Source organism: Armatimonas rosea, assembly GCF_014202505.1.
Taxonomy (GTDB): Bacteria; Armatimonadota; Armatimonadia; order Armatimonadales; family Armatimonadaceae; genus Armatimonas; species Armatimonas rosea.
In genome coordinates this window covers 56,384-287,069 of record NZ_JACHGW010000001.1, presented here as the reverse complement: position 1 = coordinate 287,069, position 230,686 = coordinate 56,384, and the positions used below count along the sequence as shown (strand labels likewise).

At 62.3% G+C, this 230,686-nt stretch carries 198 protein-coding genes and 1 riboswitch (2 of these 199 cut by a window edge); of the genes, 106 read left to right on the top strand and 92 right to left on the bottom strand.

Translation table 11 applies throughout. The annotated features are described in order from the left end of the window. The 6 genes from HNQ39_RS01240 to dapB all read right to left on the bottom strand — a co-directional run. Positions 1 to 28, bottom strand: partial view of an NAD(P)/FAD-dependent oxidoreductase gene (locus HNQ39_RS01240; protein ID WP_184192116.1) — the start only. 1,256 nt of this gene lie to the left of the window's left edge; 28 of the gene's 1,284 nt are visible here — the first part of the coding sequence; the start codon lies at positions 26 to 28; the stop codon falls past the left edge of the window. Between the two features lie 87 nt (positions 29 to 115). Next, complete coding sequence (locus HNQ39_RS01235) at positions 116 to 1,378, bottom strand: M20/M25/M40 family metallo-hydrolase (RefSeq protein WP_184192115.1); 1,263 nt, start codon at positions 1,376 to 1,378, stop codon at positions 116 to 118. A gap of 1 nt (position 1,379) precedes the next feature. Then, entirely contained in the window at positions 1,380 to 2,861 is a 1,482-nt protein-coding gene (locus HNQ39_RS01230; RefSeq protein WP_184192113.1) for a DUF1501 domain-containing protein, read from the bottom strand. Positions 2,862 to 2,866: 5 nt separating this feature from the next. Continuing rightward, positions 2,867 to 5,677, bottom strand: a complete 2,811-nt coding sequence (locus HNQ39_RS01225) for a DUF1553 domain-containing protein (RefSeq protein WP_184192112.1) — start codon at positions 5,675 to 5,677, stop codon at positions 2,867 to 2,869. A gap of 69 nt (positions 5,678 to 5,746) precedes the next feature. After that, positions 5,747 to 8,329 carry an ATP-binding protein gene (locus HNQ39_RS01220; RefSeq protein WP_184192111.1) on the bottom strand — a complete coding sequence of 861 codons (2,583 nt, stop codon included), beginning with the start codon at positions 8,327 to 8,329 and terminating at the stop codon, positions 5,747 to 5,749. A 2-nt stretch (positions 8,330 to 8,331) separates the two neighbouring features. After that, entirely contained in the window at positions 8,332 to 9,066 is a 735-nt protein-coding gene (dapB, locus tag HNQ39_RS01215) for a 4-hydroxy-tetrahydrodipicolinate reductase (protein WP_184192110.1), read from the bottom strand. 58 nt (positions 9,067 to 9,124) lie between these two features. On the opposite strand from dapB, the gene HNQ39_RS01210 reads away from it, so the two are divergent. Continuing rightward, positions 9,125 to 10,066, top strand: coding sequence for an HNH endonuclease (locus HNQ39_RS01210; RefSeq protein WP_184192109.1), 942 nt, complete (start codon positions 9,125 to 9,127; stop codon positions 10,064 to 10,066). An 88-nt stretch (positions 10,067 to 10,154) separates the two neighbouring features. Here HNQ39_RS01210 and HNQ39_RS01205 read toward each other — a convergent pair whose 3' ends face one another. After that, entirely contained in the window at positions 10,155 to 11,429 is a 1,275-nt protein-coding gene (locus HNQ39_RS01205) for a M16 family metallopeptidase (protein ID WP_184192108.1), read from the bottom strand. Positions 11,430 to 11,528: 99 nt separating this feature from the next. Here HNQ39_RS01205 and HNQ39_RS01200 point away from each other — a divergent pair, with 99 nt between their 5' ends. From HNQ39_RS01200 to HNQ39_RS01170, 7 genes are all read left to right on the top strand, one after another. Beyond that, positions 11,529 to 12,749: an OmpA family protein gene (locus HNQ39_RS01200; RefSeq protein WP_184192107.1), complete on the top strand. Its 1,221-nt coding sequence runs from the start codon at positions 11,529 to 11,531 to the stop codon at positions 12,747 to 12,749. 11 nt (positions 12,750 to 12,760) lie between these two features. After that, positions 12,761 to 13,537, top strand: a complete 777-nt coding sequence (locus HNQ39_RS01195; RefSeq protein WP_184192106.1) for a hypothetical protein — start codon at positions 12,761 to 12,763, stop codon at positions 13,535 to 13,537. A gap of 199 nt (positions 13,538 to 13,736) precedes the next feature. Beyond that, a complete protein-coding gene (locus HNQ39_RS01190) occupies positions 13,737 to 14,090 on the top strand; it encodes a nuclear transport factor 2 family protein (RefSeq protein WP_184192105.1) in 354 nt (117 codons plus the stop codon). Positions 14,091 to 14,142: 52 nt separating this feature from the next. Further along, positions 14,143 to 15,030: a GyrI-like domain-containing protein gene (locus HNQ39_RS30470; RefSeq protein WP_184192103.1), complete on the top strand. Its 888-nt coding sequence runs from the start codon at positions 14,143 to 14,145 to the stop codon at positions 15,028 to 15,030. A gap of 196 nt (positions 15,031 to 15,226) precedes the next feature. Beyond that, the gene (locus HNQ39_RS01180) at positions 15,227 to 15,793 is read left to right on the top strand and encodes an RNA polymerase sigma factor (RefSeq protein ID WP_184192101.1); all 567 of its coding nucleotides are present in this window, start codon (positions 15,227 to 15,229) and stop codon (positions 15,791 to 15,793) included. Next, positions 15,790 to 16,050, top strand: coding sequence for a hypothetical protein (locus HNQ39_RS01175; RefSeq protein ID WP_184192099.1), 261 nt, complete (start codon positions 15,790 to 15,792; stop codon positions 16,048 to 16,050). Before HNQ39_RS01180 ends, HNQ39_RS01175 begins: the two co-directional genes overlap by 4 nt. Beyond that, positions 16,047 to 16,622 (top strand): DUF998 domain-containing protein, encoded by a 576-nt coding sequence (locus tag HNQ39_RS01170; protein ID WP_184192097.1) that lies wholly within the window; start codon positions 16,047 to 16,049, stop codon positions 16,620 to 16,622. The genes HNQ39_RS01175 and HNQ39_RS01170 overlap by 4 nt, the downstream gene beginning before the upstream one ends. Here the strand turns inward: HNQ39_RS01170 and HNQ39_RS01165 are convergent. Beyond that, positions 16,619 to 17,434, bottom strand: a complete 816-nt coding sequence (locus tag HNQ39_RS01165) for a MerR family transcriptional regulator (protein ID WP_184192095.1) — start codon at positions 17,432 to 17,434, stop codon at positions 16,619 to 16,621. The genes HNQ39_RS01170 and HNQ39_RS01165 overlap by 4 nt on opposite strands. Positions 17,435 to 17,656: 222 nt before the next feature. Further along, positions 17,657 to 19,096, bottom strand: coding sequence for a DUF1501 domain-containing protein (locus HNQ39_RS01160; RefSeq protein WP_184192093.1), 1,440 nt, complete (start codon positions 19,094 to 19,096; stop codon positions 17,657 to 17,659). A gap of 37 nt (positions 19,097 to 19,133) precedes the next feature. On the opposite strand from HNQ39_RS01160, the gene HNQ39_RS01155 reads away from it, so the two are divergent. The 3 genes from HNQ39_RS01155 to HNQ39_RS01145 all read left to right on the top strand — a co-directional run bounded on the left by HNQ39_RS01155 (position 19,134) and on the right by HNQ39_RS01145 (position 23,298). Beyond that, positions 19,134 to 21,782, top strand: a complete 2,649-nt coding sequence (locus HNQ39_RS01155; protein ID WP_184192091.1) for an AfsR/SARP family transcriptional regulator — start codon at positions 19,134 to 19,136, stop codon at positions 21,780 to 21,782. Positions 21,783 to 21,890: 108 nt separating this feature from the next. Next, on the top strand, positions 21,891 to 22,229 hold the full coding sequence (locus HNQ39_RS01150) for a hypothetical protein (protein ID WP_184192088.1): 339 nt from the start codon (positions 21,891 to 21,893) through the stop codon (positions 22,227 to 22,229). Positions 22,230 to 22,248: 19 nt separating this feature from the next. Beyond that, positions 22,249 to 23,298, top strand: a complete 1,050-nt coding sequence (locus HNQ39_RS01145; protein ID WP_184192086.1) for a hypothetical protein — start codon at positions 22,249 to 22,251, stop codon at positions 23,296 to 23,298. Positions 23,299 to 23,301: 3 nt separating this feature from the next. Here the strand turns inward: HNQ39_RS01145 and HNQ39_RS01140 are convergent, their stop codons facing one another. Beyond that, positions 23,302 to 24,012: a hypothetical protein gene (locus HNQ39_RS01140; RefSeq protein WP_184192084.1), complete on the bottom strand. Its 711-nt coding sequence runs from the start codon at positions 24,010 to 24,012 to the stop codon at positions 23,302 to 23,304. Between the two features lie 85 nt (positions 24,013 to 24,097). Here HNQ39_RS01140 and HNQ39_RS01135 point away from each other — a divergent pair, with 85 nt between their 5' ends. The 12 genes from HNQ39_RS01135 to HNQ39_RS01080 all read left to right on the top strand — a co-directional run bounded on the left by HNQ39_RS01135 (position 24,098) and on the right by HNQ39_RS01080 (position 36,352). Continuing rightward, on the top strand, positions 24,098 to 25,438 hold the full coding sequence (locus HNQ39_RS01135) for a hypothetical protein (protein ID WP_184192082.1): 1,341 nt from the start codon (positions 24,098 to 24,100) through the stop codon (positions 25,436 to 25,438). Continuing rightward, on the top strand, positions 25,426 to 26,550 hold the full coding sequence (locus tag HNQ39_RS01130; protein WP_184192080.1) for an alpha/beta hydrolase family protein: 1,125 nt from the start codon (positions 25,426 to 25,428) through the stop codon (positions 26,548 to 26,550). The genes HNQ39_RS01135 and HNQ39_RS01130 overlap by 13 nt, the downstream gene beginning before the upstream one ends. A 4-nt stretch (positions 26,551 to 26,554) precedes the next feature. Then, entirely contained in the window at positions 26,555 to 29,209 is a 2,655-nt protein-coding gene (locus HNQ39_RS01125; protein WP_184192078.1) for a M14 family metallopeptidase, read from the top strand. Beyond that, positions 29,206 to 29,601, top strand: coding sequence for a nuclear transport factor 2 family protein (locus tag HNQ39_RS01120; protein WP_184192077.1), 396 nt, complete (start codon positions 29,206 to 29,208; stop codon positions 29,599 to 29,601). The genes HNQ39_RS01125 and HNQ39_RS01120 overlap by 4 nt, the downstream gene beginning before the upstream one ends. A 9-nt stretch (positions 29,602 to 29,610) precedes the next feature. Beyond that, complete coding sequence (locus tag HNQ39_RS01115; RefSeq protein WP_184192075.1) at positions 29,611 to 30,240, top strand: Uma2 family endonuclease; 630 nt, start codon at positions 29,611 to 29,613, stop codon at positions 30,238 to 30,240. Between the two features lie 27 nt (positions 30,241 to 30,267). Then, on the top strand, positions 30,268 to 31,011 hold the full coding sequence (locus HNQ39_RS01110) for a phytanoyl-CoA dioxygenase family protein (protein WP_184192073.1): 744 nt from the start codon (positions 30,268 to 30,270) through the stop codon (positions 31,009 to 31,011). Then, on the top strand, positions 31,001 to 31,786 hold the full coding sequence (locus tag HNQ39_RS01105; protein ID WP_184192071.1) for a phytanoyl-CoA dioxygenase family protein: 786 nt from the start codon (positions 31,001 to 31,003) through the stop codon (positions 31,784 to 31,786). Before HNQ39_RS01110 ends, HNQ39_RS01105 begins: the two co-directional genes overlap by 11 nt. Positions 31,787 to 31,820: 34 nt before the next feature. Continuing rightward, positions 31,821 to 32,810 carry a sugar ABC transporter substrate-binding protein gene (locus tag HNQ39_RS01100; protein ID WP_184192069.1) on the top strand — a complete coding sequence of 330 codons (990 nt, stop codon included), beginning with the start codon at positions 31,821 to 31,823 and terminating at the stop codon, positions 32,808 to 32,810. Continuing rightward, complete coding sequence (locus tag HNQ39_RS01095; RefSeq protein ID WP_184192067.1) at positions 32,807 to 33,745, top strand: ABC transporter permease; 939 nt, start codon at positions 32,807 to 32,809, stop codon at positions 33,743 to 33,745. Before HNQ39_RS01100 ends, HNQ39_RS01095 begins: the two co-directional genes overlap by 4 nt. A gap of 6 nt (positions 33,746 to 33,751) precedes the next feature. After that, complete coding sequence (locus HNQ39_RS01090) at positions 33,752 to 34,027, top strand: hypothetical protein (protein ID WP_184192065.1); 276 nt, start codon at positions 33,752 to 33,754, stop codon at positions 34,025 to 34,027. Positions 34,028 to 34,400: 373 nt separating this feature from the next. Further along, entirely contained in the window at positions 34,401 to 35,222 is an 822-nt protein-coding gene (locus tag HNQ39_RS01085) for a hypothetical protein (RefSeq protein ID WP_184192063.1), read from the top strand. Beyond that, the gene (locus HNQ39_RS01080; RefSeq protein WP_184192061.1) at positions 35,219 to 36,352 is read left to right on the top strand and encodes a glycosyltransferase family 4 protein; all 1,134 of its coding nucleotides are present in this window, start codon (positions 35,219 to 35,221) and stop codon (positions 36,350 to 36,352) included. Before HNQ39_RS01085 ends, HNQ39_RS01080 begins: the two co-directional genes overlap by 4 nt. Here the strand turns inward: HNQ39_RS01080 and HNQ39_RS01075 are convergent. The 3 genes from HNQ39_RS01075 to HNQ39_RS01065 form a co-directional block, all read right to left on the bottom strand. Further along, entirely contained in the window at positions 36,326 to 37,654 is a 1,329-nt protein-coding gene (locus tag HNQ39_RS01075) for a c-type cytochrome domain-containing protein (protein ID WP_184192059.1), read from the bottom strand. The two genes, HNQ39_RS01080 and HNQ39_RS01075, sit on opposite strands and share 27 nt — an antisense overlap. Before the next feature lie 134 nt (positions 37,655 to 37,788). After that, positions 37,789 to 40,614, bottom strand: coding sequence for a DUF1553 domain-containing protein (locus HNQ39_RS01070; RefSeq protein ID WP_184192057.1), 2,826 nt, complete (start codon positions 40,612 to 40,614; stop codon positions 37,789 to 37,791). Between the two features lie 213 nt (positions 40,615 to 40,827). Next, complete coding sequence (locus HNQ39_RS01065) at positions 40,828 to 42,195, bottom strand: DUF1501 domain-containing protein (protein ID WP_221289736.1); 1,368 nt, start codon at positions 42,193 to 42,195, stop codon at positions 40,828 to 40,830. A gap of 156 nt (positions 42,196 to 42,351) precedes the next feature. On the opposite strand from HNQ39_RS01065, the gene HNQ39_RS01060 reads away from it, so the two are divergent. Next, entirely contained in the window at positions 42,352 to 43,254 is a 903-nt protein-coding gene (locus HNQ39_RS01060; RefSeq protein WP_221289734.1) for an SPFH domain-containing protein, read from the top strand. Positions 43,255 to 43,275: 21 nt separating this feature from the next. Here the strand turns inward: HNQ39_RS01060 and HNQ39_RS01055 are convergent, their stop codons facing one another. After that, a complete protein-coding gene (locus tag HNQ39_RS01055) occupies positions 43,276 to 45,306 on the bottom strand; it encodes a carbohydrate binding family 9 domain-containing protein (protein WP_184192055.1) in 2,031 nt (676 codons plus the stop codon). Between the two features lie 97 nt (positions 45,307 to 45,403). On the opposite strand from HNQ39_RS01055, the gene HNQ39_RS01050 reads away from it, so the two are divergent. The 7 genes from HNQ39_RS01050 to HNQ39_RS30175 all read left to right on the top strand — a co-directional run bounded on the left by HNQ39_RS01050 (position 45,404) and on the right by HNQ39_RS30175 (position 51,792). Continuing rightward, complete coding sequence (locus HNQ39_RS01050; RefSeq protein WP_184192053.1) at positions 45,404 to 47,188, top strand: CHASE2 domain-containing protein; 1,785 nt, start codon at positions 45,404 to 45,406, stop codon at positions 47,186 to 47,188. A 5-nt stretch (positions 47,189 to 47,193) separates the two neighbouring features. Further along, complete coding sequence (locus tag HNQ39_RS01045; protein ID WP_184192051.1) at positions 47,194 to 47,940, top strand: FecR family protein; 747 nt, start codon at positions 47,194 to 47,196, stop codon at positions 47,938 to 47,940. A gap of 108 nt (positions 47,941 to 48,048) precedes the next feature. Next, entirely contained in the window at positions 48,049 to 48,414 is a 366-nt protein-coding gene (locus HNQ39_RS30180) for a competence type IV pilus major pilin ComGC (protein WP_184192049.1), read from the top strand. Between the two features lie 81 nt (positions 48,415 to 48,495). Beyond that, on the top strand, positions 48,496 to 48,861 hold the full coding sequence (locus HNQ39_RS01035) for a competence type IV pilus major pilin ComGC (RefSeq protein ID WP_184192047.1): 366 nt from the start codon (positions 48,496 to 48,498) through the stop codon (positions 48,859 to 48,861). Positions 48,862 to 48,957: 96 nt separating this feature from the next. Further along, on the top strand, positions 48,958 to 50,622 hold the full coding sequence (locus HNQ39_RS01030; RefSeq protein WP_184192045.1) for a sensor histidine kinase: 1,665 nt from the start codon (positions 48,958 to 48,960) through the stop codon (positions 50,620 to 50,622). Further along, positions 50,619 to 51,320: a response regulator transcription factor gene (locus HNQ39_RS01025; RefSeq protein ID WP_184192044.1), complete on the top strand. Its 702-nt coding sequence runs from the start codon at positions 50,619 to 50,621 to the stop codon at positions 51,318 to 51,320. The genes HNQ39_RS01030 and HNQ39_RS01025 overlap by 4 nt, the downstream gene beginning before the upstream one ends. A 106-nt stretch (positions 51,321 to 51,426) precedes the next feature. Further along, positions 51,427 to 51,792, top strand: coding sequence for a competence type IV pilus major pilin ComGC (locus HNQ39_RS30175; RefSeq protein ID WP_184192042.1), 366 nt, complete (start codon positions 51,427 to 51,429; stop codon positions 51,790 to 51,792). A 65-nt stretch (positions 51,793 to 51,857) separates the two neighbouring features. Here the strand turns inward: HNQ39_RS30175 and infB are convergent, their stop codons facing one another. The 4 genes from infB to HNQ39_RS29580 all read right to left on the bottom strand — a co-directional run bounded on the left by infB (position 51,858) and on the right by HNQ39_RS29580 (position 57,065). Then, the gene (gene infB / locus HNQ39_RS01015) at positions 51,858 to 53,894 is read right to left on the bottom strand and encodes a translation initiation factor IF-2 (protein WP_221289732.1); all 2,037 of its coding nucleotides are present in this window, start codon (positions 53,892 to 53,894) and stop codon (positions 51,858 to 51,860) included. A 153-nt stretch (positions 53,895 to 54,047) separates the two neighbouring features. Continuing rightward, positions 54,048 to 54,332, bottom strand: a complete 285-nt coding sequence (rnpM, locus tag HNQ39_RS01010; RefSeq protein WP_184192038.1) for an RNase P modulator RnpM — start codon at positions 54,330 to 54,332, stop codon at positions 54,048 to 54,050. A gap of 9 nt (positions 54,333 to 54,341) precedes the next feature. Continuing rightward, positions 54,342 to 55,520, bottom strand: a complete 1,179-nt coding sequence (gene nusA / locus HNQ39_RS01005; protein WP_184192036.1) for a transcription termination factor NusA — start codon at positions 55,518 to 55,520, stop codon at positions 54,342 to 54,344. Between the two features lie 390 nt (positions 55,521 to 55,910). Beyond that, entirely contained in the window at positions 55,911 to 57,065 is a 1,155-nt protein-coding gene (locus HNQ39_RS29580) for an alpha/beta hydrolase (RefSeq protein ID WP_221289730.1), read from the bottom strand. 310 nt (positions 57,066 to 57,375) lie between these two features. On the opposite strand from HNQ39_RS29580, the gene HNQ39_RS00995 reads away from it, so the two are divergent. From HNQ39_RS00995 to HNQ39_RS29575, 3 genes are all read left to right on the top strand, one after another. Next, positions 57,376 to 57,669 carry a hypothetical protein gene (locus HNQ39_RS00995; RefSeq protein ID WP_184192034.1) on the top strand — a complete coding sequence of 98 codons (294 nt, stop codon included), beginning with the start codon at positions 57,376 to 57,378 and terminating at the stop codon, positions 57,667 to 57,669. Between the two features lie 57 nt (positions 57,670 to 57,726). After that, the gene (locus HNQ39_RS00990) at positions 57,727 to 59,304 is read left to right on the top strand and encodes a gamma-glutamyltransferase family protein (protein WP_184192032.1); all 1,578 of its coding nucleotides are present in this window, start codon (positions 57,727 to 57,729) and stop codon (positions 59,302 to 59,304) included. A gap of 105 nt (positions 59,305 to 59,409) precedes the next feature. Beyond that, positions 59,410 to 60,093: a prepilin-type N-terminal cleavage/methylation domain-containing protein gene (locus tag HNQ39_RS29575; RefSeq protein WP_221289895.1), complete on the top strand. Its 684-nt coding sequence runs from the start codon at positions 59,410 to 59,412 to the stop codon at positions 60,091 to 60,093. A gap of 2 nt (positions 60,094 to 60,095) precedes the next feature. Here HNQ39_RS29575 and HNQ39_RS00980 read toward each other — a convergent pair whose 3' ends face one another. From HNQ39_RS00980 to HNQ39_RS00940, 8 genes are all read right to left on the bottom strand, one after another. Next, positions 60,096 to 62,303: a glycosyl hydrolase family 95 catalytic domain-containing protein gene (locus HNQ39_RS00980; protein ID WP_184192030.1), complete on the bottom strand. Its 2,208-nt coding sequence runs from the start codon at positions 62,301 to 62,303 to the stop codon at positions 60,096 to 60,098. Continuing rightward, complete coding sequence (locus HNQ39_RS00975) at positions 62,300 to 63,289, bottom strand: NAD(P)-dependent oxidoreductase (protein ID WP_184192028.1); 990 nt, start codon at positions 63,287 to 63,289, stop codon at positions 62,300 to 62,302. Before HNQ39_RS00975 ends, HNQ39_RS00980 begins: the two co-directional genes overlap by 4 nt. Beyond that, positions 63,286 to 64,431, bottom strand: a complete 1,146-nt coding sequence (locus HNQ39_RS00970) for a Gfo/Idh/MocA family protein (protein ID WP_184192026.1) — start codon at positions 64,429 to 64,431, stop codon at positions 63,286 to 63,288. The genes HNQ39_RS00975 and HNQ39_RS00970 overlap by 4 nt, the downstream gene beginning before the upstream one ends. A gap of 1,271 nt (positions 64,432 to 65,702) precedes the next feature. Beyond that, complete coding sequence (locus tag HNQ39_RS00960; RefSeq protein ID WP_184192022.1) at positions 65,703 to 66,686, bottom strand: PD40 domain-containing protein; 984 nt, start codon at positions 66,684 to 66,686, stop codon at positions 65,703 to 65,705. Positions 66,687 to 66,711: 25 nt separating this feature from the next. Next, positions 66,712 to 68,007, bottom strand: a complete 1,296-nt coding sequence (locus HNQ39_RS00955; RefSeq protein WP_184192020.1) for a TolB family protein — start codon at positions 68,005 to 68,007, stop codon at positions 66,712 to 66,714. A gap of 72 nt (positions 68,008 to 68,079) precedes the next feature. Further along, a complete protein-coding gene (locus tag HNQ39_RS00950; protein ID WP_184192018.1) occupies positions 68,080 to 68,607 on the bottom strand; it encodes a hypothetical protein in 528 nt (175 codons plus the stop codon). A 55-nt stretch (positions 68,608 to 68,662) separates the two neighbouring features. Beyond that, on the bottom strand, positions 68,663 to 69,655 hold the full coding sequence (locus HNQ39_RS00945; protein ID WP_184192016.1) for a glycosyltransferase: 993 nt from the start codon (positions 69,653 to 69,655) through the stop codon (positions 68,663 to 68,665). A gap of 112 nt (positions 69,656 to 69,767) precedes the next feature. Next, on the bottom strand, positions 69,768 to 70,901 hold the full coding sequence (locus HNQ39_RS00940) for an alpha-amylase family protein (RefSeq protein WP_184192014.1): 1,134 nt from the start codon (positions 70,899 to 70,901) through the stop codon (positions 69,768 to 69,770). A 65-nt stretch (positions 70,902 to 70,966) separates the two neighbouring features. Between HNQ39_RS00940 and HNQ39_RS30465 the strand changes: the two genes are divergently transcribed. The 7 genes from HNQ39_RS30465 (at position 70,967) to HNQ39_RS00905 (ending at position 78,638) form a co-directional block, all read left to right on the top strand. After that, positions 70,967 to 72,610 (top strand): diguanylate cyclase, encoded by a 1,644-nt coding sequence (locus HNQ39_RS30465; protein ID WP_184192012.1) that lies wholly within the window; start codon positions 70,967 to 70,969, stop codon positions 72,608 to 72,610. Between the two features lie 99 nt (positions 72,611 to 72,709). After that, positions 72,710 to 73,978: an RNA polymerase sigma factor gene (locus HNQ39_RS00930; protein ID WP_184192010.1), complete on the top strand. Its 1,269-nt coding sequence runs from the start codon at positions 72,710 to 72,712 to the stop codon at positions 73,976 to 73,978. 42 nt (positions 73,979 to 74,020) lie between these two features. Further along, the gene (locus HNQ39_RS00925) at positions 74,021 to 74,782 is read left to right on the top strand and encodes a DUF1559 family PulG-like putative transporter (RefSeq protein ID WP_184192008.1); all 762 of its coding nucleotides are present in this window, start codon (positions 74,021 to 74,023) and stop codon (positions 74,780 to 74,782) included. Next, positions 74,745 to 75,662 carry an FAD-binding domain-containing protein gene (locus HNQ39_RS29750; protein WP_221289728.1) on the top strand — a complete coding sequence of 306 codons (918 nt, stop codon included), beginning with the start codon at positions 74,745 to 74,747 and terminating at the stop codon, positions 75,660 to 75,662. The genes HNQ39_RS00925 and HNQ39_RS29750 overlap by 38 nt, the downstream gene beginning before the upstream one ends. Further along, on the top strand, positions 75,659 to 76,096 hold the full coding sequence (locus tag HNQ39_RS00915; RefSeq protein WP_184192006.1) for a hypothetical protein: 438 nt from the start codon (positions 75,659 to 75,661) through the stop codon (positions 76,094 to 76,096). The genes HNQ39_RS29750 and HNQ39_RS00915 overlap by 4 nt, the downstream gene beginning before the upstream one ends. Then, positions 76,093 to 77,553 (top strand): cryptochrome/photolyase family protein, encoded by a 1,461-nt coding sequence (locus HNQ39_RS00910; protein ID WP_184192004.1) that lies wholly within the window; start codon positions 76,093 to 76,095, stop codon positions 77,551 to 77,553. The genes HNQ39_RS00915 and HNQ39_RS00910 overlap by 4 nt, the downstream gene beginning before the upstream one ends. Then, the gene (locus tag HNQ39_RS00905) at positions 77,550 to 78,638 is read left to right on the top strand and encodes a hypothetical protein (protein ID WP_184192002.1); all 1,089 of its coding nucleotides are present in this window, start codon (positions 77,550 to 77,552) and stop codon (positions 78,636 to 78,638) included. The genes HNQ39_RS00910 and HNQ39_RS00905 overlap by 4 nt, the downstream gene beginning before the upstream one ends. Positions 78,639 to 78,641: 3 nt before the next feature. Here HNQ39_RS00905 and HNQ39_RS00900 read toward each other — a convergent pair whose 3' ends face one another. Together HNQ39_RS00900 and HNQ39_RS00895 are read right to left on the bottom strand one after the other, a co-directional pair. After that, positions 78,642 to 80,264, bottom strand: coding sequence for a PPC domain-containing protein (locus HNQ39_RS00900; RefSeq protein ID WP_184192000.1), 1,623 nt, complete (start codon positions 80,262 to 80,264; stop codon positions 78,642 to 78,644). A gap of 34 nt (positions 80,265 to 80,298) precedes the next feature. Then, positions 80,299 to 81,186 carry a glycoside hydrolase family 43 protein gene (locus HNQ39_RS00895; RefSeq protein ID WP_184191998.1) on the bottom strand — a complete coding sequence of 296 codons (888 nt, stop codon included), beginning with the start codon at positions 81,184 to 81,186 and terminating at the stop codon, positions 80,299 to 80,301. 125 nt (positions 81,187 to 81,311) lie between these two features. On the opposite strand from HNQ39_RS00895, the gene HNQ39_RS00890 reads away from it, so the two are divergent. The 6 genes from HNQ39_RS00890 to HNQ39_RS00865 all read left to right on the top strand — a co-directional run bounded on the left by HNQ39_RS00890 (position 81,312) and on the right by HNQ39_RS00865 (position 86,723). Next, entirely contained in the window at positions 81,312 to 81,794 is a 483-nt protein-coding gene (locus HNQ39_RS00890; protein WP_184191996.1) for a hypothetical protein, read from the top strand. A 105-nt stretch (positions 81,795 to 81,899) separates the two neighbouring features. Next, entirely contained in the window at positions 81,900 to 82,157 is a 258-nt protein-coding gene (locus HNQ39_RS00885) for a helix-turn-helix domain-containing protein (protein ID WP_184191994.1), read from the top strand. Between the two features lie 326 nt (positions 82,158 to 82,483). Next, the gene (locus HNQ39_RS00880; protein WP_184191992.1) at positions 82,484 to 82,930 is read left to right on the top strand and encodes a hypothetical protein; all 447 of its coding nucleotides are present in this window, start codon (positions 82,484 to 82,486) and stop codon (positions 82,928 to 82,930) included. Positions 82,931 to 83,016: 86 nt separating this feature from the next. Then, positions 83,017 to 85,131 (top strand): TonB-dependent receptor, encoded by a 2,115-nt coding sequence (locus HNQ39_RS30460; RefSeq protein WP_184191990.1) that lies wholly within the window; start codon positions 83,017 to 83,019, stop codon positions 85,129 to 85,131. Positions 85,132 to 85,140: 9 nt separating this feature from the next. Next, positions 85,141 to 86,211, top strand: coding sequence for a CsgG/HfaB family protein (locus HNQ39_RS00870; RefSeq protein ID WP_184191988.1), 1,071 nt, complete (start codon positions 85,141 to 85,143; stop codon positions 86,209 to 86,211). Next, positions 86,208 to 86,723, top strand: coding sequence for a hypothetical protein (locus HNQ39_RS00865; protein WP_184191986.1), 516 nt, complete (start codon positions 86,208 to 86,210; stop codon positions 86,721 to 86,723). Before HNQ39_RS00870 ends, HNQ39_RS00865 begins: the two co-directional genes overlap by 4 nt. 9 nt (positions 86,724 to 86,732) lie before the next feature. Here the strand turns inward: HNQ39_RS00865 and HNQ39_RS00860 are convergent, their stop codons facing one another. Then, positions 86,733 to 87,755: a sialidase family protein gene (locus HNQ39_RS00860; protein WP_184191984.1), complete on the bottom strand. Its 1,023-nt coding sequence runs from the start codon at positions 87,753 to 87,755 to the stop codon at positions 86,733 to 86,735. Positions 87,756 to 87,758: 3 nt separating this feature from the next. Further along, positions 87,759 to 88,631, bottom strand: coding sequence for a pirin family protein (locus HNQ39_RS00855; protein ID WP_184191982.1), 873 nt, complete (start codon positions 88,629 to 88,631; stop codon positions 87,759 to 87,761). A gap of 61 nt (positions 88,632 to 88,692) precedes the next feature. On the opposite strand from HNQ39_RS00855, the gene HNQ39_RS00850 reads away from it, so the two are divergent. Beyond that, complete coding sequence (locus HNQ39_RS00850; protein ID WP_184191980.1) at positions 88,693 to 89,355, top strand: hypothetical protein; 663 nt, start codon at positions 88,693 to 88,695, stop codon at positions 89,353 to 89,355. Positions 89,356 to 89,373: 18 nt separating this feature from the next. Here HNQ39_RS00850 and HNQ39_RS00845 read toward each other — a convergent pair whose 3' ends face one another. The 9 genes from HNQ39_RS00845 to HNQ39_RS00805 form a co-directional block, all read right to left on the bottom strand. Further along, positions 89,374 to 90,516: an arabinan endo-1,5-alpha-L-arabinosidase gene (locus HNQ39_RS00845; protein ID WP_184191977.1), complete on the bottom strand. Its 1,143-nt coding sequence runs from the start codon at positions 90,514 to 90,516 to the stop codon at positions 89,374 to 89,376. A 10-nt stretch (positions 90,517 to 90,526) separates the two neighbouring features. After that, entirely contained in the window at positions 90,527 to 91,351 is an 825-nt protein-coding gene (locus HNQ39_RS00840; RefSeq protein WP_184191976.1) for a carbohydrate ABC transporter permease, read from the bottom strand. Continuing rightward, entirely contained in the window at positions 91,348 to 91,887 is a 540-nt protein-coding gene (locus HNQ39_RS00835; RefSeq protein WP_184191974.1) for a GNAT family N-acetyltransferase, read from the bottom strand. The genes HNQ39_RS00840 and HNQ39_RS00835 overlap by 4 nt, the downstream gene beginning before the upstream one ends. Further along, on the bottom strand, positions 91,888 to 92,781 hold the full coding sequence (locus HNQ39_RS00830; protein WP_184191972.1) for a carbohydrate ABC transporter permease: 894 nt from the start codon (positions 92,779 to 92,781) through the stop codon (positions 91,888 to 91,890). Beyond that, complete coding sequence (locus HNQ39_RS00825) at positions 92,778 to 94,016, bottom strand: ABC transporter substrate-binding protein (RefSeq protein WP_184191970.1); 1,239 nt, start codon at positions 94,014 to 94,016, stop codon at positions 92,778 to 92,780. The genes HNQ39_RS00830 and HNQ39_RS00825 overlap by 4 nt, the downstream gene beginning before the upstream one ends. Before the next feature lie 9 nt (positions 94,017 to 94,025). Continuing rightward, positions 94,026 to 94,331 (bottom strand): hypothetical protein, encoded by a 306-nt coding sequence (locus HNQ39_RS00820; RefSeq protein ID WP_184191968.1) that lies wholly within the window; start codon positions 94,329 to 94,331, stop codon positions 94,026 to 94,028. 3 nt (positions 94,332 to 94,334) lie between these two features. Then, complete coding sequence (locus tag HNQ39_RS00815; protein ID WP_184191966.1) at positions 94,335 to 96,044, bottom strand: CRTAC1 family protein; 1,710 nt, start codon at positions 96,042 to 96,044, stop codon at positions 94,335 to 94,337. After that, on the bottom strand, positions 96,041 to 97,909 hold the full coding sequence (locus HNQ39_RS00810) for a tetratricopeptide repeat protein (protein WP_184191964.1): 1,869 nt from the start codon (positions 97,907 to 97,909) through the stop codon (positions 96,041 to 96,043). The genes HNQ39_RS00815 and HNQ39_RS00810 overlap by 4 nt, the downstream gene beginning before the upstream one ends. A gap of 142 nt (positions 97,910 to 98,051) precedes the next feature. Further along, positions 98,052 to 98,993 carry a DUF1559 family PulG-like putative transporter gene (locus HNQ39_RS00805; protein ID WP_184191962.1) on the bottom strand — a complete coding sequence of 314 codons (942 nt, stop codon included), beginning with the start codon at positions 98,991 to 98,993 and terminating at the stop codon, positions 98,052 to 98,054. 119 nt (positions 98,994 to 99,112) lie between these two features. Between HNQ39_RS00805 and HNQ39_RS00800 the strand changes: the two genes are divergently transcribed. Beyond that, complete coding sequence (locus HNQ39_RS00800) at positions 99,113 to 99,985, top strand: helix-turn-helix transcriptional regulator (protein WP_343075952.1); 873 nt, start codon at positions 99,113 to 99,115, stop codon at positions 99,983 to 99,985. Positions 99,986 to 100,007: 22 nt separating this feature from the next. Here HNQ39_RS00800 and HNQ39_RS00795 read toward each other — a convergent pair whose 3' ends face one another. The 8 genes from HNQ39_RS00795 to hisF form a co-directional block, all read right to left on the bottom strand. Beyond that, on the bottom strand, positions 100,008 to 101,471 hold the full coding sequence (locus HNQ39_RS00795; protein WP_184191958.1) for a hypothetical protein: 1,464 nt from the start codon (positions 101,469 to 101,471) through the stop codon (positions 100,008 to 100,010). Between the two features lie 40 nt (positions 101,472 to 101,511). Next, positions 101,512 to 102,234, bottom strand: a complete 723-nt coding sequence (locus HNQ39_RS00790; protein WP_184191956.1) for a hypothetical protein — start codon at positions 102,232 to 102,234, stop codon at positions 101,512 to 101,514. Positions 102,235 to 102,371: 137 nt separating this feature from the next. Beyond that, positions 102,372 to 102,764: a phosphoribosyl-AMP cyclohydrolase gene (hisI, locus tag HNQ39_RS00785; protein ID WP_184191954.1), complete on the bottom strand. Its 393-nt coding sequence runs from the start codon at positions 102,762 to 102,764 to the stop codon at positions 102,372 to 102,374. A gap of 165 nt (positions 102,765 to 102,929) precedes the next feature. After that, positions 102,930 to 103,490 carry a hypothetical protein gene (locus HNQ39_RS00780; protein ID WP_184191952.1) on the bottom strand — a complete coding sequence of 187 codons (561 nt, stop codon included), beginning with the start codon at positions 103,488 to 103,490 and terminating at the stop codon, positions 102,930 to 102,932. 32 nt (positions 103,491 to 103,522) lie between these two features. Then, positions 103,523 to 104,734 carry an amidohydrolase family protein gene (locus HNQ39_RS00775; protein WP_184191950.1) on the bottom strand — a complete coding sequence of 404 codons (1,212 nt, stop codon included), beginning with the start codon at positions 104,732 to 104,734 and terminating at the stop codon, positions 103,523 to 103,525. Continuing rightward, the gene (locus HNQ39_RS30780; protein WP_184193438.1) at positions 104,731 to 105,123 is read right to left on the bottom strand and encodes an HNH endonuclease; all 393 of its coding nucleotides are present in this window, start codon (positions 105,121 to 105,123) and stop codon (positions 104,731 to 104,733) included. Before HNQ39_RS30780 ends, HNQ39_RS00775 begins: the two co-directional genes overlap by 4 nt. 35 nt (positions 105,124 to 105,158) lie before the next feature. After that, positions 105,159 to 105,428, bottom strand: a complete 270-nt coding sequence (locus HNQ39_RS00765) for a hypothetical protein (RefSeq protein WP_184191948.1) — start codon at positions 105,426 to 105,428, stop codon at positions 105,159 to 105,161. 9 nt (positions 105,429 to 105,437) lie between these two features. Next, positions 105,438 to 106,205 carry an imidazole glycerol phosphate synthase subunit HisF gene (hisF, locus tag HNQ39_RS00760; RefSeq protein WP_184193436.1) on the bottom strand — a complete coding sequence of 256 codons (768 nt, stop codon included), beginning with the start codon at positions 106,203 to 106,205 and terminating at the stop codon, positions 105,438 to 105,440. A 36-nt stretch (positions 106,206 to 106,241) separates the two neighbouring features. Here hisF and HNQ39_RS00755 point away from each other — a divergent pair, with 36 nt between their 5' ends. Then, positions 106,242 to 107,348: a DUF3472 domain-containing protein gene (locus HNQ39_RS00755; protein WP_184191946.1), complete on the top strand. Its 1,107-nt coding sequence runs from the start codon at positions 106,242 to 106,244 to the stop codon at positions 107,346 to 107,348. Here HNQ39_RS00755 and HNQ39_RS00750 read toward each other — a convergent pair. Both HNQ39_RS00750 and HNQ39_RS00745 read right to left on the bottom strand, forming a co-directional pair. Continuing rightward, positions 107,337 to 107,573 (bottom strand): hypothetical protein, encoded by a 237-nt coding sequence (locus tag HNQ39_RS00750; protein ID WP_184191944.1) that lies wholly within the window; start codon positions 107,571 to 107,573, stop codon positions 107,337 to 107,339. The genes HNQ39_RS00755 and HNQ39_RS00750 overlap by 12 nt on opposite strands. Before the next feature lie 229 nt (positions 107,574 to 107,802). Beyond that, entirely contained in the window at positions 107,803 to 109,041 is a 1,239-nt protein-coding gene (locus tag HNQ39_RS00745) for a PhoPQ-activated protein PqaA family protein (protein WP_184191942.1), read from the bottom strand. A gap of 27 nt (positions 109,042 to 109,068) precedes the next feature. Here HNQ39_RS00745 and zwf point away from each other — a divergent pair, with 27 nt between their 5' ends. Both zwf and plsY read left to right on the top strand, forming a co-directional pair. Continuing rightward, positions 109,069 to 110,529, top strand: a complete 1,461-nt coding sequence (gene zwf / locus HNQ39_RS00740) for a glucose-6-phosphate dehydrogenase (RefSeq protein ID WP_184191933.1) — start codon at positions 109,069 to 109,071, stop codon at positions 110,527 to 110,529. 377 nt (positions 110,530 to 110,906) lie between these two features. Next, complete coding sequence (gene plsY / locus HNQ39_RS00735; protein ID WP_184191931.1) at positions 110,907 to 111,503, top strand: glycerol-3-phosphate 1-O-acyltransferase PlsY; 597 nt, start codon at positions 110,907 to 110,909, stop codon at positions 111,501 to 111,503. A gap of 24 nt (positions 111,504 to 111,527) precedes the next feature. On the opposite strand, the gene HNQ39_RS00730 is transcribed toward plsY, so the two are convergent. The 4 genes from HNQ39_RS00730 to dnaA all read right to left on the bottom strand — a co-directional run bounded on the left by HNQ39_RS00730 (position 111,528) and on the right by dnaA (position 115,561). Beyond that, positions 111,528 to 112,208, bottom strand: a complete 681-nt coding sequence (locus HNQ39_RS00730) for a Crp/Fnr family transcriptional regulator (protein WP_184191929.1) — start codon at positions 112,206 to 112,208, stop codon at positions 111,528 to 111,530. Positions 112,209 to 112,215: 7 nt separating this feature from the next. Next, positions 112,216 to 112,905 carry a phosphoribosylformylglycinamidine synthase subunit PurQ gene (purQ, locus tag HNQ39_RS00725; protein WP_184191927.1) on the bottom strand — a complete coding sequence of 230 codons (690 nt, stop codon included), beginning with the start codon at positions 112,903 to 112,905 and terminating at the stop codon, positions 112,216 to 112,218. Next, on the bottom strand, positions 112,902 to 113,129 hold the full coding sequence (gene purS / locus HNQ39_RS00720; RefSeq protein WP_184191925.1) for a phosphoribosylformylglycinamidine synthase subunit PurS: 228 nt from the start codon (positions 113,127 to 113,129) through the stop codon (positions 112,902 to 112,904). Before purS ends, purQ begins: the two co-directional genes overlap by 4 nt. Positions 113,130 to 113,833: 704 nt before the next feature. Next, positions 113,834 to 115,561: a chromosomal replication initiator protein DnaA gene (gene dnaA / locus HNQ39_RS00715; RefSeq protein ID WP_184191923.1), complete on the bottom strand. Its 1,728-nt coding sequence runs from the start codon at positions 115,559 to 115,561 to the stop codon at positions 113,834 to 113,836. 406 nt (positions 115,562 to 115,967) lie between these two features. Here dnaA and HNQ39_RS00710 point away from each other — a divergent pair, with 406 nt between their 5' ends. After that, positions 115,968 to 116,540, top strand: coding sequence for a DUF6989 domain-containing protein (locus HNQ39_RS00710; protein WP_184191921.1), 573 nt, complete (start codon positions 115,968 to 115,970; stop codon positions 116,538 to 116,540). A gap of 61 nt (positions 116,541 to 116,601) precedes the next feature. Here HNQ39_RS00710 and HNQ39_RS00705 read toward each other — a convergent pair whose 3' ends face one another. Then, complete coding sequence (locus HNQ39_RS00705; RefSeq protein WP_184191919.1) at positions 116,602 to 117,420, bottom strand: DUF6807 family protein; 819 nt, start codon at positions 117,418 to 117,420, stop codon at positions 116,602 to 116,604. After that, positions 117,417 to 118,733, bottom strand: a complete 1,317-nt coding sequence (locus HNQ39_RS00700) for an enolase C-terminal domain-like protein (RefSeq protein ID WP_184191917.1) — start codon at positions 118,731 to 118,733, stop codon at positions 117,417 to 117,419. The genes HNQ39_RS00705 and HNQ39_RS00700 overlap by 4 nt, the downstream gene beginning before the upstream one ends. Before the next feature lie 187 nt (positions 118,734 to 118,920). On the opposite strand from HNQ39_RS00700, the gene HNQ39_RS00695 reads away from it, so the two are divergent. The 11 genes from HNQ39_RS00695 (at position 118,921) to HNQ39_RS00645 (ending at position 127,578) form a co-directional block, all read left to right on the top strand. Then, positions 118,921 to 119,586: a radical SAM protein gene (locus tag HNQ39_RS00695; protein WP_184191915.1), complete on the top strand. Its 666-nt coding sequence runs from the start codon at positions 118,921 to 118,923 to the stop codon at positions 119,584 to 119,586. A gap of 6 nt (positions 119,587 to 119,592) precedes the next feature. Then, entirely contained in the window at positions 119,593 to 120,390 is a 798-nt protein-coding gene (locus HNQ39_RS00690) for a RecB family exonuclease (protein WP_184191912.1), read from the top strand. Continuing rightward, a complete protein-coding gene (locus HNQ39_RS00685) occupies positions 120,380 to 120,682 on the top strand; it encodes a hypothetical protein (protein WP_184191910.1) in 303 nt (100 codons plus the stop codon). Before HNQ39_RS00690 ends, HNQ39_RS00685 begins: the two co-directional genes overlap by 11 nt. Positions 120,683 to 120,725: 43 nt before the next feature. Then, positions 120,726 to 121,019, top strand: coding sequence for a DUF3144 domain-containing protein (locus HNQ39_RS00680; RefSeq protein WP_184191908.1), 294 nt, complete (start codon positions 120,726 to 120,728; stop codon positions 121,017 to 121,019). A 49-nt stretch (positions 121,020 to 121,068) separates the two neighbouring features. Next, positions 121,069 to 122,310, top strand: a complete 1,242-nt coding sequence (locus HNQ39_RS00675) for an RNA polymerase sigma factor (protein WP_184191907.1) — start codon at positions 121,069 to 121,071, stop codon at positions 122,308 to 122,310. 230 nt (positions 122,311 to 122,540) lie between these two features. Then, positions 122,541 to 122,897, top strand: a complete 357-nt coding sequence (locus tag HNQ39_RS00670; protein ID WP_184191905.1) for a YciI family protein — start codon at positions 122,541 to 122,543, stop codon at positions 122,895 to 122,897. A gap of 27 nt (positions 122,898 to 122,924) precedes the next feature. Beyond that, complete coding sequence (locus HNQ39_RS00665; RefSeq protein WP_184191903.1) at positions 122,925 to 123,476, top strand: HEAT repeat domain-containing protein; 552 nt, start codon at positions 122,925 to 122,927, stop codon at positions 123,474 to 123,476. Positions 123,477 to 123,766: 290 nt separating this feature from the next. Continuing rightward, positions 123,767 to 124,093 (top strand): DUF6980 family protein, encoded by a 327-nt coding sequence (locus HNQ39_RS00660; RefSeq protein ID WP_221289726.1) that lies wholly within the window; start codon positions 123,767 to 123,769, stop codon positions 124,091 to 124,093. Positions 124,094 to 124,355: 262 nt separating this feature from the next. Then, a complete protein-coding gene (locus HNQ39_RS00655) occupies positions 124,356 to 125,168 on the top strand; it encodes a DUF4058 family protein (RefSeq protein WP_184191901.1) in 813 nt (270 codons plus the stop codon). Then, complete coding sequence (locus HNQ39_RS00650; protein ID WP_184191899.1) at positions 125,152 to 125,628, top strand: hypothetical protein; 477 nt, start codon at positions 125,152 to 125,154, stop codon at positions 125,626 to 125,628. Before HNQ39_RS00655 ends, HNQ39_RS00650 begins: the two co-directional genes overlap by 17 nt. 150 nt (positions 125,629 to 125,778) lie before the next feature. Beyond that, the gene (locus tag HNQ39_RS00645) at positions 125,779 to 127,578 is read left to right on the top strand and encodes a glycoside hydrolase family 2 protein (protein ID WP_184191897.1); all 1,800 of its coding nucleotides are present in this window, start codon (positions 125,779 to 125,781) and stop codon (positions 127,576 to 127,578) included. Between the two features lie 136 nt (positions 127,579 to 127,714). Here HNQ39_RS00645 and HNQ39_RS00640 read toward each other — a convergent pair whose 3' ends face one another. The 4 genes from HNQ39_RS00640 to HNQ39_RS00625 all read right to left on the bottom strand — a co-directional run bounded on the left by HNQ39_RS00640 (position 127,715) and on the right by HNQ39_RS00625 (position 131,439). Then, positions 127,715 to 128,539: a phytanoyl-CoA dioxygenase family protein gene (locus HNQ39_RS00640; protein ID WP_184191895.1), complete on the bottom strand. Its 825-nt coding sequence runs from the start codon at positions 128,537 to 128,539 to the stop codon at positions 127,715 to 127,717. 53 nt (positions 128,540 to 128,592) lie between these two features. Beyond that, positions 128,593 to 129,396 (bottom strand): C1 family peptidase, encoded by an 804-nt coding sequence (locus tag HNQ39_RS00635; RefSeq protein ID WP_184191893.1) that lies wholly within the window; start codon positions 129,394 to 129,396, stop codon positions 128,593 to 128,595. 167 nt (positions 129,397 to 129,563) lie between these two features. Continuing rightward, a complete protein-coding gene (locus HNQ39_RS00630; RefSeq protein ID WP_184191891.1) occupies positions 129,564 to 130,274 on the bottom strand; it encodes a hypothetical protein in 711 nt (236 codons plus the stop codon). A 19-nt stretch (positions 130,275 to 130,293) separates the two neighbouring features. Continuing rightward, complete coding sequence (locus tag HNQ39_RS00625; protein ID WP_184191889.1) at positions 130,294 to 131,439, bottom strand: hypothetical protein; 1,146 nt, start codon at positions 131,437 to 131,439, stop codon at positions 130,294 to 130,296. Between the two features lie 79 nt (positions 131,440 to 131,518). Between HNQ39_RS00625 and HNQ39_RS00620 the strand changes: the two genes are divergently transcribed. From HNQ39_RS00620 to HNQ39_RS00575, 10 genes are all read left to right on the top strand, one after another. Continuing rightward, positions 131,519 to 134,368: an ATP-binding protein gene (locus HNQ39_RS00620; RefSeq protein ID WP_184191887.1), complete on the top strand. Its 2,850-nt coding sequence runs from the start codon at positions 131,519 to 131,521 to the stop codon at positions 134,366 to 134,368. Further along, the gene (locus HNQ39_RS00615) at positions 134,365 to 135,420 is read left to right on the top strand and encodes a M28 family peptidase (protein ID WP_184191885.1); all 1,056 of its coding nucleotides are present in this window, start codon (positions 134,365 to 134,367) and stop codon (positions 135,418 to 135,420) included. The genes HNQ39_RS00620 and HNQ39_RS00615 overlap by 4 nt, the downstream gene beginning before the upstream one ends. Beyond that, positions 135,417 to 136,082 carry a DUF4272 domain-containing protein gene (locus tag HNQ39_RS00610; protein ID WP_184191884.1) on the top strand — a complete coding sequence of 222 codons (666 nt, stop codon included), beginning with the start codon at positions 135,417 to 135,419 and terminating at the stop codon, positions 136,080 to 136,082. The genes HNQ39_RS00615 and HNQ39_RS00610 overlap by 4 nt, the downstream gene beginning before the upstream one ends. Before the next feature lie 24 nt (positions 136,083 to 136,106). Beyond that, positions 136,107 to 137,252 carry a glycoside hydrolase family 172 protein gene (locus HNQ39_RS00605; protein WP_184191882.1) on the top strand — a complete coding sequence of 382 codons (1,146 nt, stop codon included), beginning with the start codon at positions 136,107 to 136,109 and terminating at the stop codon, positions 137,250 to 137,252. A 17-nt stretch (positions 137,253 to 137,269) separates the two neighbouring features. Beyond that, a complete protein-coding gene (locus tag HNQ39_RS00600) occupies positions 137,270 to 138,106 on the top strand; it encodes a vWA domain-containing protein (protein WP_184191880.1) in 837 nt (278 codons plus the stop codon). Further along, positions 138,106 to 138,816 carry a hypothetical protein gene (locus tag HNQ39_RS00595; RefSeq protein ID WP_184191878.1) on the top strand — a complete coding sequence of 237 codons (711 nt, stop codon included), beginning with the start codon at positions 138,106 to 138,108 and terminating at the stop codon, positions 138,814 to 138,816. Before HNQ39_RS00600 ends, HNQ39_RS00595 begins: the two co-directional genes overlap by 1 nt. A gap of 231 nt (positions 138,817 to 139,047) precedes the next feature. Next, entirely contained in the window at positions 139,048 to 140,406 is a 1,359-nt protein-coding gene (locus tag HNQ39_RS00590) for an AAA family ATPase (RefSeq protein ID WP_184191876.1), read from the top strand. Between the two features lie 38 nt (positions 140,407 to 140,444). Continuing rightward, complete coding sequence (locus HNQ39_RS00585) at positions 140,445 to 141,155, top strand: HNH endonuclease family protein (RefSeq protein WP_184191870.1); 711 nt, start codon at positions 140,445 to 140,447, stop codon at positions 141,153 to 141,155. Between the two features lie 31 nt (positions 141,156 to 141,186). Next, positions 141,187 to 141,576 carry a BlaI/MecI/CopY family transcriptional regulator gene (locus tag HNQ39_RS00580; RefSeq protein ID WP_184191868.1) on the top strand — a complete coding sequence of 130 codons (390 nt, stop codon included), beginning with the start codon at positions 141,187 to 141,189 and terminating at the stop codon, positions 141,574 to 141,576. 2 nt (positions 141,577 to 141,578) lie between these two features. Next, positions 141,579 to 143,438, top strand: coding sequence for a M56 family metallopeptidase (locus HNQ39_RS00575; RefSeq protein WP_184191866.1), 1,860 nt, complete (start codon positions 141,579 to 141,581; stop codon positions 143,436 to 143,438). Here HNQ39_RS00575 and HNQ39_RS00570 read toward each other — a convergent pair. Both HNQ39_RS00570 and HNQ39_RS00565 read right to left on the bottom strand, forming a co-directional pair. Next, on the bottom strand, positions 143,435 to 144,697 hold the full coding sequence (locus HNQ39_RS00570; RefSeq protein ID WP_221289724.1) for an FAD-dependent oxidoreductase: 1,263 nt from the start codon (positions 144,695 to 144,697) through the stop codon (positions 143,435 to 143,437). The two genes, HNQ39_RS00575 and HNQ39_RS00570, sit on opposite strands and share 4 nt — an antisense overlap. 13 nt (positions 144,698 to 144,710) lie before the next feature. Next, positions 144,711 to 145,046, bottom strand: coding sequence for a hypothetical protein (locus HNQ39_RS00565; RefSeq protein ID WP_184191862.1), 336 nt, complete (start codon positions 145,044 to 145,046; stop codon positions 144,711 to 144,713). A 70-nt stretch (positions 145,047 to 145,116) separates the two neighbouring features. Here HNQ39_RS00565 and HNQ39_RS00560 point away from each other — a divergent pair, with 70 nt between their 5' ends. Beyond that, entirely contained in the window at positions 145,117 to 146,190 is a 1,074-nt protein-coding gene (locus tag HNQ39_RS00560) for a lactate/malate family dehydrogenase (RefSeq protein WP_184191860.1), read from the top strand. Between the two features lie 8 nt (positions 146,191 to 146,198). Next, on the top strand, positions 146,199 to 146,663 hold the full coding sequence (locus tag HNQ39_RS00555; protein ID WP_184191859.1) for an ACT domain-containing protein: 465 nt from the start codon (positions 146,199 to 146,201) through the stop codon (positions 146,661 to 146,663). Between the two features lie 68 nt (positions 146,664 to 146,731). Here the strand turns inward: HNQ39_RS00555 and HNQ39_RS00550 are convergent, their stop codons facing one another. Next, the gene (locus HNQ39_RS00550; protein ID WP_221289893.1) at positions 146,732 to 147,709 is read right to left on the bottom strand and encodes a proline racemase family protein; all 978 of its coding nucleotides are present in this window, start codon (positions 147,707 to 147,709) and stop codon (positions 146,732 to 146,734) included. Between the two features lie 102 nt (positions 147,710 to 147,811). Between HNQ39_RS00550 and HNQ39_RS00545 the strand changes: the two genes are divergently transcribed. Beyond that, positions 147,812 to 148,129 carry a hypothetical protein gene (locus HNQ39_RS00545; protein ID WP_184191857.1) on the top strand — a complete coding sequence of 106 codons (318 nt, stop codon included), beginning with the start codon at positions 147,812 to 147,814 and terminating at the stop codon, positions 148,127 to 148,129. A 179-nt stretch (positions 148,130 to 148,308) separates the two neighbouring features. On the opposite strand, the gene HNQ39_RS00540 is transcribed toward HNQ39_RS00545, so the two are convergent. Both HNQ39_RS00540 and HNQ39_RS00535 read right to left on the bottom strand, forming a co-directional pair. Continuing rightward, positions 148,309 to 149,367, bottom strand: coding sequence for an aldo/keto reductase (locus HNQ39_RS00540; protein WP_184191855.1), 1,059 nt, complete (start codon positions 149,365 to 149,367; stop codon positions 148,309 to 148,311). Positions 149,368 to 149,414: 47 nt separating this feature from the next. After that, positions 149,415 to 155,087 carry an amino acid adenylation domain-containing protein gene (locus HNQ39_RS00535; protein WP_184191853.1) on the bottom strand — a complete coding sequence of 1,891 codons (5,673 nt, stop codon included), beginning with the start codon at positions 155,085 to 155,087 and terminating at the stop codon, positions 149,415 to 149,417. Between the two features lie 122 nt (positions 155,088 to 155,209). Here HNQ39_RS00535 and HNQ39_RS00530 point away from each other — a divergent pair, with 122 nt between their 5' ends. Beyond that, entirely contained in the window at positions 155,210 to 155,956 is a 747-nt protein-coding gene (locus HNQ39_RS00530; protein ID WP_184191851.1) for an aldo-keto reductase family protein, read from the top strand. A 135-nt stretch (positions 155,957 to 156,091) separates the two neighbouring features. Here the strand turns inward: HNQ39_RS00530 and HNQ39_RS30455 are convergent, their stop codons facing one another. The 5 genes from HNQ39_RS30455 to HNQ39_RS00505 are packed head-to-tail and all read right to left on the bottom strand — an operon-like array spanning position 156,092 to position 162,909. Next, positions 156,092 to 156,859, bottom strand: a complete 768-nt coding sequence (locus HNQ39_RS30455; protein ID WP_184191849.1) for a YcxB family protein — start codon at positions 156,857 to 156,859, stop codon at positions 156,092 to 156,094. Between the two features lie 27 nt (positions 156,860 to 156,886). Beyond that, positions 156,887 to 159,268 carry a prolyl oligopeptidase family serine peptidase gene (locus HNQ39_RS00520; protein ID WP_221289722.1) on the bottom strand — a complete coding sequence of 794 codons (2,382 nt, stop codon included), beginning with the start codon at positions 159,266 to 159,268 and terminating at the stop codon, positions 156,887 to 156,889. A gap of 20 nt (positions 159,269 to 159,288) precedes the next feature. Next, positions 159,289 to 160,665, bottom strand: coding sequence for a nitrogen regulation protein NR(II) (locus HNQ39_RS00515; protein ID WP_184191847.1), 1,377 nt, complete (start codon positions 160,663 to 160,665; stop codon positions 159,289 to 159,291). A gap of 4 nt (positions 160,666 to 160,669) precedes the next feature. Beyond that, a complete protein-coding gene (locus HNQ39_RS00510; RefSeq protein ID WP_184191845.1) occupies positions 160,670 to 161,584 on the bottom strand; it encodes a dihydrodipicolinate synthase family protein in 915 nt (304 codons plus the stop codon). Positions 161,585 to 161,634: 50 nt separating this feature from the next. Beyond that, positions 161,635 to 162,909 carry an MFS transporter gene (locus HNQ39_RS00505; protein ID WP_184191843.1) on the bottom strand — a complete coding sequence of 425 codons (1,275 nt, stop codon included), beginning with the start codon at positions 162,907 to 162,909 and terminating at the stop codon, positions 161,635 to 161,637. 42 nt (positions 162,910 to 162,951) lie between these two features. Here HNQ39_RS00505 and HNQ39_RS00500 point away from each other — a divergent pair, with 42 nt between their 5' ends. Continuing rightward, on the top strand, positions 162,952 to 163,785 hold the full coding sequence (locus HNQ39_RS00500; RefSeq protein ID WP_184191841.1) for a GntR family transcriptional regulator: 834 nt from the start codon (positions 162,952 to 162,954) through the stop codon (positions 163,783 to 163,785). Between the two features lie 49 nt (positions 163,786 to 163,834). Here HNQ39_RS00500 and HNQ39_RS00495 read toward each other — a convergent pair whose 3' ends face one another. Next, the gene (locus tag HNQ39_RS00495) at positions 163,835 to 164,926 is read right to left on the bottom strand and encodes a C1 family peptidase (RefSeq protein WP_184191839.1); all 1,092 of its coding nucleotides are present in this window, start codon (positions 164,924 to 164,926) and stop codon (positions 163,835 to 163,837) included. Positions 164,927 to 165,022: 96 nt separating this feature from the next. On the opposite strand from HNQ39_RS00495, the gene HNQ39_RS00490 reads away from it, so the two are divergent. Together HNQ39_RS00490 and HNQ39_RS00485 are read left to right on the top strand one after the other, a co-directional pair. Next, positions 165,023 to 165,859 (top strand): SDR family NAD(P)-dependent oxidoreductase, encoded by an 837-nt coding sequence (locus HNQ39_RS00490; protein ID WP_184191837.1) that lies wholly within the window; start codon positions 165,023 to 165,025, stop codon positions 165,857 to 165,859. Further along, positions 165,856 to 167,304 carry an AMP-binding protein gene (locus HNQ39_RS00485; RefSeq protein WP_184191835.1) on the top strand — a complete coding sequence of 483 codons (1,449 nt, stop codon included), beginning with the start codon at positions 165,856 to 165,858 and terminating at the stop codon, positions 167,302 to 167,304. Before HNQ39_RS00490 ends, HNQ39_RS00485 begins: the two co-directional genes overlap by 4 nt. Here the strand turns inward: HNQ39_RS00485 and rnd are convergent. Beyond that, positions 167,296 to 168,474 carry a ribonuclease D gene (rnd, locus tag HNQ39_RS00480; protein WP_184191833.1) on the bottom strand — a complete coding sequence of 393 codons (1,179 nt, stop codon included), beginning with the start codon at positions 168,472 to 168,474 and terminating at the stop codon, positions 167,296 to 167,298. The genes HNQ39_RS00485 and rnd overlap by 9 nt on opposite strands. Before the next feature lie 105 nt (positions 168,475 to 168,579). Here rnd and HNQ39_RS00475 point away from each other — a divergent pair, with 105 nt between their 5' ends. Next, positions 168,580 to 169,392 carry a TIGR00282 family metallophosphoesterase gene (locus tag HNQ39_RS00475; RefSeq protein WP_184191831.1) on the top strand — a complete coding sequence of 271 codons (813 nt, stop codon included), beginning with the start codon at positions 168,580 to 168,582 and terminating at the stop codon, positions 169,390 to 169,392. Here HNQ39_RS00475 and HNQ39_RS00470 read toward each other — a convergent pair. From HNQ39_RS00470 to HNQ39_RS00455, 4 genes are read right to left on the bottom strand one after another with little or no spacing between them, the layout of a single operon-like run. Next, a complete protein-coding gene (locus HNQ39_RS00470; RefSeq protein WP_184191829.1) occupies positions 169,389 to 170,408 on the bottom strand; it encodes a serine hydrolase domain-containing protein in 1,020 nt (339 codons plus the stop codon). The genes HNQ39_RS00475 and HNQ39_RS00470 overlap by 4 nt on opposite strands. 10 nt (positions 170,409 to 170,418) lie before the next feature. Next, positions 170,419 to 171,540, bottom strand: a complete 1,122-nt coding sequence (locus HNQ39_RS00465; protein ID WP_184191828.1) for a hypothetical protein — start codon at positions 171,538 to 171,540, stop codon at positions 170,419 to 170,421. 10 nt (positions 171,541 to 171,550) lie between these two features. After that, positions 171,551 to 172,483 (bottom strand): FecR family protein, encoded by a 933-nt coding sequence (locus tag HNQ39_RS00460; protein WP_184191826.1) that lies wholly within the window; start codon positions 172,481 to 172,483, stop codon positions 171,551 to 171,553. Next, on the bottom strand, positions 172,480 to 172,986 hold the full coding sequence (locus tag HNQ39_RS00455; RefSeq protein ID WP_184191824.1) for an RNA polymerase sigma factor: 507 nt from the start codon (positions 172,984 to 172,986) through the stop codon (positions 172,480 to 172,482). The genes HNQ39_RS00460 and HNQ39_RS00455 overlap by 4 nt, the downstream gene beginning before the upstream one ends. Before the next feature lie 100 nt (positions 172,987 to 173,086). Between HNQ39_RS00455 and HNQ39_RS00450 the strand changes: the two genes are divergently transcribed. Continuing rightward, positions 173,087 to 174,214 carry a S1C family serine protease gene (locus HNQ39_RS00450; RefSeq protein ID WP_184191822.1) on the top strand — a complete coding sequence of 376 codons (1,128 nt, stop codon included), beginning with the start codon at positions 173,087 to 173,089 and terminating at the stop codon, positions 174,212 to 174,214. Between the two features lie 7 nt (positions 174,215 to 174,221). On the opposite strand, the gene HNQ39_RS00445 is transcribed toward HNQ39_RS00450, so the two are convergent. The 8 genes from HNQ39_RS00445 to HNQ39_RS00410 form a co-directional block, all read right to left on the bottom strand. Beyond that, positions 174,222 to 174,791, bottom strand: coding sequence for a hypothetical protein (locus HNQ39_RS00445; RefSeq protein WP_184191820.1), 570 nt, complete (start codon positions 174,789 to 174,791; stop codon positions 174,222 to 174,224). 12 nt (positions 174,792 to 174,803) lie between these two features. Beyond that, on the bottom strand, positions 174,804 to 175,568 hold the full coding sequence (locus HNQ39_RS00440) for an HAD family hydrolase (protein ID WP_184191818.1): 765 nt from the start codon (positions 175,566 to 175,568) through the stop codon (positions 174,804 to 174,806). 28 nt (positions 175,569 to 175,596) lie between these two features. Continuing rightward, the gene (locus HNQ39_RS00435) at positions 175,597 to 175,860 is read right to left on the bottom strand and encodes a hypothetical protein (protein ID WP_184191817.1); all 264 of its coding nucleotides are present in this window, start codon (positions 175,858 to 175,860) and stop codon (positions 175,597 to 175,599) included. Further along, positions 175,854 to 176,489, bottom strand: coding sequence for a phosphate signaling complex protein PhoU (phoU, locus tag HNQ39_RS00430; RefSeq protein WP_184191815.1), 636 nt, complete (start codon positions 176,487 to 176,489; stop codon positions 175,854 to 175,856). The genes HNQ39_RS00435 and phoU overlap by 7 nt, the downstream gene beginning before the upstream one ends. A gap of 47 nt (positions 176,490 to 176,536) precedes the next feature. Further along, entirely contained in the window at positions 176,537 to 177,220 is a 684-nt protein-coding gene (locus tag HNQ39_RS00425) for an ABC transporter ATP-binding protein (RefSeq protein ID WP_184191814.1), read from the bottom strand. Positions 177,221 to 177,244: 24 nt separating this feature from the next. Continuing rightward, the gene (locus HNQ39_RS00420) at positions 177,245 to 178,246 is read right to left on the bottom strand and encodes a ParB/RepB/Spo0J family partition protein (protein WP_184191812.1); all 1,002 of its coding nucleotides are present in this window, start codon (positions 178,244 to 178,246) and stop codon (positions 177,245 to 177,247) included. Continuing rightward, positions 178,176 to 178,997: an AAA family ATPase gene (locus HNQ39_RS00415; protein WP_184191810.1), complete on the bottom strand. Its 822-nt coding sequence runs from the start codon at positions 178,995 to 178,997 to the stop codon at positions 178,176 to 178,178. Before HNQ39_RS00415 ends, HNQ39_RS00420 begins: the two co-directional genes overlap by 71 nt. Positions 178,998 to 179,144: 147 nt before the next feature. Then, positions 179,145 to 179,303, bottom strand: a complete 159-nt coding sequence (locus HNQ39_RS00410) for a flagellar biosynthesis anti-sigma factor FlgM (RefSeq protein WP_184191808.1) — start codon at positions 179,301 to 179,303, stop codon at positions 179,145 to 179,147. A 172-nt stretch (positions 179,304 to 179,475) separates the two neighbouring features. After that, a riboswitch (cyclic di-GMP riboswitch) is annotated at positions 179,476 to 179,570 on the bottom strand. A gap of 203 nt (positions 179,571 to 179,773) precedes the next feature. Between HNQ39_RS00410 and HNQ39_RS00405 the strand changes: the two genes are divergently transcribed. The 9 genes from HNQ39_RS00405 to atpA all read left to right on the top strand — a co-directional run bounded on the left by HNQ39_RS00405 (position 179,774) and on the right by atpA (position 186,383). Beyond that, entirely contained in the window at positions 179,774 to 180,301 is a 528-nt protein-coding gene (locus tag HNQ39_RS00405) for an ACT domain-containing protein (protein ID WP_184191806.1), read from the top strand. Continuing rightward, positions 180,298 to 181,677 carry an aspartate kinase gene (locus HNQ39_RS00400; RefSeq protein WP_184191804.1) on the top strand — a complete coding sequence of 460 codons (1,380 nt, stop codon included), beginning with the start codon at positions 180,298 to 180,300 and terminating at the stop codon, positions 181,675 to 181,677. Before HNQ39_RS00405 ends, HNQ39_RS00400 begins: the two co-directional genes overlap by 4 nt. Continuing rightward, positions 181,674 to 182,030 (top strand): AtpZ/AtpI family protein, encoded by a 357-nt coding sequence (locus tag HNQ39_RS29570; protein ID WP_221289720.1) that lies wholly within the window; start codon positions 181,674 to 181,676, stop codon positions 182,028 to 182,030. The genes HNQ39_RS00400 and HNQ39_RS29570 overlap by 4 nt, the downstream gene beginning before the upstream one ends. Before the next feature lie 18 nt (positions 182,031 to 182,048). Continuing rightward, positions 182,049 to 182,483, top strand: a complete 435-nt coding sequence (locus tag HNQ39_RS00390; protein WP_184191802.1) for a hypothetical protein — start codon at positions 182,049 to 182,051, stop codon at positions 182,481 to 182,483. A 2-nt stretch (positions 182,484 to 182,485) separates the two neighbouring features. After that, entirely contained in the window at positions 182,486 to 183,403 is a 918-nt protein-coding gene (atpB, locus tag HNQ39_RS00385; RefSeq protein ID WP_184191800.1) for a F0F1 ATP synthase subunit A, read from the top strand. Between the two features lie 38 nt (positions 183,404 to 183,441). Next, a complete protein-coding gene (atpE, locus tag HNQ39_RS00380) occupies positions 183,442 to 183,708 on the top strand; it encodes an ATP synthase F0 subunit C (RefSeq protein WP_184191798.1) in 267 nt (88 codons plus the stop codon). Between the two features lie 99 nt (positions 183,709 to 183,807). Then, positions 183,808 to 184,314, top strand: coding sequence for a F0F1 ATP synthase subunit B (gene atpF / locus HNQ39_RS00375; protein ID WP_184191796.1), 507 nt, complete (start codon positions 183,808 to 183,810; stop codon positions 184,312 to 184,314). Further along, complete coding sequence (locus HNQ39_RS00370) at positions 184,314 to 184,856, top strand: F0F1 ATP synthase subunit delta (RefSeq protein WP_184191794.1); 543 nt, start codon at positions 184,314 to 184,316, stop codon at positions 184,854 to 184,856. Before atpF ends, HNQ39_RS00370 begins: the two co-directional genes overlap by 1 nt. A gap of 12 nt (positions 184,857 to 184,868) precedes the next feature. Next, positions 184,869 to 186,383 (top strand): F0F1 ATP synthase subunit alpha, encoded by a 1,515-nt coding sequence (gene atpA, locus HNQ39_RS00365; protein ID WP_184191792.1) that lies wholly within the window; start codon positions 184,869 to 184,871, stop codon positions 186,381 to 186,383. A gap of 52 nt (positions 186,384 to 186,435) precedes the next feature. Here atpA and HNQ39_RS00360 read toward each other — a convergent pair whose 3' ends face one another. Next, a complete protein-coding gene (locus HNQ39_RS00360) occupies positions 186,436 to 187,461 on the bottom strand; it encodes a substrate-binding domain-containing protein (RefSeq protein ID WP_184191790.1) in 1,026 nt (341 codons plus the stop codon). 209 nt (positions 187,462 to 187,670) lie between these two features. Here HNQ39_RS00360 and HNQ39_RS00355 point away from each other — a divergent pair, with 209 nt between their 5' ends. Genes HNQ39_RS00355 through HNQ39_RS00345 form a run of 3 tightly spaced genes read left to right on the top strand, consistent with a single transcriptional unit; the run spans position 187,671 to position 191,156 of the window. Next, positions 187,671 to 188,801, top strand: coding sequence for a peptidylprolyl isomerase (locus tag HNQ39_RS00355; protein ID WP_184191788.1), 1,131 nt, complete (start codon positions 187,671 to 187,673; stop codon positions 188,799 to 188,801). 5 nt (positions 188,802 to 188,806) lie between these two features. Continuing rightward, a complete protein-coding gene (gene mazG / locus HNQ39_RS00350) occupies positions 188,807 to 190,327 on the top strand; it encodes a nucleoside triphosphate pyrophosphohydrolase (protein WP_184191786.1) in 1,521 nt (506 codons plus the stop codon). Positions 190,328 to 190,331: 4 nt separating this feature from the next. Next, positions 190,332 to 191,156 (top strand): BsuPI-related putative proteinase inhibitor, encoded by an 825-nt coding sequence (locus HNQ39_RS00345; RefSeq protein ID WP_184191784.1) that lies wholly within the window; start codon positions 190,332 to 190,334, stop codon positions 191,154 to 191,156. 60 nt (positions 191,157 to 191,216) lie between these two features. Here HNQ39_RS00345 and aroQ read toward each other — a convergent pair whose 3' ends face one another. Both aroQ and HNQ39_RS00335 read right to left on the bottom strand, forming a co-directional pair. Then, a complete protein-coding gene (gene aroQ / locus HNQ39_RS00340) occupies positions 191,217 to 191,684 on the bottom strand; it encodes a type II 3-dehydroquinate dehydratase (RefSeq protein WP_184191782.1) in 468 nt (155 codons plus the stop codon). Positions 191,685 to 191,702: 18 nt separating this feature from the next. Beyond that, a complete protein-coding gene (locus HNQ39_RS00335) occupies positions 191,703 to 191,894 on the bottom strand; it encodes a Trm112 family protein (protein WP_184191781.1) in 192 nt (63 codons plus the stop codon). A gap of 118 nt (positions 191,895 to 192,012) precedes the next feature. On the opposite strand from HNQ39_RS00335, the gene HNQ39_RS00330 reads away from it, so the two are divergent. The 7 genes from HNQ39_RS00330 (at position 192,013) to HNQ39_RS30450 (ending at position 216,388) form a co-directional block, all read left to right on the top strand. Further along, positions 192,013 to 192,924, top strand: a complete 912-nt coding sequence (locus tag HNQ39_RS00330) for a type II secretion system protein (RefSeq protein WP_184191779.1) — start codon at positions 192,013 to 192,015, stop codon at positions 192,922 to 192,924. Positions 192,925 to 193,057: 133 nt separating this feature from the next. Further along, positions 193,058 to 195,091 carry a hypothetical protein gene (locus HNQ39_RS00325; RefSeq protein ID WP_184191777.1) on the top strand — a complete coding sequence of 678 codons (2,034 nt, stop codon included), beginning with the start codon at positions 193,058 to 193,060 and terminating at the stop codon, positions 195,089 to 195,091. A 22-nt stretch (positions 195,092 to 195,113) separates the two neighbouring features. Further along, positions 195,114 to 197,288 (top strand): PulJ/GspJ family protein, encoded by a 2,175-nt coding sequence (locus HNQ39_RS00320; RefSeq protein ID WP_184191775.1) that lies wholly within the window; start codon positions 195,114 to 195,116, stop codon positions 197,286 to 197,288. 5 nt (positions 197,289 to 197,293) lie between these two features. Beyond that, positions 197,294 to 200,350, top strand: a complete 3,057-nt coding sequence (locus HNQ39_RS00315) for a hypothetical protein (RefSeq protein ID WP_184191773.1) — start codon at positions 197,294 to 197,296, stop codon at positions 200,348 to 200,350. Between the two features lie 16 nt (positions 200,351 to 200,366). Next, a complete protein-coding gene (locus tag HNQ39_RS00310; protein ID WP_184191771.1) occupies positions 200,367 to 205,277 on the top strand; it encodes an NHL repeat-containing protein in 4,911 nt (1,636 codons plus the stop codon). Positions 205,278 to 205,350: 73 nt separating this feature from the next. Continuing rightward, entirely contained in the window at positions 205,351 to 215,769 is a 10,419-nt protein-coding gene (locus HNQ39_RS00305) for a hypothetical protein (protein ID WP_184191770.1), read from the top strand. A gap of 292 nt (positions 215,770 to 216,061) precedes the next feature. After that, positions 216,062 to 216,388, top strand: a complete 327-nt coding sequence (locus tag HNQ39_RS30450; RefSeq protein WP_343075958.1) for a TM2 domain-containing protein — start codon at positions 216,062 to 216,064, stop codon at positions 216,386 to 216,388. Here HNQ39_RS30450 and HNQ39_RS00295 read toward each other — a convergent pair. Together HNQ39_RS00295 and HNQ39_RS00290 are read right to left on the bottom strand one after the other, a co-directional pair. After that, a complete protein-coding gene (locus HNQ39_RS00295) occupies positions 216,385 to 218,940 on the bottom strand; it encodes an AAA family ATPase (protein ID WP_184191766.1) in 2,556 nt (851 codons plus the stop codon). The two genes, HNQ39_RS30450 and HNQ39_RS00295, sit on opposite strands and share 4 nt — an antisense overlap. Before the next feature lie 106 nt (positions 218,941 to 219,046). Beyond that, positions 219,047 to 220,306 carry an exonuclease subunit SbcD gene (locus HNQ39_RS00290; protein WP_184191764.1) on the bottom strand — a complete coding sequence of 420 codons (1,260 nt, stop codon included), beginning with the start codon at positions 220,304 to 220,306 and terminating at the stop codon, positions 219,047 to 219,049. Between the two features lie 34 nt (positions 220,307 to 220,340). On the opposite strand from HNQ39_RS00290, the gene HNQ39_RS00285 reads away from it, so the two are divergent. Then, a complete protein-coding gene (locus HNQ39_RS00285) occupies positions 220,341 to 221,201 on the top strand; it encodes a sugar phosphate isomerase/epimerase family protein (protein ID WP_184191762.1) in 861 nt (286 codons plus the stop codon). Here the strand turns inward: HNQ39_RS00285 and HNQ39_RS00280 are convergent. Next, positions 221,152 to 221,511, bottom strand: coding sequence for a hypothetical protein (locus HNQ39_RS00280; protein ID WP_184191760.1), 360 nt, complete (start codon positions 221,509 to 221,511; stop codon positions 221,152 to 221,154). The genes HNQ39_RS00285 and HNQ39_RS00280 overlap by 50 nt on opposite strands. Before the next feature lie 83 nt (positions 221,512 to 221,594). Beyond that, positions 221,595 to 222,518: an L-threonylcarbamoyladenylate synthase gene (locus tag HNQ39_RS00275; RefSeq protein WP_184191758.1), complete on the bottom strand. Its 924-nt coding sequence runs from the start codon at positions 222,516 to 222,518 to the stop codon at positions 221,595 to 221,597. Positions 222,519 to 222,701: 183 nt separating this feature from the next. On the opposite strand from HNQ39_RS00275, the gene acs reads away from it, so the two are divergent. Then, complete coding sequence (gene acs / locus HNQ39_RS00270) at positions 222,702 to 224,669, top strand: acetate--CoA ligase (protein WP_184191756.1); 1,968 nt, start codon at positions 222,702 to 222,704, stop codon at positions 224,667 to 224,669. A 347-nt stretch (positions 224,670 to 225,016) separates the two neighbouring features. On the opposite strand, the gene HNQ39_RS00265 is transcribed toward acs, so the two are convergent. After that, a complete protein-coding gene (locus HNQ39_RS00265; protein WP_184191754.1) occupies positions 225,017 to 228,280 on the bottom strand; it encodes a S41 family peptidase in 3,264 nt (1,087 codons plus the stop codon). A gap of 66 nt (positions 228,281 to 228,346) precedes the next feature. Here HNQ39_RS00265 and HNQ39_RS00260 point away from each other — a divergent pair, with 66 nt between their 5' ends. Further along, positions 228,347 to 228,958, top strand: coding sequence for a hypothetical protein (locus tag HNQ39_RS00260; protein WP_184191753.1), 612 nt, complete (start codon positions 228,347 to 228,349; stop codon positions 228,956 to 228,958). On the opposite strand, the gene HNQ39_RS00255 is transcribed toward HNQ39_RS00260, so the two are convergent. After that, positions 228,955 to 229,872, bottom strand: a complete 918-nt coding sequence (locus HNQ39_RS00255; RefSeq protein WP_184191751.1) for an amino acid--[acyl-carrier-protein] ligase — start codon at positions 229,870 to 229,872, stop codon at positions 228,955 to 228,957. The two genes, HNQ39_RS00260 and HNQ39_RS00255, sit on opposite strands and share 4 nt — an antisense overlap. A gap of 101 nt (positions 229,873 to 229,973) precedes the next feature. Between HNQ39_RS00255 and HNQ39_RS00250 the strand changes: the two genes are divergently transcribed. Continuing rightward, positions 229,974 to 230,686, top strand: the 5' portion of a protein-coding gene (locus tag HNQ39_RS00250; RefSeq protein WP_184191749.1) for a phytanoyl-CoA dioxygenase family protein. 91 nt of this gene lie beyond the right edge of the window; only the first 713 of its 804 coding nucleotides appear in the window; the start codon lies at positions 229,974 to 229,976; its stop codon lies off the right edge, out of view.

The window sequence follows — 230,686 nt, the reverse complement described above, 5'->3', positions numbered from 1 at the left end:
CTTTGGGTCGTGTACTCGCTTCGCTCATGGTCGTTAGTTTACCTGTTTTACTTTGTACTTTTTTTCACAAATCAGACGCACAAGCGGGCCGCAAGGTTGCATGAGATTTTCGAGCCTAGAGTGTGCCGTCGAGCTCCGCCGCGGAGTAGGCCATCACGGCCACGGCGGCGATGCACTTCTGGAGCGCCTTGGGGTTGATCTTATCGAAGGTATCGGCAGGCGTGTGGTGGATATTCCAGTAGACACTCATGTCGTTGAGGAGCCCCATGGTCGGGCAGCCGGTGGCGGTGCCAATCGGGCCGATATCCGCGCCCCCGCCGCCCTCTTTGAGCTCCAGCCCGAGGAGCTTCGTCACCTCCCGCGCCCGCTCCAACCCGCCGGGGGTCTTTGTCGTGAGGCCAAAGCCCGTGGGAGTGTCCACGCCGCCATCGGTCTCGATCGCCAGGACATGCCTCTCGGACTTGTGCGCCTCGGCGTAGGCCTTGCCGCCCTGCGAGCCGTTCTCCTCATTGGTAAACAGACAGACTCTCACCGTCCGCCGGGGCCGAATGTTGAGCGCCTTGAGTAGCCGCACCGCCTCCCAGCTCACAATGCACCCCCCGCCATCGTCGTGGGCACCTTGTCCCACGTCCCAGCTATCCAGGTGCCCGCCCACCAGCACGATCTCCTCGGGCCTCTCGCGCCCCCGCCACTCCCCGAGCACGTTGGCCGAGCGGGCGTCTTTCTCGAAGTGTGCCTGCATAGAGAGCTCCACCACCGGCTTCTCTCCCCGCGCCTGCATCCGCGCGAGCTGGGTGGCATCCTCGATCGTGATCGCCGCCGCAGGAATCTTAGCGATACCGTCGGTGTAGCTCATCACCCCCGTGTGGGGCGTTCGCAGGCTGGTCGGCCCGACAGAGCGCACCAGGACGCCTACCGCCCCGAGCTTTGCCGCCTCGCTTGCGCCCGAGGTCCGGTAGCGCACGGTCGCGCCGTAGCTGGTAAAGGGCACGTTGAAGCAGACAATCTTCCCGCGCACCTCGCCCGCCCGCGCCATGAGCCCATCGAAGCTCTCGACCACCAGCACGGGCGCTTTTACCCGCCCCCCGACACTGCCGCCCAGCCCCAGCATCACCAGCGGGCGCTTCTCCGGCGAGACCAAGACCGCGCTCTCCTTGTCCCGCACCCACTTGGGCACGAGCACCGGCTCGGCACGCACGCCCTCCAGCCCATCGCGGCGCAGCTCGCTCTCCGCCCAGCTCACCGCGCGCTCCAGCCCCTTCGAGCCCGACAAACGATTGCCGATCCGATCGCAGAGATAGCCCAGGCGCTGGTAGCCAAAGTCCGAGGAGAGCGCCGCAGCAAGGAGCCGCTGCGTATTGTCTTGTCGAGAGTGCATGTTATTTTTTCAGTGCCGCAATCACGCGGCCTTCGTCGGTGGGGCCGATCAGGCGGTTTCCGAGGCCCTGATAATCGTAGTGGAGCTTGTAGGGATCGAGGCCGACACGGTCTAGGATCGTGGCTTGAAGGTCGCGGATGGTCATTTTATTCTCCACCACCTTGTAGCCCAGCTCATCGGTCTGGCCGTAGATACCGGGCTTGGTGCCGCCACCCGCCATCCAGATCGTAAAGGAATTGGGGTTGTGGTCGCGGCCGAGGAACTTGCTCCCGCCGCGCGCCTCGTTCATGGGGGTGCGGCCAAACTCCCCGCCCCAGACCACCAAGACATCGTCGAGCATCCCGCGCTGCTTGAGGTCCTTGATCAGCGCGGCACACGCCTTGTCCGTGTCACGGCACTTGCCCGGAAGCGCGGTCATGAGGTCATCGCCCGGCCCCGTGCCATGGATGTCCCAGCCCCAGTCGTAGAGCTGGACATAGCGGACGCCTTTCTCCACAAGCCTTCGTGCTAAAAGACAGTTATTCGCAAAACTTGACTCGCCTGGCTTCGCGCCGTACATCTCGAGGGTTGCCTGGGACTCTTTCTTGATATCCATCAGCTCCGGTACGGAGAGCTGCATGCGGTAGGCCAGCTCGTACTGCGAGATGCGCGTGACGGTCTCCGGGTCACCGAGCGCCGCCGCCTCTTGCCGGTTGAGTTTTTCGAGGGCATCCAGGCTGCGCCGCCGTGTCTGCCGATCCATTCCCGGCGGGTCGGAGAGGTAGAGGATCGGGTCGCCTGCGGAGCGGCACTGGACCCCCTGGTGAATGCTGGGCAGAAACCCACTGGACCAGAGGCTCTTGCCCCCTGTGGGGTCGGTGCCACCCGAGAGCAGCACGACAAAACCGGGCAGGTCCTTGTTGGCCGAGCCGATCCCGTAGGTCATCCACGAGCCCATCGCCGCGCCACCGGGAAAGGCGTTGCCGGTGTACAAAAAGAGCTCGGCGGGCGCATGGTTGAACTGCTCGGTGCACATCGAGTGAATGACTGCCAGCTCATCGGCGATGCTGGCCGTGTGCGGCAAGACATCCGAGACCCAGGCCCCGGTCTGGCCGTACTGCTTGAACTTGTGTGGCGAGCCGAGGAGCTTGGGCTTGCCCTTGATAAAAGCGAGCCGCTCTCCTTTGAGATACGAGTCCGGGCAGTCTTGCATGTGGAGCTCGGTTAGCTTGGGCTTGTAGTCAAAGAGGTCCAGCGATGGTGGAGCGCCGGACATGTGCAGGTAGATCACGGCCTTGGCTCTCGCCCCAGGCACTCCCCCCGCTCGTTCCTCGCGACCCCCTCTCGCCGGGTACCCTCTGGGTGTTCCTGCTTCGCAGGGACGAGAGGGGGTGGCTTGGGCTTCTATACCGGCGAGCGCCAGTGCGCCCAGCCCGAGGCCTGTCTTGCCAAAAAACGTCCGCCGCGACATCGCGCGGGCTTGTAGTAGTTCTAGTTCGGTCATGACAATTATCCCTTCGTGAGCACGCCGTCTAGGTTGAGCAGGACATTGGCGACCACGGTCCACGCAGCCAGCTCGGGGTCTTCTTTCTCGGTGCCGGTGAGCTTCTTGGCCTCCATCGGATGGGCCACGTAGTGGGCCTTCTCGCTCTCAAAGAGTGCGACCAGCGGGGCGACTTGCGCCTCGTTTGCTGGGCGGCAGAGAGCGAGGCGCAGGCCTTGGCGGGCGCGCTCCGCGGGAGTCGTGCCGCCTTCGGTCTGCAGGCGCTTGGCGAGGCCGACCGCCATCTCCAAATAAGCCGGGTCGTTGAGCGTGACGAGTGCTTGGAGCGGGGTGTTGGTCGGAAGGCGGCGCACGGTGCAGAACTCGCGGCTAGGGGCATCGAAGGTCTGCATGCTGGGATACGGGACCGTGCGTCGCCAGAAGGTGTAGAGGCCGCGTCGGTAGCGATCTTCTCCCGTGCTGGTGGGGTAGCTCCGCTCGCCGTTAAACGCGGCTTTCCAGAGGCCATCGGGCTGGGGCGGGTAGACACTGGGGCCCCCGAGCTTGTGGGAGAGCAGGCCACTGACCAGAAGCGCCTGGTCACGGATTCCCTCGGCGTCTAAGCGGCGGCGCGGGTAGCGCGAGAGCAGGCGGGCCTTGGGGTCGCGGGCGAGCCGCTCCGGGGTGAGCTTGCTGCTCTGGCGGTAGGTGCGGCTCATCACGATGGTCTTGAGCAGGCGCTTGACATTCCAGTCGCGCTGGAAGTCGAGGGCGAGCGAGTCGAGGAGCTCGGGGTGGGTGGGGAGAGCACCCTGGGTCCCGAAGTCCTCCTCCGTCTCCACCAAGCCGACCCCAAAGAGCTGCGCCCAGAAGCGGTTCACTTGAACACGCGCCGTGAGCGGGTTCTCGCGGCTGACCAGCCACTTGGCCAAGCTCAAGCGATTCCAGGCTCCCCCCTCCTTGGGGGCGGGGGGGGCAAAGCGTGCCGGACCCGCGGGAGTCACCACCTCCTCGGGCTGGAGGAAGTTGGCCAGGGTTAGGGCGTGGGTGACCCGGCGCTTGGCCTCGGGGAGCTCGCGCAGCACGGGCAGGGCAATCGGCTTGAGCGCGGCTAGCTCGGCCTGTTTCTGCGCGAGCTTCTGGGCCGTGGGCGAGTCGGTGAGGAGCGCGGTCTTGGCGGTCAGGATCGCACCGGGAATCCCCTGCTCCCCGACCACCTTGCGATTCTCATCGTAGAGCGTGACACGCAGATTGGCGAGCATGCCAGGGTGGGCATCGGTGCGCGGCCAGACCACAACACTCTGGAGCGGGTAGGTTGCGCCCAGATCGACCTCCCACCAGGGGTCTTTTTCCTGCTTGGTGTGGGTGACCGTGTTGTCGGGGAACTTGCCGCTGGTGTTGCCATCGAGGGCGCGCGCCGCCTCGCCGCCGAAGTCCGTGCTGGACTGGCTCGCCTTACCCTTGCGCGCGACATTCTCACTCCCGCTGAGCGCCTGCACCTCCGCGAGCATCAGAAACGCGGTGCCAGGCAGCGTGACTCTTACAAAGCGTGCGCTCGGGGCCTTCCCCACAGGCTCGGCGGCGCGCTGCCTCTCCAGCTCCGCAAGCTCTTTTTCCAGGGCTTGTTTTTTCTCGCGCTGCGCCGCAGTGAGCACGGGCAGGGTCGGAAACTCATCGCCGCGATCATTGTCCTCGGTCTGGTTGAAGATCGCCATGGTCCGGTAGAAATCGGTCTTAGAGATCGGGTCGAACTTATGGGTGTGGCACTGGGCGCACTGAAAGGTCAGCCCCATCCACGCCTGCATCGTCACGATCGTCCGGTCCTTCACCGCCGCCATCCGAAACTCTTCGTCGTCGGTCCCGCCCTCCGTGTTGGTCATGGTATTGCGATGAAACGCCGTCGCGATCTTTTGATCGTCGGTGGCCCCCGGCAGCAAGTCCCCCGCGAGCATTTCGAGGGTGAACTGATCGAAGGGCTTGTTGTTGTTGAACGCCGCGATCAGCCAGTCCCGCCAGGGCCAGAGATTCGGGCGGAGCGGGTCGGAGCCGTAGCCCGCCGAGTCGGCGTAGCGGCCCAGATCGAGCCAGACCCGCGCCCACTTTTCGCCAAAGTGCGGGCTTGCCAGCTGGGAGTCCACGAACTTTTCATAGGCATTGGGCGCCTTGTCGTTCACAAACGCCTCGGCATCTTTGGGGCTTGGGGGCAGGCCCGTTAGGTCCAGCGCCACGCGCCGCGCCAGGGTCCAGCGGTCGGCCTCCGGCGAGAGCGTCAGCTTCTCCTTGGCGAGCCGCGCGGCAATCCATGAGTCTATATTGGCATCCCTGCCGGCATTCCTCCCCCCGGCCCCCTCCCTTCGCTTGAAACCCTCGTTCCGAGGGACGAAGAGAGGGGGAGTCAGAGGGGTGGGTTCCCCCCCTCCCTTCCCCCCAACGAAGTTGGGTCTCAGGGGAAGGGAGGGGGCCGGGGGGAGGGATGCCGGTGCGACAAACGCCCAGTGGCCTTCGTACTTGGCGCCCTGCCCGATCCAGCGCATCAGGAGCTGTTTCTGTGCCGGGGTGAGCGTGTGCCCGCTCTCCTTGGGCGGCATCGTCCCGCTCTGCACCCGCTGGACCAGTTTGCTCGCCAGGATATCGCCCGGCACGACCGCCGCATTGGGCTCGTCCAGGCGCAGGTTGGCCGAGCGCTTGTGCTCGTCGGCGCCGTGGCAGCCCAGGCAGTTGGCTGCCAGGATCGGGCGGATCTCACGGCGGTAGTCCACGGGCGCGGGAGCGGCGAAGGCGGCGGCAAGCAGCCCCAGGGTCGCAAGCAGGGAGAGCAAAAGCAAACAGCGCTTCATACTTCGGATTCTACGCAATTTTGCGCCCAAGTTCCACCACGGGGTGCCTGAAAAACTTAAAGAATCCTGCTAGAGCGCCGCCCCAATCGCCTCGTGGAGATGCTGGGTGAGCTGCTCCAGCGGCACCGAGCCCACTCCCTGCGGGATGAGCAGGCGTGTTCGGGTCCCAAAGTCGCCTAAAAAGAGCCAGGTCACGCGGAGCCCGGCGTGGCGCTCGAGGTTGGCACGGGCAAAGCTCCCGACCGCACGGCAGTCCTGGGTGAGGGTATCGCAGATCACCAGGAGGGGGCAGAGCGGCCCGACACGCCCCACGAGCTCCTCACTCGTGCGGCACCAGAGCACAGGAGAGAGGTCCTGCCGATCCCACAGCGCCCGTACACTCTGCAGCAGGCTCTCGTCCCCGATCACCACGACCGGGCGATTGCGTGCGCTCTCTTCGAGCCGGAGCTGGGCCAGGGCGCTGGCAAGGCGCTCCGGGGCGGCCAGCGCCAGCGAGTCGCGGAGCTCGTAGGTGCTGCCGACACTCCGCAGTGCCAGTAGCAGGACAATCGTGCGCTCGGTCGCCGGGTCGCTGCGCAGGTTGCGGATGAGCTGGAAGGCATCAAACGACGCCGTAAACGGGGGAATGAGAAGCGCATCGGGGTGGAGATCACGGGCACGGCGGAGCGCCTCGCTGGGCACGGCGGCGGCGCTCACAATCATCCCCTGCTGGCTGAGCGTGTGGTTCATCCGGTGCAGAATCGTGGTCTGATCGTGTACGAGGAGGAGCAGGCGGCGCGGCCCGTGGGGATGCGGCGCGATCCGTGCCTCGTCGGGCGCGGCCAGCGACTCCAGCGGGAGGGTAAAGGAGAACGTGCTCCCAATCCCCGGCGTGCTCTCCACCCAGATCGTCCCCCCCAGCCCCTCCACAATCGCCTTGGAGATCGCCAGTCCCAGCCCCGTTCCGCCCACGCTACGGGTCGTGGAGTTGTCCGCGCGAAAGAACTTGGCAAAGAGCCGCCCCCGGTCCTCGGGCGCGATCCCAATGCCGGTATCGGCCACCCGGACCGTGAGCTGAGACTCGCTGGCGCTCAGCCGGACGATCACTTTTCCCCCTGTGTGGGTGTACTTGAGCGCATTGGAGACAAGGTTCATCAGCACCTGCGAGATCCGCGCCGCGTCCCCTAGGACCGTCGGGAGCTTCTCCGGGAGACTGAGCGAGAGCTCGATTCCCCGCGTGCGTGCTTGCTCCTCCATGGTCTTTACCACGAGCTGTGCCAGCGGGCCACAGTCCACCGAGGTGCGCTCCAGGTGCAGCCCGCTCGACTCCAGCTTGGAGAGATCAAGGATCTCGGTGATCAGCTCGGTGAGGCGCTGGACACTGCCCTGGGTGAGGGTTAGAAACTCCCGCTGGTCGTCGGTGAGCTTCCCGGGGCGCTCCGAGAGAAGAAGGGCGACATTGCCATGGATCGCGGTCAAGGGAGTGCGCAGCTCGTGGGAGACCGTCGAGGCGAACTCGCTCTTGAGGCGATCGGCCTCGGTCTCGGCGGTCACATCGCGCAGCACGACGATCCGGCCGATCAGGGTTCCCTCGGTGCGCACGGGTGCGGAGAAGAGGCGCAAGATACGGGGATAGGGCCGGGCGAGGGTGAAGGTCTCGGTGGCGACCCGCTCGGTGTCGCGCAGGACCTCGCGCAGGCGCAGGCGGGCGGTCTCTTGCTCGCTCCCCTTGATCAGCGAGAGCAGGCGCGGCCCGATCCGTGCGAAGCGCTGGCCCTCGATTGCCTCCTGGTCATGGCCAAAGAGCTCGGCGAAGCGGGGGTTCACCAGCAAGAAGCGCCCCTCCCGACTTAAAAGCGCGATCCCATCGTTGGTGGCATTGAGAACCGACTCCAGGCGGCGGCCCGTGGTCGCAAGCGCCTCGCTCCGTGCCTCCAGTGCCCGCTCGCGCTCTTGAACCGCGGTCGCCATGCGGTAGAGTGCCTGCCACAGCTCCCCCAGCTCATCGTCGCGCTTCCCCGCCTCGGGGAGCTCCCCCGCGACCCGGTCCCCCCGCTCCAGCTCCTCCACCGCCGTGACCAGCGCCTCCAGCGGCTCGGTGATGGTCCGGGCGATCGAGCGCCCGATAAACAGCGCACTGACCAGCGCCCCCAGCGGAAAGATCACCAGCGCCACATTGCGCAGGGTGTCAGCGATTAAGTAGAGCGGCTCGTAGCGATCTCGCTCCCGCACCACCCGGTCGTTGAGGCGTCCCAGGGTCGTGTCGATTGGCGAAAAGGTCCGCTCCAGCCGAAACCCCTTGCGGTCCCAGGTCTCAAAGTCCGTATTGACCCTCTCAAACTCTTGGCGGAGGGCCGGGTTGGGGTGGTCATCGAACCAGGTCATGATCTCCTGGTAGCGATCCTGGTAGATACGGCGTGCCTGGCTCTGGGTCTGGCGGAACTCAGGGGCTCCGAAGCGCTGGAAGCTGCGCTCGGCCTCGGCGACATCCTGGGCGGCGTGCATCAGCACATCCACCCGGCTCGCCAGCTCTTTTTGCGCCGCAAACTCCCCCCGGTAGCGCCCCGCAAACCCCCACAAAAAGACGGGAATGAGGAGCCCCGCAACCAGGAGGACAATCAGCGGAAGGACATAGCCCAGGACAATCTGCCGGGCGATTCCCCGGGGGAACATCGCTAGAGCAAGTTTTCTAGGCCGTAGGTCAGGCCCTTCAGGCTCGCGGATTTTTGAATCGCCAGCACGACTCCGGGCATAAAACTCGTGCGGTCCAGCGAGTCGTGGCGGAGCGAGAGGCGCTGGCCCTGTGCCCCAAAGATAATCTCCTGGCTGGCCACAAACCCCGGCAGGCGCACCGAGTGGACCGGCACCCCATCGACCTCCGCGCCCGTGGCCCCGGCGTGGCTCTCAAAGGCGGTCTCGGGCCGGGGAATCGGGGTGCCGGTGCGAGCCGCCGCGATCATCTGCGCGGTCTTGACCGCTGTCCCGGAGGGCGCATCGACCTTCTTCTCGTGGTGCAGCTCGATAATCTCGACATCGGGCAGGTACTTGGCGGCCTGCGCGGCAAACTGCATCATCAGGAGCGCCCCGATAGCAAAGTTGGGCGCGATCAAGCACGCGGTCTGGTGGGTCTCACAGAGCCCCCGGATCTCGTCGAGGTCCGCCGGAGAGAGCCCGGAGGTCCCCACGATCGGGATGACCTTGCTCGCCAGTGCCGTGCGGATATTGGCCAGCGCCGACGCGGGAATGGTGAAGTCCACCATGACCTGTGCATCGGAGTACTTCAGCTCATCCGCAAGGTTATCGCCCAGTTCGATCTGTGCGACAATCTCCATCCCCTCAGCGGCCTGGACCGCCCGAACCACTTCACTTCCCATCCGGCCCAGTGCGCCGGTAACAGCAACTTTGATCATAAATGTAGTGTATCAGAACCTACCCTTTTCCCAAGGAGTGTTGGTACACTTGAGCTCCATGCACGAGGCACTGGCAACCTATGTCGAGCTGTTTAGTCGGCTCCACCGCAATAGCAACAAGGCTAAGGGTGCCGCGCCGCACAAGCCGGTTCTCTTGCTGGCGATCCTGCACGAGCTGGACTCAGGACGCATTCGGTCGAACTTGGTCGCGCTTACCCCGGAGCTGGTGGCGGCGTTCCAGACCCACTGGCAGGCGCTGGTCCCCCCCGACTCCGGCTGGCAGCCCAAGCTCACCTACCCGTTTCGCTACCTTCAGCGCGACGGTTTCTGGACCCTGGTGAAGAACGGCCAGCCCGCGATAGTTGCGACTCGCTACGAGCCGACACTCAGCCAGCTCGCGGCCCTCTGCGATGGCGGGCGCTTTGCCGAGGAGCTCTGGGCACTCCTCCAAGATGCCCCGACACGGGAGATCCTGCGCCAGCAGCTGTTGGGCACGTACTTTGCCGGGACACTTCCCACGGTCTCGGAAGAGGCGAACGTAAGCTATCTCACGGCGCAGGCGGAGGCGCTCAAGCAGCAAGCGACAGCCCGGTTCAAGCTCCACCCGACTGTCCGGGAGCAGGCCAGCGATGGGTACTTCGTGCGCAGTCGGCTCTTTCCCAAAGTGGTGAAGGAGCTCTATGGCTTTTCTTGCTGTGTCTGCCAGGCAGCGGCGCGGCTGGGGAGTAGCAGCCTGATTGACGGTGCCCATATCCTGCCTTTTGCGGAGTTCCACAACGACGATCCCCGCAATGGGCTGGCGCTCTGTAAGAACCACCACTGGGGCTTTGACACGGGGGCGTGGAGCCTGACCGACAGCTACGAGATTCTCACCTCGCCGCGGCTGCTCAACGACCTGGTCTATATCGAGCCCGGCAAGCCCATCGCACTCCCCAAAGACCCCACCTGCCTCCCCGACCCCAAGGCCCTCGCCTGGCACCGAGAAAACATCCTAAGATAATCTCCCCTCCCTTCGTCCCACGGAACGTGGGTTTCAAGCGAAGGGAGGGGCCGGGGGAGGGATGTCGGAGGAATGCCGGAGGGATGCCTTACTCCGCCTCGGCCAGCGCTTCTTTGTCGGCCTCTTCAAACGGCCCGACCGCGGCGATCGTGAGCTTGCTGGCATCGGCGGGGAGGATGGCCTCCGCGATCGCATGGACATCGGCGACCGTGACTGCATCGATCTTGGCGAGCGCCTCGGCGAGCGGGGGAACCTTGTCGAAGTAGAGCTCCGCCTTGCCCAGGCGGGTCATGCGGCTGCTCATCGACTCCTGCGCCATGATCAGTGCGCCTCTAAACTGGTTCTTCGAGCGCTGGAGCTCCGCCTCGCTCACGCCGTCTTTGCGGACTTTCTCAAACTCAATGCGGATCAGGTCCAGGCACTCCTCGAAGTTCTCCGGCGACGTGCCCCCGTAGCCGGCGAAGTAGCCGCCCTCCCGGTGGTTCATGCAGTACGAGCCCACCGAGTAGGCCAGCCCACGCTTCTCCCGAATCTCCTGAAAGAGCCGCGCGCCCATCGAGCCGCCCAGGATGCTATCCAGGATCGCGAGCGGGTATTTTTCATCGTCGTGCTGGCCGTAGCCCCCCACCCCGACACAGAAGTTCACCTGCTCGGTCGGGCGGCTGTAGAGCAGGTGTCCGGGCGTGGCGACCGGGCGCGTGAGCGGCGCGTTGGGCTCGCCGGCGGGCAGGCTTCCCAGCATCTGCTCCGCTAAGGCGACCACGGCCTCGTGCTCCAGGTTCCCCGCGGCCGCGACCACCAAGCTCTTGGGGCCGTAGCGCCGCGCGACATAGCCGCGCAGGTCCTCCGGGGTGAAGGCGGAGACCGTCTCGACACTCCCAATCACAGGCAGCCCCAGCGCATGGTCCGGGTAGATCGTCTCCGCAAAGAGATCGTGCACCATGTCCTCCGGGTCGTCGTCGCGCCGCTTGATCTCCTCCAGCACCACTTTCCGCTCCTTGGCGGTCTCCTCGGGGTCGAAGAGCGAGCCGGTGAGCATGTCGGTGAGGATATCCAGCCCGACCGGGAGGTGCTCGGAGAGGACACGGGCGTAGTAGCAGGTGAACTCTTTGTCGGTGAAGGCATTGAGGTAGCCCCCCAGCGCATCCATCTCGTCGGCGATCTGCTTGGCGGTGGGGCGGCGCTCGGTGCCCTTGAAGAACATGTGCTCGAGAAAGTGGGAGATTCCCCGCAGGCGCGGCTCCTCATCGCGCGAGCCCGCACTGGCCCAGAGCCCCACCGCAACCGACTGGACCGTGGGAATACTCTCCGTCACCACCCGCACACCGTTGGACAGAACTGTCCGAGAGACATTTTCAACCATGGCGCTTAGTGTACCGTTTTTTTTCACTGTCAAGCTTGCCGGTTTATCGCCCCTAGCGTTGCTAGTTTCCCGGATGAAAGGTACAAGTTTACAACAACCATGAACAAAACGACCGGAAAATGGCTGAGCGGACTGGGGCTTGTCGCACTCCTGATCTCTTGCCCCGTCTGCCATCGCGGGCCGATTGAGCAGCACCTAACAGCGCAGTCGCGGACCGCGCTCACCAAGGCGGGCTTACCGGAGTGGGCGAGGAATGTCAGCTACAGCGGCTTCGATGCGACACTCTTTGGCCCAAGTGCAGAGGCAACCCGCGCCGGCAGTGTCGTGCGCCAGGTTCTCACGACAGAGGTCCCGTGGCTGGCAGACATCAAGATTTTAGGCAAGAAGTCAGGCTCGTCTACGCCCGCGACACCCGAGGCGCCCACAGCAACCGCAGAGCCCTCGGCGGCACCCAGCGAGAGCCCCACTGCGGCACCGACACCGAGTCCCGCTCCGGCGGCAAGCCCCACCCCCCAAGCGAGCCCCTTGGCTCTCGCTGCAGGCGAGGCGACCGGGCTGGTGCAGATTCTCTCCTACGAGGGGACGGTCTATGTCCGGGGGGTCTACCCCGACGATGCCAGCCGTCAGAGTGCGCTGCAGGCGGCGCGCGCGGCCTTTGGGAGCCGGGTGAAAGACGAGACGACGCTCAGCGGGAAGGGCGGCAGCCTAGGCTGGCCCGAGCAGGCCCTCAAGAGCCTCAGCGCCCTCAAGCCCGTGCGTGGCCTCGAGCTCTCCGCCGGGGGCGATCTGGTCACCTTAACCGGTCAAGTGGGCTCCGACGAGGAGAAGACAAAGCTGGGGGGGCTGGTCAAGGCCAGCCTTCCCGCCACGGTGACCGTGGAGAACCGCCTTACCCTGGCGGGAGAGTGTGTCTCTGTGCCGACCCCCGCCCCCACAGCGGCCCTGCCCGAGACCGAGCGCAAGAGCGCCCAGGAGAAGCTCAACACCGTGGTCGGTGGGGGTGAGGTGCTCTTTGCCACAGCCAGCTCCCGCCTCCGCGCCGAGGCCTATCCCTACCTCGATAGGATCGCGGAGGCGCTCAAGAGCCAGACCAGCGCGACTGTCGTGGTAGGGGGGCACACCGACAACCAGGGCGACGAGGGCAGCAACCGCCAGCTCAGCCAGAAGCGCGCCGACTCCGTACGCTCGTATCTGATCGCCCGCGGGGTTCCCACCCGTCATCTCTTTGCTCAGGGCTTTGGCTCCTCCCAGCCCATCGCCTCCAACGCCGCCGAAGAGGGTCGCCGCCGCAACCGCCGGATCGGCTTTGTGGTGCGCTAAAGGAATCACTTATGCTGAATCTTCTTACCTTTATCTGGTTCTGTTTGCTGATCGCGTTTCTGCTGGGTCTGCTACTGGGCTACGCCCTCTGGCACAACCACCAAAAAACGGCGCAAGCAAACGAGGCCGAGGACACGGATCACGATAAGCAGCTCACGGTGCTGCAAGCCGAGCGTGACAAGCTCCAGGAAGAGCGCGACAAGGCACGGGAGGAGACTCTCTCCCTCAACGCCCGTATCGATGAGCTCACGCGCAGTGTCGAGGACATCACCCGGCAGAAAGCGCTCCTGGAGACCGGCCCCCGCACCCTGGGCGACCTTGCGGGGATAACCGCGGAGCGCGACCAGCTCCGCGCCGCCCTCAACCAGGCCAATGCCAATATCCAGACCGCCAACGCCAAGCTCCAGGAGCAGAGCGAGCGGCTTCTGCTCCAGAGTGCCGAGCTGGAGCGCCTCCACACCGCGCTCCCGAGCCCCCCCACGCCTCCCACCCCACCTGCTGTCCCGGAGGTCGTCGCGGCGGCGCTGGCCGCTACCGGGCTGGTGATCCCTCCGGTCGAGCAGGGCCGTGTCGATGACCTAAAAGAGATCATTGGGGTCGGGCCCTTTATCGAGTCCAAGCTCCGTGGGCTCGGGCTGCAGACCTTCAAGCAGATCGCCCTCTTGACACCGGCCATGCTGGAGAAAGTCGCGGAGAATATCGAGTACTTCCAGGGACGCATTGGCCGTGAGAACTGGATCGAGCAGTGCAAGGCGCTCCACTTCGACAAGTACGGCGAGAGGCTCTAGATCGCCCCGGTTAGATCGCCCCCATGGACGGGGCGTCTTGCTGTCGTCGCAGGCTCCGACACAAAGGCCTCCGGCCATTACCGAATAAACGCGGGATGGGCGGGGGCCTTTGTGTTGGGAAGGGGCGATTTAAAAATTTAACAAACAGTTGTTTGATTATTCTAGAGAATGCCGCTATACTCTTGCCTGGAGGTTTGCTATGGAAACAGCAGAGATTGCAAATGGGCTCGTTGCCCTGTGCCGCGAAGGCAAGTTCGGTGAGGCGATGAAGGCGTACTACGCCGAGGGAATTGTCAGTGTGGAGGCCAATGAGTTCACGGTCACGGGCCTGGAGGCCTGCGAGGCCAAGGGAGTCGAGTGGCAGTCCGAGCACGAGGTGCATGGAATCGAGGTCGAGGGGCCGTTTGTGGGCACTGGGATGTTCGTCGTGCGCTTCAAGCTCGATGTGACCGTCAAGGCCAGCGGCAAGCGGCTGATCGCCGATGAGGTCGGAATCTACACCGTCGAAGCGGGTAAGATCGTCCGCGAGGTCTTTCTCTTTGCCGGGATGTAAAGTGCGCAAGAACGATCAGGCAAACACTTGGGGCAAACGGTAGAGTGTCTTTGTGAGGACAGCTACCGAGCACTTCTACCGAGAAGCGATCCAGCGGGCGATCAACGCGGCTTTTCAAGCCCCGAACACATCGCCCGCTACCCTCGCCGAGGCCGCGGGGTTCTCGGCGTTTCACTTTAGTCGGATGTTTGCCGGAATGGTGGGCGAGAGCCCCGGGGAGTTCCTGCGCCGCCTGCGCCTAGAGCGGGCCGCGCAGGCGCTCCAGACAGGGCAGCGGGTGACAGAGACAGCCTTTGAGGCCGGCTACGAGAGCCTAGAGGCCTTTAGCCGTGCCTTTCGCGCCGCCTTTGGCTGTGCACCGTCGGAGTTTACGGCCTCGTGCCTTGGCACGTGCCTCCCGACACCCACGAGCCTGCACTGGAGCGCTCCGGGAGTCGTGCCGGTGTTTGTCCCTCGCACGAAAGGAACTTTCATGGACGTTACGATTCAAGAGACTGCCCCCGCCTGGCGCGTGGTGGCGCTCCGCCATACCGGCCCCTACAACCAGATCGGCCCTGTCTTTGGCCAGCTCATGGGCTGGATGCAGGCCCACGGAGTCACCCCCGCCGGTCCGGCGCTGGCGATCTCCCACGACGACCCCGAGACCACGCCCGCCGCCGAGCTGCGCTCCGATGCCTGCGTGATTGTGGCCGATGACTTCACCACCGATGATCCCACGGTCCAGGTGCTCGATCTACCCGGGGGGCGCTACGCGGTCACGACACACCTTGGGGCCTACTCCGGGCTGGGCGCGACCTGGAGCCAGCTCATGGGCGAGTGGTTCCCCACCAGCGGCCACACGATCGCGTTCACCCGGCCCTGTTTTGAGCTCTACGTCAACGACTGCAACACCGTCCCGGTCGAAGAGGTCCGCACCGAGCTCTACGTCCCCATTCTCTAGCGCACCGCCCACTGAAAGTAGGCGTCTGGAGGCACTTCGTGCCAAGAAGTCGCCTCCGCGACTACCGAGTCTGAACTTAGTTCGGCTTCTGAGTCGCGGAGCGACATTGTGGCCGGAGGCCTCTTGACGCCTCGTTCACGGGGCGGAAAACTCCCGATTGAACGGTTCTCGCACTTTCCGGGTTTATTAGGGTGAGATGCGACGACCAACCGGGGACGATGACAGCCTGCTCCAGCGAGCGGTGCGCGGCGAGACAGCTTGTTTTACCGAGCTGATGCGCCGCCACCGCCCCTGGGTCTACCGGCTCCTCACCGCCCTGACCGCGGACCCCGACGCCGCCGAGGACCTGGCGCAGGAGGTCTTCACCCGCCTCCACCGCCATGCCCACCGCTACAGAGGCCGTGGGCAGTTTGTGGCCTACCTCAAGCAGCTCGCCCTGAATGTCGGACGGAGCTACCTGCGCCGGATTCCTGGTGTCACGCTCGTGGCCTGGGACGAGCAGACCGCGCCTCTTGAGGGCGATCTCCTCGATGCCATCCTGACCCAACAGGTCCAGGCAGAGGTGCGCGCCAGTGTCGAGGCCCTTCCCCCCGACCAGCGCGAGGCCATGCTCCTGCACTACTTCGCCGGCTGGACCATCCCCGAGATCGCCGCACGGGCTCAGTGCCCCGAGGGGACCGTCAAGTCCCGCCTCTTCCACGCCGTCCGCAAGATTCGTGCGGCACTCACTCCAACAACTCTGAAAGAAGAACAAGAACAATGAACGACGCCACGATTATCCGCATGGCCACAGAGACCATTCAGCACCTGCGCCACGCAATCCCCGTCAGCTCCTGCCCCTACATGGTGCCCTCCTACAACGCTCTCGTGAGCGCCGCCCAGGCAAACCACCCCGACGACACCTTCCTCAAGGTTCTCACTCCCCTCCCTACCACCGGCGACGACCGCGACTGTATCTCCATCGCCGAGATCACGGCCCTCTTCGCCCAGCTTTCTGTCGCGCTAGAGTCCCTTGCGTGAGCCCACGTCTCCTCCTCAGGGCAGGCGGGGTTCCCCTGCCCTGGTTTCTGGGCTGGACAACCCTCGCCGGAGCACTCGCACCGGGCTATAGTCCGCTGGCGCAGCATGCCAGCGAGCTCACCCAGAAGCCGGGCATACCTCACATGCTCGTCAATCTCGCCGCGCTGGGCACAGGGCTAGGGTTCTGTCTCTTTGCTGTCGGACTGTGGCGGGCGACAGGGCGACGTGTCTCCGTGGGAGCACTGAGCTGGTTTCTCTTCGGGATCGCCATGGCCTCCAACGGCATCTGGCCGATGGGAAGCCCGCTTCATGGGCTCTATGCCCTGGGGATCATCAATCTCATTGCTCCTGCCCTCGCCCTCATCGAGACCCCTACACTCCATGATAACCCACGCGCCTACGCCCTCACGGTCTTTGTCAGTCTCGCAGGGATTCTCTACCTCTGGCTCAATATCACCGGCAACGACCCCGACGGCTACCGTGGCTTGACGCAAAGAGTTTTCTCGTCGATCAACGCGCTCTGGCCTGCGGTGGTTGCCTACACGCTCGTTGGGGGCAAAGCTCGTGCTTAGCTCTTAGAGCTCACGGGGTACTGCACCTCTAGCACGGGGGTCTCGGCATCGGGGGGGCTGTGGTAGAGCTCGCGGTAGGAGCCCGCTGCCTCGTAGCCATTGGCCTCCATCCACTGGAGAAGCGCCTTATGCATCAGGGACAGGTTCTCGTAGCCGCCCTGGTGCACCACCGCAGCCACTTGGAGCGCGGGCACCTCGTAGACCTGCACACTCTCGGTCGCTTGGAAAGCACGATCAATCGGGACAATCACCTCCGCGACCTCGTTCTCCAGAACCTCCGCGCTCTGGTGCCAGATCGCACCGCACGGACCGACCGGTTTTACGCCGTGGGCATGGAGCTGACCAAAAACATCGCCAAAGGCGCGGTCTAGAAACGCCGACGCTTGGTCATTGGTGGGGATGGTCACGCGGCACGCCGCCACGAGCATGGGGGGAAGTGCCTTGATAGCAACATCAAACTCAGACATTCGACTCTCCTGTTCAATCTGATGGAGCCGAGCCTCGATTCGGCACAAGCGCGCCTGCTCAGCTGCCACGAGCTGTTCGGTCTCCGCCTGCTTGAGAGAGAGCATGCCCCGGAGCGCGTCCAGTGTCGGGTCGGTGTTCAGGACATGCTCGATCTGCGGAAGGGTAAAGCCCAGGTCTTTGAGGGCCATGATGCGATTGAGCCGTGGAAGCTGGGAGAGCGCGTAGTAGCGGTACCCCGACACGCTATCCACCGAGACAGGCTTCAGGAGCCCCACCTCCGCATAGAACCGCAGGGTGGGAACCGTCACCTGTCCCAGCCGCGCAAAGTCCCCAATCTTGATCATCGTGCCTCACCTCTCGTACCGAACAGGCTCAGAATACAGCCTCAAGTACAGGTGAGAGTCAAGGGGATTGGTAAACTTTTTTTCGCGTGGACGGTAAACGTCCCGCTATGGGGCGCTTCGCGCCGCCTCGCTTCGCTCGGAACAAACTTGTACCGACGAGGCACGAGGAGGCGGCCGAAGGCCCCAAAGCCCGACGATCTCCGTCGAGGCTAGCCACACGCTTTACACCAGCTTGAGCGAGCTAGGGTCTTTGAGGACCTTTGCTGCCACAACTCCCTCTACATCGGTGAGGCGATAGTCGCGGCCGGCGTAGCGGTAGGTGAGCTTGGTGTGGTCGATGCCAAGGAGATGGAGCATGGTGGCGTGGAGGTCGTGGATGTGGCACTTGTCGCCCTCCGCGAACCAGCCGTAGTCGTCGGTGGAGCCGTAGGTCGTGCCGGGGTTGACCCCGCCGCCCGCCATCCACATCGTGAAGCCGTGCGGGTTGTGGTCGCGCCCATCGCCGCCTTGGGCTGTGGGCGTGCGGCCAAACTCCCCACCCCAGAGCACGAGCGTGTCTTCCAAGAGCCCGCGCTGCTTGAGGTCCTTGAGGAGCCCCGCAATCGGCTTGTCTACTTCCGCGGCGTTCCTGGTGTGGCCGTTCTTGAGATCGCCGTGCTGGTCCCACTTGTAGGAGTGGGTCACTTGCACAAAGCGCACCCCGGCCTCGCAGAAGCGCCGCGCCAAGAGGCACTGCCGCCCGAAGTTGTCGGTGGGGTCCTTGTCGATACCGTACATGTCCAGGGTCGCCTGGGTCTCGCCGGAGATATCCATGAGCTTGGGGGCCTCGACCTGCATGCGGAAGGCGAGCTCGAAGCTCTGGATACGGCCCTCCAAGACCGGGTCCACGCCCCAGTGGCTGAGCTGCTCGGAGTCTAGAGCGTGGAGATTATCGAGCTGGAGGCGCTGGAGCGCCGCCGACGCATCGGCGTTGCCTAGGTGCGCGAGCTTGGCCTCTTTGGCCTTCACCGACGCATTGCCGATCGGGGTGCCCTGGGTCCAGGCGGGCAGGAACGCGGAGCTCCAGTTCTGGACACCGCCATGGCCCAGCGTGGGGCAGATGGTCACGTAGCCCGGCAGGTTCTGGTTCTCTGTCCCAAGACCATAGACCGCCCAGCTCCCCATCGACGGTCGAATCCCGACATCGGTGCCGGTGTGGACCTTGAGCAGCGCGCCGCCATGGGCCGGGTTGCTACCGTGGAGCGAGCGGATGACGCACATCTCATCGACACACTGGGCGACATTGGGGAAGAGATCGCTGACCTCGGTGCCGCACTTGCCGTAGTGGTTGAACTTCCACGGAGAGCCGAGCAGGTTGCCGGTCTGGGCAAAGACCACGCGCGGGCGCTGGCCGCTGTAGGGCTTGCCACTGTCGCGCGTGAGGAGCGGCTTGGGGTCGAAGGTGTCCACCTGCGACGGTCCCCCGTGCATGAACAGAAAGATCACGCGCTTGGCTTTTGCGGGAAAGTGCGGCTTCTTGGGCGCAAGCGGGTTCTCCGCCGCTTTGGCTTCGTCGGCGAGGAGCCCAGCAAGGGCGAGCATCCCAAAGCCCGACGCGCTGGTCTGGAGGAGCTCACGGCGCGAGAGGGCGCGCTGAAACCGATGGCAAGCGTGGTTCTTCATGACATCATTTTATCAGTTCTTCAGTTAAAATAACCCCGTGGAGAACTGGCATTTCGAGCTTTTTGGGGGAGTTCGTGCCCGGCGAGGGAGCCTGGTTCTAGACGAGCTCGCGGGCCGGAAGACAGGGGCACTGCTAGCACTGCTCGCCCTTGCACCAGGTCGCCTGCGCCCCCGCGAGGAAGTGATCGACCTCATCTGGCCCGAGATTGACTTCGACGATGCGCGTAACCGTTTTAAGCAGACCCTCGCCGTTCTTCGAAAACAGCTCGAACCCGCGGGCACCGCTCCGGGGAGTGTCCTGATCGCGGACCGCCTCCAGGTAGGGCTCGCAAGCTCCGTCCAGGTCGATGTGGTCGCGTTTCAGGAGGCGCTCCGGCGCGCCGCGAGTGCCAAGGACAGCCTCGCTCAGGCAGGGCATCTGGATAGCGCACTGGCGCTCTACCAGGGAGAGCTCGCCCCCGGCTTCTACCTGGATGCGCTGCTCAGTGAGCGAGAGCGGCTCGCCGCACTGGCAGAGAGCGCCCGTGAGCGACGACAAGCGCTTGAGCCTGCTCTGCTCCTGTCAGTCTTTACGGAGAGTAGGAAAGAGGAGGGGCAGGCACAGACGGAGTGGGCTCCGGTTCTCCAACGTCCTCTCAATGCCTTCTTTGGCCGCCAATGGGAAAAAGATGAGATTGTTCGTCTCTTACGCGAGCACCGGCTGGTTACCATACTGGGACCGGGTGGCACGGGCAAGACGCGGCTGGTGCAGGAGCTAGAGGGCATTCGCTTCCTCTCCCTGAGCTCCCTTCGCGAGGGCTCGCGGCTCCACGAAGCGCTGGTCGCTGCTCTAGAGCTACCGCCCTCCGATGAGGCCACACTCGTCCGTCTCCGGGCGGCCTTGGAGGGCCAGACACTGGCACTGGACAACTTCGAGCAGCTCGTGGCCACTGGCGGCCCCGAGGCAGTCGATGCGCTTCAGCGAGCGATCCCGACCCTGCGGCTGATTGTCACCTCCCGCATCAAGCTCAACCTCGCGGCGGAGCAGGTCTTCCCGCTCTCCCCTCTGGTCGCCGAAGACGCTGTCGCGCTCTTCTGTGACCGGGCACAGCGGGCTCGCCCGGACTTCACCCTCACCGATAAAAATAAAAGTATCGTCACCGACCTCTGTCGTCGCCTAGATGGCCTGCCCCTCGCTCTGGAGCTGGCGGCGGCGCGCATGGCTATTCTCACCCCCGCACAGATTCTGGAGCGCCTCTCCCGCCGCTTTGACCTGCTGGCGGACAAGCGAAGGGATCGAGAGGCACGCCACACCAGCCTCCGTGCCGCCCTCGACTGGGGCTGGAGCCTCCTGGCTCCCGATGTCCAGTACTTCTTCACGCAGCTGTGCATCTTCCGAGGCAGCTTTTCCGTCGAGGCCGCTGAGACGATCACCGGGGAGCTGCTTGCCATTGACTATCTCCAGGCCCTGGTAGATAGCTCGTTTTTAAGAGCTGACGGGGAGCGCTTTAGGCTCCTGGAGACCCTGCGCGAGTACGGCCTAGAGAGGCTCTCCCCCCTCGAGTCCGCGCGACTCACTCAGGCCCACGCCGAGTTTTTTCTGGCCTGCTTGAAAGACTGGCAGCCCCTCCTCACTGGTGGCCAGATCACTCAGGGCATCCAGTCTTTCAAGCAGGCCCAGGATAATGTCAGCGCCGCCCTTGAGCGAACTCTCTCCCTATCGCCTGCCCTAGCAACCGCCCTGTGCCTGGCGGCCAACCCCTTCTGGAAGGTCACCTACTCACGACAGCTTGCCTTGGCCTACCTCACCCAGACGCTTGCTCAGGCCACTGCCGCCGGTGTCGCTGAAGGGGAGCTAGCAGCCTTGCATGGGTGTCTGGGACCAGCCTACCTAGACCTAGGCGACTATAGCACCGCACGCTTTCACCAGCAGCAGTCCTACGAGTACAACCGGCGCTTGCTGGAGGAGCGCACGACAGCAGGCGCGAGTGAGGCTGCGCTTCTTCCCCTCCGAGAGACCATCGCCGAGGAGCTCAATAACCTAGGCAACCTACTCTACTTCGAGACGCGCTTCGACGAGGCTGTTGCCCACTACGAAGAGGCACGACTCTGCAACCAAGCCCTCGGCAACGATGTGCGGCTGGCGCGCAACTACAGCGGCCTCTTTTGTGTCTTCGCCTCCCGTGGCCACCTCACCACCAACGCGCAGGAGCGGCGCACTTACTTTGAACAAGCCCAGCACTTCGCAGAGGAGGGGACTGCCGTGTGCCGTCGTGCCCAGCAGGACTTTACCTTGTGCTTTATGCTACGCGGCCAGGCGTTTCTCTTGCCTCTCTTGGGCGAGCCCGAACGAGCCCTCCCCCTGCTTCACGAGGGATTTGCGCTCTCATGCGCCCTCGAAAACTGGCCTATTGTCGCCGACTGCCTGACATGCTACTGCCACCAGGCCATCCGTGGGGAGCACTGGGAGGAGGCTGCTCAGCTTCAAGGCGCGGAGACGGCGCTTCGTGAGCAGTGGAACACCCACGCAGGCTGGGAGGCTCCTCCCGACGACGAAGGGGTCCACACACGCCCCTTCGCCAACCTCCCGGAGCGCCTGGGCCAGGAGCGCTACGAGGCGCTCTATCAGGCAGGCTTCCATGCCTCGCTAGACTCCCTGAAGGCTTTAGTAGCCACCCTTCCCCACGCGAGCCCCTTCGAAAAATAGCTGCCTGCTTTTTTGATCGCCCCGCAAAAATTACGGAGACCTTACGATGGCCTCGTATTCTAGCGTCATACCGAGCACCCCACGGGGTGCCATTAAGGAATGGACGCGATGAACACTCTGACACAAACAACCACGGCCGACACCCCACTCTTCCTCAACTGCCTCTCGCGGCGAGAGCGCCTGCTCTGGCTACGGGAGCTGGATGCGGCGACCCCCTGCGGCTCCCTGCTCGTGCTGAGCATTGTCGAGCTGAACCAGCCCGCAGCGGGGCTCTACTCGCTCACTCCCTCCGAGCTGGAGGCCTACTTCGCCAGTGGCTACGAGATTCTCCCGCTCTCCCAGACCCCCTGCCACGAGGGAGTGGAGTACCGATTTCTCCTCAAGAAGCACAACTCCCTAGACCCAAGCCTGGTCGCTCAGGCGCTCTCGCAGCTCCGAGCCCACTAGACGAAAGAAGAAAATCACCATGCTCTTACCCCTGTCTTTGCCCCTGCCCGCGCTTGTCGCGCCTGCGCCACACCACACGCGCGCGGAGCCCACTCTTGTCCTGCCCAGCCTGCAGCTCACCACCCGGCGCTTCACGGGAGCCCGCGCCTGGTCTTGGGTCCCGCGCGCCGCCTTTGTTATCGCCGGCCCGTTGGAGGGCGGGAGCCAGCTCGTGATGAACGTGAGCAAGCCCGACGGCACCGCGTGGTTCTCCTCCCCGATGGAGACTCCCGAGCTGGCCGCAGGAGCCTGGGGAACGGTCACCCTCCCGGAGCTTGGCGAGGACAAAGCGATCTCGCAAAGCGGTACCTGTCGCTTTCAGATCGTCCTCAAGAACGCCCTCACCGGCACGAAGAAGACACTCTTCTCCGGTACGTTTTTAGTCAAGACTATCAAGGACCGCTTCGACAAGTCCCCTGGTGCGCTAGAGTTCTATGTGGATCAGGACTGGAACCTGCCGCTGGGCTACCTGGGGATGAACCTCCAGATCGACGAGGAAGCGCCGGTTCTGGAGATTCGGCTCTGGCTACGGGGGACGCCCGAGAGCCTGGAGGGACTGGGCGCCTATCTCTTCTACAAAGGCCAGCAGCTTGCCAGTAGCAAGCATCTGGGTGCGGGAGGAAGCCCCGACGAGATCTACCTAACCCATGACGAGCGCCTTACCACACCCGGACAGAACACGGGCGACCCCAGTTGGGTACGGCTCAAGCTGACCTGCGTGAAGGTTCGTCTGTACCGCGATCAGAGTAAGCTCTCCGCCAATAACTATAGCTCGCGGCACTTCCTGGCAACCAACCCGGGAAGCTACGAGCTCAAGCTCCTCCGTGACGGCAAGCCGATCCGCTCCGCGACCTTTACGGTAGATGAGAAAGGGCTGGTGGTCAACGACGGGATCGGGGCAAGGCTGGGGACGCTCTGGTACTTCCTGCCCATCAAGATCGAGCCCGGTGCGGAGCCCGCGACCAGCCTCGCGGCCTACAAGACCGGAGCGTTCTACGGCAACCCCATCCCCGGCTTTATCGCCCCCTAGCGGCTACTTCTCGACGCGGCGCCAGGTGCCGTCCCAGTCGCGCAATTCACAGGGGCGGAACTGGAGCTTATAGCCCATGGTCGGGCTGTTCTCCACATAGTAGCCCAGATAGACCCACTGCTTGCCCAGCTCGCGGGCGAGCAGGAAGGTCTGGAGCATGGCAAAGAGCCCGATCGAGCGCTCGCGCCAGTCCGGGTCGTAGTAGTGGGTGACTCCCGCGACGGCATTGGGCTCGACATCGGTCAGCACGATCGCCCGGAGCCGGCTGCCGTCCCAGACACTGATCTCGGTCATGTCGGTGGGGCCGACCAGAAACTCCCGGTGGTAGGCGGCCGCGTCCATGAGAGTGGGAGTCCAGCCCTTCTCCTGGGTCTGAGCGATCCGGTAGCGGTTGTAGAGCAGCAGGCGCTCCGGGTCGCACTGGGGCGGCGTGCCCACCTCGATCCGCAGCTCCGCGTTCTTGGCCAAGGTCCGCCGCTGAATCCGGTTGGGCTCCCACTCATCCATGGGCACCCGCATCGAGAGGCACTCCTGGCAGGTCGCGCAGACCGGGCGCTGGAGAAACGCCCCAAACTTAAACCAGCCCAGACGCAAGCGCCGCTCGTACTCGCCCGGTGCCATCTCGCCGATGTGCTGGTACTTCATGGTCCAGCTCTGATCGGCAAGGTAGGGACAGGGCTCAGGGCCGTTTACAATAGTCTGCAAGATTCGCACGGGGAGACACTATTGTACCCCACTCCCCGCAACTCCTCCCAACCGCAGGATTTCCCCGGCTCCGTGCCGAACGGTAACCCCGCTCATGACCTTACCCGACCGCATCGCAGCACTGCTTACCGCCGTAGAGAACCCGGCGACGCCTCCCTTGTCCCCCGAGGAGATCACCGCGTTGCTTGAAGAGCTGGTCGAGCAGGCACACTGGCTCGCCCGCCGCCCGATGGACTGGTTCGATGAGTCTGGCCCTTATGATGAGGAAGAAAGGGAATCCTATTTTGCCACAGACCAGCTTCACCAAACGAAACTCCTGGCACACCTCATCCTCCTGAAGCAGCGCCACGCTGCGACATTTTCCCCACCCGACCAAGCACGCCTCGAAACGACTGCTCAGTCCCTCTGTGTACGGGCTCGGTTTGTCTGTGATGCCCACCAGTTCTACGATCCTGAACCCTACCTCCAGGCTCTCGCTGTCCTGCGCTTTTTAGGAAACCACGATATTCAGCAAGATTTTGAAGATGCCGCCCATGAGTGGATTTTCCATGAGTGGGGCTGTGGAGCTCATCTCAGCCATCGTGATGAGCTCCTGACTCTTCTCTCTCTATTTCTCACCCTGGATACAAATCCCCCACGGCTGGCAAGCGCACTCTTCCAGCGCCTCATCCGCCTTGAGGAAAATATCGCCTGCATCTATGGGTATATCGACGAGGAAGACGCTACTTTCCGAAAAGAACTCCACACCGCAGAGGACACTCTCTTCGCGATCTTTGCACGGCTTGGTCTAGCAGAGCACCTCCCGCCTTTTGTCGCCTACACACAAGACGAGCTACTCATTCCCTGCTTTGACGGCGCGGTTGCCCGAATGTACCGAACTCCCAAGGGTGTGCTGAAAACGTACTCACACCATCCTCTGATCCCAAAGAAGGCAGTCGGCCTTCCTCCCTACATGGCCGTGTCGTGTTATTCCGAAAATGTACGGGAAGGCTTTAGTCGGTGGACACCCGGGTTAGCAGGAATGTGGGAGACTTGGACTCTTCAACGAGGCGGTGTGGCTCTGGCGCTCCGATCAGGAATGGATCGTAGTTTTGATTACTGGCATCGACCTGATTATCGCCATCCCATTGTCCACTGCCATGTACTCTGTCTCTCACATCCTGACAAAGCTAGCTGTGATCCGAAAGGTCCTACAATTCAGATTCGGACACCACAACTAGTCCTGCCAGGGTCTTCTAGCCTTCGGGTTCTTCTCTGGGCGATTTCCATGGAAGGGCCGATTGAGAACGAGCCGACTGTCGCGCCTGCGCGGGTGATTCCGTCGGTGCCGAGGCGCAGGGGCGAGGAGGCGTGGGATATCGACTGGGTGCTGCCGGGCGGGCTCTGGAAGGTGCGCGTGGACCCGCTGGCGAAAGAGCCACTATGTGGAAGATAGACAACACGCCGCCTCAGACCTACGACGCGCCGGGCTTTAGCGAGCCGGGCGTGACCGGGCTTTTCTACGACGGCCCAAGCTGGCAGGGGAAGCCCACACGGGTCTTTGCTTGGCTGGGAATGCCCGCGCCGGGTGCGGTAGCAGACGGCCAGAGAGTGCCGGGGATTGTTCTCGTGCACGGCGGCGGCGGCTCGGCGTTCTCCCGCTGGGTGCGGCTCTGGAACGAGCGGGGGTTTGCCGCGCTGGCGATGGACACCTGCGGCCACACGCCCGACTCGGGGAGCCTGCGCCGGGACCACCACGCCCTCGGGGGGCCGCCCGGCTGGGGCGCGTACGACAAGGCGCTGGAGCCGCCCACCGAGCAGTGGGGCTACCACGCGGTCGAGGCGATCCTGCGCGGCCACTCGCTGCTACGCGCGCAACCGGGCGTGGACCCACAGCGCATCGGGCTGACCGGAATCTCCTGGGGCGGGGTCTTAACCGCCATCGCGGCGGGGCACGACCCGCGCTTTGCCTTCGCCATGTCGGTCTACGGCTGCGGGTTTCTGGATCGCTCCCCCGGCCTCGGGCTGGACAAGACCGACAAGCCCCACGCCGAGCGCTGGATGCAGCTCTGGGACCCGTCGCGGCACCTCAAAGACGCCAAGATGCCGTTTTTCTGGATCAATGGCACCAATGACTTCGCCTTCACCCCACCCCTCTGGCAGGAGTCGCACCGGCTTCCCCGGGGAAAGAAGACCCTCTCCTTCAAGCTCCGCATGCCCCACGGCCACGGCGCGGCAGGCGAGAACCCCGAGGAGCTACGGGTCTTTGCCGCCGCGCAGTGTGGCCTCGGGGAGCCGCCGCTGGCCCGCCTCAAGAAGCAAGAGCGCAAGAGCGGCTGGCTCCGCGCCGAGTTTGAGGCAAAGGTCCCCCTCAAAGCCGCCGAGCTTCTCTTCACCAAGGACGCAGGCATGCCCTGGCCTGAGCGGCACTGGCAGGCACAGCCCGCGCTTCTCAGCGGCAACCTGGCATCGTCGGCGATCCCGCTGGAGACCACCGCCTGCTACCTCAACGTGATCGACTCCCGTGGGTGCACCAACAGCTCGGAGGTGGAGTTTCTAGTACAATAGCGCTATGTACCTCCCCCTCGTCACGACAATCCCCCTCGCGCTGAGCGCGCCCGCGCCCCTCTACGCCGTGCAAGAGCGTGTCACTGCGCCCAAGGCGTTCTTTGGGTTTGAGATCGGAGCCGACTACAGGCTGGCAAACTACACCCAGTTCACGGCTTACTGGAAGCTACTCGACAAAGAGTCCGACCGCGTCAAGGTCGAGGAGATCGGCAAGACCGCCGAGGGGCGGCCTCAGCTCATGGCGATTGTGACATCGCCCGCCAACCACAAGAAGCTCAAGACCTACCAAGAGATCGCCCAGCGCCTGGCGCGCGCGGAGGGCCTCACCGACACCGAGGCCAAGAAGCTCGCCGCGCTCGGGAAGGCGATTGTGTGGATCGACGGTGGCCTGCACGCCAATGAAGTGTTGGGAGCGCACCAGCTGATCGAGACCAGCTACCAGCTCGCGTCGTCTAACGATCCCGAGATCAAGCGCTTCCTCGACGACTGCATCATTCTCTTGGTACACGCCAACCCCGATGGCATGGAGCTGATCTCCGACTGGTACATGCGCGAGGCCGATGAGAAAAAGCGGGGCTTTAATATCCCGCGCCTCTACCAGAAGTACATCGGCCACGACAACAACCGCGATTTCTACATGGGCACCCAGGCCGAGACCAAGAACATGCTCGCCGTGCAGTACGAGCAGTGGTTCCCCCAGATTGTCTACAACCACCACCAGACCGGCCCCGCGGGCACCGTGCTCTTTGCCCCTCCGTTTCGTGCGCCCCACAACCACAATGTCGATCCGCTGGTCGTCACCGGGATCGACCTGGTCGGAACCTCGATGCACAACCGCTTTGTGCTGGAGAACAAGCCCGGAGCCGTGCGCCGCTCGCAGGCCAGCTACCAGACCTGGTGGAACGGGGGCCTACGCACGACCACCTACTTCCACAACATGATCGGCCTGCTCACCGAGGCGATCGGCAACCCGACACCAGTCGAGATCGCCTTCACCCCGGACAAGCTCATCCCCCAAGAGGACTATGTCTTTCCCATCACCCCCCAGACCTGGCACTTTAAGCAGTCCATCGACTACTCCCTCACCGCCAACTGGGCCGTGCTGGATATCGCGTCGCGCCACCGCGAGCAGTTTCTCTACAATATCTACAAGATGGGCCGCAACGCGATCGACAAGGGCAGCCGCGATACCTGGACCGACTACCCGCGCCGGATCGCTGAGGTCAAGAAGAGCGCCTCCCCGAGCTTTGCCGCCCTCCGCCTCCCCGAGCTGCGGGACCCGCGCGCCTACATCCTCCCCGCCGACCAGCCCGACTTCCCGACGGTCGTCAAGTTTGTCAACACGCTCCGCCAGAACGGGATCACGATCCACCAAGCACAAAAAGAGTTCACGGTCGGGGGCAAGACCTACCCGGCGCACTCGTTTGTGGTCAAGACCGCCCAGGCGTTTCGCGCCCATGTGCTGGACATGTTCGAGCCGCAGGACTACCCCAACGACTTCCCCTACCCCGGCGGCCCGCCCAAGGCCCCCTACGACAACGCCGGCTACACGCTGGCCTACCAGATGGGAGTGCGCTTCGACCGTATTCTGGAGGATGTCACCGCGCCGCTGAGCGTGGTCGACGGCCGGGCCAAGCCGCTGGCGGGCAAGCTGACACCAGGAAAGGCGGGCTGGCTCCTGGACCACACCTACAACGATGCCTTTGTGGTGATCAACCGCATCCTCAAGGCGGGCGGCGAGGTGCGCTGGACCAAGGAAAACGGCGCGTGGTTTATCGCCAGCACCGAGACCAGCAAGGCAATCGTGGAGAAAGCCGCCCCCGAGCTCGGGCTGGAGTTTGTGGGGGTGGACACCGCGCCCGCTGCCCCCGCGCTGCCTAAGCGCCCCCTGCGGATCGGGCTCTGGGATCGCTACGGCGGCTCGATGCCCTCCGGCTGGACACGCTGGCTCCTGGAGCAGTTTGAGTTTCCGTTCCAGGTGGTCTACCCCAAGGAGCTGGACGCCGGCAACCTCGCGGAGAAGTTCGATGTGCTGGTCTTTGTGGACGGTGCCATCCCCGCCCGCGAGACCACGCGCGCCGCCGCCACGCCGCGCACCGACACTATCCCCGCTGAGTTCCAGCTCTGGCTCGGCGCGGTGAGTGTGAGCAAGACCGTGCCGCAGCTCAAGGCGTTTCTGGAGGTGGGCGGGACGGTCGTCACCATCGGGAGCTCGACCAGCCTGGCGCAGCACCTGAACCTGCCGCTCCAGAACCACCTGGTCGAGCGCCTCCCCGATGGCAAGGTCAAGCCGCTGGAGGAGGCAAAGTTCTACGCCCCCGGCTCGATCTTGCAAGTTACTGCCAATACTACCCACCCACTGGCACAGGGAATCTCCCCAAAAGTCGATGTCGCGTTTGACAACTCGCCGGTCTTTCAGCTGGTTCCCGGAGCAGGCGCAGGGACCATCACGCCGGTCGCCTGGTTCGACTCCGCCACCCCGCTGCGCTCCGGCTGGGCCTGGGGACAGGGCTACCTCAAAGACGGTATCGCCATCGCGGAGGCACAAGTCGGCGCGGGCAAGCTCGTCCTGCTCGGCCCTGAGGTGGTCAACCGCGCCCAGCCCCACGGAACCTTTAAGTTCCTCTTCAATGCCCTCTACTACGGTGTCGCAAAATGACCGAACAAGAACTTTTAGAACAGCATCTCGCAAATATCGGTAAGCCGGTCGAGGCACAGAACCTGGCGATCTACGCCGAGACGCTGCGGGTGGAGTTTCCCTTCGCCCCCGACGGCCACACGCAGTCTCTCGACGGCCCCGAGGCCCTAGGCAAGTTCCTCGCCGCCATCGCCACCTTCACGACAGGACACCAGATCAACGACCTAGAGACGGCGATCTTCGAGGGCGGCTTCGTGATCGAGTACGAGGAATCGTCGACCTTTCGGAGCACCGGCCGCGCCTACGCCTCGCGGATTGTCTGGACCGCACAGACCGCAAGCGGCAAGATCACCCGCCTGCGCGAGCACTACAACCCGATTCGGGTCCTAGAAGCCCTCGGGGAGCTGGGATAAAATAGGCACATGGCAACTACCACCGCGTCGGAGACCTTGCCCGAGAGTGTCTGGCCGCTGATCCTGCGGATGCGCCCGGGCCTGCGTCTGACCGACCCAGAGGAGTTCTATGACTTTTGTCAGGCAAATGCTCCCTGGCAGTTCGAGCGCACCGCAAAAGGAGAACTGATCGTCACGATGCCAACAGGCGGCGAATCGGGCAAGCGCAATGCCCTCCTGAACTACCAGCTCGTGGGCTGGGCACTCCGCGACGGCTCGGGGAGCTACTTCGACTCCAACACGGGTTTCGAGCTTCCCGGTGGGGCAATGCGTGCCCCCGATGCCGCTTGGGTAACGAATGCCCGTCTTGCGGCTCTCTCTCCGGAGCAAAAAGAGAAGTTTCTTCCCCTCCTTCCAGATTTCGTTATCGAGCTCCGCTCCAAGACAGACCGCTTGGCCCCCCTCCAAGAAAAAATGGAAGAGTGGCGCGACACGGGCGTCCGTCTCAGCCTCTTACTTGACCCCACCACCCGCCGTGTCCATGTCTACCGACCCGGCACCGAGCCGCAGATTCTTGAAGACCCCGCCACGGTCGATTGCTCCCCCGAGCTTCCCGGCTTTCTGCTGGATACCAAAGCTATCTTCGACGTGACGTTGTAGCGCGAGATTTTCTGCTAGAATCTCCCTATGAACGATCCGATCTCGGCGCGTGCCCTCACGGCAGAGGAGCGCGACTCTTACAAGACCTACGGCTATGTGCTCCTCAAGGGCCTGCTCTCGCCGGAGGCCACGAAGGCCACCTACGATGATGTGATGTCCATCATGGATGCGATTGGGCTGGGGATGACGGCGCTGAAGCAGACCAGCGAGTACCTGGCGGGCTCGCCGCTGGATGCGCTGGTCAATAGCCCCAACCTGTGCGCGATCGCATCGGAGCTAATGGAGGGCGAGGCGCGGCTCTACCTGCCCTTTAGCGCGGTAAAGTCGCCCGGCGGCGGCGGGGCGTTTCACTTCCACCAGGACAACCAGTACACCAAGTTCGATGGCCCCGGCATCAACCTCTGGGTCGCGCTGGTGCCCATGACCGAGGAGAACGGCTGCCTCTCGATGGTGCCCTACTCACACTACTTGGGGACGCTACATCCCGTGGCGGGGACCAACCACAACAGCGGGCTAGAGCCCAAAGTCACCATCCCCGTGCCGATGGAGCCCGGCGATGTGGTCGCCTTCTCGCGCCTGACGGTCCATGGCTCCGGGAAAAACCTCACCGATGCTCCCCGGGTCGCCTACGCGATACAGTACGCCCGCCACGATGTGCGCTACACCCGCGACCTGGGCCAGACCTGGAAGACTATCGCCGACGACGGCCCCGGCTGGCGAACCGGCCCCGTGGACGCGATCACGATCCCCGAGAAGCGCGATGGGCACTGAGTTTCTCTACACTGACCGGCACCGCGAGGAGTACTACAGCGCGGGGCTGACGGTCCTGCGCGGGGTGATTCCGGTGTCGCTGCTGACAGACCTGCGGCGCGAGGCGGAGAGGGCGCGGGAGCTGGCGCGGACACTCCAAGGGCCGCAGACCCAGCGGCTCCAGCCGGTCTACAAGTACCCCGAGCTCAACCACCAGCCGTTTCATGACTTTCATGCGCTCCCCGGTATGCGGGCCGCGGTGGAGAATATTCTGGGACCGGAGCACGCGTCTAGCCAGATCATGGGGATCCTCTTCGAGCCGCAAAACGACGCCTGGTGCACGCACTGGCACCGCGACTGGGGCTACAATGTCCCCGGCCTCGACCTGCCCGCCTTCTTCCGGGCGATCCGCGACCTGCGGCTCTTTAACCAGCTCAATGGGGCGCTCTACGACGACCACTGCCTCTGGGTGGTGCCGGGGAGCCACCACCGCGACGATCTCCCCGAGGAGACCGCACACTTCCCCCGCATCCCACCCCCCGGCCCCGAGCTCACGGATGCCGCCATCCCCGAGGAGCGCGAGCGGCGCTGCCTGGACTACACCCGCGCCATGCCCGGCGCGACCCTGGTCCCCCTCTTTGCCGGCGATGTGGCGTTCTACCGCGCCTGCGGCTGGCACACCGGCAACTATGTCCCCTACACCCGCCGCGCCACGCTCCACGATGGCTACTACTGCCCCGAGGACCTGCGCTGGCAAGCCGCGGTCAAGGACAAGACAGTGGGAGAAGCGTTTTGAAGGGAACGACGTGCTCGGCGGAGAACCTGTGCCCATGAAACGATCCACTTTTGTCGCCGCCGCACTGCTGCTGGCCGCGGGCTGCAACCAGCCCCCTCAACCCACCACCTCACCCACCACCGGAACACTCAGCGATGCCGCGGTCGCCAAAGCGGGTGCAAACCGTCCCCAGATCGCGCTGGTGATGAAGTCGCTCGCCAATGAGTTCTTCAAGACCATGGAGGAGGGGGCGAAAAAGCACGAGCAAGTCAATGAAGATAAGTACAAACTAATCTCAAATGGCATCAAAGACGAGCAAGATATCGCCAAGCAACAGCAGCTTATCGAGCAGATGATCGGCCAGAAAGTCGCCGCGATTGTGGTGGCTCCTGCCGACTCCAAGGCGCTTGTCCCGGTCTGTCAGAAGGCCGCGGCGGCGGGGATCGTGGTGGTCAATATCGACAACCGCTTCGACGCCGACGTCATGAAAGAGAAGCAGCTCACCGCGCCGTTTGTCGGGCCGGACAACCGCAAGGGCGCAAAGCTGGCGGGGGATTTTCTCGCCACCAAGCTCAAGCCTGGAGATAAAGTCGCGATTATCGAGGGTGCGCCCACCGCGTTTAATGCCCAGCAGCGCAAGGCGGGCTTTGAGGACGCGATGAAGCAGGCAGGGCTGGTAGTCGCCGATAGCCAGTCCGCCAACTGGGAGACCGACCAGGCCAATAAGATCGCAGCCGCCATGCTCACCGCCCACCCCGACATAAAAGCCCTGCTCTGTGCCAACGACTCCATGGCGCTGGGAGCCGTAGCGGCGGTGAAGGCCGCGGGCAAGACCGGGCAGGTGCTAGTGGTCGGCTTTGACAATATCGGCGCGGTCCAGGAGCTCATCAAGTCCGGCGCGGTTCTCTGCACCGTGGACCAGCACGGCGACCAGCTCGCGGCCTTTGGGATCGACTACGCGCTGGAGATGCTCCAAAAGAAAGCCACCCCCACCGACAAAGAGACCCCAGTCGATCTGATCACCGCCGAAACGCTTAAAAAATGAAGCGCTCGCTGGTCGAGCTCGGGGGGCTGGTGGCGGCGATGGCACTGCTGATCGCGGTCTTCGCCTGGCGCTCCCCGACCTTTCTCACCCCGACAACCTTCCTGACGATCGCCAACCAGCTCCCTGAGGCGCTGCTTGTCGCGGTGGGGATGACCTTTGTGGTGCTGATCGGCGGGATCGACCTCTCGGTGGGCAGCGTCCTCGGGCTTGCTAGCGCCGTCTTGGGAGTGGCGCTCCTGCGTGGACATCTCCCTCTCCCGCTCGCCGCGCTCCTTGGCGCTTCCACAGGGCTCCTGGTCGGGCTGCTCACGGGCCTTGTCACAGTTCGGCTGAAGCTACCGTCGTTTATCGTGACCCTGGGCATGCTGGAGGCGGCGCGCGGCGCGACCTACCTGCTCACGGAGTCCCGCACACAGTACCTGGGTGGCCCCGTGGAAAAGCTCGCGGAGGGAGGGCTGGGTGGGTTGACTCCCCCTTTCTGGTGGGTGCTTTCCGCAGTGATTCTCGCGCAGGGAGTGCTGTCGCGGACGGTCTTTGGGCGCAACCTCTACGCCATCGGCGGGAGCGAGCAGACCGCGTTTCTCTCGGGAGTTCCTGTCGCGCGGCTGAAGATCACGGTCTTTGCGATTGCAGGGGCACTGGCAGGGCTAGGGGGCCTCTTCAACGCCGCGCGGCTCTCCAGCGCGGACCCCAACGCCGGAGTCGGGATGGAACTTTCCGCCATAGCGGCCGTCGTTATTGGAGGGACCAGCCTCACCGGCGGGCGGGGCTCGGTGCTCGGAACCGCACTCGGAGTGCTCGTGCTCGCGATCCTGGGCAACGGCCTCGCACAGCTCGGCGTCCAAGAGCCCCTCAAGCGCCTGCTCACGGGGGGAGTCATTGTTTTAGCAGTCGTGTTAGATCGGTTGCGGTATAGTGGAAGAATTGAGGAGTAGCAAAAAATGACCTTGAAGCTAGAAGTCTCAGAACGAACCCTGGCAGCCATTCAGGCAACTCCCGAAGGGATGAAGCGCGCACAAGCCTTGCTAGAAGCCGCTTTTGCCGAGGAGCTTCAGGCTCTCGCTTGTGAGGGGGAGGAGCTGGACGAGCTGAAAACGGCTCTTGCGGAGTCTGATGCAGATATCCGTTTCGGGCGTGTCATGAGCTGCGACGAACAAGATGCACACTTCGCGACTAAGTTTCCCTGGCTCAAACAAACACCCGAGAGAGCAACGTGAAACAGTTCCTCATTCGTCCTACCGAACGGATGACACGCGATGTGGAAGCAGAGCTCGTACGAATCTCCCAATGGAATGGAACAGAAGAAGACCCTACCCCTGCGGAGTCGATCCGGCTCGCTCAAGAGTGGCTGGCAGCGTATCAGAAGGCACGTGCTTCCCTTGCAATTTTTCCAGAGCGTTGCGCCCTAATCCCAGAACAACAGCACTTTAAAACCCAGACTCGCCAGCTTCTCTTTCAGCGTACAGCAGGAGCTCCTACCTACAGGATTCTCTTTTCGGTTGAAGAGGGCGATGATGGCCCAATAGTTTATCTACGACACCTACGTCACGGCGCAAGAAAGCCCATTACGAAAAAAGAGGCACACGAACTATGAGTCAAGAAGCAGTCTCCCGGCGTGGGCTCTTGGGCACCTCTATCAAATCCGCAGCGGAGCTGGTAGGGCCGAACCTGCCCTTGCTCAAGCAGCTCTCCGGCAAGCGGCTCCCTGTGGTGTACTGCACCGACGGTACCGATGAGCTCGCCGATGCGCTGGAGCTTGCCTGCCTCTACGCCCAGCCGGATATCGAGCTGCGGGGCGTGATCCTCGACACGGCGGTCGGCTCGGCGGGCTTCCGTACCGTACACCAGCTCAACTACCTCACGGGGCGCTCCGTCCTCGCTCTGGGCGGGCTCCAGACCAAGCTGCGCAACGAGACCGACCGCGCCCTCGACCAGCCCGCCGAGACCCAGCAGGGGGTGAGCTTTCTTCTCTCGGAGCTGGAGAGCAATAAAGAGAAGGTGGCCGTGGTGGTCGCCGGGGCGGGACGCGATCTTGCCGTGGCGCAGCTCCGCAACCCGCGCCTGCTCCAGACCCGCTGCCGCGCGGTCTACGCGCACCTCAGCGAGGCGAGCGATCCGCACGCCCACACCAGCCTGCTCCGCGCCGGCCTCCCACTCTACCGCCTCGCGGAGGCACGCCTGCGCTTGGGCGAGGTGCTCGGTGGCGCATCGGAGCCGCTGGTCAAGCTCTGCCACGGGCTCTGGCGCAAAGAGACCGGCGACCCCCTTGCCTACCTACAAACGCCCCTCGCACCCGACGAGAAAGCAGCTCTGCTGCACACCGAGCGCTCCCTCCGTGGCGGGGGGCTACTCCCGCACGGCCCCGCGGCCGCGGAGCTCCTCGCCCGCCTGCCGCTCCTTAGAACCGCATGACGATCGACATTATCAACACGGCCCTCCCTCCCAAGTTCGATGCCATTGGGCACTACACGGCCCTCTTCAGCGAGGAGCTAGCCCACTTCGCGGAGGTCCGCCTCCTTGCCCCCACCGGCCTCGACTACGACGAAGTGGTGGGAGTGCCCGTGCTTCCCTGCTTCTCGGTGGAGACCAAAGACGGCATCCGCGGCGTGATCGAGCCGATTGTTGCACGCCAGCCGGACTGGGTGCTGCTCCAGTACAACCCCTTTCTCTACGGCCACCGCGGCTACGCACCTCAGCTTGTCCCCACCCTGCGCGAGCTCAAGCGCCGCTGCCCCAAGACCAAGCTGGCCGTGATGGTGCACGAGAACTTTGTGCCCTGCTGGGAGAGCGTGAAGTTCACGGTCATGGCGTCGTGGCAGGTGCCGCAGTACTGGCAGCTCGGGCAGACCGCCGATATGTTTTTCACGTCGGCGGAGGCCTGGGCCAAGCACGCCCGCGGCTGGTTCAAGAAGATTCCCGTCCACCACCTGCCGGTCGGCTCGACCATGCCCCATGTCCCCCTCACGCGCAGCGAGGCACGCCAGCGCCTGGGAATCCCGGATAACGTCGTGGCGGTGGGGGTCTTTGGGACGGCGCATGTCTCGCGGCTCTTGCCCCTGGTGGCGAGCACGCTCAAGGATGCGCGGCAGAACAATGTCGATGCCCGCCTGCTCTATATCGGCCCGGATGGCGCTGCCGTGCGCGAGGTCCTGGGCGAGCTGGAGCCGCTCTGCGCCGATGGGCCCCTCCCCGCCGACGAAGTCTCGCGCCGGTTCTCGGCGATGGACCTCTATCTGGCGCCCTTTATCGACGGTGTCTCGACCCGGCGAACCTCGCTGATGACCAGCTTCCAGCACGGGATCGCGGCCGTGGGCACCGATGGCCACCACACCGACACGGTCTTTCGTGAGGCGGCGGAGAAGGCGATCCTGCTCGCGCCGGTCGGGGACGATGCCGCGTTCGCGCGCCAGACCCTCCGGCTCATCCAAGATGCCTCTCTGCGCGAGAGAATCGCGGCGGAGGGCAAGGCGCTCTACGAAGCGCAGTTTGACTGGAAGCCCGTGGTGCAGAGCTTCCTAGCGGGGCTGCGCGGCAAAGGCTAGGGTCTGCTGCCCGGTTGCCAGGTCGTAGACCCGCACTTTCCCCTCGAAGCTCCCCACCACAAGCCGCTGCGCCGCCACGTCGGCATCGAGAGAGAAGGCAAAGTCGCCGCTCTGCCCGAAGCTACGGATCTCTTTTTGACTCGTCAGCTCCAGCTGCTTGATAATTCCATCACTGGCGAGCGTGAAGACCTGGCCGTCCTTGAGGCAGAGCTGGTAGATCTCTTTTTCGCAGCCGTGGGCGAGGAAGCGTGCGTGCCCCTGCTTGAAGAAGCGGTCCTCCATATCGCCCGCATCGCCGGACTCGGCCTTGGCCTTCTCGGGCTCCCACTCCTGCACCCACTTGCCGCCGCCCACCGAGAGCGCCGTGCCACCGGAGAAACAGACCCCGTAGACCGGCGCCTGGCCCTTGTACTGCCCGTACTGCCGGTTGTGGCCGCCGTAGGTCGTGTAGAGGGTTCCATCGGCCTCGTAGACCTTGACCGTGTGGTCGCGGCTCGCCGACGCGACATACTTGCCATCGCCGCTAAACGCCACCGAGGTCACCCAGTCCGCATGAACGCTCATGCTCCAGAGCCGCTCACCGTTCTTGAGGTCGTAGCAGCGCACGCTCGCCTCCGCGCCGCCCGCCGCGATCTTGGTCTCATCGGTATTGAAGCGTGCGGTGAGCACCAGATCGCCAAAGGTATCCAGCACGCGCCGCTTGCCGGTTGCTAGCTCCACCAGCGCGACCTCACCGTACTCGCCCGGAATCCCGCCCCCCACGAGGAGTGTCTTGCCGTCCTTGCTCACCTGGAGGCTCTGGATGCGCTGTGGCAGCCCCCCGAGACGCCGCACCAGCTTGCCGGTCTGCGTGTCCCAGAGCGTCACCTCGTTGTAGCCCCCGACCGCGACCTGCTTCGCCCCCGGCACAAAGGCCAGCGCCAGCACCGGGACCGTCGCGCGGTAGCTCGCCGGTGCCGCAGGATGCACGCGTGGCCCTAGGAGTGTCTTCAGTAGCGCCGTCTTGCTTGAGCCGTCGAACTTCGCGCCCTCCGCAATCCAGCGCTTTACCAGCGTGAGCTGCCGCGCATCCAGGGCATCGTCGGACTTGGGCATCCGTAGCTCGGGGTCTTTGTGGGTGATGCGCTTGTAGAGCTCGGACGCCTCGGGCTTGCCAGGGACCACCATCGCCGCCCCCGATGCGCCAGGCTTCATGAGGGCCGCAAAGGTATGCGCCCGCCAGTCTCCCAGGTTGGTGCGCTCGCCATGACAGCCCGCACAGCGCCGCTGGATGATCGGGGCGATCTCTTTCGAGAAGCTCACCGACTGGGCGTGGGCTGGGAGGGCAGGTAATGTGAGGAGCAGAATCCACCCCCCTAACCCCCGCCGGGCGGGGGGAATATAAGGAATTTCGAGTTTGTCCCCCCGCGGAGCGGGGGTTAGGGGGCCAGTCTTTTTCATTTTTGGAAGAGAAACTCCTGGGTATTGACCACGGTCCAGAGCAGGTCGGTGACAGCGGCGGTGCGCTCGGGGGCGTTTTTCAGAAATGCGGTCGCGACCGTGCGCTCTTTCACCGTGGGGAGACGGCTTAGGGCCGTGAGGTAGAGCTCGTCGAGGAGCTGCGTGTCCGGCAGGGCGGCATAGCGTGCGGCCCCGGCAGCGACCGTCTCGTACGAGGTCCGTCCGTTGAGCAGCTCCAGCGCCTGCAAGAGTGTCGGGGTCTGGCGGCGCTCGCAGGTACAGGCGGTCTCCCGTGCGGGCTGGCCAAAGGTCTTGGTGAAGGCGGTCTGCTCCGGCCACGGGCGCTGGGTCGCGTAGGCCACCCGGTCTTCCAAAGTCGCTTTTTGGCGCAGGAGCTCGGTGCGCTCGGGATCGTTGGCGAGATAGAAATCATGAGCGGGCGCGGTTTTCTCGGCACGCAGCGCCTCGATCAGCGGGCTGGAGAGGCCGCTGGTATCGTCCTCCAGCGTCCACGTAAAGGTGAGGTTGTCGCCGGTCATGCGCAGCTCGATCGTGTTCTCACCCGGCTTGAGGGCAAGAGAAAGGGGGCGCCTGAGGTTGCCCATAACTGCCACACCATTGAGCTTGAGGGTCGCTTGATCGCTGAACCGTAGCATGACAGTCACGGTGCGCTCGCTATGGGAGTGAATCGTCCGCGTGAGTGTCCGTGTCTGACGCTCGGTCTCCTCAAAGCGGAACTCCTTCCCCTCCTGAATCTGTGTGAGAGGCGTGCCCGAGTCGCTCCAGGTACTCTGCCAGAGAGAGAGCCCTTTAGCCAGGCGAGTCTGCGCGGTGAACCAGCGGGTGAACTCCGCCTCCAGCGCACTGTCGCGCTGCTGGAGCTTGCTCTCCAGCGCGGCGAGCTGCGTAGGAAGAGTAGCGGTGGGGACGAGCGTGCCGGCTGTGACTCCAATCGCATCTTGGAGCTGCTCAGCGGTCAAGAGCCGCACTTTGGCGTGGGAGAAGAGGGCCTCATCGGCGGCGCTCGGGGCCACGGAGACACGCTGGTAGGTCTGGCTCTGGCAGATGAGCTTGATGAGCTTCTTGCGGTCGAAGCCGGACTTGACAAACTCCTGGGTCAGCCAGTCCAGCAGCGCGGGGTTGCTAGGCGGGTTGGAGGCGCGGAAGTCATCGACCGGCTCGACAATCCCGCGCCCGGTCAGCTCGGCCCAGATGCGGTTGGCCTCCACGCGGGCAAAGAACGGGTTCTGCGGCGTGGTCAGCCAGCGGGCAAAGGCGGTGCGTCGGTCTTCGGTGGGGGAGCCCGGCTTGGACCAGGGCTCCATGCTCTCGCCCGTGGTCGGGTGCTGCACCTCACCGGTCGCCGCCAGTGTCACTTTTCCTTTCTTTGCCTCCGTGCGGGCAAAGACCGCGGCGATCTTGTAGTAGTCTCGCATGGTCCAGTTCTCAAACGGGTGGTTGTGGCACTTGGCGCACTCGATCCGTGAGCCCAAAAAGACCTGCGCCGTTAGCTCCGTGCGCTCCTCGGGGGTCTTGATCGCTAAAAAATAACTGGCCGCAGGGGACTGCTCGGTGCCTCCCGTCGCGGTCAAGATCGCATCGGCGAGCTTGTCGTAGGGCATGTTTTGACGGGTCGCCTCGACCAGCCAGCGCGAGAAGCGCCCCGCCTGCTCGGGGGTGAGATGGCGCGGCGAGACACGCATCAGGTCGGCTTTTTTCAGCGCCCAGAAGCGCGCAAACTCCTCGGAGGTCAGCAGGCTGTCGATCAGCCTCTCACGCTTGTCGGGCGACTTATCGGCGAGAAACGCCTTGCTGGCCGCCGCACCGGGGAGCATTCCGGTCAGGTCCAGGGAGACCCGGCGCAGGAACTCACTGTCCGAGCAGGTCGGGGCGGGGAGGCACTGGAGCTGCTTGAGGCGCGCATTGACCAGCCCGTCAATGGCGTTTTTCTCCGGCTGCGGCTTCCAGACAAAGCCCGGTCGCGGCTCGACCACCGTGAGATCCAGCGCCTGGACTTTGTCCAAGTAGCGCACCGAGACCGCGGCAAAGCCCCGGCTCTTGCCCGTGATCTTGCCATCGGGATCGACACTGGCGACACTTGGGTGCGACGATTCATAGGTCGCCAGGGCGGTCACATCGCGCTTGGTGCCATCGGTGAGCTCCGCGATGACGCTGATCTGCTGGTTTTTATACGGCGCTTCGAGCACGCGGCGTCCGCTGGGTGTCACCTCGATCTTGGCAACCCCCACACTCGGAACGCCTACCTCCGCGCCCTCAGCGATCCACCGGTTGAGGGTGGCGTAGCGCGCATCGCCCACCCGCAGGCGCTTGCCCCCGACATGGGGAATCGCCAGGGTCGGCTTCTTAAGGATCAGGCTCTCGGCGGGCTCTAGCGTATTGACACGGCGGCTAAACCCATCGCGGGTCAGCGCGATCCGGTCGATCTTGGGCTCGTAGCCAAAGAGCGAGAGCGAGAAGCCGCCCTTGCCGTGTGGCGAGCCATGACACGAGCCGCCCGCGCAGCCCTGCTTGGTGAGGATCGGGACGGTCTCAAAGGCAAAGCGCACGGGGTCGGGCTTGGTGGCACCACTGACGCTCACAGGAACCGTAAAGACCTTCCCCGCCACCTTCACGGTGACACGGGTCTTACCATCCCCCGCCACCGCCACCCGGCTCCCGACCAGCTTGGCGACCTTAGGGTTGTCGCTCACCAACACAGCCTTCTCTGTCAGATCGCGTGGCATCCCGCCAAAGAAGCCCGTCACCACCACCTGCCGCGCATCCCGCGCACTCGTCAGCGTCACCGACGGCGGCGTGACCACGACACGCTCCTGAGCGTGGGCTAGGGTAGGGAGGAGAATTAGTGCGAGGGCGGGAAGAGACCTCTCCCACCCCAGCCCTCCCTCTCCCGGGCAGTCGTTCCTCCTTGGGAAAGGGAGGGAGCCAGAGGACAGATTACGCCCTTTCACAGCCACCCAGAGGGTACCCGACGAGCGCCCGGGAGAGGGTTGGGGAGAGGTTAAAAAAATCTTCATCTAAAACAGCTCCGGGATGGGCTTGCCCTTGCCCGCGATAGGCACGGGGCGACCTTGTGGGGTGTGGAGCGGCTGGCGGCGGTCGATGCCCAGCTTCTCGTAGATTGTCGCGGCGTAGTCCTCTAGCGTGTAGGCCATCGGGCTAGTGATAAAGCCACCGTCGCGGTCGGTCGAGCCGATCACCGTGCCGCCAGGGACACCCGCGCCGGCGAAGGCGAAGCTAAAGGCATGGGTCCAGTGGTCACGGCCCTGGCGCTCGTTGATGCGTGGCGTGCGACCGAACTCCGTCACAAAGCAGACCAGGGTCTCTTGCAGTAAACCGCGCTGGGCCATGTCCTCGATCAGGGCGGAGAACGCCTGGTCGGTCGAGCCCATCATCGGCCAGGTCTGGATGCCCCAGCGCCCCGCGCCCGCGCCGCCACCGGGAATGTTGTTGGTGTGGGTCTTGGAGTAGATCCCATCGTGGTGGTCCCAGTTCATGTTGTTGCCACCGTCGTAGCGGACTTGCTTGCCATTGACATACGAGTTCATCGGCTCGCGGACATCCACGGTGACGTAGCGCACGCCCGACTCGATCAGCTTGCGGCCCAGCAGGTAGCACTGGCCACGGTGGCCCGTGCCGTAGCGCTCGCGCACTTTATCGGACTCCGTGCCCAGGTCAAAGGCCTTGCGGGTCAGCGGGTTGGTGAGCATGTCCGTGGCCTGGTGCATCAGCGACTGCATCGCCTCGACATCCTTGGGCGCGCTCCCGTGCACAAAGCCCACATCCAGCGCGGAGAGCAGGCTCTGTCGGTCCTTGAAGCGCCGCTCATCGATCCCCGTCAACAGCCCGAGATTGGGCACCTGCCACTTGGGATCGGCGGGGCTCCCTCCGGTCTTAAATGCGGTGTAGCCGGGGGGCATGAAGCCAATGCGCGAGCTATCGGCCTGCTCATCGGTGCCGGGCAGGAGGATATGGGCGGGTAGGTACGGTGCCTTGGTCCCGAGGCGCTGGGCGACAATCGAGCCGATATCGGGCATCTCCACCGGGCCGCCGGGTGCCTCGCCCGAGTAGACATACTGCGAGCCCTTGGGGTGCGAGTTGCCAATGCCTGGAGTCGGCTGGGTCATGCAGCGGACAATGGCAAGCTTGTCCATGTGCTGGGCGGTCTGCGCCAGAAGCTCGGTGACATAGACTCCGTCGGCCTTGGTCTTGATGGTCTTAAACGGGCTCCGGTGCTCCGTGGGTGCATCGGGCTTGGGGTCCCAGGTGTCGATATGGGAGACTCCCCCCTGCTCGAAGATCACCAGCACTTGCTTCGCCCGCGCTCCCGGCCGCGCCTGCCCCAGCGCCATGCCCCCGATCCCTAGAAAACTGCGTCGTCCCAAATCCTCACCTCACTCGCCGTACTGGTTGATTTTAAGCCGTCACACAAGGGTCGGCAATGGCCTTGAATGAAAATCACTGGTAAATATCGGCGATCCCTCCGGTACAATGGCAACCAGTTTCCCGATCTACGGGTCAGAGCGTGCGGAGGACAGACAATGTTTCAGAACCAACAACAGATGCACCCCCAAGAGGAGACCTCCTCGGGGTGGTCACGCGAGAAAGATGCGGTCGGGCTCCCCGGTGGGCTCGCCATTGCCATCCACTTAATCCTGGTCGGGATCGCGATTTTTGGCTTCGCGACCCAGAACATCCCCCTTGGCGTTGGCCTCATGCTCTTGGTTTTCTTCACGCTAGGCGGCTACTTCACCGTGGCACCAGGAGAGAGCTTTGTCTTGATGATGTTTGGCAAGTATGTCGGGACGGTCAAGAAAAACGGGATCTTCTGGACCCTGCCCTGGGTGGGCAAGCAGCGCATCAGCCTGCGCACCCGGACGCTCAACGGCCAGCAGCTCAAGGTCAACGACTCCATGGGCAACCCAATTGAGATCGCCTGCGTGATTGTCTGGAAAGTCACCGATACCTACCGCTCGACCTTTGAGGTGCAGAACTACGAGTCGTTTGTGGCGATGCAGTCCGAGACCGCGATCCGCCATATCGCCGCCACGCACCCCTACGACTCCGACGACGACAGGGCGATCTCGCTGCGGCGCAACGCCAGCGAGGTCTGTGATGATTTGGTCAAAGAGATCCAGGCCCGCCTCGCCCCCGCCGGGGTGACGGTCACCGATGCCAGCCTCTCACACCTGGCCTACTCCCCCGAGATCGCCGGCGCGATGCTCCGCCGCCAGCAGGCCGCCGCCGTGATCTCCGCCCGCCAGCGCATTGTCGAGGGCGCGGTCGGAATGGTCGAGATGGCGCTCCAGCGGATCGAGGAGAAAAAGATGGTGCAGATGAGCGAGGACCAGAAGGCCGCCATGGTCGCCAACCTCATGACCGTCCTCTGCTCCGAGCAGTCCGCCCAGCCCGTCGTCAATACCAGCGTCCAGGCCTCTTCCTAGCCGCCGGTTTCCAACCGGCGGCTAGCGCGCAAAGACCAGCTTGACCGCGGCGCGGGGCGTGAACTTTACGGCATTGGGGTCCCCAAAGAGGAAGTAGAGCTCCGTCCCCGCGCCGCCCGCATTGCGGTACGAGACATACCAGTTCGTATTGGGGGCCTTGCCCGGCTCGGTCTGGCTGACGACACGCCCTCCCAGCGTCCGGGTGCCCGAGAACTGGTAGTTGAAGGTCGCGATATGCTGCCGGTTCCAGCCGTTCTGCTCCTGAATCCCCCCTTGGTAGATCACATCGAGCCGTTTGAGCATCCGCACCGAGACCTGCGGGCCGAAAAAGCGCGTCGGGGCCCCGCCTTGGGTTCCGGTCGTAAAGTTTAGCCCGTAGCTCTTGAAGCGATTGCTCACCCCCGAGGTCAGCCGAAACCCAATCGTCCGGTCGGTCTGCTCGTCGAAGCGGCTGTGGTTGACATTCACCCCCAGGCTCCAGTCCGAGCGGGTCTGGAAGTTCACCCCCAGAGACGCGCCGCGCTGGAAGGGACGGCCGTCTTGGTGCCACCAGTACTGCGGCCCAAAGTCCACATTGAACGAGCGCCAGGCCCCCTTGCGCCACTCACGACTCCAGTTGTGGTAGCCCGAGAAGCCCTTGAAGTCGTTGAAGAAGACCAGCCCATTGGCATCGCGGAAGTCCTTGCTAGCTGTCAGATACTGGACACTCGTGAAGTGGTTGCCATCGAAGTACTGGAAGTTATTGGACGATGCATAACCGTCGGCCTTCTCGCCCTCGACCCGCCCGCCCGAGAAGAAGTGCTGGCTATCGAAGCCGACCTTCCCCCAGCGGTTGTTGGCAAAGGCACCGCCCACGCTGTTGTGGTCCCCGGCCAGCGCATCTTTCTGGCTCATAAAGACCCCCGCCTGGGCTGTTGGGGAGAGATCGCGGCGGTAGCGCGCCACTAGGTCGCTACGGTTGCCAAAGTCCTCGGTGAGCAAGACCCCGATCGTGTCCTGTGGGCTGAGCTTGCCAAAGACCTTCGCCCCCACATCGAACTTCTCGATCCGGTTGGAGTAGAACAGCGGCCCCAGAGAGAAGAACTGCCCCGTGCGGAAGTAGTCGCCGCCTTCGAGAAAGAAGGGCCGACGCTCCTCCACAAAGCGCTCTGAGCGGGAGAAGCCGATGCTCTGCACCGCGTTCTCGACAGTCGCAAAGTCTGGGTTGGCGCTCACCACCGCCGTGAGATCGGGGGTCGCTTGGTAGCGGGCATCGATCCCCATCCGCTCCACAGCAGGACCATCGCCGCCAAACGTGAGCGTGTAGGGCAGGGTGGAGAGAGTCGGGTGGAAGGCGCTTCGCGGCACCTCGACATCTTTCCAGCGCCCAATGAGGTTCGAGAAGCCCTGCAGGCCCGTGTTGCTCCACTGCGAGCGGATGCGTGTCCGGTACTGGAAGCGGGTGAAGTTGAGCCCGAAGTCGCGCTTCTGTCCCGCCTGCCCCGCAGGGTAGTTCAGCACCTTCCAGGGAATCCGTAGCTCCGCGCTCCAGCCGGTCGGGGTGCGCTTGACCGCGGCGTCCCAAGCCCCGCTCCACTCCGCCTTGTTGGCACGACCGCCCCCAAAGCGCGCCGAGCGGGTTCCCAGCGCATTGACCGCAAAGCGCGCCTGGTCGTTTTCTTTAAAGGAGAGAAAGGGATCGAAGGCGACCTCGATCCAGTCCTCGCTGTTGCGGTCGCCCCGGTAGAGGCTATCGCGCTCCAGCTCCCGCCCCACGATCCCCTCGGGCTGGCTGTCGCGGCACTCAATGGCGACATAGATACTCTCATTATCGTAGGTGAGCCTCGCCACGGTCGGGTCGGCGGCGAGCCTTCCGGTCTGGGGATCGGTGAACTCGCTGGCGGTGGGGACGTCTTTCCAGAGAGCATCCGTGAGCTCGCCATCGAGACTCGGGGCTGGGGCCGTGCGACGGTGTGCCTGGAGCGGACGGCTGCTACGCTCCGGCTCCCGGGCATGCAGAAGCGGCACGAGGAGACACAAAGAGGTAAGCAACAGTGCTGCGCGTGAAAACATATCGGGACAGTATCACTGAAGTTTCGTTTTTCAGCAAACAAGCGTATACCGGAGCACCATTTTGTTTTCATCTTTTGCTGGTATCATCGTCACCAGAATGAACCGACGTGGACAGGCGCTAGCGTTTATTGGGGTGCTTGCCTTTGCCCTGGTCGCGGTGCTCGTCTGGCGGCCGAGCCCCCTGCTTCCTGCGGTGGGCGATCTAGAGTGGCCTTTCTACGACTGGCACCTGCAGGCTAGCGCACGCAAGAAGCCCCTGACTATCGCCGAGTCGCCCGTGGTGATCGTCGCCATGGACGATGAGACGCCCATCAAGCTGGCCTTCTCCGAGGTTCTTGAAGACCCGTTCTATCCCCTCCCCCGCTCGTGCCATGGGGATCTCCTGCGCCAGCTAGAGCGGGCGGGGGTGCGGGGGATCGCCTTTGACCTGGTCTTTACCGAAAAAAGCGAGCACGACGAGAGCTTCCTCAGCGCCCTTAAGACGCGCCAAGGGACCCTTGCAGCCACCCGTCCGCTCCAGACAGAGACCGGGGAAGAGACCTTCGTCCCCCTCGCCTCGACCCTAGAGGAGGGCCTTACCCCCGCCTCCGTGGAGGTTCCTCGCTCCGCAGGCCGCAGCGTGCGCTTTATTCCCTCGCTTGTGCAGGACCAAGGCAGCACCCGCCTCGACCGGCATGTCCCGCATCTCGGGATTGCGCTGGTAGCCGCGGGGGAGGGCGTGCTGGAGCAGGCGGCACAGGTGACCGGGGGCTACTTCCTCTGGGGGACGCTACGGCTGCCAATCGCGGCCAGCTTTGGCTCCAATACAGCGCTCATTCGCTACTTGGGGCCAGAGAATACCTTTCCACGGGTGCGCTACGAGGATATCCTACTGAGCGACTCGCCCCCCGCAGAGCTCAAGGGCAAGCTCGTGTTTGTCGGGCGCTACAGCACGCTCGAAGACCGGCACATGACCCCCCTCGGCGAGATGACCGGCACCGAGATCCTGGCCAACATCGCCTACATGACCGCCACCCGCAACAGCCTACGGACCACGGAGGCCTGGAGCCTGTGGATTGGGCTGGGGCTGAGTGTGGCCTTTCTGATCCTGGTCTGGCGCTTCACCCTTCTCCCCGCTCTGCTCGGCGCGGGCCTGCTGGGCAGTGCCTGGACCTTGCTGACCCACGCGACCTTTCTTCGGACGGGGGTCTGGTGGGAGAGCGCCACGCCCCTCCTGCTGCTGGGCCTCTCGGTTGCGATAACCACCCCCTACGAGATCGTCCGGGCGCACCGCGCCTTCAAGACCCAGGTCTCGGCAGCGGCGGCCCATAGCGCCCTCTCGGGCAGGGGAATGCAGCTGGGGACCCAAGAGGTCTATGTCACGGTGGTCTTCTGCGATATCCGCGGCTTCACCAGCTTCTGCGAGACCCACAGCGCCGATGCGGTCGAGGCGATGCTGCGCTCGTACTTTGAGGCGGGCGATAGCGCGGCGCGGCGCTTTGGCTCGGAGCTGGATAAGTTCATGGGCGATGCGATCTTGCTCTACTTCTTCGAGCTTCCCAAGCAGGAGCCGGGTGCGGTGCGCGCGATCCGGTGGGCCTGGGAGATGCAGCGTGCGGCGGAGACCATCGGCATTCAGGTCGGGATTGGGATCGCCTCGGGGCTGGCGCGCGAGGGCTTTATCGGCACCCCGGGGCGGATGCAGCGCACGGTGATCGGGGACGTGGTCAACCTGGCCTCGCGGCTTCAAGAGGCCACCAAGACCCTCAAGACCCCCATTCTCCTCAGCGAGGGAAGTTTTTCGCAGCTGGAGAGCCTCACCGCTGAACCCCTGGGAGAGATCACCGTCAGAGGTAAACAACAGCCCGTGCGGGTCTTCCGGCCTGCCCCGGTCAAGGAGTGACAACCATGCAGTCTCCCCCCTTTGCCCGCATCGCCGATGCCTTTGGTAGTGTGGAGAAAAAGCTCCCCGGTAGCACCACGTTTCGTCCCCTCTCCATCGGGGATCGTGTCCCTGCGGCCACTGTCCTGCGCACCGCAAGCGATGCCGCCCTTCTGATCGAGCTCCCCGACAAGCATGTCGTGCGGGTCGGGGCCAGTAGCACTGTGGTACTCAACCAGCTGGGGCAGGATAAGCAGTTTGCCCTCAAGGTGCTCAGCGGCCAGGTCTGGGCCTTGGTCAAGAAGGCCAACCACCCCTCCAAGTTCACTGTGGAGACCTCCAGTGGGGTCGCGGGGGTTACGGGGACCTTCTTTGCCGTGGGCCTAGACCAAGAGACCCAGGAGATGATTGTCAGCACGGAGGAGGGCAGTGTCGAGGTGCAGTCCTACGACGATGCAGGGGTGCCTCTGGGCCAGCCGGTGGCTGTCCGTGAGGGCATGATGGTTCGAGCCGCCCGCCAGCGCGCCAAGCTCATCGCGAGCCGTCAGCTCCGAGAGCACCAGGTCATGTGGAGCCTGCTCAACCGTGAAGGGGCCTGGGCGCAGCAGCGTGGTCAAGGCCCTCTCAAGCTCACCCGAGGCCGCGAGTCGGAGCTCTGGCGGTACTTGCACCTAAAGAGCCTCCCCGCCAAGCGCCCCGGAGCAAGGCCCGCTCCGCCCCTAAGGCAAAAAAACCGCCCCGGCGGCCCAAAACCTGGTATCTGGCGCGGCTAAGTGCTCAAAATCGACCTGAAGTTAATCCGGCGAAGGGCCATAATTCTCTTTGTAAGAGAGAAGCGGGATCACCCCTTGGGCTCGAACATGAAAGGTCACTAACTAAAAATGAAGTCTCTTCGCCGTGCGTTTACGCTTGTTGAAATTATGATCGTCGTCCTGATTATCGGTATCCTGGTCGCGATCGCTGTCCCCAACTTTGTCCGTGCTCGTGAGTCCGCTCGCGCTCGTGCTTGTGTTGCCAACCTGAAGCAGATCGACTCCGCCAAGGAGCAGTACGCCATGGACTACAAGCTGGCACAGGGCTCCACCATGCCCGCTCTGTCCGTGCTCTGTGGCGCGGGTACCACCACCTACATCAAGGGCGGTACTCCCACCTGTGCATCGAGCGGAACCTACACCGTCGGCAACCTGGGTACCGACCCGGTCTGCTCCATCGGTACCGGCGCGGCCGTTGCCCACGTCCTGCCGTAGGCTAGCATCGTTTTTTCAGAGGGGGTGCCCACGGTACCCCCTCGTTTTAATCTGTGCCTATCTGCCTAAGAAACCAAAACTATGAGGTCGCTTCGTCGTGCGTTTACGCTTGTCGAGATCATGATTGTTGTCTTGATTATCGGCATCCTCGTCTCGATCGCCGTTCCCAACTTTGTCCGTGCCCGTGAGTCCGCTCGCGCTCGTGCCTGTGTGGGTAATCTCCGCCAGATCGACTCGGCCAAGGAGCAGTACGCCATGGACTTCCGGTTGGCTCAAGGCGCAACCCTGCCTGCGCTCTCTGTACTCTGTGGCACGGGAACCGGCACGTATATCAAGGGAAACGCGCCTGTCTGTCCCTCGAACGGAACCTACACCGTCAACGTTCTGGGAACCGACCCCACTTGTTCGGTCGGTACGGGGGCAGCGGTCGCCCATGTTCTTCCCTAGCGAGAGACAAAAGATCCCCGGAGCAAGCTGCTTCGGGGATTTTTTACATTTAGGACTTATCTTTCCTAGCAAATCTACCAACATGTCTTAAAGGAGATGCTAAATTTTTTCCGTGAGCTTACACACCGCCCCCTAAACCGCAGCCAGCGCGAGCCACTCCTGGTCTCGATACTGCTCCTGAGTGCTTTTATCGGGATGGGCTTCTATATCGTCAGCGCCCTCATGAGTGCGCGCTCTCTTCGCGAACAGAATGCCCTCCGCAGAAACGCCACACTTGCTGTCATCTACTCCAAGATTGTCTCCAGCGATGTCCGCGACTCCCTAAGCCTGATTCACTCTTTTGAGGATCGTTTCTTCGAGAAAAAGATCCAGCTCACGAAGAAAGAACAAGATGCCCTCGCACAGTACAGCGAGATCTCTCCCCGGCTCTACCAGGCAACGGTGCTCTCCGCCGAGGGCGAGTGTCTCTACTCCACAGACCCACGCTTCGCTCACTTTCTCGTCGACTCGTTGCACCGAGCGGGCTTTCCACAAAACCCTCATCTTCCCTTGATCGAGAGCCTGGAGAACATCCCGACCTTCTTTAGCCCGGTTCCACGGCGCAATCCCCAAGGCTACTTGGTGACCTCTTTCCGCCCCGAAGGGTTCTCTCTCTGGCTGGCCGACTTTGCCATCACAGGGACTCAGGTCTTTATTATCCAGCGCGACGGCCAAGTGATTGTCTCGACTAACACGGAGGAGCGCTGGAAGCAGGTCCCCCTAAACTACGAGCCGCTCCATCGGGCACGAAAAGGCCTCTCCGATGCCACGATCGACCAGCATCCCTTTATGGCACGGCGCGCTCTGGTGGGCTTCGCGCCTATCCCTGAGACCCAGTGGTGCCTTCTGGTCGTGCAGAACGAGGTTGATGCCTACAACGAGGAAGACTTTCCTGTTATCAATCTCACCCGGACAACCGCGCCGCTGCTACTTTTCCTGCCCTTTGCTGCCTGGATGACCCTCAATCGCTACCATAAGCAGCTCCGTAAAGCGCAGGAGCTCTCGTTTCATAATGAGCGCCTCCATGTCTTTGCACAGGCTAAGTCCGACCTCCTGGCCAATGTCTCCCACGACCTGAAGACCCCGATCGCCAGCCTACAGCTCTCCCTGGGGAGCCTGCATGACCCTGAGCTTGCACACCAGCCCGAGCGCCTCCAAGCCTATGCCCTCCTGCTGGAGCAGGAGCTAGGGCGGCTCTCCAGCAAGGTGCGCAACCTGCTGGACATGTCCCGCTTGGAGCACATCCCCCCCGACTCTGGAGCGCCCCTCCTGGAGCTCAGCGAGGTCGTGGGGGATGCTCTGGAGAGGATGCGCCCCCTCCTTGCGGAGCATGCACTCCGCATTGACTTCCCTGCCGAGCCACTCTTTACCGAGTGCGACCCGGAGCGGCTCGTGACAGTGGTGATAAACCTCTTGGAGAACGCGATCCGCTACACGCCTCCGGGGAGTCCGCTCTTTCTCTCCGCAAGCACGACCGACCAGACCCTCTGCTTCACCCTCCGCGACTCGGGGCCGGGTATCCCGGAGGAGTTTCACCCGTTTCTGTTTGAGAAGTTCTACCGGGTTCCCGGCCAGCAGCTCCACGGAACGGGACTGGGACTGGCGATCTGCAAGAGCATTATCGAGGCGCAAGGCGGGACGATCACGGTCAGCTCGCCTCCCGAAGGCGGTGCGGCGTTTACGGTTACCCTACCCCGCTACGAAATGGAGCCCCCCGAATGAGTGCAGGAGTCGTACTGGTTATTGAAGACGATCCCCATCTCCAGCAGGTTCTGGCCGATCAGCTCCGGCAGCAAGACTGGACCGTCTCCACAAGCGCAACGGGCCAAGGCGGTCTGGACTCCTTCGCCAAGGTGTCGCCGGATATTGTCTTACTCGATATTGGGCTGGGAGACATGAACGGGCTCCAGGTCTGCCAGGCGCTTCGGCAGCAGAGCACTGTTCCTATCATCCTCGTCACCGCCGCCGATACCCCCCAGATGAAGATCACGGCTCTTGAGCTCGGTGCCGATGACTACCTGACCAAGCCCTTTTATCTGGGGGAGCTCCTGGCCCGGATGCGTGCGGTACTACGAAGAACACAGAAGGGGCAAAAAGTATCTCCAAATGCAGTAATCGAGATTGGGCCACTAAGAATCGACCTCAACAAACGCGAAGTTTTCAGAGAGGATGTATATATCAACCTCACAAAGACAGAATTCGATATACTACAAGCACTTGTAAAGAACATAGACGAAGCCATCAGCTATAAAAACTTACTCAAGCAAGTATGGGGTGAAGGATATGACGATATCAGATCTCTTCATGTACACTTATCACATCTTCGTAAAAAAATTGAGCCCGATGTTAGTGGACCCAGGTATCTCGTAACAATACCAGGTATGGGTTACCGACTAAGAAGCCAGCTAATATCATCCTAAAGATTCACTTAAGAAGCCTATACATACAAACTTCAAGTGACCACAATTAAGACATAGCCAGAGAGTTGCAACAAACTCTCAAATAAAAAAAGGTCACTTGCTAAAAATGAAATCTCTTCGCCGTGCGTTTACGCTTGTAGAAATTATGATCGTCGTCCTGATCATCGGTATCCTGGTCGCGATCGCGGTTCCTAACTTTGTCCGTGCTCGTGAGTCCGCTCGCGCTCGTGCTTGTGTTAAGAACCTACGTACGATCGACTCCGCCAAGGAGCAGTACGCCATGGACTACAAGCTGGCACAGGGCGGAACCTTGCCCGCTCTGTCCGTGCTCTGTGGCGCGGGTACCACCACCTACATCAAGGGCGGTACTCCCACCTGTGCATCGAGCGGAACCTACACCGTCGGCAACCTGGGCACTGACCCCACCTGCTCCATCGGCACAGCTGCCGCCGTTGCGCACGTCCTGCCGTAGCCTAGTATCGGCCTGTAAAACAAAAATCCCCGGAGCAAGTTGCTCCGGGGATTTTTTTGCCTTGACTAGAGCTCGCGCTGGATCTGGCGCATCTCGTAGCACTCGAGGATATCGCCGACCTGCAGGTCGTTGAAGCCACGGATGGTGATACCACACTCGTAGCCCGCCGCCACCTCCCGCTGGTCGTCCTTGAAGCGCTTGAGCGTATCGATTGGACCGTCGTGGAGCAGCTCCTTGCCGCGGTGAACACGGACACTGGAGTTGCGCTTGACCACCCCATCCAGGACATACGAGCCCGCGATCGAGCGCCCACCCGGGAGCCGGAAGAGCTGCCGAATCTCGACCTTGCCCAGTGCGGCCTCCTCGAAGATCGGGGGAAGCAGCGCCAGCATGCCCTCTTTGACCGCATCGATAAGCTCGTAGATGATCGAGAAGATCTTGATCTGGACGTGCTCTTTCTCAGCGTTCTTGGTGACATTGCCTGCCGTCCCGACATTGAAGCCCACGATCAGACAGTTCTTCTCGTCGGCCTGGTGGTCCGCGGAGGCGATCAGTACATCGCTGTCCGAGATCGGCCCGACGCCCGTGGAGAGCACCCGCACCCGGACTTCGTCGTTGCCCAGCGGCTCGACACTATCCCGGATTGCCTGGACACTGCCCTGCACGTCGGCCTTGATCACCAGGTTGAGCTCCTTGATGGGGCCGGAGTGGAGCTGGGCATAGAGCTGCTCCAGGGTGAGCTTGCCACCGCCTGTGAGGCGATCCTCGCGCTTGCGCTGCTCACGGCGCTCGGCCAGTGCCCGCGCCTCTTTCTCGTCCTTGGCCACCTCGATCCGGTCGCCCGCATCGGGGACACCGTTGAGGCCGATGATCTCCACCGGCGACGAAGGCCCGGCCTTGACCAGCTTGGTGCCGCGCTCATCGGTCATGCCGCGCACCTTGCCAAAGACCCCGCCCGCCACGACATTGTCGCCCTGGCGCAGGGTTCCCTGCTGGACCAGCACGGTCGCGACCGTCCCGCGGCCCTTGTCTACCTTGGCCTCGATAATGGTTCCCTGCATCTTGGCGTGCGGGTCGGCCTTGGGGTCCACCTCGATCTCGGAGACCAGCAAGATCGCCTCGAGGAGGTCGTCGATGCCGTCACCGGTCTTGGCGGAGATATTGACCGTGGGAACCGTGCCTCCGTAGGCCTCGGGGACCAGCTCGTAGCGGGTCAGGTCGGTGAGGACCTTGTCGGGGTTCGCCTCGGGCAGGTCGCACTTGTTCACCGCGACAATGATCGGCACCTTGGCCTTGAGCGCCACCTGGATGGCCTCTTCGGTCTGGGGCATCACCGAGTCGTTGGCGGCGACCACGATAATGACGATATCGGTCACCGATGTCCCGCGCTTGCGCATCGCGGAGAACGCGGCGTGGCCCGGGGTGTCTAAGAACGTGATGCGCTTGCCATCGATCTCGACCTGGTAGGCCCCAATGTGCTGGGTGATACCACCGGCCTCGCCATCGACCACGTGGGCCTTGCGCAGGTAGTCCAGGAGGCTGGTTTTGCCGTGGTCGACGTGTCCCATGATGGTGACAACGGGGGGACGTGGAACGGAGTCGGTGGGCTTGCCCTTACCGACAGCAGTGCGCGGGGCTCCCTTGGGGGCGGCGGTTCCCGCCCCTGCCGCTACAGCAAAGGGCTTCTCCGCGGGCGCGGTCTTGGGAGCGGTGGGAGCGGCCTCGGGGGCGGGAGTCGCCTCACCAACCACCACGACCTTGCCCAGCTTCTTGGCGATTCGCTGAACCGCATCGGGGGCGAGGCGCTGGTTCAGCCCGGCGAGCACGCCGAGGCCCATCAGAACCTTCTGCACCTCACTCGGGCCTACCCCGAGCTTCTCTCCCAGCTCTTTAACCGTCACATTGACCGGGATGGCAATGGTGGCTCCCCCCGCAGCGGCTTCGGGCTGGACGGGGGTGCTGAGCACCGCACGCGCCTTCGCTGCCAGGGTGTCGTCGAGCTCTTGCGAGGGGGCAAACTTACCCACACCCGCCTTGTCCAGACGACTGACGATCTCTTGATTGGAGATTCCTAACTCTTTGGCCAGTTCGAAAACTTTCACCGGCATCGCACACCTCTTTCCGATAACGCTCCTCAAGAGCGCAGTCACGTCCTTAGTCGTTCATTGGGACGCTCCTCGATACATAAGATTTTTTGGGGGAGGAAGACAACAAAAAGGGGGCCAAGGCCCCCTCGTATTGGTTCCAACCAGTTACTATATCGCACTTTCAGGAGGAATGGTACTGCGCAGGGTCTCGGCAAAGCCTTCGGGGAGGGTGATTTTAAGAGAGCGCTCCAGGGCCTTGCGCTTGAGAGCGAGCTCGATACAGGCAGAGGTGGGGCAGACATAGGCCCCGCGCCCGCTCTGTTTTCCGGTGGGATCGACCGCGACTCCCGCGCCCTCGGGGAGGCGGACGATCCTCAGGAGGCCACGCTTCCCCCCCGCCGTGCGGCAGGCGACACAGGTACGAACCGGCACGCGCCGTGCGGGGGGGAGCATTCTAAGCGCCTACTCCTCGTCGTCGTCGAAATCGGCCAGGGTCAGCGGCGGCAAGTCCGCCCCCTCGTCGCTCTCTTCGTCGGCCACGACCACAGGCTCAGCAGACGTTGCGGGCGCGGCCACACCGGCCTGGCGCTCCCGGGCGACCTGGGTCTCGGAGCGGATATCGATCCGCCAGCCGGTCAGGCGCGCCGCGAGGCGCACGTTCTGCCCAGCCTTGCCAATAGCGAGCGAGAGCTGGTTGTCCGGGACTACCACAAACGCCGACTTTTGCTCATCGTCGATCTTCACCGATCCCACCTTGGCGGGCGAGAGCGACTCGGTGATGAACTGGCGCATGTCGGGTCCCCAGCGGACAATATCCATCTTCTCGCCACGGAGCTCATCGACCACGGCCTGGACACGCTGTCCCCGGTGGCCCACGCACGAGCCCACGGGATCGACCCGCTCCTCTTTGGAGGCAACGGCGATCTTGCTGCGCTGGCCGGCCTCGCGCGCCACGGACTTGATCGAGACGGTCCCATCGGCGATCTCGGGGACCTCCATCTCAAAGAGACGGCGGATCAGGCTCGGGTGGGAGCGGCTGACGATCACCTGGGGGCCCTTGGCACCGCGGCGGACATCGAGCACCAGGAAGCGGAAGCGCTCGTTGTGGCGGTAGTTCTCGCTCTCAACCTGCTCTTTTTCGGGGAGAATCGCCTCGATCTTGCCCAGGTTGATGATGACATTGCGGCCCTCGCGGCGGTAGACCGTGCCGGTCATCAGCTCGCCCTTGCGCTGGTCGAACTCATCGAAGACCTTGTCGCGCTCGGCCTCACGGATACGCTGCACCACCACCTGCTTGGCGGTCTGGGCGGCGATTCGGCTCATGCGCTCCATGTCGCGGTCGCTGAGGCGCTCCTCGATCAAATCCCCGAGCTGGGCCTTGGCGTTGTGGTTGGCACGTGCCTCGGTCAGGCTGATCTCGGTGTGGGGGCTGGTGACATTCTCCACGACAGCACGGCGGCGGAAGTAGATCGGCTGCTTACCCGACGTGTGCTCGATCCGCAGGGTGACATCTTGATCTACCCCCAGGGTTTTCTTGTAGGCAGTGGACATCGCCGCCTCAAGTGCCTGCCAGAGCGTGTCGAAGGGGATATCCTTCTCGCGCTCGATCTGGCGCAGTGCCTCTATAAATTCCGCGTTCATGGTTCGGTCTTCTCCCCCTACAAAGTTTGTTTGAGGCACAGAATAAAAAAAGCGCGCCGGTCGGCTCGCTTGTTATTGCGCCTGATGTCAGTTGTGGAGTGCGTTACTGCTCCACGATTGCAGAGTAAGTCTACCATATCTTCCCTGTCACCCGCAATAACTCGTAGATTCAACAGGCATCGTTTCGTAGCGCCCAATAGAATTGGGCGTCAACAGTGGCGTCCCGCCGCAAAGCCCGTGCCGGGCTTACCTCCCCCGGCCTCGTGGAACTCGGCCACCCCCTCCGGCTTCGCGAAGGGGGGCGTCATTTTGTAGCCCGGCACGGGCTTTGCGGCCGAGGGACGAGGCCACTGCAGACGCCGGTTTTCCAACCGGCGCTGCGAACGTGGGTTATTTTCGCCAGAGCCAGCGCAGGGAGTCGGGGAGGAGGGCTTGGCCGTGCTTGCCGGAGTGGAAGCCTTGCCCAAAGACAAATTTAAAGTCGTAGCCGGCGTAGGCGAGGGCCTTTGCCATGCCCTGGTTGGCGAGCGGCCAGTTGCCAAAGGGGTTGTCCAGGTCGTTGGCGCCGTCTTGCAGAAAGACCCGGATCGGCTTGGGCTTGTCCTTGCTCTGGCGCACCAGGACCGGGTAGTTGTGGCCGCCGCTGATCCGATTGGCACCGCCTTGCAGGTTCACAAAGCTCCCCACCCACGAGAGCACCTTGGAGAACTGGTCGGGGCGCTCCCAAGCCACGGTAAACGCGCAGATTCCCCCGCTGGAGCTGCCCGCAATCGCCCGGTCGGCGGGGTTGGTGGAGAGGTTGTACTTCTTGGCCACCTCCGGCAGGATCTCGGTGAGGAGCATCTCGGAGTACTTGGGCGAGAGGGTATCGTACTCCACCGAGCGGTTGGAGCGGCCCCCGTCGAAGACTCCGGGCTGGATGAAGATTCCAATCGTAACCGGCATCTCCCCCTTGGCGATCAGGTTGTCAAAGACCGGCGGGATGTAGTTCTTCGGCCCGCTACCGTCCTGGAAGACCATCACCGCGGCGGGCTTGCTGGGATCGTACTGGGCGGGGACATAGATCCACCACGGGCGGCTGGTCCCGGCAAAGACCTGGCTCTTGAAGACTCCCATGTCCGTGACCGTGCCCTTGGGGACACCATCGTGGTACTTGGCATCGGCGGGGGTGGTGTAGACCTCCAGCTGCCCACCGCCGCGCTTCTCGCTCCCCACCTCGATGTGCCACAAGAAGCCCGTGCCCTCGGGGAGGGTCGCCACAGCAGCCCAGACATTGCTCGCCCCGACACGCTTGAGCGGGAGCGTGAAGCCACTGGTCTCGCTCACCACCTTGGGGTCTTTCTCGCCCTCGGCCAGCTCGATCGCAAACGCGACCGTGCAGTCGTCGGTCTTGACACCGCCCTTGGCGAGATTCGCCGCCCCAAACCAGCGGCGCACCGCCTCGGGGGTCGCCGCGCCGTCGCGGAGCTGTGCGTGGGTGAGCGGCGGCTGTTGCACCATCGAAACCGAGGCCACCAGAGGAAGCGTAAGAAGTAGAGTGTTCATGCTAGGCCGTTCGACAGAGCGCGCCGGGTTTCCTGCGAAAACCATTGCCTTCGACGACGACGCCTCGACGGACATCGTCGGGCTCACCCAGAGGGTACCCGGGCCTTCGGCCGCCTCCTCGTTCCTCGTCGGTAGAATTTCGCTGAAGGCGCGGCGGAGGAACGACGCCCCCGGGTACCCTTTGGGTGCGGACGTTTACCGTTCTGGCCAACGGGTCGGGAAAAAACAAATCGGGAACTCTTTGCCGGTTTGTGGTCTCCAAGGACTTGCCCCCGTTTTCCAAAAGGGGCAAGAAAAGGCGGTACTCCCCATGGAGAACCAACCCATCCCTGCGACGCTCCGTGCGAAGCATACTCACGGTGCCCTCACCCGCATGCGCCAGTCCGGCCAGACCGCTGTGTCCCTCTCCGGAAAAGGCATGGTCCCGATCTCCCTCTATATCGCAACGGCTGACCTTGAGAGCGCCCTCTTGGGCAAGTTCGGCGAAGAGGTGCAGATGACCATCGGCTACGACGGCACCGACTACCTCACTAAGCTCGCACAAGTAGACCGCCACCCGATCTCCCGCGAGATCATGACGGTCTCCCTCCAGAAGCTCGACTAGAGAGTCTCGGAGGAGAGCGCTGCCTTCGGGGTGAAACATAGCCCCGGAGGCAGTCCATTGGCAACACGAGGTTTGGTGGTAGCGAAAAACGGGGTGGCGGCGACCAGCCAGCCCCTGGCGACGGCGGCGGCTCTGGCGATCTTGGGGCGGGGCGGGACCTTTGCGGATGCGGCGATCGCGGCATCGGCGGTGCTGTGCGTGATCGAGCCCTGGAACTCCCACCTGGGCGGCGATGCCTTTCTGATTGTCCACGATGCCCAAACGCGCAAGACCCTGGCCTACAATGCCTCGGGGGCGGCACCCAAATCCGCGAGCCTCGCCAGCTACCGCGCTCCCCTCCCGATCCACGGAGCCCGCGCCGCGACTGTCCCCGGCCTGGTCGATGCCTGGTTTGCGCTCCACCAGCGCCACGGCTCCCTCCCCTTCTCCGACCTGCTCAGCGCGGCGATTGGCTACGCCCGCGACGGCTACCCGGCCGGCCCCCGCGCCGTGAAGAAGTTCGCCGAGTTTGCGCATCTCTCGGGTTTAGAGGCACTCGGCACGAAGACCCCGACGCTGGGCGAGCTCGTGCGACAGCCGGACTTGGCATGGAGCTTGGAAGAGCTCGCCCAACACGGCCGCGAGGCGTTTTACTCGGGAGCGATTGCCCAGAAGATTGTCGCGGCGTCGAAGGGGCACTTCACGCTCGACGATCTCGCTGCCCATAAAACGCGGATTCTGGCACCGCTCTCCGTGGGCTACCGCGGCCTCACGGTTCACTGCCAGCCGCCGCCGTCGCAGGGGATGATCCTGGCGCAAGAGCTGGCCCTGGCGGAGGGATTTGCGCTCGGAGAGCTGGATGAGGACGAGCGGACGCATCTTCTAGTCGAGTGTAAAAAACGCGCCTTCGCGGACCGCTTCGCCCACCTCGCCGACCCGGAGTGGCATGAGATTCCGCTGGAGAGGCTCCTGAGCGAGCCGTATCTGGCCAAGCGCCGCGCCGAGATCGGGGAGAGTGCCACCGTCATGCCCTCCCCCACACGTGGGGGCCAGGGGGCAGACGAAGGCCAGGACACGACCTATTTTCTGGTGGCGGACAAAAACGGCAATGCGGTGAGCTTTATCCAGAGCATCTTCCATAACTTTGGGAGCGCCTGGATTCCCGAGGGCACAGGGATTCTCTTCAACAACCGCCTCACCGGCTTCTCGCTCGACCCTAAATCGCCCAATGTCCTGGCGCCCGGCAAGCGCCCCGCGCACACGCTCAACGCCTGGCTCGCCACCAACCCCGACGGCACGCTCGCGCTAGTCGGCGGGACCCCGGGCGCCAATATCCAGGTGCAGACCAACCTGCAGCTACTGGTGAACACGCTCGATCTGGATCTCGATCCGCAAGAAGCGGTCGAGCGCCCCCGCTGGCAGCACTCGTCGGACGGCGGAAACACGGGCCAGAGCGAGGAGGGGCTGGGCATCCTGGAGCTCGAGGACCGCGCCGCCCCCGCCCTCTTTGGCGAGCTGGTCGAGCGCGGCCACGATGTCCGCCCCATCGGCGGCTGGGCCCACGGCTCGGCGGCGCAGCTCCTCAAGGTGCTCCCCAGCGGTGCCTACGCGGTCGGCTCCGATCCCCGCTGCGATGGCCAAGCGGGCGGGCTCTAAAAAATCCCCTTGACAGGGCAGGACGATCCGCGGTACCTTATTGGCGACAAAATAAGTCGGCGATTTAATCTATCGCCAAAAAAACAGAAAAGGACTCCCCACCCCATGCGCCGTCGTACCGCTTTCACGCTTATCGAGCTTCTTGTGGTAATTGCCATTATTGCCATCCTAGCCGCGATCCTCTTTCCGGTCTTTGCACAGGCACGGGAAAAAGCGCGGCAGACCAGCTGCCTCTCCAACCAGAAACAGCTCACGCTGGGCTTGCTGATGTACGCGCAGGACTACGACGAGCAGTTGGCGCTGATCCGCCGCGAGCGGAGCTGGGTCTACATGGCGCAGCCCTACCTCAAGAGCTACGCCGTGCTACGCTGCGCGTCGGACCCTAGCACAAACTGGGCACCAAACGCCGCCGTTTTTAATCCGGCAGACCCCACGACCTACACGACGGCCTTTCGGGTGACCAGCTACGCCCTCAATGGCTTTCTCTCCCCAGAGATCACCACCAATGCCTTCACGAGCCTGGCCAGTATCGACAAGCCCGCCAGCGTGATCGCCCTCGCCGAGAGCGCGACCAACTTTCGGGAGAACTACTTCCATGCCCATGTCTGGCCCACGCGGCACTGGATCGCGGCCACCAACCTCCCCGACGATGTAATCACGAACCAGCACGCAGGGGGCTTTACGGTGGGCTACCTCGACGGCCACGCGAAGTGGGTGCGCTGGGAGCAGGTCTGGTGGCAGGATGGGGCGCGGGGGATCGAGAAAGGCAGCTTCGATCCCCGCCAGTAGCCCTATTCTTCGGGCTGGAGATCCACGAGGGTGATGACCCCGCCCTTGCGTGTCTTGAGGACGCTCACCTGCTCGCCGACGCGAATGCGGCACTCGCCTGCGTTCTGCGAGACAATCGCAACGTCGGTGAGGACGCCGCCGCTCCACGCCAGGCTCACGAGGTAGCCGCCGCGGGCACGGAGCCCCGAGACCCTGCCCTCGGGCCACTGGGGCGGTAGTGCGGGAAGCAAGTGCAGCTCGCCCGCGTGGCTCTGGAGGAGCATCTCGCAGATCCCGCTCACCGCCCCGAAGTTGCCGTCGATCTGGAACGGCGGGTGCAGGTCGAAGAGATTGGGGGCGGTGCGCTCGGGGGTGAGCAGGCCTGCCAAGAGCGCGTGTGCCCGCTCGCCCTCGCCCAGCCGCGCCCAGAGGTTGAGCTTCCAGGCCAGGCTCCAGCCGGTCGCCATGTCCCCGCGCCGCTCCAGCGACTTGCGGGCCGCCCCCATGAGCAGGGCGCTCTCACGGGTGATCTGGTTGCTCGGAAAGAGGGCGTAGAGGTGCGAGACATGCCGGTGGTCCTGCTCCGGTGCCTCCAGGTCCCAGTCGTCGAGCCACTCCTGCAGCTGTCCCGCCTTCCCGATCTGGAGAGGAGGGAGCTTGGCGCGTGCTGTCCGCACTTTCACCACAAACTCCGGATCCCGCTTGAGAGTCTCCGCAGCACGGGCCACGCTCTCAAAGAGGTCCCCGATAATCTGGCTGTCCATCGCCGGCCCCGCACAGACACTCACGCCGGGGTGGTGGGCGTTCTCGGGGGAGACACTGGGGCAGGTGACCAGCCAACCGGTCTTGGGATCAGTCACCAGCGCATCCAGGAAGAACTCTGCCGCGCCACGCATGGTCGGGTAGTGGACAGCCAGGGTCTTCTTATCGCGGGTGAACTCGTAGTGGTCCCAGAAGCTCTTGCACAGCCACGCGCCCCCGCAGGGCCACATCCCCCAGAACGCCCCGTCCACGGGCGCGGTCCCCCGCCAGCCATCGGTGTTGTGGTGACAGACCCAGCCCCCCGCCCCGTACTGGGTGCGCGCCGTCCGTCGCCCGGACTCCGCCACCTCCTCGATCATCCGAAAGAGCGGGTCGTAGCACTCCAGCAGGTTGGCGGGCGCGGCGGGCCAGTAGTTCATCTCCGTGTTGATATTGACCGTGTACTTGCTGTCCCACGGCGGTGTCAGCGACTCGTTCCAGAGCCCTTGCAGGGTCGCGGGTGGGCCGCCGGGGTAGGAGCAGGAGATGAGCAGGTAGCGCCCGTACTGGAAGTGTAGCGCCGCCAGCGCCGGGTCGTTGCCCTGCGCGAAGCTCTGGACACGCACACTGGTGGGGAGCGCCGGCTCCGGTCCCAGCTCTAAGGAGACGCGCGAGTAGAGCTTCTGGTAGACCGCCAGGTGCGCCAGCCGCAGCCGCTCCCAGGACTTCTTCATCGCCCGAGAGAGAGCCTTGGCGTTCCAGGTCGCGGGATCGTCGGAGGTATCGTGCCAGTTGACATAGCTGGTCGCCATGGAGAGCAAGATCACCACGGAGCGCCCCCGGACAATCAGCTGGCCGTCTTCCGCGGTGATGACTCCATTGCCCTCGAGCTGCACCTGTGCCCGGGCCTCAAACGTGACCGTATCGCTCATCCCCGCCAGTAGCAGGGTCCTGCCCGACGCGCGGGTCTCGTGGGCCAGGTGCGGGCAGCTCATCGAGAGGCGCAGGTGCATCGGGGCGCTGGCGGTGAGGCGGAAGGCGATCACACCATCGGGCTGGCTGGCGAGCACCTCCCGCGTGTAGTCCACGCCTCCCTGGCGGTAGCGCACCCGGACGATGGCATCGTCGAGGTCCAGCTCCCGCTCGTAGCTCTCGATCTCGCTGCCCTGGGCCGGTGGCACAACAGTCAGCAGCAGGTTGCCCAAGGCCTGGTAGGGGCGCTGACGGAGCGGCTGGCCCATGAAGCGGGCATTGACCAGTGCCTGCGCCGCCGCGTACTCGCCGGAAAAGACCAGCTGGCGAATCTCGGGGAGGGCCTCCAGCGCATCGGGGTTGGCATCGTTGTGCGGCCCCCCGCCCCAGAGATCCCCGTGGTTGAGGGCCAAGCGCTCGCTATTGACCCCGCCAAAGACCATCGCCCCGATCGTCCCATTGCCAATCGGAAGCGCTTCGAGCCACTCTTGTGCGGGCTTGTCGTACCAGAGTCTCACGCCATTGTCTCCAGCATCTCCAGGCTCACGGCAAAGCGCAGGGGCACGCCCGCCTGCCAGCGCTCTAGCTCGTCGAGGCACCAGTCCGCCATCCGCCGGGTCTCGTCGTGGATGGAGCCCGCGATATGGCTACTAAGCCGCACATTGGGCAGCTCCCAGAGCGGCGATGTCGGCGGACAGGGCTCAGGGTAGACCACGTCCAGGAGCGCCGTGAGGTCCGGCCGAGCGCGAAAGACCTCCGCGAGCTCGTCCTCTTTCACCGTCAGCCCGCGCCCTGTGTTGATAAAGACCGCTCCGGGGCGGAGCTGCGCAAAGTGCGCTCCGGTCAGCATCCCGACGGTCTGCGCGTTGTTTGCCAGGTGGTTCGAGACCACAAAACCCCGTGCAAATGCCTCGTCGAGCCCCACTTTTTCCACACCCAATGCCACTGCCTCTTCCTTGCTTAAAAACGGATCAAAAACCAAGACCTTCACCGAAAACGGCTTCAGGAGCGCGATCACGCGCCGCCCAATCGCCCCCGCCCCGAGGAGTGCCACCTCCTCGCCGTAGCTCCCCGGCCCACGAAAGGCGCTGGCGGCGCTTCTGGTGGCATGGAGCTCCAGGCTATTGCGAAAGTACCCCTTGGTGCCCAGTAAGACCTGCGCCAGGGTGAACTCCGCCACGGGCACCGCGTTTGCCTGCCAGGCGCTCACCACCGTGATCCCCCGCTCTAGGAGGGGCCGTGCAAAGCCCTGCACCGAGCCCGCGGCATAGAACACCGCCGCGAGCCGCGGGAGTGCATCGAGCTGGGCGTCGGTGAGGCGAGGCATGCCCCAGGTGGAGACAATCACCTCCAGCTCGCCCAGCTCAGGGAGAGCCGAGTCGAGCTGCGTGGGGGCGATAATCTCGGGGCGGAGGGCCACAAGCTGCGCCAGCCTCTCGACACGCGGGGCATCGAAGAGGCGGCGGATCGTTTCGGGGGGGGCGAGAAAGGCGGCTGAGGTCACGGGGCGAGCGGGTCCAGCGCCACCCAGCGGCGCTCTTCCCAAGACTTTAGGCCCGCCTCGGCGAGCTGGACTCCCTTGGCACCCTCACGCAGGTCGTACTGCCAGGGGGTGTCTAGCACGACATGCTTCAAGAACATCTCCCACTGCACCTTGAACCCATTGTCCAGGATCTGGTTGGTCGGAACGGTCATCCAGTTCTCGTAGAAATCAATCGGGGAGTCGATATCGGGGTTCCAGACCGGACGCGGGGTCGCGCCGTAGGGCTGGATCGTGCAGCCACGGAGCCCCGCCACCGCGCTGCCCTTGGTGCCGTCTACCTGGAGTGTCAGGAGATCGTCGCGGCGCACCCGCACGGTCCAGCTAGAGTTGAACTGCGCGACCACACCGTTCTCCAGCTCAAACGTGGCGTAGGCGGAGTCGTCGGCGGTGCAGACATAGGGCTTCCCGCTCTCGTCGATGCGCTCCTTCACATGGGTCGCGCCCAGGCACGAGACTCCCTTCACCTCGCCAAAGAGGTTGTCCAGGACATAGCGCCAGTGGCAGAGCATGTCCACGATAATCCCGCCGCCGTCCTCTTTACGGTAGTTCCAGCTGGGGCGCTGGACCGGAATGGCATCGTGGCCGGTGTAGACCCAGTAGCCAAACTCGCCGCGTACGGAGAGAATCTCGCCAAAGAAGCCCGAGTCGATAAGGTTCTTCAGCTTCACCAGCCCTGGCAGAAAGAGCTTGTCCTGCACGACTCCCTGCTTGACCCCCGCCTTCTTGGCCGCCTCGTAGAGCGCATAGGCCTCCTCGGTGGTAGTCCCCGACGGCTTCTCGCAGTAGATGTGCTTGCCCGCGGCGATCGCCTTGAGGACGGCGGGAGCGCGTAGCTGGGTGAGCTGGGCATCGAAGTAGATCGGGTAGGCGGGATCCGCGAGGACGCCCTCAAGATCGGTGGTGTACTTCACGCCGCCCGCGCGCGCCGCCAGCTCCGCGAGCTTCTTTTCGTTGCGGCCCACGAGGATGGGATCGGGGACAATGCTCTCGCCATCGCCGATCTTGACACCGCCCTGGTCGCGGATCGCCACGATGGAGCGCAAGAGGTGCTGATTTGTCCCCATGCGCCCGGTGACGCCGTTCATGATTACCCCGATCTGCATACAAAACCCTTTCCGTGTCCGCCCCGTACCGAGGCGTCGTGAGATTTACGCAAGGATTGTATCGCAGACAAGCGGCCAATTTCAGCAACCGGTTTATATAAACTCAGAGGAAGATTCCTCCTCCTGTGCTTTTAGGGTGTTTTCGGTGGCCGTGGCACCAACCACTGGGGGTGTATTTCCGAGGCAGTGGTTGTGTGGGTTACGTTGACAGGCCCTGTTCCATTGGAATTTATCGTAAAGATGTCCCACGGTACCTCGTCGAGAGTGGCCCTGCGTCCTGCAAAGAGAAGCTTAGTACCGTCGGGTGACCAGCGGACAAACCCACGACGGAGTGGCTCCACCGTGATGGGGTGAAACCCTGTCCCATCCGCATTCATGATGTAAAGGTGAGTCACCGAGTTCTCGTGATTCCCTATTGCAACAATCGCTTTTCCGTTGGGCGACCACTGAGGAACGGACAGTCCGGGGATTGCTTCACTAGGCGAGCGTGGTACTATCGGCAAAACGGACTTTCCACTGCCATCTGCATTCATCACCTTAAGCTGAAGCCCACCACCACTGGAGTAAATGATCTTGTCACTTCTCGGCGACCAGCTAGGCGAGGCTACATTCTCCTCGTCATCAGTGGTTAGACGCTGGACAACTCTCCCATCCAAGCTAGATGTGAATATCTCACTGTGGGGTCTAGGTGTTGTTGCGACAATAGTATAGACAAGTTTCCGATCGTCGGGGGAGACATGCAAACTCCCTGCGGGGGTCGTTAGGATTCTTTTGGCGGGGCGTCCACGCTCCTGAGAATAGATCCCTTCCGTGTTTGAGTAGATCATCGTCTGTCCATCAGGAGTAAAAGCCAGACTTCGGAAAGTTCCAATGGGTGTAGGGGTTCCCCATAGATCCTGATCGTCGGTACCGTCCTGTTTGATCGAGCGAATCGAGTTTATGCCCGAGCTCACTCTCATCACATAAGCGATACGGGGTGCCTCGGAGATCGGTAGTCCGATTTGCGGTGTTCGGGCCTTGGCTTGGAAAAGCAAGGCTCCTCCAAGGAGGGTGATGACAGTAAATAGATAGTGTTTTTTCATCGCTTAAAGATGTAGCCCTGACAGTGGCACCAAGAACCAGAAATGTGCGGGCTCCCTTTCTCGTCTGCCCCGACCGTGTCTGTGGGGGGAGCTTTCCACCAAACAGATCGGGGCTGTAGAGCGTGCTGGAACTGTCTTCCCGCACAACACGATTGGCGTTGCCGGGAGTCGCAAGCACAATCCCCAATGCTACCGTCTCGTAAGAAACCAACAAGCCCTTGTTTCGGAGATATCCGAGGTATTCGTCAGGTTCGTCAGACGTCTCCCATCGGATTCCATCACAAAGATATCATCATACGACGTGGAAGGTGTGTAGTTACGACGGCAAAAAGAGAGCTGTGCCCCATTGGGCGACCAGCGGAGAGAGTTGTATAGAAAATCCCCACTTGTCAGCTTGATCTGCCCTGTTCCATCCACATTCATGACATAGATTTGTTCCGCATGGGGGCGAGCCTCGGGGGGAAGATCCAGTGCCGTTCCCACAAATGCAATTCGTCTTCCATCAGGGGACCATACCGCGCCGTCGTAGCGCATCCGGGGCACGGCAACATCTTCCGTCAACCTACGTCGCCCACTCCCATCTGCATTAATAACGACTAGACCATGCCAGCCAAGGGGATCACTGGTAAAGATAATCTTTTTCCCATCGGGGGACCAGGAAGGATTGACATCATTTTTGGGATCATTGGTAACACGCACCTCCCCTGTCCCATCCAAGTCAGACGTGAAGATATCGATCCCACCCGCTCTACCAACATCTTTCGTGTAGAGAAGCTTTCGGCCATCGGGCGAGACACTGAGGCGATCCACCGTGCCCATGATCCTACGGGGTTCTCTTCCACGCTCCTGTGTATAAGTTCCCTCGCTGATCGAGTAAATAAATGTCTGCCCATTCGGGGTGAAGGTGAAGCTGATGGTATTGCTTGTACTGAGTGGGGCACGCATCCCCCAAAGAAAATCATTTTCCGTTCCATCTGGTTTTACACTGCGCAGTGTATGATTAAACGGCGGCCCTCCACGCGGATCGGGGGTTCGAAAGGCTAGTCGCCAATCTTCCGAATAGGGAAGAGGGTCACGCCTAACAATGCCTTTCTGATGTGCCTTGGCCTGAAGAAGCAAGCCCCCTGCGAGTAGGGAGAAGGCTAGAGTTATATTGACTGCAAAACGTTTCATTTGTATTTCCTCTCGAACGGTTTTCCTACCGTACCAGTCGTCCTAGCGGAACAATCGGTGCTTTCCACTTAGGGGATTCTTCGGAGATGCTGGGGGTGTTGGTCAGATTGATCTGGTGGGTTCCGTCCGCATCCATGAGAAAGATATCGGTTTTCGCTGTACTAGCGCCTCCCATTTGTTTCACATACAGGATCTTTCTCCCATCGGGGGACCAGCATGGGTTCGCGTGAAGGAGTGCCTCAGTGGTTAGCTGTCGAGGCGATGTTCCGTCAGCGTTCAGGGTATAGATTTGGTAACTGGCCATGGTACCAATTGTTGTGTAGCCAATGGCGACAATCTTAGAGCCATCTGGAGACCATTTCCCACTGGAGAAATTGATCCGATCATGTACGGTAAAACTATCCTCCGTAATCGCATGTTTCCCGCTCCCGTCGGCCTCCATAATCATGAGCTTTGTAAAAACGGAAGAAAGGTTTGACTGTGAATAGAGAATCTTGCGCCCATCGGGAGACCAGCAAGGTTTAGTCTCTGATAGTGTTCCACCACTTGTTAGTTGCCGCTCGCCCGTTCCATCAATGTTACATACATAAATATCCATGTCGAATGAAGCTGCTGTGCGTGTATAGACCAGCTTGCGTCCATCTGGGGAAACATTTATGTTGCTAATGAGCGTGGGCATAATCCTGGTACGTGCACGACCAGCCGTCTGCACATAGGTGCCATCAAAGGCAGAATAAACCACGGTATTGCCATCGGGAGTGAGTGCATAGTCTATGCCAGTATAGCCCTCATTGGTTAGGGAAATTCGTGTTCCAAAAAGATCTACGGCAGCGGTACCGTCGGATCTCATCGAGCGAATAACGTAGTTGCGAGATCCGCCGCGTGGGTCGGGTCCTAGAAAAGCGATGCTCCACTCATTGAGCATTCTTCCTATATCTCGGACAGGATCGCTAGGGGGAGGCACTTGCGCCATGGCAGGAACCAGTAGTCCTCCACCCAAAATACAGGTGGCCGCAAGAGATATCATTCTTTTTGTTTTCAACAGAACTTCCTCAATTCGTACTTTATAGCGTTCTTTGTTGCCAGTAATATACTTAGCAACGTCGATTCGTTGGTTTGTAGACGCGACATGATAGCATAGCGTGACATCCTCAGGTGATTTTAGGAAGTGGAGTTTCTCACTGCTATCGCCACGAACGAGGAGCCATCTAGTAGGATGACGTCCTTCGCCGTTGACAATTCTCTCTTCGTAGAGCAGCCACTTTCCATTTTGCGAAGGAGTTGATGTATCGCGATAAGCAGCGGCCCGCCGTTGTGGCAAGACCCATGAATGGGCCTCTGAGATTTACTTAGGGATTGTATCGCAGACAAGCGGCCAATTTCAGCAACCCGTTTATTTCCCGAGCGGCAAGGCGTAGACTTCGTGGGAGTGATACGAGGCAGACTTAAGAAGATAAACCCAGTCTCTCTCAGGGGACCAAGAGAGAATCGACCAGGCGGGGTCCTTGGAGGCAGGGGCGGTCGCCACACAGCGTGGTTTCTCACCCGTGGTAGAGAGCAACCAAAACTCACGGTGCTCTTTTTTCCAGGCATCCCCTAAGAGAGCCGACCAGGTATCGGGATCGGGCAGGTCATAGTTCTTGACTCGCAAGACCACGAAGGTGCGCCACCCTACGCCGTAGGAGTGCGATCTCCAAGCCTCGACCTTCGCCCCAGCACGCCCCGGCACCACAGGCACTCTCGCTTTATAGGGATAGTCAGACACACCGTAGCGCAGTATCCCTGACCGGTCTGCATCCGTGAAAGAAATGCGACGCGCCACTTGGTCAATATCGCGCGGCATCGCCTGCCAGAGCGCAAGAGCAGTAACAAGAGCAACAAACCCCAGGGCGGCAAGGACGAGCTTGGTGCGGGTTTTCATAATTAAAGACCTTGCGACTTCCCCCCAGGATACCAATTACACATTCAAAATAAAATCACAAAACACCTTTATTTTTGACTATATCTAAAACACTACTAATATAGTAACGGGAAATTTGATCGCGATGAAGGTAACGATCAAAATATTCACGGGCATTATTTTGTATTTTTTTTCGCTCTAAATCATTATTCAAATAATAATGACAAATATCAACAAGGTTTGAGAAATCAGGTTCACAATAAATAATGTTTTTACCATGTATCAGTGGCTCATGCATTTTTGTACGATGAGGATAACTAACGACACAAGCTCCTATCGACAAATAGTCGACTAATCGAAAACAAAAATCACCATTACCGGGTAAATCAATGCATATCTTAGAGTTCGAGGCCTCTATTAAAGAGGCGCTATGTCGTATTAACGTAGCACTTACCTCGTAAGAAAATTTCTGTTGCACATTAAGTATATCAATAGCTTTCTTCCGAATATCACTAGCATAACGCATGCCGAATCGACCATAAACATCTCGCTTATCGTTCATACTATCAATATTAGAACGCAAAAAAGGAATATATTTATACACATGCGGGGAATTATTCGTATAACCACCCGGCACTATTCTTTTATCTAAGTAACCATCCCGATTAAACTGCATTTTAAAATAACATATTGAACAATCCAGGGCTTCATTATTAATATTTTCCATATAATCAGAGAAATCAAATGTTACAAAATAGGATTTTTCCATGTATTCAATCCTAATTACAACACAAGCATCTCTATTCATAATATTTAAACCTGCATCGTGTGTTGTCTTAAAAATCTTTTTCATAGACCAAAACATATGCTGAACCCAAGGCATAGATTCCTGCATCGTTTTCATCTCAGGAAAGAAGATATGTGTATGAGAAGCATCATCATTATCTATATTCCATGTAAAATCAGAAACAATGGAACTATCTTTACCCATCCTCATAAACAATTCTGCTTTTATGTCATTATAATTATTAAATACATTCCTCACTCGCTTAAGATCATATTTATTCATTTATTTCCCATCCCCAGTATTAACATCTAAAAAATACCTATAAATCTCAATAATTAACAATTCATAGCATTTGCAATACTTATAACTAATGAATGACAACATGATATTTATCCTAGGTAATCGCTCCACTTGACGGGTTAATTCTACCTTCTACAAGCAACAAGTCGCCGTCGCCGGGGGGGACGGTGTGGGTCTTGCTGACTTTTCCCGTGGCGGCGCTCTTGTGCGGGACATCGAGCTGGATCTCAAATGGCTTGGCATCGGGGAGGACACAGACCACGCGGCCTCTGTCAAAGTCCCGGTACCAGCCGAGGGGGTGGCCACGCTCCGCCATTCCGAGCGGTGTGCCGCGCTCTAGGGGCTTGCCCAGGGACTTGTTCCAGAAGTCGTACCAGCGGTGCAGGTGGTCGGGCTTGGGCAGGCTGTTGGGGTCGGAGAAGAGGCAGTAGCCATCCGAGAGGCAGAGAGTCAGGGTCGAGACCAGCCGCATGAGCTGGCGATCGTCGCGGCTCTTGTGCCACCAGCTCTCCACACAGTTGATGCGCGGCTGGCGCAGGTTTTTCTGGGCCCACTCCAGGGTCGTGGCGATCCGCCGCCAGTCCGCCGGGGTCTGGCTACGGTAGCACTCCATGAAAAAGCCATTGACCAGCGGCGCGGTGCGCGGGGTCTGCCGGTCGTTGGCATTGGCAAGGATCAGCGCCCCCGGCCCAATCGCCTCACGTACCGCTCGTGCCAGCGCCAAATGGTCGTCGTCGTCGTCCCACCAGTCGAGCATCACGCCATCGACAGCGCCGCTCGCGACCGCCGCCTTCGCTTGGGTCGCCACTTGCTGACGGAACGCGGGACTCGCGAAGTCCAGCAGAAAGTAGCCGCCCTCTTCCCAGCCTGGCACCCGCTTGCCGTCCTTGCCGCGCTTCCACCACGGATGGTCCTCGGGGAGGTAGCTCGTGTGGGCATCCCGGTAGCGAATCTCGGCGATCAGCACGGTGTTGGGGTTGCGAAACAGTAGCGCGGCGCGGCGCTTCTGCGCGGCTAAAACACTCTCGGGCGTGAAGCCCTCCGCCAGCCCGGTGGGCTGCTTGCTCCAGCGCAGGCCAAAGAACTCCGGGCTATGGAAGATCAAGTCATGGCGTGCCAGCATCGCGTCCGCCCCGACACCCGCAGGCTCATCGGCGGGGTTCCAGGCCTGAAACACCGACGGAAACCCCCGGTCGGCGATGCGGCGCTGCAGTGGCTTCTCACTCATGGGTCATTGTAACACGGGTACCTCTTTGCTTTTTTGCTAGCCTCTCCAATAATAGTGGTATCGAAGTGGACACGTTAGACACACTGCTTCAGCAAGCCCGCAGCCTCGCTCGGAGCGCTCCCGAGGAGTCCCTCGCGCTCGCCTACCGGGCACGCCCCCTCTGTGAGACTGCCGACCAGCACGCCCAGGTGCTACGCCTCCTCACACAGGTAAGCTTTGAGCTGGGGCGTGCCACCGAGTCGGAGCAGCTCCAAGCCGAGCTAGAGGCGCTCTTGCCTTCCTGCTCCCCCGCGGTTCAAGCACGCTGCAAGAGCGGGCTAGGCTGGGTGTGCTACCTCAAGAGTGACTACGCTCAGGCTCTCACTCTCACCCGCGAGGCACTCGATGCCCTCAGCCACTACGGCGAGACCGAGGGGGAGCTCTGGGCACGCAACAACCTGGCTTCTATCTATACCTCCCTCGGCTCACCCGACAAAGCCCTGGCACTCTATATCGAGAACCGCACCCGGAGCCAAGCCTGCGGAAATCGCCTGATGGAGGGCGGCTCCCTTCTCAATATCTGTATACTCCACAACGCCAACGCGGACTACCCTGCCGCACTAGACACAAGCCTGGAGAGCCTGGCTATCCTCGAAGAGAGCAACGACAGCTATGCCAAGGTCATGGTTCGAGCGCAGGTTATCAGCGCACTTCTCGGGCTGGGACGCCATGCGGAGGCACTCTGGCGCAGCGACGAGCTCCTGGGGCTTCCTCAGCCACTCCCGATGATCTCTGCGCTGGTTCACTGGCAGCGGGCACGGGTTTTCCAAAGCTGTCAGGCGTTTGATAAGGCGCTAGAAGCGGCGGACACCGGCCTTGGTTTTGTCGCCAACAATCCGGGAGAGGAGCGGTTCTTTCTTCTTAGTGAGAAAGCGCAGGCACTGGAGGGGCTCGGGGAGCTTAGAGAGTCCGCACGACTGCTCCGAGAGATTCTAAGGAACAGTGAGCGGCTTCGGCTAGAGACAAACAACAGCTCCCTCCTCGAGATCGCGGCGCGGGTTGCGGAGAAGCGCGGGCGCTACAAAGAGGCACTCGACTACCATAAAAAGCTCCATGCCTCAGAGCGCGCGCGGCTCGCCTCCCGCAGTGAGAACCAGCGTATTCTCTTCTCCGTCGAGCTACAGCTGGAGAAAGCGCGGCGAGAGGCGGAGCAGGAGCGAGCCCGAAGCCAGCAGCTGGAGCAAGAGGCCGCACGCGATGGAATGACAGGGCTCTACAACCACGCGACCTTTCAAAAGCTCCTCCGTGAAGCGTGCCAGACAGGGATGCTCAGCTTGGTTCTGCTCGATGTCGATCACTTCAAGAGCTACAACGATACCTACGGCCACCCCGCAGGAGACACGCTTCTCAAAGAGCTGGCCGCGCTTCTGACCGAGCAGCTGCGCACCGATGATATCCTTGCCCGCTACGGGGGCGAGGAGTTTGCTGTGATCCTGCCCGGAAAGAGCCTTGCCCTTGCCTACCAGGTCGCGGAGCGCCTGCGTGGCACCGTGGCCACCTGTCCGCGGCTGGCGCACCCGGTGACCATCAGTGTGGGAGTGGCCGCGACGCCGCCGCTCCCGCCCGAGCCGAGCCTGCTTCTCGAGGCAGCCGACCGTGCGCTCTACCAGGCCAAGCACTTGGGGAGAGATAAAGTCGAGGTCGCAGAGGGGCACGGCAAGTTCCGCTAGAGCAACTGCCACCGCACGACTTGAAACAAATCCCTCACACGTGGGATCTTTTTTGTGCGGTTTGTGTGGCGAGTGGACACCGCCTCGACGGAATGCTCTATGCGAACTTTGACCGACCAAGAACTACTGCGGCGCTACGTGCGCCAGCGCTCCGCCGAGGCGTTTGGGGAGCTGGGGAGGCGCTATGCCAACCTGGTATTCTCGGCCTGCCTGCGCGAGACGCACGACCGCACGCTCGCCGAGGACGCCGCGCAGGCAGTGTTTTTGCTACTCTCTCAGAAAGCCCACACCCTCCGCGACCCGAAGAAGCTCCCGAGCTGGCTCTTCTCCGTTGCCGTACTCACCAGCAAGAACCTCATGAAGGCTGAGCGCCGCCGCGCGGGCTACGAGGAGGCTTTTGCCAAAGAAGCCGCCGTGGTGACGCCTGCTGTGGACGTCGGCGAGGTGCTCCCCGAGCTAAATACCGCACTGACTCAGCTGAGGCCCGCCGAGCAAACCGCGATCCTGCTGCGCTTTATGGAGCAAAAGAGCCTGACGGAGGTGGGCGAGGCACTGGGAGTAAGTGAGAACACGGCGCGGATGCGGGTGAATCGCGCCTTGCAGAAGCTCCAGCAGCGGCTGGGTAAGCTTGGAGTGACGGTCTCCGTTGCAGCACTCAGCCTCGCTCTGGAGCGAGAGAGCGCCGCTCACACCGCCCCGGAGACACTAGTAGCCTTCACCGCGCAGATCGGCGCGGAGGGAATGATCGCAGGAACCGGCAAGGCGGTCTTGCTCACACAACGAATAGACCATCAGCTCCAAGTTGCAAGCCAGCGACACCGAGGACGCGCACTCACGGCAGGGTTGCTCCTAGTCGGAGTCTGCGCTCTCGGGGGGCATCTCGTGACCCAGTCCCCTACAGACTCCCGGCTTCAGCTCGCGCTTGCCGCCCAGGGAAACGCAGTCTTTGCCCCGCTGGCGGGCACCTGGGATGGGACGCTGGAGTACACCCGTAATGGGAGCCGTGAGCGCAGTCGCATTCCCGTTCGCGCCGCGATCTCTGTAGGAGCCAATGTGCTTCAGTGGCAGAATAAAACGAGGGAGGATCTTCCCATCGCGCAGCCGGGTCAGACGCTCTATCTCGATTACGGGGGGGGTGTCTCGCTGACCAACGGGGGGCTCGCCCAGCCCGCACAAGAAGTGTCGCAGCTAGTAGAGTTCACGAAAAAAAGCAGTGGCACGTTTATCTTGCTCGTCACCCACCCGACCCAGGAGATGCGCTACACGTTTACACTTCAGGGCAATACGCTGGAGTGTCTTTGGGAGAGACGCAACCCGGATCGCTCGTTTGAGCGGATGAACTACTGGACTCTCACGCGGAAAAAATAACTACTTTTGTGCGATCTGGTGAGCGTCAAGACACTCTATAACATGAAACGAACCTTTACACTGATTGAGCTTCTCGTTGTGATTGCCATTATTGCGATTCTGGCAACGATCCTTTTTCCTGTCTTCAACCAAGCACGCGAAAAGGCGCGGCAGACCACCTGCCTCTCCAATATGAAGCAGCTCGGAGTCGCCACACTGATGTACGCGCAGGACTACGACGAGCGCTTTCCCGGCTTTATCACGACACCTCCGATCAACGGGGGGACAGAGCTGATCATCCCCTACGATAGGCAGATTATTGCCTATGTCAAGAACGATGCGGTCTTCCAGTGCCCCAGCGATGGGCTCTACCGCGCCTCGGTGAGCGTCTGGGACGGCAACTACGCCCGCAACCCCAAGCCGCGCTCGTATAGCATTGCTGCCAATCTGGTTACAGAAAACAGTGCGCGGCAGAAGAAAGAGACCGATGAGAACACGGGCATTGTGGAGGCAGCACTGGCAGAGCTGGAGATGCCAACGGAGACCATAATGCTCACCGAGTCTTGGGCGGCGAATGTAGGGTGGCTCCGCAACGACAGCACACTGGGAGGAATCAGCGGCTCACTCCTCACGGGCTGCGATTTCTGGAAGCTGGCAGGCAGACCCAAGGGCACAGACCGGCTCACAGGCTGCGACTTCAGCGATGCTCCCACACGAGGCCACCATAACAAAGGCGTCTATGTCTTCACCGACGGCCACGTGAAAGCGCTCGACTGGCAGCAGGTCCGTGCCAACGACTTTCGGCTGTTCTGGCGGAAAAAGTAGCTTTATCGGGAACGGGCAGTGCGGCTGGGTCGTTGGGTTTGGCGTGGAGCTAGACCTACCCTCAGACCTAACAAACCGTGAGAAAGCCGCGCCAGCACTCGCTCAGGCACTCGCGGGCTGCTTTGTGGGCCCTCCGATCCCGTCGCCGATTGTCGGAGGGCGGCGGACGGGCCTCCAGAAGCTGCGAGTCTTCAATGCCCAGAGCTACGCGGCCACACGCAACGAGGTGGGCGAGCACTCCGGTGTCTCCCAGCTCTCCCCCTACATCCGCCACGGCTGCCTCACGCTCCCCGAGGCCAAGGCGCACGTGGTCTCGCAGCTCGGGGTGGCGCACTCGGTGAAGTGGATTCAGGAGCTCGCCTGGAGGCAGTTCTGGCAGCTGCTCTACACCCGCGACGGCGAGAAGATCTACGACAACTACGAGGAGCCGAAGGTGCCTCTGGGGTGCCAGAGCGCCCTCCCCGACGATATCGCCGCGGCACAGACCGGGCTGCGCTGCATGGACCTGCCCCTGGAGCAGCTCTACACCACCGGGTACCTGCACAACCACGCCCGGATGTGGGTCGCCTCGTACCTGATCCACCACCGCAAGCTCGACTGGCGGGTCGGGGCGCGGCTCTTTCACACGTTCTTGCTCGACGGAGACCCGGCGTCCAATACCCTCTCCTGGCAGTGGATCGCCTCGACTTTCTCTAGCAAGCCGTATATCTTCAACCGCGAGAACGTCGAGAGGTTCAGCCGGGAGCGGGACTCGGGCGAGACCCTGTGCACGGGCTGCCCCGCCGCACAGGCAAAGAGCTGCCCCTTTGAGGGATCGTACGAGGCCCTGGAGCGACGGCTCTTCGGAAGCACGCAACCACGGGAGCGGAGGCGGCGATGATTGTCTGGCTACACGCGGAGCACCTCTCGGAGGAAAACCCCGCGCTCCAAGCCCATCCCCAAGCCCCCGCGGCCTTTGTCTTTGACCAGCCGGCGCTCTTGCAGGAGCCCCTCGCCTTCACGCGCCTCTTCTTTGTTTATGAGTGTGTCGCCGAGGTCTTTGCCACGCGCTCAGGGCCGACCCACCTGCGCCTCGGGGCCGTCCCCGATGAGCTCGCAGCGCTCGCGGCGCTCTACCAGACCCGCTCGATCGTGACCACCTTCGCCCCCGGCGCACGCTTTGCCGAGCAGGTCGCGGCGCTAGAGGCCAAGGGGCTGAGTGTCACTGTCTTGGCCGTCCCCTACCTGGTCGCCTACGATGCGAGCCGGGTTCCGAGCCGTTTCTCTGCCTGGTGGCGCGAGGTCGAGAAGCAGGCCTTGGAGAGCGCCCCGTGACCCTCTTGATCCTAGGCGACCAGCTCTCGACCGATTATCTTGCCGCGCTAGGAGGCATCCCCGGACAAGACACTCTCCTGATGGTGGAAGACCCCGCTCTAGTCGCGCGGCGGCCCTACCACCGCAAGAAGCTCGTCTTGGTCTGGTCCGCGATGCGCCACTTTGCCCAGGAGTGCCGCGCCGCCGGGTGGGCCGTGGACTACCGACGCGGCGGCTCGCTGGCGGAGTGCTTGGCACCGCTCGACGGTGCGTGTGTCTGCATCCAGCCCCGTGAGAAAGGGATCCGTAGCCTGCTCCAGGCACACCGCGTTCGCACGGTCCCCGACCCGTACTGGGGGGTGAGCCCCGATGCGTTTTCCGCCTTGCTCGCGGCGCACCCCCACCCCAAGCTCGAGGACTTCTACCGCTGGCGGCGGCGCACCACGGGGATTCTCATGGAGGGAGGGAAGCCAATCGGTGGCGCATGGAACTACGACAAAGAGAACCGCAAGCCCTTCCCCAAGACCCACCAGCCTATCGCGCACTTCACGGTCCCCCCCGATGCCCTCACCCAGGAGGTCATGGCGGAGGTGGCTGCTCTCCCGGGCCTCACCGGCTCGGTCGAGGGCTTTGATATGCCCGTCACCCGCACCGACGCACAAGCGCTCCTGGCGGACTTTATCGCGCGGCGGCTCGCCCTCTTTGGCCCCTACGAAGACGCGATGAGCGCACAGGACCCCTACGGCTACCACTCGCTGCTCTCGCTCCCGCTCAATCTCTCGCTCCTCTCGCCGCAGGAGTGCCTCCAAGCCGCACAGGAGGCTCTTGCCCAGAACGCCGCGCCCCTTGCCTCCGTGGAGGGGTTTGTGCGGCAGATTCTCGGCTGGCGCGAGTTTCTCTACCACCTCTACGAAGCCTTCCCGGGCGACTACCACGCGGCCAATGCCCTCGGGCACCACCAGCCCCTGCCGGAGTTTTACTGGAGCGGCGACACTCCGATGCAGTGCCTGAGCCACGTGATCAAGCAGGTGCTAGAGAGCGGCTACAGCCACCATATCGAGCGCCTGATGGTGCTGGGCAACTTTGCGCTCCTTGCAGGCGTGAGCCCACGCGCGCTCAATGAGTGGTTCTGGTGCTGCTATCTCGATGCCTACGACTGGGTTGTCACCCCCAATGTGATCGGGATGAGCCAGTTCGCCGATGGCGGCTGGGTGGCGACCAAGCCCTACATCGCCAGCGGTGCCTATATCGCCCGGATGAGCAACTACTGCAAGGGCTGCGCCTTCGACCCGAAAGACGCCACCAGCGAGCGTGCCTGTCCCTTCACGACGCTCTACTGGGCTTTTCTCATCGAGCGGGAGGCGGAGGCACCGCTCTCGGGGCGCATGGCACAGAACTACTTCGGCCTGCGCGGGAAATCTGCCCAGGAGCGCGCGGCGATCCTGGAGCGTAAGAAAGGACTACACAAACTGCTATGAGCTATGCTCGCGCACGCCTCTGGCTGGGAATCACGGGGGTGGGAACCCTGGTGACCCTCGCGGCCTTGCTGCTTCTGTTCCAGTTCCCCCAGCGGTTTCTCCTCACGGAGCCCGCCGCGTTTTTCACGGAGCTGCAGCAGCTCTTTTTTGTCTTTGTCGGCTACGTCGCGCTCAGTGCTCCCTTCGACTTCTTCGGGGGCTATGTCCTGCCCCATGAGTTTGGACGGAGCCAAGAGAGCTTTGCACGGTTCTTTCCGCGCTGGCTACGGGGTGTCGTACTACACAGCGGGCTCTTGCTTGGCTTTGGGCTTTTGCTCCTTCATGCTGCCCGTGTGGGCGGCACTCTCCTGGCGCTCGGGGCGTTCTGCGGGCTCCAGCTTGCCTTGCTGCTGCTCCAGCCCCTTCTGGCACAGGGGATCGGGGGGCTGCGCTCCCACGGGGCAGCTTCGGCCTCGGGCGGGGGGCACTACTTCACCGGGGGAATCACGGGTCTTCCAGGGCGCGAGCGCGTTCTGATCCCGCAGCACTGGGAGGAGACCCTCACGCCCGAGCAGCTCCAGGTGGTTCTCCTGCGCCGACGCGGTGCCGTGCAGACCGGCGCACGGACCCGCGGCCTACTCCTCGCCTTCGGGTGGAACCTGGCGGGCTTTAGCCTCGCGCTGGCGCTTGCAGGTGGGCTGGGCGCGGTGAGCCAGCTCGTGACCGTGAGCCTCGGGTCTACGCTCTGGTCGTTTCTGGGAGTGCTCCTGCTCCCCGCGCCGTCGCAGCGCGGGGTCATTGAGGCTGATCAGTACGCCCTTAAAAACGGCGCGAGCCGGGAGGTCTTAGAGAGCGTGATCCGCCAGCTAGACACGCTTCAAGATGACGAGCCGGCGCGTAGCGAGCGAGTGGAGCGGATTTTTCACCCGCTCCCCTCCGTGCGACGACGGCTCCAGCACCTGGACAGCCCCAGCACCGGGTACGGAGCGTGGCACGGAGCCCGCATGGCGCTCTACTTTTCCTGGGCCGGCCTTGGCCTGCTCTCCCGCGCCGTGCACTGCAACGCTGGCCGACCCGATGTCTGGGTCTTCCTGCCGAGCGACTAAACCTCAGTCTGCCTCGATCAAGCGCAGGGTGTACTTGCCCGCCCCAGACTTGCTCGACACCCAGATGGTGTAGGTGCCCTCCAGCGGGAAGGTGAGCCCAAAGAGCGTGCTGGTCGAGTCGCCCTGATCCCGAGCGGCCAGCTCAATTCCATCGGGGCCGAAGATGCGCACGGAGGTATCGAAGTCAGGCAAGCGGACACTTAGTATGAGAGCCTGACTTGGTTTTCCGGTGAACGACCAGATCTCCGTTCCTTCCGCACTGAGTGTACCGATGCCGCGCTCTCCAAGCTTGAGCGGGCGCACGGGATCGGGGGCACGCTGGAGCTGGTAGGCCCCACTGCCCCCATTCCCAACACAGTTCACCCGGAGCAGATACTTGCCTGTCTGGCTGAGTAAGGCTGTCAGGAGAGCATTGCGTCCCTTGCCGCCGTCGTCGTTGCTCGTGAGCTTCTCTCCACGCAGGTTATAGAGCTCCAGCTCGATATCAAACTGCTCCGAGAGCCCCTCCAGCCGCAAGAGCTCGCCCGCCTTGCCGTCGATGGCGTAGTAGTCCGTTCCCCCGAGAGCAAGTGTCTCTTTTAGCGGCGCTTTTTGCTCCCAGCCACGCACGGTCTTAGTGGTGGTGAGTGTGTAGTCCGTCTCCAGCCCGAGCGGCTGTGCCAGAGTCAGCTCATAGGTGCCCGTCTTACGCAGGAGTGCCACGAGCTCGCCCTCGGTCTTTTCGCCCACCTCAAAAAGCGCAATCGCCTCCCGCGTATCTGTGTCGTCACTGTCGGGTGTCGGAATGGCCGCGAGCTGGGCATAGATCATGGTGCCCTCTGCCTTGGCATGGAGTCGGATAAAGTCGCCCTCCGTCCCTTGAAAGGTCCAGATATCAACCCCACCTGCTCCCAGCTTACGCGCCACGGGGGCCTGCCCTAGCGTGAGGGGCGCGACCCGTGCGGCGGCGACCGTAAAGGCATAGGGCCGTGTCGAGACCGCGCGCAGGTAGTAGTCGCCCTTGGCTGGGGTGCGAAACGAGGCAAGGGTGCGTGCGACTTGCTCCTGCAGAGAGCTACCGAGGGCAACGCTCTCGCCGGTCGGGGAGAACACGGAGAGCTCCGGGGCATTGCGGATCAGAAGTGTCTGCCCCGCTTCGGCGGAGAACCGGTAGAACTGCACCGATTTGCCCCCCGGCGGACTCGTCGTCCGCGCCCCGACTTTAATGTCTGTCGCGACAAACCGACGAAGAGTGAGCTTAAACTGCCCACCGCCCGCGCCCTTAAAGGCCTTCACGAGCAGCTTATACGAGCCCGCTTTGGCAAACCGGTAGACCAAGAGCGCATCTTGTACGCCCAGCCGGACATCGTCGTTTTCGCCCAGCACCTTGCCCTCTTTGTCCACGATCTGGATCGCCGGGTCGAAGTTGGTGGTGGTCGCCGCTGCGATAATCGTCTCCCCCTCTTTCATCGTGAACGCCCACTCGCTCTGCTGGCCCGGTGTGAGAATGCTGGTGGCGGTGGTCAGATCCGTATCTAGGGGGCGCCCACTGACGCCGCCAAAGCCACCTCCCATCATTCCCCCTTGCGCAAAGCTGGGCAACGCTGCTCCCCACAGTGCGACAAGAGCAACTAGAAAAGTACGCATGAAAACTTCCTCCGTAAGCTTTGATCTGGACGCACTAGAGCGGCTTGCCAAACTCGGGGATATCGCCCTTCCACGTGAAGGGCTGGGCGCGGATCACCCGGTCCCAGCCCGAGCCGGAGTGGCGCGCGGAGTGGTAGACAAGGGTCTCCCCCACAAACGAGCAGTGGCCCGGGCCAAAGATCGCCTCGGTCTTGGCAAAAACGGGCTCCGGGTGCTTCTTCCAGGCGCTCGCCTCCAGCGGATCGCCGCCAGGGGCCAGCGTCAGGCGCCCCAGGCAGTAGTCATCGCACCACGAGCCCGCCGCCGAGTAGATCACATGGACCGTCCCGTTGCGTGTCAGCACCTGCGGCCCCTCGTTGATCGCCGGGAGCTTGCCCGGCCCGCCGCTGCCACGCTTCTCCCACTCCAGCTCCGGCGATGAGATCCGCACGCGCTCGCCGCTGGGGGTGACGGGATCGGCCATGGGGCAGATGTAGAGGTGCTGCGCCACATTCTCCGTCCCCTCCCACCCCGACCAGAGAAAGTAGAGGCGCTTGGTCTTGGGGTGCACGAAGAGGGTCCCGTCGATCGCCCAGCGGTCCGGGGTCAGTGCCAGCTTCCCCACCAGCGCATACGGCCCCCGTAGGCTCTCGGAGCGCAGGACAATCATCCGGTGGTTGGCATTGTCTCCGTCGTCGGCCGCGACATAGATATACCAGCGCCCCTCGTGGTAGTGGAGCTCGGGTGCCCAGATCTCTTTCGAGAATGGCCCCGTCTCCGGTGCCTTCCAGAGCGGCTCGGGGGTCGCCTTTGCGAGCCCCATCAGTGTTCCCGCCCGCCGAATTGCCACCCCGTGGTGGTGGCTCTGGCACAGAATAAACTGGCCATCGTGGTGGATCACCCAAGGATCGGCCCCTGGGCAGAGAGGATTTGAGACAGTCATTGTAGCTCCAGAGTACCCGATCTACAAAAATAACCTACAAAATTCACTAGGTTTTCCTCCAAAGTGAGGCTCCGTCTCTACGGATAAATTCCCTCCTGAACGAAGATCAAGCTCGGACCTCAACTATGCGATTATTTTTCACCCTCGCCCTTACCTCTCTCTCCCTCCCTTGCCTTGCTCAAAGTGGGGAGGCAGTTACCTACGGCAGCTCTTCGTCGATTCTCTGCGCCAGCCTCGGCTTTCTCACCGCAGTTGCGGCGGGGCTTGTGCTCCTAGGCTCAGAGACACGTACCGTGGGGACCTTTCGCGTGGTCGCTCCGCCCCCCGGCGAGGAACCTGAGGCGCTTCGGCAAGCGTGGGTGGGGTTAGAGCTCCCCCTGAGAAAGCACCAGAGTGGGTCGGCACAAGAGGGGTACCGCATCGACGGCCCCGAGGCAGTCAGGCTCCTGGCGGCGCACAATCCTGCCGCGGCGCAGTGGTGGCACACCCGCCTGCACCACGGGAGTGTCTACACCTTCCCCACCGAGACCTGCCAACTGTCAGAGCTCCCCCAGACCACCCCAAGCAGCGCCTCCTGGGCAAAGCTGAGCCAGCAAGCAAAAAGCTAGCGCTACGGAGCACGGTGTCCCCGAGCAAGGTCGCTCAGGCACACTCTCTTTAAATGCCCCCCTTCGTGTCTATCCCTCTTCCGATCCCCTCACTATAATGGAGAGGTGATCGAGCCAGAAGCCCTCAAACAAGCCCCTTCCGCTTGCCCACTCTCCCCCGCCATGTTGCGGCTACTCCAAGATGCCGTGGCTCTTGGCACCACGAACAATAAACTTCTGGCAAGTCATCGCGGTTGCCCTGAGGAAACCATCAAGAGCCTCTTTTATCGCATCAATCTCGCACTCGGAACAAAAAGCCGCTCAGAGGCAATAATGAAAGCCATTTCTGAAAAATGGATCGACATAAAATCTGACCAACACTAGATTGCACCTATTTAGGGCTGTCACAATCCAATTAACAATGTTAAAATCGCTTCATTAATCTACATGTCTGAAATAAATAGCACCTAATAGGTACTACTACTGTCTATAGTCATTATTGTACACCTCTCTGTTCAGTACTTGTTAATCCTACTGCTTTTTTCTCGGACTACCACATGGGAGATCCCTCTGGTTTCTGTTCTGGACACTTTTTTTGCAGATTACCTGCATAACACCAAGTGTATTGGGAATCAATCCCTCTACATAACCCGAGTCAATAGTGGCTCACTGGTTTCGCTCCCCATTGGGGAAATTAAAGAAAGATAAAGATGAACCGAAAACTTGTTATTTGCGGGATAGCAGCAATCAGCATTCTATCTACGCTTCCTATGGTATTTGCTCGGCAGGGAGTTGCTCCACAACCCTCAAAATCAGATCTAATTCCAGCAACGTCACGGGAGCTGGAAGAGTGGCGCAGGGATATGACTTCTGCCTCAGCTTTTGCAGCGAGCCCAGAAGTTGCCGCTGTTGTTAAAAAAGTTAATAGTGATCCTGATTGGGCAAGTAGAGCAGCGAAGTCCCCGGATGTGATTACCAAAGCGATTTCAAAAGCAAACCCTAATGCACGGATGTCCAACGAGTTCACCATCAAAGTGGAACAAGCAACTGAAGGAAGTGCCGAACAAGGCCCATCCTGCTGTAGCGTTACCAGCGGCCCTAAATGGTGTGTTTGGGTCTGTGGTAAGCGCTTTTGTATCCGTGTCTGTAAGTGGTAGATAAAATTCGTTGCCTCCGTTTGAGTAACTCTAGTCGCTCAAACGGGGGCAACGAATTTTGGTGATTTTTCAGGAGGAGTACACTCGTGATTCCGATTTTTTATTCCCTTGCCCTTACCGCTACTATAGCCGACGATGGGATTTCACTTGCGGCCAAGAGTGAGTTGGAGGCGGCAGAGGCAGCGTTTTCAAAGGTGATAGAGACGAAGGCTCCCAGAAATGTGGTGACGGATGCGGCGATTTTTGCTTCCCTCCGGCGCTACCGAACGGCTTTTAGCGATGGCAACACGCCCGCAGCGGCGTACTGCAACCGGGCGGCGGTGCGGGTGCTGCGGCGCAATGCCGACGGTGCACTGGCAGATTTAGATCAGGCGGCGGCCAATGCACCCGACTGGGGGCTGCCCTATCTCAATGGGGCGCTAGCGTGGCTGCTTAAGGGCAACGCGGCCAATGCCCTCACGCTCGCCAAGACCGCGCTTCGGCTGGGGGAGGACTCGGCGCAGGCCTATGCGGTGCTCGCGGAGGCGGAGGTGGAGGCAGGGCAGCTTGCGAAGGCACGAGAAGACCTCGCGCTCGCTGAGCAGCGCGACCCGAGCCTGCCCTATCTCTTGAGCGTTCGGGCAAAGCTCCTGAGCCGCCAGTCGCGGGTGGTGGAGAGCGAGCGGACCTATCTGCAAGCGCTGAGCCAGGCCACGACCGTGACCAGCGATCTCTACGGCGCGGCTCCCTGGCGTCGCACCGAGAGCGCAGGGGGGATACTGGGCGAAGGGCTGTTCCGGGTACGAAGCACAAGTAGCACTCTGCGCGTCGGGGCAGCTCTGATTCGGCAGCGCGTGGAGAACAATGCCCAAGCGTTTCAGAGCCGCAGCCACGCCGAGATCACCCTAGGAAGCCCGCGTGCCGGCTTTCTGATCGCCAGCGCACTGCGTGAAGAGGGAGGCAGGCCTGGCAGCGATAGCGCGGTCTTCTCCGTGCCCAACACCCCCGGCCAGAAGTACCACTTTGACCGCCTCTCGCTGGTGGCGCAGCGCACGCAGGCTCTGCACTCAGGGAAGCTCACGGGGCAAGTGGCCTACCGCAGGAGCAGGGTGACTCTCAAGCCGGTGAGTGCTCCGTCGCACACAGCGGTTGCCGATGACCAAGTGGTGGGTGAGGTGCGCTGGGACGCGCCCAAGCTCACGGCAGGAGCGGCGCTCTCACGGATTGGTAGGAAGGTGGATGGAGCGGCCCCCTTGCTGGCACTGGCAACACCTGTGGAGCCGCTGGAGCAGGTCACTCCCGGCGGTGCCACCCGCCAGAGCCTTGTCTATGCCCTCTACCGCCAGCCACTCAGCGAGCTTGCAACCCTTGCCATTGGGCCTGTGCTAGCAGGAAATGGCAAGACCCAGGTTGTTCAGCCGCTCGCAGATCTGGCCGTCAAGATCACCCAGAAGCAGGCCGTGCACCTGCGAACCCGCCCGCAGCTTGTCACAGCGGCCAGCGATCTCTTTCCCTTCGCCGTGGTCGCGCCGGTTCAGGCCAATCCGATTGACCAGGACCGTGAGCAGGCCAGCGGCTTTAACCGCGATCCGTTTCTGCTGGGCGCGGGCGGGAAAGTCCTCAACCACGAGGCTGTGCTCCCGACCCTCTTAAAGCGCGGCTTTCGCTTCTCGGGGACATTTTTTCGGCGGGAGCTGAGCGGGCTCTTTGCTCAGTCTGTCGACCCGCGCCTTGGGTCGCTGATCGGGCTGAGCCGTGCAGTCGGCCCCACCAAGGCCCTTGTCCTCACCCCAGTTGCCAGGGCACGCACCACGGGCCTTGACCAAGGCGTGCGCACGGAGCTTGGAAAGAGCGCCAGTGCCTGGCTGGGAGCGCGCTACCAGGAGACCACGCTTCCCAATGTCCCCAAGTGGCAGGGAGCCTTGACCCTAGACTGGCTCAGCAAGGGCTGGAGTGTCACGGCAGATGCGTTCTACCTAGGCAAGCGCCCCACAGCGATCACCACGGCACGACAGATAGACCAACCGGGAGGGCTTATGAACGACCTCGTTACCCAACGAGGTGTCGCGGAGGCAACCGCCGGGACCAACCTTCACCTACGGCGAGCACTCGCCGGGGGCGCGAGCGCCTCCCTCTCGGTCTACAACCTGGGTGGCGCACAGCTCTACCCCAACTTTAGCACCCAGACCACGGTGATCGTCGGGCTCTCCGCCCCGCTCTAAGAGAAAGTCATGATGAACAAGACAGCCCTTCTTCCTTTGGCACTAGCCCTCCTAGCCCTGCCCTGCCTGGCACAAAAGTCCAAGAAAGAGCCGGTCGCTCCGCCTGCGCCCTCCCTTCCCCCTCTCCCGCCCGTGCAGGGGCCGAAGAAGCGCCTCGCGGTGGGGCCGCTGGAGGTCAAGGTCCAGACCGTCCAAGTGAGTGTCCCCTCGATCTCGCAGCCCGGCCAGCTCACCAACGCGGTCGTTCAGATTCAGGCATCCGAGCTTGGAACCGGCCTGAGCGACATGCTGGCGACCGCGCTCGTGAGCGCAGATCGCTTTGTGCTCCTCGATCGGCTGAACCTGGAAGACATTATCAAGGAGCGCAATCTCGGGCAGGCTCCTGGAGCCACGCCGGAGATGGTCGAGACAAGCAGTGTCGTGGCCAGCAAGCTCCTAGGAGCCCAGGTCATGATCCGAGGAGCGGTCACCGAGCTGGCCTTTAAGAAATCGTCCAATACCCTCGGGGGAGCGCTGGGAAAGCTCGCGGAGGGCGTGGAGGACAAGTCCGATGCGATGGCCGCCATTGACCTGAAGCTTGTGGATATTGGCACCGGCCAGATTCTGGATAGTATCCGCGCCGAGGGGCATGTGGAGACCAAGGTCAAGTCGCTACGGCTCAGCCTGGGAGACTTCAAGATGGGCAGAGACAGTCTCAACTCCAGCCCACTGGGTCAGGCGGCGCGCAAGGCGATTATCGAGGGGGTTCGCCTGATCTGTGAGCGCATGGAGAAGATTCCCTGGCAGGGCAAGGTTGCCAGGGTTGTGGGAGAAGGAGATTCCGCGATCCTCTACCTGAGTGCTGGCCGAGAAGCCGGGCTGAAGGAGGGGGATATCCTAGAGCTCTACCGGCCAGGAGAGACCATTATCGACCCCGATACCAAGCTCGTGCTGGGGCAGATCGAGGGGAAAGTCGTCGGGAAGTGCCGCATCACACGCATCTTGGATAAGAACCTCAGCACCGCCAAGGTTACCGAAGGCACTCTGCCTGAGGTGGGCGACCAGGTGCGCTTTCTGGCTCCCCAAAAGGTCCTCCCATGATCCAACAAAAAGTCGAGCGGGCTCAGGTGGATGCACTGGCACAGTCCGGGTGGGAGCGCTGGCTTATCCGAGGTGCCTGTCGACGTGTGCCGAATCGGGCCTTCTGGGCAGAGCTGAGCTTCGGCCTTGTCTTTAGTGTTATCTTTGTGGTCCGGGGAGCTCAGCTCTCGTCAGATTACTTACTGACATACGGGTTCGTGACGATGCCTGCTGCCTGTTTCATGGTCTACTTCTACCGCTGCTGGGGCATTCTCTTGCTCCATCCCGAGCGCACTGCGGCAGAGCGTGGACGCTTCGCCGACTTTCTCTGGCGCACGCGTGCACACGGGCGAGCCCCGCTTCCTTCGCGTCTGCTTATGGCGGTGGGGCTCTTGATCGGGGTTATTCCTTTTATCGCCCCCTTGGCCATCTCCCTTCAGGCATGGGGAGCACTACTCGTCGTTTTCTGGTTCGGCGGAGCTTGCTTGAGCATGCGACGCGCCTACCTTGCTCTTCTGGAGCGGCGTGACTGAAGGAGATCGCTAGAGTAGCTGTCCTTGAAGCGCGTCTTCGGCGAAGTTGAGCCAGTGGGCAAAGAGCTTGTTCTTAGGGAGCGCGATCAGGCCCGGTAGGTAGTTGCGGTGCCCACCCGAGAAGAGAGTCTCGGGGGTGCTCCAAGTCGCGCCACCGTCGTGGCTGAGGGAGAGCTTGATGTCCAGGTGAAGCTTGGGGGCCGGCGTGCCGGGCTTGTCAGGCTTCTCCTGGGCTTCATCGGTGCCGAAGATGCAGGCCAGCGTGCCATCGGTGCGCTTGACCAGAAACGGTGAGAGGGCCATGTGCGGGCGCTGCGGCGCTTGGAAGAGCAGGCGGCGCGGCTGCCACGTCTGGCCGTCGTCGTCGCTGGTGACCACGCGGATCACGCCGGGGTGTGGGAGCTCGGTGGCCACACTCTCTAGGGCGCAGACCAAGCGCTTCCCGACACTCACGAGCGTCCCCATGCCGTCGCGAGAGAGCTCCCGCCCCTCCGCGCGACAGACCACCACCGGCTCGCCCCAAGCCTTGGTTTTTGTGTCCCAGAAGCGCCCCATGAGCCACTGGTGCCCCACAAATCCCCGCAGAAACGGCGTGTTTTCATCGTCGTAGATGCAGAGTAGGCGTCCGCCGGGGGTCTCGAACAAGAACGGTGCCCAGAGCCCACGACTCGGGCCTCCTGGCTCGGTGACCGTGTGGGCCGTGACGCTCGAGTGCGCCTTCCAGCTCTTGCCGCTGTCGGTGCTCTGGTAGACCTCGATGGCGTAGGATCTTGCAGCGTGGTGGTTGTGCCGGCAGACATAGAGCAGACCGTGGCGTCTACTCTCCAAGAACGCCCCATCCCCCAGGTCGGTCGTGCGATCGGGGTCGCGAACAATGGCCACCGGCGCGCTCCAGGTCTTGCCCATGTCCTGGCTCTGCGCCGCCAAGACGACCGCGCCGTCTTTTTCGTGCTCGGTGCGCGCCCCGAGGAGCGCACCACTGGGCCGCCGGATCGCGCCCCGGGTGACCGGAATCTTGGTGGGTGGGATCATTGTCTACGTGCCCCGAGGCGTGGTAAAAGTGCCATTTGCCAGGTCATCGACCACCTGCCCCAGCTCGCTGACCGTGTTCATCACCGACGACCGGTACTGGAAGATGGGCTCACGCAGCGGGGTGGCACACAGGAAGATAAAGCGCGCCTCGGTGTCTTGAGGGGCAGTCGCGGCCACGACATCTGCCTCCGGCTCGGGGATGGGCTCATCGGCGAAGATCGCCAGGTGCCCTGCAGTAACTGTGCGCTCGCCAAAGTGCACACTGCCTCGGTAGACATAGGCAAAGGCAGTCTGGGAGCGGGGTGCGGACAGGGTGACACTCACTCCCGCCGGCAGGGTCACTGCCAGGTAGGTCACGTGAATCCCCGTGCGGCTCACCGGCCCTTGGACCCCGTCCCGCTCCCCCGCCACGACCACGACTCGCGCGCCGCCGGGGAGCGTGAGCTCGGGGAGCGCGCTTGCTTCGACCGCCTGATACTCGGGCGGGGTCATTTTCAGCGCCGCGGGGAGGTTGAACCAGACCTGAAGTGCCTCGCTGCCCGCGCTCCCTGCCTGGAGATACTCCTCGTGGAAGATGCCACTCCCTGCGCGCATCCACTGGACCCCGCCGGCCTCGACCTGGCTATCGCTCCCCAGAGAATCCCGGTGCTTCACCCAGCCCTCCACCACAAAGGTCAGGGTCTCGATTCCCCGGTGGGGATGGCGAGGAAATCCGAGGTAGGGCTCGGCTGACGGGGCAACCGTCAGATGGTCCAGCAAGAGAAAGGGATCGAGGAGAACGAGGCGCTCACTTCCCAAGGCGCGTAGGATCGTCACCCCCTCCGCCTCCGCAGCTCGTGTCGGCTCCGCGATCAGTGCGAGTGTTCGTATAGACATTTCCTACAGTTTACGGCAAAAAATACCGATAGGTTCTTTAATAAGGATTTTGGAGGTATCGGTGAAGATCATTCTCAAACCCGCAGGGGCAATTATTGTCCTTGCTGCGCTAGGCGCACTGGCCTTTATGGCGTTTCGTCGGTCAGGAGCAAACGCGGGAGGTGGATCAACCGGCGATCTGACGGCCTCGTTGAGTGGCGCACCGCTCCAGCCGTTGGCCTTCCCGAAGCAACCCGCGCCAGGCTGGCAACTCAGTGCAGATGGCAAGTCCCTCACCAAAGCCGATACCAACAATGGCGAGTGCCTCTTCCCCGAAGTCGCGCTCACGGCGGAGACGGGCGAGGTGCAGGTCAAGGTGGCCTGTACGGAGCTCGCTCCCAATGCCACGTACCCCAAGTACGGCTTGCGTGTTAAAGGCAGTGCAGAGGGCGATGAGCTCGATGTCTGGATCGACCCGCAGGCCAAGGTTCTCACCACCCGCGGCCGTGTCGGGGGGACAAACTACGACTGGCACCCCTCGCCCCTACCCGATGGCTTCGACATGACCAAGGAGCACACGCTCTCCATCCAGTGGAGCGGCGGCGGGAAAGAGTGGAAGTTCCTGGTGGACGACGACCGGCACAGCGCACAGAGCAAGCACCTCTTCGCCCAGATGAAGCCGTCGTCGCCGCTGGTGATGAACTACCTCGCCAAGCCGGTCTACAGCGCCCTCGCGATGCGCTAGAAAACACCGACAGCAGGGTCAGGCGACACGGGTTCCGTGGATCGCCTGGCCCTGCTGGTTCTTGCCCTCGTAGCGGGAGAGATCGCCCGCCAGGGTGAGCTTGTCGATCCACGCGCCCCCCGGGGCCTGCTCCGCGGGCCAGCGCAGGGTGACGGTCTGTCCTTCCCGTGTCCAGGTTCCCCCCGGCGCACTGGTGGAGCCATCGGCCTTGAGCTGGAGCATGGTCGCCGCGCCACCATCGGGCTGGTGCTCCCAGTCTCCGATCACATCAGCCCACTTTGTTTTTTTTTCGGTGTCTTTGAGCGCCGGCCAGCCGCCGTCCCAGCGCAGCGACGACATAAACAGGGTTGGGATTCCCTCGTGCTGGGCATCGTAGGAGTGGCACAGGAACGTATCGCCCACCACGGCGCAGTGCCCCGGCCCCCGCCAGCGTCCCTGGCTCTGCGAGACCGTGGTCCCCCCGCCCGCGAGCAGCGCCTTCCCAGCGCGGTCTACGTACGGCCCTTCGAGTGTCCTGGAGCGCCCTACCACACTCTTGTAGGTGCTATTGACTCCCCGGCAGCAGAAGTCATGGCTCACAAAAAGATAGTACCAGCCCGCGCGCTTGAGGATAAACGGGGCCTCGATCGCGGTCGAGCCGGGCCGAGCCGCGATACACTTGGGCTCCGCGTTTGAAACGGGCTTACCGGTCTTGGGGTCGAGCTTGAGCAAGAAGATCCCCTGCCAGAACGAGCCAAAGGTCAGCCACGGTGTCCCGTCTCTCTCCACAAAGACATTGGGGTCGATCGCGTTGTAGGGATCGCCACGCTTGGAGACAAAGACCGGGCCATCGTCGCGCCAGCCATCGCCGCCGAGCTTCTCGCAGCTCGCCATCCCAATCGCCGAGTGCTGGCTCCCAAAGGTCGAGACCGAGTAGAGCAGCCGCCAGCGCCCGCCCCAGAACGAGATATCGGGTGCCCAGGGATTACGCGTCCCTGGAATCACCTCTTTATGCCAGGCAGGAAGGGTAGAAAAGATCTCTTTGACATACCTCCAGTGAATGCCATCGTCGGAGACCCGGTACGGAATCCCATTACCTGTTGAGAACACATGCCACTTTCCACCACTTATTGCCAGTACAGGATCGTGGACATGCTGAATATCGCCCGCCAGCTCTCTCATTGTATGCTCGTTATTCCTTCAGCCCCGACGCCGCCATGCCTGCCAGGATATGCCGCTGGAAGATTAGAAACGCCAGGATGGTCGGGAGGGTGCAGAGTGTTCCTGCGGCGAGAGTCAGGCCGTACTCGCTGGCGTAGCTGCTCTGGAACAGCGCCACCCCGACCGGGAGCGTGTAGTGGTCCACGGAGTCGAGATAGACCAGCGGGCCTAAAAAGTCGTTCCAGGAACCCACAAACGTGAAGATCGCCAGGGCGGCCAGAGGCGCACGCGCCAGGGGGATCACGACGTTCCAGAAGATCCCAAAGCGCGAGCAGCCATCGAGCTCGGCGGCCTCTTCCAGCTCACGGGGGATGCCCGTGAAGAAGCTATGGAGCATGAAGAAGCCAAAGGCACCGCCGCCCACGGGGACGATCAGCGAGAGCGGGGTATCGAGCCAGTGAAGGGCGTTGAGCTCCAGGTAGACCGGCACCAGCAGGATCTGCCCTGGCACCATGAGGGTCCCGATCACCACCGGAAAAACCCATTTTTTCCCCGGCAGGTCCAGCCGTGCAAAGGCATAGGCCGAGAGCGACGAGACGGTCAGCACCAGCACCGAGGTGGCCGTGGCGATCCCGAGCGAGTTGAGGAACCAGCGCAAGAGCGGGATCTCCTCGGGGGTTCCCAGCACCTCCTGGAAGTTGCCCAGGGTCGGGACACGCGGCAGGATGCTCTCGAACTTAATGACCTCGCCATCGGGCTTAAAGGCCATGATAAAGATCATCGCCACCGGAAAGACAAAGACCAGCGCCGCCAGGGCGATCAGGAGCTCTGCCAGAGAGAGTTTCCGTCGCTTCATTTTATGCTCCACTCCCGCGCCAGCAGGCCATAGAGGGCGCTATCGGAGACCTCTCCCGCCACACACCAGCGCTCACGCAGGTAGCCATCGCGCTCAAAGCCTAGGCGCTCTAGGAGGCGCTGGGAGCCTGTATTACGCGGGTCGATATCGGCCTCCAGGCGGCGCAGCCCAAGTGTCGTGAAGGCATAGTCGATCACCAGCGACGCGGCCTCGGTCGCGAGCCCCTGTCCCCAGTACGACCGCCCGAGCAGGTAGCCCACCTCAGCGCGACCATTGCTGAGATCAATCTGGTGTAGCGTGCACATTCCAATCAGCTGGTCATCCCCCACGAGCGTGATCGCCCAAGGGAGTGCGGAGCCCGCGGCGCTGGATGCAAGATCGCCGGTGAGCTTCGCCTCGGCCTGCGCCCGCTCCGTGTAGGGGGGATGCGACCAGTAGCGCATCGCCTCCGGGTCGGACCAGATCGCAAAGACCGCATCGGTATCGGTGAGGGCGACACCGCGCAGGCAGACACGGTCGCCGGTGAGTCTCTCCATCTACTTCTTCTCCCGCATCAGCCGGAACTGAAGGATGGAGAACACGGCGATCACCAAGAAGAGTAGCCAGGAGATCGCGGCGGCGTAGCCCATGCGGTAGTTATTGAAGGCCGTGTCGTAGATATACTGCACCAGGGTGCGGGTCGAGAGCTCCGGGCCACCGCGGGTGATCATAAAGACCTGCCCAAAGACCTGGAACGAGCCCACGACATTCATCACCATGGAGAAGAGCAGCACGGGCCGCAGCAGCGGGAGGGTCACGCGCCAGAAGATCTGCGGCTCGGTGGCACCATCTATCGCGGCGGCCTCGTTGTAGGAGGTGGGGATGTTCTGGATCGCCGCGAGGAAGACCAGCATCGGGCCGCCCAGGGTCCACCACAGGGTCATGATCACGATCGCGGGCATGGCCCAGTTGACATCGGAGAGCCAGGCGATCTTGGGGAGCCCCAGCGGCACCAGGTAGGCGTTAAAGAGGCCAAACTCCGTGTTGTAGAACCAGCGCCAGAGGAGCCCGACCACGCTGACGGTCAGCAGGTGCGGCAGGTAGCACAGCGCCCGCCAGAACGCCCGCCGCCGCTCCGAGACCTGGGAGAGCCCCACGGCCAGCAAGAGCGCCAGAAAGATCGTGGAGGGCACTGCCATCAGCACAAAGCGCACGGTCGCCCAGAGCGCCTTGGTAACATACTCGTCCTTGAGCGCCTCCTGGTAGTTGGCCGCCCCGACAAACTGCGCGGGACGTGTGGTGAGGATATCCCAGCGAAAGAGGCTCAGCCCCAGACCAAAGAGCAGTGGCCCCAGAACAAAGGCGGCAAAGAGAGCCAGGTGTGGCGCGGCAAAGAGCCAGCCGGACGCTGCCCCCCTAGTCCCCACCCGGCGGGGGGATTTATCGATCATGGGGTGGCCTCCCGTTTGATGATCTCATTGACCCGTTTCTCTGCGGCGGTGAGGGCCTCCTCAGGGCTGGCCTTGCCGCGCAGGATCTTCTCCACCGCGAGGTTGTACTCGGTCTGGTACTCAAAGATAAAGGGCAGGCGCGGCTGGTACTGGACATAGGGCACCTGCTCGGCGAAGGCACTCTGCACGGACATGGCCTTGAAGCGCGCCGTGGCACGCAGGCTCGGGCGGGTCGGGATCTGGCCCCCGTCGGCCCAGTCGACACTATTGTCCGAGAGAAAGCGCATGAACTTCCAGGCCGCGCGCTGCTTGTCGGCGGGGAGCCCCGCCTTGAGGCAGAGGTTGTGGGAGTCGGCCCAGACCGCTTTGTGGTCGGTCACCTGCGGCACGGGCGCACCGGCAAAGTCCAGGTCTTTTTGCTTCTGGAGGTCGGCGAGCATGTAGATTCCCTCAAAGACCATCCCGATCCGTCCCTGCCGAAACCCGATCCACGAGTCGATATTCTCCGGCGAGGGCACGAGGCCGTCTTTGATGAGGCTGCGGCAGAACGTCAGCGCTGCGATATTCTCCGGGCTCGCCAGGGTGCAGCGGGAGTAGTCCGGGGTAAACGGGGAGCCGCCAAACTGTTTCAGAAAAGTATAGGTACAGGTCTCAAAGTTGGTGAAGACATAGCCCCACTGGTCGGGCTCGCCGTTCTTGCCGGGCTTCTTGATGCGGCGCATCGCCTCGATAAACTCGGCGCGGTTTGTGGGCGGCTTGGTGGGATCGAGGCCCGCCTCGGAGAAGAGTTTTTTGTTGTAGTACATGCCCATCGCATGCACATCGAGCGGGAGGCCGTAGTGGTTTCCCTGGACCTTCGCCGCCTCCCAGACATTGGGATCGAGGTCGTTTGTTGCGGCGGGAAAGTCGCCCAGGAGCGGATCGAGGGGCTCGGCAAAGCCTGCGCGGGCGAAGCGGAGCAGAGCGCGGGTATGGAGGACAAAGACCTCCGGTGCGCGCCCCCCCAGCCCCCCGACGAAGAGCTTGTTGTAGTAGGTGCCCCAGTCCATCCGCTGCATGAGGACCGTGATATCCGGGTTCTCCTCGTTAAAGCGCCGGACAAGCCGAAGCATCGTGCGTCCGTCGGGGCCGGTAAAGCCGTTCCAGAAGCGCACGGTGGTGCGTGTGCTGCCCCGCCCACAGCCCGTGAGCGAGGCAAGCCCGAGCGCACCGAGAAAATGCCGTCGTGTTAGCATGTAGTACGCTTAGCGTCGGCCGTAGCCACCCTGCTGCTGTCCCCCGCCGTAGCCTTGCTGACCACCACCGTAGCCCATGGGACGCCCCCCGCCGTAGCCGGGCTGTCCTGGTCCAGGCCCTGTGGGGCGCTGCGTCCCTGCGGGTGCCTGGCCATAGCCCGCGGCACTCCGCTGCATATACTGCTGCGAGATCTTAGGATCGATCGTCCCATGGCCATCGTCGCCGGCAACCATCTTATAGACGAAAAACCCGATAAGAAGCAGCACTGCGACGACTGCTCCGATAATTACACCCACTGGTATTGATTGCTTCATAGTCTATCCAATCCCTTTTCCTTCTGTCACTGTTGTTACGGTATCCACTGCCACGCCCCCCAGCTTCTCCACAGCCCCGGAGGGCCAGCGGATCTCGACGGAGTCGACAGTCGTGGCGGCTCCCAACCCAAATGTTGGGGCACGCTCGCTCTCGGAGAGAAAGCTCCCCCCACTGCGCACATAGCGTCGCTGCTTCAAGTTCCCTGTCGTCACGGTCACCAGTGCCCCAATCGCATCACGGTTTGACTTTGTCCCGACCAGCTTGAGCCGAACCCAGTGGTTCTGGTTTCCCCCCTCGTTACGCAAGAGAAGAAACTTCCCATTGTTATCGACTACCCCAATATCGAGGTCGCCATCGTTGTCGATATCCCCGTAGGCAGCACCACGTCCCACTATCTTATAGTTAATTCCTACATTGTGGGTTTCATCCACAAATTTTTCGCCGCCTTTATTTTCAAAGAGCAAGGGCTCTTGCTTAAAGGTTAGGTTTGTCTTGTAGGTATTGACAATGTCGTCTACATGCCCATTTGTCGCAAAGATATCTTGCCAGCCGTCGAGGTTGTAGTCAAAGAAGAAAGTGGCAAAGGTGACATTTGAGAGGCTGGCAGCCACAACTCCCCGGCTCTGGCCCTTCTCCTCAAACATACTGTTGGTGCCTTCCATGGGCTCAAAGAGCGAGAGGCCCTCCTCCGCGAAGTTACCGATCACCAGCCCGAGCTTGCCATTGTTGCGAAAGTCTGCGACATCGATCCCCATGCCCGCCTTGGCTTTTCCGCTCATGGAGAAGGCGATCCCGCTCTCGACTCCCTTGTCGGTGAAGTGCTTGCCTCCCTCGCTCATGAAGAGAAAGTTCGCCCAGGTATCGTTGGCGACCGCGATATCCAGCCAGCCATCGCCGTTGTAGTCGGCCACGGCGATCCCAAAGGACTTCCCAAGCGCACCATCCAAGATCCCGGTCTCTTTACTGACATCGCGGAACTTGCCACTGCCCTCGTTGTGGAAGAGGGTGCAGCGCGCTCCTTCGAAGTTCCCCGGAGGACAGTAGCCGCGGATGCCGTTCTTGCCACAGTAGGGGTCGACCTCGGGGGACCACTTCACGTACTGACAGACAAACAAGTCCAGCTTGCCATCGTTGTCGTAGTCCAGCCAGGCGCTACTGCTGCTCCACTTGTGCTCCAGCTTGGTCCCAGGCAGCGGCACCCCGACCGTCCCGCTCTCCGCGGTGACATCGCGAAAGCCCTTACCCCCCTCGTTGTGAAAGAGATGGTTGGGCCCGACCGCAGTGAGGTAGAGATCCTCAAAACCATCGTTGTCGTAGTCGCCGACCCCCACTCCCATGCCGTACATCGTTATGGCCAGCCCCAGCTTCTCCGTGACATCCTCAAACTTGCCCCCACCGAGGTTATGGTAGAGCTTCGGGGTGGTCTTGATGGGGTTAGGGTCGCCGGGCCAGGTCGTGCTGTTCATGACCAGCAGGTCCAGCTTACCGTCGTTGTCGTAGTCAAAAAACGCCAGCCCGGAGCCGACCGTCTCGGGCATGAGCTTGCGCCCGCGCCCCCCGTTAACATGCTGAAAGTCCACTCCCGCATCCTTGGCGATATCGGTGAAGGTAATCGGCCTGAGGGCTTTGGGTTCGGGCGAGGCACTCTTCTTGCCCGCCTGGCAGCCAAGGAGAGAGAGGGCGAGAAGAGAGAGCAGGAGGACCTGTCTCATGGGGCCAGCCCCTCAAGGCTCTCCAGCTTCTGTGTCATCCCTAGGCGACGGTAGAGAAGGCGGAGGATATTCCGGAGCTGAGCGTCCTTCACGTTGAGCCCGTAGGCCTTCTCATACTGGGTCAAGGCATCGCTGGTGGCTCCCATGTTGAGGAGCAAGTCCGCGTACTCCGTGATCTGAGCGGCGGTGGCATCGGCGCGGCGGGCACGGGTCTGGAGGGTCTGGCGCTTTTGCTCAAAGGCGACATACTTCTGGTAGAGCTTGAGCATCTCCTGGCTCCCTGAGGCATTCCCCGCACGCGCGTAGACCTGCCCAAGCTGAAGATAGGCGGGACCATTGCCAGACTCCAGGTCGATAGCGTGCTCGATGCAGCGGGCCGCCTTCCCGAGCAGGTTCTTAGCGGCGTAGCACTGGCCGAGCGCGAGCCAGATATCCTCTTGGTCGGGAAGCTTGGCAACTGCCTGCTCGTAGAGCGCTGTCGCTTTCTCTAAGCGTCCCCCCACACTACTGCGGGCGAAGTAGAGGCTGGCCAGGTCCTTGGCGTAGGTGGGGTTCTCCGGCTCGACCTTAAGCGCCTTCTCCAGCTCGGCCTCGGCCTCATCGCGGCTCCCAATCTTCTCCAGGATCAGGGAGCGCTGGTAGCGGACATTGGCCTCTTGCTTGGGATCGAGCTTGATGATCTTATCGAGGCAGGCCAGGCGCTCCGGGTACTTGTCCATCACCTCGTAGGCACGGGCACGCAGCACGAGGTCATCGACTGTCTCCTGCTTGGTGGCCTCAAAGATCGTGTTGAAGTACTCTTGTTTCTTCCCTAGCCCCAGGTAGGCCTCCGCGAGGGCGGTCTGTCCCCGGCGCTTCTTAACAGGATCGGAAGAGGCCACGACCTTCTGGGCAGTCGCCAGAGCGTGGGTATAGTCGTGCATCAGGCCGGCGGCGACTGCTTCCCAGTAGTTTGCATTGTCGGTATCTTTGAGCTTCTGGTAGGCCTGCATGACCTGAATGGCCCGGTTGGTGTCCGGGTTGGCGAGGGCGAGCTGCTCCAGTGCTACAACCGCCCGCTTGAAGTCGCCACGACGGCCATACTCAAGGCCGATCTGCTCGTAGATATCGGGGGCGCTGGGGTTGAGCTGGTTTGCCTTCTGCCAGACCTTCAGGGCACCGTCGTAGTCCTTGAGCTTGCTCAGGATCAGGCCATAGAAGTACAGCGCAGCGGACTCGTCGGGGGTTGCCTTGAGCGCTGCCTCCGCATAGCCCTTTGCCAGTGGGATCTCTCCCGCACTGAGCGCACTACGCGCCGCCAGGATCTGGCCCCCGGTTCGGTCGGGAGCACTCTCGACTAGCAGCTTGGCGACCTCGAACGCGGACTTATTGTTGCCAGACTCCGAGAACGCCAGGCTTAAGCGCTCCAGCTCTTGTGGAGTGAGAGATTTTTTATCGACCCCCTCCCAGAAGCGCAGCAGGACCTCGTTGGCCTTCTTGGAGTGGTTGTTATTGATGTGGTAGCCTGCCAGGTTGGCGACCGGCTCCCACTTTCCGGGCAGGAGCGCCACGGCCTTCTCTAGCTCGACGAGCGCACGCTCGGACTCAGCCAGGTGCATGAGGGCGCGCCCCAGCGGACCACAAACAAGCGTATCGGGCACGCCCAGGGAGCGCGCCGCATTCAGGTGCCGCCGTGCGGAGAAGTAGAACCCTGTCCGTTCCTCAAGAATGCCCAGCTGTAGGTAGGCCTCTTTATCGGAGACATCTTTCTTGATGCGGTCTTGCCAGTAGCGCTGCTTAACATCCACACTGGCAGAGCTAGGAGGAACGGGGGGCTTGCGCGCCATCCAGCGGGTAAGAGCAAGCGCGCCGAGTGCAAGTCCCAAAAAGAGACAGAGGAGAGGAAGGAGTGCGTTACGACGTTTCGGGGGTGTCGTGCTAGAACCGGACGAGACGATATCCATTAGCTTAAAGAGCCAACAACGCCGGGAGAAGGACTCTCCCGGCGTTGCAATCTCTCAGGCGAACCTACCAGGCAGAGCCTCGGTTATCGTTACCGCGGACACTGTCATCGGCGAAGATATCGTTGGGACCACCAAAGTCGTTCTTGGTATCGACCGCAGTGGCTTTGTTGACACCAATACGGGTCTTGCCAGGGATGATCCAGTACTGGCTGAGCTTGATCGCCTTGGCATGGCCATCGAAGAAGACCACGTTACAGAACCCACTGTGGCGAGCCACGGGCGCCATGAAGGGATCACCGCCACCGTCCCAGCTGGAGCGCAGGGGGGTCTCAAAGCGAGCGCAGGGTGCTGCACCGTAGCCGTTCGGGCCCTTGTAGTTGTCCGGGTTGGCGCGGAAGTTGGTACGTGCTTGTGCATTGGCAGACCACATCGCGCTATCGGGCTGACCGGTGGGCACCAGCGCACCTGCATCGGCGAACATCACCGTGTTGGCAGGGCGGGTGTAGGCTGCAAAGCTAGAACCCGAGCCATCCCAGCGGGTCATCGGGTCGTTGATACCGTAGCCGATACCCTTACCACCGCGGACGTTCTCTGCATCGTCGGCCCAGTCCGGCCCCTGAGGAGCGGAGAGGCTAGGACAGACCAGGATATTGTAGTTCTTCAGGTAGGGCTGGATGATGTAGTGCCAGAAGCGCTTCCAGTCCGCCACAGAGCCTCGACCAGGGCCGTTTCCGTTGTAGACACCCGATGTGCCGTAGCCAAGCTCACTGTCCGCATAGCTCATGTGGGCAGGCAGGGTCTCTTCGTCGTAGTCCTGCGCGTACATCAGAAGGCCAAGACCTAGCTGCTTGGTGTTACTCAGACAAGCAATGGAGCGAGCCTTCTCACGGGCCTGGGCAAACACCGGGAAAAGAATTGCTGCCAAGATCGCGATGATCGCGATCACCACGAGTAGTTCGATAAGCGTAAAACCGGCCTTCCGGCTTGACTTCAAAGTCATCTTCATTTAGAAAAACCCCCCTGTAAAATTCAACAATGACAGTGCATAAGAACCAGCTTAAGGCATTCACAGCCCTTTTTAAAAACTAGTTTATTTAATCTACCACATCCCTGCCTTCGGGTGCAATGGTAGAATTATACACACCGAGCTTTTTTTTAGCCATGAGCGAAACCCAACTCCCCCTTCGTGAAACGCAACAAATCGGCGATCAGACAAATGAGTTTCTGGTCACGTCCCAGCAGCTTCCCCTCTTGACGGAGTACGGATTGGGGATGGTAGGCCGCTCTGAGGCCAGGGAAGGATTCCGGTTCGTGCGCCTGCGTCCTCGCTTTGCCCAGGTACTGGTCACCCTCTCCGGCTGTGGGATCGTGCGGGTGGGAGAGGCCTGGCGAGAGCTCAAGCCGGGGATGGCCTACCTCATGCCCGCAGAGACCCCCTCGGCCTACCATGTGCTTGCAGAGAGGGACTGGACCCTGCTCTGGGTGCACATCAATGCGGGAGCCCTGCGCTTTCCCTCCCCCGTAGCCACTATGGTCGAGCAGGAGGCACAGGGGCTCCAGTATAGCATCGGGGGGCTCCTCCACGAGGCCCTGGGCTACGCCGAGCCCGAGCCGCTTGCCGACTGGATTCGCCTCACGGCCTGCGAGGTACGCCGCCTGGTCTGTGGAACCGCGCGCAACACCAGCCGCCTATCCCCGCTCTGGGCCGAGGTTCAGGCAAATCTGGCGCACCCGTGGACACGCGACGAGCTCGCGGGGCGTCTTGGCCTCAGCGGCGAGCGCCTCCGCAAGCTCTGCCAGGACTCCACCGGAATGAGCCCGATGGCCTATGTCACCCGGCTTCGGATGCAGCACGCCACCGCTCTCCTGGCCTCAGGGCGCTACAGCGTGACACAAGTCTCGCTACGGGTCGGCTACGACAACACACTGGCCTTCTCCACGGCCTTTAAGCGTGTCATGGGCATGCCGCCCTCGTCGTGCCTCCCCCGCAACCTCTAGCCATGCTTGGAGCCCGTTTAGGTCAGGGCAGGGTCACCCCCGCCCGACGCTCCAGCTCCTCCAGTAGCTCCGTGTTGCCAGCCAGGTTCGCCCCCCAGCGGATGGGTCGCTTGCCGTCGTGGGTCTCCACATAGAGGCTCAGGTCATCGCGCCCGAGAGCGGTCAGCTCCTCGAAAAAGACCTGCTTCTTCCCCCAAAGCCCGTAGGAAGTCAGGCTCTCCCGATCCAGCACCAGCCGCGCCGCCTTGTAGCGCCAGAGCAGAAACGCCCAGGCCACCACGCCCGCAAGTGCCAGCCCAACAATGATCCCAAGGCCATCGAGAGGCAGCTCGCGAAGATCAAGGCCGTAGCGCACCCACGTGGCCACAACTCCTCCCAGCGCTAGCACACAAAACAAGGGAATGGTCCAGAGCATTCCCAGCCCGCTCCGGTTGCTCCGCGTGCGGTAGTGAAATGTCCTGCGCCCCCCATCCCACTCCGTTGAGGCCAGCGCGTCATGGGGCCGAGGGCGGTGAAGCTGTCTCACCCCTTGCGGAGCATAGAGCGCGATCATGCTCAGAAACACGCTCTGGTCGGTGAGGGCGGTGTTAAACGTGATCGCTCCCTTGGTGGTTTGCAGCGTCCCGCGGTAGAGAATCGCCCCGTTTGCCTGAAGTGTTTTCGTGCTTGTGGTCTCTAGCTCGCTCCAGGCGATATGCTGCGGCTCACCATCGCGCCAGAAGGTAAATCCCTGCTCATCTGCCTCGAAGCGCTCCTGGTGTTCCCATCGCTCTCGAATATCGTGGATCGTGCGACGTGTATCTCGGATGAGCTGAAAGCTCCCAAAGGCCACCATGCTGACAATAAGGCCCATGGCGGCACGCGCCGCGCCAATCTGGTCGGGGCGCTTCTCTAGAGCGGCGAGAGTGATAATGCCTATCGCGAGGGCCGAGAAAACCCCCAGAAATGCCCCTAGGCCTATCTTCTGTGTCCGAATCGCGCTCTCGGAGTAGGTAAACGTGTGGGTTCCTTGGATCGTGCCCTCTTTGCCCCGGATCAGCCAGCCACTCGCGGCGGCGCTCTTTGCGTGCTCCACAACCCAGGCCTCTAGGCGCTTGAGGTCGTTCCAGTCGCTGCCCAGTTTGAGCTTTCTGCCATCCCGAAAGACAATCATGTTGCTGGAGCCAAGGGTTTTATCGACCACCCGAAAGTAGTCCGCAACGTCGTCCCAAGCGGCGCTCTGCCAGGGGCCAAGGCTCTTACGCCAGCGCAGGCCGCTTGCATCGGCGACTACCGTGGTACGCAGGCCGTAGAGCAGCGCCGAGATTCCTCCGGGAAGAAGAATGGGCAGGAGAAACCAGCCGGTCTGGCCAGTCTTGTCGGGGGTCAGACAAAAGGGTGCCACGCCGAGGCAGGGGGCGGCGATTGCGAAGAACACACGCGAGGGAGTAGCGGCGATACGCTGGGGCCCGTTTTTTCTCTCCGGGCCTTGCTTCTGGAGACTCATGCCCTCTCCGACCCTGCAAACGAGGGCTGGGTTGCAGCTTTTACGCCGCGTAGATCGTGTCTCGGTTTTGCAGGTGGCCCTTGAGAATCTTGCGCGCCACGGGCAGCTTGCCATCGACAACGCCCAAGGCCTTGTCCATCGCGACAAACTTCTCCGCAGCCTGCGGGGTCCGCTCCCCGATAGCGACCCCTTGAGTGTAGAGCGTGTGGTCGAAGTCCTCGCGGGGGTGAACCATGCCATCGTGGATGTGTAGGGTTGGGAAGAACAGCGAGCCGTGCATGCGCGTGTCGAACTCAAAGGCCATCGGGTGGACCGTGGCACCCGTCTTGGCGACAGCCTTGAGCTGAAAGACCGCAAAGCCATAGCGTCGGTAGCCCGGCACCTGGTCCCAGACCTCGGTGGGGAGGACAAAGCGCGGGTCGAGCCGGGCAAAGTCCGCAAGGGTGGGCACAAAGCTGGCCACAAAGTCCCCCACCTCCTCGACCGGCAGCGCCGGGTCGGCGGCCTTGGCTGCGGGCGCAGGAGTCCGACCCCCTGAGCGGGTCGTAGGCGCGACCGGAAAGCCTTTTTTGAGATCGTCGAAGAAGCTCGCATAGCCCTTCAGGTTGATAAAGCGCACGGCATCGGGCTTGTCCTGGACCACCGGGACGGGCAAGATCATGGCGACGGGCTTCTGTGCCTGCCAGCGCATCTGGTAGACCACAAACTGGCTCCCCTTGCCCGTCAGCCGCGCAAAGATGCGCGTATTCGTGACGCTGTCCACCGCACCAGAAAAACAACACATAAGAAATGCCTCCAGAGAGTTGGACTCCCTGGAGGCGGGAGGGCTTCATTTAGCCGGGGCCTGAAAGTCCCCGTCTAAAGCCGCCTTCGGCGAAGCGGGCCGAGCCCGCAGCGGAGCTATTTTTTGCCGTAGAGGGCCTCGGGGTCGGTTAAAACAGGAGCGATCTCGGCCCACTCACCGCTCTCTTGGGCCTCACGGTAGTAGCAGGACTCGTGGCCGGTGTGGCAGGTCGGGCCGATGGGCTCGGCGAGGATGAGGAGCGAGTTGTTCTCGCAGTTGACCCGGATCGAGCGCACCAGGAGGAACATCCCGCTGGTCTCGCCCTTGAGCCAGAACTTCTGCCGTGAGCGGCTCCAGAAACAGACCTTGCCCTCGTTGACCGTGCGGAGCAGCGAGTCGTGGTTCATAAAGCCGAGCATCAGGACGGTCTGGTTGTTGACATCCTGCACAATCGCCGGGATCAGCCCGTTGTCGTCGAAGCGAAGCGTCTCAATAGGAAAGCTAGTCATGGGATAGTTATGGTATCAGATGGGATTTGTCAGGGCTGAAAGTCCCTGCCTAGGCGACGCTTCGCGTCAAGCGGGCCGGGCCCGCGGGGAATTCGGTGCGGCCTCGGGCCGCTTCGCCGAAGGCGCACCCAAAGGGTACCCGGGCAGGGACTTCCAGGCCCTGACCTATTTTTGCCTTGGGAGGTTGCGCGGCTGGCGGCGTGCGACGAGCCACAGTGCTTGGTCGTAGCCATCGCCAAAGTCGATTCGGGTGATATCGGCGCAGGAGAACTTATGGATATCGCCCCACTCGCCGCCACGGGAGACCGCTTGCAAGTGGACTTTCTTCTTCCCAAAGCCGACCACACGCCCAATATAAAACGAGGGATTGGTCTTTTCCTGGTAGACCTCCAGGAGTGGAAAGTGCGCCCCCACCGACGAGAGCAGGCCGGGAATATCCACAAAGAGCAGGTCGGGCTGGGGCCTCGGGCGCTCCCCCATGAGCTTGAGTGCAGTCGGGGCGAAGGTATCGTCCTCGGTGCACTCCTGAATGTCCTTGAGGCGTATGGCGGTGTAGCCATTGAGCCGCATGGTCCCCGAGCTCAGCACATGAAAGACCACCAGAGTCTCGGAAACCCCCACCACAAACCCACGCCATGGCCGGCCATCAAAGGCCCTCCGCACCCAGACCAAGCTCTCGGTGGTGTAGGCCAGCTCCAGCGCGCGAACGATCTCCCCACGTTTCATGTCACAAACCTCCTACTTTCTCTATCGCCTACCTACTGAGGCAGGTTAAAACACGCCGCCTGGTTGCCGCCCATCCAGCGCCCCGCCACGGCAATCGCCTGCTTCTCCGTGAGGAGCGCCTCGTCTACCTCGGCCTGGAGCGCCCGCGTGAGCCATGTCCGCGCTTGAAACGCATAGCTTACCGCCACATTGGGCCAGAACGAGTCGCCGCCAAAGGCAAAGAGCTTATTCGCCGGAACCGCGTGGATGGCGTGGCGCACAAAGTCGCGGGTGGCGTACGGGTCGATACTCCAGGCCCAGCAGAGATCCAGGAAAACATTGGGAAAGTGCTTGGCGAGGGCAATTTGTTCGTGGCCGTAGGGATAGCTCGTGTGCATGAGCACAAAGCGCGCCGCGGGGTAGGCCCGTAGCAGGCCGGTCAGCAGCCCCGAGGGCACCCGCTCGATGGGCATGTAGCTATGACCGGCGTAGTAGCCCGTGTGGATCTTGATCGGAAGCTCGTGGCGAGTCGCCTCCTCAATGCACCGGGAAAACATCCAGTCCCCCAGCGCGAGCTTCTCCGACTCCGTGTGTTCCGTCTTCCCTAAAAGCGGCGCGATCTCGCTGTCGGTGCGCGCCTGCCAGAGCAGCGTGCGATTGTAGGCATGCTGGCTCTTGATGGCAATCGCTTTGGGTGCCCACTGCGCGAAGCGAGCGCCGATATGCTCCCGAACGGCGTCAGGAGTCGTGCAGCCCTCGGGTACGTTGCCCTGGACGAGCCCCACGACACTGATGTCGTACTGGAAAAAGCCATCGTCGCTGGGCGTGCACTCCCAGCGAAAATCATCTATCTGGACATAGGAAAGATTCGCAATATCTCGCAAGAGCCGTAGCCGCTCGCCCGGTCTGCGAAAGCTCTCCGCAATTTTCTGCGCCGCGGGGAGCGCTTCGGGGACAAGCTCGTCAAGGCCATAGACACGCTTTGCGGTCAGCCGCACTGCCTGGCCATAGCCGGTGTGCTGGATCGCCTCCCAGGCTGCGCGAACGCCTAGAAAGCGCCCTGCCAAGTCCGGATCGCTCGCATCCGTCAGCTTCTTCAGCGCCTCAGGCGTTGCCCCTGCCACCCGCAGGTCGGCCTGGGTGTAGTGGTCAAACAAGTCCTGCAAGACATCCGGCGACTCGGCGAGAAATTTCTCCTCGCTATGAAGATGCTCATGCGTATCCGCCAGCGGCGTCGCCGCGATAAAAGCGCTAAGGTCGGTCATAGATTTTCCTCCAAGAATCGAAGGCGCTCCTCATAAAGTTGAAGCAGCTCCTGCTGCCGAACGATCATTTCTTCGAGAAGAGTTTGGTAGGCAAGCTGAGTTACCTCTTCTCGGCGACGAAATACGAGCGCCTCGCGATTTAAGTGTTGAAGCGCAATATGGAACCCACCAAGAGATGTAATAGCTACCAATAACCCACTAAAACTATCAAGTGTAAAGTGTATTTCTAAACGATCTTGCCGAGGATGAAGAACGCGTGCTTGGCTTTCCGGATGGTTGCCACCCCAAAAATCTCCTTTGTAGAGGTTGCAACGAAAGCAAGCGTAAACAAGGTTTTCTAGATCATCGGTGCCTTGTGCGGAGAGTGGCTGGTAGTGATCAACTGTCAGCTCGCCCCCCGCTTGATGTTCAGATGTGCCATGTCCTACGCCGTATGAACTTGGGGAGCCTGGCGGAGCTGGGAAAGTTGCTCGCGTAGCTGACTTCCACGCTCCTGCAAACGTGAAAGCTCAGCCTCTAGCTCCTGGATACGCAGCTCGACGCCCCCCTGATGGGCTCTCACTTCGCTAAGTTCCTGGGCATCCAGCTCGGCTAAGGTCGTTTGATAGAACGCAAAGTCATCGGCAGACAGAACCTCACCTTGAACATGACGCAGATGCAGGTCTTGGAAACGGCGGGTTTGGGTTGCGTTCATAACAGTATTTTACAGCTTCCGCACCGCGACGCCATTTTCTGCCAAATAGTCTTTGAGCTGCCCGACCGTGTACTCGCCGTAGTGGAGCATGGAGGCGAGGAGCACTGCATCGGCGCGGCCCTCGGTGACGGCATCGACTAGGTGCTGCGGGGTCCCCGCTCCGCCGGAGGCGATCACGGGAATGGGCACAAGCTCGGAGACCGCGCGGGTGAGCGGCAGGTCGTAGCCGGTCTTCATGCCGTCAGCGTCCATCGAGGTGAGGAGAATCTCGCCCGCCCCGAGCTTTGCGACTTTTTCCGCCCACTCCAGCGCGTCGATTCCTGTGGGCGTCCGCCCGCCGTGCGAGTGCACCTCCCAGCCCGATTTTGTGTTGCCCGTTTTCTTTGGGTCAATGGCAACCACGATGCACTGGCTCCCGAAGCGCTCGCTAGCCTCACGGATCAGGTCGGGGTTCTTGAGCGCGGCGGAGTTGATCGAGACCTTATCGGCACCCGTGGCCACCATGCGCCGGACATCGTCCACGCAGGTGATCCCGCCGCCGACCGTGAAGGGGATAAAGACCTGCTCCGCCACCCGGCTGGCCAGCTCGAAGATTAAGCTGCGCTTGTCCGATGAGGCCGTGATATCCAGAAAGACCAGCTCATCGGCGCCCTGGGCATCGTAGCGCGCGGCAAGCTCCACCGGGTCGCCCGCATCGCGCAGGCCCAGGAAGTTGACGCCCTTGACGACGCGGCCCTCTTTGATATCGAGACAGGGAATAATCCGGCGGGTTAGCATGACTTTCATTCTATCGCGGCGAATTATTGGGACAGTATGAAACAAGAATCCACCCTACGTGTCCCCGCCTTCACCGCCTACGAAGAGCAAGGGGTCACGGTCTGGTACGGCGAGCTCAAGCAAGCCGGCTCCCTCACCCTCGACCTGGAAGGCAGGCAAGGCGAGCTGTTTGTCGAAAAAGTGCCCGCAGAGGGTATCCGCATGCCCCGTGGTGCCGGCAAGCGCTTTGTCGGTGCCAAAGAGACGGTCACCGTCACGACTGGCTACTGGCGCTTCACGGTACGCGGAAAAGCCGAGGCGCTGCTACTCTCGGGTCCGGCCGCCAAAGACGCGCACTTTAACCTCAAGGAACGCAAGAATGCGGCCTCGGTGCACCTAAGCTACGCGCTCGATAAAGAGATTAAGGCGGAGTGGTTCTACAACGAAGTCACCGTCCGCACCGAGCCACTGCACTCGTACTACATGGCCTGCGGGTTTAAGCGCGGCTACTTTGGGATTCAGGTCAACAGCCCCACCGAGCGGCGGATCATCTTCTCGATCTGGGACAGCGGCAACGAGGGCGTGGACCGCAGTAAAGTCGCCGACGAAGACCAAGTGAAGCTCCTAGCCAAGGGCGACGGTGTCGTGGCGAGTGGCTTTGGCAACGAGGGGACGGGCGGGCACAGCCACCTGGTCTACCCATGGAAAAAGGACACGACCTATAAGTTTCTCGTCCACGCCCAGCCCGAGTATGTCGGCATCCGTCAACTGACCGTCTACTCAGGCTACTTCTGGTTCCCCGAGAAGCGTAGCTGGGGCCTGATCGCCCGCTTCCGTGCGCCCAAAGACGGCAGCTACCTCTCGGGCTTGTACTCGTTCAACGAGAACTTCTGGGGCGATAACGGGCAGCTTCTTCGTCTGGCGGAGTTCGGCCCAAGCTGGGTGCGCACCAGCGACGGCAAGTGGCAAGAGCTAGCAGCAGCCAGCTTTAGCTGCGATGCAACGGGTCGCGCCAAGGACCGCCTCGACTTTGCCGCAGGGGTCGCCAAGAGCGGGCGCTGGTATCTTTCCAACGGCGGCTTTGTCAAGAACGGGATCGCCTACAAAGACCCACTCCCGCCCCGGACGCTCCACGGCATGCCCCCCGAGACCCTACCCGCGTAGCATGCGCCGGCTCAGTGCCAGCGTGAAGCTCCCTAGAACCAGTGCTCCCAGGCCCTCGACCCGAGGGCCTTTTGGCTGTGCCTGAAGGACTGTCTGACGAAGCGACTCAGCGCGGGCGCGCTTGGCCCCCGCCACCGTCACCGCACAAAAACCTCCAAAGAGGCCGAGAGTGGACAGCGCCATCATTGCCGCCACAAATTTGTCTTTATTGTTAAGATAGCCCACGATGACAGCATGCTACCCACGACAACCTATGTTTAACACTATATACAAGCATAAACCCGTATTCCTACGGATAAAGATTTAATTTTCCAGGAGAGTCGGGGATTAAAATCCCCGGCTCCCGAAAAAAAGCGTCCCGAGGACGCGGAAACAGGCTCGCTCCACGCGTCCCCGGGACGCTCCCCAAAGTGCAGCCGGGGCTTTCAATCCCCGGCCTTCCATACCCGGCTCGCTAGCGCCCCAGGATCTGCATCTGGGTTGCCAGGGTGAAGGGCTTTCCGGGCTCCAGCTCGTAGGTCAGCTCCCCGTAGCAGGCGGCGAAGCCGGTCTCTGGGGCTTGGTAGCGCCCCCGGGCCTGCCTCCCCGCGGCCGTGATCTCCTCCGATGTCCACTTAGAGTCGCGGAAGTCGGTGGTGGCGGAGGTGCAGCGGAAGATTCGCGCCGAGGTCAGCGGGGCATCGCTCTCAACCAAGAGCTCCGCGGTGCGCTTCGTGGCTGTCCACTTCCAGCGGGGAGCGGGCCATTTTTTCTTTGCGGCCAGGGTGCGCGCAAAGGCGGAGAGAGTAGTCAGCAGCCGCCCGCGGTCTTCCATGCCGTGGCCTGAGTTGGGAAGATAGAGCACCCACTTGCTCCCCTTGAGATCGTCCCAGTAGAGATTGAGCGCATCCTGGGACCAGTAGCGGTCGTTGGTGCCCAGCAGGAGGAGCTTGGGCAGGGTCAGCTGATCCCGGTAGGAGATCGGGTCCTCTAGCTTCATCAGATCCTTGCCACGAGGTGCCAGCAGGAGCTTGTCAAACCCGACAGCCGTGTAGTCGGCCACCTGCTCGCTGGGCTTGCCGTACATCTCCAGCTGGTGCGGGATCTGCTTGGGCACATTGAGGATATCGATCACCATGGGAGCGATCCCGACGACGCGCTTGTCCTCGCTGGCTCCCACCAGCCAGGTGGTCCAGCCGCGCTTGCTCGCGCCGGTGATCAGGAAGCGCCTCAGCTCGGGGCGAAACGCCTGGAGCGCGTCCATCGCCTTGATCACCGCCTTGGCCATCGGGAAGTGGAGCGGCCAGGTGTCATCGCCGTTCTCTAAGAATTTTTGCCAGGTATAGACAATTAATGCATCTTCCGTGAGGCCACCGTAGAGCGGCTGCTTGGGGATGTGGTAGAGGATCGCAAAGACATTGCCGGTGTTATTGGCCGCCGACATCCCGATCAGCTCCTCGCTCACATTGCCGCCGCCGCCCGTATTGAGCAGGGTACAGAAGTCTGGGGAGGTAATCTTAGCGGGCACAAAGAGCTGGAGCCGGTGCTCCCAGACATGCTCGTGCCAGGTCTGGGAGACCAGCCAGAGGTCGTAGATCACGCCCCCCGCGAGCTTCTTCTCGCCGCGCTTCTCCCACTTGTAGACAGGCTCGGGGCGGGCGATATAGCCCTTGAGTCCCCCCTCGAAATTTCGTGTAAATCGTCGTCGGTTCATGGTTGTCTATGATACCCTGAGATCGTAATGAACGACCTCGATCCCTGCGTCTTTGTTCTCTTTGGCGCAACCGGCGATCTTACCCGCCGCAAGCTGACTCCTGCCCTCTACGCCCTCCACCGTGAGGGGCTTCTCCCCAAGGACTTTGTCGTGCTGGCCTACGCCCGCCGCGATAAAGACGACCTGGTCTTCCGTGCGGACCTCAAGGCCAACATGGCCGAGTTCGCCCCCAGTATCCCGCTGGACAAGTGGGACAGCTTCGAGCAGCGCTGCTTCTATGTCCGTGGCGAGTTCGACTCTCCCGAGGGCTTTGCCGCGCTCCGAACCAAGCTGGAGTCGCTCGATACGGAGACCAACACGCACCACAACTGGCTCTTCTACATGGCAATCCCCCCGGAGCAGTACGAGGGCGTGGTTGGGCACCTGGGCGCGGCGGGGCTCTCGCGGCGCGGGATGACCGAGCAGGGCTGGGCGCGTGTGATTGTTGAGAAGCCCTTTGGCTACGATTTAGAGACCAGCCGCCATCTTAACGCGGCCCTATTGGAGCACTTCACGGAGGACCAGGTCTACCGAATCGACCACTACCTGGGCAAAGAGACCGTCCAGAACATCCTCTTCTTCCGCTTTGCCAATGAGATCTTCGAGCCGCTCTGGAACCACAAGTATGTCGATCATGTCCAGATCACGGTCGCGGAGAAGATCGGGGTGGAGGGGCGCGGCAACTTCTTCGATGCCACGGGAATGACGCGCGATGTCCTGCAGAACCACGCCCTCCAGATTGTCTCTCTGGTGGCGATGGAGCCGCCGGTGCGCCTGGATGCCAACGCCATCCGCGATGAGAAAGTCAAGGCGATCCGGGGAATCCGGCCGATCCCGCGCGAGGATGTCCACAAGCTCACCGTGCGCGGCCAGTACGACAGCTACCGCCACGAGGAGGGGGTTCCGCCCGGCTCGGACACCGAGACCTTTGTGGCGATGAAGTTCCACATGGACAACTGGCGCTGGGCGGGAACTCCGTTCTATGTGCGCTGCGCCAAGGCGATGCCCAAGCGCACGACCGAGGTGGCGGTGCAGTTCCGCGCGATCCCGCAGGTGCTCTTTGCCAAGATGAAGCGCGATGAGGTCCAGCCCAATGTCTTGGTGCTGCGCATCCAGCCCGACGAAGGCATTTTCTTGCAGATGGGGGCGAAGCAGCCGGGGCCGGACATGACCCTCCACCCCGTGAATCTGGGCTTTCTCTACCGCGATGAGTTCAAGGACATGCCCATCGCCGATGCCTACGAGCGCCTGATCCTAGACACCATCCGCGGCGATGCCAGCCTCTTTGCCCGCGGCGACGAGGTCGAGGCGGCGTGGAAGCTCCTGACCCCGGTCCTCGAAGCCTGGAAAGAGCGCCCCCACGATGTCCAGCCCTACTTCACCGGCACCTGGGGCCCCGAGAAAGCCAGCACCCTCCTAGAGCCCGGCCAGACCTGGCGCGAGCCCTAGTTTCGCCCCTCCGCACCCCCAGAGGGGGCTCTCCGCCCCCTCTCACCTCATAAAACCCTTCAATCCTACAGATCATTATTCAGAAAAATCCAATCAATACAAGGCATTGTAATTATTAAATTCACAACTACAGAGAACTAAAACACTATAACATATTTCAAACACCTAAAAATCATATCAAAAATCAACATAATAAAAATCAAATCTCCAAACTAAAAAGACAAAACAATACTTATCACTCTATACAATAACTTTAACATCAATATAAAAACGTAATAAAAGAGTAAAAAGCGTCTTCAAGCAATAATTCAAAACATTCACTACTCTATCTCAAACCTTATTTCTGGCCCCCTTCCGCCGCAGGGTAAAATGAAGGCATGCCTTCGTATGTGCTCTGTCTGCTCGCGTTTTTTGTGGGTGCCATTCCGTTTGGGCTCCTCATTGGCAAGCTCAAGGGAATTGACCTAAGAGAGAAAGGCTCGGGCAATATCGGTGCGTCCAACGCCATGCGCCAGCTGGGCAAGCCGCTGGGGATCTTGGTCTTTGTGCTGGACACGCTCAAGGGGCTCCTGCCGACCCTGCTGGCCCACCAGCAAGCGCTGAGCCCCGAGTGGGTGGTCGGGGTGGGGCTGGCGGCGGTCTTTGGGCACATCTACTCCCCCTTTGTGCGCTTCAAGGGCGGTAAGGGAGTGGCGACCACGCTGGGGGTCTTGCTGGGGCTGGACTGGCGCGTGGGGCTGCTGGGCTTCGGAGTGTTTCTGGTGGTCACCGCTGTTACGGACTACATCTCTGTGGGCTCTATCACGGCCGCTGTGGCCCAAGCGGCGCTCTTTTGGGTCTTTGGCGACCCACTGCCCATGAAGCTCTTCGGGGCGGTCGTGGGGGTGTTTGTGATCCTGCGCCACCGCAGCAATATCCAGCGGCTCCTCAAGGGCGAGGAGAACCACTACCGGAAGAAAACACCAGCCCCCTGACCCCCAAGATTGGGGGGCCAGGCCTTACTGGGCGCGCTTGGAGAGGGCGTCGTGGTTGTGGACCGTGATGTGGTAGGTCGTGTCCACGGTGATGTAGCCCTTCTGCTTGAAGTAGCCCATCGCCTTGTTCACGGACTCACGGGACGCCCCCACGAGGCTCGCCATATCGTTCTGGGTGAGGCGCAGGCCGATCAGCCGCCCGCCCTCGACATCGGTGCCGTGGGTCTGGGAGAGGTGCAGGAGCTGGCTGGCGATCCGGCCGTAGACATCCTGGCTGGAGAGCGAGCGAATCCAGCTCGTGGCGCGGCGCAGGCGGCCTGCCAGCTGCTTGAGAAGCTCCACCGCGATCGCAGGAACCGCGTGCAGGCAGGCGTGGAAGTCGGTGGCGGAGAGAACCAGCACCTCAGTAGACTCTAGCGCGACCACATCGGCGGAGCGCTCCTCGCCATCGAGAACCGAGAGCTCCCCAAAGAAGTCTCCAGGGCGGTAGATGGCGATAATGGTCTCGTCCTCGGAGTCTAGGTAGGCGCACTTTGCCTTCCCCGATGTCAGGATAAAGAGGGAGTCGCCGGGGCTATCACGGCGGACAATCACCTCACGCTCGGCGTAGTTTCGTCGCTTCAGGTGCTTTGCGACATACTCCAGCTGCTCTTCCGTGAGCCCTGAGAAGAGTGGGACCGCTCCCAGTACCTTTGCAAGCATCATACCAGTGTTATACCTGAGCCTGAGCCAGTGTGGCAAGAATGCTCTCGAACATCACGGCACCATCGGCGGAGCCCAGTGCGGCCCGAATGGCGCGCTCGGGGTGGGGCATCATTCCCATCACATTGCGATTGGGCCCCCCCAAGATCCCCGCGATATCGTCGAAGGCACCGTTGGGGTTCCCATTGGCATAGCGGAAGAGAATCCGATCCTCCGCGATCAGCTGGGCATGCGTGGCCTCATCGCAGACATAGCGCCCCTCGCCGTGTGCAATCGGGATCGAGAGCAGAGCCCCCTTCTCGCTGGTGCAGGTAAAGGGCGAGCTGGTTGTCTCCACTCTCAAATCGACATGCTTGCAGGCAAACTTCAGCCCCTCGTTGCGTGCCAGGGCACCGGGCAGCAGCCCCGCCTCACAGACAATCTGGAAGCCATTGCAGATCCCCATCACCAAGCCACCGTCGTGGGCAAAGGCCGCGACTTCGTCCATGATCGGCGCAAAGCGGGCAATCGCACCGGCCCGGAGCGCATCGCCGTAGGAGAAGCCTCCGGGAACGATGACGATATCGACCCCTTGCAGGTCCTTGTCTTGGTGCCAGAGCAGCTTGGCCTCGCCACAGCCCAGCTCGCTCCAGGCATTTGCCGCATCGCGGTCGCAGTTGGAGCCGGGGAAGACAATCACCCCTGCTGTGAAGCCACTCACCCGTCCACCTCGATCTTGTAGGACTCCATCACAGGATTGGCCAGTAGCTTCTCGCACATCGCCGTGACATCCGCCGGATTGGCCGTCTCCAGCTCGATCACCTTGCCGACACGGACATTGGCGACATCGGTATAGCCCAGGCTGTGAAGGGCTTCCTGGATGGTGCGGCCTTGGGCATCCAGAAGAGCAGGCTTGAGCGTGACGGTAACGGTGACTTTGGGCAAGAGAGGTTCCTTTCGAGAGTGCTGAAAATACGGGTGGGACGGCTCTCAGTATGCCATGCCATCGGCCTCACTGTCAAGGCAAGAGGCGAGCCTCGAATCTCGCCTCGCGCTTCTTTCTTAGTTTTCTACTCTTTCTTTTTTTATTACTCTTAGTAGTAGTAGTAGGGGAGAGCCCAGCCTGTGGATAACTCGGCAAAAACAGGCAAACGCTTTGACTGACAAAGTAAAAAAATGCTCTAAAAAAGGCAAACAGAGCACAAACAAAAGACACTCTCTATCGAGAGAAAAACTAGATTTAGGGGCAAACAGAGTTATCCACAGGCCTGTGGATAACTCGCTCTAGCCTGTGGATAACTCGGCAGTTATCCACAGGCAGGCTCTGAGTTATCCACAGGTTATCCACAGGCAAACGCTTTTCAAACGAAAGTTATCCACAGGCCGCCCGAGTTATCCACAAGTTATCCACAAGTTATCCACAGGTTATCCACAGGTTATCCACAGGTTATCCACAGGCCCTGTGGATAACTTTTTTTTAATTCTTCGGGGGAAACAGGTAATTTCTGTAGGGTTTTACTTGAGACAAATATGAGACATAAGAAGATATGTAGAAAACTATAGAGGTTTATTCAGACGCAAAAAGACAGATCAAGCAGCAATGCTCGATCTGTCGCTCTTAGGGAGGCCCTTAAGGGGGTTATGTAGGGCTAAGGAGTGGCTTCGTGACGGATTTCTGTGGTTAGCTCGCCGACCAGCTCGCGCAGGGTGTCGTCGCCGGTGAGCTGCTCGCGCAGGCTGCTACAGGCGTGCATGACGGTCGTGTGGTCGCGGCCGCCGAAGAACTGCCCGATCCCGGGGAGGCTGGTCTCGGTGAGCTCGCGCATGAGCAGCATCGCGACCTGGCGGGCACGGGCGGTCTCTTTGTCGCGCTTCTTGCCCTTGAGCGCCTCGGGATCGAGGCCGTAGCGGCGCGCCACGACCTTCTGGATGACCTCGGCGGTGATCCGGCCGCGTGGACCGCCTGTGGCGGCTTGTGCGGCCTCCAGGAGGGCCACGGGGGCGTCTTCTGAGTCACCGGGAAGGGTTAGGCCCGCTGAGGCAAAGTAGCGCTCCAGGATGTCCGAGGCGAGCTCTTCCGTCACGGGGGAGTTGACCAGCGACGCGTAGGCGACCAGCTTGACCAGGGCACCCTCTAGGGTTCGGATATTGCTCTGCACCAGGCGCGCCATGTACATCAACACATCGTCGGGGATGCGCATGCGCTCCAGCTCGGCTTTTTTCTGTAGGATCGCCAGGCGCGTCTCAAGGTCGGGCGGCGCGATATCGGCGATCAGCCCGGACTCAAAGCGCGAGCGCAGGCGCTCGTCCATCATCTTCAGCTCCCGGGGGCTCCGGTCCGACGAGATCACGATCTGCTTGCCGGTCTGGTAGAGGGCGTTGAAGGTGTGGAAAAACTCTTCGTTGGTCTTGTCCTTGCCCGCGATGAACTGAATATCATCGAGAAGGAAGACATCGACATTGCGCCAGCGGCGGCGGAACTCCTCCATCTTGTTCTCGCGGCTGGCTTTGACAAAGGCGGTGGTGAAGGCCTCGCCGGAGACATAGCAGACATGCTCCGACCCCCGCTGCGCCGCGATCTCGTGGCCGATGGCGTGCATCAGGTGGGTCTTGCCGATTCCAGGAGGGCCGTAGAGAAAGAGGGGGTTGTAGACCTCGCCGGGGGCCTGTGCGACCGCGTGGGCACCACCCTCCGCCAGTCGGTTGCTGCGCCCCGTGACAAAAGAATCGAAGGTGTAGCGGGGGTTGAGCTGCGGGGAGTCCGGGTTGCCGGGCTGTGAGTGCGTGTTGGCACCCGTGCGCGGGAGAGCGGTCTGTGCGGGTTTCGTGCGCGCGGGGGCAAGAGAGACGCGTGGCGCGGGGACGACCACGATCTCGGGCTCAAGGGTGAGGATTTCCCCTTGAGGCTCTGGCAGTGCGGCTACCAGAGCCCCAGTGGGTGCGGATTCCTGTTCGAAACGGGTGAGCGCTTCGGTCGGAGCGAGGAAATGACCGTCGGTCGGTGCCTCGAACAGGCTTGGTGTGATCGCCCTTGGTTGGCCTGACTGCTCGGCAAAGGTGCGGCTTTGCGGTTGCAGCAAGGCAAACTGAAGTCGGACCTCCCGGTCCAGGATCTCTTCGAGCAGTCCTTGGATCAGGGGAGTGTGCCGCTTCTCTACCCACTCACGGGTGAAGGCCGAGGGGACTCCCAAAACAACCTGGCAGAGAATCCGTCCTTCGACCATGGGCTCGTGGAGCGCCAAGGGCTTCAGGGTGCGGATATGTGCCTCAAACGTCGGCTTATTCACTCGTGTTGCGAGCATCCGAAGTGCGCGGTCCCAGGCGCGCCGCAGGACGATAGGAATCTCTTCGTCCTCAAATTGTAGTTGCTCGCTCACGTCGTCTTTGTGCTCCCCGTCCCAGATCCACCAGGCAGATTCTGGCGAGGAGACGGAGGGGATTCTAGCCCACGTGGAGGCAAGCCGCAAGGACGTCGAAACCGTCGTTTGCTGTGTTTAGCCAGCGTCAGAAGTGTTAAATTCGCGCGAATAGTAGCATTAAAATTTTTAGCTTGCAATACCTGCGAAACCTGTACACATTGCCTCTAGACAGGGTACTATGCGTCGGGTGAACATCTGTTCATAATATTTTTAAATGATAGATATAGATACTAAAATAGGTCTAATAGTATATCGGATAGTGCTTCTCTCCGTGATTGTCTCCGTTGGCTTTTCGTTTGCCTGTTCGCATTGGGCAAACTCCGATGGGCGCAGTGCGATTGTCCTGAATCTCTTAAACTTGGCTTTGTTTGTTTTATACACGATCAAAGCCCGCCAGAAGGCACTCGCTTGTTTGCTTTTCTCCGCCGCTGTCTTTGGGCTTGTGGAGCTCCTGGCCGACTTTCTGTGCGTCCGCAGCACGCGAACTCTGGACTACTCCGTGGCCCGCTCGCCGCTGCTCTGGGAGTCGCCGTGGTGGATGCCGCTCTCGTGGGCGATTGTGGCGCTCCAAGTGGGGGTGCTCGGGAATCGGGCGACCGAGCGCTTTGGTTTGGTACGGGGTGCGCTACTCACGGGGCTGCTGGGTGCCTTGCTGATCCCGTTCTACGAAGAGATGGCCTGGGGAGCGCACTGGTGGCGCTACCAGAACTGCTGGATGCTGGGCCACACACCGGTCTATATCATTGTGGCGGAGTTTGTGATCGGGGCGGGCTTGGCGCTCTGGGGGCACTTTACGCTCCGCACCGAGTCCTACCGCCGCGCCGCTCTCCTTGGGGCGCTGGCAGGGCTGGTGACGGTCCTGGGGGGCTTAGTGGGCTGGGGGCTGGTCGAGTTTCTCGGGCGTGGTGCGCGGCCGGTATGGCCCCTGGCCTCATGAACGAGGCGGGCACGCTTCGCTTCTGGCGTCCCGCCACGATGTCGCTCCGCGACTAGAGCCCCTACAAGTAGTTTTCTATTTCGGCGGCGTCTATTCGGCGGGGGAGGATCAGGACTCGGACTTGGTAGGTGAGGGTCTCGCCAGCTTTGAAGACAATCGGCTCGTGGAAGAGGGGGGCGGGGCCGAAGAAGTTGTAGTCGGTCTTGGCGGCGCCGTAGAAGGGCTCGGGGTAGCGGGTGTTCTCAGGCGAGGGGAGAAAGACCACGGCGCAGTCCTTGCCGTCGGGGGTGGTGCCCTCAATTCCGCCCCACTTGTAGCGCTCGCCGGTGCAGCGCGTGGTGATTGTGCCGTCATCGAAGACCAGCCGCGGGTTCTCTAAGTCATTTTTGAGGCGCACGAAGAGGCCGCCGTAGCCGCCCCAGGTGGTAAAGGGCGTTCGGTCGAGAGTTACGTCTTCGAGTGCTTCTAGCTTCGTGTAGCACTGGAGTAGGCTCGCGCCCGATTTATCTATCTGATAGCGCCACTCACGGTAGTCACGAAGACGATCCTGGTCTTGGTCACGCCAGTTTGCAGCACTTGTGATTCGAAAGGAGTCATCGGGGAGCGCACTGCACTGTGGCGTGTTCATTGTCTCCTGTCGCCCGAAGATTTCATCCCGCTCTTCCCAGTAGTTGATGCCATTGACGAACTTAAACGCAAACCAGAGGCCGCGGTGCCAGATGTGGTCGGTGGGCTCGTGCTCGGTGATGACGGTGCCGTCGGGGAGGCGTAGCGGGTGGACGAAGGGCTTGGGGGCCGACCCGTAGTCGTAGCGCAGACGCTCGATCCCGTTGTCGTCGGTGAGGCCGATCCACTGGCCGATTTCGTGGGTGATTCTCATGGCGTGATTGTACCGTCGGTGATGGTGAGGGTGGGCCAGCCCGCAGCGGAGCGGTGGTAGAGGGTCGGGTGGGCGGCGAGGGCGGCGTCCTGGGTGGCCGTATCGAACATCGAGAGCCCGGCGAAGTAGTGGTGGCCGTTGCGCTCGACACTCTCAATTCCGAGGGCGGCCATCACCGCGAGGTCCTGCTCCAGACAGACCGGGCCGACACAGGTGAGGTCCTCGCCGGAGAGAAGGGCACCGCGCTTTTTGGCCAGACAGGCGTTGGTGACTCCCTTGAAGACTCCCTTGCAGCCTTTGTGGCTCGTCCCGGCGTAGCCCAAGGCCAGTGCGCGCGGAAAATCCCCGATTGCCCCGTCGGACTCGTCGATAATAATGGGCGGGTGCCCTTCCCACGCCGCGAGCCCCGCTCCCGCCGCATCGGTGAGGGCGTGGTCGCGGTGGAGCGGCTGCTCAATAAAGAGGCAGCGGAGTTTGTGGTCCGTTGGTAGGCCGTCCCAGAAGGCGCGAACCGTCGCAAAATCCGTGTAGGACTCATTGGCGTCGAGTGTGAAGGCCCAGTCAGTGGGCGCATGAGCGGCGCAGACCTCCAAGACGGCACGGGTGCGGGCGATATCCGCCTCGACATTGCCCCCGAGCTTGAGCTTGAAGTGCTTTAGCCCGTAGGTGGCTATGTTATCCTCCAGGGTCAGAGGAAGTCCATCATCAATGCTGGCTCCCCCATTATTGGGGGCGGGGGGGGCCAGCGGATCAGCCATCCCGACCGTGTGGCGGAGCGTGATTTGCTGGCGTGGCGCTTCGGGGAGCCAGTCGGCGGGCTGCGTCCCCGCCAGCTCGGGATGCACCGCGCCCAGCTCGATCCCGAAGGCATTGGTCTTGAGAAGCGCGTGGAAGGGCTGGCCGGTGGCGTTGCAGAGCGCATCAATGACGGCACGCTCCACTAAAGTGACCGGAAAGTGTGTCCAAAGTCCTGGCAGGCCCGTCTCTTGTGCATAGGCCGCTTGCTTTTCATAGAGTGCCTGCCAGAGGGCAAAGGCGGTCGGTGCCTCTAAGCCCGTCGCCCACTCCAGAACTGTCTCGATCAGCGCGATCAGCTCGGCGTTGTCGGCCTCTGGCGAGGTGTCCGGGCGCTTGTAGAGCCACTTGGGCGAGAGGTGCTCGGCAGCGATCCCCGTGGCATGTTGGCCGTCTATTTCCACCTCCGCCTCCACAAAGGCATGCGTGAGGTCGGTGACCGTGGCGATCCCGTAGCGAAAAGGCAGGCGCAGGCGCAGGTCTTGCAGGCGCAGGCGACAGCGGGCGATGCGAATCATGGGGAGATTATAGCGGATCGCGTCGATTTAGATCGCCCCGGTTAGAGCGGGGCGTCTTGCTGTCGCTGCGCGACACGAAGGCCTCCGGCCATACCAATTTATGGGCGGAGCCCTTTGTGTCCGAGGAACGAGGACAGCTAGACGCTCCCGTTCATGGGAGCGAGACGCGGGCGGGGTAAAATACCCCGTGAGTTTTCCTCTTCCTACCTACCAGGGCCAGACCCCCGATCCCGCTGCGGCCACCAAAGAAGCCGTCGCGATCTGGAAGACCGGCAAGATTCCCCTCGTGGAGATCTTCTACTCATTGCAGGGCGAGGGCGGGCGCGTGGGCCAGGCGACCGTCTTTGTGCGCTTGGCGGGCTGCTCGCTGGCCTGCTCGTTCTGCGACACGGACTTTCGGGTAAAGCGCGTGCTAACGATTGAGGAGATCGTCGCCGAGGTCTTGGGGTTTGGTTGCGAGTGGGTCTGCCTCACCGGCGGCGAGCCGACTCTCTTTGACCTCAAGCCGCTCTGCGATGCCCTTCACGGCGCGGGCCTAAAGCTCCAGATCGAGACCAATGGCATGCACCCGCGCCCGGAGTGGGGGCTGGAGCACATCACAGTCTCGCCAAAAGAGACCGAGGGCGGTCATATCAAGCCCTGGTACTTTGAGCACGCCACGGAGTTTAAGTACGTGGTGGATGACGAGGCGGATGTATATCGTGCACAATGTTCTCTTTTCCCGGGGACGATCTATCTCCAGCCCAATGCCCTCAACCCCGCTGCAACTCCGCTGTGTATCGAGGCCGTGAAGAATCAGCCCCAGCGCTTCCGGCTGAGCCTCCAAACCCATAAATTGCTGGAGATTCCGTGAGGCACCATGGCGCGTAAGTTCACCGTGAGCCCGACCAAGCTTCGTACGTTTCACCAGTGCCCAACCAAGTACAAGCTGGAGTACATCGAGAGGCTCGGTCGGTTCTATCGCAAGCCACGGGCGGGGTTCTCGTTTGGGGCATCGCTGCACAATGTCCTGGAGCAGTTTCATACCCAAGGCGGCCCCGAAGCGGTGACGGTCGAGGCGCTCACGGAGACTCTGGCGAGCAAGTGGCAGTCCCAGGGCTATAGAGACGCGGAGCAGGAGCAGGCCTACAAGGCCGAGGCGGTCAAGATTCTGGCGGCCTACCATGCCCGCGCGGTCGAGGTGCCGATCGAGGAGGCACCCGTGACTCTGTACTCGGAGAAGACCCTCAACGCGCCGCTCTCGCCGGAGATTGTCCTCTCCGGGCGGGTGGACCGCGTGGACCAGCACCCGGATATGTCGCTGGAGATCGTCGATTATAAAAGTGGCCGGGAAGTGGTCGAGCCGGAGCACGTCGCGGGGGCGCTGGCGATGAGTATCTACCAGGCGCTCCTCAAGCACCACCACCCGGAGCAACGGGTCTTTGCGACAATTATCGCGCTCCGAACCGGCTCGCAGGCCTCCCATGAGCAGACCCCCGAGGAGCGTGAGTGGCTCCTCGCCGACTGTCTGGAGACCGCCGAGACCCTGCGCAACAAAGACTGGGACGGTGTCCTGCCCGTGCTCAACGACCACTGCCCCGACTGCGACTATCTCCCCCACTGCGAGCGCTACTGGAAGCGCCAGCGACGCATGGAAGGATATGTCGATGAGTCGTGATCGATTCTCCACCCCGGTGTGGGTACTAACGGGGCTTTTTCGGAGCGCGCCGGGAACACTTGAGCTGGTCCAAGGACGCTTACGACTTTTGAGTGGAGGCGAGACTGTCTTTGATGTCCCACGGGAGTCTCTCAACCGTGTCTATTTCCCTTGGTACTACTTTGGTGCAGGGGTGAAGCTCACGCTGGAAGCAAAAACCTATCGCCTCTCGTTCGTCGAGCCAGGTGAAAACGGCGATTTGGTGCGTGGATGTGCAGCAGGTAAGAGCTGGAAAAACCGATTGCGACCCTGAGTCAGCTCCCGCCTGTTGGAGCGTGTTGTGCTAAAATACGGGCATGGCAAACCAAGCTGACAAGACATTTTTCGCACGAGCCGATGCCCACATCAAGCTCTCCAACGAGCAGATCTCCAAAGAAGTCAGCCGCGGCAAGGTGAGCGCGTCGATGCTCTACGCTGCCGCCCGCTTCAATGCCTGGGTCAGCGCCACGGGGTACCTGTCGCGCACCGAGATGGCAAAGGGCCGCGAGGAGACCCTCGACTATTTCTGCGAGCAGTACCGCAAGATGCTGGAAGAGAACCTCGACGACTACATCGAGAACTACGAAAAGTACATGGGGACGATCCAGTAAAGTTTCTTCCGCGTTGCCGCCTCGCAGAGCGGAGGCGGAGTGCCCCGCTATGAGCTCTGACCCCTCTCCCTCCCCGATCTCCGAGGTCGTGGACACACTCTACCGCACCGAGTCGCGGCGCGTACTGGCGACCCTTATTCGGCTTTTGGGCGACTTTGATCTGGCCGAAGACGCGCTCCAGGAGGCGTTTGCGGCGGCGCTGGTGCAGTGGCCGCGGGAGGGAGTGCCTAAAAATCCCCGTGCGTGGCTGGTCTCGACCGGGCGCTTCAAGGCGATCGACACGCTCCGGCGGCGTGCTCGCTTCTACGCATCGCTCCAGGGCCTCGCCGAGCAGCATGCCCAGGAGAGCACGCTCGACGATAGCAATATCACCGATGACCGGCTGCGGCTGATCTTCATCTGCTGCCACCCCGCGCTCCCCGCCGATGCCCAGGTCGCCCTCACCCTGCGCGAGGTCTGTGGGCTGACCACCGACGAGCTCGCCCGCGCTTTTCTGACATCGCCGACCACCTTGGCGCAGCGCATCGTGCGGGCTAAGGCGCGGATTCGCGACAAGAAGCTTCCCTACGAGGTGCCCGACCACGCCGCCCTCCCGGAGCGCCTGGAGGCGGTCCTACGCGTGGCCTACCTGGTCTTTAATGAGGGGTATTATGCGTCGTCGGGGGCGGAGGCCACCCGGCAGAGCCTCTCCCAGGAAGCCATCCGCCTGGCCCGACTGCTCGCCGAGCTCCTGCCCGAGCCGGAGGTGAAGGGCCTGCTCGCCCTGATGCTCCTCCAAGAGTCCCGCCGCGCCGCCCGCACAACCCCCGCGGGGGACCTGATCCTCCTCGATGACCAAGACCGCTCGCTCTGGAGCCAGCCGCTCATCGCCGAGGGCACGGCGCTGGTGCAGCATGCGCTCCAGGTCGGCTCCCCCGGCCCCTACACCCTCCAGGCCGCGCTCGCCGCGGTGCACGCCGCCGCCCCCCACGCCAGCGCGACCGACTGGGCTGAGATCGTCCGCCTCTACGACCAGCTTGTTGCTGTCAGTCCCTCGCCGGTTGTCGCGCTCAACCGTGCGGTCGCCGTTGCCATGCACGCTGGCCCCGCCGCCGGTGTGGCGCTGGTCGAGGCGCTCTTTGCCCAAGGCCACCTCACCGACTACGGTCTCGCCCACGCCACCCACGCCGATCTCTGCCGCCGCCTCGGGCGCATCGCCGACGCCCGCACGTCCTACCAGCGCGCCCTTACCCTTGCCACCCAAGAGCCCGAGCGCCGCTTTCTCCAAGAGCGCCTCCTCAAAATTCCGTGACGGTAAACGTCCGGCTATGGGGCGTCGTTCCTCCGCCGTTCGCTTCGCTCAAATATTACCGACGAGGAACGAGGAGGCGGCCGAAGGCCCGGGTACCCTCTGGGTGAGCCCCGAGGTTTACCGTCGAGGGCAATCACCAAAAATAATTTTGCCGCGTCGCGCTTTTGTCGAAGCGCCGCTCGTCGGAGCGACTAAAGGTACGCTTGCTAAAAGCGAGAGAGGAAAATGAAATGACGTTTTTATGCCTTGGTTACCTGAATATGGAGCAGTTCGACGCCGTGCCGGAGGCCGAGAAAAGCGCTGTGCTCAAGGAGTGCTTCGCCCAGTGTGAGGTGCTGCGTGCCACTGGCAAGATCAAGCTGGAGGAGGGGCTGGTGAACACCCGCCTCGCCAAGACCATCCGGCCCCGCAACGGGCGACCGTCGGTGACCGATGGCCCGTTTATCGAGACCAAGGAGCAGCTCGGTGGCTTCTTTATTGTCGAGGCGGACAGTATCGACGAGGCCGTGGAGATCGCCTCCAAGCACCCCGCGGCGCTCCTGGGCGAGCAGTACGGCTTTGGAATCGAGGTGCGCCCGATCCAGTAGCGGCCCAACTGTGTTATAAAAAAGGGGATGAGCCTGCCGCTTGAGACACAAGACTACCGCCAGTGGGTCGAGGACCTGGGGGTGAAGCACCGTGCTAAGGCCGCCCAGCGCTCCCTGATGGCGGCGGGAGCGCTGGCGAGCACGGCGCTGCGGGAGGGCCTGCACCACCCTGATCCCACGGTGCGGGTCGGCTGTTGCGTGATCTTAGACCACCATCTTGATACCGAGGCCATCCCCGACCTGCTCGCCAACCTCTCCCATCCCCACGAAAAAGTCCGCGCATGGGCCATCCACGCGCTGGCCTGCGACCGCTGCAAAGAAGGCACCTGCCGCCCCGGTGAGGGCGAGATCATCCCGGTCGCCGCCCAGATGCTCCTTTCGGACGAGAGCCGCTGGGTGCGCCAGATGGCCGCCGGACTCCTCGGTCCCAGTGTCCTGCGCCACCCCGCCGTCCTCCCCGCCCTCCAGCACGCCCACACCCACGACCCGCACCCCGTGGTGCGCAAGATCGCCAGCTGGTATGTCCCCGGCGGCCCCATCTACAAGCGGCTTGCAGCGATGGCACCTAAACGTGAATAATAGCGACTTGGAGGCACAATGCAAACACATCCCTTTGGTTCCTGCTGTGATGAACTTGCCGAGGTAATGAACGCGGTTCCTAACTCTTTCTTTCGGGTCGAAGAAAATGGAGTTCTCTACCTGACAATCGGCTATGTCGAGACCGAAGAAGGGCCAGGATTTTTTGACCAGGCTGTTCTCTTCTGTCCTTTTTGTGGGAAGGAGCTACAAACCCGGTTAGAAATCGCCCAAAAATCAGATAGGTCAGTGTAGTACTTGGCGAGCTTACAAGTTTGCCGACTGAGGAACCCATGCCCAAGCACCACTGTTGCTCCCTGATGACTGCCCAGGTTACCTTCACCTGTGCCGAACACCCCAACCCCTTTGACTGCCCCGATTGTCTCATTCACTACTCGGAGCGCTTTGATGAGTACGGCCTCATCCTGCATGATGGTGGCACTGCTCGTCTTACGATTGACTTTTGCCCCTGGTGTGGCACGCGTCTGCCCGAATCGCAGCGCGACCGCTGGTTTGAGGAGCTGGCTGCCTTAGGCTTTGACGATCCCGGCGATCAAGCGATCCCAGAACGCTACCAAACGGGGGCTTGGTACCGGGGAGGAACTAGGTTTCAGCGCTAAAAGAGAGAGACATGGGAGTCTGGAACTACTACCTTGTGACGGACACGAAGCCGCTCTCCCCGGAGGGCCTCATACGCTGAGGGCCCTTGGTGTCCCACCTAGCCCCTATCTACCGAGCGAGGAACGAGGGAGGCGGCGCGAAGCGACCGGGTACCCTCTGGGTGAGCCGGATGATTTCCACCCTGGCTTGCGGGGCGTTTACCGTCCACGCTAACCACGTGTTTACCGTGCAGGCTTAGGAGCCTTTGCGATACAATTTCCTATGCCCAGCCCCTTTCCTGGAATGGACCCTTATCTGGAGGATCGTCGTGTCTGGGAGGATTTTCACACGACCTTTCTGGTGACCCTGCGGGCGGCACTGAAGCCGCTTCTTCCCTCGGATTTTGTTGCACGGCTTGAGGAGCGGGTCTACATTGTCGAGTGGGAGCACCGTTTCCGTGCCGATGTCGCCGTGGTGCGTCGTGAGCGCCCCGACTCCAACTCGGGGGGTGGGGTAGCCACTTTGGAGCGCACACATCTCGCAACACCCCCACGCTACTTACGGGTCTATGAGGAGACAGCACGGGAGGTCTTCTTGGAGATTCGCCGGGTACGTGAGCCGGGCGAAGTGGTGACGGTGATTGAGCTTCTGAGCCCTGCTAATAAAGAGTCTGGGAGGGGGCGCGAGGAGTATCTGCGCAAGCAGCACGACTTACTTACCAGCGACGCCCACCTGATCGAGCTTGATTTTCTTCGAAGCGGTGAGTACACCCTTGCTCCCCGTGAAGCGGCCCTACGGCGCGAGTATGGCCACTGGGACTACCTTATCTCCCTACACCGCGCTCCTGCTGTCCCTGGCTTCCATGACTTCGCCGTCTGGCCGCTCACCCTGCGCGACCGCCTTCCCGAGATCCTGGTTCCCCTCACCGACAACCTCCCCGATCTCGCCCTCGACCTGCAAGCTGTCTTCAACCGCACCTACGACGAAGGCCCCACCGAGACGCTCGACTACACCCAGCCCTGCAACCCACCTCTTTCCGAAAGCGACGCGGAGTGGGCACGTGACCAGTTAGAAGCCAATGGTTACTCTGGCTGAGGCGCCCGCAGATTTTGTTGATCACTTACCGCAGATTCCGGAGAGTGAGCTGACGATTCTCTGGCACTGCGATTACTATGATGGCCCTCGTAGCGGGGTGATGCATTATCAGAGCAAGCCCTACTGGTTCACCATTCGCGAGAGAGCCGATATATTTGAGCACTACACTGACGACGAGGGCCAGAAATGGATAGCTTGGCACCAACACTTTCTCTTGGTGGAGCTCACTGCGGCACAGTTCGATGAGCTACAGTGGCGCAACGAACTTTTCCGTCGCTTGGTCGGAACCTACTGGGACTATGATGTCGAAGGCCGAAGAGCGGGCGGTCAGTTTCATCCGAGCTCCTCACAGCAGAAGTTCTACTCCCTCATCAAGTACATGAAGTCTGTTGACCTCTCTCAGAACCAAGTGATCGGCTGGTTCGAGTGGGTTTCTCATGCGGAAGCAGAGCACGAATAGCATCTTTACCGAGCGAGGAACGAGGGAGGCGGCGCGAAGCGCCCCAAAGCGGGACGTTTACCGTCCACGCTAGCCCAGGGTGCGTTTCGCAAAGCCTCACGTGCGATTGGGCCATTCCCAGCGGGGCGCGTTTCGGGTACCCTGTCTGCCATGAGCATTCCAAGACCTGAGTATCCCCGCCCACAGTTTGTGCGGGCGGACTGGCTGAATTTGAATGGGACGTGGCAGTTCGAAGCGGACTACGGCGACTCTGGCATCGAGCGTGGGGTGAAGGACCGGGCGCTGACGGGGACGATCACGGTGCCGTTTTGCCCCGAGTCCAAGCTCTCCGGGCTGGAGCACGTGGACTTCCTCAACGCGGTCTGGTACCGCAAGGAAGTGGCGGTTCCGGCAAGCTGGGCGGACAAAGTGGTGCTGCTGCACTTTGGCGCGGTGGACTACGACACGACTGTTTGGGCCGATGGGGTGGAAGTAGCACGCCACCGGGGGGGCTTTACGCCGTTCTCCGCCAATCTAGGCAAGTGTGCCGGGCAGACCGTGACGATCGTGGTGCGCGCGCGCGACAAGCACGGCATTCCCCAGGCGCGTGGCAAGCAGGCCAACCGTTTTGCACCGTACGCCTGCTTCTACACCCGCACCACGGGAATCTGGCAGACGGTCTGGCTGGAGCCGGTGAGCGATATTGCCATGAAGCGCCCGCGCATCACACCGGACCTGGCCAACTCCCGCTTCGAGCTGGTCGTGCCGCTGACCGCGCACGGGCCGGGACCGAATGCGGAGGGGCTGACCGTCACCGCGACCCTGACCGATGCCGACGGCGTGGTCTCGAGCGCAACCGTGCGCGCCGATCTGGACTTTGCAGCGCGACTCATTCTCGACGTTCCCGAGGACCGAAAACGGGTCTGGAGCACGACCGATCCGCATCTCTACGGCATCAAGCTGACGTTGCTGAGTGGCAAGACAACAATTGACACGGTCGAGAGCTACGCCGGTCTGCGAAGTGTTGCGCTCTCGGGGATGGCGTTTAAGCTCAATGGCGAGGTGATTTTCCAGCGCACCGTGCTCGACCAAGGCTACTGGCCCGAGTCGGTGATGACGGCACCCAGCGACGACGAGCTGCGCCTGGATATCGAGCGCTCGCTCGCCGCGGGCTTTAACGGCGCGCGGCTGCACCAGAAGGTCTTTGAGGAGCGCTTCTTCTACTGGGCCGACAAGCTCGGGTACTTAGTCTGGGGCGAGTTTGGCGACTGGGGCTGTAGCGGCTTTGGGCCCTCCACCAACCACCAGCAGCCCGATGCCAGCTATGTCGCGCAGTGGCTGGAGGCGGTGGAGCGGGACTACTCGCACCCCAGCATTGTCGGCTGGTGCCCCCTCAACGAGACCTACCAGGAGAACTCCGACCAGATTCGCCCGCTCGACGATGTCACCCGCGGGATGTGGCTCGCTACCAAGCTCGCCGATGCCACCCGCCCGGTGCTGGATACGTCGGGGTACGCCCACCGGGTCCGTGAGTCCGATATCTACGACTCCCACGACTACGAGCAGAACCCGGAAAAATTCGCCGCGAACATGGCGGGGCTCGCCGATGGCAAGCCCTACATCAACAACGGCTGGGACGGCAAGCCGACCAACATTCCCTACGGTGGACAGCCCTACTTCTGCTCGGAGTTTGGTGGCATCTGGTGGAACCCAGCGGCCTTCGACAACAAGGAGAGCTGGGGCTACGGCGAGCGGGTCACCTCCCTCGACGAGTTCTACGCCCGCTTCGAGGGCCTCTGCGATGTGCTGCTCAATGATCCCAAGATGTTCGGCTACTGCTACACCCAGCTCACCGATATCTACCCGGAGGAGAACGGGGTCTACACATTCGACCGCCAGCCTAAGTTTGATAACGAAAAGCTCAAGGCCGTGCAGACCAAACGCGCGGCGATTGAGAAGCGCCCCGGTTAGAGCGGGGCGTCAACGAGCCTCGTTCCTCGGCTAGAAAGGCCTTCGGCCATACGAAATTCGGTATGGCCGAAGGCCTTTGCGGCGGAGCTTGCGACGCCCGTTGACGCCTCCCTCCAACGGGGGCGATCTCGCGGGGTCACCCCCGTGACGGTTCGTTCATCTTCTCGCGGGCGGCGCGGGCCAGCTCCGCAAGGTGGCCGTCGTTGGCGCGCACTTGCTCTAGGTGCCGTAGGCGCTCGGGGGTGGCGGTGGCGATCAGGGTCTCGTGGTAGGCGCTCTCCACCCAGAAGCGGGCACCGCCGCTGAGATAGTCGCGTAGCTCTTGGAGCTTGTCGTCGGGGTAGCGCTCGCAGAGGTTCATCGTGAACATCCGCCGCCGGGTGCCGCCGCCAAACGCGGCGTGCTTGGTGTTGTGGTTGAAGACCAGCACATCGCCGGGCTGGGTCTCGAGCGCGACCGCGGGCACTTCGGGGCCGGTGACGCCCCACAAGTCGCGGCTCTGGCGCAGGCTGGCTTGTAGCTCCTCCGTGTAGCCCTCCCCAATTCGGTGGCTTCCGGGCATGACACGCAGGCAGCCGGTGTCTTTCGTGAGTGGGTCGAGGTAGAAGGCAATCTTCACATGACGAAGCTCCCGGTGCCAGCCGTCGGAGTGCCAGCCGGTATCCCCGACATAGTAGTTGCCGTCGCTGCCCATGTAGTTGAAGTCATCGCCACAGAGCGCCTTGGCGATCCCCAGAATCCGGGGATCGTCGAGCAGGGCGCAGAGCCGCTCGTGATGATCCAAAAACTGCGCGATACACGAGCGGGCCGTCCCCTCATGAGGACGACCCGCGTGACCGCCGCCGTTCTCTTGCCAGATCGCCTCGAAGCCGTCGATGATCTCGTCGATACAGTCCGCAAGAAGGCCCGGAAAGCCGATGTAGCCGAAGGTCTCAAAAAAGCGCCGTTGCTGCTCAGTCATGCCCTGGAGTTCGCCACGAGCTCATAGAATTCCTGTGGAGCTGTCACGAATCTCTATACAGTTAGGACGTACGACTCTGGGAAGAATGCTTCCTGGATATAGGCGGGGCTCGCGTAGGCAAAGCCCTGGTCGCCCCAAGCCGTTCCCCAGCTATTGCGCAGGATAAAGCGCCCATCCGCCGTATAGCCGACGACGCACACGGCATGTCCTCCACGTGTGGTGGTTGGCTGGAACGTGTCTAGCTTCCCCGCTCGCTCCGCCGCCGTGTCCCACTCTCTATCCACACTCAACCCCACCAGAATGGGCTTACCACTTGCCAGCGCTTGCCTCCACTGATCTAAGTCTTTTTGTGCATTAAAGTAGCTCGCAGCCCGTCGCTGTGCGGCCTCCGCATAGAAGGTATCCTCGTCTCCGAGGTACATGTTGCTACTGACAGTAAAGGGAAGACGGGGCTCCAGAACGGTTCCGTACTTGCGGCAGATATCTGCAGCCGCTTTGAGGGCGGTTCCTGCCGTCTCAATAAAGCTCTCAGGACGTGTCGTGAACTGGTCGGTCTCCTTGGAAGCCATCCAGATAAAACGTGGGGAGAGTCTCTCTGTTTTCTTTAGCTTGTTGGCATTGGTCAGTAGATAGCGCATCACCCCGTCAGCGGTGGCCCAGCCCACGCACGACCCTGTGCTCCCTTGGTCACCGACCTTCCACCAGGTGGCACGTAGGTCCACCGAGGGAGGGAGGGCTGCCACGGCACCCAGGGCTCCCGCCATTAATCCTGAGTCGATGGACCAGTCGGTCTCAGTGTCCTTAGAGGGGATCAGGTTACAGATACGCTCTGAAGGTTTAACTTCCTGCTTTGCCATTTTCACAAACTCCTCATGGGTAGATAGCCTGCGTGATACCAGCATAGCATTGGCAATTCGTTGACAAGGCGAATTGCCCGTGGCTCTACTCGCTTAGGTAGGCCAGTCCGAGCTTGGGCTTATGGGCACCCCCTCAAGTGGGCTCCTATAGGGGCGAAGATCTGTTTTTAGGGGGTGACGCTGTACAGATTGACCCTGAGGCTCCCCATCGCAAGTGAGGAGGCACCCAGGGTCGGGCCGAACCGGTGCCGCCCGTAGCCCTCCACCGCGAGACGATAGCGTCCGTAGCCGCCTTGAACCGCGACGGTCTGGGTGGTCAGCGTGCTTAGCGACGAGGTCCCGGTGGCATTGATCCCAAACTGGCTCATGCTGGAGAGGGTGGCAAGGGGGGCGATAGTGACGGGGTTGGCTGTGGTGTCGTAGATCGTGACCGTGTTGCGGGCGAGGCTATCGTTCCAGAAGGGAAGGCCGGTCTTTTCGAGTTTTGAGCTGTTCTGAAAGATCCAGGTCGCCACACTCGGGGGAGGGCTGGTTCCGATCCAGCGAAACTCGATATTGATAGTGTACGTAGCCACTTCTCGCGCGTCGCCACGGGTGACATCTGCCAAGCGTACCTCACCCAGGAGGAGCTGCTCGGTGACCGAGGGCACCCCCGAGTGCGTGACGCTCCCACTGAACAGAAAGCCCGGGAGGGTGCTGGAACCCATGGGCACGCTGTAGGTGCGCATATAGTTGGTGAGCGCGTGGGTCGGGGTGGTCGAGGCCAGCGGATCGTACTGCGTCGTTCCAGAGTAGGTCGTGCTCACCTGCCACTGAGCGTGTGCGGGAAGCTGGCTGAGCAGGAGCAGGGCCGCTCCAAGAAGATAGTGTCGTCGCATGGGATGGGTATCCTTCCTCCTAAGCACTGGCCAGATGCCAGCGGTAGCCGATTCGGTAGGTGCCGCCATGCCCACGAATATCCTCGGTACGCAGAGCGGGGCTGTCGGAGCCACCGAACTGGTTGGGGCTATTGAGTGTCAAGCGCACCCCGTAGGCAGGGAAGTAGTCCTCGTCAAAGAACATCCCGATAAACTTCCCAATCGCATCGATGATCGCGCCCACCAAGACTCCCGTCGAGGCTCCGGCAAAAGCACCTACGACAAGTGTCGCAACTGTCTTGAGGGCACTGGTCAGGTTCCTCGCAACCTCGGCATCGTCGCTATCGGACTCCACAAGCATGAAGATCGCATAGAATGTCTTGGGGTAGCCTGGAGTGGAGTTCAGGTTGTAGAAACCGAGCGGAAGCTCGCCGTAGTTACTGAGCTCGCCCCCTTCGAACTCTCCGCAGACCACTCCCTTCATCTTGGCAACATTACCGCTTGCCCCGATGAGTAGCCCTCCTAGGACCATGTCATCGGTGCCCCCCTTGGGGCTAGTCTCCTCTATGCAGTGGAGGCGACGCAGGGTCAGGTCCAGCCGATTGTAGCCCTGCACCGCCGTGTCACAAGCGGCAGGAAGAGGCTCACCACTGGGCTTCTCCGGCCCGAGCGAGCCCCGCTTCAAGACGGAGGCCGGCAGGCGGAGGGTGCTTTGCGTCAGCTCCGTCTTCAGATCCAACCCGCTCAGGCTCCCTAGTCCTTTCTTCAGCCGAGCCGGGGTCTTGAGTGCACTCTCAAACCGAGCAAGTGTCTTTGGAGCGAGCGGCTCAACCAGGGAGTCCGCGAGCTGCTCCAGCGAGCGCGCCTCTTTGGAGAGCGGGTAGGCACCCGGATCTTTACGGCTCAGCAGAACCTTGGTAAGCAGGGCAACGGTCGCCTCGGAGATCTGGATTGCCCCCTGTCGGTCACTAGAAGAGAGAGAGGAGAGATCGAACCGGTCACTCTTGCTCTCCTTGAGCTCCTTAATGTCGGCGGCGGAGCCCTTGGTCTTCGTGGGGCGCACAAGCTCATCGCGACCTAGTGCATTGGCGAGCTGTCCCCGCTGGGCCGCTTTGCCTGGCTGTGCCAGGAAGCCGACTGCAAGAGGCGTGAGGGTCGAGAGAGTCAAAAAGTCTTTGCGTTTCATGAGAGTTCCCTTTCAAGACAGATTCTCGCACCTCCCTGAGGACACCAGCGTGGTCAAAAACAAGGAAAAGGTGTGGTCAATGGGGAATTTTCTCGCCATGGCACGGCTGACCCTGCGATTTTTTGGTCCGCCTGAGGTGCGCCGCTCCGATGGCGAGCGGCTTCCTACGCTTCGTACACGCAAGGGGCTCTGGTTGCTGGCGCTTCTGGTGCTCCGCGCGGGGAAGACCGTGGAGCGGCTCTGGCTAGCGGGGCAGCTCTGGCCGGATGCTCCTGCGGAGACGGGGCTTGCGAACCTACGCCGCTCGCTGACCGACCTCCGGGGGGCGCTTGGCCCCGATGCCACGCGAATCTCCTCGCCCACATCCACGACACTTTGCTTCGATGCCCAGGGGATCGACTGCGATCTCTTAGCCTTCGATGCCGATCCCCTAGGGCAGCTTGCGCTCTACCGTGGCATCCTCCTGGAGGGCTGCGACGAAGAGTGGGTCTTTGTGGAGCGGCGGCAGCGCGAGGCGCGCTACAGCGAGGCCCGGCTTGCCTGTGCACAGAGCGCTCCACCCGCCGAGGCCTACAGCCACCTAAAAGCGCTCCTAGAGACCGAGCCGACCCACGAAGAGGCAGTTCGTCGGCTAATGGAGCTCGGGGGGCAGCTGGGGCGCCAGAGCGAGGCACTGACCATCTTTCGGCGCTTTCGGGAGCAGCTCAGCGCCCAGCGGCTGGTCCCGGACCCACAGACTCAGGCGCTCTATCTCTCCCTACAAGAGAAGCTTCGCCAGCCAAAAGCGCCCCCGATTCGCCCCAAGTGGACCGAGACAGTGCGCCCGGCTCTGCCGCAGTCGCTCACCCCGTTTGTCGGGCGGCGCCGGGAGCAAGCGGAGCTGATGGCGCTCCTGCTCTACGAGCCCCTGGTGACCCTGCTGGGGATGGGGGGGCTGGGCAAGACCCGCCTGGCGCTGCGTGTGGCGGAGGAGCTGAGCGGGGAGTTTCCCGAGGGGGTTGTCTTTGTGGAGCTGGCACCTCTCGCGGCGAGCGACACCCTGGTGACCGCGGTCGCACGGAGCCTGGGGCGGCGCTGTGAGAGCCTGGAGGAGCTGGTGTCGGCACTGGCGGGGCAGAGGCTCTTGCTCGTGCTGGACAACGCCGAGCATGTCCTGCCTGCCTGTCGTGTCCTGATTCAAGCGCTCCGTCAGAGAGCCCCCCAGCTCCGGTTCTTGGTGACCAGCCGTGAGCCTCTGGAGCTCCTGGGGGAGGTGCACTGGCGCCTAGAGCCGCTCCCCGACGACGATGCGCGTCGGCTTTTTTCCCAGTGCGCGATCCGCGCGCGTCCGACAAGTGCCCTGGAGGCCGGGAGCGTGACCAGCCTCTGTCAGCAGCTGGAAGGGATCCCCCTGGCTCTAGAGCTGGCCGCTGGGCGCCTGGGAGTGCTGACACTCAGCCAGCTTCTGGAGCGACTGACCGAGCGCTTTCGCCTGCTCCAGGGAGGGACAGCCCACCCCGAGCGGCACCGGACGCTCCGCACCGTGTTGGAGTCGTCGTGGGAGCAGCTATCCCCCGACGATCAGCAGGCACTGGCATGGCTCTCTCTCTTTCGCGGGGGCTGGTCGCTGGAGGGGGCAGTGCACGTTGTCTTTCCCGATGAGGATGAGTTCACGGCGCTGGATCGGCTCACACGCCTGGTCGCTCGCTCGTTTGTGCTGTCGGAGGGGGGACGGTTTCGGATGCTGGAGACCGTGCGCCTCTTTGCGGAGCAGCACCTGGCTCCGGCAGATCGGCTGTGTGCCCAGACACGGCTCCTCACCTGGTTTCATGAGCTCGCCCTCCGTGACAGCGAGGACTCCCAGCAGCAGCTCTGGCTGGAGCGCATGGAGGCGGAGCGGGCCAACCTACGGGTCGCACTGGACGCTGCCGGGGAGACTCCCGAGCTCCACGCGCTAGGCTTGCAAGTTGCGATCCGCACCTGCTCTCTCTACCGCCTCCGCGGCGGGATTACCCAAGCACGGCAGGACCTGGCACGGTTTCTGGCAGCCCTTCCCGCAACTGACCCGGAGTACACACGCGGACACTGGCACCTGGGGAAGCTCGCCCACCTTCAGGGAGACTTTGCGGCGGCTTGGGAGTACTTCGGCCAAGCAAGGAAGCCACTGCGCGACTGGGGGCAGGTCTATGTTCTGGAGGCACGTGGGGTTCTGGCGCGGGATCAGGGGGAGCTGGAGCTCGCGGAGACCGAGCTGCTGGCCGCGCAGAGCCTCTGCGACTCCCTCGGCGGGAGCCCGCTTTGGTGCCACAGCGCACGGGCCACCCTTGCCTGGCTCCGAGGCGACTACCCGCAGGCCCGCGCTCTCCTGGAGCCCAGCATCGCACAGCTACGTGCAGAGAACAATCGCATCTCGCTCGCCTCCAGCCTGCTTTGGTGGGCAAAGATCCAGCGCGATAGCGGGGAGGAGAGCGACGAAGAGGCCACGCTCACCGAGGCTTTGGCGCTCTCCCAAGAGCTGGGCTACACACTCGGCGAGGTGGGAGCACGCTACGGGCAGGCAGAGCGGCTCTTGCGTCTAGGTCACTTTGTCCAGGCCGAGCAGCTTGCCTCCGAAGCCAGCAAGCGCCTCGTGGGCGAGCCAAGCGCAGGGGCTCTTCCCCGGCTCTTGCTGGTTCAAGCCGCCGCGTGTCGTGAGCTGCGGGAGCTCTCCCGCGCCGAGGCACTCCTGGACGAGGCACAGAGGGCACTGCAGCACTGGGATGCCCCTGAGAGCAGGCTGCTCGTCCAGATAGAGGCAGCGCTACTCCGCCAGGCGCAGGGAGAGCCTGCCCAGGCCCGGCTCCTCTGGGACAGCGCGGAGGCTCTGCGCCAGCGCCACGGCTTTGTCCTCCCCCCGTTTCTGCGTCTCCCAAAGGAATCTGGCTACCCGCCGCCGAACCCTGAGCCATGAACCCACTCCTTGCCCTGCTTGTCCTTGCAGCCCTCCCGCCAAAGCCCACGACACAAAGCTGGAAGCCGGACCTGAGCGCCGACCACCGCGCGGCGCTGGAGCGCATCTCACCGGACTCGCTCAAGGGCAACCTCTCGTTTCTGGCGTCGGATGCGCTCGAAGGTCGCGCGACACCGTCGCCGGGGCTGACCATCGCCGCTGAGTTTATCGCGGCGCAGTTTCGCAAGGCAGGGCTAGAGCCCGGTGTCGGCAGCAGCTACTTTCAGACCACGACCCTCAAGGCGCGCGGCTCCGACGAAGAAAAACCAGTCTCTAATGTGATCGGGGTGCTACGCGGCTCGGACCCAAAGCTCAAAGACAGCTATATTATTGTCACGGCGCACTACGACCATATCGGGATGAACCCCAACGTGCCCGGCGACGACAAGATCTTCAACGGGGCCAACGACGATGGCAGTGGGACGGTGGGGGTGATCGAGCTGGCGCAGGCGCTGAGTACGCTGAAGGTGCGGCCCAAGCGCAGCATTGTCTTCATGACGTTCTTCGGCGAGGAGCGCGGCCTGCTGGGCTCGCGCTACTACGGCAAGAACCCGATCTTTCCGCTCAACCAGACTATCGCGCATATCAACTTGGAGCAGATCGGCCGCACCGACGACCGCGAGGGTCCACGGGTCAGTGGCGCGTCGATGACCGGCTTCGACTTCTCCGATCTCGGCCCGATCTTCGCGACGGCGGGCAAGGCGGTCGGGGTGGAGATCAGTAAGCACCCGAAAAACAGCGATGCCTTCTTTGGCCGCTCCGACAACCAAGCCCTCGCCGATCTCGGGGTTCCCGCCCACACGCTCTGTGTCGCCTATGTCTATCCCGACTACCACGGGGTCGGCGATCACTGGGAGAAAGTGGACTATCCCAACACGGCAAAAGTGCTCAAGGGAATCGCGCTGGGCCTCCTCACCCTCGCCGACAGCAAAGACGAGCCCCGCTGGAACGCGCAGAACGAAAAAGCCGCTCGGTATTTGAAAGCCTGGCAGGAGCGCCAGGCACCCAAGTGAGCGAGGAGCGCGACGCCAGCGAGGGGCTCGCACGAAAAGCCCGCTCCGAGGCGCGCCTGGGAGAGACCAGCGTGCTTCTCAACGAGGCACTTCCCTGGATCGGGCGCAACGGGATACGCTCCCCTGAGGAGATCGCCGTCCGTGCCAGTGCGCTGATCCTGGTTGCGGTTCGGGCGGAGATCTGTCTCAGTGGACAGCACCAGGACACTCTTGCCCAGGATGTTCTCACGAAACGTAATCTCTGGGACTCGGTGACGCCACGCGAGCGAGCCTTTCTCGAAAAAGATGAGCCCACGGAGCATGAGGCGCTGCAGTTTGTCTGGCGCTATGAGGGGGTCTTGGTTCTGCTCTGGGCGCTGGGGCTGGCCGAGGAGCTGCCCTATCCCACGGATATCTGCAATGTCCCCTGGCTCGCCGCCTTCTTTCGTGACCATACGGTCGAGATGATTCTTGCTGAGGCGAGGCCGCGCTCCGAGGACGAGCTTCTCGATGCCTGTGACTATATCTTCCGCCTACACTGGGCGGTGCGCAATGCTCAGTTCGGTGGCACGGCGCATCCCGAGGGAGTGGACGGTGGCGTGGTCTACGAGCGCCACTACGCGCTCAACTGGCTCACCCGATTTTTCGATGCGGAGTGGGACGACACAGACACCCCGACCTAGAACGGCACAACGAAGGAATCAACGATGAACAACACACTCGCAAACCTAGCCACGCTCTCGACCGCAAAGAGCAAGCGGCTCTCGTCGTATGATCGCACGGGCGGCAACTCGGACCGGGTGGGAGTCGAGCCGGGCGCGACCCACACGCTCGCCGCGATTGAGGGGGCGGGGCAGATCACGCACCTCTGGATCACGATCGACTGCGCCGATCCGCTCTACCGCCGGAACTTAATCTTCCGCTGCTACTGGGACGGGGAAGAGAATCCCTCGGTGGAGTCGCCGATTGGGGACTTCTTTGGCAATGGCTGGGGGATGCACTACAACTTCTCGACCCCGCCGCTGGCCTGTGCGCCCGCCGGGGGCAAGGCCCATGTCTGCTACTTCCCCATGCCCTTTGGTCGCGGTGCACGCATCGAGATCGAGAACCAGAGTGTCGAGCCGATTCGCTCGCTCTACTACTATGTGGACTATGAGGAGTGGGAGAGCTGCCCCGACTCACTGGGGCGCTTCCATGCCTGGTACAACCAGGAGCTCACGGCTCCCGAGAGCGAGCAGGGCAATGTCGAGAACGAGTGGGGGCTCTTTGGCGACGCCCCCAAGAACGCGTCGGATGCGAACAACTACCTCTTTGCGGAAATCGAAGGCACGGGCCACTTTGTCGGGGTGAACTACTATGTCAACTGCCCCAGCCCGATGTGGTACGGCGAGGGCGACGATATGTTTCTGGTCGATGGCGAGCCGTGGCCGGGGAGCGCACACGGCACGGGCACGGAGGACTACTTCAACATGGCCTGGTGCCCGCGCGAGCCCTTCTCCCACCCTAGCTTTGGCTTTGGACGCGTACCAGGAGAAAATGGCGGCGACAAGCTCGGCTGGCTGGGCCGGACGCACTGCTACCGTCTGCACCTCACCGACCCCGTTCGCTTCACCAAGTCGCTCCGAGCGAGTATTGAGCACGGCCACGCCAATGTCTTAACGCTGGAGCTAGCGACGGTCGCCTACTGGTACCAGAGCGAGCCGCACAAGCCGTTTCCCGCGCTCCCGAGTGTGGAGGCACGCAAGCCGCGCCCCGAGATCACCGCCGTGGACATCCACCGCTGGCGCGATGCCTGGCGCAAGTCGGTGGGGGGCGCGAATCCGTGGGGCGACGAGAGACCGAGTGGCGTGTAGGCGGGGTATAATTTGGTATGCCCTACTCAGCGGAGATCAGCCGTGCCAAGCCGACGGCGTTTTGTTTCCTTATTGATCAGTCTGGCTCGATGGACGACCCGTATGGGATGGACTCGGGGAAGCGCAAGTGCGATGCCGTGGCCGATGCGGTCAACCGCCTGATCGCCACGCTTGTCCTGCGTTGCGCCAAGGGAGAGGATGTCCGCGACTACTTCCAGCTCGCGGTGATCGGCTACGGTGGCGCGGTCCGGCCCGGCTTTGGGGCCGCCCTCGCAGGTCGCCAGTTTGTCCCGATCTCCGAGGTCGCCGATAACCCGCTGCGTGTGGAGACCCGGGCGCGAAAAGAAGACGATGGCGCGGGGGGGCTGATCGAGCGACAGGTGCGCTTCCCGGTCTGGTTCGAGCCCATGGCCAATGGCAACACCCCCATGGTGGCGGCGATGGAGGAGGCCTACCAGATTGTCAAGGCCTGGACCGAGCTCTACCCGCTCTCCTACCCGCCCAGCATCATCAATATCTCCGATGGCGAGCCCACCGACGGCTCCCCGCGGCCGGCCGCCGATAAGCTCAAGACCCTGGGCACCAACGACGGTAAATCCCTGCTCTTTAATATCCATATCTCGGGAGCCGCCAAGCGCCCCATCGAGTTCCCCGACACCCAGCTCGGGCTGGCCGATGAGTACGCGCAGATGCTCTTTGAGATCAGCAGTGTCCTGCCACCCAAGCTGCGCGACGAGGCCCGCCGCGAGGGCTTCACGACCACGGAGAACTCCCGTGGCTTCGCCTTCAACGCCGACCTGCGCTCGCTGGTGCAGTTCCTGGATATCGGTACCCGAACGGCGGACCTGCGCTGATGAAGCTGGTACGTGCGCTCACGGCTCCCAAGGACGGCAACTCCGACGAGCAGTACGAGGATGCCTGGGCCCTCTCCGAGACCCAACCCACCCTCGCCGTGGCCGATGGCGCGTCGGCGGCGGTCTATGCCCGCGAGTGGGCGGAGCTCTTGGTCGCTGACTTCGCCAGCGGCGCGCCCTTCCCCAGCGACGACGAGGCGTTCTGGCACCGTGTCAGTGGGCTTGGGACCCAGTGGCAGAAGACAGTCGGCACCGGCGCGACCTCCTGGTACGCGCAAGAGAAGCTCCCCCAAGGCTCGCAAGCCTCGCTGCTGGTCCTGGATGTGGACTCCGAGACACGCCAGCTCACGGCCCGCGCGATTGGGGATGTCTGCCTATTTCTGGTGGTCGACGATAAGCTGCACTACGCCTTCCCGCTCACCAAGTCCAAGCAGTTCAACACCCACCCTGGCCTGGTCGCCACCGATCCCACCGCCCTCAAAGACCGCCCGGAGATCGTCCGCTTCACCGCCAAGCTCCCTCCGGCTCCGGTGCGCCTCTTCGCCTGCACCGATGCGGTCGCCGCGTGGTTTTTACTAGAGTACGAGCGTAAGCGCAAGCCCTGGAGCCTGCTCCCCCCCGACCCCATCTTCCCCGCCTGGCTCAAGGGCACCCGAGACAGCGGCGCACTCAAAAACGACGATGTCACGATTATCGAGCTGGAGGTCTGAGCAAGCCAGAGGCAAGCTGGCAAAAATATCGCAACGATTTGTAGCACCTTCAGAGCTGTTTGCACCAACGTCGCAACTGTTTGACTTACCGTTGCGCCCATCAGTCTAGGGTGCGGAAAGATTTGCTTCTCCCTCAGAGCTGTCTGCCTCAACCTCGCAACGATTTGCCCCTGCCTCGGAATCCTCTGTCACAACCTAGAAACGATTTGACGAACCCTAGAGAGAACTCGAATGTCCAACGAACCCATTCCCCAATCCGAAGCTCAAACCCCACCAGCGGCCTACTTTCTCTCCCTCAGCATTGCTAACTTCCGCTGCTTCAAAGAAGAACAAACCCTTGACCTCTCCGACGGTAACGGCAAGCCCGCAATGTGGACAATTCTGCTAGGAGAGAATGGAGTTGGCAAAACAACACTTTTACAATGTTTACCGACATTATGTGTTGAATCTAAAATGGATTGGGTTAGGTTTAATGATGAATTGACTGCATTTATTAATGCAAATATCGATCATAAAAATCAAAAAGTCCAAAAAAAGATTTTTAAATCAGGTTTGAGAGTAGAATATAAATGTAAGCTCTCCGCTAAATTTAGCGTAGGGGGTAAAGAGCAGGAATACACCCATATTTATAAAGATGGGGGTATTAATTTTTTTTATAATGAAGATATAGATGTTGAAAGAGATATTGACAGGTCTATTATTTTGAATTTTTGCAACTGGTATGGATATTCTGCATCTCGAAGAGTTTCTGATGTCCCGGTAAGGAATATCAATAATTCCTTTTTGCAGTCCAGTCCTCTTTATAACGAAAAAATGGATTTATTGAATGGTGAATATTGGTTATATCAGGCAGATTACTCTTCTCGAATATCAGAAAGCAGTAAGGCAGAGACCCGGAAAATTCAAATACAAGAAATTTTGAAAAAAATTCTTCCAGACGTTCAAGATTTCAGATTTGTGTTACTAGATGAAGTTGCCTTGTCGCCTTCTATTGAAGTGAAAACGCATTACGGCTGGGTTAGTATGGCGAACCTTTCTTTGGGATATAGAACCGCTATAGCATGGGTTGTGGATTTTGCATCGCGTATGTTGGATCATTATCCTGATTCCCCTAATCCGCTCACCGAACCCGCGGTTTGTCTTGTCGATGAGATTGATCTTCATATGCACCCCAAGTGGCAAAGAGAACTGATCAAGACACTCTCGGAGACGTTTCCGAAGACGCAGTTTATTGTGACGGCCCACAGCCCTCTCATTGTGCAAGCCGCGCCGAATGCAAATGTGGCGCTTCTGCGACGTGAAGGCGACCATGTGGTGATTGAGAACGGTTGGGAGAAGGCGCGTAACTGGCGCGTGGACCAGATTTTTGCCAGCGATCTCTTCGATGCAGGAGCCCTCTCCGACGAGGTACGCGATGCCCTGCGGCGGCGGCGAGAGCTGGCGCAGAAAGCGGGACGCACGGAGGCGGATGAGGCGGAGCTGGCGTCGCTCAATGCAAAGCTCGATGCGATGCCCAGTGAAGCAGGCGCAGAAGCGGCGACTGTCGATGAGATCCTACGCTATGCCGAGGTCTTGCTACAGAAGCCATGATCCGCATCCACCGACCAAAAGAAATCCCCGAGATTCTATTGACACGTGGTCCTGCGGCTCTGGAGCGGCTGAGGGAAGCGGTGGCGCGGGGGGAGGAGACACTGAGCTTTTCAGAGATCTATCGAGACCCTGAAGTCAAACAAGCACTTCGGCAAGCCCAGCAGGAGAAGTGCTGTTTCTGCGAGGCGCGGATTGGTGGTGAAGGGGATATTGAGCACTTCCGCCCCAAAGCCGCGGTGCGACAGTCCGAGACGGAGCCTCTAGAAAAGCCCGGCTACTGGTGGCTCGCCTATACTTGGAGCAATCTACTTCTCTGCTGTACCCACTGCAATCAGCGCGAGAAGAAAAATCTCTTTCCTTTGACCGATTCTACGCGACGCGTCAAAACCCCCGACGCTCCACTCACGGACGAGGAACCACTTTTCATTGACCCAGCTAGCATCGATCCGAGTGAGCACCTGACGTTTGATCGCGACGAGCCACGTGGTCTGACGGAGAAGGGGCAGAGGACCATTGTGGCACTGGGGCTGGACGACCCAGAGCGTGGGATGTACCTTCGGCGACAAGAACGCTGGCAGCGCATTCAAGAGTGTCAAGAAAAGCTACAGCGACGAGGAGAGCTGGAGAGTACACCGGCGGGTAGGGCAGTGGTCCTTCTGCTAGAGCGCTGGCTACACGACTGGCAGCAGCCGAGTGCAGAGTTCTCCGCCATGGCCTGCTGCGCACTTCGTAGCTCTGCGCTTTCTTGACGACAACTATAGTCAGTGGTATCTTGCGGCTATGGGACGACGACCGGGAAATGGAGCGCTGGGGGAGCAGGAGACCGAGCTCTTGCGCTTCGTGGCGGAGCAAGACGCGGCGCTGACGGTGCGCGAGGCGGTGGCCTCGTGGGGCGAGCCGCGGAGCCTGGCCCGGACGACTGTCCTGACGATGCTGGAGCGTTTGCGGGAGAAGGGGCATCTCGTGCGCGAGCGCTCCCCCGAGGATAGCTGGGCGTACCGGCCCGCCCGACCCCGCGCTGAGGTGCTCAGCGGCCTGGTGCAGAGCTTTGTCGAGCGCACTCTGGGCGGCTCGGTCTCTCCGTTTGTCTCGTACTTGGCGGAGGGGGGCGCGACCCTCACCGCCGACGAGCGCGCTAAACTCAAGGCGCTGCTGGAGACCCTGGAGTAGCCATGTTTTTAGAGCGGCTTGCCTGGGCATCGCTTGGGGGAACCGCGCTCGCGCTCGGGGTTTGGCTACTCTGTCGGCTCTTTCCCAAGACTCCCGCCGCCGTGCGTTTCTGGCTCTGGTGGGCGGTGCCTGCCAAGCTCCTCCTCGGGCTGGTTCCCGCGCTCTCCCTCGCGGTCCTGCCCGCCTCCCCGGTTGCTCCCATGCAGCGTGCCTCTGTCGCGGTGCACTCCTTGGCCGTTGCGGCGCGCCCTCGCACCGCCCCCAAGCGTGTCCCCGCTGCTCCCGAGCGCTTCGCCACGGCTCCTAGGGAGCTCACAGGTGCTCCCGCACGTGCCGTCGCGGTTCCTGTGTCTCTCCCGGACTCTCTGCTGTTCCTTTGGCTTGCCGGAGGGCTCGTTGCGCTGGCTCGCTCTCTGGCAAAGATTCCGTCGGCAGGCGCTTTGGCCGGAGGGCGCGTGGGGGAGGGCTACCTTGAGGTGCCTGGGTTGGGCCCCTTGGTACGCGGGCTCGTGCGCCCCGTGATTGTCCTGCCTACCGGCCTCACGGAGGGGGAGAGACAGCTCGCATTGGCCCATGAGCGTGCCCATATCCAGCGCGGCGACCCGTGGCTGGCGCTGGTGCCGCTGGCGGCGCGTGTGGTCTTCTGGTTCTTGCCGACGGTCTCGCTTGCCGAGCGGGCACTCGCCACGGCACGTGAGGAGGACTGTGATTTCCGGGCGCGGCGTGCGACCGGAGCGAGCGCGCGGGAGTACGGTGCGCTCTTGCTCAAGCTGACGCACACCCCTGCCGGCACGGGGAGCTTGGCGATGGCCTCACCCGCCTTCTCCCAGCTCCAGAGCCGCCTCAAGACCCTCGCCGTTCCTCAGAAGAGAGTCCCGCTCTGGCCGCTACTTCTCCCCGGAACCCTGGTGCTCCCCGGCTGGCGCCTCTCCGAGCGGGGGCAGCTCGTGCAGAGCCCATCACCGCTGCCCGTGCGCTACCGCCGCGAGAACCTCGCGACACTGGGCGGGCGCTACAGCGATGCCTTCGCCATCACGGACTCGGGGCAGGTGCTCGGGGCCGCCAATGGGACCGACGGCAAGGGGCGCGCGACACGCTGGCAGGACGGTACCATCACCCCGCTCTCCGACCAGCGCAGTATCGCCTTCGCCGCCAGTGCGCTTGGGGAGGTTGCGGTGACGGCGCTTAAATCCGGGGGGCACCGGCGCGCTCTCTGGCAGAGTACCCATGGTGTCCAGGAGCTCTCCGGGCTCCCTGGCTTTCCCGAGACCGTCGCCGTGGGCGTGACGGCACAGGGGAGCGTGGTGGGAAGTGTGCTACGGTCTCAGGGAGCGGGCTCCCGCGCCGTGGTCTGGGAGGCGGGTGTGGTGCGCGAGCTCGGGACCCTCGGGGGACCATCGAGCCAGGCAAGCGCGGCCAATGCAAACGGCTGGGTTGTCGGAAAGGCCGACCTGAGCGCGACCCAGACCCACGCCTTCCTCTACGACGGTACCCGCCTGCGCGACTTAGGAACCCTGGGTGGGCGCAATAGCCGCGCCACGGCGATCAATGCCCGTGGGCAGGTTGTGGGGGTGAGCGAGACGGCCCACGGCGAGCGCGTCGCCTTTCTCTGGAGCGAGGCGACCGGGATGCGCGCCCTGCCGGGGAGCAATGGGATCGCCCTTGCTGTCAATGATGAGGGGCAGGTGGTGGGGCAGGCCGACAGCCACGCGGCGCTCTGGTCCCCCGACGGCACCCCAGTTCCCTTAGAGCCCTCGCTGGTGGTCGCTCGTGGGATCAACCAGCGGGGCGAGCTCGTGGGGCAGGGCTGGGTCGGGGAGGACCTGCGTGCCTTCCGCCTCACCCCGATTGTCGCTCCCTAGCCCTTGCTTGCCGAAGAAAAACGGTCGGGGGAGAGCAGCTCCAGCGCGATACTTGGGGACTGGTCGGCCAGAAGCTCGCCCACGAGCTTGCCCGAGACTGGCCCGAGCGAGAGCCCCATCATCGCGTGGCCGGTCGCGACCACCACATTGCTCCACTTTGCGGGGCGCCCCAAATACGGCAGGCCGTCGGGGCTGACCGGGCGCAGGCCGCTCCAGGGAGTAAGCCCCGCGAAGTCGTCTTCCGAGAACGCCGGGAAGTAGCGCGGCACGGACTTGACAATCCCCGCCACCCGGCGCGGGTTCACCGAGAGGTCGTTGCCCGCGATCTCCATGGTTCCCCCAACACGGAGCGTCCCGCCCATCGGGGTCACCGCGACCCGCGCCTCCACAAAGATCGAGCAGAGCTCCGGGAGCTGCTTGGGGTTTTCCAGGGTGAGCGAGTAGCCCTTGCCCGCCTGCATCGGCAGCGAGAGCCCCAGCCCCTGCGCCGCCTCCGGGCTCCAGGCACCGCCCGCCAAGACAAACTGGTCGGCCTCAAACTGCCCGGCGGGGGTCAGCGCGGCGCTCACGCGGCCTCTGGTGGTCACCCAGCCGGTGACGGCGGCGCTGTAGATGATCTGCACCCCGCGCTCCCGCAGGCGCTTCGTCAGCCCCGCGACCAGCTTGCCCGGCGCGAGGTGGCAGTCGTTGGGGAAGTAGACCGAGCCTGCGACATCCATCGTGATCGCGGGGTCGAGCTGGGCGGTCTCCTCGGGAGTCAGGGCCTCGGCGGGGATTCCCAGTGCCCGTGCCTTCGCCGCCATGGCTATCTCTTCGTCGAGGGCGTGCTGGGTCTTGGTGAGCATGAGCAGGCCGCGCTTGACCAGCCCAAACTCATTGCCAAACGCTTCCGCGAGCCGCTCGTACTCCGCCCGGCTGAGGTTGTTGAGATCGCGCAGCAGGGGAGCGCTCCGCTCGACATGCTCCTGCGTGGCGGACTGCATGAACTTCAGCCCCCAGTCGATCAGCTCTTTGGTGGGCTTGGGCCGGATCCAGAACGGGCTCTCCGGGTTGGTGAGCTGCTTGAGCCCGTAGGCCATCATCCCCGGTGCCGCCAGCGGCACAAAGTGGCTTGGGACAATCATCCCCGCGTTGCCCAGCGAGCAGCTATCGCCGCTCTCCGGTCCCCGCTCCAGCACCGTCACATCGAAGCCCTGCTCCGCCGCGTACCACGCCGAGCAAAGGCCAATAATCCCCCCGCCAATAATACAAACCGTCACTGCACACGCCTCCCTATCCAACTTCAACGAGCTGGCGTGACCTGGCAGCCAGCTCCCAGAGAAAATGATTCCAGCCCACGATAGAGACCGCCAGAACCAGAGCCAGATAAGCCAGACCATGGTGCTTCGACTGTTTTACGAGTGCCGCAACACCGACAGGAATCCCCAAGACCCACGCCGCGATCCACCAGCCGCACGAGGCAAGCTCAATGTCTCCGTAGATGTAGTCACCCATCGAGCGATTGATCCAGTAGAGTCCGTGACTTCCCACGCCGCCCCAGCAGATCAGGGCAATTCCAAGCGCGAGGTGGGGTAGGAAGTGGGTGAGTTGTATCGGGAAAGAACGCATGGTGAGCTAGCTCTCGGTGATCATTGTATCAAACGCAGAAATTCAGACAGGATAGGTATACTAGGACAGTATGGATGTTGCGGTTCTAGGAGCCTCAGGGGACTGTGGGCGCGAGATCGCGGCCCAGCTGGTCGCGGCGCGCCTGCTTGCCCCCACGGAGTGCTTGCAGCTGGTGGGGCGTCAGGAGGGACCCTCCGCGCGTCTCCTGCATGGGTTTACCTGCGATCTTGTGGATGCCCACGCCGAGTATGTTCCCGAGCTGGCGGTCGCGCTTCGCCCCGAGGATGTTGTCGCCGATGTCTGGATTGTGGCGGCTGGGGGGACGATGCCCACGCAGGGCGGCCCGGTCACCGATCGGGCGACCCTCGCGCGGAGCAATGCCCAGGTTTTTCAGACCTACGCGAGCGCACTGGCACGCTATGGCAATGGCACCGAGCTCGTGGTGGTGGTCTCGAATCCTGTGGAGCTGGGAGTGGCAATCTTCGCCGAGGCGATTGGCCGCGAGCGGGTGATTGGGATCGGGGCCTACCAGGACACGCTCCGTTTTCGCCGCGAGATCGCCGCGGACCTGGGGGTGCGCCGCCAGCGTGTCGGGGGCTTCATGCTGGGGGAGCACGGCGCCGCGCAGGTGCCGGTCTGGTCGAGTGTCACCCTCCATGGCCTCACCGCGGGCGAGGTCTCGCAGACCATCACGACCCTGCGGCATGGCACGGAGCAAGACGACTTCGATAGCCTCTGTCAGGCGGCGCGTGCCCACATGGAGACTCTCTTGGCGCTGGGACAGGTTGCGGAGGCCTTTGCCTGGCTCGATCAGCTCCCCCCCGATGCGCGTGTGGTGCTCAAGCCCCTCCTGACCCACTTCTCGGGTGCCAAGACCGTCCGCGCCACCGCCAATGTCACGGTCGATCTGGTGGCGACCCTGCTGGATGGGCGGGAGATGCTGATCGCTGGTCAGGTCGAGGTCCACTCGGGCGAGTTTTATGAGCTCACGGGGCCTCTGGGAGTTCCTGTGATCGTGGGGCCGGAGGGTATTCGGCGCATTGTTGAGATTCCTCTGACCGAGCAGGAACACCTGCGGATGACCAAGATCGCCACCGAGGTCAATACCAAAGTCGGGGTGTGGCGGGCGAGAGAGAAAGAGTGAGCCACGCGATGAAAACCTATGCCTTTTTGCTGAAGCTGCGCGACAAGCCGGGCGCGATGGAGGTGATCGCGGCGACCTTTGCCCACCGTGGCATCTCGCTGGCGACCATCCTGGCCAACGATGCGGCCACGGCCCCGGATAGCCTCGCGACCGTTCTGGTGACCTTTCGGACGACCCGCTCGCGCAAGGACGGTGTCAAGGCGGCACTGGCTCGGCTCACGCGCGTGGTCTCGATCACGGAGCGTGAGGAGGGCGACCCCACTCTCCAGCAGAGCGCCCTCGTGCGGCTCGCTCCGGGCGCGGCCCTACCCACCGATCCGCAGGTACAGCTCACGCGCCTCGGGGTGGACGCGGCCACGGGGGAGACCCTCTGGGCACTCTTTGGCCCCTTGCTAGCGGTCGAGGTGAGTGTCGAGGTACTGCGCGCCAGCGGAAGCCTCAGCGCCCTCTCCATCGCCACCGTCGCGCTCTAAATTGCCCCCTAGCCCCACCCGCCCCCTTGCCCCCACAAGTGGGGGGCACGGGGCGGGCGGGGCATCGCCTAGATTCCCCAGCAAAACGGGTCGGTGTCATCGAGGAGCAGGGTCGCCTCCGCGCTGATCCACGCCCGCCCGGTGATGGTCGGAATAACCCCCTCATACTCACCCTCTTCGCGAAGCCGCACCCAGAGGGTACCCGGGTCGCCGTCTAAGCGGCGGGGAGAGGCAAACTCGACGCTGCCCTCAAACACGCTCCCAATGACGCTCTCTTGCCGCCAGAGCTCCCCCGCCGCGAGCTTGCCATCGGCGGCGAGGCAGGCGAGCTTGGCGCTGGTGCCGGTGCCACACGGCGATCTATCGTAGGCGCCGCCGGGGCAGAGGACGAAGCTGCGGGAGTGGTTGGCAGGGTCGCCGGGTGGGGCGAAGAGCTCGATATGGTCCAGCTCCGGCCAGGTCTTGTTGGCCTCGCGCCGGATCTCCCAGGCAAGGGCGGTCAGCCGCTCGACATTGCCGACATGGACCTCCTCGCCGTGGTCCGCGCAGAGAAAGAACCAGTTCCCGCCCCAGGCGAGATCACCCGTGACAGTCTTGCCGCTGGGAAGAGTCAGTGCCACAGCCTTCTCGGTGCGGTAGCTGACCACATTCTCGATACTCACGCGGCCATCGGGGTGCAGGGTCGCGCTCACCACCCCGACCGGCGTGTCGATCTGGTGCGTCCCAGGGCCCAGCTTTCCCTGGTAGGCAAGGGTCGCCACCAGGCCAATGGTCCCGTGGCCGCACATCCCTAGGTAGCCGACATTGTTGAAGAAGAGAATCCCGCAGACACAGCCCGGCGCGTGCGGCTCGACAATCAGCCCCCCGACCAGCACATCGGAGCCGCGCGGCTCGTTGACCGTGGCGCGGCGGTAGTGGTCGAAGTCCCGCTCAAAGCGCGCAAGCCGCTCGGAGAGGGGGCCGTCGCCCAGGTCCGGGCCGCCAGAGACAATCAGGCGGGTGGGCTCGCCGCCGGTATGGGAGTCGATAACAGAGATTCGCTGCATCATTTTGTCTCTCGTTTTACCACGCGCCTCCAAGAGAGAGGGAACCTTGCGGGCGGGAGTTTTCTCTGTGCAGTGACGCTTGCGAGCGTAGGAGAGAAAAAAATGAAACACGAGACAAATTCCGACGACACCATGGCTGAGGTGCCCCTCACCACGCCCGAGTCTGAGCACCATGTCAACCCCGATGGCGAGACCGACGCGAAAAAAGGCGCACGGCTTGGGGGGATTGGCGGCGCGGTCACCGGAGCCGTGGCGGGCGCGATGGTGGGGCCTGGTGGCGCGGTGCTAGGCGCGGTCGTGGGGGGGATTGCGGGCGCGGTCGCCAGCGGCCTCGCCGTGACCGAGGTGGATAAGGTCGACGGCGACTCCAAAAATGACCCCTTGCCGCTGGAGACCGCAGAAGAAGAAGCACAAGCATAGCCCGCGACTGTATTTTTCGCCTCTTCTCCGTGTTCTTTTGGGAGAACACGGAGAAAGAAGAGGGAGTTTATGTTTTCATCAACGGCAAGAAAAGACCATGTCTGGAGCCTTAGGGATGTCCTAAGCCTCCTGACGCTCTTGGCAATGGTTCCTTTTTTGCGAGTGGCCGAGGACGAGGGCTAGGGCAAGATAGTCGTACCGCCGCTCATGAACTTCTTGACATAGTCCTGGCTGAGAAAGCTCTGGGGAAAGCCTAGCTCGATGGCACTCACGGCATTTAGGCGCGCATAGTGCTCGGGCGCGAGGTTGACTCCAAAGCACCCCAGCGAGTCCTCTAGCTGCGCCGCTGTGCGCGCTCCGATAATTGGGCTGGTAACACCCGGCTGCTCCAAGAGCCAGCGCAGCGCCACTTGCACCGTGGTCGCGCCCAGCTCCTCCGCGATCGCCTTGGCCTCATTGGCGATTGCCAGAGTGCGCGCATTGAGCCGCCCATTGGTCTTATTTCGCTCGTGCCTACCTTCAGAAGTTCCCCCACTTGTGGGGGCGGAGGAGGCCAAATCGGCTTGGGTATAGCGGCCGCTGAGCACGCCTTGTGCCAGCGGGGACCAGGGGGTGACACCCAGCCCGAGCTCGCGTGCCATCGGGATCAGCTCGCGCTCCACCGTGCGCTCAGCGAGGCTGTACTCGACCTGCAGGCCGATAAAGGGCGACCAGCCCCGCCACTCCGCCAGCGTGTTGGCCCGCGCCACCCGCCACGCCGGCATGTCCGAGATGCCGACGTAGAGCACTTTTCCCTGCCGCACCACATCGTCGAGGGCACGCATCGTCTCCTCCAGCGGCGTGATGCCATCGTCCATGTGCACCCAGAGCAGGTCGATATAGTCGGTCTGGAGGCGCTGGAGGCTGGCGTTGACATTCTGCACCAGGCTCTTGCGGTGGTTGCCGCCGCCGTTGGGATCGCCATCGCGCAGGTTCAGCGTGTACTTGGTCGCCACCACGAACCGGTCGCGCTGCCCCTGCAGAAACTCCCCGAGGAACTTCTCGCTCGTGCCCTCGGTGTAGAAGTTGGCCGTGTCGATAAAGTTTCCACCGCGCTCGGCATAGAGATCGAGCTGCTTGCGGCTCTCGGACGCATCCGCGCCCCAGCCCCAGTCCGGCCCAAAGGTCATCGTCCCCAGCGCGATCGGCGAGACACGCAGGCCGCTACGGCCCAGAAGTCGGTAGTGATCCAGTTGCATGACAGACAAGACCCCGAACCTCGCTTTAGAGTTCCCCGCGAAGAGACCTAGCGTGGTTCCAGCACCCGGTCCAGGCAACGCCGTAGAACCGCGGCGACATTTTGGATATGGGGCTCGTTGAGCATGTTGGTATGATTCCCCTCAATTGGGTGTATCTCCAGCCCAAAGCTTGTCAGCTGGCCCCACACCAAGCGGGGATCGTCTACGCTTCTGTGCACGGGGTTGGCGGTCATGAGCTGCGTGATGGGGCCAGGATAGGGCTGCGGCTTGTAGCTGCGCAGAGCCGCCTGATTGGTCTCGGTCACGGTGCGAATGGTTGGAGAGAGGGGAGCGTTGCTGGTAGGAGGAGTCGCCTTTTTGGGGCGCGAAGCATGCTCACGCTTCCCGAGGAGGAGTGGCCCTAGGCGACGGTCCAAGCGCTTGAGGAGGGGCAGAGGGGTTGTGCGCTGTGCCGGGTAAGCGGTGTCCAGGAAGACTAGCAGCGCGATCTTCTCTCCTTGCTGTTGAAGCTGTCGCGCCATCTCAAAGGCAATGGTTCCGCCTGCCGACCCGCCACCCAGCCGGTAGGGGCCATGCGGCTGGACGGTGCGTAGCTCGGTGAGGTAGTGCGCGGCCATCTCCTCCACCGAGGAGTGGGGCGGCTGGAGGCCATCGAGCCCCTGAGACTGAAGGCCGTAGAAAGGCTGATCTTGGCCTAGGTGCTGTGCAAGGAGGCGGTAGTTCAGCAGATTGGCACCGATGGCGTGCACACAGAAGAACGCGGGGCGTGCTCCGTTGGGCTGAATGGCTACCAAAGAGCGCCAGCTCTGGGAGAGTTCTGTCTGGGGATGGAGCAGGGCCGCGAGCTGGGAAAGCGTGGGGGACTGGAAGAGAGTGGCGAGCGGGATCCGCACGCCAAAAGTCTCCTCGATAGCCTTAAAGAGCCGCATCGCTAGAAACGAGTGCCCTCCCAGCTCAAAGAAGTTATCGTGCCTGCCTACTTGCTTGGTACCAAGGAACTGACACCAGAGCTCAGCGAGGCGTTTCTCCTCTGGTGTCTCGGGTGCGAGTGAGGAGCCGAGCTCCTGGGGAGCTCTCTCGGGGGCGGGGAGTGCCTTGCGATCGACTTTACCGTTTGGGTTGAGTGGAAAGCTCTCTAAAAAGATAAATCGCTGGGGAACCATGTAGTCGGGCAGAGTCTTGGTGAGAAAGGCCCTTAGCTCTAGAACAGGAATGGGCTTGGAGGCAACAAGATAGGCGACAAGATGCCGCTCCGTGATCGCGTCTTTGTGGGCGACAACCACGCACTGCTGGACCTGAGGGTGTCTCTCCAGAGCTACATCTATCTCCGCCAGCTCGATTCGAATCCCCCGTATCTTGACCTGATGGTCGAGGCGACCTAGATAGAGCAGATTGCCATCGGGGAGCCACTTGGCGAGGTCCCCTGTTTTGTAGAGCTTTCCTTCCCCAAAGGGATTGTCGATAAAGCACTCTGCCGTGAGCTCGGGGCGATTTAGATAGCCGCGTGCGAGCTGAGTACCGCCGATATAGAGCTCCCCAGACTTTCCTAAGGGGACCAGCCGCTGCTGTGCATTTAGGACATAGAGCTGGGTGTTCCAGAGGGGCTTGCCGATCGGGACAACGTCAGGGCTGGCATTGGGCAGGCAGGGCCAGTGGGTAACATCGACCGCGGCCTCAGTGGGGCCATAGAGGTTGTGAAGCTCTGCTGTAAGGCTCTGGTGAAAGAGCTGCACGACGCTGGGGGGGAGTGCCTCGCCGCTACAGAGGACACGCTTTAAGGTCGTGCACTGGCGGTGGGTGTGCTCCTCTAGGAAAATCTGGAGCATCGACGGCACAAAATGAACCGTGGTGATCGCCTCCTTTTGGATAAGGGCGATCAGCCCAGGAGCATCGCGATGGAGGTCGGGTGGGGCCACCACCAGAGTCGCTCCGATCATCAGGGGTAAGAAAAACTCCCAGACCGAGACATCAAAGCCATAAGGGGTTTTTTGGAGGATACGATCCGCCGCTGTCAGCTTGAGGGCCGCCTCCATCCAGAGTAAGTGGCTGACAATTCCCTGGTGGGAGTTCATCGCGCCCTTTGGGGTTCCCGTAGAGCCTGAGGTATAGATGACATAGGCCAGATTCTCGGGCTGGACAGTGACCTGAGGCTTGAGCGTGCTGAAGGTCTCGTTTGCACTCCAGTCGGGATCGTGTGTGATGAGCGCGACCACGCGGGCTTCTTCGGCGATTGTCTGGCGACGGTCCTCGGGGTACTCGGGGTCGATGGGAACATAGGCCGCGCCTGCTTTTAGGGTCGCCAGGAGGGCGACTACCATCTCCACGGAGCGCTTCAGCGAGATCCCCACCAAGGTGTCTGCACCGGCTCCTAGGCTCTGGAGCCGGTGCGCGAGCTGGTTGGCCCGCTGGTCGAGCTGAGAGTAGGTAAGGCTCTGGTCCTCAAAGACAAGCGCGATCGCATTGGGCGTTTTCCCGACTTGCTGCTCAATAAGCTCATGAAGGCACTGCTGGGGAATCTCCATCTTGGTTGCATTGAAATCAACCAGAAGCTGCTGCTTTTCTTCGGTCGGGAGGATCTCTAGCGAGAGAAGGGGCGCATCAGGTGCTTGAACAATAGCCTCGAGCAGTGTCTCCCAGTGCCGCTGCATCCGTGTGATCGTGCTGGAGTCGAAGAGATCGGTATTGAAGTTCCATTGAAACTCCAGACCAGTGGGAGTCTCCTGGAAAAACAGGTTGAGATCCATGTCCGTGGTGTCTCGAGCAACCTCATGGTCGGAGACGGTGAGCTCCCCGCAGGTACACCCTTTCAGAGGGGGGTGGTGCTGGATAAGCATGACTTGGACCAGTGGACTTCGGCTCATGTCTCGCTCAGGGACAAGGACTTCCACAAGGGTCGAGAAGGGCAGGTCCTGGTAGGTATAGGCCTCAAGGGTGCGCTGGCGAACACGCTCTAGGAGGGCCTGAAATGAGGGACGCCCCGAGAGGTCAGTGCGGATTACCAGGGTATTGGTAAGGAGCCCGATCATACTCTCCAGCTCAGCTTGGTTACGGTTGGCGATCGATATTCCCAGAGGGATGTCTTCCTGGCCGCTATAGTGCGAGAGCAAGGCGCTAAGGGCCGCAAGCAGGGTCATAAAGAGCGTGCTATTGTTTTTGGTGCTGAGGTCCTTGAGCGCTTGCGTGAGCGGTACAGAGAGCCGGGATCCCAGCGTGGCTCCACGCTCTGTCAGGAGTGGAGGGCGAGGGTGGTCGGTCTCTAGTTGTAGCAGGGGAAGATCTGCGAGTTGCTGGACCCAGTACTGGAGCTGCTCGTCGCGTGAGGTCCCTTGAAGCCACTGCTGCTGCCAAAGGGTAAAGTCGGCGTACTGGATGGGCAGGGGGGCAAGAGGGGAGTCTTGGTTCAGGTCCGCTTCAAAGGTGGCGTAGAGCCGAAGGAGCTCCTCGTAGAGGATCTTCTTGGAGCCATCGTCGAAGACAATGTGATGCATACCAAACAGGAGGTAGTGCCGGTCTGAGAGTGTGCCACTCTCCACCTGAAGGAGCTGGGTGCGCCAGAGTGGGCCGGTGTCAAGGTCGTAAAGAGGTTGTGTAAAGCGCGTTAGACACGCCTCTAGCTCATCTTCTTGGATGGTGTGAACCGTGAGTACCAGCGGCTGGGTGGGAAGGATGGTCTGGGTGGGCTCTCCCTCAACAAGGGAGATGGTGGTGCGGAGCGCCTCGTGTCTCTCTCCCAGTGCAACAAGCGCACGCTCCAGTGCCCTGACCTTCAGGGGGCCATCGAGCCGTAGAACATGGGTCTGGTGGTAGGCACGGCTCATAGGGTCGAGCTGGCTAAGGAACCAGAGGGCTTTCTGGCCAAGGGAGAGTGGGGCGTTGTGACGCGAGTGAGCCACCAGTGGTAGCAATGTCGTGTGTCTACCACGCGAGACAGCAATCTGCTCTGAGAGGCCCTGCACCGTGGGATTCTGGAAAAACTCCACAAAGCGAACCTCGACAGCGAGCAGGCTACGGACACGGGAGAGGAGCTGGGTGGCCAGCATGGAGTCGCCGCCAAGCTGGAAAAAATGGTCGTGGATACCGATGGGGGAGACACGGAGCACCGCCTCCCAGAGCGCGACGAGCTGCTCCTGTTGCGGCGTCTGCGGGGCGACATAGGCCACGCGTTCCGTCGGGATACTCTCTTGGAGAGGCTCAACCCCCAACCTCTCCGCCATCCCGATGCGCTGCAGCTTACCCGTTGCCCCTTTCGGAAACTCCGTGAGGAACAAAATACTCTCAGGAAGCTTGAAGTCTGCTAGCGTATCGGTGAGAAAGAGCCTTAGCGTCTCTGAGGAGAGCTCACGCCCCTCGCGCAGGATTACCGCCGCCCCGACCGTCTCCCCCAAGCGCGCGTGCGGGATCGCAAAAGAGACTGCCTGTGTCACATCGGGGTGGTTGAGCAGTGCCTCCTCAATCTCACGGGGGGCGATCTTCTCCCCGCCTCGGTTGATGATCTCTTTGAGCCGTCCCGTGAGAAAAACATAGCCTTCGGGGTCGATATAGCCCTGGTCTCCCGTCCGAAACCACCCCTGTGTGAAGGAGCTGGCGTTGGCGCTCGGGTTGTTTTCGTAGCCAGGCGTGACATTTGCGCCCCGGACTACCAGCTCCCCAACACTCCCCTGTGGCAGGAGCTCACCAGAATCGTCCATCACCGCGACCTCTGGCCCTGCCGCAATCCCCACCGAACCAGGCTTACGCACCGCGGGGGGCAGGGGGTTGCTGGCGAGCTGGTGGGAGCCCTCGGTCATCCCATAGGCCTCCAGAGCGGGGACCTGAAAGACCGACTCCAGCTCCGCCATGACCTGGGGGGGGAGCGCCGACGACGCCGAGCGGATGAAGCGCAGCGAGTGGTGCGCCACCGGGCCCTGGGCTCTCGCAAGGATCGCTTGGTGCATCGTGGGCACGGCCGTGTACCAGCTCGGGGTGAACTCGGTGAGCCAGGGGAAGAACTGCGGGGCATAGAAGCCAGGGGTGCAGACCACGCTTCCCCCCGCCGTGAGACTCGATAGGACCGCCGCGATCAGGCCATGGATGTGAAACAGAGGCATCACGTTCAGGCAGCGATCCTGTGGGGTTAGCTGGAGTGTCTGCGCGATGTTCTGCGCCGAGTGGCAGAGGTTGGCTTGGGTCAAGGGGACGATCTTAGGGCGTGAGGTGGTTCCCGATGTATGTAGCACCAGCGCGATATCGTCGGGCTGGGCAGGCTCTTGGGGAGTAGGCGGGAGAGCGAGAGCTCCAGAGAGCTGAAAGCGTCCCGCGCCTTCGTCGCCCCGAGGAGTCAGAGTAAGTACAGGAATCTGGCGCTTCTGTGCCACGGCGAGGGCCGGGGAGTCGCTTCCCTCCAGCACTACCAGTGCGCTCGCCTGAAGGTCCTCCAGGTAGAAGTCAAACTCTGCTTCTCGATAGCTTGGGTTGAGGGGGGCGGTGGTGAGATAGCTCCCAAAGCTGAGAAAGGCGAGTGCCATCTCGGGGCCATTGGGCAGCACCAGCGCGACTCGTGCGCTCCGTCCGAGCCCGTTTGTGTGCAGGAAAGCCTCCACTTCCTGGCACTGTAGCAGGAGCTGGCGGTACGTCAGGGGCAGGCGCTCTGGTGCTAAGAGGGCGATCGCCTCTGGATTCAGGCCTGCGGAGTGTTCCAAGAGTTTAATGAGGGTGGGGCGGGCTAGGGGTTGAGGAGGCACAGATATTCCTTAATGATGACGGCGATGTGGTCGCTCGGGACTGGTCAGAGGCCCTTACTATTTGCAACTAAACTACTGAGGCGATAGTTCTTGTGCAACGACCAAGGAGGTACAATCGCGCTATGACGCATCGGCTGATCCTTGGGGGGCACTCGTTTATCGCGCAGCTGGGCTCCGATCCCGCGCCGGACGAGAGGACACAGGACGCGATTGTCGCGGCGTGCCTGGATGCGGGCATCACGACCTTTGACACGACCTACCTGCCGGAGCGGGTCGCGCTGGGTAAGTCTCTCAAGCGCCTGGGCCGCCGCGCTGAGGCGCAGCTGATCGCCTGGAACTTCTTCACTGACTTCGGCCCCGATGATTCCGTGGGCGGCCACGCGCCCTACCAGCCGCACCACCTCGCGCAAATGCTGACGGAGCTCCAGAGCGAGCACATCGAGCACCTGGTTGTCCATCCGGTGAGCGACCCCGCGGCGCAGGCGGCACAAGAGGCACTGGCAGTCTCCTGGCAGCAAGCGGGCCATGTCGGCCGACTGGGGACCTGGATGCCGCCGCTCGACTCACCCCAAGCCAGCCCCTACGCCTTTGCGGTCGCACCGTGCAATGTGACCTGCGCCGCCGATGCCGCGCCGCGCTTTGCCGCCTACAAAGCCCTCGGCTGGGAGACCCTTGCCACGTCGCCGTTTGTGCGCGGCTGGGAGCTAGACAAGCAGGCCCAGCAGCAGGAAAAAGACAAGGCCACCCTCGCCGACGAGCTGCTGCGCTTCTCGGCGTTCTTCCCGAATGTCGATAGGCTCATCGTCGCCATGCGACGCCCGGAGTGGGTGGCGATCAACTGCGCCAGCGTGGCGCGTGGCGGGCGTTAGAGGCGGGCATTAGAAAATACCCGCCTCGGATTTTGGGAGCGTCCCGTGGACGCGCAGAGACGTTGTGTTTGTGCGCCCACGGGGCGCTCCCTCTCTTGTGCCGGGGATTTCCCATCCCCGCACCATCCACAAAAACTAGCGGGACTTAAGGGGAGCAAACTCGGGCCAGCGGGTGCCGTTGCTCTTCCAGAGGGCCTCGATCATGGCCCGGCACTTCTCCGCGTCGCCGTCGTTGAACGCCTCGCGGGGGATCCAGCAGCCCGCGTTGACCAGCTCGATCATGAGGTCACCATCCTGCACAAAGACGCGGCGGATGGCGCTCCAGGGGAACATATTGGTCTTCTCGGGGAGCCGGTCCACGATCCCCTCCGCGCGGATCTCGGTGGTGACCGGACGTGTGCTCGTGGGCGTGGGGCAGCGGGCAAGGATCGCGAGCCAGGTCATGGCGAGGATAAAACCGCCCACAGCGGCGGCGGAAAAAAGAATGGTGAGCGGCAAGACACTGAGCGCGATCACGCTTCCTTGCTTCTGCCAGAGAGCGGCAGTGAGCGGGAACGTGACCGTCACCACAAAAGTGATAAGAAGCTTTCTCATAAAGTGGGCGTGCTTGAGAGCGGCGAGCTCCCCGCGCCAAAGAGTGGCGCGGGTATTGACATACGAGATCGCAATTCCCGCTTCAGTGCTCTCTGGTGTGGCCGCAAGCGGGGCAGGCGGCGGGTTCTTCCGCTTGAGAACCTGCACGGTGACCAGACCAATGATCCCAATGAGTGTCACCACAAGTCGGTAGATAGCGACATTGCGAGCATGCTCTGCATCAATGGCCTGACCGCGCTGAAGATTGGTCACCACGATCATGACGAAGAACCCAGTCTCCCAGTTTGTCCAGTTTGTCGAGTTTTTCACGGTTGGGGGTACTCCTTAGCCGGCATTTTACCGGCTACGAGGCTCCACTCCCAGTAAGTTCTTGACAAAAAAGTCCATGCGGCGGCGCTTGCCGTAGGGACTCTCGCCGGCACCGTGGTTGGCGCCGGGGAAGACAATCAGCTCGTAGTCCTTGTTGGCCTTAATCAGCGCATCGGCGACCTGCATCGTGCTGGCGGGATCGACATTGCTGTCCACCTCGCCGACCGTTAAGAGCAGCTTGCCCGTGAGCTGGTGGGCGTTGACCACGTTGGAGCTCTCTTCGTAGGACTTATCGACCGGGTAGCTCATCCACTGCTCGTTCCACCAGACCTTATCCATGCGATTGTCGTGGCAGCCGCAGTCGGCGACCGCGGCCTTGTAGAAATCCCCGTGCCAGAGCAGCGCGGCCAGCGCGTTTTGCCCGCCCGCGCTCCCGCCGTACACCCCGACTCGCGTGAGATCGAGCGACGGGTACTTCTGGGCGAGCGCCTTCATCCACAGGATACGATCGGGGAAGCCGGCGTCCTTGAGGTTCTTGAAGCAGACATCGTGGAACGCCTTGCTCCGCCCGTCGGTGCCCATGCCGTCGATCTGGACCACCAGGAAGCCCAGCTCGGCGAGCTGCTGGGGGTTGCCGTAGTTACTGCTCCACTGCTTCGGAACAAAGAAGCCCTGCGGCCCGGCGTAGATCTGCTCAATCACAGGGTATTTTTTCGCCGGGTCGAAGTTCGTGGGGCGCCAGAGCACGCCGTAGATATCCGTCGTGCCGTCGCGGCCCTTCGCCACAAAGCGCTCGGGCTGCTTCCAGCCAGTGGCTAGGAGCGCCGACGCATCGCCCTTCTCCAGAGTCGCGAGCTTCTTGCCGTCGGCGGTGCTACGCAGCTCCGTGACCGTCGGCAGATCGACGCGGGAGTAGCTATCGAGGTAGCGCGTCCCATCGGGGGAGAGGGCGATCCGATGCGTGCCGTCGCCGTCGGTGAGGGGCGTGAGCGCTCCGGTGGCGACCGAGACCCGAGCGAAGTGGACATGGTAGGGGTCCTCGCCGGGCGTGCGTCCCGCGATACGGAGTAGCAGCTCGCCCTTGTCTTCGTCGAAGCTCTCCACGCCGCGGACGGTCCACTCGCCCTTGGTGAGCTGGCGCTTCACCTGCCCGCTGGTCGCATCGTGGACAAAGAGATGGTTCCAGCCGTCGCGCTCGCTCATCCAGACAATCTCATTGGACTTGGGTAGGTAGCGCGCCCAGAACTTGCCGGAGTAGTGGATGAAAGTCTTGGTCGTGTCCTCAAAGAGCGTCTTGGGAGTCCCGCTGGCCGCATCGACACTCACGACCCGCATCACCTGGTGGCCGCGCTGGTTGTAGGCAAAGAAGAAGCGCGACGAGTCCGCGGCCCAGGTGACACCCGCGCCCCAGCCGGAGTCCCCGAGCGCGGGCAGGCTCCACGGGTTGGGAAAGAGCGACTCACTCAGCGCAATCGCTTTCTTATTGACCACATCAAAGAGCACGGGGCGTGGGTGCTCGATCTTATCGCCGGGCTTGAGATAGTCCAGGGTGACGAGCTTGGGCTGGGTCTGGTCCCGGGGCGACGACGACACAATATAGACCTTGTGCTCCTGCGCAGCCTCGGTGCGGAAGGCGACCAGCTTGGTGCTATCGGGGGACCAGAAAAAGCCCGTGCCGTCGTAGGAGTCCTTGGGCTTGCCATCACTACTCAGCGCGACCGCCTCGCCGCCCGCCGTGGGGCGCACCCAGAGGTTATCCCCCTTTAGAAACGCGACCCACTTGCCGTCGGGGGATGCGCCGGGATTTCCCCGCTGCCCCTCGCGACGAGTCGGGGCGGCGCGCTTGCCATCCACGACGACCGTGCCGCCGAGCGCGGGCGCGGTGGCATAGCCCAGCACCTTGCCGCTCGCATCGCGCACCTCCCAGGCATGGCCGCCAAACGTGCTCTGGCTGTACTTCTTCCCGGGAGCTACTTTCCCGTAGGGCGTCCGGTCGCTGCCACTCACCCAGAACAGCGTAATCTCGCTGCTGGTCTGGTTGTCAAACACCAGATCGACCCGCTCACCCGCCTCGCCGGGCTGCGGTCGTGCGGTGAGGCGCTGGACAGTCTCGGTGCCGAGCTTGCCGCCCAGTGCCGCCTTGAGCGCCGCCTCGGTGGGGAAGCGCGAGAGCTTGCCGTCGGCCCCGACCAGCACCCACTCAAAGGCATTGGTGCCCGTCTCCACCCGGTACCAGAGCCGCCCACTGTCGAGCCAGTTGGGAGACACGCTCGCCCGGAAGACCTTCCCCCGCGACAGCTCACCCAGCTTCGCCGCCCGCTCGTAGTCCGCCTTTGTCCCCTGTGCCTGTGCCATCCCAATCCCTCCCAAGACGATGGCGCTCAGCGCCAGTGCAACCATTCCTCGCATTATGTTCCCTCTCTAAAAGCCTACGCGACCCAAGTCGATCGCAGCCCAACCACAACCCACTCTGCTCCGAACTTGCGGAGCCGAAGATCAAACCCTTCCGCATTGAGCATCCCGTAGTAGCGATTCAGGCTGATCTTTGCCTCGGTATGTGCCGCGTTCCAGAGAATCCAGTCCTTAATTTTCTTCCGAGGAAGCTTTTTCCCCGCAAAGTCGTATTCTGGAAGATGAAAATGATAGGCTGCTGTGCCTTCACCGATACAGGATGTCAAGGGCGTTTTCGTCGCTACATAGGGCAGAGCAAAGAGCCGCCCATTCAAGCCGAAAAACTCCAACGGGCGCATGCCTTTGGGAGTCTCAATGACGCAGGGCCAGGCATTGTAGCTTCTAAAGGCGTACAGGGCCTCAAAGCTCGCCACGATGATCTTCTCCTCATCGGTGACCGGCGGCCGTGGCGCGGCGAGAGGGTTTCTATCTTCGCTATCGGTGAGGCCGTCGCCATCGGAATCGGGGTTGTTGGGATCGGTGCCAAGGCGCTTCTCCATGAGCTCCGTGAGGCCATCGTGGTCGCTGTCTTGGGTGAGCGCCTCGTTGCCCACAAAGCGAGCGTACCAGTCAAGCGGATAGCGGATCGGAGGCGGATTGGGCTCTTTGCGTGTGGGGCCCTTCCAGGGAGTTAGCGTCTCGCCGGTGAAGCGCAGGTCGCTCCAGTGCGCTCCGTCCCAGCGTGCCACCCAGAGATCGTCGCCATGGCCCAGCTCCCCGTTTGTGAGCAGAGCCCAATCTTTCTCCAAGGCGATCACCTCCGTTAAAATTCTACTATGCCGGCTCTCCTCTTTCGAGAGCACGCGTGGGGCGAGGCGCTCCAGCTGTAGACGCTCAACAAAGCTACCGGAGACCCGGCGCTGGCGCTCTTGGTTTCGCACGGCTAGAATTGTCGGCACCATTGCGGCGCCGCCCGTCCGTCCCAGGTTCAGGAACGCCAAGCGGCGCAGCTCGGGGGGCGCGTTCGGGTTTGCCAGTGCCGCCTTGAGAAAGGCAAGGACAGCGGGCTGGCGCGAGTCGGCGAGTTCTCTGTCCCAGCGCACGTTCTCCAGAAACCCCGGCTGCAAGAGGAGCTCTTGGTACTCCATGAGCTGCCCCGGTCTTCGCACACGGTCCAACAGCTCGATCGCCTGTGAGAGAGCACGCTGCGGCTCATCGGTTCTGTAGAGTGCCAGGTACTGTTTGAGGAGGGGGAGGAGCTCGGTGTGGGTCACCGAGCCAAGGCGGACGAGGGTTGTGATCTCCGCTTGGCTCAGTGTTCCCAGGTTGGCAAGGAGCTGGCGTGCTTGTGCGTGTCGCTCTTCCTGGAAAGCGCAGGTGCTCAGTACGAGTGCGGGAGGAAGAGGCGGCAGCATGAGCTTAGAGGGTGGGGCGCTCCGCGATTCCCTTGTGGATCAAGGCGAGGATCTCGTCGCGCTCCGTGCCCGCCAGAGTCAGGCGCGGCGCGCGCACCCACTCGCTCCCGAGCCCCACTTCTTGGAGCACCAGCTTGATCTTCTGAACAAAGTGCGGCCCGATATCCAGGGTCATCAGGGGCAGGAACCAGCGCCAGAGCTCGCGTGCCTTGTCCCACTCACCGGCCATCATCAGCTCCCACATCCGTGCATTCTCTTTGGGGAAGGCCAGCCCGACTCCCGCGATCCAGCCGGTCGCGCCCATCAGCACGCACTCGGGGATGAGCGTATCGACCCCGCCGTAGAGGGCGTAGCGGTCCCCGCAGGCGTTGTAGAGCTCGGTGATGCGGGTGGTATCGGCCGACGACTCTTTAATCGCGACCAGGGTCTCGACATCGGCGAGCTCGGCAAACATCTTGGGGGTGATATCGACTCCATAGCCGACCGGGTTGTTGTAGACAATGATCGGGAGCTTGCTGGCGGCTGCGACCGTCCTAAAGTGCGCCATGGTCTCGCGGGGATCGGACTTGTAGACCATCGCGGGGAGGACCATGACGCCATCGGCCCCGAGCGCCTCCATGTCCTGGACATACTGGCACGCCGCCGCCGTGCTCATCTCCGCGACCCCGGAGAGCACGGGGATACGCCCTGCGGCCACTTCCTTGGCGTGCTTCACCACCGCGCGTTTTTCGTCGGGGAGCAGGGTCTGGTTCTCCCCGAGCGAGCCACACAGGATCAGGCCATGGATGCCCGAGTCGATCAGCACCTCAAGATGGTGTGCTTGTGCGGCCCAGTCGATACTCTGGTCGGCGTGCATCTGGGTGGTGACGGCGGGGAAGACTCCGCGCCAAGAGATAGGGGAGATAGGTTGGTTTGCCATAGTGGTTCGATTATATTTCACATTGTGTGCAATGTCAATTTTATGATTTTCTACGTGTCTTTGCTGGCGGGCTTGGTGGGCACGAGCAGTGCGCTGATCGCCGAGCCGATCAGCAGCCCTGCCAGCAGGAAGAGCCCGGTCTGGTAGCCGTGGGTGCGGTCCTTGAGCCAGCCCATCGCGTAGGGCCCGGCAAAGCCGCCCAGGTTGCCGATCGAGTTGATCGCCGCGATCCCGCCCGCTGCCGCCGCGCCGCTGAGCAGGCTGGTCGGCATGGCCCAGAACGGCCCCTGAACAATCCCGCGCCCGAACTCCGCAACTGTCAGTGCGGCCAGCGTGACATAGGCATTGGGCGAGAGCGCCGCGCCACTGACTCCAATCGCCGCGAGTGTCGTCCCAAAGGCGACGTATCTCTTGCGCTCGCCCGTCCGGTCCGAGTGCGCCGAGGTCAGTAGCATCGAGATCGCGCCCGCGATTCCCGGGAGCGCGGCCACCAGCGCGATAGTCTGGGAGCTCCAATTCGTCTGGGACTTGTAGATCTGCGGCGCAAAGAAGCTCACCCCATAGCCCGCCGAGACATAGAGAAAGAAGATCAGCGCGAAGTGCAGGAGACGCGGGCTCTTGAAGGCATCGAGAAGCGAGAGGTGCTGGTGGGTCTCCTCCCGCTCCTTGCGCTCTCTCTCCAGCTGCCCCACCAGCCAGCTCTTCTCTTCACCGCTGAGCCACTCCGCTTTTTCGGGGCGGTCGGTCAGGTAGCGCAGGGCCACGGCACCGAGCAGGCACGACGGTAGACCCTCTAGCAGAAAGAGCCACTGCCAGCCCTTCATGCCAAGCAGGCCATCGAGCTTGAGCAGTGCGCCCGAGAGCGGCCCCCCCACAATCCCCACCAGCGCTGAGACCGCGACAAAGCGCGCGACCGCCTGTGCGCGCTGTGCGGTGGGGAACCAGTAGGTCAGGTAGAGAATGATCCCGGGATAGAAGCCCGCCTCCGCGAGGCCCAGCAGAAAGCGCATGCCGTAGAACACCGGCGCGGTCTTGACAAAGAGCATCGCCGCAGAGACCGCGCCCCAGGTCACGAGAATGCGGGCGATCCACTTGCGCGCGCCCACACGCTCTAGGATCAGGTTGCTGGGAACCTCAAAGAGAAAGTAGCCCAGGAAAAACACCCCGGCGCCAAGCCCATAGACCGTGTCGGAGAAGCCGAGGTCGGGCTTCATGCTGAGCGCGGCGACACTGATGTTGGTGCGATCTAGAATATTGAAGGCGTAGAGCAAGGCAATGAAGGGGATCAGTCGCCTCGACACCTTTCGTAGGGTAGCCTCTTGCATGGCTTACTATACCCGTGTCCGGTACAATCGGCTCTGTCTGGTATGTCAACAACTCTCTCACAGTTCATCGCTGCGGATCTGACGCTCCATCCGCCCGCGCCCGACCAGCCCCTCACCCTGGCGGCGCTGGCGGCACGCTACAAGGTCAGCCTCACGCCGGTTCGCCAGGCGGTGCGGGAGCTGATCGCGGCAGGCGTGCTGGGCAAGTCCGCGACCGGTCGCCTGTGCTACCTGGGCAGCCAGCCCGCGCTCGCGCCCACACTGCCCCGGCGGGCCTGGGAGGCCGAGCTGCGCCGCGATGTCCTGCACCGCTCGCTCCTTGGGGACCAGGAGTTCCTCCGGGAAGAGGCCCTCGCCGAGCACTTGGCCATTGGACGCACGGTCCTGCGCCAGGAGCTGCACCGCCTCGCGGGCCAAGGCTTTGTCGAGCATGTCCCGCGCTGTGGCTGGCGTGCACGCACCCTCACTCTTGCTGAAGTCGAGGACTGGCTGCGGATTCGGGAGCGCCTGGAGCTGCTCGCGCTGGAGCTGGCCTGGCCCCACCTGGAGCCCGAGACCCTCACGCAGCTCCGTGACAGCAACGCCGGTGCCCGCCTCGACAACGCCCTCCACGGCTACCTAATCGAGTGTGCCCAGAGCCCTCTGCTGGCGACTCTCTTTACCCAGCACGGGGCGTACTTCACCGCCCTCTTCGACCACGCAGCCCCCGAGACCCGGATGGAGGAGACCATGGCTGCCCAGCACCGCGCGATCCTAGAGGCGCTCCTCGACCGAGACCTCGACCGCGCCACCGCGACCCTCTCCGCCCATATCCGCGCCCAGCGCCGCATTGTCGAGAAGCTGCTGGGCCAGCTCCGCGGAGAGAGCGAACAATAAAAAGCGCCGCGGGGGCAAGCCCCCGCGGCGCTGGAATTTTTACGCAGGTCTAGCGCTGGATGGCGCGGATATTGGCCTTGATGAGCGTGTTGAAGGGGATGCTCTTGAGGAGCTCGGGCTTGATGAAGTAGTGGACACTCTTGGCCTTGATCCACATGGCGCGGCGGCCGATCTTATGCGTCCCGTACTTGATGTACATAAAGCCACGCCCACTGCCGTAGTCGCAGCTCTCGCCCCAGCCGGTTCCCCAGGAGTTCTTGATGATCCAAGCGCCCTTGTTATCGTCCCAGCCCACGATCAAGATCGCGTGGTTGGTGTTGTTGTTGGCAGTATCGACATGGTCGAAGATGCCGCCCGTGTAGGCGATAAAGTTACCATCGGCATAGACACTGGCCTCGACCGGCCCGTGCTCACAGAGCGCCTCTTTGATCTTCTGCACCGACGGAATATCCGCCGCGGCATCCACAAAGCCCCAGGCAAGGGCATCGTAGGGAGTGGCCGTGCTGGCAGGAGTCGAGGTGGTCATGGTGGCGTTGTAGGGGCAGGTCGCCTCCGCGGTCGTGCCATTGGCGACAAGCCAGGCATTGGCAGGAGCGCGATCCCCCCCACTGGTGGTGCCCGCGCCGCTGTAGGAGACCATGAACTGCTCCGAGGCATCGACCGTGACATTGTTGCGGATCAGCCACGACGACTCCAGCGCTCCCATGGCGGAGAACGCCCAGCAGGTGCCCGCCGGGTTCTGGTCCTTAACCGGGCTGACCTTGCCCTGAGTCCGCCAGTCCCAGCGCTTCATATTGGGGTTGGCAGGGATCTGAAACTCGTAGATCTTGCCCCGTAGCGCGGGATTGATCTTCACAGCGCTCTCGCGCTCCAGCCGGTCCAGCTCCAGGACGCGCTTGGAGATAGGCTCCTGCTGGTCGGCGATCTGCTGGATATTGGGCGGGATGATATCGCCGGTGAGCTGCTTGATATCCTTTCCTAAGACACTGGTCTGCCCAATGGTGAAGCTGATTTTCTGCTTCTGAAGGTCGAGCTTGAGGGTATTGAGGTCGGGGATCTTCTGGAGCTGGGCGGAGGCAACAGCAGCAGCGGTGGCCAGGGTCGTTGCTCCCAAAAGACGGACTAAAACGGATTTTTTCATGGTGACATATTCTCCTAAACCGCAGGATACCCAGTCCTGTTTCTGACCAAACCAAACCGAACCTGGTTTTCCTGCAAGTTTAAGGTACTCTGAGCCATGTCGTTTCTGTCGAGTGTCTTGCTCTCGCCGCCGCGCTGTCGGCAGGTAGCGCAGCTGAGAGCGGCGGTGGCGGGAAAGACAGTTCTCATCACGGGGGCCTCGTTTGGGATCGGGGAGGCGACTGCGCTCTTGCTGGCGGAGGCGGGGGCGGAGGTGCTCCTGATCGCCCGGAGCGCGGAGAAGCTTGAGGCCCTCGTCGCGCAGATTCGCGCCCAAGGCGGCAGGGCCACGGCCTACCCTGCGGATCTCTACACGCTCGAGACTCTCCCGGCGCTCCTGGCGACCATCACTTCCCACCACCCCAAGATCGAGCTACTTATCTGCAATGCGGGCAAGTCGATCCGCCGCCGCGCCACGGAGTCGTTCGGCCGGGACGATCTCGCGCGCTCGCTGGCACTGAACCTCACGGGCCCCGCGCAGCTTGTCGCAACCCTGGTGCCGCTGATGCAAGCGCACGGCGGCGGTCAAGTCGTGAGTGTCTCGACCGTTGTGGCACGGCTCCCCGGAGCGCCACGCTGGGGGACCTACCAAGGGAGCAAGGGCGGCTTCGACCTCTGGTTTCGGAGTGTTGCCGGGGAGCTCCGGCCGCAAAAGATCGTGCTCTCGTCGGTCTATCTCCCGCTGGTGCGCACCCGGATGAGCGCCGCCAGTGGCCTCTTCGACCGCGTGCCCGCCCTGACCGCCCACGAGGCCGCGCAGGTGCTCGCCTATGCGATCGTGCGCCGTGCAGACCGAGTCGCTCCCTGGTGGCTCCGCCCCTGCGAGCTCCTGGCAACTCTCTTACCGACCCTGGTTGAGCGCACCCTCACCTGGGGAGACCAGCGCTCCCCATGAGCCTGCTCCGCGCTCTACTCGGGCCTCGTCCTCTCGTAGCGGTGTTCTCATTTTTAGCCGCCTACCTGCGGCACGGCGGCTCGCTCTACACCCTGGTCGCCTGGCGCGCACGCCAGACCCCCGAGGCGCTCGCACTGGTCGAGCCGGAGGGGACACGGACCTTCGCAGAGCTGGAGCAGCAAGCGAGTCGCTGGGCAACACGGCTCGCTCTCCAGAAACCTGGAATTGTTGGGATTCTCTGTCGCAACCACGCGGCCTTTGTCGAGGTTCTCTTGGCCTGCGGGAAGCTGGGCGTGGAGGCAGTCTTGCTCCACACCCACTTTACGGCCGAGCAGCTCACGCGGCGCAAGCTGGATGTCCTGGTCTGTGACCGGGAGTTTGCCGCGCTCGCTGCGGGGCAAAACACGCTCTTTACCGATATGGCACTGCCCCCGCCCCGCGCCACGCCTCCCCGCCGCGGTCGAGCGAGCCTGACGATCCTGACCTCGGGGACCACCGGAGCGGCCAAGCCCGTTCGCCGCCGCCCGACCCTGACCCAGGCCCTGCGCATGGCACGCGCACTGCTGACCCAGCTGACGCTTCGTCCGGGTGAGCCGACGCTTTTAACCCTCCCCTTGCTCCATGGCCATGGCCTGGCAACCCTTGCACTGAGCTTGGTCTTGGGCTCGCCGCTCTATCTGTTTCCACGGGCCACCGCGCGGGACTTTCTCCAGTGTATCGAGGCCCACGCCATCCAAGTGGTCGTGCTGGTTCCGACAATCCTCTACCGTCTCCTGCAAGAGCCCGGCGCGTGGGAGCTCTCGTCGCTGCGGGTGCTGGTCTGTGGCTCCGCGCCACTGGAGGGACGGCTCGCCACGGCGGCACTGGAGCGCTTTGGCCCGACTCTCTTCAACCTCTACGGCTCCAGTGAGGCGGGCGTGATCTCGCTGGCAACCCCGGCGGACCTGCAACTCGCTCCGGAGAGCGTGGGGCGGGTGCTGCCAGGGGTGCGCGTGGAGCTCCTCAATGAGCGCGATGTCCCCGTTGCCGTGGGGGAGTGGGGGCGGGTCTGTGTCGGTGGGGAGCAGGTCGTGGGAGGAAAGCGCTTCGAGACCGGCGACCGGGGGCGCTTCGACACAGAGGGCCGTCTCTACCTGCAAGGCCGCCTCGATGACCTGCTGATCTGCGGCGGGGAGAATGTCTTTCCCCAGACAATCGAAGCGGCGGTCTGCCAGAACCTCCCGAGTGTCCTGGAGTGCGCCGCGGTGGGGGTGCCCGATCCGGAGTTTGGGCAGGCGATCCAGCTCTTTGTGGTGCTAAAACCGGGCTACGAGACCTCCGCCGCTGCCCTGCTCGACCAGCTGAGGCCCCTCTTTCCGCGGGCTGTGCGTCCTCGGAGCGTGACGATTCTAGAGGCGCTTCCTCGGAATCTCTCCGGCAAGCTCCTGCGACGGGAGCTACGCTAGGCTATCGGTGCGGCAGGCGAGGCGCCCCTGCTTGGCGTCCCAGACCACCGAGAGCGTTCCCTCCAGGGTCGCTTTGAGAGCCTCCCCTAAAAGCTCACCGCGCCAGCCCGAGAAGAGTGAGCCGACAATCTCCGGGGTGCGCTGGATGGCGAGCTGACGCAGGGCATCGGCGGGGGCGAGGAGCGAGGGCGGCAGGTCCTCTTCCATCGCACGCACCTTGACCACCGCGGAGAGCAGCTCCAGCAGCGCCGCTCCGTTTTCGTCCAAGGGCGGCGACGACTCCACGACAGGCCACTCCGACTCGGGGACCTCTAGGCCGCGCTGGATCGCCTGCACCAGCTCCTCGGCCTGGCGCGAGCCCACGCCATTGACCGCCCGGAGCTCGAGGACGGCCGCGGCGGTCTTGGGCTTGCGCTTGGCCAGCTCTACCAGCGGCTCGTCCTTGAGGACGGTGCGGCGGGGCTTGTTGCGCCGCCGCGCCTCATCGTCGCGCCAGAGCGCCAGCTCCTGCAGGACCGCCAGGTCCCGGCGGCTGAGCCCCTGCTTGCTCCCCACTTTTTTCCAGAGGTCTTCGATGGGCGTGGTCTCCGCCGCCGCCGTCAGCATCCGCAGGGTGTGCTCCTCCGCCCACGAGACCCGGCCGCGGCGCTGGAGGCGTGTCATCAAGCGGTCGTGGAGGCTATGGAGGTAGCGCACGTCGTCGGCGGCGTAGCTACACATCGAGGCGGTCAGGGGGCGGCGCGACCAGTCCGAGAACCCCTCTTCCTTGGAGAGCCGCACCTTGAGCACCGACTGCACCAGCGCCCCGTAGCCAACTTGCGTGCCGTAGCCCGAGAACGCCGCCGCGATCTGGGTATCGAAGAAGGGCTGGGGCATCTCGCCCAGGAGGCTGGTGAGGATCTCCATGTCCTGTCCGCCCGCATGAAAGATCTTCAGAATCTTCGGGTCGGTGAGGAGGGGAGCGAGGGCACCCAGGCTTCCCAGAGCGGGAATATCCAGCAGAGCGATCGTCCCATCCGCAGTTCCGACCTGGACCAGCTCCAGAACGGGCTCGTAGGTGCGCTCACGGATAAACTCCGTGTCCAGCGCGAGGCGTGGGTCGTCTGCGAGGCGAGAGGTCAGCTCTAAACAGAAAGCGTCCAGCTCTGCTTGGCGGGTGAGAGGCTGCATAGGAACCATTAAACCATCTTTCCCTCCAACCTTCTCCTGGACATTTTCGAATTCTAGGGCAATTTAGGCGTATAATCCCACAACCTCTGGAGAGAGAGCAGGTGCATGCGGATACTGTTTATCGGGGATATTGTGGGAAAACCGGGCCGAGAGGCGGTGGCGAGCCTGCTTCCGGGCCTGAAAGAGGAGCTTGCGCCTGAGCTGGTGATTGTCAATGCGGAGAACGCGGCCGCCGGGCGTGGCGTGACCCGAGCGATCGTGCGGGCTCTCTTTGCCAGTGGAGTCGATGTGATCACGACCGGCAACCATGTCTGGGCCCGGACCGAGGAGCTGGGGCTGCTCGACGACGAGCCGCGGGTGCTTCGTCCTGGCAACTACCCACCGGGCTCACCGGGGCGCGGGTGGGGGGTCTTTCGCACCACACGCGGGAATCTTATCGCCGTGGTGAACTTAATTGGGCGGGCGCTGATGGAGCCGGTCGATGACCCGTTCCGCGCCATCGACGATATCCTGGCCGCTACGGCGCTCCAGACCCCGCTGTGTTTTGTGGACTTCCACGCCGAGACCACCAGTGAGAAGGTCGCTTTTGGCTGGCACTGCGCCGGGCGGGTCTCGGCGGTGGTGGGGACCCACACCCATGTTCAGACCGCCGACGAGCGCATCTTACCAGGGGGAACGGCCTACATCACCGATACGGGAATGTGTGGCCCCGAGGACTCGGTGATCGGGATGGAGGTGGAGGCGGCGCTGGCGCGGTTTCGCACGCAGCTCCCACACCACCTCAAGGTCGCCGAGGGAGTCGCAACCCTCTGCGGTGTCGTGATCGACCTCGACGACCAGACCGGCAAGGCCCATAGCATCCAGCGGCTTCGCCGGAGCGAGGAGCTCTACCCCCGCGAGCCCCAAGAGAAGCTCTAGGCACCTGGCTTTAGGTACTGGCGAATCATCAGGCCAATCGCAGCATCGCAGGCCTTACTGGCTTCGTCCCCGACAATATTCGTGGCGACAAGGGCCGCGAAGCGCCTCTTGGGAGCGACCCAGGCGACGCAGAAGTTCATGGTATTGCTCCCCGCATGGGTCAGCACGCGCCCTCCGCCCCAGCCACGCGACGTAATCACCCAGCCGCCGTTGTACTCCCCGCCCAAGACAGGGGTGGTGAGTGCGGCCATGGTCTCGGGGGAGAGGATTTTTTGATGGTCCGGATCGGCAAAGGCCGCGACAAACTTCGCCCACTCTCCCAGGGGGAGGTGCACCCTACCTGCCGGCCCCATCAGCGGCGGGTTGTCGGCCTTCTCGCGTGGGTCGATGGGGACGGGCTTCTTCTCCTCACACAGGTGCTGCCAGACCACGGGCGGAGCACCAAACCCTCCGCCTCGGATTCCCAGCTGCTTCCAGAGCCCCTCCGTAAGGAGCTGCTCCCAGGGCTTGCCCGTCAGACGCTCCACAACCACTCCTAAGATGGCGTAGCCCGCATTGGCGTACTGGTACTTCCCCACGGTCTCGTCGGGGAGGTCCGCGAGGCGCTCGCGGTACCACCGTGCGCGCTGCTGCATCAGAGGCCCCGTGAACTGGTGGAGATAGAGCAGGTTCTTGCCCTTGGGCTCATCGCGGGTAAGCCCCGCTTGGTGTGCCAGCAGGGTCTCGATTGTCGTGGCTTTCCAGGCGCTTGGTGTCTCGGGGAGAAGCTCGCCCAGGGTGCTCTTCAGGGTGAGCTTCCCCTTGTCGATCAGCTGCCCAATCAGGGTGGCGGTCATCGCCTTGGTCTCGGAGCCGAGGTGAAAGGCATCGCCCGGAAGGACGCGCTCGGTTCCCTCCCACTTGCGCATCCCCACGACGCCCACCTCTTGGGGCTTGCCATCGACCACCGCGACCATTCCTAGCGCGGGGAGGCCATGCTTTGCCCGTAGCTCCTCCAGCTTGCTCTCTTGTGTCATGACACGACGATCATACCCCGAGCCGGAGCTGCTCAGCCAGAGCACGCGCATCGCTCCGCCCTTTGGTGACGAGCTCCGTGGCCAGAAAGCGCTCGCACAGCGGCTTGAGAGAGGGGGTCTGCGCCAGGCGTCGCAGGATCGGCTCCAGGTAGCGGCCCTGAGCAGCAAGGGTGGCAAAGTGCTTCTCCGGGTTGCTGGCAAAGCCAAGGAGCGCCGCACGGACCAGGGCCTCACGCTTCTTAGTCAGCCCCTCGATTCGCCCAACCATCACCCGCACGAGCTGGTCGGGCTGAGGGCGCACATGCAGAGGGATAAAGCGGTCTGTCCAGGCCTGGGGCAGGATAAAAAGCACCCGGAAGCCATCGTGCTCAAAGTAGCTAGAGCGCCAGGTATTGACCAGCGCGCGGGCCTCATCGGGGAAGAGCCCACTCTGGATCAGGCCGCGTGTGAGATAGAGGGCTATCTCCTCGACGCTCCCAGGGCGAAGCCCTGTTCGCACGCCGTCGAGTATCTGCCCCGCCTTGAGCGCTATCACAGGCCGCCAGGTGAGCTTGCCCTGCTCGATATTAAGGAGGATCACCCGCTGGACAGGCACGTGCGCCACGAGTCGCCCGGCGTTTTTCTCCGGGAAGAGCTCCACCGGCAGGTTTGCCTTGCCCAGTCCCCGGTAGAAGAGAAAGCGCTCGACCTCGCCATTGCTGGTCACGGTCGCCGCCGCCGGGACCTGGCGGGCGAAGCGCCAGAGAGAGTCCGCCGCGAGCTCGGGCAGGCTGTCCGTGGGCGAGGGCGGCGCGAGCTGGGTGATCCACCCCAGATGCCCGTTGGTGTTGGGCGCAGAGCCGGAGAAACGCCCCGCGCTAGCAGCTGAGGGGAACCAGTGGGTCCAGGCTCCGCTGGGAAAGTCCACTCCCACCAGGACCTTGCGTGGCTTGTCGGTGTAGAAGTAGATCACCGGAGTCTCCCCCTTGAGTGTCGGCCACTTCGGAAAGACACTGTCTGCCTTTGCGGCGTGGACAAAGTCCGGGAGCGGGTGCTCCTCGTGCGACATTCCCTCCAGGGTGACTCCATTGGAGCCGGCGATCGCAAGGAAGGTTCCCCACTCGTGGACAATAAACGGTTGTGGTTTTTGCATCTGATTTCTCCTAGATTCCAAGCTGTGAGGCGCCTCCCCACAGTAGCTTAAGCTTGTCGCGCCAGAGCGCGAGGGCGTGTGAGTCGAGCGCGAGCACCTGCGCGCGGGTGACGCCTCTTGGGAGGGTCGTGAAGGTCAAGAGCTTGTCGAGAACCGCGGTGCGCTCCGCACCGCTGACTCGTGGCAGTAAGTGAAAGAGCGTGAGCGTGTCCTCGGGCTTTTTGAGAGCCTCCAGAAGGGGGGCAAGCGCATGGGTGCTGTCGTAGGTGAAGACAGCGGAAGACGCCGCCTCGAAGGCGGGGAGGGTCTGGTGGCTATCGCGTGTGATCACGACAAGGGCACCCGCCGGCACGAGAACGACGTTTTTATTCTTATCTTCCAGCTCAACATAGCCAGAGACCACCCGTAGCGCGGAGCCAAGACGACGCCGGAAAAAATAGAGCCAGGGCTCGTCGCTGGCGGAGAGCGTGTACTCACAGCCGAGGTCGGTCGCCGTGGCAAAAGGGGTCTCCACCACAAAGAGCCGCGGCGGCGCACTGACCTTCACCTTCAGCATGCCGGAGTCGAGCGCGAGGCGCTGGCGGGTTTTGTGGCTCTCGAGCACCCGGAGCCTGCCTTGGGGCTGGAGCTGAACACTGCCCACGCCCGCCGCCGTGAGGGTCAAGGGCTGACGCTTGGCCTCCAGCGCCTCTCCCAGAGCGAGAGGGCGGCCGTTCAGGTACCAGGCGGAGGGCGGCGCGTGAGGCCGAAGCATAAAAAATCCCGCGCCCACTGCGGCAGCCATAACCACAGCCACCCCGAGCGCAAAGTGGCGCTTCCGAGGTAGCCTCGCGCTCTGTCGGCTCTCCAGGCGCTCCCAGAGCCCCTCGGGCGCGGGGGTAAGTGACGCGGCTTCTTGGAGACGGCGTTCGACCTGCGTGCTTGGGGGTAAGTCTTTGTTCATGGTGATGAAGGCTCCTCTCCTAAGTACTTTTCGAGGCGCTTTAGCCCCCGGTGTAGGCGTGTCGCCACGGTTCCCGAAGGACAGCCCAGTGCGTCCGCGATCTCGTCGTAGCTCAGGCCCTCGAAGTAGCGCAGGAGGATCGGCGCTCGCAGGGCTTCCGGGAGGCTCTCCAAGGCTTCATGAAGCTCTCGGCGTGCGGAAAACTCGCTCACGGCGGCGGGCTCGGGGACGAGGCGCTGGGCACGCTGCCGCCGCCGGAGCTCGTCGCGGCAGATATTGACGGTCACCCGGTGCAGCCATGTCGTGAGCTTTGCCTCTCCCCGAAACTGCCCTAGCTTGCTGGAAAGTCGCACAAAGACCTCCTGGGTCGCATCTTCCGCCGCCGCTTGATCCCCGCTCAGGCAGGCGAGCGCGGTGCTAAAGACACGGTCTTTGTGGGCATCAAAGACCGTCTTTAGCTCTAGGCGTCCCTCGTGGCGGCGGGTGAGTAGCTCTCCAAGCATGGCGTTATCTCTTAGACGGTTCTCTCTCGCGTTTTCTTTCACCTTGGGGAACTTTGTTTGCGCTCTTGCGTATGAAAAAGACGAAAGGAACTCACTCAAAATGGCAGGTATTCGATTACTGAATCGGCCCGCGGCGACTCTGGGGACGCTGCTGGCAGGAGCGGTGGCAGGGGCGTGTCTGACGGCACGGGGGGGGAGCGTCGAGTCGCTCCTGCCAGGCAAGGCCGCGGTGGCGGCTCCGCCCTACTCCGCAGACAAAGAGCCCATTGTGCAGGCCGCGCGCCTTGCCTCACCCTCGGTGGTGGCGATCGACACGACCGCAAAACAGAGCCGGACGGTCTTTGACAGCCGAGAGGACTGGTTCTTTGGCCGGGGGCGGCGCGAGACACAAGAGGTCCCGACCGGCTCGGGCTCGGGGGTCTTGCTGGAGGGGGGCTATGTCCTCACCAACCAGCATGTCGTGGGCGATGCCGTGCAGACCGGGGGGAAGATCACGATCACCCTCACCGATGGCCGTGCCTTCTCTGCCCAGCCGGTGGGAGCGGACCGTGCGACCGATGTGGCACTCCTGAAGGTGCAGAACCCATCGCGGCTCCCCGAGGCACAGCTAGGAGAGAACGACTCGCTCCAGCCGGGGCAGACCGTGCTAGCGATCGGAAATCCGGTCGGGCTCTCGCACTCGGTCTCGGCGGGCGTGGTCTCGGCGCTGGGGCGACCCCTGGTGCTGGAGGACCGGACCTACGAGAACCTGATCCAGACCGATACCGCGATCAACCCGGGCAACTCGGGCGGGGCACTGGTGGACCTGGCAGGCAAGGTTGTCGGGATCAACACCCTCGTGCGCACCGATGCCCAGAATATCGGCTTTGCTATCCCCATCAAGACCGCGATGCAGATCGTCGACGAGCTCAAGCGCAATGGGAAGGTTCGCCGCCCCTTTGATGGCATCGTCCCAACGGAGCTGACGGCGCGTCTGACACGCATGCTACGGCTTCCGTCAGAGACCAAGGGAATTGTGGTGCGTGCGGTCTACCGGGACTCTCCGGCCGCAGACGCGGGGCTCCAGCAGGGCGATGTCCTGGTGAGCCTGGCGGGTCAAGCGATTAGTGATGAGGCGAGCTACCGGCGGGCCCTTGCGGGGCTACGGATCGGCCAGACTGTTGAGGCGGTCGTGATCCGCGACAACCAGCAGGGGACGGTCAAGCTACGGCTGGCGGAGGCACCCTAGCCTCTGCCTAGTCTTCGTCGTCGAGCACGGGACGCTGCTGGCGGCTATTGAGCTCCTCCACGAGGGCGCGTAGCTCCTCGGGGATACTGGTTTTCTTGGGGCTTGGGGCGGGGAGGGGGAGCGGCCGGGTCCAGCCATCGGGCAGGCGGTCGTTCTCCCAGCGGTTGCGTGCGCGGACCCGGAGCTCCCGGAGGGCGTCGTTGTCTTCCTCAGTGGACTCGAAGTGTAGCTCCACGGTCTCTCCCCGTGACTCGCGGTAGACAGCCTCCGCGATGGAGACATAGAGGACATCACCCCGCTGCACACTGGCTCCAGACGCCAGGTCGGGGTGTCCTATGGTCCGGGCTGGTTCCCGTTTGCGCGAACTGCTCACGATGATTAACCCTCCTGCTGTGGTACGAAACCGCGGTGTGTCTCCAGCGTGTTCTGGTCTCCCAAGGGGGCTCCCTGCTCCCTGGAGCCGCCCTCCGACAACGGTCAAGAGCCGTCGTGGGGGCGGTAGCACGAGCAGACCTGCGGGTCCCTGGTCGGGTGTCCAGAGACGTGGCGTCAGAAGCTCGGGCACACGTGCTAACATCTTGTTAAATCTCTAGCCAGCGCTTGTTACTCTAGTATCGGCGACCTTTGGCTCAGATGCAAGTCTTTTTCTCATTTGTACCTCACGAACGGGCTCTAGAGTCAGGATTTCCTCGAGTGCTCTAAGAGAGTAGGTTGCCTCCTCACAGGCAGCACTACCCACATAGACGCTGCACCAGCCCGCTGCGTTCGCCCCGGCGATATCGGCCTCGACCGAGTCTCCTGCAAACAGTAGTTCACTTTTCTCCAGCCCTAACAGCCCCGCCGTGTAGGCAAAGAGCGCGGGATCGGGCTTGGGTGCACCAAAGTCCACATCGGCGACGACCACCTCAAAGAACGAGTCCAGCCCGACCTGAGTGAGCTTGGCCCGCTGAAAGAGGGAGGGACCATTGGTGATGATGCCGAGGCGAAAGTCTTCCTTGAGCGCAGTCAGCAGCGCAATCGCTCCGGGGAGAGGCTGCAGGAGAGAATCCTCGGTGGTCTGGTAGCGCTCCCGCACGGCCGCGATGAGGCTTTGGTCGGAGAATCCCAGCAGTCCCAGCGCCTCGACCGTGAGTGCGTGACGAAGCTCCTCGGGGGGGAGGGTCTTTAGTTGCTGGTAGCCATCGCTGGGATAGCCCCAGAGGTTCTGATAGCCCTGCTTGAGAGCGCTCGCCAGCGCCAAGGGAGTGGTGCCGGGCAGGAGCGGCAGGGTCGCGGTGATCGCGGCGTGCATCGCGGCGGTGGAGTTGACGAGTGTATCATCGAGATCGAAGACGATCCCCTTCAGGCGGCCCATGCCTGGTTATACCGCATTTTAGGCGCTACTAGAGCTCAAACTCGTTGTCGTCGGCATCCACACGGGGGCGCACAAGGGTCACCCGCACGGAGTCCTCGACAAAGCGGGTGATCGCCTCTTCCTGTGCGAGGGCCGCGACTTGCTGCTGGAGCTGCTCGATCCGCGCTGTGTCTCCTCGCTCCCGGGCATCGGCGAGGCGCTCCTCTAGGGCGAGGCGCAGCTCACCCCAGGTTGAGGCGCGTGGGCTCCCCGCAAGGAACTCGTCGAGGATCTCTTCTTCGGGGTCTAGCACGTGAGGCTTACCTGCTCCGCGATATTGGTGCAGTGGTCGCAGACCCGCTCCAGATAGTGCGCTACAAAGAGGAGAGAGATCGCCTGCGCCACAGAGTGGGGGTCGGTCTCTAGGGTCTGCTTGAGCTCGTTACGCATGTGTTTATAGAGCGCATCTGCTTCATCGTCGGCCGCGATCAAGACTGGAGCCAGCTTTCGATCTCGCCGCACAAATGCATCTAGGGTCGTTCGGAGCATGTTCTGCGCCACCTCACCCAGGTGCGGAATATCGACGAGGGGTTTGTAGATCGCCTCTTGAGAGAGCCGGCGTGCCGCCTGTGCAATATCGACCGCGTGGTCCGCGATCCTCTCGATATCGCTCGCCACCCGAAGCGCCGAGGTAATATGGCGGAGCTCACTGGTGGAGGCCACTTTTCGTGCGAGCAGGCGCAGGCAGTACTCTTGCACATCGTGCTCAAGACGGTCTACGAGAGAGTCCCGCTCGATGACAGCGTCCGCAAGCTCGGTGTTCTGGCGAATGAGAGCGGTAATGGCATCTCCCACCATCTCCTCAGCGGCCACTCCCATTTCGAGGAGGGTTCGCCGGAGCTCCTTGAGTTCTTCCTCAAATGGTTGTTTTGACTTTGCCACGTGAGCCCAGTATATCAAAGACTGGCCACTCTCGCATTAAGACCATGTTAAGCGAGGAAAGACCCGGGGACCCCGAAGACCTCTTCCAGTACCTTGGTGGTGAGGAGCTCTTCGGGAGTCCCCTCTGCCAGGAGCCCTCCCCCGACCAGGAGAGCCAGGCGGTCGCACCACTTCCGTGCTAGGCGGAGATCGTGCAGGACCAGGGCGGCACTCCCCCCTTGTTGACAGTGCGCCTGCAGGTACAGCAGGAGCCGTCGCTGGTAGCGCGGGTCGAGGTGGGTGAGCGGCTCATCGAGCAGGAGGCAAGGCGCTCCTTGTGCCAACACCCGTGCAATCGCCGCGCGTCGCTGCTCCCCACCGGAGAGGCTTGTTAGCGGGCGCTCCCGCAGAGCAGGGAGCTCCATGGTGTCGAGTGCCTGCTCCCGCAGCTCTTCTGACCGAGCCCGGAGCCCGACAAGCTCCTCTACCGTGAAGGCAAAGGTGACACTCGTACTCTGGGGGAGATACGCGAGACGCTCGGCCCGCTCGTGGCTACTCCATCGCTGAAGAGGGATCCCGGCAAGGACAATCTCCCCTGCGTGAACGGCGAGATCTCCACTGAGACAGCGCAGGAGGGTCGTCTTGCCCGCTCCATTGGGGCCGATGATTCCGGTGAGCTGCCCTTCTGAAAGGGAAAGAGTCAGCTCCTGAAGCAAGGAGCTGACTCGAATGGACTGCGCGGAGAGCTGCATGGTAAATGTTTCACGTGAAACAAATTAGAGAGATCGACGGTTGGTGAGGAGGCCGGAGATTCGGCTGCCGCCGGTTTTTTGCGGTGTCTCTGCACTGGGCAGAGGGGCGGGTGGGGGATCTAGCCGCACCAGAAGCCCTTCAAGCTCCTCCGACGAGAAAAACTCCACCTCGATCTTGCCCTTGTCCTCGGTACCCGTGAGCCGGACGCGAGTGCCCAGTGCGGTTCTGAGCCGGTCTTCCAGGGCTTTCCAGTCCGCGGGAGTCACTTTAGAGGCCGCCGAGGCTGCTCCCGATGCGGGAGCCGGAGGCGGAGCCATCATGCGCTCGACATCGCGGACGCTGAGACCCTTGTTAACCGCCTGCTGGTAGACATCTTGCTGGCGCTTGAGAAAGCTGCCGTCTTGCCGGCTCTTGCGGTCTCCCAGGAGCGCACGGGCGTGCCCCTCGCTGATGTCCCCCTTCTCTAGGCTTACCTGGATGGTGGGAGGGAGCTCTAGCAGGCGAAGCGAGTTCGCAATGGCGGGGCGGCTCTTGCCAACCCGCTGCCCCATCTCCTCTTGTGTCCAGCCAAAGTCGTCCATCAGGCGACGGAAGGCACGGGCGGTCTCCATCGCCCCGATATCCTCACGAATGAGGTTCTCGATAAGGGCAAGAGCGAGCGTGTCCTCATCGGTGAGCTCCCGGATGACCACCGGGACCTTGACCAAGCCCGCTCGGAGCGCTGCCCGGTAGCGCCGCTCGCCCGCGACAATCTCATAGCCCCCCGCGATTCGAGGGCGCACAAGAATGGGCTGGAGGATGCCATTCGCCTTGATGGAGTTGGCAAGCTCCTCAAGCGGTCCCTCGTCAAAGCGCGTACGGGGCTGGTTGGGATTGGCATGGAGGCTCGCAATCGAGATCTCCTGCCCCGCGACAGGCAGCGCTAGCTCCCCGTCGATTCCTACCCCTAAGACATTAGCGGCGCCGCCACCAACGGGAATCAGATCGGCCAGACCCCGTCCCAGTACCCGTTTTCCGCTCGACATGCGCTATCAACTCCTTCGCAATAGATTCGTAGGCCAGCGCTCCCTTAGACTTGGGATCGTAGGCCGAGATGGGCTGTCCAAAGCTTGGAGCCTCAGAGAGCTTGATATTTCGTGGGACCACGGTGGGGGATACCGCCTCGCCAAAGTAGGACTTCACTTCCTGCATCACCTGATTGGCCAGGTTGGTTCGTCCATCAAAGAGGGTCAGCACCACGCGCCCAATCTCCAGATCGGGATTGAGTCCACGACGAACCCGGTCGATGATCTCGAGGAGCTGGGTAATTCCCTCCAGGGCAAAGTACTCACACTGGAGCGGGATAATAACCTGGTTTGCCGCGGTGAGGGTGTTGACGGTAATCATCCCCAGTGAGGGGGGAGAGTCGATCAAGACATAGTCATACTCGTCTGCGACCTCCGCGAGGGCTTTCTTGAGAATGTACTCGCGCTCGGTACGCGAGGCGATCTCAAGATCGGCTCCCGCGAGGTTGATGGTAGCAGGAACGAGATCCAGGTTGGGGATAGCAGTCTTGCGCCGGGTATCGGCGATACTGTCTCCCTGAACCAGGATCGAATAGGCGTCCTTCTCCACCTCAGCCCGGTCGATTCCCAGGCCGCTGGTGGCATTGCCTTGCGGATCCGTATCCACAAGCAGGACGCGTCGCTCCCGAGCGATATAGGCTGCCAGATTGATAGCCGTGGTAGTCTTACCGACGCCACCCTTCTGGTTGACGACGGCCCAAACAAGCGCCATAACGCGTTGTCTCCTCCCGTGGCACAGCATACCACATCTGTGCCACGTAAATGTTTCACGTGAAACATCTGACGCAAAAAGAGGCAGGTCGGGGCAACCTGCCCGACCTGCCTCTCATAAAAGACGGCTCTCTGGTAAGCCTACACGCTAGCGCATCCTGTCGGCGAGGGCACGACGCACCATCATCTCGGCGATCTGCTCGCCAGTCACCTGGTAGCTCCCCGACTCAATCCGCTCTTTTAGGCTCGCAACGATCTGATCACGCGTGTCAGGTACTCTTGCCAGTGCATCGCTTATCATTTTCATATCTGACGACTCTAGCGCGGAAACCACGCTCTCTTCAGGTAGGTGGACACTGCTCGTAACCATGCACCCCTCCTCGATAACCGCCCCACGGCTGCCCTGATCGGCAATTCGCCGTAGCTCCTCATTTGAGATTCTCATGTTCTTGCCTCGCTTTTCGATTGAAAATCATAAGCGCGGCAACCCGGCTACCAGGACTTCCCCGAGAGGAAGACAGAAGGCCCGTGGTTTTGCGTCACGCCCTTTCGGGACGCTTTGCCCTGCACGCTTTATTATCGTATCACATCACTCCTAGGAGCAGATTTGATCTACGAAATTCCTAAAATACCGCAATTGCTGAAAGGTAATTCTGACAGGTTCAGGGCCAGGCTATAGCGATGTACTATCTCTGCACTGTTAACGACGCCAGTTTTGTTGCGATTCTGCACCATGTGTGATAGACTTCGTGAAAATTCGCACAAAGTAGCCTGGATATGTCTGACCTACTCACTGCCTCTAACACAAGCTCCGCGGCCTCGCCCACGCCACGCTCAAGTACGTTTGAGCGCGAGCCTGGTGTCACCGCGATCCGTGTTGAGCACCAGATGGCGCTGGTGAGTGTCCGGTTCCTCGATAATATCCCCGCACAGCGCCTGACACTGCTCCAGACCCTCGCACAGGCACGGGTGCCCGTCAACCAAGTTAAGCTCCTTCCCGAAGGGCTCTGCTTCGTGATAAGCGAGAACCATGCCAGCGCCTGCAAAAATCTCCTCCGTGATCAAAAAGGCGAGGTGAGTGTCCTGGGGAACATGGCCTTGATTAGTACGATTGCCGGCGCGATGCGCGATCTCTCCGGGGTGATTGCACGTATCTGTGAAGCGCTCCTGAGCGCCTCGATCCCCAATCGCCAGGTGGGGGATGCCTACGATGCAGTGCTCTGCTTGGTGCCCGCAGTCGATGCACCACGTGCCCTGGCAGCCCTGAAAGAGCAGTTCCAGCTCAGTGACGAGGCGCTCGTATGAAGATTCTCGTGCAGAAGTTTGGCGGGACCTCGGTCGCGACCGAAGAGGCTCGTCAGAAAGCCGCAGCCAAGGTTATCCGTGCGGTTCAAGCGGGCTGGCACGTAGTCGTGGTGGTGAGCGCTATCGGGCGTGCGGGAGCACCCTATGCCACCGATACTCTGATCCAGACCCTGCGTGATGTCGATCCGGGCGTGCAGCCCGCTGCCCGCGAGCTGGACATGATGATGGCCTGTGGGGAGATTATCTCCACGGTCGTTCTGGCACATACCCTCCGCGCGGCGGGGCTCGAGACCATCGCGCTCACCGGGCTCCAGGCGGGGATTCTCACCAACTACCAGTTTGGCAACGCCCGCATCCTCGATATCGACCCACGCTACATGGTGGAGATGCTCGGGCAGGGAAAAGTGGTGCTGGTCGCGGGGTTTCAAGGGGGCACCGAGCGCGGCGCGATCACGACCCTGGGACGCGGCGGCTCGGACACCACGGCAGCGGCTCTTGGCGCGGCCCTCAAGCCCCACGCCGAGCAGATCGAGGTCGAGATCTACACCGATGTCAATGGGGTCAAGACCGCCGACCCGCGCCATGTTCCCACCGCCCGCACCCTAGCCCGTGCCACCTACGATGAAGTGGCGGAGATGGCTCACCAGGGAGCAAAAGTAGTTCACCCGCGTGCGGCTGAGATCGCGGGGATTCATGGGGTTCCGCTCTGGGTGAAGAACACCTTCGACGATGAACAAGGGACCTTGATCACGTCGGACTCGGGCAATGGCCAGGCACGCTTTACCGGGGTAACCCACACGGGCAAGCTGGTCTACCTGCGCTTTCCCTTGCCGCTAGAGAGCCCTGAGGCCGATCGCGCACGGGTCGAGGTCGAGGTCTACCGCCTCTTGGAGCGCGAGAAGATCGCGGTGCACCTCACCAGCGCCAGCGATACCGACTTCGCCTTTGCGGTCGAGCGCACCCACCTGCCGCGCCTCAAAGAGCTCCTCGATGGCCTGGTGCTCCCCGTTCAGCTCGGGGTTGTCCGCCGTCAGCCGCCCTTCGGGACGATCTACCTCCTGGGAATTGGGCCCAAGGGAAAAGGGTTTGTGGCCCAGAGTGGGCTCCTGGAAGGGGCGCGTGCCTATATCGCGCTGGGGCATGTCCAGGCCGAGGTGATCGAGAACTGTACCATGGTCTCGGTGATCGCCTCAGGGCTGGAGGACATCCCCGGAGTGGTCCTACGCACCCTGGGGACCCTCAATGCCCAAGGAGTCCCGGTCTACCAGATGGCCGACTCCCGACACTCCATCTCCGCCCTGATCCCCGAGGCCGATGCCCAGAAAGCCACGCGAGCCCTTCACGAGGAGTTTGGCTTGGGAGGGGAGACAGCATGAGTGTCGCAGAGAGTGAGGCCGACTCTATCCCAGAGCCGCAGCTCCCGGCCCGGCCCCGGTTTCCCGACCCACCCCGTGTCGGCTACCAGCGCCCAAGGCCGGTCGAAGACCCTGCCGAGCGCTTTCTGAGCCGTCGTGGGATCGGTGGGAAAGATGCAGGGAATATGGGCAAGGCCATGGGGGTGGGAACGGCCCTGGTCGGCTCAATAGTGGGAGGGGTGATCTTGGGGTGGCTCGCAGATACCTATCTCATCAAAGCCGCGACCCCCTACGGCCTGATCGGTGGGTTTATCCTGGGGACATTCTCCGGGTTTGCCAACTTGATTAAGCTAACCAATGATTTGAATAAGTAGATAAAGTAGCATAGAAAGATGGACGAGACCTACGACTATGTGCGAAAGACGCTCCGTGCGGTAGCGATCTTAGCGACGTGTAGTGCTCTCTGTCTGGCAAACTTCGGTTTGTCGTGGGCAATCGTCCCGCTGTTGGCGGGATTAGCGCTCGCCGTGGTACTCTTGCTCGGCTGGTGGGGGTTCATCTACGCGCTGGTTCAGGCCGCCAAAAAAGCGGTGGGAGCGAGCGCGAGTGAAAAAAGTAGGCGCAAGATGCGGACAACAGGCCTGTTTCTGCTGTTTGCTCTGGTAAAATACCCGCTGGTCGGAGCGCTGATCTGGTGGCTGACGCGTGTGTGGAGCGCGCGGGAGCTGGCAGCGTTCGTAATTGGATTTTTGTTGTTACATGCAGCAATCGCTCTGCGCGCGGTAGGTAAGCTACTCACCGAACAGGGCACGACGGATAAAAAATGAGCTTGGCGACGACACAACTAAAACGAATAGGGGCGAGCCTGATAACCCTGGCTCTCACCACGACATTTGCCTGGGCCCAGGAGCACGGCGCTGAGGCGGGCGGGGAGCATGCTGCAGGTGGCGAGCATGAGCTCGTCAACCCCCTGGCAGAGCACCAGCCCTGGTACTACAGCCTCGTGGGCTTGGGCGTGGCTGCGGCGATCCTGATTGTCTTTGCAAGCCGCTCGCGCAACCTCTCTGTTCGTAACCCGAGCCGCGGTCAGCTCCTCGCCGAGCAGGCAGTCGCTTCCATGCAGCACTTCTGCCGTGGGGCGATCGGAGCAGGGGGAGAGAAGTTCACCGCCTTTGTGGGGACGCTCTTTGCCTTTGTGCTCTGCTCCAACCTCTGTGGTGTTCTGCCGTTCTATCTGAAAAAAGGACACGAAGAGGGCGCTCCTGCGATCTCCTTTACCCCCGCACCGAGCGCCAACCTCTCGATGACCCTGGCGCTGGGGGCGATTGTCTTTGTTCTGTTCAACGTGGTGGGAATCAAGGCTAACGGGCTGAAAAACTACTTGGCGCACTTTGCAGGCCCTCTGCCTGCGCTTGCGCCGCTGCTCTTCCCGATTGAGATTATTGGGGTGATTGTTCGCCCGATCTCGCTTGGGATGCGCCTTTTTGGAAATATCTTCGGGGAAGAGACCGTGATCGCGGTACTCGTGACGATGTCTGCGGCGACGTTTATTGTCCCGCTACACGCCCCGATGCTGGCTTTCGGTGTGTTTGGTGCGGTCGTTCAGGCGGGGGTCTTCTCGATCCTGGCTTGCTCGTATATCGCGCTGGCCATCGGTGAGCATGATCATGACCATGGTCATGGTCACGACGAGCATGGGCATGGGAACGATTCCCACGCCCATCAGGACGCAGCGCACGCACACTAAACTCGCGTCGCGCGGCAACTTTTTGGAGGAAAAGTAAAATGCTGTATCTGGCTCTTCTTGGTCTTGGTGTTGCTGTTGGTCTGCCTATCGCCGTCATCGGTGCAGGCCTCGGTCAGGGGAAAGCGGCTGCCGCTGCGCTGGAGGGTGTTGCCCGCCAGCCGGAGATGGCTAGCAAGCTGCAGACGATGATGATTATCGCTCTTGCAATTATCGAGTCGCTCGTGATCTACGCCCTCCTGATGTTCTTCATGCTTCAGGGCAAGCTGCCTCAGTTCACCGCTGAGCAGGCTCTCCAGCTTAAGTAAGCATCGGGCAACCAACGCTGAAACGGGGCACGCGCTCTCGCGTGTCCTGTTGCGTGCTTGTGTGAGCACCAAGCAAACGACGTGGAGTTTTAATCTACTATGGCAAATATCCTGAGCGACCTAAACATTGACCCGCGGTTGATTCTTGTCAATATCGCGGGTTTTGGTGCGCTCTACGCGATCGCCAAAAAGCTGGTCTTTGATCCCATTGGAACCCTTCTGACGAGTCGTGAGACGGAGATTGCGAGTACCTACGACCGGCTTGATGCCGATCAGCGGGAGATGCAGCGTCTCAAGAGCGACTATGAGTCTCGGCTTGAGGCAATTGAGTCCGAGGCACGCGAGAAGATCTCCGCTGCCATCAAGGAGGCTCAGGCCACCCGTGACAAGATCGTGAGCGATGCCACCGTGCAGGCTCGCGAGATCGTCGCCAAGGCGGAGGCCGATGCGGAGCGTGAGCGTGAGCAGGCAATGATCACTCTGCGCCAGCAGATCGTCGATCTGGCGCTGGGGGCGACCACCAAGGTCGTGGGCGAGAGCCTCGATGCGGATCGCCACGGCAAGCTGATCGATGAGTACATCGCCAAGGGCGTGGCGGAGGCGTAATGCGCGAAGAGTCTGTCTCCCGCCGCTACGCGGCCGCCCTCTTCAACCAGGCAAAGGCCGCCGGAACCCTGAAGGAGACTTCAGCGGATCTGGCCTACGTGGCCAAGGCCTTGGTGGAGAACCCCGCGATGGCACGCATGATTGGGCACCCGCTGGCGACCGTGGAGCGCAAGAAGACGGTACTGAGTGCCGCCTTTTCGGGGGCGGTCTCTCCGGCCTCCCTAGCGTTTCTGAACCTGCTGGCCGACAAGCGCCGCACCGACCTGCTGGCCGGTGCCAAGCAAGAGTTCGATGAGCTCCTGCGGGCGCACAACAACATTGTCTCGGCCACAGCAACCACAGCGGTTCCTCTCACGGCGGCGCAGCTTGCGGCGCTGGAGAAGGCGCTCGAGGCGCGCACCGGGAAAGACATCGAGCTGACAACCAGTGTCGATCCTTCCCTGATGGGTGGCATTCTTGTGCGTATCGGCGACACGGTGCTGGATGGCACGGTCAAAGGCAAGCTGGATCGCCTGCGCGAGCAGCTTCTCACCAAAAAGTAAAACGGAAATATTATGGCAGTAAGACCCGATGAAGTCACCAGCATCCTAGAGCGAGAGCTGGCAAGTTATCAGAGCGGGGTCGAGGAAGTCGGCGTCGGTACCGTCCTACAGGTCGGTGATGGCGTTGCTCGTATCTACGGCCTGAGTGATGTCGCGGTGGCGGAGCTTCTTGAGTTCCCCGGCGGCGTCATGGGAATGGCGCTCAACCTGGAAGAGGACAATGTCGGCGCGATTATCCTGGGCAATGCCGAGGGAATTCGCGAGGGCGACACCGTCAAGCGTACCGGACGCATTATCGAAGTGCCTGTCGGCGAGGGGCTCGTGGGCCGCGTGGTCAACACGCTGGGCCAGCCTATCGACGATGGCGGCCCGATTGTCGCGGCCGAGCAGCGCCTCCTGGAGATCAAGGCTCCCGGTGTTGTGGACCGACAGCCGGTCAAAGAGCCGATGTACACGGGAATCAAGTCGATCGACTCGATGCTCGCCATTGGCCGTGGCCAGCGTGAGCTGATCATCGGCGACCGCCAGACCGGAAAGACCGCGATCGCCATCGACACGATCATCAACCAGAAGGGGCAGGATGTCTTCTGCTTCTACGTTGCGATCGGACAGAAGGCATCGACCGTCCGTATGGTGGTGGAGGCCCTGCGTGCCAACGGCGCGATGGAGTACACCACCGTGATCGCCGCGCCCGCGTCGGACCCCGCCAGCCTTCAGTACCTGGCACCCTACGCCGGCTGTGCGATGGCCGAGTACTTCCGCGACTCCGGCCGCCACGCGCTGATCATCTACGATGACCTGTCCAAGCAGGCCGTGGCCTACCGCCAGGTCTCGCTTCTGCTGCGCCGCCCACCGGGCCGCGAGGCGTACCCGGGCGACGTCTTCTACCTGCACTCCCGCCTGCTGGAGCGCGCAGCAAAGCTCTCCGCTGAGCGCGGTGGTGGCTCGCTGACCGCTCTGCCGATCATCGAGACCCAGGCCGGCGACGTCTCCGCCTACATTCCGACCAACGTGATCTCGATCACCGATGGCCAGATCTTCCTTCAGACCGACCTCTTCAACTCCGGTGTCCGCCCGGCTATCGACGTGGGTGTGTCGGTGAGCCGCGTGGGTGGCTCCGCGCAGATCAAGGCGATGAAGGACAAGAAGGTCGGCGGGCGCATCAAGCTGGAGCTGGCGCAGTACCGTGAGGTGCAGGCCTTCGCCCAGTTCGCCTCGGACCTGGACAAAGCGACCCAGCAGCAGCTCAACCGTGGCCAGCGCCTGGTCGAGCTTCTGAAGCAGGACCAGTACGCGCCTATGCGTGTCGAGTGGCAGATCATCTCGATCTACTCCGCCACCTCGGGCGCCCTCGACGACCTGCCGGTGGACGCTGTCCGCAAGTTCGAGAAGGAGTTCCTGGCCTATGTCGCGGACAAGTACCCCGACGTCCCGGTGAAGATCGCCGAGACCAAGACCTTCTCTCAGGACATCGAGGACAACCTCAACCGCGCTCTAGGCGAGTTCAAGGCCGCGTTTAAACCGTAACCAAACAAAAAAGCCCCCCGCTTCACCCGAAGCGGGGGGCTTTTTTATTGCGTTACTTCGCGCGGAAGTCCTTCATCTCGTCCTTGTCCATGTTCTCTTTGGTCATGAGGACAACACCCGTATCGATCTTCTTCTCGACCTTCTCGCCCTTTTTCGCGGCGATCAGTGCCTTGACCGACTCATAGCCCATCTTGGCGGGGTTCTGGATCACGACCGAGTCGATGGTTCCCTCGGTGATGCCTTTTTCCATCTCGGTGGTGTTGTCAAAGCCGATGATCTTGACCTTGCCCTTGAGCCCCTTGGCCTCGACTGCCTTGAGAGCGCCGATCGCGCAGGGCTCGCAGGAGCCGAAGATCCCGACCACATCAGGGTTGGCGGAGAGGACATCCTGGCTGACATTGAGCGACTTGCTGCGGTCCGACTCACCGTAGTTGGAGCGGATCACGGTCATGCCAGGGAACTCCTTCTTAATGGTCTCCTCAAAGCCCGCCTCACGATCCATGGTCGAGGCCGAGTTGGCGGCGTTGGGCACCAGCACCACCTTGCCCTTACCGCCGCAGATCTTGCCCATCTGCTTGGCGGCCATCTCGCCGCCCACGCGGTTGTCGGTGGCAACAAAACTCACGTATTGATCGTCGCTGACATCCGCTGCGGAGTCGAAGATCACCAGCGGAACCTTGGCCTCGTGTGCCTTCTTGATCACCGGAACCAGCGCGGCCTTGTCCAGAGGTGCCAGCGCGATCCCATCGACCTTGGCGGTCATCTGGTTCTCGACCACGCCGATCTGTCCGGCGGTGTCGGTCTCTTTTTGTGCGCCGACCCACTTGATCTCCGCGCCCAGCTCCGCGCCGGCCTTCTCCGCACCGGCCTTGACCGACTGCCAGAAGACATGGGTCATGCCCTTGGGGATCACCGCGAGGGTCAGCTTGCCCCCTGCGGGAGCCGGAGCGGTGCCGCCCGCGGGCGCGGGAGTGTCCCCGCCCGTTGTCGCGGGCTTTTGGTCGCAGCCCACCAGAAGTGTCAGCGCCACCGCGCCTAGAGAGAAGAGCGCCGAGCGGCGGGTTGTTAGAATACGCATAAAATCCTCCTATGGAATCTTTCCGTGGCCCTAGGTTCGCCGTTTTAGGGGGGCTTTCCTCTCTGGCTGAAATTGCAGGTGGGTAGTCTCCACGGTAGAATTACAGGAAATCTGCGCGAAAACCCGAGCGAATCCCGGTTATTGGGAACACCCAACCGATTGGGAGCGTATAGGGGTGCGTATAAAGTTTTCATTATGGAGTGTCTTTCTTGAACCTCAATCGTATTTCATGGAGTGGTCTCTCAGCCCTGGCAGTTGCCTCGGCGCTGACAGCAGGCTGTGGGGAAAAACCCTTTGCTAAGGTCAATGGACAGGTCATTACCAAGGACGAGTACATCAGTGCTCTGGAGCAGACTCTAGCAGTCGCGGGGCCCAATGGTGCGGTTCCTGTTCCAGCAGGGCGCCTGGTGCTAGAGCAGCTGATCGGGCGCAAGATCATCCTTGCGGAGGCCGCGGCCCAGGGAGTGGTCCCTTCCGATGACGATGTCAACAAGGCGTTTATGTACCGCAAGGACATGCTGGAGCAGAGCCAGCCGGGCAAGACCTTCGAGGAGGAGCTCCAGAAGCAGGGGACCACACCGGAGGTCTTTAAGGACAACCTGCGCGCCGAGCTCGCTGAGGTCGCGGTGCTGATCAAGCAGCTCAATGTTGGCAACGACAAAGTGACCCAGTACTACAACGACCATAAGGACGAGTTCGGGCTCCCCGCGCGCGTCCAGCTCCGCCTCGTGCTTGTCGGGGCCAACACCCCGCAGTTCGCCGAGGCCCAGAAGAAGCTCAGCGATCCAAAGAACTTCACCGAGCAGGCCGCCCGCGAGCTCAATATCATCCCCCAGCTCAAGGTGAGCGGTGGCCTCCAGGTGCTTGCAAACTCTGCACTGCCGCCCTCGCTCAAGGACAAGATCCAGCAGGCTGCCCCCGGAACCGTGATCGGGCCGGTGGACTGGCCCATCCAGGGGGGGATCGCCAAGGCCTGGGTCAAGGTGGACAAGAAGCTTCCTCAGTACAATGTCCCGGTTGAGTCCGCCGCCCCGATCGCACGCCAGCGGGTGATCCTCCAGCTCCAGGCAACGGGCGATCCTAAGTTCAACCAGATCCGCAACGAGATCATCAAGAAGAAGTTCGATGCGACAGTCGAGACCTCCAGCCCGGTCCAGGAGACTATCTGGAAGGCCGTGAAGCAGAGCGCACAAGACGCCGGTCTGGACAAGCCTCCGGTAACCCCGCCTGCTGCACCGGCCGCACCGGGTGGGCTGACAGCGGCGGGGGGCATGGCACCAGCTCCTGCCGGTGGCGCGGGAGCTCCTGCGGGCAAGCCGGGCGCTGCGGCACCCAAGTAGACCGGATGCTCTATCTTGTTGGCCTGGGGCCGGGGAGTGCGGAAGCGCTCCCTCCCCGGGCTTTTTCCTTACTGACCGGCGGGCTACCCGTGCTTGTCCGCACCGAGCGTCACCCGGTTCTCCATAGCGAGCCGCTCGCCTCAGCGCTGGCGGGCTGCGATGTGACGCCCCTCGACGATGAGTACGAGGCGGGGGCGTCCTTCTCCGATACCTACGATGCTATTGTCGCACGGGTGCTCCGTGCACATGCGGCCCAGGGGAGCCTGGTCTATGCCGTCCCGGGGCACCCCCTGGTAGGAGAGACCACGATTGCCCGCCTCTTGGCCGAGACCAAGCGGCTCGGGGTGGAGACCCAAGTGATCGGGGCACCGTCGTTTGTGGACGCCTGCCTGGAGGCCATCGGCGAGGCGGTGACGGGCGATCTCCACGTGATCGACGCGCTTCTGCTCGACCCGGAGGCTGCTGCCCCGCCCGCCGCGCTCCGCACGGGCGGCCCGCTCCTGCTCTACCAGGTGCACAGCCAGGCCGCGGCTAGCAATGCCAAGCTCGCACTGAGCCGCGCGGGCTATCCCGACGAGTTCTTGGTCACGGTGGTGCACGGTGGTGGTATTCCCGGCCTTGAGCAGACCGCGACTCTTCCCCTCTATGAGCTAGACCGCAGTGCCCACCGGAAGCTCATCGATCACCTCACCACGGTCTGGGTGCCAGAGCTCCCCGCCGACCAGCGCCGCGCCGACTTCGATACGCTCCTGGAGGTTGTCGCCCGCCTGCGCGACCCTGAGGGCGGCTGTCCCTGGGACCTAAAGCAGACCCACACCAGCCTGCGCCGCTACGTAATCGAAGAGGCCTACGAGGTGGCGGAGGCGATCGACCAGGAGGACCTAGAGGCACTCTGCGAGGAGCTGGGCGATCTCTTGCTCCAAGTAGTGCTCCATGCCCAGATCGCACGGGAGAGTGCGGACTTCGATGCGCTCGATATCTGCGCCGTCCTCTGCGAGAAGCTGATCCGTCGCCACCCGCATGTCTTTGGCGATGCGAGCGCACGCGACTCCGACGCGGTCTTGGCACAGTGGAACGCAATCAAGGCCCAGGAGAAGCAAGAGAAGGGGAAGGCCCCTAAGCTACCCTCGGTGCTCGACGGGATTCCGACCAGCCTCCCGGCGCTCTCGCAGGCGCTGGAGACCAGCAAGCGCGTGGTCAAGGTCGGCTTTGAGTGGCCCGATGTGGACCAGGTCTTTGTCAAGGTTGAGGAGGAGCTGGCGGAGCTCCGCGCCGAGCTGGCTGCGGGGCGCACGCAGGGAATCTCCGACGAGCTGGGGGATGTCTTATTTACCCTAGTCAATGTGGGGCGAAAGATGGGAGTCGATGCCGAGGAGGCACTCCGGGTGGGGGTGTCACGTTTCTCCGGTCGCTGGCGTTTTATAGAGGAAGCTGCCCACGCGCAGGGCCGCTCGGTCTCGGAGCTCACTCTGGCCGAGCAAGCGGCGCTCTGGCAGGCAGCCAAGCGTGCACAGCGAGGAGAATAGACCTATGCAGCGTGGATTGACCCAGAATATTGTCACCGACCGGTCGCAGTACCCTCCCCAGCGTGCGGTGGAGCTTACCGTGCGCCTCACCAACGGGAGCCCGTCCCTGGTCACCTACCAGATAGGGGTGCGGCGTGAGTACGAGATCACGGTCCGAGACAGTCGCACTCGCAAGGTGGTCTGGACTTGGTCCCGAAACAAGCCCGCCCCCCCGAGCACGGAGATTCGCCTCGCGCCCGGCCAGTGGCGCGAGCACAAAGAGCTCTGGGACCGCCGCGACGATAGCGGTAGGCGAGTTCCGGAGGGAACGTATGAGATCGAGCTGGTGCACCTGCCGTTTCGCGAGGCGGTGTCTACCCAGGTCTATCTCGCCGAGCGTGGGCAGGGCGGCGACCCTGGTGTTCCCAGCCCGCCCGGCACCCCGAAAGGAAGAGGTCCTCAGTTGCAAGCAACCCTACAAACCGACCGCCGCACTGCCCGTGTCGGGGAGAGCGTTCGTCTGACCTACACTGTCACCAACACCGGCGACCAGCCAGCGGTGCTCACTTTCCCCACAGGCAACCAGTACGATCTTGAGGTGCGCCGCCGCCCGGAGCCCAACGCACGCTACCGGGAAGGTGCGCTGACGATCTGGCAGTACTCTCGGGGGCGCTCGTTTATCCAGTCGTTTACACGCCTTAGCCTGGCACCTGGGGAGAAGAAAGTCTTCACGGAGTCCTGGACCGTGCCACCAGGAACTCCGGCGGGCACCTACGACTTGGTAGGGTATCTTCCGACCCCTGCGACCCAGAAGAGTGCCGAGGCAGTCGGAGCTCTGACTATTCTCTAGACTCTGTCACAAAAAAAATCACCCCGTGAGGATCATTCCCCACGGGGTGATTTTTTTTCGTCACTCCCGGCCTTGCTGGACGATGGCTTTCGCCGCTTGTAGAGCGAGCAGGTACGACATCGCCCCGAAGCCTGCGATCTGCCCCACGGTGGCCGGGGCCACCACCGAGGTTCGCCGAAACTCGTCGCGGGCGTGGATATTGGAGAGATGTACCTCGATCGCGGGGAGGCGCACGGCCTTGAGGGCATCGGCGATGGCGTAGGAGTAGTGGGTGTAGGCACCAGGGTTGATGACAATCGCATCGGCCCAGTCCGCGGCCTCGTGGATCGCGTCGATGAGCGCCCCTTCGTGGTTACTCTGCAGGGACTTGAGCTCGATGCCGATCTCTTTAGCGTAGTCCCGGATCCGTTTGTTAAGCTCCTCAAAGGTCATGGTTCCATAGATGTCCGGCTCTCTCTGCCCGAGGAGATTGAGATTAGGGCCATTGAGGAGCAAGACACGGAGGCTACCAGAGGGAGTGAGTTGCATAGTTTTTCCTTGAGAGATTTATTTTTGTTGCGCGGCGGGTGCCGGGGCCTTGAGATCGTCGGGCCGTAGATCTGGGAATCCCTCGGTGAGCGGGAAGGAATGCCCTGCGGCGCAGCGCAAGACCGTCCCCTCTGCCACAGGGCTCAGGGGGGAGGGGGGATGGCAGAGGGGACAGCGAAGCAGGTTTAGAAGCTCAGGCGAGAGATTCATAGTAAATTGTACCAGATAGGGAACATGTCCCCCGGTTGCATCGTCAACCCAGTCAATAGTATAATGCCCCGAGCAGGCCGACGGTGAGTCTGCGTTGAAGATTTAGAGGATAGAAGTTATGACATCCAATCTGCGAGTTCGCAACTATCGTGCGGCCTTTACCTTGATTGAGCTGCTTGTCGTGATCGCGATTATCGCGATTCTTGCGGCCATTCTCTTCCCGGTTGCCGGGACCGTGCAGGAGAGCGCACGTCGTGGAGCCACGATGTCGAACCTCCAGAAGATTCACCAGGCGATCTCTGCCTATGAGCTCGACAACCGGGAGTACCCCGAGTTTCTCTTTGGCCCGGCGATCTGCCGCACCAACGGCCTCCCCGATCCGAGCTGCTCTGACTTCTACACCATGAAGGAGACCGCGGCGCTGGTGACCGGGCGCTACCGGAGCACCGACCCGGAGTATGTCGCCTCGCGCAACGCCCGCAAGATCTTCACCAAGTCGCTCTACCCCGAGTACATCCGTGATCTGGATACCTTCCAGTCTCGAAACAACGTCGTGGCGACTCCCAGTGTGACGGGCAAGGTTGGTCTGGCGAGCCGCATCAGCCTGCTAAACCCGGCGGGCCCGACTTTCTACGTCCCGCGGACCGCCGCGCTTGGGCTGGGCGCACAGCAGATTCCCTTCTACGCCTACGATGCCTTCGATGCCAGCCCTCTGATTACCAATATCAACAACAACACGATCGACAACAACACCCTGGTGGCACGCTACTCCCGGCTCTGGATGCCCGTGGTGGACAACACCACCCTGGATAGCCTCTCGCCGGCGAACCTGCAGCTCTACCAGCGCCAGCTCCTGTGGGCTCGTCCCCCCGCCGACACGGTCGTGACCATGACAACCCACCATGTGCCGAAGGGCAAGATCCTGGTTCTCTTCCAGAGTGGCACGGCCAAGGTGCTGGATGTGCGCAAGCTCAGCCCGCTGCCGGCCAATCCCGCGGGGGACTCCCAGTTCTGGCAGCTTACCAACTAGTGTCTTGCGGAGGGGAACAATCTCCCTCAGGCAGCGGTCGAAGAGGAGCCTGTACGCACCCGCGGCAGGCTCTCCCAACTCCATAAAGAGCAAAAGCGCAGCGATGAAAACGAGAGCAGCGATGGATAGAACAATGAAGCAATGTCGGCGAGCCACCTCCCTGGTAGAGGTTCTGGTGGTTCTGGTCATCCTGCTGATCGGAGTCTTTTCGGTCATCCGGGTCTTTCCGCTGGGCTTCACGTTTTTGCGCAATAGCGAGAGCCGCATGCGTGGGACGCGTGTGGGGCATGGCTTGCTGGAGAAGGCTCAGAACGAGGCCGCCAACCTGCCCGATGCCATCGCCTACTCCTACTTCTCGGGCAACTCCGGGAGCATGGTGCGCTCGTTCGTCGTAGACGAAGATCCCGATGACCTCACGGGTGACCCTGCGAGCCCCTACTACAGCGATGTCAACAAGTTCCGCTTTATTGTCGGCGAACCGGTGAAGATCGGGCTGCCGACCCCCACCGCGACCACCTCGGGCTCGATCTACATGGCCAAGCTCGGGCCGATCTACATGGACGCTCTTGTCGGCAACCCCGCCAACGCCCCGGCGACCGCGGCGGACTCGCTCTACTACAACTTGTTTCTGTCGATCCGTAGCGCCCCGCTCAATGTCGCTCCTGCCTTTATCGCACGCGATCCCTACTACCAGGCTAGCTCGGGCCAGCCCTTCTTCTTCTCCGACTACTACCGGGCGCGCCTGACCGGGCCGACCAGCTGCTTGGTGGACGAGAACGAGGATGCCAACGGCGGTGCCTGGATGCTGTTCTACCCGTCGAGCCGTGACCGCGTCTTTACGGTGCGCTTCATTAAGCTGGTCAACGACCACGACGACGACCCCTACGACAATGCGGTTGCGGTGACGGATCGCTTTGTGGTGCCCGCGAGCACCCAAGCGGTCTGGATTCGCCTCTGTGATCCGTCGCACCTGAGCTACAATACCTTGGATCCCGCTACGACCTTTGCGGCCGATGATGCCATTCAGTCGGGCAGCGAGGTGGTCACCCGCGAGTTTACGCGTCTGGCAGCCGGCGCGGCCTGGGACCCGGAAGATCCTTATCAGTACCAGCTCGTCTCCAACAACCTGGATGCGGCGAGCGGCAAGAGTAGTGTCGCCAACCCTGGCATTGTCGCCTTCAACCCGGTGGGTGCCCGCTTTGCCAACAACGGCCAGGACCCCTTCAAGGCCTACATGGACTATGCGGTTCTAGACTGGCACATCATCCACGACGACCGCGATGTTCCTGCAGTGGCGATCGGTGCCTACGGCGAGGTGCCGCTACGGACGACGCTCACCCGCATCAAGTCGCTGGACTACATCAACCCGGACAACACCTTCTACGAGGGAATCTTCCCCGCAGGTGATACCGATGCGAGCAAGAACACCGATATTATGATCGTCCGCCTCGACACGGGCGCGATCCTAAACCCCGGTGCCAGTGGACGCCCTGGCGACTACGGCTTGCTCCAGGCGGGCGATCCTGCTCAGGTAAACCAAGACTACTGGGTCAACACCGATCCCAAGACCGGCTCGTACGCCACGGGGACGCTCTACATCAATACCAACCGTGTGGCTCTGGGGACGCCGATTCGCATTCTCTACAAGGCGGAGGGCGAGTGGGGCGCGGCGCTAAGCAAGGCCATGGCCACCTACCGCGAGGTCACGGCGATGCCGTCGAACTGGACCTTGGACGCGCTAACGGGCCTGACAACGTCGCCGGACCGCCCTGACCTGTTCTGGCGCACCACGGCGGGCTCTGGGGCCGCGGCGGTGGGAGCGCTCAACTTTGCCGGAACCGAATTGAACAAAGGTGTCACCGTTGTCTTCCAAGTACTAACAAACGGTTCTTGGCGACGAAGCGCGGCGGTTCAGCTTGCGATCGACACTCCCAATGTTCAGCTGAACGCCGCCAACGAGCGCCGTGTTATCAGTGCGTCGGTGGATGTCACCAAGTTCCTGAAGCCTCTGGGCTGGGACGGTACGCATGCCAACTGGCGAGTGGCCACCGACATCAAGGGCGCGACTGCCAAGAGCCGTGTGATCTGGAAAGATGGGCTGGAGCGCAACGCTCCGTGGCGGATTCAGGATCTGGATACCTACTTGACACAGGGCGTTCTCCAGTAGACTGAGCGAAAGACTAAGACCGATGCAGCGAAATTTAGCAAAACTTATCCGGGTTCAGCGCGGCTTTACCATGACCGAGCTTCTGGTGGTGATCGCCATCACCGGAATCTTGCTGGGGTTGCTCTTTGTCCCCATCATCCAGGGCTTCAACCTGACCCGCAAGGCGCAGAACCAGGTGCAGGCACAGACCCAGGCGCGCAATGGTCTTCACCAGATCTCTCGTGAGCTGTCCCAGGCCGTGTTTGTCTTTGACAACACCACGACCCCGGTGATGTTCCCCCTGAAGTTTGCGGTCAATATCGGGGTGGGGGGAGCGGCGACCACGCCCTATGGCTACAACTGGGCGGGGGGTGTGCAGGTCTTCCCCGCTCCCGTGCTCTTCAGCAAGGTGGACTTTATCCCGTCGGGCCACCTGCCCTCGGGCGGCACCAAGGACCCGACCACGGGCGATACGATCGGGGGCTCCGATGTGCGCTTCCCGCTCGCGCCGGGGACGCGGATCGTGCGCTACTTTATCGGCCTCAAGGACAACACCCGTCCCTACGAGAATGTCTACCAGCGCCGTGTCGCACAGTTCTCCGCCGATGGCCGTCACAATCCCTTTGTCCTCTACCGTGTTGAGTTCGATCCGACCGACCCGAAGCTGATCAACCAAGCTAACTACAACAGCATGCTGCCTGATGCGGGCGGCTTCAACGATCCTAACTTTTTCTACAACCCGAACCTGGCATCGAACGGGGTGAGCTATGCTGCCAACTGGAAGGCGATTGCGTCTGCGGTGGTGGATGGTCCGAATCAGGATGTGGTGAACTGGGTCAAGGACGACACGGGCGATCTCGTGCTAACCACGCCGTTCCGGCCTCTGGTCTCGTTCGCACCTGGCGCGGTGACCGGCGACAACGCGACCCCCGGCTTTATGACCGCCGCCGCCGCCGAGGTCCCCAACGCCGTCCCGACCATCTACTCGTCGCAGCAGGGCCACTGGAGCCTGCCGAGCTCGGTGACCTTCTACCGGGCCGCGAGCCGGGTGGGGAGCTCGGACTACGGTGCACTGCGCGTGACGGTCGACTCGGAGCTGCTCCCCGATGGCACGACCACACCGCATGTGCACCTGGACACGGCGGCGACCGGTGGGGTGCTTGCCACGTCGGACGCAGTGCTCTACTGCGCCCGTATCACCAGCACCAATGAGATCTTTGTCAAGACTCCCAACCTGACCTTCCTGCTCAACATGGAGCGTGGGACCATCAAGACAGGCTTTGCGCCGCTGGCGGGAGACAACACCGGCGTGCCGCTGATCCGCCTCGCCAATGGGACCGTTCGCTCCATGGTGCCGGGAGGCTTCCCCGATGCCAACCCGGGTGAGCTGGTGGAGACGCTCTATCGCCTCAACACGCGCTTCCCCGATGCGGACTCCGACGTGAACACGCCATCGAACCAGGGTTGGGGAGAGATCAACCTCCTCGACGACTCCACGCTGCGCTACTTCCGTGCGGATGGCTCGGACATCGCGCTGACGACACCGCTGCTCACGACCCAGGCAGGAACGTATACTTCGCCGCTGGTGGTCTTTGGCAATGTGGGGGCGGGCGGTCTTCAGCCCGGTGGTGGGCTGATGCTCGCGGCGGGCAGTGAGAGTGTGGTTGGCCCGGACATGAGCGTGACGGCGGGTAGCAGTGGTCTTGGAAACGTGACCTACTACCGTGCGCCCGGAGCGCTGACCAGTGTGGTGAAGAAGGCAACCCTGATCACCGATCCTGCCAACAGTGTGCGCAAGCGCTGGACACCGATCGTGGGACAGCGCACCTACCTGCTGGACCAGGACACCCGCATCAATGGGACACTACCGACTGCCTTCCTGCGGTTTGACAACCCCGGTGGCCCTGGGCTCCCTGCCCGCTCCTTCACCGACCCCGCCGCCGTGGCGGAGCGTGAGGTTCAGGTGACCTACCTCTGGCAGAACAACTACGCGCGTCGTAGTGGCGGGGCAGACAATGGCAAGCCCGTGGATGCACAGGGGAGGGTCCTTGGCGACAAGGCGATTATCGCGCCTGAGCCGGATGTGGTGAAGGTGGACTACGCCACCCGCGACCTGCTGACGGTCAATGTCGGGGCGCTGGTCTACGACTCCAATACCCACCAGGGGACCTCGATCAACCTGACGGACAAGGTTCGCATAGGGAACACGATACGGTGACGACGATGACAAATCAACCCATTCCTTCTCCGGGACGCCCACGGCGACGAAACCGGGCGGCACAGTCGCTCACGGTCGCGATTATTGTCCTGTTCCTGTTGCTCTTTCTGGGGGGGCTCTTTATCGCCTTGATCGTCAACAACATGCGGGCGACCAGCACCTCGTCGAAGGGTGTTGCGGCAGATAAGCTCGCCGAGGCAGGGATCAAGTACCTCGACGATGAGCTGACCAAGTCGCCCGAGGGGGCCGACTGGCGCCCTGTGCCCTTTGTCGCCGACCCGGATGATACCAACATAGCTTTAACGGGGCAGGCCTACGACGACCAAGATAGCGATGGGGATGGCATCCGCAATGCCGAGCCGCTTCGTCCTAGCGATCCTGACTACGACTGGCTCCGTCCCTGTAGTGCCTCCAATGGCACCCCACTCAACCCTGAGCCTTGTGGTTACTCCCGTGTGGACTTCGGGGGACGAACCCCGGGCGCGGGCAACCTCGGGGGGCGCGCGCTGGTCAAGATCGTCTACAAGCCCGATAGCCGCGCGACAGCAGCGCCGGATCGCTCCGCAACCAACCGCTTCCTGAAGCTACTCTCCATTGGCCGGGTGGGAATTGTCGATCCAAGCGATCCCACCACCTTCGCCAGCTCTGAGGGCAAGGGCGCACGCCGCGAGCAGGTGGCCTACAAGCAGATCGGGACGGTTGAGTTCCTGCGCCATATCACTAATAAAGACAACCGCTCGGTCGTGGCCGCGCTGGGCTCCGCGAGCAAGGTGCTGGACTCCAACTTTATCTCGGGAGGGCGCGATACCAGCGCACCGACCGCACGACAGATTGAGTCGGTCTACCATGGCCCGATCCACTCCAATGCCGCTCTTACCTTCTTTGGGGTAAACCGCTTGCTCCTCGATGGACAGCGTGGCGATGCGCTGACGGTCTCGTCGAGCCTAAACATTCCCGCCAATAACTCTCAGGTCTTGCTAACGGAGCTGGGAGGTGCGTTTACCAATGCCAGTGTGGTGGCGAGCAACGGAGTGTTCAACTCCTACCAAGGTCTCGTCCGCGACCATGCGCCTCAGACTACCGACCCGCTCCGCCGGGTCGCACGGACCACCGCGCCGCTGATCGACCAGAGCATCGGCGATAACGGTCTCACCCGCTACCGTGCTCTCACCCGAGACTCCGAGCCTATCGATGCCCGGTACGTTGCGGGCAATACGATCGCCGGCCTGGGGACCACCCAAGCGGGGCGGATCGGCTGGGGCGCGGGCCTCTACCTCGACAACCGCGAGGACATGCAGAACGCCTCCGATAGCCTGATCGGTGCCTACTCGCCGCGCTCCAACTGGGTGGGTGTCGATCGCACGTGGTGGAACGGCGACAACCGCTACGTCCCCCCGGCCGTCGTGATCACCCTGACGCCGCGCGCCATGATTATCCAGCGCTCCGCCAGCAGTGTGAACCGCTCGTTCTTGCGTGACAACACCGGTCGCCGAATTAACCAGTCCACCGTGATCCGCTACTCCGGCCTGGGAAATGGCACAGCAGAGGCTGCTGCCGATATTCCTAGTGCAGGGCTTCCCGCCAGTGTTCGCAAGCTGGAGGGCTATCCGGCCCAGCAGATCCAGCCTGGTGTCTGGCAGGGTGAGTACGTGGTCTATGCCGAGGGCAATGTCCGTATCCGCGGAACGGTCGGCGGCCTGGATCCTCAGACCTTGCGCTACTACATCCGGCACCTGACCGTGGTCTCGGGCGGCAATATCTACATTGATGGAAACCTCCTCAAGGACAATATCCCCGATGGTTCGGTCCCCGCGACCGAAGAGTTCGTGCGTGGGAAGTCGTCGATTGCGCTCCTGGCGAAGAACTATGTCGTGCTCAACACCACCCAGTTCTTCAACCCTGGCGACAACGCGGCTGGTCCCGAGGCATCTGGCTCGGATGCCCGTGCGATCTTCTTAAACCCGGCCTCCCCGACCTTTGCCATGCGCCTGAATCAGGCACCGGTTCAGACCTACCTGCCCAATGGAATGCCCAACCCCGTGGGGCGGCTTGCGCCTAGCTACATTCCCCAGCTCTACCTGCGCCACTCGGCGGCGGGTGTGGATGGGGCCACGGCGATGCGGCTTGCGGTAAACGCCGATCCGAGCCTCGCGGCTCCCTTTGGGTTCTTCCGCTTCCCGATTGATATGGCTTGGCCCAACGCCAATCCCAGCCTGACCACGCTGGCGATGGGCGGCCCGACCAGCACCGAGCCCGGGATCTACTTCGACCATGTCTTTGATCTGAAGGACGCTGGCAATAACCCTGCGCTGCTCTACCCCGATCAGACCGTGCCCTACGCTCAGGTGCCCAAGTTTGGGATCGACAACTTGTTGAACCTCTCGGTGGACGCGAATGCGGGCGTTCCCAACCAGACCGACTATCGACTCTCTCGGGCGGGGATTGCGCCGGCGGACATCCGAGTCGAGGCCCTGATCTATGCTCAGGAAGGCTCGTTCTTTATCATCCCCGGGCCGTGGTTCAACCCCGATCCCAACGATACCTACGAGAACTACATCAGCCTTGACTCGACCGGGCAACCTCTCTACCGCCGTCCGGGGGATAACCTCCTGGCACAGGGCGTCACCCGAGGGCGAATCGATCCGCGCTTCCCGTTCTACGGCCAGCCCATGGATATCCGCATCACGCTCTTTGGCGCGATCACCGAGAACATGCCGGCTGAGGTGGGGGACCAGGGAGCGTGGCTGGAGAAGTGGGGCTGGATACCCAACTACTACGGCTCGACCGGGCTACCGTCGGCACCGGGCTATGCGAGCCAAGGGGCTACTGGGCTGGTGAGTATCCACGGGGCCCATGGTGCTCTTCCTGGGCCGCAGCCTGGTGGAGCGGGCAATGGCGGCGACAGTGGAATTGTCTACCTGTACGACGATAAGCTGGTCTCGCCCTACGATGCGAACAACAATCCGCTACGACAAGATGCATACAGAAATATCCTGCCGGTGGCACCGCGCCTGCCGGTAGCGCCAGGGCTCCTCTATGCAGGGGAAACTCCAGGGGCGTAAGGAAACAATTATGGCGATGCGAACGAAGATATTTGGGGCTGCGCTCTCGCTGTTGATGGTCGGGTGCTGCCTGGCTGGGACTGTGGTTCGGGCACAGGTGGCGACAACCTACTCCAGCAATAAACGGACACTCAAGGTGGGGATTCTCTTACTGGACTCCACCACGGATGCCGACCTGGACGGGGTGATCTCGCCGGCAGAGGCAGCGCGTGGGCCGGAGAACCCCGACCCGTTTATCTTCTATATCGCCGATGCGCGTGTCGATCTCAAGCCACAGAACTGGGAGTTTATCAACCCCCTCTCGCCTAAGACCGTCACCAACGATATCGCCAACCGGTGGACAGCGCGAACGGGGGGCAATGGACCGCAGTACCAGGTGGGCCAGCAAGTCACCAAGAACATGGCGGCCTACTGGGAGGTCTCTCTGACCGATACTCCCATCCAGGACCTGCTCCAGTTCGACCTGCTCTTTCTGACCAACCACCGGGTGACGCGGCTGACCGCCGCCGATCGCGAGAAACTCCGCAAGCTGGTAGATGCGGGCGGTGTCCTCTGGCTAGAGGACTGTGGCGGGATGCGGATGGACCCGAGTGGCCCTCTCTTCATGGACCAGCTCCAGTTTAGTGGGGGACGTGGTGAGGCGACTACCGGGACACCAGGCCCGAAGGTCAATGTCCCGAACCACCCCATTCTCAACAGTCCCAACCCGCTCAGCCCACAAGAGATTGCAAACCTAGGGGACAAGGACTACTCCAACTACGCCCTGACCAGCATCAACGATGCAACCCTTCCGCCGAACCCCGAGACCTTGGTAAATGTGGTGGGGAATACAGGCCGCGGCGACCTGCCGTACATTGCGGCGGGAACCTACGGAGCAGGCCGTGTGATCGCCACCGCAGGAGACTCCGGCTGTGATATCAACGACTATGCCGGTGGCGTGCGAACATCGTCGGGAGGGAACTCGGGGGCGTTCTGCGGGGAGAACCTGATCACGGCCCACGCGGAAGATCTCAAGTTCCTCTATAATGTTGTGTCTTGGGGGAGTGCCAATAGCCAGTACCGCAAGGATCCTCGTCGCACCGCCTCCTCGTTTGAGTCGATTGGTGCGCCCCTGATCTCTGCGTTCCAGGTACCCGGCACCGAGCTGCTCCAGTCCACTACCGCGCCGTTGATCGCCAAGGGAGCGGTGTATGTTACCGGGGTTGTCGGGGGGACTGCGACCGTTCGTGCCTACAACGCCCATCCGTCGCTGATCTCGGGTGATGTCGGACTTCGTGACCTGGCACTGGGGACGGCCTACGACGAGATCTGGCGCTGGGCAGGTGGCTCTGGGATGCCCTCCTCGCCGGTCTTGGGGACGATCTTTAATTCCGGTGCCTCGGATACGCGACTTCAGTACGGCGACTACATCTTTGTCACCCTCGCGGATGGCTCGCTGGTGCGTCTGACCGCGCTGGCTGCCGATCCTGCGGGCAACATCCTACCTGCGCCGGGCGCTGCTTCAAATGCCGCTGTCGGGGGTGGGGGAAGCTACACCACGCCCACAAGTGCACCGATGCCCGCACCTGCGCCGGTGTTCTCCGACGGCAAGGTCTATGTGGTCGAGCCCAATGGCTTGGTCCGCTGTGTCAATGCATCGACCATGGAGACTCTATGGTACTCCTTCGCGGCTGCGCCCGATAACCTCTACCACCCCGCTGGTACACCGAGTCTTGGCTTTACACGAATTGCCATCACGGTTCCACAGAACAACCCCGACCCCAATTCTCAGCCAAGTGTTGGGGCACGGTCGGCGGGTAATAGCAACGATCTGATGCTCTATGTTCCGGTCTGGCAGGAGAACCCCAGTGGGGGCTTTACCCACCGGATCATGCCCTACTGGCTTGGGGCACGCCACGAGGTCTCGCTGATCGATCAGCCCGTGGGAAGTGGTGTCTTTAAGTCACGCGCTGCCGCCACACAGAATCAGTACGTCGCGCTCAATCCGGGCTACCCGGGAGCCGCCCCCGCAGGCTTTCCCTTTATCCGTCCCAATGTGCGGGTCTACACCAATACCTACGCGGCTGGCGTTCTTATCTACACGGCTCAGGACAACATGAACGCGGGCCGGATTAGCCCGACCTTTACGGGTCGTTTTATCGACCAAACCGGGTTTGTCCAGGTGCAGGACAGTGGGGGGAACCCACCGAGCCGCTCTGGCCCGACTCCTGACAATGCGATTGTCTCGCTGGACTACGATGTCTACTACGTGACACCCAGTGCGACTCCGCCGGGGCTGACGGGACCCAACACCGATGCGGCTCGCCGTGCGAATTTGCTGACAGCGGGCTTCCTGGGTGGTGCGGAGGGCATTGCCATGACGCCCGACGACATCCTGGTGAGTGCTGTCCGTCATGTCAACCCGAGTGTGATGGGAGCAACCCCGGTCACCACGATCTTGGGCAACTACGAGCAGAGCAACGGGGGCGGTAGCTTGACCAAGCTCCGCCAGGCTCTGGGAATCTTTGAGACTCCAGGAGGAGCGGCTCAGCAAGCGATCGTTGTCAATAACCAACCGGTGATCGAGCGTCCCACGTTGCGAAACCGCCTCGTGTTCTCGGGGCCGCTCCAGGAAGACCTCAGCACAACCGCGACTCGGCCGGGTGGCTACGAAGGCCTCACCAGTGTCACTCCTGTGGGGGCACCGGTGACCACCAATGAGGGGACGGTCTACCAGGTCCTTCACGCGAGATCTGCCTTTAATGGTGACGTGACGGTCGTGGCGGCCCTGGACATGAAGAAAGAGATTGTCCTGCGGCTCCCGAAGAGCTACGATCCTGCGGTTCCCCCGATTATTCGGCAGATGGACATGTCCGCCTTCGATCCTAGCACACCGGACACGCCACGGATCCTGATGGCCTCCGTGCCACAGACCGCTCAGGTCACGAACGCGATTATCGGCGACCCGGATCGTGGACGTATCATCATCAATGACATGCGGACCGGCGCGAGCAACTTCTCGTCCAGTCTTTCCTTTGTGGTGACCTACACGCCTGCGGGCTCGAAGCAGCCTGAGGTGGTTGTCCTTGCACCCAGTGCGTTTCTTCCTAATATTGGAACAGGAACCGACATCGATCCTCGTGAGGCAGGGCTTCCTGACAATGGAAACTACTCTCCCTTGCTCTGGTACTATGTCCTGCCGGGCCGCCCGACCTCGTCGCTGACCTTGAATGGTGATCTGCTCTACCTGGGTGTTGCAGGGGCGGGAGCGACCGGGATGGTGGTCGCGCTCGATGCCGATCCTTCGTCAAACGACCCCTCCGTTCGCACCGGTCTGGGCCAGCAAGTCGAGACCGTCGTGGGGAACTTGGATGGAAATACGCAGAAGCTGAGCCATGTTCGCTGGGTAAAGCGCACCGAGGGCCAGGTTGTGGGGGCACCGGTCGGAAGCCAGGGCACCCTCGCGGTGGCAACGCTTGCAGGGGTGGATGCCTACGAGAGCGGTGTTACCCTAGTGACCGATGCCAAGCGTATTGTTGAAGTGGATGCGGGCAGTAGTGCTATCTGGACCCTGGATGGGACGATGCGCTACCTCGTTGCGGGGGGGCAGGTACCCTTCGCGGGAGTTGGGGGCGTCACAACGGATGGCAATGGTCGCGTGAGCGTGGATCGGAAGCCTCTCTCCCGTCCTGCGCTCGCCCGGCGCCTCTCCCCGACCGACTACCTTATCTGTGATACGGGTAACAACCGCGTGGTTCGTGCCGATCGTAGTGGGCTGGTGCGCTGGGAGCTGACCCTCCTCAACGACGGTTTCGGTGTCCTGAATACATCGGATCCGACCACCCTCAATGGGCCCACCGATGTGCAGATCTACACCACTCTGTCGCCAGCCAACGCGGGCTACGAAGTGCACTACCTGATCGCCGATGCGGGCAACAATCGCATTGTCGAGGTCGCGGACTACTTTGATCGCGATGGCAACATCCGCACGATCACCACTCCCAATGGCCCGATCCGTGGGGAGCAGGTCGTTGTCTGGGTGAGCCGGACCACACAACGGGAAGGGCGCTTGCTGCGCTTCCAGAGTGTTCAGCGAATCCTGGTCACCGGCGATCCGCGCCTTGGCCAAGATCCCACCCTCTACGGGTATCCCACGATTGTGGCGGCGGTGGGGAACTCCAACACAGCGGGTGAGTCTAGTGGGGACACGCGAACCGACTTCACCGGAGGCTCGGTGCTCTCGCTGGAGTACTACCCAATCAACACGGTTGTTCCTCTCTTCAACGCCGGAGGGACCCCCGTGACAACCTACAACCTCTGGTCGTTCGGCGGCAATGAGCCCAAGCGCAACGGGCTTGTCGACCGCACCATGAACGAGCTCGTGATGCCGGTCGATGCGATCGCAGGGACTCCTGCAGGACGGATCCGTCGGATTGCACGACCTACCTACATCCAGCAGATCAGCGTCCCAACCGGGCTTGGCACGCAGAAGTCCGCCTTCCTCATCTGCGACTCCAGTGGGGTCTACCAGGCTGAGCTTGGCACCGACAGCCGCTGGTACGTCACCTGGTACTTCGATGCCCGGGACTACCGTGCTTTGATGACCGGACGCCTACAAGGGCCATCGGACTTGGGCTTCTTGCCCACGGCGGTCAAGCGCTTGCCGAGTGGGGACTACCTCATCACCAATGCCTGGATTGGCGCGAGCCAGCTCTTTACTGCGGGGCAGTTTGTTGGGGAGGTGTTCCAGGTCACCGGAGCGCGCCGGTTCGACACCACGGGGGCGCAGCTGGATGCGGGAGTGCCGCTCTACGCGGGATTCTCCGCTCCCAATATCGCGCTCACTCGCAACACCATGGGCGTGGTCGTCCGGCGTGAGCAAAAAATGGGCACGGTCAACAGCAATACGAATCTGCTGGAACATCCCCTCTTTGGAGACCGTCAGTAAAACCAATCGCTTCTGTCGGGTCGGGTATCAGGCCCGACAGAAGCATGAAATCAAAGTGCGATTTAGCCAAACCATGAAATCCTCTGAGTTCTGTACGACAATCACCCGAAGCTGCAAAGAGCGCCTTAGCACTCTGCAGGGACTGGTTGGCGCGGTGGTCTTATCGCTTGCAATAGCGCTTCCTGCTGTTGCACAGACACCACCCGGCGATCCCCTTCCCAAGGCAACTGAGACCATCAGCCCTACCGTGGCCCGCTCGCGCGTCACGGAGCGGCAGTCGCAGCTCAGCCCTGCTCCCAAGGCACACGGTGATACCACGAACCGTGGCCGCATGAGTGCGGACTTCCTCTGGGGAGTCACCAACGGGAATCGTACCTACAAAAAGCCACCGATGGGACGTATTCCCAATCAGACATTTGACAACTCGATCCAGCCCGATGGGTGGTCGTTCCCCTACAACGTTAGAAATGAGGGGACTGTCGCTGCGCCTATCTACCGACGAACCACAGCGACAAATAGAAACCCTAGTATTATCTTCGACGACGAAACGAATGGGCCTAATGTTGTCTCGCTGACGCATCCCGTCACCGCTCTTGGGCTTGTGGGAGGCTTCTTTGCAGGGGCGAACTGGGCCGTGGTGACCGCTCCTACGCCCAACGGAGGTGCCGGCTATGTGGGGACGCAGTACACCCGCTCGCCTGCGCAGGCCCGGCCAGCAGGAGCGCTCGCGGATCCCAACGACCCCAACGATCCCAACAAGTTTATCTGGTACCCCACCGTACCGGGTGGCCCAGGGGAGGTTCGTTACTACTCGATCAAGCTCCATATCCCCATCGCGGATACCACAGGCGTTGAGACTCGCATCTCGGATGCCCGCTATATCGTCTCTTATGTGGTGCAGAAGTCAAATGGCACCTACCTGCACAAGCAAAAAGTCTGCACGCTGAGCCAGGTGACGAGTGGTGATCTCTGGTTGGTGGGCGACGATGGCAAGCCGGCAGTCTTTACGTTCTTTAGCGACGCCACCTACAATGATCCGACCCTCAAGACCCAGGCCTTTGCCAATGGGCTGACCTATGGCGATCCCCTGACTCGTGCCCGCGTCACGCTGGACAATACCACCGAAAACGACATTAATGGCACTCAGTTTGTCATTGCCGACCAGATTGCGTTTGTTCAGAGCCTCGCGGGGGGGAGCACCCGTGGCACCCCGACCCTGACGCCGCCGCATGGTGGCCGAAAGGTCGACACCACGCAGGCCAAGCCTACGCCACCCGACGCGGACCCCTATGACCAGCCTGCTAAGGGAGCCAATACCTATGCGCTCAACATCTGGAATCCCAGTGGTACCGGGCTCGCCTTCCTGAACGACTCGTTCAACTTCATCAACAACCCCCGCGACCCCGCCTACGCTACTCTGGGCGACCCTCTCTTTGGTAAGTTCGATTCGTCGGACCCTTCGGTGCTCTTCCGTGGACCAGAGTCCCTGATCTCTCCCAAGGATGCGCTTGGAGTGACCGTGACCGCAGTCAATGCGGAGAACCACCAACAATACAGAGATAGCCTGGGAAATCCGGTTCCCTTCTTCTCCCACATGCAGGTTCTGGTCAATAAGACGGACTATGTGATCGACCCCGAGACTGGGGTGCCCGATTCGCAAGTCGATGGAACCAAGACCATTGAGGTCGGATCGATCTCTGCCTTTGACTGGGTAACGGGGACGCAGCTCTGGCGCTTCCCTGACAAGACCTACCTGCCCGCACTGCCATCGGGGGCTGCCTGGCGCCACCCTGATAATTCATTGATGACGGGAGCGGCTCTCCGAAACCCGTATGACAATGTCTCCAAGTTCAACCTGATTCCTGGAATCAGTGCGGTGGATGTCAATGGGAATGGGAAGTACGACGACGACGAGATCTTCTTAGTTGGCCAGGGAGCCAATCCCAATGGCGGCTTGTCCGGCTCTCCGACTATCGTGCCCAACATGGAGGTCATGGGCGATGTCCAAGTGCCCGTGTATACGGCCTTGGGTGGTGGGCGCTTCGATATCAACACGGTGACCTCTGCGCCGCAGTACCGCTACTACCAGCCCGACCCGATGAACCCTCTTACAGGGCGCTTGCCAATCTACATGCCCCTGGCCTTTATCGGGGGCAACAACGGTGTTCTCTACGCACTGGATCCCTTTGGCAACAACGATAACCAGTACATTGAGCGCGCTCCAACCTCACCGGGGGTCTACCGGAGCTTAGGTGAGTTCCGGCCTGGAACCACCAACCTGCTCTGGACCTTTAGCCCGACATCGGTGCCACAGGTCATTAGTGGACCCTTCCGCGAGACTCGGGATAAGTACAATCTGCGTCTAAAGGGTGAGATACCAACCCCGAGTGCCTTCGGAGGTTCATCCCCGGTCGTCACTTGGGCCAAGCAGGACGATGACGACACCCTCAATCGGCGCGCCGAGGAGCCACGTCTCTTTATTGGAAACCAGAACGGTATTGTCTATGCCCTTGATCCTCGTGCGAATGCAGGGCCGGACTATGCGACCGGAACTGGCATGGCGACCTTGCCCATTCGCAAGGGAGAGCAGGTCAATCACAATGCTGCTGCCTACAATACTCCCGGGGTAGCTCTGCCTCCCGCCACGCGGCACCGGATGGCGCTGAAGTGGTGGTTTGAGACCAACGGCTCGATTAACTCCACGATCGCGGTCTCCGATACTGCCTTCCCCCGCAACGCGGGAGCCGCTCCTATCACGGCAAGCCGCCGCCTCTACACCACGACCGCTGAGGGGCGTGTCTACTCCTTGGACTGGGATGGCCCGGTGACCAAGATGGACCATGAGAAAAACATGGTCTGGGACGGTACGAGCGGTGTTGAGGCTTTCCTTGGTACTGCGCTTCCGGTGCCTGTGACTCGACCCAACTTTGGGACCGCTGCTGCACTCAACGACAACAGTCGCTTCCACGACTCCGTCTATGCCGCACGTCCTAGTGCTCGCCCTGATCTCACCGAAGGGACGATCCGCCCTGTCTGGGCCTTCCCCAATCGTTATGCCGATATCACGGATGGTGGTACTAGTGCTCGAGACAACCGCCGTGGATTCGATCAACCTGACTTTAGCTTGGCCTATGCGGGGTCCAACTCGCGCCTGGCAACTCCGGACACCGGCTTGGCTGCCTTAGACAGTGCTCCTGTTCTAATGGACTTTGCTATCCAGGACAGCGATAGTGGTGTCACGGGTCTGACGGGGATTCGGCACTATGTTGTCGTTGCTGCCAACGACCAAGATAGCGCCACGGGTGCTGCCGCCAAGGGGCGCCTCCTGCTTCTGGATCAAGAGGGGGATCGCAATGACTTCCTCTCCAACCCGATGCCGACCCGAGCCTCTGCAAAGTTCGTTCCCTCCGATCCTGCTGTCAATACCTCCCGTCCTTCTGGGCCAACGGCTAAGCCCAACCCCGTCGTGGGGGCATTGATCTACAGCCAGCAGCTCGACGAGTTTGTTTGGGATACCCCGTTTGGCAAGGCTGCACCCGTCTGGACCTACCGTTCGATCTACGATACCTACGATTCAAGCAGTAGCAGTGCACCATTTATTAATCGGAGGAACCGGCCGACTCCGGGTGTGGCCTCTGAACCCACCACTGGTTTGCCAGCACCTGTCTCTGGCGAGCCCGCACGTCGCATCCTACCAACCGTGTTTTGGGGTGGCCAAGGTCGGCTCTTTGCCCTTGATATCGACGCGGAGACCGGGCTTTTCCTGCGCTGGCGCAAGGCGACCGACCCACAGCCCTCGCCGATCCCGCTGGATGGGAGTCTACCCATTCCACCGAGTCTGACCGCGGCAGCTTCCAATGACTTCTTGAACCCCAGTGAGCCAATCACAGGGAACCCTTTCAGCCCGATCTTTAATGTGGGGAACCAGGATACTCTTGGCCTTGCACTCAAACATGTCATGGCCCGGACGGTTCCGTTGCTTGGTGACGGAAGCTCTGTCGATGGTCAAATTGTGGTCACGGGTGGTCCGGTTCAGAACCGTAATAACTCTAGGGCAAATGTTGTAGCCGCAGCCTTAACCAAGACGAAACGCCCCCCGCTGGTTAATGGTACCGATCCCACCGCTCCTTTGATCCCGACACTGGATGCGCCGATCTACAAGCCAATTCTAACCCTAGAGCCGCCTGTTATCGTCAATCCCGTTGGCCCCGTGATCTATGATCTGCGCCCCTTTGGATTCGACCTAGACCTGACTTCGTCGTTGGCACCTGCGATTCCCTTTCCGGATGCTGTCATTCTGCCCATCGTGGACTTGACCGGGCGCTTTGTCAATCAGGATATTGGCGATCCGCTTGCGACCACGCGTGGTTCGTGGCAGTCGCTCACGGTTGCGCCAACCCTGGCAGAGTCACAAAACCTTGCCTACCAGTACCCAACCCTGATCGTGACGACTCAAGGAGGCTTCCTCCACGAGATCAGTACGAATATTGAAGGCCAGGATCCCTCCGTTGCGACCGATCCGACCGTTAAGGGGGCTGGAACCGTCGGGAACCAGTTCGGACCACTCGGCTGGGCATTCACCGATGACATCAATGCGTACAACCCGCACGGACATGTCCACCTCTTCTCGATGGTGGGACCGGGTGGGGCACTAAGTGGGATCTCGGTGGTGACCAATGCCTACTTCCCCTCACTGGACACGGGCTATGCACGCCGCAAGGATCGCCTGACCAAGCAGACCCTGCCGACGCCCAACCCCACAGGGAAGTTCTTGGCCTATCCTAAGGACGAGCCACGCTCGCTGACCAGCACCTTTGGCGACGGACCCCGTCCCGGCTTGCTGCCACGCTCGCTCTACCCTGGCAATGCAGCCGATGCTGCCACGACGCCACCAACAGCTCAAGTGGACCCCGATTGGCACACCGGTCAGACCGGCTTCCCACTTGATCTCAATGGCTTGTTCTATGACAAGCGTTATGCAAGCGCTAGTCCGACGAACCACAACGCCGATGGCCAGCTGAAACTGCCTGCCTACGATCAACAGGGAACGCTCAGTGTGACGCCTCCTGTAACGACGGGAACGCCTGAGACGAATGGTGAGCGCCTGAGCCATAAGCTCGCGATGACCCTAGACGCGAACGACAACGCCGCTGGCCAGAACGTCACCTGGATCTATGCCACAGGCGAGGATGGTCGCTTCTTCGCCTACACGCCGGTCTTCAATCCCCAACTTGGTGGTATGCCCAGCGGTTTGGTGGATGGCATTCCCAACCAAGTGACGGGCGGACTTATCGCACAGCCCCGTGTGGATGTCTTTGACGACCAGGTCTTCACGGCCTTGCGCAATGCTGCTCGTGCTGGTAACCCGGTTCGTCCCGACCGTGATGGGACCGATGCGGCTTGGGTAAATGCGGAGGAGAGCCTCAATCCCTTTGGCGGGCCGATGGCAATGCCTCCTTACGGGGCGGGCCGGACGGTTACCGATCCTAACATGCGCTCTGTAGCCGCCAAGGGAAGTAAGAATATCTACGAGTGGGGCGAGACCCTAAACGTGGTTGCTTGGGATGTGACCGTAATTGCCTCCCAGCCCGCTCCCCCGTCCGGTGTGCTCTCCGCAATTCCTGCTACCTGGAGCGCTACTATCACGCTACGTCCCACAAAGGGCGGACCGATTAAAACGATCCCGGTCAGCTTGGAGCGCAATACGGGAACGGGCCTGGTTGCTACCTATCCTTATGTCTCAAGCTACTCGAGCAGTGGAGCACCCACACCAAGTGGAAATCGACCAGCACAGCTTGGACTTGCGTTTTCACAGATCAAGCTAGACGACTCTCTGGGGATCATCATGACTCCAGGAACGCCTATCGAAGTCGATATCCAGATAAATACTCCCATTGGGCAGACGGGGGCTACTAATCAAGCCACACTCAATGGGGGAACCCTCTCGGAGCAGACTTCGTTCCTGAAGCCGCAGGTGTTTATCGCCAACCCGCTTGCTGTGCAAGGCTTTGTGGTTAGCACGAACACAGGGCTACCGGTTCAGGCAGCGAAGGCTGCAGGGCAGCCCGTGGCGGGAGGGATCGGCCCGTTCCGAACACCCGCGACAAACAACTACCTTGATCCTTTCCGAAGCCGTGTTGCTGGGCAAAACCCGACCGCTGCAATGGATCCTGATCTGACAGGCTACGAGTACAGCCAGGCACTTGCCAATGGCAACACCATTCAGCGCTACGACTACGATCAGTACCTGCCTGCCGGGATGGGAGCAGTCACGCTAAACCGGTCGTTTGGTCAGCCTCTGCAGGCAAATGGAGGGTCGGATGCGACCTTCTCGATTCCGATCGCGGCGAGTACGGGCTACATCGGTCACGGCCGTACCGGCTCGACCGACCTGTCCGCGACCCAGCGCAACCTGCGCATTGTCAACCGGGCACCGATCAACCTGTCGAATGTCCGCGTTGAGGTGATGGACGATCTGGTCTGGCGCTGGTGGCCGGGTCGGATTCCCAATGCGGATACCGATCCCACCTCCAACCCGGCGATCACGCCGGTGGGGATGCGTGGGGATGGCCGAATCAACCCGCTACCCTGGGAGCAAGATGTCGCTCAGGCGCAGCCTTGGCGTCGCCGCACGACCGGAAATATTGTCTCCCTGGGCAATATCAGCCCGGACTACCCGGACATCATTGCTGCCTCAACAGCGCAGCAGGGCCGCCAGGCGGTGAGTGTGCTGGTCTCGGGAGCCGATGCCGTTCAAGGGCCCGTCTCGCTTCCCAGTGGACAGCTCGCCAATGTTGCCAATGGACAGGCTGCCACCCTGCCCTTCCTGCCGGGCAACTACTCCACCTTTGGGGCAACGGTCAGTGTTCGTGTGCCACTCTACCAGCCTGCAAACCTGGTGGCGACCCACAGCATGACCTCGACCTATGAGGCTCCGAGTAGGGAAGATGGTGCACAGCCGTTTATCACCAATGGCAACACGCAGCTGCCACGTGGTCTCAATAGCCGTGATCTCCACCAGTACAACCCGGGCAGTGGGCTCTTTGATGGAAACTATGCCATCACTCCGTTTGGCTACACGTCCCGCCTGAGGGTCTTTGTCGACTTCGGAAGTGGCAATAACAACAACAACTACAACGGACGCTGGGAGAGCGGTGAGCCTTTCCGAATCGTCGAGGTCTGGACGGGAGTTCCTGTCGACATGGGCCTGAGGTCGACCGAGTCTCCGGTTGATCTTGGGGCGCTGCCGGCTGGCTTTGGGATCCAGAACGGTCTCATGGGCTACCAGTCCGGGGCATCCAATAACCCTGGCTTCCTGCCCGACCCGATTGGGCGGCTCAACCCTGCCGATCCGAACGACCGGGCACCCTTCGATAAGTTCTTCAAGAAGATGACGATCCAGAATATCGGGAACGTCAACCTCTACAACCTGCGTGCTGCGCAGAAGACGGAGACCCTTACCGATGTGGATGTTCGCGATGTCAAGTTCTTCGGCTACTTCGGGCTCGTCTCGGAGACCGTGGACTCGCGCTACGGCATCCAGGCAGTCGGGGCCGACCCCAGCCTGACCGCCAATGTGCCCTATACACCGGCGACTCTGATGCCTCAGGTGGTGACATCGCTGGATCGCCAGTTCGATGCGGCGTTCAACAACTACCTGCAGACCCAGTCCACCCTGCCGACCTCCTGGCTCTCCCAGGTGACCGACACGGGCCAGACTGTCTACCAGCGCTACTACGCGGGGCTGGCTGGTCGGCATACCCTACACAAGCCGTCGGTCGGTAGCGCCACTCCCTCGGTGTTGAGCCTGCCCGACGTGCCAAGCAATACGGTCTTGGTGCCGGATCTGCCGACCGTGCCACAGCCCGATGCCACCCTGCCTGGGCTTGGAGTTGCGGTGCCGATTGGAACGCCGGTTGGAGTCTACCGCTCTGTCACGACGGCCTCGGCGACCGCGCCACCGTCGCTGGCAGTCTACGAGGACCACGACACGATCCTGCCCACGGGACATCCGCTCTCAGGCTCCAACTTGGTTGGCTATGTCGGTGCTCCCATGATTATAGGTAATGCCTCGGTCAGTGGGGGGGCACTGGTTGCTCCTGCAGGGCCACTCTATAACGGCCAGAACGTCCAGCCACCCGGCTTGGCACCGATCCAGCCTGTAAACGCCGGGGTGAGTGCGGAAGGAACCCTCCGTGCACGAAACTTTGGTATCAATGGCAGTGGTGTGATGACCGCGGTGGAGTTCCAGCCGCACACCAACCCTGCGGTGGATGTCAAGGTGACCGTCACCGAGACCCCGCTGACCGGTCAGATCGCCGACTATGCCCTCTTTGGCTACGACGGTATCTTCTCTGGCTTGCTCAATGGAATCGACTCGAAGCCCTTGGTGGACAATCCGGATCGCCCGCTCTCCGTGGTGACACCGGCGGCCTACCGTGGCGCAAACGGGCGGCTCAATGTCTACTTCTCCCGCAACAGCCGGCCTCTGGGATCGGACCCGACCGCCGTCGGCGCACCGTTTGGGCTCTTCCACAGTCACATGAACTGGGATCCCACGACGGGCTCGTTCCAGGCGGTTGCCCCGGGCTCGCCGATCCTGGCACCGCAGGCAAATGATGCCCAGATGTTCACGCAGCCGACGGTTCTTCCCACGGCGAGTGCGGACGATAGCAACATCTATCCCTCGGTGCTCCAGATCGATCCACTGGCAACCCAGGCGACTCTGTTCTGGGTGAACTCCCAGCTCAATGCGGGGGCGCTGCCAACCGATACGATCTTCTTCTCAAGGCTCGATGCCAACGGTAACCCGACCGGAACACCGACATCGCTCTTGAGCACGATCCTGGCCAACTACCAGCCCGACCCGACTATCCGTCGCTACGGCCCACGTGCCGCCTTCGATAGTGCTACTCGAACGGGCTTTGTGACGTTCTACGGAGGAGCACCTGGAAAGCTGGGGCTGTACTACATCCCCTATGTCGGTGATCCCAACGGGGTGCCGAGTATCGTCACGGGCCGCCGAGGCTCAGGCGAGGTCGCGTTGCCCGTTCCTCCGGGAATAGTCACCGCCACTGAGCCTAACCCGGTTATCCGACGGCTTGTGATTCCGGACTACAGTCAGGGGAGCTATGCGGGGTCAGTCTTTACTCCCACGGTGAGCTCGACAACTCCGGTAGTAGACGTGATCTACACGGGTGTCCTCCGCAACACCCAGACCCCGGATCTCTTTATGGGACGCTACCGGACGGTTGGGGCGGGGCCACTCGCACGGCTAACCCTGACCGCGCTTCCGCAGATTGGGGTTCCCCATGCGAGCGGTGAGCGACTGGTGCAGGTAGGGCGTGATCTGGTATGGCGCTCCAAGCACATCGCTTGGTACGTCCGCTACAACCCCCAGAACACGACCAACCCGGTAGAGAACCTCTGGGTCCGGGTGAGGCAGTCCAATGGGACTGTGCGCTACGAGACACTCGACAATGCCTGGGACTACGATGCCAATAGCCGGCGCTGGGCACAGGTCATCCGGCGTGGAAATAGTGTCCTGTTCGTCTATGTCGATCCGGATACGGGCGAGGTCCGCTTCCGCGGTGCCGATGAGCCTCAGTCCACGGATACGGTGGAGGTGAGCTACCAGCCCACCACCTACCGGCTCACCCCGGATGCCGCCTCCGACTCGGGAGTCTTCGTCGCGACCGATAACCGGATGACCCCTGCGGTTCCCAACGCACAGGTCTACCGCTGGATGCAAGCGGGGGCTCCGCTGGCACCCGCCGCTGCCCGACCCGGTCTGGGACGGCAGTGGTTCACGTGGAGCAAGGGAGCGGAGCCTAACCGCCCCGCCCGCCTCTACTACGCCGCACGGCGTATCGGGGTGGACCTGCGCTCTGTGAGCATTCCCGCAGCGGGACGCTTGAACACCCGGGAGTCGATTGCACTTTCTGTACGGGATGCCCAGGGCAACCAGATTCCGCAGGTAAGCGGTGTGGTCATTCCTGGGATTGGCTCGGTACCCTACGAGGTAGACTTTGTCACCGGACGGATCTACGTGGACTCGCTCTACGAAGGCTTGGGTGTCCAGATAGAGTACACCGCGGCACAGGGAGCGACCACAACCACCCGTCAGGTACTTACCCGCCTCGACTGGGTAGAGGAGCTCGCGCCCTCGGATAACTACTCCATGGGGGTGCAAGCGCCCATGCAGCAGACCATCAACGAGGCGCAGGTCTACAGCTTTGTCGATCTCTACAGCTACGATCCGACCCAGCTCGATCTGCTCCGACCGATGCCAAGTACTCGTGTGCCCGACTACCACGGCGACCCGACCCTACAGCCCGGGAAGCTCTGGATGTTCTGGACGAGCTCGCGGCCCAAGGCTGGCTTGGTACCGTTTGGTGGTGGACTGGTACGCGTCCCCAGTGGGTTCCAGTTGTTCTACCAGACCATCGCGCCCAAGTTTGAGATTCCTAGCTTCTCTACCTTCGGGCAGTAGGAGCACCGCTAAAAGCCCCTGTCTGGCGGCTGCCAGGCAGGGGCTTTTGTCTTGATCTGGTATAGTGAGGGCGGAGAAAAACATGGCTATCTACACCGTCACCCTGGATGGCGTGGCCTACGAGGCCGACACGATCGACACCCTGGAGCAGTGGACTGCTGAGGGGCGCCTCACCGCAGATACCGTGATTACGGACACGGGGACGGGAATCAAGTTCACAGTCGCGGAGCACCCCCAGCTCCGCACACGCCTGCCCCAGCGCGTTGCACCCACCGTTCCTCTTCCCCCCAATCTGGGAGGTGGCTATGGTCAGGCGCAGCAGCAGCGTCCCCAGGCCTACACCCCTCCCAGCCAGAGCTACAATGCCGGCACACTCACGGCGGCGAATAAGCTCCCCGCCGGCATCTGTGGGATTATCTTAAACTGCCTGGGGGTCCACAAGTTCATCCTCGGCTACACCACCGAGGGGCTCATCATGCTCTTCGGCTCGCTCCTCACCTGTGGGGCGGCCCTGCCCATTTTTGCCATTATTGGGTTTATCGAAGGCATTATCTACTTGACAAAGTCCGATGAAGAGTTTATCGAGACCTATGTCAAGCGGAAAAAGGGCTGGTTCTAGTTCAGCGAGAAGCGTGAGCCATCGGGGCCTTTGGTGATCTCGATCCGGGTGGGGAAGCGGTCCTTGAGCTCCTCGATATGGGTGATTACCAGGATCAGCTCAAACTCCTCCGCGATTGCCTCAAGCGCATCGGCGATTGCTTCGCGGCCGCGGGGGTCTTGTGTGCCAAAGCCTTCGTCGAGGATGAGCGTTTGTAGCGGTGCCCCGGCGCGCCGTGCGAGCATCTTGGAGAGGGCGACCCGTAGCGCCAGATTCACCCGAAACGCCTCGCCGCCGGAGTACATCTCGTAGGCACGGGTTCCCAGATCGTCCTCGATAATGATGTCGAGGGTCTCGATGGGGCTGGCTGACTTGGTGCGAGCCTCGCGGTGGGTCTCGAAGGTCACCCGCATCGCGCCGCTGGTCATGCGGCCCAGCAGACGATTGGTCTCCTCTTGAATCTCCGGGAGGGCGTTCTCGATAATCAGCGCCTGAACCCCTTTTTTCCCAAACGCTGCGGTCAGCTCCGCGTAGAGAAGCTCGTCGCGGGAGGCCGCCACGCGGTCGGACTCGATCTTCGTGCGCTCGGTGAGCCGGGCTTGAAGGCGGTCCCGCTCAGCTTTCAGGCGCCCGATTCGGGTGTGGGCTTGGTTGGTAGCGTCGTTCTGGTAGCGCAGGGCGCCCTCGGCCTCCGTGAGGCTCTGGCGGAGCAGGGGGAGGTTGGCGGCGCGCTGGCGCATCTCCTCGACACGGGGGCGGGCTTTTTCTATCTTTGTCGCGAGGCTCTGGGCGCGTGTCTCCAGCTCACTCAGGCGCACTGGCTCCTCCAGCAGAATTCCCTCAGCCTGCGTGAGGCGAGCGCGCTCGTGGGGGAGCTCACGGTAGGTGCTGGCCTGCTGGCGCAGGGCGCGAAGCTCTTCTTGGGAGCGCTCCAGCTTCTCCAGGTGGGCGGCGAGCGCCATCACCCGCTCTTGCGCATCACGGGCGAACTCCCCGGACTCCAGCTGCTGGCTGAGCTTCTCCCGCTGGCGCTCACGATTGGGGAGCTGCTCAAGGCGCGTCCGAATCCGAAGTGCCTCCTGCTGGGCGTGGGCGTTGCGGTTGACCAGCTGCGCGACCGTGCGGGAGTCGGTGAGGGCTTGCTCGGAGAAGGCCCGCCACTCATCGGCGAGGCGCTTGGCATCGCGGCCCTGTGCGCCGAGCTGGGCCTGGTACTCGCCGTTTGCCTCCAGTGCCGTCTCTGCCTCGACAATCGCGGCCTGGCGTGCCTTGGGGGTGAGCGGCTGGCCGCAGAACTCACACTGCGACGAATCCGACCCGGTGAGGGCGGAGAGGCGCTTCTCCAGGCGCTCTTGCTCCGCCTTGGCGGTGTTGCGCTGTGCTTTTAGCTCCGTAAACGCTTCATCGGCCTTGGCACGCTCCGCCTCGGCGTCTCTCCGCTTGGCCTCGGGGTCGCCGTAGGAGGCGATCTCGGCCTCCGTGGTGGATCTCTCGGCCTCGTAGCGCTCCAGCTCCTTGGCCTCTTCGTGGAGGTCCTGCACCTCGCGGGTTACCCGGTAGAGCTCGCGGTCCAGCTCGGTGCGGGCGCGCTGGATCTGCTCGGTGAGCTGCTCGCGCTCCCGGTAGAGCGCCGTGGCCTCGTCGACCTGGCTCTGGAGTACGTTCAGGCGCTGCTCGAGCGCGGCGGCCTCGCGCTCTTGCTTCTCGATCTCTGGCCGACGTGTCAAGATGGCCTCGGCGGCGGCGATACGCTTTCGCAGCGCCTCGGAGTCCCGCAGAGCGATCGCGTGGTCTTGCTCCAGCTCGCGCAGCTTCTCGTCCCAGTCCCGTGCGAGGTTCGCATTGTTTTGGCACTCCTCAAACGCGAGATGGGCGCTGTCTCGGGCGAGCTGGAGCTGGGTGAGCTGTGCGGCGGCATCGGCGAGGAGCGCCTCGGCGGACTCCAGCTCCGCATCGATCCGATCTTTGTCCTGGAGCTCCTCGTCGATCAGGGTGAGCTGGCTCTCGGCGGCACTGCGGCGCTCACGGGCCTCGCGCTGGGTCTCACGGGCACGCTTTTCCAGCTCGTCGTAGCGCGAGAGGTCCAGAATATCGGCGACAATCTGCTTGCGCTCGGTGGGCTTGGCGCGGGCAAAGATATCGGCGCGGCCTTGGGCCAGGTAGGCCGTGGCGAGAAACATCTCGTAGTTGAGCCGTAGCAGCCCTTCGAGCTTGCCCTTGGTCTCGCGCCCGTCGCTGATATTGCGCAGCGTGTCGTCGTCCTGCCACGCCGCCAGGCTCCAGATCGGCGATGTCCCCTTGCGGTCGCGGCGCTTGGTGACCCGGTACTTGGTCTCCCCGAGCTGGAAGTCCAGCATGACGCTGCAGCTAGGCGCCCCGAGGCGGATCACATCGTCTTCGCGGGGGGCGCGTGTCTCGCCAAAGAGCACCCAGGTGATCGCATCGAGGATCGCGCTCTTGCCGTTGCCATTGTCGCCGGAGAGGCAAGCGAGGCGCATGTCGCTGAGCGGCAAGGGCGGGACTCCCTTGCCGTAGGACATGAAGTTTTCGAGCTGGAGCTTGAGGGGGATCATGGGGCCACCTCTCCCCCCCGGCCCCCCTCACCTAAAGGCAAGGGGGGAGAGGGAGGGGGTTTTCGAAGCCCCTTGCCTTTAGGTGAGGGGTTGGGGAGAGGTATTCTCACGCTAGTGCCTCCTGTCGGAGGTCGTCCATCAGGCGGCGGGCGGCGGCCATGAAGTCCTCGCGCAGGGGGGCGAGGTCGGGGCGGCGGGTGTCTAGGTAGAGCGTCAGCGCCTGCTCGGGGGTGAGCTGCTCGGTGAGGCCCTCGGCGCGGGTGGTGAGGGTCTGGCCGGGGAGGTCGCGGGAGATGGCGACCACGCTATGCGCCTCGGAGAGGGCTTTTCGTAGCTCTTCCTCACGCACCAGCGGCGCTTTCTCCCGGGGGACCTTGTAGCTCAGCTTCACCACGGCGTCTTTGAGCGGGCGCTTGGCCAGCTCGGCAAGAATCTTCTCCGTGGGCTCGTCGGCATCGGTGGCGTCGATCGCGATCTCCAGAAACGTGCGGACATCGACATCGACATAGCGAAACTCAGCGTTTTGTTTGGAGATATCGGCTAGGACGATCCCCTTGTTTTCGTCTTTTTCGCCGAAATCGAGCCGGTCGATCGAGCCGCAGTAGACCACGGGCGGCTGGCGGCGGCTGTTGCAGTCCTGGCGCTTGTGGATATGGCCGAGAGCGACATAGTCGAACTGGGGCAGGGCGAGCGCGCTCACGGGCACCTGCGGCTCGGCGGCGTTGAGCAAGACCCCCTGCACCCCGACCCGTGCATCGGCGACCGTGAAGTGCGCGGTGAGCAGGGCGATGTGCTCGGGGTGCTCGGCGGCTTGGTGCGCCAGGCTCGCAATGTACTCAATGTACTTATCGCGGATGAGCTGAGCGATCTCCTCGACCGTCTTGTTCTTGGTCTCGTCCTGGGTGAGCACGCGGGCGCGGGGAAGATAGGGCATCCCCCCGACCAGCACCTCACCGCGCCGTGTCTGGATCGGGATCAGCTCCGGTCTGGAGAGAATCTGCACGCCTGCACCGCCGAGAACGTCGTAGATCTCGAGCGCGTGGGCGCGGCCGCGGGTGTTGGGGATATCGTGGTTGCCCACCAGCATGACCACGGGGACACCGGCATCGGTCAGGCGGCGCAGGCTCGCGGCAAAGAGCTTCTGGTGGGTCTGGCTGGGGTCGCGCGCCTTGTAGGCATCGCCCGCAAAGATCGCCAGGTCAATGTCTGCCTCCAGCGCGAGGGAGATGCCCTGATCCAGCGAGTTTTTAAAATCTTCCAGGCGCGTGTTGAGGCCGGTCTCGGGGTTGAACTTGCCGTGGGTCTCGACACCCAGGTGGACATCGGCGAAGTGAAGCAAACGAATTTTCTCTGCGGGGTGGGGCACGTCGCAATTATACCGGCTACGATAAAATGCGCCCATGACTGCACAAAAATTTGCGATCTGCAACGAGACCTTTGCGCCGCTGGGAGCCACCGACCCCTGGAGCTGGGAGCGCACCTGCGCGTTTCTCTCTCAGACAGGCTACGACGGTGTCGAGCTGGCCCCCTTTACCTTTGCCCCCGATGTTCGTGAGATCTCCGTGGCGCAACGCAACGAGATAAAGCGTGTCGCAAGTGACCACGGCCTTGAGATCGTCGGGGCGCACTGGCTCTTGGTCTCCCCGCCGGGCCTGCACCTGCACACGACAGACACTGCGCTTCGTCAGAAGACTCTGGACTACTTAAAAGCCTTGGTCGAGTTTGCCGGCGATGTGGGCGCTCCGGTGCTCGTGCTGGGCTCGCCCAAGGCAAGGACGATCGAGAACGGCGACGAAACCGGGGCGTGGCAGCGAATGTGCGAGACACTGGCGGGGCTCACAGAGACTCTGACCGCGTGCAACGCCGTGCTCTGCCCGGAGGCGCTTCCCCGGCCCGAGGCGGACTTTCTACTCACCCAGTCCGATGCCTGGCGCATGGTCGAGGAGATAAACCATCCCGCCATTCGGATGATGCTGGATGTCAAGAGCATGTGCTCCGAGGGGCCCGATGCCCCCGCCGCGCTCTGCCGCCAGTTTGGTGCGCGCACGGTCCATGTCCACGCCAACGATGCCAACCGCCGCGGTCCCGGCTTCGGCGAGATAGACTTTGTGCCCATCGCCGCCGCGCTGAAAGAGGTCCACTTTGCAGGCTATGTCTCGGTCGAGGTCTTCGACTACAGCCCCGACCCGGAGACCATCGCGCGGGAGAGCCTCACGTACCTGAAGGCGTGCTGGGAAAGAGACGACGAAGGGCCTCGGTGATCATGATGGGGCTCAGTGAGTTTTGCTTGACCAGAAAGAAGCGGTGCTCGATCCCGTGGGGGCAGGGCTCCGACGAGAGTAGGGTGAGCTCGTAGCCGCTGGCGAAGTAGGCCCGCAGCTCCTGTGGAGTGAGGGAGTAGAGCCCCTCGACCGGCTGATGCAGCTCGATCACACTCAGCACCAAGAGCGAGCCACAGGGAGTCTGGGCGTCTAAGGCCCGGAGCCAGGCGAGGCGCTCACGGAGCGAGAGGGTATTGAGCGCGCTCACGTCGGCGTGCGGGGTGTCGAGGGAGGTTGTGGTCAGAGTCATGATGCTCCCATCTTAGGCCCCGTGCGTAAAGCCCCAGTGAATGTCGCGTAAAAAAAACGTGAAAAATCAGCGAGCGTTCTAAATTATTCGTGACGGGGTGTCGCGGCCCGCCGTAGGCGGTCCCGAATCGCGTCCCACTCGGGGCTGTCTGGGACAACCGGGAGCACGATACGTGCGACATGGGGGTCGCTGTCGAGCCTCCGTAGCTCGACATAGAGCGCCTGGGCCGCGGCTTCGGGTGTGGCAGGGAGCGTCAGCCACGCATCGCCTTCCACTTGTGTGTACTTCTCGCCGAAGCCTAGCACCAGAGTGGGCTTCTTAGGCGCATAGTGCCGCAGCATCTGTCCCGGCGAGCGTGCAACGTCCCCCTTCGCGGAGCCGGAGGGGGTCACGAGCGGTGCGAGTGGGGGGAGGCACATCCCCGGCCGTAGGACCCGCGGCGGCTCGCACGTGACATCTAAGACCGTGCTCTCGATCCCCACATCGCAGGCACCGCCATCGAGGATCAGCAGGTCGTCCACGAACGCCCCGAGTGAGTCCGCGACATGCTGGGCACGCGTCGGGGAGATTTCCTCACTGCGATTAGCCGAGGGCGCGGCGACCGGAACCCCCGCGAGGCGCAGGAGCTCAAGCGCGACCGGGTGACTCGGGATGCGGATACCGACCGTCGGGCCGCCTGCGGTGACACTATCCGGGACGTGGTTGGCTCGCTCCAGCACCAGGGTGAGCGGCCCCGGCCAGTGCGCGGCGGCCAGCTCGTCGGCGAGGGCGGGCCAGGTCTTGACCAATGTTTTCGCCTGCGCGACACTCGCCACATGGACGATCAGTGGGTTGGTCGCCGGGCGCCCCTTGGCGGTGTAGATCTTGGCCACCGCCACCGCATCGAGCGCGTTGGCCCCAAGCCCGTAGACTGTCTCCGTGGGAAACGCGACCAGCTCCCCGGCCCGCAGGCGCTCGGCGGCCTCGGCGAGCGCGGCGGGTTCGGGGAGAGCGATTCGGGCGGACATGCCCTTATTTTATCGTGCCAGGGCCTGAAAGTCCCCGGCTTGGCCGCTCCGTTCGTTCCTCACTCCGCGAAGCGGCCCGAGGCCGCGTAGAAAGATTTGGTGTGGGCTCGGCCCACTTCGCGCTTGCGCGGCTTTAGGCGGGGACTTTCAGGCCCTGCCGACATGGGCTATACTCTAAGCGTTATGAGCAATGAAAGCGTGATGGGTTCCTCGCTGGGCGGGGACCGTGTTTTTCCTCCGTCGCCGGAGTTTGTCGCCCAGGCCAATGTCGCCGATGCCGCCATCTACCAGACGGCCGCCGCTGACCCCGAGGCCTACTGGGCGGAGTGGGCAAAGAAGCTGGACTGGATCGAGCCCTGGACCGAGGTCTGTCAGTGGAACCCGCCCCATGCCAAGTGGTTTGTGGGGGGCAAGCTCAATGTGAGCGCCAACTGCGTCGACCGGCACCTCAAGACCGCGCGGCGCAATAAAGCGGCGATTATCTTCGAGGGCGAGCCCGGCGACTCCCGCGTCTTGACCTACCAGGACCTGTGGCGCGAGGTCAATAAGTTCGCGGGCGTCCTGACCAATCTTGGCGTGACCAAGGGCGATCGCGTGACCATCTACCTGCCGATGATCCCGGAGGCCGCGATTGCGATGCTCGCCTGCACCCGAATCGGGGCGATCCATAGCGTGGTCTTTGGGGGCTTCTCCGCCGATAGCCTACGCGAGCGCATCAACGACAGCAAGTCCAAGGTCGTGGTGACTAGCAGTGGCAGCTGGCGACGCGGCAATATCGTCCGGCTAAAAGACACCACCGACGCCGCCCTCGACGGCGGCGCGTGTCCGACCATCGAGAATGTGGTCGTGCTGAGCCGCGCGATCGACCCGACCATGGTGCGCATGGTGGAGGGCCGCGACCACTGGTGGCACCGCCTAGAAGAGTCCGCGCCGCGCCTCACCGAGCCGGTGGCGGTGGACAGCGAGGACGGCCTCTTTATTCTCTACACGTCGGGCTCCACGGGAAAGCCCAAGGGAATCTACCACACGACTGGCGGCTACCTGACCCAGGCCAACGCGACTTTCCAGTGGACCTTTGATATCAAAGACACTGATATCTTCTGGTGCACCGCCGATGTGGGCTGGGTGACCGGTCACAGCTACGTGGTCTACGGTCCCCTCGCCGCCGGTGCGACTGTCCTGATGTACGAGGGCGCCCCGGACTGGCCCGCCCGCGACCGCTTCTGGGCGACTATCGAGAAGTACGGCGTCAGTGTCTTCTACACCGCCCCCACCGCGATCCGCTCGTTCATGAAGTGGGGGACAGAGCATCTGGAGAAGCACGATCTCTCCAGCCTGCGCCTGCTGGGCTCGGTCGGAGAGCCGATCAACCCCGAGGCCTGGCTCTGGTACCACGAGAATGTCGGCCACAAAAACTGCCCGATTGTCGATACCTGGTGGCAGACCGAGACCGGGGCGCACATGATCACGCCGCTCCCTGGCATTGTCGCCACCAAGCCCGGTAGCGCCACCCGCCCCTTCCCCGGTATCACCCTCGCCGTGGTCGATGAAGAGGGCAACCCCACCCCCGCCGGGAAAGATGGCCTGCTGGTGATCCAGAAACCGTGGCCGTCGATGCTACGGACTCTCTGGGGCGACGACGAGCGCTACAAGAATGTGTACTGGAGCAAGTTCGGGGAGAAGAACCTGTACTTCGCCGGCGACGGTGCCCGCCAGGACGAAGACGGCTACCTCTGGCTCTTAGGGCGTGTCGATGACATCATGCTGGTGGCGGGCCACAATATCAGCACGATGGAGGTCGAGTCCGCCCTGGTCGATCACCACGCGGTCGCGGAGGCTGCCGTGATTGGCCGCACCGATGCGATCAAGGGCCAGGCGATCTGCGCCTTCGTGACCGTAAAAGAGGGCCAGACCGCCGATGAGGCGCTGATCAAGGTGCTCAAGGCGCATGTGGGTGTCAAGCTCGGCCCCATCTGCCGCCCCGATGATATCCTCTTCACCGCGGAGCTCCCCAAGACCCGCAGTGGCAAGATCATGCGCCGCCTCCTACGAGACATCGCCGAAGGACGGGCGCTGGGCGACACCACCACCCTCGCCGACCCAAGTGTTGTCTCCGGCCTCAAGGACAAGTACGAGCAGAGCGAAGGGTAGGGCAGCTCCCCCGCCGCTTCGCGCCATCTCCCTGCCGCTGAGACGGCTTCCCTCTTCCCTGTGTCGCTCGTGCCTCGCTAGGAAGAGGGACTCAGCATTAAGAATCAAAACGCCGAGTTTTAAACAAAAACTCGGCGTTAAGAATTAAATCTCTGTTCCTAGGGCTAAAACTGCCAGAGATAATTTATTTTCTGGAGAAAAGATTCTAGGGTCGGATTTTTAGATTAAAGCTCAGTTTTTTGATTTAAAAGGTCTCCCCTCTAAGCCTTTTTCATGAAAAGTCCCTCTTCCCGCGACGAAGGAGCAAATCGGGGAAGAGGGAAGCCGTCTCAGCGGCAGGGAGATGGCTATCTTCTTTTCGGAAACGATTTATCCGGGTACGGTGGCACCTTGATCTTGGGAACCGGGTTCTTCGCCAGCTCCTTGAGCAAGTGCTGGATCGCCGCGTCGAGCTGGGCGTCTTTGCCGTCGTAGGTGGCGCGGGGGAGGTTGTCCACCACGATATCCGGCTCGACTCCGTGGCCCTCGATCAGCCAGTTGCCCTCGGGGCCGAAGACACCAAACTCGGCGGCGGTGGCGATTCCCCGGTCCACGAGGGTATTGGACGATGTCAGCCAGACCTCGCCGCCCCAGGTGCGGGTGCCGATCACTTTTCCGAGCCCAAGCCGCTTGAAGCCCTCTGCGAAGGCCTCGCCATCGGAGGCCGTGCTCTCGTCGCAGAGCACCACGACCTTGCCGCGGAAGGCGTACTGCATGTTCCAGGTCGGCGCGCCCACGGGAGCCTTCCAGAACATCCAGGCCTTGCGTGCCAGCTTCTCCAGGATCCAGCTATCGATATTGCCGCCGTTGTTGTGCCGCACATCGATAATCAGGCCGTCGCGGTTGAAGACCGGGTAGAACTCCCGCTCCCACTGCGCGATATCGCCGCTACCCATCGCCCGGAGGTGGACATAGCCCAGCTTGCCCGGCGCGGCTTTCTCCACGGCCTGGCGGCGGGTAAACTCCCAGTCGCTGTAGCGCAGGTCCCACTCCTGGCCGCCGGAGATCGCCGTCACAATCACATCGCGCGCCTTGCTGGAGTCGCCGCCGGGGAAGAGCTTTAGCCGGACCTGCTTATTTGTCTGGGCGCGCAAGAGCTGCGCGGGATCGTCGAGTGAGAGTGTCGGCACCCCGTTGATCTGTGCGATCACATCGCCCTCGCTCGCCTCCACACCGGGCTTGAGGAGCGGGCCGAGCTTCTCGGGCATGTCCGGGTCGGTGCGCCAGAGGCGGGTGATGCGCCAGCCGCCCTTGGCCTCGTCCTTCTCCCACTCCGCGCCGAGGGTTGCCACCCCGACACTATCCGTCCCGCCGCGCTGGTCGCCGCCATAGACAAATGTGTGCAAGACCGAGAGCTCGCCCATCAGCTGCGCCAGCACATCCGAGAGATCGGCGCGGCAGGCGATCCGTGCGGCGAGCGGGCGGTACTTCTCGCGCAGAGCGGGCCAGTCCACGTTGTGTAGCTTGGGATCGTAGAAGTAGTCCCGGTGGAGCCGCCATGCCTCGTCGTACATCTGCTTCCACTCCTCTTTGGGATCGAGGGAGAAGCTCCAGCGGTCCAGGAGCGAGACCCGGCTACGGGCGGGGTCGGGGCCACCGCTGGCATCGAAGACCAGGTAGGCGTTGTTCTGTCCCACCAGGAGCTTCTTGCTATCGGCGCTCAGCTCGTAGCTCCCGATCCCCGTGACCAGCGTGTCGAGCTTGATGTCCTCGCTGCGGATCACGATTGCCATCAGGTGGGTGCCGCTATCGGTGTTGGCGGTCAAGAAGAGCTTCTTACCATCGGTCTTGAGGTTTCCGTAGCTGCCTGCGGGTACGGGGACCAGGCTTAGGCGCGTGGCGATTCCCTCCGTCACGATCGCGGGCAGGCCCGGCTCGGGCTTCTTCTCGTCGGGCTTTTTTTCCTCGGGCTTCTTCTCTTCTGCCTTTTTCTCGGCATCCAGCTCGTTCTCGGGCAGGAAGGGCGAGCGGTTTCCCGGCTGGAGGCTGAGGGCAAATACCTGAGTCTGGTTCTCAAAGAAGGGCTCGGGCTGGCGCGGTCCCCACGGCGAGCCGACCTTGGAGTTGAACGAGCGGTCGGAGAGGAAGTAGAGAAACTTGCCATCGGGGGAGAACGCCGGGTCGGAGCAGTCGTAGCGGTCCGTGGTCAGCTCGGTGGTCTTGCCGGTCTTGATATCGTAGAGGCGCAGCTGGCTGAAGCTATTGGCGCAGGGGAAGCTAAAGGCGATATAGCGGCTGTCCGGGGAGAAGGTCACACTGCCGATGCCGCCATCGTCGCTCGTGGCGATCACCTTCGTGGTCTTGGCCGTGGCATCGTAGAGGTGGAGCCGGTTGAACTTATCGGTGTGGGCGATCCACTTGCCATCGGGCGAGGGGGTCGTGTCCCAGCGCAGCACCTGGCCGTCTTTGGTGAGCTGCTCCCGTGGCGCGGTGACCTCGCCCGTGGGAGGCAGTTTCCAGAGCTCGACCTCGCCGGACTCATCCGAGAGCGCGACCAGCCCCTTGCCATCGGGGAGGAAGCGCGCCTCGCGGTAGCGGACACCGGGCTTGCGGGTCGCCTCGACAATGCGGCCTGTCTTGCCCGTGGGCACCACAAAGACCTGGCCGCGCGCGGTCAGCACGAGCTTATCGCCGCTGGGGGAGAGGTGCGCGGCGGTCACCCAGTCCAGCGGCCGGGTGATCCAGCGCTCGCGTAGCTGGTCAAAGTCCGAGCTGAGGGTGATGCCGAGCTTGGTCGAGGTGCCCGTGGCGGCATCGGCGACATAGAGATCGGCACCGTGCTGGTAGATCAGCTTCCCCGTGGTGGTGTCGAGCTGGGGGTTCTGGACATCGAAGCCCGTCTCATGGGTGACCTGCTTGACACTCTTCCCATTGGTGTCCATGCTCCAGACATTCATGATGCCATCGCGGTCCGAGAGGAAGTAGACACGGTCTTTCCAGACCATCGGGTTGCGGCTGGTCCCCTTGAAGTCCGCGGTCAGCGCGACCGCCTCCGTGGCACCGGGCGCGAGCTTCCAGAGGTTCTGCGCCGTGCCGCCCTGGTAGCGCTTGGTCTGGCTGCCCTGGAAGTCAAAGCGCGTGAAGAAGAGATTGCCCACGTCGTCGTAGACACCGTCGCTGGCCTGGGCGAGCGGGATGCGGGTGCGCTGCTTGGTATTGGGATCGAGCGCGACCAGCTGCGTGCTGGGCAGCGACGAGTGCTTGCCCGTGGCGTAGAGAATCTTGCCGTCTTTGGTCCACCCCGCCACGGTGCCGCCCGCGCCAAAGGTCAGCCGGGTCGGCTCACCGCCTGTGCTGGGCATGACATAGACCTCGTCGGGGCCCTCGTACGACGCCGAGAACGCCACCCACTTCCCGTCGGGCGAGAGGGCAGGATTGCTCTCCTCGCTGGGGTGCGTCGTGAGCCGGGTCGCCCCCCCACCCCCCACCGCGACCCGCCACAGATCGCCCTCCGCCGCAAAGACCACGGTCTCGCCGCGCAGGCTAGGGGTTCGGAAGTAGCCACGCGGGGCCGCCTGCATGGGCTGGGAGAGCGCTAGAGTCGCCAGAAAGAAGGGAGCGGGGATTATCATGCGGAAAATATACCCAATCTTGCCTTGATGGTGAAGATCACCCCAAGAAAGAGACTCCTAGTGGCTATGAACCGAAGAAAACTTCTCGCACTGACCGGGCTGATGCTCCTGCCGCAAACCAGCCGCGCCCAGAAGACACCTGCGCTTAAAGTCGACTTGGTGCTGGCCGATGCGCCGATTCGCACCGCCTTGGAGCTGGTGATGCGGGGCTTTGGGAAGAATAGCTATGTCATCGACAACAATGTCGCTGGCTTGCTGACCGCCCGCTCCGCCCAGCTCCCCTTCGACGAGCTCCTCAAGAGCCTGAGCAAGAAAGCCATCCGCCCGTTCCAGTGGACACAGGCCAATGGGGTGGTGATTATCAAGCCCCAGCCGGACTCGCCAGTGCCTTCCCTGGACGACCTTATAACACGGCTCCAGCAGGCAAAGCTGCCGGTTGTGGAGGGGATTCCGTGCCGGATGGCGGGGGCTCTCTTCCAGGGCTCCACCGCGCTGGCGATCCTGGAGGTAGGCACCCCACCCGACTCCGACGTGCAGATTGTCACCGAGGGCAGGCAGATAGAGGTCTTGGGCGCACGGTATCAAGTCAGCAAGATCACCCCCACGGAGCTGGCTCTGGTGGGAGCGGAGAAAACCCTGCGGGTGCCCCTTGCCCCCCTCCTGACGCCCAAGTGCTAGGCGAGCCCGAGGTGCTCACGGAGGGCGGTGGGCCACTTGCTGAGCTGGAGCCCGTGCTGGGCGAGGAGCGCCAAGACAATGCGCTCCATGCCAAAGCCAATGCAGGTTGTGTGGGCCGCCGCGCCATCGGGGGTGCGGATATCAAACAGGTGCCCGAAGTGGTCTTTGTGGTAGTTCGACGACATCACCGCGGTCGGGCGCGTGTCGGAGACAATCGGGATCAGTAGCTCGAACTTGAGGGTTTGGGCCGCCATGAGCCGCTCGCCCGCGCCAAAGAACGGGTCGTCGGCCGGCGCGACCGTGGCAGAGAGGCCAAGACGGGCGAGAAACGCTTGGGCACGCTCGATCCAGGAGTCGCGGAAGCCCAGCGCCTGCTCTGGGGTGCCCGCGTGAACAAACTCCCGCATCCGAAAGGCACGCATCCGCATGGGGTTCAGCGACGGCTCGTGGCGGTAGCACCAGTTCTCGATATCGGTGGTCTTGCCCGCCTGTGGGAGAGTTCCCGTGAGGTAGGGATAGACATAGTAGCAGGCCGCCGGAGCCAGCACGACATCGGAGAGCTCGAGGTGGGGGAGTAGGTCCGCGCCCGAGTCCACCGCGCTGAGGAGCGCCTCGTGCTCGGTCGTGCCGCCGGTGAAGCAGCACATGCAGCCCAGCAGGTTGGGAAACGACTGGAAGTAGCCGCACTTCTCGACAATGCTCCGTGGCAAGACCGGCGGGCAGCGCAAAATCTGCGTGCTCTCCGTGCGGCCGTAGCGGGTGATGGCGCGCTCCAAGCCCTCCATGAGCTGGGTAAAGGCCGAGCCACGGGCATAGATGCCAGGCAGGTTGGTAGGGAGCAGGAGGCGCGCGGCAAGGAGGCGGTCCAGATAGGCCTCTTCGGCGGTAGCGGTATAGGGAGTCGGAGCACTCATGGGGCAGATTCCTTGCTAATCATCACTGATGTAAATATTTCAAGGGCAAAAACCATACCAAACGTGAAAAACGCGTAAACAGGGGCAGGTAGAATAGGGTCATGAAACTAACCGATTCGGAGAAGACGAAGGGGGCACTCTCCGGGGAGCGTCTGCAGGAGGCGGTGCAGACCTTCAACGATGTAGGCTACGTAGTGATTGAAGACGCCTACGACTTGGCATTTCTCGAGACCGTCCGCGTGGCCTACGAGGTCGAGCTGGAGCGCTTTATCGCGGGCAAAGGCGGGCTTGCGGCGCTGGAGGGCAAGACCTTTGGTAAGAACCATATCGGGTTTTTCCCCCCACTGAACCTCCCGGTCGCCGACTCGCAGCTGGCCGCGCAGCCGATTGCGGTGCAGGTGATGAAGGCGCTCCTGGGCGATGACCTGCAGTGTGCCTTCTTTCATACCAACACGGCGCTCCCTGGCTCGGGGATCCAGCCGGTCCACCGTGATACAGGGCACCTGATGGGAGTCCCACACCCGGTCGCCACACTGGTGCTAAATATTCCGCTCTGCGACTTCACGGTCGCCAATGGAGCGACCGAGGTCTGGCCGGGGACGCACCTCACGCTCGGCCCGGTGGACGATGCCCGGGCGGCGGCGTTTCCCTCCACCCGCACGGAGGTGCCGGTCGGGAGCTTCATCCTGCGGGACATGCGGATGTGGCACCGCGGCATGCCCAACGATGCCGACTACCCCCGGACGATGTACGCGATTGTCTACGAGCGGGGCTTTCTGCGCACACCGACGATCACCGTCCCCAAGACCACCTG

Coding starts and splice junctions, on each gene's coding strand:
- HNQ39_RS00640 (WP_184191895.1), bottom strand. CDS start 128,539: ATGACTGAGCAGCAACGGCGCTTTTTTGAGACCTTCGGCTACATCGGC.
- atpF (WP_184191796.1), top strand. CDS start 183,808: ATGGCAAATATCCTGAGCGACCTAAACATTGACCCGCGGTTGATTCTT.
- HNQ39_RS00880 (WP_184191992.1), top strand. CDS start 82,484: ATGAACCGAAAACTTGTTATTTGCGGGATAGCAGCAATCAGCATTCTA.
- HNQ39_RS01060 (WP_221289734.1), top strand. CDS start 42,352: ATGTTTCAGAACCAACAACAGATGCACCCCCAAGAGGAGACCTCCTCG.
- HNQ39_RS01205 (WP_184192108.1), bottom strand. CDS start 11,429: ATGGTTGAAAATGTCTCTCGGACAGTTCTGTCCAACGGTGTGCGGGTG.
- HNQ39_RS00490 (WP_184191837.1), top strand. CDS start 165,023: ATGTCGTTTCTGTCGAGTGTCTTGCTCTCGCCGCCGCGCTGTCGGCAG.
- HNQ39_RS00265 (WP_184191754.1), bottom strand. CDS start 228,280: ATGATAATCCCCGCTCCCTTCTTTCTGGCGACTCTAGCGCTCTCCCAG.
- HNQ39_RS00925 (WP_184192008.1), top strand. CDS start 74,021: ATGAAACGAACCTTTACACTGATTGAGCTTCTCGTTGTGATTGCCATT.
- HNQ39_RS00675 (WP_184191907.1), top strand. CDS start 121,069: ATGAGCTCTGACCCCTCTCCCTCCCCGATCTCCGAGGTCGTGGACACA.
- HNQ39_RS00555 (WP_184191859.1), top strand. CDS start 146,199: ATGAAAACCTATGCCTTTTTGCTGAAGCTGCGCGACAAGCCGGGCGCG.
- HNQ39_RS00755 (WP_184191946.1), top strand. CDS start 106,242: ATGAAACAAGAATCCACCCTACGTGTCCCCGCCTTCACCGCCTACGAA.
- HNQ39_RS01200 (WP_184192107.1), top strand. CDS start 11,529: ATGAACAAAACGACCGGAAAATGGCTGAGCGGACTGGGGCTTGTCGCA.
- HNQ39_RS01135 (WP_184192082.1), top strand. CDS start 24,098: ATGACCTTACCCGACCGCATCGCAGCACTGCTTACCGCCGTAGAGAAC.
- HNQ39_RS00895 (WP_184191998.1), bottom strand. CDS start 81,186: ATGACTGTCTCAAATCCTCTCTGCCCAGGGGCCGATCCTTGGGTGATC.
- HNQ39_RS00510 (WP_184191845.1), bottom strand. CDS start 161,584: ATGGCAAACCAACCTATCTCCCCTATCTCTTGGCGCGGAGTCTTCCCC.
- HNQ39_RS00545 (WP_184191857.1), top strand. CDS start 147,812: ATGAAACACGAGACAAATTCCGACGACACCATGGCTGAGGTGCCCCTC.
- HNQ39_RS00420 (WP_184191812.1), bottom strand. CDS start 178,246: ATGTCGAGCGGAAAACGGGTACTGGGACGGGGTCTGGCCGATCTGATT.
- HNQ39_RS01110 (WP_184192073.1), top strand. CDS start 30,268: ATGAACGATCCGATCTCGGCGCGTGCCCTCACGGCAGAGGAGCGCGAC.
- HNQ39_RS00530 (WP_184191851.1), top strand. CDS start 155,210: ATGACGCATCGGCTGATCCTTGGGGGGCACTCGTTTATCGCGCAGCTG.
- HNQ39_RS00665 (WP_184191903.1), top strand. CDS start 122,925: ATGAGCCTGCCGCTTGAGACACAAGACTACCGCCAGTGGGTCGAGGAC.
- HNQ39_RS01195 (WP_184192106.1), top strand. CDS start 12,761: ATGCTGAATCTTCTTACCTTTATCTGGTTCTGTTTGCTGATCGCGTTT.
- HNQ39_RS00295 (WP_184191766.1), bottom strand. CDS start 218,940: ATGATCCCCCTCAAGCTCCAGCTCGAAAACTTCATGTCCTACGGCAAG.
- HNQ39_RS01235 (WP_184192115.1), bottom strand. CDS start 1,378: ATGCACTCTCGACAAGACAATACGCAGCGGCTCCTTGCTGCGGCGCTC.
- HNQ39_RS01085 (WP_184192063.1), top strand. CDS start 34,401: ATGAGTCAAGAAGCAGTCTCCCGGCGTGGGCTCTTGGGCACCTCTATC.
- HNQ39_RS29570 (WP_221289720.1), top strand. CDS start 181,674: ATGAGTGTCGCAGAGAGTGAGGCCGACTCTATCCCAGAGCCGCAGCTC.
- HNQ39_RS00650 (WP_184191899.1), top strand. CDS start 125,152: ATGGTTACTCTGGCTGAGGCGCCCGCAGATTTTGTTGATCACTTACCG.
- HNQ39_RS00315 (WP_184191773.1), top strand. CDS start 197,294: ATGACAAATCAACCCATTCCTTCTCCGGGACGCCCACGGCGACGAAAC.
- HNQ39_RS01175 (WP_184192099.1), top strand. CDS start 15,790: ATGAACGACGCCACGATTATCCGCATGGCCACAGAGACCATTCAGCAC.
- HNQ39_RS01125 (WP_184192078.1), top strand. CDS start 26,555: ATGTACCTCCCCCTCGTCACGACAATCCCCCTCGCGCTGAGCGCGCCC.
- HNQ39_RS00730 (WP_184191929.1), bottom strand. CDS start 112,208: ATGATGCTTGCAAAGGTACTGGGAGCGGTCCCACTCTTCTCAGGGCTC.
- HNQ39_RS00275 (WP_184191758.1), bottom strand. CDS start 222,518: ATGTCCGCCCGAATCGCTCTCCCCGAACCCGCCGCGCTCGCCGAGGCC.
- HNQ39_RS00500 (WP_184191841.1), top strand. CDS start 162,952: ATGTCAACAACTCTCTCACAGTTCATCGCTGCGGATCTGACGCTCCAT.
- HNQ39_RS00765 (WP_184191948.1), bottom strand. CDS start 105,428: ATGAACGCAACCCAAACCCGCCGTTTCCAAGACCTGCATCTGCGTCAT.
- HNQ39_RS00870 (WP_184191988.1), top strand. CDS start 85,141: ATGATGAACAAGACAGCCCTTCTTCCTTTGGCACTAGCCCTCCTAGCC.
- HNQ39_RS00455 (WP_184191824.1), bottom strand. CDS start 172,986: ATGCTTGGAGAGCTACTCACCCGCCGCCACGAGGGACGCCTAGAGCTA.
- HNQ39_RS00705 (WP_184191919.1), bottom strand. CDS start 117,420: ATGAGAATCACCCACGAAATCGGCCAGTGGATCGGCCTCACCGACGAC.
- zwf (WP_184191933.1), top strand. CDS start 109,069: ATGAACGACCTCGATCCCTGCGTCTTTGTTCTCTTTGGCGCAACCGGC.
- HNQ39_RS00635 (WP_184191893.1), bottom strand. CDS start 129,396: ATGGCAAAGCAGGAAGTTAAACCTTCAGAGCGTATCTGTAACCTGATC.
- HNQ39_RS00565 (WP_184191862.1), bottom strand. CDS start 145,046: ATGCGTTCTTTCCCGATACAACTCACCCACTTCCTACCCCACCTCGCG.
- HNQ39_RS01100 (WP_184192069.1), top strand. CDS start 31,821: ATGAAACGATCCACTTTTGTCGCCGCCGCACTGCTGCTGGCCGCGGGC.
- HNQ39_RS00550 (WP_221289893.1), bottom strand. CDS start 147,709: ATGCAGCGAATCTCTGTTATCGACTCCCATACCGGCGGCGAGCCCACC.
- HNQ39_RS00450 (WP_184191822.1), top strand. CDS start 173,087: ATGGCAGGTATTCGATTACTGAATCGGCCCGCGGCGACTCTGGGGACG.
- HNQ39_RS00820 (WP_184191968.1), bottom strand. CDS start 94,331: ATGAAGCAATCAATACCAGTGGGTGTAATTATCGGAGCAGTCGTCGCA.
- HNQ39_RS00940 (WP_184192014.1), bottom strand. CDS start 70,901: ATGAGTGAGAAGCCACTGCAGCGCCGCATCGCCGACCGGGGGTTTCCG.
- HNQ39_RS00560 (WP_184191860.1), top strand. CDS start 145,117: ATGGATGTTGCGGTTCTAGGAGCCTCAGGGGACTGTGGGCGCGAGATC.
- mazG (WP_184191786.1), top strand. CDS start 188,807: ATGCTCTATCTTGTTGGCCTGGGGCCGGGGAGTGCGGAAGCGCTCCCT.
- HNQ39_RS00310 (WP_184191771.1), top strand. CDS start 200,367: ATGCGAACGAAGATATTTGGGGCTGCGCTCTCGCTGTTGATGGTCGGG.
- HNQ39_RS29580 (WP_221289730.1), bottom strand. CDS start 57,065: ATGAACACTCTACTTCTTACGCTTCCTCTGGTGGCCTCGGTTTCGATG.
- HNQ39_RS01095 (WP_184192067.1), top strand. CDS start 32,807: ATGAAGCGCTCGCTGGTCGAGCTCGGGGGGCTGGTGGCGGCGATGGCA.
- HNQ39_RS00680 (WP_184191908.1), top strand. CDS start 120,726: ATGGCAAACCAAGCTGACAAGACATTTTTCGCACGAGCCGATGCCCAC.
- HNQ39_RS00370 (WP_184191794.1), top strand. CDS start 184,314: ATGCGCGAAGAGTCTGTCTCCCGCCGCTACGCGGCCGCCCTCTTCAAC.
- HNQ39_RS00915 (WP_184192006.1), top strand. CDS start 75,659: ATGATTGTCTGGCTACACGCGGAGCACCTCTCGGAGGAAAACCCCGCG.
- HNQ39_RS00835 (WP_184191974.1), bottom strand. CDS start 91,887: ATGGAGAGACTCACCGGCGACCGTGTCTGCCTGCGCGGTGTCGCCCTC.
- HNQ39_RS00620 (WP_184191887.1), top strand. CDS start 131,519: ATGGGGAATTTTCTCGCCATGGCACGGCTGACCCTGCGATTTTTTGGT.
- HNQ39_RS01230 (WP_184192113.1), bottom strand. CDS start 2,861: ATGACCGAACTAGAACTACTACAAGCCCGCGCGATGTCGCGGCGGACG.
- HNQ39_RS00995 (WP_184192034.1), top strand. CDS start 57,376: ATGGAGAACCAACCCATCCCTGCGACGCTCCGTGCGAAGCATACTCAC.
- HNQ39_RS01050 (WP_184192053.1), top strand. CDS start 45,404: ATGAACCGACGTGGACAGGCGCTAGCGTTTATTGGGGTGCTTGCCTTT.
- dapB (WP_184192110.1), bottom strand. CDS start 9,066: ATGATCAAAGTTGCTGTTACCGGCGCACTGGGCCGGATGGGAAGTGAA.
- HNQ39_RS01105 (WP_184192071.1), top strand. CDS start 31,001: ATGGGCACTGAGTTTCTCTACACTGACCGGCACCGCGAGGAGTACTAC.
- HNQ39_RS01115 (WP_184192075.1), top strand. CDS start 29,611: ATGGCAACTACCACCGCGTCGGAGACCTTGCCCGAGAGTGTCTGGCCG.
- HNQ39_RS00515 (WP_184191847.1), bottom strand. CDS start 160,665: ATGCTGCCGCCTCTTCCTCCCGCACTCGTACTGAGCACCTGCGCTTTC.
- HNQ39_RS00605 (WP_184191882.1), top strand. CDS start 136,107: ATGAACAACACACTCGCAAACCTAGCCACGCTCTCGACCGCAAAGAGC.
- HNQ39_RS00580 (WP_184191868.1), top strand. CDS start 141,187: ATGGGACGACGACCGGGAAATGGAGCGCTGGGGGAGCAGGAGACCGAG.
- HNQ39_RS01225 (WP_184192112.1), bottom strand. CDS start 5,677: ATGAAGCGCTGTTTGCTTTTGCTCTCCCTGCTTGCGACCCTGGGGCTG.
- HNQ39_RS00815 (WP_184191966.1), bottom strand. CDS start 96,044: ATGAGACAGGTCCTCCTGCTCTCTCTTCTCGCCCTCTCTCTCCTTGGC.
- HNQ39_RS00950 (WP_184192018.1), bottom strand. CDS start 68,607: ATGAAAACCCGCACCAAGCTCGTCCTTGCCGCCCTGGGGTTTGTTGCT.
- HNQ39_RS00425 (WP_184191814.1), bottom strand. CDS start 177,220: ATGCAGCTCTCCGCGCAGTCCATTCGAGTCAGCTCCTTGCTTCAGGAG.
- HNQ39_RS01165 (WP_184192095.1), bottom strand. CDS start 17,434: ATGATCAAGATTGGGGACTTTGCGCGGCTGGGACAGGTGACGGTTCCC.
- HNQ39_RS00670 (WP_184191905.1), top strand. CDS start 122,541: ATGACGTTTTTATGCCTTGGTTACCTGAATATGGAGCAGTTCGACGCC.
- HNQ39_RS00625 (WP_184191889.1), bottom strand. CDS start 131,439: ATGAAACGCAAAGACTTTTTGACTCTCTCGACCCTCACGCCTCTTGCA.
- HNQ39_RS00325 (WP_184191777.1), top strand. CDS start 193,058: ATGAAGCAATGTCGGCGAGCCACCTCCCTGGTAGAGGTTCTGGTGGTT.
- HNQ39_RS00470 (WP_184191829.1), bottom strand. CDS start 170,408: ATGACACAAGAGAGCAAGCTGGAGGAGCTACGGGCAAAGCATGGCCTC.
- HNQ39_RS00495 (WP_184191839.1), bottom strand. CDS start 164,926: ATGAAAAAATCCGTTTTAGTCCGTCTTTTGGGAGCAACGACCCTGGCC.
- HNQ39_RS00475 (WP_184191831.1), top strand. CDS start 168,580: ATGCGGATACTGTTTATCGGGGATATTGTGGGAAAACCGGGCCGAGAG.
- HNQ39_RS00775 (WP_184191950.1), bottom strand. CDS start 104,734: ATGACCGACCTTAGCGCTTTTATCGCGGCGACGCCGCTGGCGGATACG.
- HNQ39_RS00860 (WP_184191984.1), bottom strand. CDS start 87,755: ATGATCCCACCCACCAAGATTCCGGTCACCCGGGGCGCGATCCGGCGG.
- HNQ39_RS01045 (WP_184192051.1), top strand. CDS start 47,194: ATGCAGTCTCCCCCCTTTGCCCGCATCGCCGATGCCTTTGGTAGTGTG.
- HNQ39_RS01120 (WP_184192077.1), top strand. CDS start 29,206: ATGACCGAACAAGAACTTTTAGAACAGCATCTCGCAAATATCGGTAAG.
- HNQ39_RS00445 (WP_184191820.1), bottom strand. CDS start 174,791: ATGTTAGCACGTGTGCCCGAGCTTCTGACGCCACGTCTCTGGACACCC.
- rnd (WP_184191833.1), bottom strand. CDS start 168,474: ATGCAGCCTCTCACCCGCCAAGCAGAGCTGGACGCTTTCTGTTTAGAG.
- HNQ39_RS00590 (WP_184191876.1), top strand. CDS start 139,048: ATGTCCAACGAACCCATTCCCCAATCCGAAGCTCAAACCCCACCAGCG.
- HNQ39_RS00655 (WP_184191901.1), top strand. CDS start 124,356: ATGCCCAGCCCCTTTCCTGGAATGGACCCTTATCTGGAGGATCGTCGT.
- HNQ39_RS00905 (WP_184192002.1), top strand. CDS start 77,550: ATGAGCTATGCTCGCGCACGCCTCTGGCTGGGAATCACGGGGGTGGGA.
- HNQ39_RS30180 (WP_184192049.1), top strand. CDS start 48,049: ATGAAGTCTCTTCGCCGTGCGTTTACGCTTGTTGAAATTATGATCGTC.
- nusA (WP_184192036.1), bottom strand. CDS start 55,520: ATGAACGCGGAATTTATAGAGGCACTGCGCCAGATCGAGCGCGAGAAG.
- atpE (WP_184191798.1), top strand. CDS start 183,442: ATGCTGTATCTGGCTCTTCTTGGTCTTGGTGTTGCTGTTGGTCTGCCT.
- HNQ39_RS00415 (WP_184191810.1), bottom strand. CDS start 178,997: ATGGCGCTTGTTTGGGCCGTCGTCAACCAGAAGGGTGGCGTCGGTAAG.
- HNQ39_RS01030 (WP_184192045.1), top strand. CDS start 48,958: ATGCTAAATTTTTTCCGTGAGCTTACACACCGCCCCCTAAACCGCAGC.
- HNQ39_RS01150 (WP_184192088.1), top strand. CDS start 21,891: ATGAACACTCTGACACAAACAACCACGGCCGACACCCCACTCTTCCTC.
- HNQ39_RS00405 (WP_184191806.1), top strand. CDS start 179,774: ATGTCTGACCTACTCACTGCCTCTAACACAAGCTCCGCGGCCTCGCCC.
- HNQ39_RS00595 (WP_184191878.1), top strand. CDS start 138,106: ATGAAGCTGGTACGTGCGCTCACGGCTCCCAAGGACGGCAACTCCGAC.
- HNQ39_RS00900 (WP_184192000.1), bottom strand. CDS start 80,264: ATGCGTACTTTTCTAGTTGCTCTTGTCGCACTGTGGGGAGCAGCGTTG.
- HNQ39_RS00645 (WP_184191897.1), top strand. CDS start 125,779: ATGAGCATTCCAAGACCTGAGTATCCCCGCCCACAGTTTGTGCGGGCG.
- HNQ39_RS01145 (WP_184192086.1), top strand. CDS start 22,249: ATGCTCTTACCCCTGTCTTTGCCCCTGCCCGCGCTTGTCGCGCCTGCG.
- HNQ39_RS01220 (WP_184192111.1), bottom strand. CDS start 8,329: ATGTTCCCCCGGGGAATCGCCCGGCAGATTGTCCTGGGCTATGTCCTT.
- HNQ39_RS00855 (WP_184191982.1), bottom strand. CDS start 88,631: ATGTCTATACGAACACTCGCACTGATCGCGGAGCCGACACGAGCTGCG.
- HNQ39_RS00400 (WP_184191804.1), top strand. CDS start 180,298: ATGAAGATTCTCGTGCAGAAGTTTGGCGGGACCTCGGTCGCGACCGAA.
- HNQ39_RS00345 (WP_184191784.1), top strand. CDS start 190,332: ATGCAGCGTGGATTGACCCAGAATATTGTCACCGACCGGTCGCAGTAC.
- hisF (WP_184193436.1), bottom strand. CDS start 106,205: ATGCTAACCCGCCGGATTATTCCCTGTCTCGATATCAAAGAGGGCCGC.
- HNQ39_RS00685 (WP_184191910.1), top strand. CDS start 120,380: ATGAGTCGTGATCGATTCTCCACCCCGGTGTGGGTACTAACGGGGCTT.
- hisI (WP_184191954.1), bottom strand. CDS start 102,764: ATGACTAGCTTTCCTATTGAGACGCTTCGCTTCGACGACAACGGGCTG.
- rnpM (WP_184192038.1), bottom strand. CDS start 54,332: ATGCTCCCCCCCGCACGGCGCGTGCCGGTTCGTACCTGTGTCGCCTGC.
- HNQ39_RS00690 (WP_184191912.1), top strand. CDS start 119,593: ATGGCGCGTAAGTTCACCGTGAGCCCGACCAAGCTTCGTACGTTTCAC.
- HNQ39_RS00575 (WP_184191866.1), top strand. CDS start 141,579: ATGTTTTTAGAGCGGCTTGCCTGGGCATCGCTTGGGGGAACCGCGCTC.
- HNQ39_RS00805 (WP_184191962.1), bottom strand. CDS start 98,993: ATGAAGATGACTTTGAAGTCAAGCCGGAAGGCCGGTTTTACGCTTATC.
- HNQ39_RS00845 (WP_184191977.1), bottom strand. CDS start 90,516: ATGAGAGAGCTGGCGGGCGATATTCAGCATGTCCACGATCCTGTACTG.
- HNQ39_RS00540 (WP_184191855.1), bottom strand. CDS start 149,367: ATGCAACTGGATCACTACCGACTTCTGGGCCGTAGCGGCCTGCGTGTC.
- HNQ39_RS00830 (WP_184191972.1), bottom strand. CDS start 92,781: ATGATCGATAAATCCCCCCGCCGGGTGGGGACTAGGGGGGCAGCGTCC.
- HNQ39_RS00970 (WP_184192026.1), bottom strand. CDS start 64,431: ATGCAGATCGGGGTAATCATGAACGGCGTCACCGGGCGCATGGGGACA.
- HNQ39_RS00865 (WP_184191986.1), top strand. CDS start 86,208: ATGATCCAACAAAAAGTCGAGCGGGCTCAGGTGGATGCACTGGCACAG.
- HNQ39_RS01025 (WP_184192044.1), top strand. CDS start 50,619: ATGAGTGCAGGAGTCGTACTGGTTATTGAAGACGATCCCCATCTCCAG.
- HNQ39_RS01055 (WP_184192055.1), bottom strand. CDS start 45,306: ATGTTTTCACGCGCAGCACTGTTGCTTACCTCTTTGTGTCTCCTCGTG.
- HNQ39_RS01130 (WP_184192080.1), top strand. CDS start 25,426: ATGTGGAAGATAGACAACACGCCGCCTCAGACCTACGACGCGCCGGGC.
- HNQ39_RS00460 (WP_184191826.1), bottom strand. CDS start 172,483: ATGAACAAAGACTTACCCCCAAGCACGCAGGTCGAACGCCGTCTCCAA.
- aroQ (WP_184191782.1), bottom strand. CDS start 191,684: ATGCAACTCACTCCCTCTGGTAGCCTCCGTGTCTTGCTCCTCAATGGC.
- HNQ39_RS00440 (WP_184191818.1), bottom strand. CDS start 175,568: ATGGGCCGCCTGAAGGGGATCGTCTTCGATCTCGATGATACACTCGTC.
- HNQ39_RS00745 (WP_184191942.1), bottom strand. CDS start 109,041: ATGAACCGACGACGATTTACACGAAATTTCGAGGGGGGACTCAAGGGC.
- HNQ39_RS00410 (WP_184191808.1), bottom strand. CDS start 179,303: ATGAAAATGATAAGCGATGCACTGGCAAGAGTACCTGACACGCGTGAT.
- HNQ39_RS00960 (WP_184192022.1), bottom strand. CDS start 66,686: ATGAAACGTTTTGCAGTCAATATAACTCTAGCCTTCTCCCTACTCGCA.
- HNQ39_RS01210 (WP_184192109.1), top strand. CDS start 9,125: ATGCACGAGGCACTGGCAACCTATGTCGAGCTGTTTAGTCGGCTCCAC.
- atpA (WP_184191792.1), top strand. CDS start 184,869: ATGGCAGTAAGACCCGATGAAGTCACCAGCATCCTAGAGCGAGAGCTG.
- HNQ39_RS01090 (WP_184192065.1), top strand. CDS start 33,752: ATGACCTTGAAGCTAGAAGTCTCAGAACGAACCCTGGCAGCCATTCAG.
- HNQ39_RS00260 (WP_184191753.1), top strand. CDS start 228,347: ATGAACCGAAGAAAACTTCTCGCACTGACCGGGCTGATGCTCCTGCCG.
- HNQ39_RS00630 (WP_184191891.1), bottom strand. CDS start 130,274: ATGCGACGACACTATCTTCTTGGAGCGGCCCTGCTCCTGCTCAGCCAG.
- HNQ39_RS00360 (WP_184191790.1), bottom strand. CDS start 187,461: ATGCGTATTCTAACAACCCGCCGCTCGGCGCTCTTCTCTCTAGGCGCG.
- HNQ39_RS00945 (WP_184192016.1), bottom strand. CDS start 69,655: ATGAATAAATATGATCTTAAGCGAGTGAGGAATGTATTTAATAATTAT.
- HNQ39_RS00660 (WP_221289726.1), top strand. CDS start 123,767: ATGCCCAAGCACCACTGTTGCTCCCTGATGACTGCCCAGGTTACCTTC.
- HNQ39_RS00795 (WP_184191958.1), bottom strand. CDS start 101,471: ATGAGTCTCCAGAAGCAAGGCCCGGAGAGAAAAAACGGGCCCCAGCGT.
- HNQ39_RS30175 (WP_184192042.1), top strand. CDS start 51,427: ATGAAATCTCTTCGCCGTGCGTTTACGCTTGTAGAAATTATGATCGTC.
- HNQ39_RS00890 (WP_184191996.1), top strand. CDS start 81,312: ATGCGATTATTTTTCACCCTCGCCCTTACCTCTCTCTCCCTCCCTTGC.
- HNQ39_RS00840 (WP_184191976.1), bottom strand. CDS start 91,351: ATGAAGCGACGGAAACTCTCTCTGGCAGAGCTCCTGATCGCCCTGGCG.
- HNQ39_RS29575 (WP_221289895.1), top strand. CDS start 59,410: ATGCGCCGTCGTACCGCTTTCACGCTTATCGAGCTTCTTGTGGTAATT.
- HNQ39_RS00465 (WP_184191828.1), bottom strand. CDS start 171,540: ATGCAAAAACCACAACCGTTTATTGTCCACGAGTGGGGAACCTTCCTT.
- HNQ39_RS00255 (WP_184191751.1), bottom strand. CDS start 229,872: ATGAGTGCTCCGACTCCCTATACCGCTACCGCCGAAGAGGCCTATCTG.
- HNQ39_RS00280 (WP_184191760.1), bottom strand. CDS start 221,511: ATGACTCTGACCACAACCTCCCTCGACACCCCGCACGCCGACGTGAGC.
- HNQ39_RS00330 (WP_184191779.1), top strand. CDS start 192,013: ATGACATCCAATCTGCGAGTTCGCAACTATCGTGCGGCCTTTACCTTG.
- HNQ39_RS00825 (WP_184191970.1), bottom strand. CDS start 94,016: ATGCTAACACGACGGCATTTTCTCGGTGCGCTCGGGCTTGCCTCGCTC.
- HNQ39_RS00800 (WP_343075952.1), top strand. CDS start 99,113: ATGGTAGAATTATACACACCGAGCTTTTTTTTAGCCATGAGCGAAACC.
- HNQ39_RS00780 (WP_184191952.1), bottom strand. CDS start 103,490: ATGAAACGTGGGGAGATCGTTCGCGCGCTGGAGCTGGCCTACACCACC.
- HNQ39_RS00930 (WP_184192010.1), top strand. CDS start 72,710: ATGCGAACTTTGACCGACCAAGAACTACTGCGGCGCTACGTGCGCCAG.
- HNQ39_RS00700 (WP_184191917.1), bottom strand. CDS start 118,733: ATGATTCGCATCGCCCGCTGTCGCCTGCGCCTGCAAGACCTGCGCCTG.
- HNQ39_RS00505 (WP_184191843.1), bottom strand. CDS start 162,909: ATGCAAGAGGCTACCCTACGAAAGGTGTCGAGGCGACTGATCCCCTTC.
- HNQ39_RS01160 (WP_184192093.1), bottom strand. CDS start 19,096: ATGAAGAACCACGCTTGCCATCGGTTTCAGCGCGCCCTCTCGCGCCGT.
- HNQ39_RS00320 (WP_184191775.1), top strand. CDS start 195,114: ATGCAGCGAAATTTAGCAAAACTTATCCGGGTTCAGCGCGGCTTTACC.
- HNQ39_RS01180 (WP_184192101.1), top strand. CDS start 15,227: ATGCGACGACCAACCGGGGACGATGACAGCCTGCTCCAGCGAGCGGTG.
- HNQ39_RS00335 (WP_184191781.1), bottom strand. CDS start 191,894: ATGAATCTCTCGCCTGAGCTTCTAAACCTGCTTCGCTGTCCCCTCTGC.
- HNQ39_RS01035 (WP_184192047.1), top strand. CDS start 48,496: ATGAGGTCGCTTCGTCGTGCGTTTACGCTTGTCGAGATCATGATTGTT.
- HNQ39_RS00305 (WP_184191770.1), top strand. CDS start 205,351: ATGAAATCCTCTGAGTTCTGTACGACAATCACCCGAAGCTGCAAAGAG.
- HNQ39_RS01080 (WP_184192061.1), top strand. CDS start 35,219: ATGACGATCGACATTATCAACACGGCCCTCCCTCCCAAGTTCGATGCC.
- acs (WP_184191756.1), top strand. CDS start 222,702: ATGAGCAATGAAAGCGTGATGGGTTCCTCGCTGGGCGGGGACCGTGTT.
- HNQ39_RS01190 (WP_184192105.1), top strand. CDS start 13,737: ATGGAAACAGCAGAGATTGCAAATGGGCTCGTTGCCCTGTGCCGCGAA.
- HNQ39_RS00485 (WP_184191835.1), top strand. CDS start 165,856: ATGAGCCTGCTCCGCGCTCTACTCGGGCCTCGTCCTCTCGTAGCGGTG.
- plsY (WP_184191931.1), top strand. CDS start 110,907: ATGCCTTCGTATGTGCTCTGTCTGCTCGCGTTTTTTGTGGGTGCCATT.
- HNQ39_RS00390 (WP_184191802.1), top strand. CDS start 182,049: ATGGACGAGACCTACGACTATGTGCGAAAGACGCTCCGTGCGGTAGCG.
- HNQ39_RS00285 (WP_184191762.1), top strand. CDS start 220,341: ATGACTGCACAAAAATTTGCGATCTGCAACGAGACCTTTGCGCCGCTG.
- HNQ39_RS00600 (WP_184191880.1), top strand. CDS start 137,270: ATGCCCTACTCAGCGGAGATCAGCCGTGCCAAGCCGACGGCGTTTTGT.
- HNQ39_RS00520 (WP_221289722.1), bottom strand. CDS start 159,268: ATGCGAGGAATGGTTGCACTGGCGCTGAGCGCCATCGTCTTGGGAGGG.
- HNQ39_RS00615 (WP_184191885.1), top strand. CDS start 134,365: ATGAACCCACTCCTTGCCCTGCTTGTCCTTGCAGCCCTCCCGCCAAAG.